The organism is Streptomyces sp. 1114.5, from assembly GCF_003635085.1.
Taxonomy (GTDB): domain Bacteria; phylum Actinomycetota; class Actinomycetes; order Streptomycetales; family Streptomycetaceae; genus Kitasatospora.
Window position 1 is genome coordinate 566971 of the sequence record NZ_RBXE01000003.1, and the last position, 211290, is coordinate 778260.

At 71.7% G+C, this 211290-nt stretch carries 205 protein-coding genes and 8 pseudogenes (1 of these 213 only partly in view); 126 read left to right on the forward strand and 87 right to left on the reverse strand.

The annotated features are described in order from the left end of the window. The 4 genes from BX285_RS34000 to BX285_RS34015 form a co-directional block, all read left to right on the forward strand. Window positions 1-1934, forward strand: partial view of a type I polyketide synthase gene (locus BX285_RS34000; protein ID WP_121179411.1) — the final stretch only. The gene continues 4576 nt to the left of window position 1, outside the view; the window shows 1934 of its 6510 coding nt (coding positions 4577-6510); its start codon lies off the left edge, out of view; it ends in the stop codon at window positions 1932-1934. 89 nt (window positions 1935-2023) lie between these two features. Then, window positions 2024-2446 (forward strand): ATP-binding protein, encoded by a 423-nt coding sequence (locus tag BX285_RS34005; protein ID WP_183107330.1) that lies wholly within the window; start codon window positions 2024-2026, stop codon window positions 2444-2446. Window positions 2447-2819: 373 nt separating this feature from the next. Next, a complete protein-coding gene (locus BX285_RS34010) occupies window positions 2820-3962 on the forward strand; it encodes a Mu transposase domain-containing protein (protein ID WP_121179413.1) in 1143 nt (380 codons plus the stop codon). Beyond that, complete coding sequence (locus tag BX285_RS34015) at window positions 3959-4906, forward strand: hypothetical protein (RefSeq protein ID WP_147465282.1); 948 nt, start codon at window positions 3959-3961, stop codon at window positions 4904-4906. Before BX285_RS34010 ends, BX285_RS34015 begins: the two co-directional genes overlap by 4 nt. A gap of 72 nt (window positions 4907-4978) precedes the next feature. Here the strand turns inward: BX285_RS34015 and BX285_RS39400 are convergent, their stop codons facing one another. Continuing rightward, window positions 4979-5602 carry a hypothetical protein gene (locus BX285_RS39400; protein WP_310794276.1) on the reverse strand — a complete coding sequence of 208 codons (624 nt, stop codon included), beginning with the start codon at window positions 5600-5602 and terminating at the stop codon, window positions 4979-4981. 375 nt (window positions 5603-5977) lie between these two features. On the opposite strand from BX285_RS39400, the gene BX285_RS34025 reads away from it, so the two are divergent. From BX285_RS34025 to BX285_RS34045, 5 genes are all read left to right on the forward strand, one after another. After that, a complete protein-coding gene (locus BX285_RS34025; RefSeq protein ID WP_373560592.1) occupies window positions 5978-6667 on the forward strand; it encodes a response regulator transcription factor in 690 nt (229 codons plus the stop codon). Window positions 6668-6672: 5 nt separating this feature from the next. After that, complete coding sequence (locus BX285_RS34030) at window positions 6673-7953, forward strand: HAMP domain-containing sensor histidine kinase (RefSeq protein ID WP_121179416.1); 1281 nt, start codon at window positions 6673-6675, stop codon at window positions 7951-7953. A 238-nt stretch (window positions 7954-8191) separates the two neighbouring features. Beyond that, window positions 8192-8965: an ABC transporter ATP-binding protein gene (locus tag BX285_RS34035; protein WP_183107331.1), complete on the forward strand. Its 774-nt coding sequence runs from the start codon at window positions 8192-8194 to the stop codon at window positions 8963-8965. Window positions 8966-9012: 47 nt separating this feature from the next. Then, window positions 9013-11604 (forward strand): ABC transporter permease, encoded by a 2592-nt coding sequence (locus BX285_RS34040; protein WP_121179417.1) that lies wholly within the window; start codon window positions 9013-9015, stop codon window positions 11602-11604. A 130-nt stretch (window positions 11605-11734) separates the two neighbouring features. Further along, window positions 11735-12598, forward strand: a complete 864-nt coding sequence (locus tag BX285_RS34045) for an alpha/beta fold hydrolase (protein WP_183107332.1) — start codon at window positions 11735-11737, stop codon at window positions 12596-12598. Window positions 12599-12663: 65 nt separating this feature from the next. Here the strand turns inward: BX285_RS34045 and BX285_RS34050 are convergent, their stop codons facing one another. Next, entirely contained in the window at window positions 12664-13323 is a 660-nt protein-coding gene (locus BX285_RS34050; protein ID WP_121179418.1) for a hypothetical protein, read from the reverse strand. A 368-nt stretch (window positions 13324-13691) separates the two neighbouring features. On the opposite strand from BX285_RS34050, the gene BX285_RS34055 reads away from it, so the two are divergent. The 5 genes from BX285_RS34055 (at window position 13692) to BX285_RS34080 (ending at window position 21520) form a co-directional block, all read left to right on the forward strand. Further along, a complete protein-coding gene (locus tag BX285_RS34055) occupies window positions 13692-15524 on the forward strand; it encodes a VCBS repeat-containing protein (protein WP_121179419.1) in 1833 nt (610 codons plus the stop codon). Window positions 15525-15678: 154 nt separating this feature from the next. Then, window positions 15679-17979, forward strand: a complete 2301-nt coding sequence (locus BX285_RS38020) for a glycoside hydrolase domain-containing protein (protein ID WP_220784019.1) — start codon at window positions 15679-15681, stop codon at window positions 17977-17979. A gap of 33 nt (window positions 17980-18012) precedes the next feature. Further along, on the forward strand, window positions 18013-19590 hold the full coding sequence (locus tag BX285_RS34070; protein ID WP_121179421.1) for an FG-GAP-like repeat-containing protein: 1578 nt from the start codon (window positions 18013-18015) through the stop codon (window positions 19588-19590). Window positions 19591-19826: 236 nt separating this feature from the next. Further along, a complete protein-coding gene (locus BX285_RS34075) occupies window positions 19827-20621 on the forward strand; it encodes an MBL fold metallo-hydrolase (RefSeq protein ID WP_257033231.1) in 795 nt (264 codons plus the stop codon). 530 nt (window positions 20622-21151) lie between these two features. Further along, window positions 21152-21520, forward strand: a complete 369-nt coding sequence (locus BX285_RS34080; protein ID WP_121179422.1) for a hypothetical protein — start codon at window positions 21152-21154, stop codon at window positions 21518-21520. A 221-nt stretch (window positions 21521-21741) separates the two neighbouring features. Here BX285_RS34080 and BX285_RS34085 read toward each other — a convergent pair whose 3' ends face one another. Together BX285_RS34085 and sigJ are read right to left on the reverse strand one after the other, a co-directional pair. Next, complete coding sequence (locus tag BX285_RS34085; RefSeq protein WP_097241033.1) at window positions 21742-22116, reverse strand: hypothetical protein; 375 nt, start codon at window positions 22114-22116, stop codon at window positions 21742-21744. A 142-nt stretch (window positions 22117-22258) separates the two neighbouring features. Beyond that, window positions 22259-23191 (reverse strand): RNA polymerase sigma factor SigJ, encoded by a 933-nt coding sequence (gene sigJ / locus BX285_RS34090; protein WP_121179423.1) that lies wholly within the window; start codon window positions 23189-23191, stop codon window positions 22259-22261. A 183-nt stretch (window positions 23192-23374) separates the two neighbouring features. On the opposite strand from sigJ, the gene BX285_RS34095 reads away from it, so the two are divergent. Then, window positions 23375-23776: a hypothetical protein gene (locus tag BX285_RS34095; RefSeq protein WP_097241031.1), complete on the forward strand. Its 402-nt coding sequence runs from the start codon at window positions 23375-23377 to the stop codon at window positions 23774-23776. Between the two features lie 107 nt (window positions 23777-23883). Here BX285_RS34095 and BX285_RS34100 read toward each other — a convergent pair whose 3' ends face one another. After that, entirely contained in the window at window positions 23884-24477 is a 594-nt protein-coding gene (locus tag BX285_RS34100; protein ID WP_121179424.1) for a TetR/AcrR family transcriptional regulator, read from the reverse strand. A 154-nt stretch (window positions 24478-24631) separates the two neighbouring features. Between BX285_RS34100 and BX285_RS34105 the strand changes: the two genes are divergently transcribed. Beyond that, the gene (locus tag BX285_RS34105) at window positions 24632-25603 is read left to right on the forward strand and encodes an alpha/beta fold hydrolase (protein WP_121179425.1); all 972 of its coding nucleotides are present in this window, start codon (window positions 24632-24634) and stop codon (window positions 25601-25603) included. A 128-nt stretch (window positions 25604-25731) separates the two neighbouring features. After that, window positions 25732-25896 carry an RICIN domain-containing protein gene (locus BX285_RS36975; RefSeq protein ID WP_147465284.1) on the forward strand — a complete coding sequence of 55 codons (165 nt, stop codon included), beginning with the start codon at window positions 25732-25734 and terminating at the stop codon, window positions 25894-25896. 92 nt (window positions 25897-25988) lie between these two features. On the opposite strand, the gene BX285_RS34110 is transcribed toward BX285_RS36975, so the two are convergent. Next, on the reverse strand, window positions 25989-26633 hold the full coding sequence (locus BX285_RS34110) for a dihydrofolate reductase family protein (RefSeq protein WP_121179426.1): 645 nt from the start codon (window positions 26631-26633) through the stop codon (window positions 25989-25991). A 260-nt stretch (window positions 26634-26893) separates the two neighbouring features. Here BX285_RS34110 and BX285_RS34115 point away from each other — a divergent pair, with 260 nt between their 5' ends. The 3 genes from BX285_RS34115 (at window position 26894) to BX285_RS34125 (ending at window position 29562) form a co-directional block, all read left to right on the forward strand. Further along, window positions 26894-27490, forward strand: a complete 597-nt coding sequence (locus BX285_RS34115) for a pyridoxamine 5'-phosphate oxidase family protein (RefSeq protein ID WP_121179427.1) — start codon at window positions 26894-26896, stop codon at window positions 27488-27490. Window positions 27491-27550: 60 nt separating this feature from the next. Further along, window positions 27551-28507, forward strand: coding sequence for a YafY family protein (locus BX285_RS34120; protein ID WP_121179428.1), 957 nt, complete (start codon window positions 27551-27553; stop codon window positions 28505-28507). Window positions 28508-28827: 320 nt separating this feature from the next. Further along, window positions 28828-29562 carry a dienelactone hydrolase family protein gene (locus BX285_RS34125; protein ID WP_121179429.1) on the forward strand — a complete coding sequence of 245 codons (735 nt, stop codon included), beginning with the start codon at window positions 28828-28830 and terminating at the stop codon, window positions 29560-29562. 84 nt (window positions 29563-29646) lie between these two features. Here the strand turns inward: BX285_RS34125 and BX285_RS34130 are convergent, their stop codons facing one another. Then, the gene (locus BX285_RS34130) at window positions 29647-30291 is read right to left on the reverse strand and encodes a TetR-like C-terminal domain-containing protein (RefSeq protein ID WP_121179430.1); all 645 of its coding nucleotides are present in this window, start codon (window positions 30289-30291) and stop codon (window positions 29647-29649) included. Between the two features lie 113 nt (window positions 30292-30404). Between BX285_RS34130 and BX285_RS34135 the strand changes: the two genes are divergently transcribed. After that, window positions 30405-31637 (forward strand): S9 family peptidase, encoded by a 1233-nt coding sequence (locus tag BX285_RS34135; protein ID WP_097241024.1) that lies wholly within the window; start codon window positions 30405-30407, stop codon window positions 31635-31637. Between the two features lie 110 nt (window positions 31638-31747). Here the strand turns inward: BX285_RS34135 and BX285_RS34140 are convergent, their stop codons facing one another. The 7 genes from BX285_RS34140 to BX285_RS34170 all read right to left on the reverse strand — a co-directional run bounded on the left by BX285_RS34140 (window position 31748) and on the right by BX285_RS34170 (window position 38376). Further along, a complete protein-coding gene (locus tag BX285_RS34140; protein ID WP_121179431.1) occupies window positions 31748-32209 on the reverse strand; it encodes a hypothetical protein in 462 nt (153 codons plus the stop codon). 66 nt (window positions 32210-32275) lie between these two features. Further along, the gene (locus BX285_RS34145; RefSeq protein WP_121179432.1) at window positions 32276-32890 is read right to left on the reverse strand and encodes a restriction endonuclease; all 615 of its coding nucleotides are present in this window, start codon (window positions 32888-32890) and stop codon (window positions 32276-32278) included. 154 nt (window positions 32891-33044) lie between these two features. Next, entirely contained in the window at window positions 33045-33245 is a 201-nt protein-coding gene (locus BX285_RS34150; RefSeq protein ID WP_257033226.1) for a hypothetical protein, read from the reverse strand. Window positions 33246-33569: 324 nt separating this feature from the next. Further along, window positions 33570-34376, reverse strand: a complete 807-nt coding sequence (locus BX285_RS34155) for a DeoR/GlpR family DNA-binding transcription regulator (RefSeq protein WP_097241172.1) — start codon at window positions 34374-34376, stop codon at window positions 33570-33572. A gap of 147 nt (window positions 34377-34523) precedes the next feature. Beyond that, window positions 34524-35564 (reverse strand): ABC transporter permease, encoded by a 1041-nt coding sequence (locus tag BX285_RS34160; protein WP_097241021.1) that lies wholly within the window; start codon window positions 35562-35564, stop codon window positions 34524-34526. After that, a complete protein-coding gene (locus BX285_RS34165) occupies window positions 35561-37108 on the reverse strand; it encodes a sugar ABC transporter ATP-binding protein (protein ID WP_257033225.1) in 1548 nt (515 codons plus the stop codon). Before BX285_RS34165 ends, BX285_RS34160 begins: the two co-directional genes overlap by 4 nt. A 185-nt stretch (window positions 37109-37293) precedes the next feature. Then, window positions 37294-38376, reverse strand: coding sequence for a substrate-binding domain-containing protein (locus tag BX285_RS34170; protein WP_220784020.1), 1083 nt, complete (start codon window positions 38374-38376; stop codon window positions 37294-37296). A 332-nt stretch (window positions 38377-38708) separates the two neighbouring features. Between BX285_RS34170 and BX285_RS34180 the strand changes: the two genes are divergently transcribed. Further along, window positions 38709-41138: a ricin-type beta-trefoil lectin domain protein gene (locus tag BX285_RS34180; RefSeq protein ID WP_121179433.1), complete on the forward strand. Its 2430-nt coding sequence runs from the start codon at window positions 38709-38711 to the stop codon at window positions 41136-41138. Window positions 41139-41424: 286 nt separating this feature from the next. On the opposite strand, the gene BX285_RS34185 is transcribed toward BX285_RS34180, so the two are convergent. Continuing rightward, window positions 41425-41898 (reverse strand): ArsI/CadI family heavy metal resistance metalloenzyme, encoded by a 474-nt coding sequence (locus BX285_RS34185; RefSeq protein WP_121179434.1) that lies wholly within the window; start codon window positions 41896-41898, stop codon window positions 41425-41427. Between the two features lie 95 nt (window positions 41899-41993). Here BX285_RS34185 and BX285_RS34190 point away from each other — a divergent pair, with 95 nt between their 5' ends. From BX285_RS34190 to BX285_RS34205, 4 genes are read left to right on the forward strand one after another with little or no spacing between them, the layout of a single operon-like run. Beyond that, the gene (locus BX285_RS34190; protein WP_097241018.1) at window positions 41994-42362 is read left to right on the forward strand and encodes a helix-turn-helix transcriptional regulator; all 369 of its coding nucleotides are present in this window, start codon (window positions 41994-41996) and stop codon (window positions 42360-42362) included. Next, window positions 42359-43102: an aquaporin gene (locus BX285_RS34195; protein WP_121179435.1), complete on the forward strand. Its 744-nt coding sequence runs from the start codon at window positions 42359-42361 to the stop codon at window positions 43100-43102. Before BX285_RS34190 ends, BX285_RS34195 begins: the two co-directional genes overlap by 4 nt. A 17-nt stretch (window positions 43103-43119) precedes the next feature. Further along, window positions 43120-43545 (forward strand): arsenate reductase ArsC, encoded by a 426-nt coding sequence (locus BX285_RS34200; RefSeq protein ID WP_121179436.1) that lies wholly within the window; start codon window positions 43120-43122, stop codon window positions 43543-43545. Further along, window positions 43542-44048: a GNAT family N-acetyltransferase gene (locus BX285_RS34205; RefSeq protein WP_121179437.1), complete on the forward strand. Its 507-nt coding sequence runs from the start codon at window positions 43542-43544 to the stop codon at window positions 44046-44048. The genes BX285_RS34200 and BX285_RS34205 overlap by 4 nt, the downstream gene beginning before the upstream one ends. 22 nt (window positions 44049-44070) lie before the next feature. Here BX285_RS34205 and BX285_RS34210 read toward each other — a convergent pair whose 3' ends face one another. Both BX285_RS34210 and BX285_RS34215 read right to left on the reverse strand, forming a co-directional pair. Further along, window positions 44071-44913: an NAD(P)-dependent oxidoreductase gene (locus tag BX285_RS34210; protein WP_183107333.1), complete on the reverse strand. Its 843-nt coding sequence runs from the start codon at window positions 44911-44913 to the stop codon at window positions 44071-44073. Window positions 44914-45070: 157 nt separating this feature from the next. Beyond that, window positions 45071-47416: a glycoside hydrolase domain-containing protein gene (locus BX285_RS34215; RefSeq protein ID WP_147465285.1), complete on the reverse strand. Its 2346-nt coding sequence runs from the start codon at window positions 47414-47416 to the stop codon at window positions 45071-45073. A gap of 513 nt (window positions 47417-47929) precedes the next feature. Between BX285_RS34215 and BX285_RS34220 the strand changes: the two genes are divergently transcribed. Next, a complete protein-coding gene (locus BX285_RS34220; protein WP_121179440.1) occupies window positions 47930-49198 on the forward strand; it encodes a Cmx/CmrA family chloramphenicol efflux MFS transporter in 1269 nt (422 codons plus the stop codon). Here the strand turns inward: BX285_RS34220 and BX285_RS34225 are convergent. Further along, window positions 49130-50353: an MFS transporter gene (locus tag BX285_RS34225; protein ID WP_121179441.1), complete on the reverse strand. Its 1224-nt coding sequence runs from the start codon at window positions 50351-50353 to the stop codon at window positions 49130-49132. The two genes, BX285_RS34220 and BX285_RS34225, sit on opposite strands and share 69 nt — an antisense overlap. 348 nt (window positions 50354-50701) lie before the next feature. Continuing rightward, window positions 50702-52195 (reverse strand): cytosine permease, encoded by a 1494-nt coding sequence (locus BX285_RS34230; RefSeq protein ID WP_121179442.1) that lies wholly within the window; start codon window positions 52193-52195, stop codon window positions 50702-50704. Between the two features lie 334 nt (window positions 52196-52529). On the opposite strand from BX285_RS34230, the gene BX285_RS34235 reads away from it, so the two are divergent. Together BX285_RS34235 and BX285_RS34240 are read left to right on the forward strand one after the other, a co-directional pair. Further along, window positions 52530-53048: a rhodanese-like domain-containing protein gene (locus tag BX285_RS34235; protein WP_121179443.1), complete on the forward strand. Its 519-nt coding sequence runs from the start codon at window positions 52530-52532 to the stop codon at window positions 53046-53048. After that, window positions 53042-53659 carry a GNAT family N-acetyltransferase gene (locus BX285_RS34240; protein WP_121179444.1) on the forward strand — a complete coding sequence of 206 codons (618 nt, stop codon included), beginning with the start codon at window positions 53042-53044 and terminating at the stop codon, window positions 53657-53659. Before BX285_RS34235 ends, BX285_RS34240 begins: the two co-directional genes overlap by 7 nt. Here BX285_RS34240 and BX285_RS34245 read toward each other — a convergent pair. After that, window positions 53548-57006 (reverse strand): NB-ARC domain-containing protein, encoded by a 3459-nt coding sequence (locus BX285_RS34245; protein ID WP_121179445.1) that lies wholly within the window; start codon window positions 57004-57006, stop codon window positions 53548-53550. The two genes, BX285_RS34240 and BX285_RS34245, sit on opposite strands and share 112 nt — an antisense overlap. A gap of 189 nt (window positions 57007-57195) precedes the next feature. Between BX285_RS34245 and BX285_RS34250 the strand changes: the two genes are divergently transcribed. After that, complete coding sequence (locus BX285_RS34250) at window positions 57196-57696, forward strand: hypothetical protein (RefSeq protein ID WP_121179446.1); 501 nt, start codon at window positions 57196-57198, stop codon at window positions 57694-57696. Between the two features lie 178 nt (window positions 57697-57874). Here BX285_RS34250 and BX285_RS34255 read toward each other — a convergent pair whose 3' ends face one another. Further along, the gene (locus tag BX285_RS34255; protein WP_097241006.1) at window positions 57875-58240 is read right to left on the reverse strand and encodes a hypothetical protein; all 366 of its coding nucleotides are present in this window, start codon (window positions 58238-58240) and stop codon (window positions 57875-57877) included. A 218-nt stretch (window positions 58241-58458) separates the two neighbouring features. Next, the gene (locus BX285_RS34260) at window positions 58459-58830 is read right to left on the reverse strand and encodes a carboxymuconolactone decarboxylase family protein (RefSeq protein ID WP_097241005.1); all 372 of its coding nucleotides are present in this window, start codon (window positions 58828-58830) and stop codon (window positions 58459-58461) included. A 124-nt stretch (window positions 58831-58954) separates the two neighbouring features. On the opposite strand from BX285_RS34260, the gene BX285_RS34265 reads away from it, so the two are divergent. After that, entirely contained in the window at window positions 58955-59815 is an 861-nt protein-coding gene (locus tag BX285_RS34265) for a LysR family transcriptional regulator (protein ID WP_097241004.1), read from the forward strand. A 158-nt stretch (window positions 59816-59973) separates the two neighbouring features. Here BX285_RS34265 and BX285_RS34270 read toward each other — a convergent pair whose 3' ends face one another. Continuing rightward, window positions 59974-60690 carry an SDR family oxidoreductase gene (locus tag BX285_RS34270; RefSeq protein WP_097241003.1) on the reverse strand — a complete coding sequence of 239 codons (717 nt, stop codon included), beginning with the start codon at window positions 60688-60690 and terminating at the stop codon, window positions 59974-59976. 148 nt (window positions 60691-60838) lie between these two features. Between BX285_RS34270 and BX285_RS34275 the strand changes: the two genes are divergently transcribed. Next, window positions 60839-61786, forward strand: a complete 948-nt coding sequence (locus BX285_RS34275) for an AraC family transcriptional regulator (RefSeq protein ID WP_097241002.1) — start codon at window positions 60839-60841, stop codon at window positions 61784-61786. Between the two features lie 145 nt (window positions 61787-61931). Beyond that, on the forward strand, window positions 61932-62768 hold the full coding sequence (locus BX285_RS34280) for a phytanoyl-CoA dioxygenase family protein (RefSeq protein WP_121179447.1): 837 nt from the start codon (window positions 61932-61934) through the stop codon (window positions 62766-62768). On the opposite strand, the gene BX285_RS34285 is transcribed toward BX285_RS34280, so the two are convergent. Next, on the reverse strand, window positions 62765-63277 hold the full coding sequence (locus BX285_RS34285; protein ID WP_097241000.1) for a hypothetical protein: 513 nt from the start codon (window positions 63275-63277) through the stop codon (window positions 62765-62767). The two genes, BX285_RS34280 and BX285_RS34285, sit on opposite strands and share 4 nt — an antisense overlap. 432 nt (window positions 63278-63709) lie before the next feature. Here BX285_RS34285 and BX285_RS34290 point away from each other — a divergent pair, with 432 nt between their 5' ends. Together BX285_RS34290 and BX285_RS36980 are read left to right on the forward strand one after the other, a co-directional pair. Then, window positions 63710-64408: an SDR family oxidoreductase gene (locus tag BX285_RS34290; RefSeq protein ID WP_097240999.1), complete on the forward strand. Its 699-nt coding sequence runs from the start codon at window positions 63710-63712 to the stop codon at window positions 64406-64408. Between the two features lie 67 nt (window positions 64409-64475). Continuing rightward, window positions 64476-65276: a hypothetical protein gene (locus BX285_RS36980; RefSeq protein ID WP_147465286.1), complete on the forward strand. Its 801-nt coding sequence runs from the start codon at window positions 64476-64478 to the stop codon at window positions 65274-65276. Window positions 65277-65339: 63 nt separating this feature from the next. Here the strand turns inward: BX285_RS36980 and BX285_RS34300 are convergent, their stop codons facing one another. Further along, on the reverse strand, window positions 65340-66395 hold the full coding sequence (locus tag BX285_RS34300) for a hypothetical protein (RefSeq protein WP_097240997.1): 1056 nt from the start codon (window positions 66393-66395) through the stop codon (window positions 65340-65342). A gap of 273 nt (window positions 66396-66668) precedes the next feature. Between BX285_RS34300 and BX285_RS34305 the strand changes: the two genes are divergently transcribed. After that, the gene (locus tag BX285_RS34305) at window positions 66669-67436 is read left to right on the forward strand and encodes a trypsin-like serine protease (RefSeq protein WP_097240996.1); all 768 of its coding nucleotides are present in this window, start codon (window positions 66669-66671) and stop codon (window positions 67434-67436) included. 49 nt (window positions 67437-67485) lie between these two features. Here the strand turns inward: BX285_RS34305 and BX285_RS34310 are convergent, their stop codons facing one another. Beyond that, window positions 67486-67914: an SRPBCC family protein gene (locus tag BX285_RS34310; RefSeq protein ID WP_097240995.1), complete on the reverse strand. Its 429-nt coding sequence runs from the start codon at window positions 67912-67914 to the stop codon at window positions 67486-67488. Between the two features lie 121 nt (window positions 67915-68035). Between BX285_RS34310 and BX285_RS34315 the strand changes: the two genes are divergently transcribed. Then, entirely contained in the window at window positions 68036-68902 is an 867-nt protein-coding gene (locus BX285_RS34315; RefSeq protein WP_143685921.1) for a hypothetical protein, read from the forward strand. Window positions 68903-68965: 63 nt separating this feature from the next. On the opposite strand, the gene BX285_RS34320 is transcribed toward BX285_RS34315, so the two are convergent. Both BX285_RS34320 and BX285_RS34325 read right to left on the reverse strand, forming a co-directional pair. Further along, entirely contained in the window at window positions 68966-70216 is a 1251-nt protein-coding gene (locus BX285_RS34320; protein WP_259470957.1) for an MFS transporter, read from the reverse strand. A gap of 92 nt (window positions 70217-70308) precedes the next feature. Then, entirely contained in the window at window positions 70309-70890 is a 582-nt protein-coding gene (locus BX285_RS34325; RefSeq protein ID WP_097240993.1) for a TetR/AcrR family transcriptional regulator, read from the reverse strand. A 198-nt stretch (window positions 70891-71088) separates the two neighbouring features. Here BX285_RS34325 and BX285_RS34330 point away from each other — a divergent pair, with 198 nt between their 5' ends. From BX285_RS34330 to BX285_RS34345, 4 genes are all read left to right on the forward strand, one after another. Beyond that, window positions 71089-72060 carry an alpha/beta hydrolase gene (locus tag BX285_RS34330; protein ID WP_398901852.1) on the forward strand — a complete coding sequence of 324 codons (972 nt, stop codon included), beginning with the start codon at window positions 71089-71091 and terminating at the stop codon, window positions 72058-72060. 275 nt (window positions 72061-72335) lie between these two features. Beyond that, a complete protein-coding gene (locus BX285_RS34335; RefSeq protein WP_097240991.1) occupies window positions 72336-73208 on the forward strand; it encodes an alpha/beta fold hydrolase in 873 nt (290 codons plus the stop codon). A gap of 244 nt (window positions 73209-73452) precedes the next feature. Beyond that, entirely contained in the window at window positions 73453-75024 is a 1572-nt protein-coding gene (locus BX285_RS34340) for a sodium:solute symporter (RefSeq protein ID WP_097240990.1), read from the forward strand. A 124-nt stretch (window positions 75025-75148) separates the two neighbouring features. Continuing rightward, window positions 75149-76027, forward strand: a complete 879-nt coding sequence (locus BX285_RS34345) for a DUF1906 domain-containing protein (protein WP_121179450.1) — start codon at window positions 75149-75151, stop codon at window positions 76025-76027. Window positions 76028-76258: 231 nt separating this feature from the next. Here the strand turns inward: BX285_RS34345 and BX285_RS34350 are convergent, their stop codons facing one another. Next, a complete protein-coding gene (locus BX285_RS34350) occupies window positions 76259-78700 on the reverse strand; it encodes a bifunctional serine/threonine protein kinase/MFS transporter (protein ID WP_121179451.1) in 2442 nt (813 codons plus the stop codon). Window positions 78701-78710: 10 nt separating this feature from the next. Continuing rightward, complete coding sequence (locus BX285_RS38920) at window positions 78711-78842, reverse strand: hypothetical protein (protein ID WP_257033223.1); 132 nt, start codon at window positions 78840-78842, stop codon at window positions 78711-78713. A gap of 169 nt (window positions 78843-79011) precedes the next feature. On the opposite strand from BX285_RS38920, the gene BX285_RS34355 reads away from it, so the two are divergent. Then, window positions 79012-79203 carry a S26 family signal peptidase gene (locus tag BX285_RS34355; RefSeq protein ID WP_097240987.1) on the forward strand — a complete coding sequence of 64 codons (192 nt, stop codon included), beginning with the start codon at window positions 79012-79014 and terminating at the stop codon, window positions 79201-79203. Window positions 79204-79228: 25 nt separating this feature from the next. Here the strand turns inward: BX285_RS34355 and BX285_RS34360 are convergent, their stop codons facing one another. After that, the gene (locus BX285_RS34360) at window positions 79229-79663 is read right to left on the reverse strand and encodes a hypothetical protein (RefSeq protein WP_097240986.1); all 435 of its coding nucleotides are present in this window, start codon (window positions 79661-79663) and stop codon (window positions 79229-79231) included. Window positions 79664-79785: 122 nt separating this feature from the next. Continuing rightward, window positions 79786-80811 (reverse strand): helix-turn-helix transcriptional regulator, encoded by a 1026-nt coding sequence (locus BX285_RS34365; RefSeq protein WP_097240985.1) that lies wholly within the window; start codon window positions 80809-80811, stop codon window positions 79786-79788. Window positions 80812-81031: 220 nt separating this feature from the next. Here BX285_RS34365 and BX285_RS34370 point away from each other — a divergent pair, with 220 nt between their 5' ends. The 3 genes from BX285_RS34370 (at window position 81032) to BX285_RS34380 (ending at window position 83395) form a co-directional block, all read left to right on the forward strand. Beyond that, window positions 81032-81415 carry a peptidoglycan-binding protein gene (locus BX285_RS34370; protein WP_257033222.1) on the forward strand — a complete coding sequence of 128 codons (384 nt, stop codon included), beginning with the start codon at window positions 81032-81034 and terminating at the stop codon, window positions 81413-81415. 354 nt (window positions 81416-81769) lie between these two features. Further along, window positions 81770-82597: a class I SAM-dependent methyltransferase gene (locus tag BX285_RS34375; RefSeq protein WP_220784021.1), complete on the forward strand. Its 828-nt coding sequence runs from the start codon at window positions 81770-81772 to the stop codon at window positions 82595-82597. 156 nt (window positions 82598-82753) lie between these two features. Next, complete coding sequence (locus BX285_RS34380; RefSeq protein ID WP_097240983.1) at window positions 82754-83395, forward strand: DedA family protein; 642 nt, start codon at window positions 82754-82756, stop codon at window positions 83393-83395. A gap of 50 nt (window positions 83396-83445) precedes the next feature. On the opposite strand, the gene BX285_RS34385 is transcribed toward BX285_RS34380, so the two are convergent. Next, window positions 83446-83988 carry a MarR family winged helix-turn-helix transcriptional regulator gene (locus BX285_RS34385; RefSeq protein ID WP_121179453.1) on the reverse strand — a complete coding sequence of 181 codons (543 nt, stop codon included), beginning with the start codon at window positions 83986-83988 and terminating at the stop codon, window positions 83446-83448. Window positions 83989-84052: 64 nt separating this feature from the next. Here BX285_RS34385 and BX285_RS34390 point away from each other — a divergent pair, with 64 nt between their 5' ends. Then, entirely contained in the window at window positions 84053-84769 is a 717-nt protein-coding gene (locus tag BX285_RS34390; protein ID WP_121179454.1) for an SDR family NAD(P)-dependent oxidoreductase, read from the forward strand. Between the two features lie 97 nt (window positions 84770-84866). Next, window positions 84867-85157: a hypothetical protein gene (locus BX285_RS34395; protein WP_097240980.1), complete on the forward strand. Its 291-nt coding sequence runs from the start codon at window positions 84867-84869 to the stop codon at window positions 85155-85157. Between the two features lie 82 nt (window positions 85158-85239). Here the strand turns inward: BX285_RS34395 and BX285_RS34400 are convergent, their stop codons facing one another. From BX285_RS34400 to BX285_RS34410, 3 genes are all read right to left on the reverse strand, one after another. After that, window positions 85240-85443 (reverse strand): hypothetical protein, encoded by a 204-nt coding sequence (locus BX285_RS34400; protein ID WP_121179455.1) that lies wholly within the window; start codon window positions 85441-85443, stop codon window positions 85240-85242. Between the two features lie 109 nt (window positions 85444-85552). Continuing rightward, window positions 85553-85873: a hypothetical protein gene (locus BX285_RS34405; protein WP_097240978.1), complete on the reverse strand. Its 321-nt coding sequence runs from the start codon at window positions 85871-85873 to the stop codon at window positions 85553-85555. Further along, window positions 85870-86685: a phytanoyl-CoA dioxygenase family protein gene (locus BX285_RS34410; protein ID WP_183107334.1), complete on the reverse strand. Its 816-nt coding sequence runs from the start codon at window positions 86683-86685 to the stop codon at window positions 85870-85872. Before BX285_RS34410 ends, BX285_RS34405 begins: the two co-directional genes overlap by 4 nt. Before the next feature lie 143 nt (window positions 86686-86828). Between BX285_RS34410 and BX285_RS34415 the strand changes: the two genes are divergently transcribed. Next, a complete protein-coding gene (locus BX285_RS34415) occupies window positions 86829-87638 on the forward strand; it encodes a helix-turn-helix domain-containing protein (protein ID WP_121179456.1) in 810 nt (269 codons plus the stop codon). Window positions 87639-87682: 44 nt separating this feature from the next. Here BX285_RS34415 and BX285_RS34420 read toward each other — a convergent pair whose 3' ends face one another. The 5 genes from BX285_RS34420 to BX285_RS34440 form a co-directional block, all read right to left on the reverse strand. Beyond that, complete coding sequence (locus BX285_RS34420; RefSeq protein WP_097240976.1) at window positions 87683-87943, reverse strand: hypothetical protein; 261 nt, start codon at window positions 87941-87943, stop codon at window positions 87683-87685. Further along, on the reverse strand, window positions 87936-88214 hold the full coding sequence (locus BX285_RS34425) for a hypothetical protein (RefSeq protein ID WP_143685920.1): 279 nt from the start codon (window positions 88212-88214) through the stop codon (window positions 87936-87938). Before BX285_RS34425 ends, BX285_RS34420 begins: the two co-directional genes overlap by 8 nt. Before the next feature lie 167 nt (window positions 88215-88381). Further along, window positions 88382-90193, reverse strand: a complete 1812-nt coding sequence (locus BX285_RS34430; RefSeq protein ID WP_183107335.1) for a trypsin-like serine protease — start codon at window positions 90191-90193, stop codon at window positions 88382-88384. A gap of 59 nt (window positions 90194-90252) precedes the next feature. After that, the gene (locus tag BX285_RS34435; RefSeq protein WP_121179458.1) at window positions 90253-90747 is read right to left on the reverse strand and encodes a hypothetical protein; all 495 of its coding nucleotides are present in this window, start codon (window positions 90745-90747) and stop codon (window positions 90253-90255) included. 47 nt (window positions 90748-90794) lie between these two features. After that, window positions 90795-91283: a hypothetical protein gene (locus BX285_RS34440; protein ID WP_097240973.1), complete on the reverse strand. Its 489-nt coding sequence runs from the start codon at window positions 91281-91283 to the stop codon at window positions 90795-90797. Window positions 91284-91808: 525 nt separating this feature from the next. On the opposite strand from BX285_RS34440, the gene BX285_RS34445 reads away from it, so the two are divergent. Both BX285_RS34445 and BX285_RS34450 read left to right on the forward strand, forming a co-directional pair. Beyond that, window positions 91809-95687 (forward strand): polymorphic toxin-type HINT domain-containing protein, encoded by a 3879-nt coding sequence (locus BX285_RS34445; RefSeq protein ID WP_183107336.1) that lies wholly within the window; start codon window positions 91809-91811, stop codon window positions 95685-95687. A 138-nt stretch (window positions 95688-95825) separates the two neighbouring features. After that, window positions 95826-96155: a hypothetical protein gene (locus BX285_RS34450; protein ID WP_121179460.1), complete on the forward strand. Its 330-nt coding sequence runs from the start codon at window positions 95826-95828 to the stop codon at window positions 96153-96155. A gap of 170 nt (window positions 96156-96325) precedes the next feature. On the opposite strand, the gene BX285_RS34455 is transcribed toward BX285_RS34450, so the two are convergent. Continuing rightward, window positions 96326-97564, reverse strand: coding sequence for an N-acetylmuramoyl-L-alanine amidase (locus tag BX285_RS34455; RefSeq protein ID WP_121179461.1), 1239 nt, complete (start codon window positions 97562-97564; stop codon window positions 96326-96328). Between the two features lie 1165 nt (window positions 97565-98729). On the opposite strand from BX285_RS34455, the gene BX285_RS34465 reads away from it, so the two are divergent. Further along, on the forward strand, window positions 98730-99353 hold the full coding sequence (locus BX285_RS34465) for a hypothetical protein (protein WP_097240969.1): 624 nt from the start codon (window positions 98730-98732) through the stop codon (window positions 99351-99353). Between the two features lie 91 nt (window positions 99354-99444). Here the strand turns inward: BX285_RS34465 and BX285_RS37735 are convergent, their stop codons facing one another. Beyond that, entirely contained in the window at window positions 99445-100080 is a 636-nt protein-coding gene (locus tag BX285_RS37735; protein ID WP_179853148.1) for a bacterial transcriptional activator domain-containing protein, read from the reverse strand. A 660-nt stretch (window positions 100081-100740) separates the two neighbouring features. On the opposite strand from BX285_RS37735, the gene BX285_RS37740 reads away from it, so the two are divergent. The 6 genes from BX285_RS37740 to BX285_RS37745 all read left to right on the forward strand — a co-directional run bounded on the left by BX285_RS37740 (window position 100741) and on the right by BX285_RS37745 (window position 104794). Then, the gene (locus BX285_RS37740; RefSeq protein WP_183107337.1) at window positions 100741-103317 is read left to right on the forward strand and encodes a S8 family serine peptidase; all 2577 of its coding nucleotides are present in this window, start codon (window positions 100741-100743) and stop codon (window positions 103315-103317) included. A gap of 30 nt (window positions 103318-103347) precedes the next feature. Further along, window positions 103348-103530 carry a hypothetical protein gene (locus BX285_RS34480; protein ID WP_097240966.1) on the forward strand — a complete coding sequence of 61 codons (183 nt, stop codon included), beginning with the start codon at window positions 103348-103350 and terminating at the stop codon, window positions 103528-103530. Between the two features lie 101 nt (window positions 103531-103631). Further along, window positions 103632-103823 carry a hypothetical protein gene (locus BX285_RS34485; RefSeq protein WP_121179464.1) on the forward strand — a complete coding sequence of 64 codons (192 nt, stop codon included), beginning with the start codon at window positions 103632-103634 and terminating at the stop codon, window positions 103821-103823. Between the two features lie 110 nt (window positions 103824-103933). Beyond that, complete coding sequence (locus BX285_RS34490) at window positions 103934-104326, forward strand: hypothetical protein (RefSeq protein WP_121179465.1); 393 nt, start codon at window positions 103934-103936, stop codon at window positions 104324-104326. A 26-nt stretch (window positions 104327-104352) separates the two neighbouring features. Further along, window positions 104353-104547 (forward strand): hypothetical protein, encoded by a 195-nt coding sequence (locus BX285_RS34495; protein ID WP_121179466.1) that lies wholly within the window; start codon window positions 104353-104355, stop codon window positions 104545-104547. A gap of 46 nt (window positions 104548-104593) precedes the next feature. Continuing rightward, entirely contained in the window at window positions 104594-104794 is a 201-nt protein-coding gene (locus BX285_RS37745) for a hypothetical protein (RefSeq protein ID WP_097240963.1), read from the forward strand. A 370-nt stretch (window positions 104795-105164) separates the two neighbouring features. Here BX285_RS37745 and BX285_RS34505 read toward each other — a convergent pair whose 3' ends face one another. Both BX285_RS34505 and BX285_RS34510 read right to left on the reverse strand, forming a co-directional pair. Beyond that, window positions 105165-106262: a MerR family transcriptional regulator gene (locus tag BX285_RS34505; RefSeq protein ID WP_183107355.1), complete on the reverse strand. Its 1098-nt coding sequence runs from the start codon at window positions 106260-106262 to the stop codon at window positions 105165-105167. Window positions 106263-106466: 204 nt separating this feature from the next. After that, complete coding sequence (locus BX285_RS34510) at window positions 106467-107318, reverse strand: LysR family transcriptional regulator (RefSeq protein WP_259470958.1); 852 nt, start codon at window positions 107316-107318, stop codon at window positions 106467-106469. Between the two features lie 81 nt (window positions 107319-107399). On the opposite strand from BX285_RS34510, the gene BX285_RS34515 reads away from it, so the two are divergent. From BX285_RS34515 to BX285_RS34525, 3 genes are all read left to right on the forward strand, one after another. Beyond that, window positions 107400-107894: a cupin domain-containing protein gene (locus BX285_RS34515; protein ID WP_179853147.1), complete on the forward strand. Its 495-nt coding sequence runs from the start codon at window positions 107400-107402 to the stop codon at window positions 107892-107894. 45 nt (window positions 107895-107939) lie between these two features. Beyond that, window positions 107940-108299: a DoxX family protein gene (locus tag BX285_RS34520; protein WP_121179468.1), complete on the forward strand. Its 360-nt coding sequence runs from the start codon at window positions 107940-107942 to the stop codon at window positions 108297-108299. Window positions 108300-108445: 146 nt separating this feature from the next. Further along, the gene (locus tag BX285_RS34525; protein WP_147465287.1) at window positions 108446-108832 is read left to right on the forward strand and encodes a VOC family protein; all 387 of its coding nucleotides are present in this window, start codon (window positions 108446-108448) and stop codon (window positions 108830-108832) included. Window positions 108833-108954: 122 nt separating this feature from the next. Here BX285_RS34525 and BX285_RS34530 read toward each other — a convergent pair whose 3' ends face one another. The 4 genes from BX285_RS34530 to BX285_RS34560 form a co-directional block, all read right to left on the reverse strand. After that, on the reverse strand, window positions 108955-109305 hold the full coding sequence (locus tag BX285_RS34530) for a neprosin family prolyl endopeptidase (RefSeq protein ID WP_183107338.1): 351 nt from the start codon (window positions 109303-109305) through the stop codon (window positions 108955-108957). Window positions 109306-109321: 16 nt separating this feature from the next. After that, the gene (locus BX285_RS37750) at window positions 109322-111589 is read right to left on the reverse strand and encodes a serine/threonine-protein kinase (RefSeq protein WP_183107339.1); all 2268 of its coding nucleotides are present in this window, start codon (window positions 111587-111589) and stop codon (window positions 109322-109324) included. Between the two features lie 522 nt (window positions 111590-112111). Beyond that, window positions 112112-112360, reverse strand: a complete 249-nt coding sequence (locus BX285_RS34555) for a hypothetical protein (RefSeq protein ID WP_121179472.1) — start codon at window positions 112358-112360, stop codon at window positions 112112-112114. Then, window positions 112335-113039: a hypothetical protein gene (locus tag BX285_RS34560; protein WP_121179473.1), complete on the reverse strand. Its 705-nt coding sequence runs from the start codon at window positions 113037-113039 to the stop codon at window positions 112335-112337. The genes BX285_RS34555 and BX285_RS34560 overlap by 26 nt, the downstream gene beginning before the upstream one ends. A 109-nt stretch (window positions 113040-113148) precedes the next feature. Between BX285_RS34560 and BX285_RS34565 the strand changes: the two genes are divergently transcribed. From BX285_RS34565 to BX285_RS34580, 4 genes are all read left to right on the forward strand, one after another. Next, window positions 113149-113583, forward strand: coding sequence for an Hsp20/alpha crystallin family protein (locus tag BX285_RS34565; RefSeq protein WP_097240954.1), 435 nt, complete (start codon window positions 113149-113151; stop codon window positions 113581-113583). A 332-nt stretch (window positions 113584-113915) separates the two neighbouring features. Beyond that, on the forward strand, window positions 113916-114320 hold the full coding sequence (locus BX285_RS34570) for a DUF2267 domain-containing protein (RefSeq protein ID WP_097240953.1): 405 nt from the start codon (window positions 113916-113918) through the stop codon (window positions 114318-114320). A 58-nt stretch (window positions 114321-114378) separates the two neighbouring features. Then, complete coding sequence (locus tag BX285_RS34575; protein WP_097240952.1) at window positions 114379-114777, forward strand: DUF2267 domain-containing protein; 399 nt, start codon at window positions 114379-114381, stop codon at window positions 114775-114777. 258 nt (window positions 114778-115035) lie between these two features. Next, window positions 115036-115272, forward strand: coding sequence for a DUF6296 family protein (locus tag BX285_RS34580; protein WP_097240951.1), 237 nt, complete (start codon window positions 115036-115038; stop codon window positions 115270-115272). 252 nt (window positions 115273-115524) lie between these two features. On the opposite strand, the gene BX285_RS34585 is transcribed toward BX285_RS34580, so the two are convergent. After that, complete coding sequence (locus tag BX285_RS34585) at window positions 115525-116697, reverse strand: S9 family peptidase (protein WP_259470959.1); 1173 nt, start codon at window positions 116695-116697, stop codon at window positions 115525-115527. Window positions 116698-116764: 67 nt separating this feature from the next. After that, a complete protein-coding gene (locus tag BX285_RS34590) occupies window positions 116765-117127 on the reverse strand; it encodes a hypothetical protein (protein WP_097240949.1) in 363 nt (120 codons plus the stop codon). Between the two features lie 379 nt (window positions 117128-117506). On the opposite strand from BX285_RS34590, the gene thpR reads away from it, so the two are divergent. Both thpR and BX285_RS34600 read left to right on the forward strand, forming a co-directional pair. Next, window positions 117507-118088 carry an RNA 2',3'-cyclic phosphodiesterase gene (gene thpR / locus BX285_RS34595; protein WP_121179474.1) on the forward strand — a complete coding sequence of 194 codons (582 nt, stop codon included), beginning with the start codon at window positions 117507-117509 and terminating at the stop codon, window positions 118086-118088. A 245-nt stretch (window positions 118089-118333) separates the two neighbouring features. Continuing rightward, window positions 118334-119230, forward strand: coding sequence for an aminoglycoside phosphotransferase family protein (locus BX285_RS34600; RefSeq protein WP_398901815.1), 897 nt, complete (start codon window positions 118334-118336; stop codon window positions 119228-119230). A 407-nt stretch (window positions 119231-119637) separates the two neighbouring features. Here BX285_RS34600 and BX285_RS34610 read toward each other — a convergent pair whose 3' ends face one another. Both BX285_RS34610 and BX285_RS34615 read right to left on the reverse strand, forming a co-directional pair. After that, on the reverse strand, window positions 119638-120258 hold the full coding sequence (locus BX285_RS34610) for a TetR-like C-terminal domain-containing protein (RefSeq protein WP_220784022.1): 621 nt from the start codon (window positions 120256-120258) through the stop codon (window positions 119638-119640). Window positions 120259-120319: 61 nt separating this feature from the next. Next, the gene (locus tag BX285_RS34615) at window positions 120320-121390 is read right to left on the reverse strand and encodes a TlpA disulfide reductase family protein (RefSeq protein WP_121179477.1); all 1071 of its coding nucleotides are present in this window, start codon (window positions 121388-121390) and stop codon (window positions 120320-120322) included. A gap of 373 nt (window positions 121391-121763) precedes the next feature. Here BX285_RS34615 and BX285_RS38925 point away from each other — a divergent pair, with 373 nt between their 5' ends. Beyond that, window positions 121764-122063 (forward strand): hypothetical protein, encoded by a 300-nt coding sequence (locus BX285_RS38925; protein ID WP_257033219.1) that lies wholly within the window; start codon window positions 121764-121766, stop codon window positions 122061-122063. Between the two features lie 314 nt (window positions 122064-122377). Further along, window positions 122378-122524, forward strand: a pseudogene (locus BX285_RS38930) (transposase); the annotation flags it as partial. Between the two features lie 38 nt (window positions 122525-122562). Here the strand turns inward: BX285_RS38930 and BX285_RS34630 are convergent. Then, window positions 122563-123618 carry an SMP-30/gluconolactonase/LRE family protein gene (locus BX285_RS34630; protein WP_147465288.1) on the reverse strand — a complete coding sequence of 352 codons (1056 nt, stop codon included), beginning with the start codon at window positions 123616-123618 and terminating at the stop codon, window positions 122563-122565. Window positions 123619-123724: 106 nt separating this feature from the next. Continuing rightward, window positions 123725-124582 carry an NmrA family NAD(P)-binding protein gene (locus tag BX285_RS34635; protein ID WP_121179479.1) on the reverse strand — a complete coding sequence of 286 codons (858 nt, stop codon included), beginning with the start codon at window positions 124580-124582 and terminating at the stop codon, window positions 123725-123727. 132 nt (window positions 124583-124714) lie between these two features. Between BX285_RS34635 and BX285_RS34640 the strand changes: the two genes are divergently transcribed. Both BX285_RS34640 and BX285_RS37755 read left to right on the forward strand, forming a co-directional pair. Beyond that, a complete protein-coding gene (locus BX285_RS34640) occupies window positions 124715-125119 on the forward strand; it encodes a helix-turn-helix domain-containing protein (protein ID WP_030557509.1) in 405 nt (134 codons plus the stop codon). 84 nt (window positions 125120-125203) lie between these two features. After that, window positions 125204-125362 carry a hypothetical protein gene (locus tag BX285_RS37755; protein ID WP_179853144.1) on the forward strand — a complete coding sequence of 53 codons (159 nt, stop codon included), beginning with the start codon at window positions 125204-125206 and terminating at the stop codon, window positions 125360-125362. A 226-nt stretch (window positions 125363-125588) separates the two neighbouring features. Here the strand turns inward: BX285_RS37755 and BX285_RS34645 are convergent. Next, window positions 125589-126412 (reverse strand): IS5 family transposase gene (locus tag BX285_RS34645; protein WP_259470961.1). Its coding sequence is split into 2 segments (ribosomal slippage): window positions 125589-126092 and window positions 126095-126412, totalling 822 coding nucleotides; the frame shifts between segments, so codons are not numbered across the junction. A 440-nt stretch (window positions 126413-126852) separates the two neighbouring features. On the opposite strand from BX285_RS34645, the gene BX285_RS34650 reads away from it, so the two are divergent. Then, a complete protein-coding gene (locus tag BX285_RS34650) occupies window positions 126853-127284 on the forward strand; it encodes a hypothetical protein (RefSeq protein WP_097240943.1) in 432 nt (143 codons plus the stop codon). A 49-nt stretch (window positions 127285-127333) separates the two neighbouring features. Here the strand turns inward: BX285_RS34650 and BX285_RS34655 are convergent, their stop codons facing one another. The 4 genes from BX285_RS34655 to BX285_RS34670 form a co-directional block, all read right to left on the reverse strand. Continuing rightward, window positions 127334-127684 carry a hypothetical protein gene (locus BX285_RS34655; protein ID WP_121179480.1) on the reverse strand — a complete coding sequence of 117 codons (351 nt, stop codon included), beginning with the start codon at window positions 127682-127684 and terminating at the stop codon, window positions 127334-127336. Window positions 127685-127786: 102 nt separating this feature from the next. Next, a complete protein-coding gene (gcvH, locus tag BX285_RS34660; protein WP_121179481.1) occupies window positions 127787-128176 on the reverse strand; it encodes a glycine cleavage system protein GcvH in 390 nt (129 codons plus the stop codon). A gap of 461 nt (window positions 128177-128637) precedes the next feature. Beyond that, window positions 128638-129186, reverse strand: a complete 549-nt coding sequence (locus BX285_RS34665; RefSeq protein ID WP_121179482.1) for an ester cyclase — start codon at window positions 129184-129186, stop codon at window positions 128638-128640. Window positions 129187-129259: 73 nt separating this feature from the next. After that, window positions 129260-132121, reverse strand: a complete 2862-nt coding sequence (locus BX285_RS34670) for a BTAD domain-containing putative transcriptional regulator (protein ID WP_121179483.1) — start codon at window positions 132119-132121, stop codon at window positions 129260-129262. 172 nt (window positions 132122-132293) lie between these two features. On the opposite strand from BX285_RS34670, the gene BX285_RS34675 reads away from it, so the two are divergent. Then, window positions 132294-132809, forward strand: a complete 516-nt coding sequence (locus tag BX285_RS34675; RefSeq protein ID WP_121179484.1) for a hypothetical protein — start codon at window positions 132294-132296, stop codon at window positions 132807-132809. Between the two features lie 383 nt (window positions 132810-133192). Further along, on the forward strand, window positions 133193-134461 hold the full coding sequence (locus BX285_RS34680) for a YncE family protein (protein ID WP_121179485.1): 1269 nt from the start codon (window positions 133193-133195) through the stop codon (window positions 134459-134461). Between the two features lie 210 nt (window positions 134462-134671). Here BX285_RS34680 and BX285_RS34685 read toward each other — a convergent pair whose 3' ends face one another. Then, window positions 134672-135880 carry a hypothetical protein gene (locus BX285_RS34685; protein WP_121179486.1) on the reverse strand — a complete coding sequence of 403 codons (1209 nt, stop codon included), beginning with the start codon at window positions 135878-135880 and terminating at the stop codon, window positions 134672-134674. Window positions 135881-136332: 452 nt separating this feature from the next. Here BX285_RS34685 and BX285_RS34690 point away from each other — a divergent pair, with 452 nt between their 5' ends. Together BX285_RS34690 and BX285_RS34695 are read left to right on the forward strand one after the other, a co-directional pair. Beyond that, entirely contained in the window at window positions 136333-136818 is a 486-nt protein-coding gene (locus BX285_RS34690; RefSeq protein ID WP_121179487.1) for a DUF4395 domain-containing protein, read from the forward strand. A 5-nt stretch (window positions 136819-136823) separates the two neighbouring features. Continuing rightward, the gene (locus BX285_RS34695) at window positions 136824-137243 is read left to right on the forward strand and encodes a thioredoxin family protein (protein ID WP_121179591.1); all 420 of its coding nucleotides are present in this window, start codon (window positions 136824-136826) and stop codon (window positions 137241-137243) included. A gap of 209 nt (window positions 137244-137452) precedes the next feature. Here the strand turns inward: BX285_RS34695 and BX285_RS34700 are convergent, their stop codons facing one another. Both BX285_RS34700 and BX285_RS34705 read right to left on the reverse strand, forming a co-directional pair. Beyond that, window positions 137453-138157 carry a hypothetical protein gene (locus BX285_RS34700; RefSeq protein ID WP_097240934.1) on the reverse strand — a complete coding sequence of 235 codons (705 nt, stop codon included), beginning with the start codon at window positions 138155-138157 and terminating at the stop codon, window positions 137453-137455. Between the two features lie 353 nt (window positions 138158-138510). Continuing rightward, the gene (locus BX285_RS34705) at window positions 138511-139854 is read right to left on the reverse strand and encodes a M48 family metallopeptidase (protein ID WP_121179488.1); all 1344 of its coding nucleotides are present in this window, start codon (window positions 139852-139854) and stop codon (window positions 138511-138513) included. Between the two features lie 209 nt (window positions 139855-140063). Here BX285_RS34705 and BX285_RS34710 point away from each other — a divergent pair, with 209 nt between their 5' ends. Continuing rightward, window positions 140064-140513: a hypothetical protein gene (locus tag BX285_RS34710; RefSeq protein ID WP_121179489.1), complete on the forward strand. Its 450-nt coding sequence runs from the start codon at window positions 140064-140066 to the stop codon at window positions 140511-140513. Window positions 140514-140568: 55 nt separating this feature from the next. Here BX285_RS34710 and BX285_RS34715 read toward each other — a convergent pair whose 3' ends face one another. Further along, a complete protein-coding gene (locus BX285_RS34715; RefSeq protein ID WP_097240931.1) occupies window positions 140569-141303 on the reverse strand; it encodes a L,D-transpeptidase family protein in 735 nt (244 codons plus the stop codon). Window positions 141304-141688: 385 nt separating this feature from the next. Continuing rightward, window positions 141689-141994 (reverse strand): hypothetical protein, encoded by a 306-nt coding sequence (locus tag BX285_RS34720; protein ID WP_121179490.1) that lies wholly within the window; start codon window positions 141992-141994, stop codon window positions 141689-141691. A 574-nt stretch (window positions 141995-142568) separates the two neighbouring features. Here BX285_RS34720 and BX285_RS34725 point away from each other — a divergent pair. Both BX285_RS34725 and BX285_RS34730 read left to right on the forward strand, forming a co-directional pair. Continuing rightward, window positions 142569-143738, forward strand: coding sequence for a WD40 repeat domain-containing protein (locus BX285_RS34725; protein WP_183107340.1), 1170 nt, complete (start codon window positions 142569-142571; stop codon window positions 143736-143738). A gap of 470 nt (window positions 143739-144208) precedes the next feature. Then, window positions 144209-144676, forward strand: a complete 468-nt coding sequence (locus tag BX285_RS34730; protein WP_121179492.1) for a ricin-type beta-trefoil lectin domain protein — start codon at window positions 144209-144211, stop codon at window positions 144674-144676. A 443-nt stretch (window positions 144677-145119) separates the two neighbouring features. Here the strand turns inward: BX285_RS34730 and BX285_RS34735 are convergent, their stop codons facing one another. The 6 genes from BX285_RS34735 to BX285_RS34760 form a co-directional block, all read right to left on the reverse strand. Then, window positions 145120-146544: an IS1380 family transposase gene (locus BX285_RS34735; RefSeq protein ID WP_259470962.1), complete on the reverse strand. Its 1425-nt coding sequence runs from the start codon at window positions 146542-146544 to the stop codon at window positions 145120-145122. A 181-nt stretch (window positions 146545-146725) separates the two neighbouring features. After that, the gene (locus tag BX285_RS37760) at window positions 146726-146998 is read right to left on the reverse strand and encodes an ester cyclase (RefSeq protein WP_183107341.1); all 273 of its coding nucleotides are present in this window, start codon (window positions 146996-146998) and stop codon (window positions 146726-146728) included. Beyond that, a complete protein-coding gene (locus tag BX285_RS34745) occupies window positions 146998-149004 on the reverse strand; it encodes a prenyltransferase/squalene oxidase repeat-containing protein (protein ID WP_121179495.1) in 2007 nt (668 codons plus the stop codon). The genes BX285_RS37760 and BX285_RS34745 overlap by 1 nt, the downstream gene beginning before the upstream one ends. A gap of 13 nt (window positions 149005-149017) precedes the next feature. After that, window positions 149018-150517 carry a hypothetical protein gene (locus BX285_RS34750; protein ID WP_121179496.1) on the reverse strand — a complete coding sequence of 500 codons (1500 nt, stop codon included), beginning with the start codon at window positions 150515-150517 and terminating at the stop codon, window positions 149018-149020. A 5-nt stretch (window positions 150518-150522) separates the two neighbouring features. Further along, a complete protein-coding gene (locus BX285_RS34755; protein WP_121179497.1) occupies window positions 150523-150714 on the reverse strand; it encodes a hypothetical protein in 192 nt (63 codons plus the stop codon). A gap of 92 nt (window positions 150715-150806) precedes the next feature. Next, window positions 150807-152765: a B12-binding domain-containing radical SAM protein gene (locus BX285_RS34760; RefSeq protein WP_183107342.1), complete on the reverse strand. Its 1959-nt coding sequence runs from the start codon at window positions 152763-152765 to the stop codon at window positions 150807-150809. Between the two features lie 311 nt (window positions 152766-153076). Here BX285_RS34760 and BX285_RS37765 point away from each other — a divergent pair, with 311 nt between their 5' ends. The 3 genes from BX285_RS37765 (at window position 153077) to BX285_RS36985 (ending at window position 154693) form a co-directional block, all read left to right on the forward strand. Then, a complete protein-coding gene (locus BX285_RS37765; protein WP_183107343.1) occupies window positions 153077-153226 on the forward strand; it encodes a hypothetical protein in 150 nt (49 codons plus the stop codon). A 27-nt stretch (window positions 153227-153253) separates the two neighbouring features. After that, entirely contained in the window at window positions 153254-153526 is a 273-nt protein-coding gene (locus tag BX285_RS34765; RefSeq protein WP_121179499.1) for a hypothetical protein, read from the forward strand. Between the two features lie 555 nt (window positions 153527-154081). Beyond that, entirely contained in the window at window positions 154082-154693 is a 612-nt protein-coding gene (locus BX285_RS36985) for a hypothetical protein (protein WP_147465289.1), read from the forward strand. Window positions 154694-155160: 467 nt separating this feature from the next. Here the strand turns inward: BX285_RS36985 and BX285_RS34775 are convergent, their stop codons facing one another. Continuing rightward, a complete protein-coding gene (locus tag BX285_RS34775) occupies window positions 155161-156183 on the reverse strand; it encodes a serine hydrolase domain-containing protein (RefSeq protein WP_310794277.1) in 1023 nt (340 codons plus the stop codon). Between the two features lie 453 nt (window positions 156184-156636). On the opposite strand from BX285_RS34775, the gene BX285_RS34780 reads away from it, so the two are divergent. The 10 genes and pseudogenes from BX285_RS34780 to BX285_RS34835 form a co-directional block, all read left to right on the forward strand. Next, window positions 156637-156975, forward strand: coding sequence for a cyclic-phosphate processing receiver domain-containing protein (locus BX285_RS34780; RefSeq protein WP_121179502.1), 339 nt, complete (start codon window positions 156637-156639; stop codon window positions 156973-156975). A 199-nt stretch (window positions 156976-157174) separates the two neighbouring features. Then, the gene (locus BX285_RS34785) at window positions 157175-158587 is read left to right on the forward strand and encodes a site-specific integrase (protein ID WP_147465290.1); all 1413 of its coding nucleotides are present in this window, start codon (window positions 157175-157177) and stop codon (window positions 158585-158587) included. Between the two features lie 125 nt (window positions 158588-158712). Next, window positions 158713-159345: a hypothetical protein gene (locus tag BX285_RS39405; RefSeq protein ID WP_310794278.1), complete on the forward strand. Its 633-nt coding sequence runs from the start codon at window positions 158713-158715 to the stop codon at window positions 159343-159345. A gap of 38 nt (window positions 159346-159383) precedes the next feature. Then, on the forward strand, window positions 159384-159755 hold the full coding sequence (locus BX285_RS39410; protein WP_310794279.1) for a tyrosine-type recombinase/integrase: 372 nt from the start codon (window positions 159384-159386) through the stop codon (window positions 159753-159755). Between the two features lie 16 nt (window positions 159756-159771). Then, window positions 159772-160119 (forward strand): helix-turn-helix transcriptional regulator, encoded by a 348-nt coding sequence (locus tag BX285_RS34795; RefSeq protein WP_121179504.1) that lies wholly within the window; start codon window positions 159772-159774, stop codon window positions 160117-160119. Continuing rightward, window positions 160116-163043, forward strand: a complete 2928-nt coding sequence (locus tag BX285_RS38935) for a site-specific integrase (protein WP_259470963.1) — start codon at window positions 160116-160118, stop codon at window positions 163041-163043. The genes BX285_RS34795 and BX285_RS38935 overlap by 4 nt, the downstream gene beginning before the upstream one ends. Window positions 163044-163247: 204 nt before the next feature. After that, entirely contained in the window at window positions 163248-163685 is a 438-nt protein-coding gene (locus BX285_RS34820) for an SMI1/KNR4 family protein (protein WP_147465291.1), read from the forward strand. Further along, window positions 163682-164287: a hypothetical protein gene (locus BX285_RS34825; protein ID WP_259470965.1), complete on the forward strand. Its 606-nt coding sequence runs from the start codon at window positions 163682-163684 to the stop codon at window positions 164285-164287. The genes BX285_RS34820 and BX285_RS34825 overlap by 4 nt, the downstream gene beginning before the upstream one ends. 1 nt (window position 164288) lies before the next feature. Next, window positions 164289-164768 carry a hypothetical protein gene (locus tag BX285_RS34830; protein ID WP_121179509.1) on the forward strand — a complete coding sequence of 160 codons (480 nt, stop codon included), beginning with the start codon at window positions 164289-164291 and terminating at the stop codon, window positions 164766-164768. Between the two features lie 66 nt (window positions 164769-164834). After that, window positions 164835-165027 (forward strand): annotated as a pseudogene (locus tag BX285_RS34835) (IS5/IS1182 family transposase); the annotation flags it as partial. Window positions 165028-165064: 37 nt separating this feature from the next. Here BX285_RS34835 and BX285_RS34840 read toward each other — a convergent pair. Continuing rightward, complete coding sequence (locus BX285_RS34840) at window positions 165065-165733, reverse strand: hypothetical protein (RefSeq protein WP_121179510.1); 669 nt, start codon at window positions 165731-165733, stop codon at window positions 165065-165067. Window positions 165734-165864: 131 nt separating this feature from the next. Between BX285_RS34840 and BX285_RS34845 the strand changes: the two genes are divergently transcribed. The 5 genes from BX285_RS34845 (at window position 165865) to BX285_RS34865 (ending at window position 173275) form a co-directional block, all read left to right on the forward strand. After that, entirely contained in the window at window positions 165865-167376 is a 1512-nt protein-coding gene (locus BX285_RS34845; protein ID WP_183107356.1) for an ISL3 family transposase, read from the forward strand. A 277-nt stretch (window positions 167377-167653) separates the two neighbouring features. Beyond that, window positions 167654-168436, forward strand: a complete 783-nt coding sequence (locus tag BX285_RS36990) for a hypothetical protein (RefSeq protein WP_147465292.1) — start codon at window positions 167654-167656, stop codon at window positions 168434-168436. A 136-nt stretch (window positions 168437-168572) separates the two neighbouring features. After that, a complete protein-coding gene (locus BX285_RS36995) occupies window positions 168573-169475 on the forward strand; it encodes a DUF5677 domain-containing protein (RefSeq protein ID WP_147465293.1) in 903 nt (300 codons plus the stop codon). Between the two features lie 247 nt (window positions 169476-169722). Further along, window positions 169723-170826, forward strand: a complete 1104-nt coding sequence (locus BX285_RS34860; protein ID WP_310794280.1) for a tyrosine-type recombinase/integrase — start codon at window positions 169723-169725, stop codon at window positions 170824-170826. Beyond that, window positions 170813-173275, forward strand: coding sequence for a site-specific integrase (locus BX285_RS34865; protein ID WP_259470966.1), 2463 nt, complete (start codon window positions 170813-170815; stop codon window positions 173273-173275). Before BX285_RS34860 ends, BX285_RS34865 begins: the two co-directional genes overlap by 14 nt. Here the strand turns inward: BX285_RS34865 and BX285_RS34870 are convergent. Beyond that, window positions 173262-173738 (reverse strand): hypothetical protein, encoded by a 477-nt coding sequence (locus BX285_RS34870; RefSeq protein WP_220784023.1) that lies wholly within the window; start codon window positions 173736-173738, stop codon window positions 173262-173264. The two genes, BX285_RS34865 and BX285_RS34870, sit on opposite strands and share 14 nt — an antisense overlap. A 95-nt stretch (window positions 173739-173833) precedes the next feature. On the opposite strand from BX285_RS34870, the gene BX285_RS34875 reads away from it, so the two are divergent. From BX285_RS34875 to BX285_RS37775, 9 genes and pseudogenes are all read left to right on the forward strand, one after another. Next, the gene (locus BX285_RS34875; RefSeq protein WP_121179595.1) at window positions 173834-174316 is read left to right on the forward strand and encodes an Imm21 family immunity protein; all 483 of its coding nucleotides are present in this window, start codon (window positions 173834-173836) and stop codon (window positions 174314-174316) included. Window positions 174317-175079: 763 nt separating this feature from the next. Then, window positions 175080-175229 (forward strand): annotated as a pseudogene (locus tag BX285_RS34885) (IS110 family transposase); the annotation flags it as partial. Between the two features lie 99 nt (window positions 175230-175328). Then, the gene (locus BX285_RS34890; RefSeq protein WP_097240925.1) at window positions 175329-175913 is read left to right on the forward strand and encodes a TetR/AcrR family transcriptional regulator; all 585 of its coding nucleotides are present in this window, start codon (window positions 175329-175331) and stop codon (window positions 175911-175913) included. An 83-nt stretch (window positions 175914-175996) separates the two neighbouring features. Next, entirely contained in the window at window positions 175997-177217 is a 1221-nt protein-coding gene (locus BX285_RS34895; RefSeq protein ID WP_121179515.1) for an MFS transporter, read from the forward strand. Window positions 177218-177334: 117 nt separating this feature from the next. Next, window positions 177335-178267: an MBL fold metallo-hydrolase gene (locus BX285_RS34900; RefSeq protein WP_121179516.1), complete on the forward strand. Its 933-nt coding sequence runs from the start codon at window positions 177335-177337 to the stop codon at window positions 178265-178267. A gap of 85 nt (window positions 178268-178352) precedes the next feature. Continuing rightward, complete coding sequence (locus tag BX285_RS34905; protein ID WP_097240922.1) at window positions 178353-178562, forward strand: hypothetical protein; 210 nt, start codon at window positions 178353-178355, stop codon at window positions 178560-178562. Further along, a complete protein-coding gene (locus tag BX285_RS34910; RefSeq protein WP_121179517.1) occupies window positions 178549-179940 on the forward strand; it encodes an amidase in 1392 nt (463 codons plus the stop codon). Before BX285_RS34905 ends, BX285_RS34910 begins: the two co-directional genes overlap by 14 nt. 749 nt (window positions 179941-180689) lie before the next feature. Then, complete coding sequence (locus BX285_RS34920) at window positions 180690-180983, forward strand: hypothetical protein (RefSeq protein ID WP_097240918.1); 294 nt, start codon at window positions 180690-180692, stop codon at window positions 180981-180983. A gap of 4 nt (window positions 180984-180987) precedes the next feature. Next, on the forward strand, window positions 180988-181146 hold the full coding sequence (locus BX285_RS37775; RefSeq protein ID WP_183107344.1) for a hypothetical protein: 159 nt from the start codon (window positions 180988-180990) through the stop codon (window positions 181144-181146). Window positions 181147-181389: 243 nt separating this feature from the next. Here BX285_RS37775 and BX285_RS34925 read toward each other — a convergent pair whose 3' ends face one another. Then, window positions 181390-182151 (reverse strand): SDR family NAD(P)-dependent oxidoreductase, encoded by a 762-nt coding sequence (locus BX285_RS34925; RefSeq protein WP_121179519.1) that lies wholly within the window; start codon window positions 182149-182151, stop codon window positions 181390-181392. Window positions 182152-182264: 113 nt separating this feature from the next. Here BX285_RS34925 and BX285_RS34930 point away from each other — a divergent pair, with 113 nt between their 5' ends. Further along, on the forward strand, window positions 182265-182843 hold the full coding sequence (locus BX285_RS34930) for a TetR/AcrR family transcriptional regulator (RefSeq protein ID WP_121179520.1): 579 nt from the start codon (window positions 182265-182267) through the stop codon (window positions 182841-182843). Window positions 182844-183101: 258 nt separating this feature from the next. Further along, a complete protein-coding gene (locus BX285_RS34935) occupies window positions 183102-183548 on the forward strand; it encodes a hypothetical protein (RefSeq protein WP_121179521.1) in 447 nt (148 codons plus the stop codon). Window positions 183549-183600: 52 nt separating this feature from the next. On the opposite strand, the pseudogene istB reads toward BX285_RS34935, so the two are convergent. Next, window positions 183601-184251, reverse strand: a pseudogene (istB, locus tag BX285_RS34940) (IS21-like element helper ATPase IstB); the annotation flags it as partial. After that, window positions 184248-184400 (reverse strand): annotated as a pseudogene (locus BX285_RS38940) (IS21 family transposase); the annotation flags it as partial. The pseudogenes istB and BX285_RS38940, both read right to left, overlap by 4 nt. Before the next feature lie 259 nt (window positions 184401-184659). On the opposite strand from BX285_RS38940, the pseudogene BX285_RS34955 reads away from it, so the two are divergent. Together BX285_RS34955 and BX285_RS34965 are read left to right on the forward strand one after the other, a co-directional pair. After that, window positions 184660-185219, forward strand: a pseudogene (locus tag BX285_RS34955) (IS5 family transposase); the annotation flags it as partial. 341 nt (window positions 185220-185560) lie between these two features. Further along, on the forward strand, window positions 185561-186304 hold the full coding sequence (locus BX285_RS34965) for an alpha/beta hydrolase (protein ID WP_121179523.1): 744 nt from the start codon (window positions 185561-185563) through the stop codon (window positions 186302-186304). A 321-nt stretch (window positions 186305-186625) separates the two neighbouring features. On the opposite strand, the gene BX285_RS34970 is transcribed toward BX285_RS34965, so the two are convergent. Further along, window positions 186626-187408 (reverse strand): alpha/beta fold hydrolase, encoded by a 783-nt coding sequence (locus BX285_RS34970; RefSeq protein ID WP_121179524.1) that lies wholly within the window; start codon window positions 187406-187408, stop codon window positions 186626-186628. Window positions 187409-187512: 104 nt separating this feature from the next. On the opposite strand from BX285_RS34970, the gene tpg reads away from it, so the two are divergent. Further along, window positions 187513-188241 carry a telomere-protecting terminal protein Tpg gene (tpg, locus tag BX285_RS39660; RefSeq protein WP_398901855.1) on the forward strand — a complete coding sequence of 243 codons (729 nt, stop codon included), beginning with the start codon at window positions 187513-187515 and terminating at the stop codon, window positions 188239-188241. Here tpg and BX285_RS34975 read toward each other — a convergent pair. Further along, complete coding sequence (locus BX285_RS34975) at window positions 188224-188553, reverse strand: hypothetical protein (RefSeq protein ID WP_121179525.1); 330 nt, start codon at window positions 188551-188553, stop codon at window positions 188224-188226. The genes tpg and BX285_RS34975 overlap by 18 nt on opposite strands. Beyond that, complete coding sequence (locus BX285_RS34980; protein ID WP_147465294.1) at window positions 188550-189038, reverse strand: DUF6232 family protein; 489 nt, start codon at window positions 189036-189038, stop codon at window positions 188550-188552. The genes BX285_RS34975 and BX285_RS34980 overlap by 4 nt, the downstream gene beginning before the upstream one ends. A gap of 579 nt (window positions 189039-189617) precedes the next feature. On the opposite strand from BX285_RS34980, the gene BX285_RS34985 reads away from it, so the two are divergent. Next, entirely contained in the window at window positions 189618-190514 is an 897-nt protein-coding gene (locus BX285_RS34985) for an IS5 family transposase (RefSeq protein WP_259470969.1), read from the forward strand. A 408-nt stretch (window positions 190515-190922) separates the two neighbouring features. On the opposite strand, the gene BX285_RS37780 is transcribed toward BX285_RS34985, so the two are convergent. Beyond that, entirely contained in the window at window positions 190923-191072 is a 150-nt protein-coding gene (locus tag BX285_RS37780) for a hypothetical protein (protein ID WP_183107346.1), read from the reverse strand. 59 nt (window positions 191073-191131) lie between these two features. Here BX285_RS37780 and BX285_RS39665 point away from each other — a divergent pair, with 59 nt between their 5' ends. Beyond that, complete coding sequence (locus tag BX285_RS39665) at window positions 191132-191320, forward strand: DUF6221 family protein (protein WP_398901857.1); 189 nt, start codon at window positions 191132-191134, stop codon at window positions 191318-191320. Window positions 191321-191496: 176 nt separating this feature from the next. Here the strand turns inward: BX285_RS39665 and BX285_RS34995 are convergent. From BX285_RS34995 to BX285_RS35010, 4 genes and pseudogenes are all read right to left on the reverse strand, one after another. Beyond that, a pseudogene (locus BX285_RS34995) lies at window positions 191497-192497 on the reverse strand (IS701 family transposase). A gap of 252 nt (window positions 192498-192749) precedes the next feature. Continuing rightward, window positions 192750-193871: a LuxR C-terminal-related transcriptional regulator gene (locus BX285_RS35000; RefSeq protein ID WP_121179528.1), complete on the reverse strand. Its 1122-nt coding sequence runs from the start codon at window positions 193869-193871 to the stop codon at window positions 192750-192752. A gap of 10 nt (window positions 193872-193881) precedes the next feature. Then, window positions 193882-194301: an ester cyclase gene (locus BX285_RS35005; protein WP_031064648.1), complete on the reverse strand. Its 420-nt coding sequence runs from the start codon at window positions 194299-194301 to the stop codon at window positions 193882-193884. Between the two features lie 514 nt (window positions 194302-194815). After that, window positions 194816-195901, reverse strand: a complete 1086-nt coding sequence (locus BX285_RS35010; RefSeq protein WP_097240911.1) for a GNAT family N-acetyltransferase — start codon at window positions 195899-195901, stop codon at window positions 194816-194818. 827 nt (window positions 195902-196728) lie between these two features. Between BX285_RS35010 and BX285_RS35020 the strand changes: the two genes are divergently transcribed. The 5 genes from BX285_RS35020 to BX285_RS39670 all read left to right on the forward strand — a co-directional run bounded on the left by BX285_RS35020 (window position 196729) and on the right by BX285_RS39670 (window position 200722). Further along, window positions 196729-197148: a peptidase inhibitor family I36 protein gene (locus tag BX285_RS35020; RefSeq protein ID WP_257033243.1), complete on the forward strand. Its 420-nt coding sequence runs from the start codon at window positions 196729-196731 to the stop codon at window positions 197146-197148. Between the two features lie 452 nt (window positions 197149-197600). Then, window positions 197601-198245 (forward strand): hypothetical protein, encoded by a 645-nt coding sequence (locus BX285_RS35025; protein ID WP_147465296.1) that lies wholly within the window; start codon window positions 197601-197603, stop codon window positions 198243-198245. Window positions 198246-198304: 59 nt separating this feature from the next. Further along, a complete protein-coding gene (locus BX285_RS35030; RefSeq protein ID WP_121179530.1) occupies window positions 198305-199360 on the forward strand; it encodes a LacI family DNA-binding transcriptional regulator in 1056 nt (351 codons plus the stop codon). 298 nt (window positions 199361-199658) lie between these two features. After that, window positions 199659-199823, forward strand: a complete 165-nt coding sequence (locus tag BX285_RS38950) for a hypothetical protein (protein ID WP_183107347.1) — start codon at window positions 199659-199661, stop codon at window positions 199821-199823. Between the two features lie 149 nt (window positions 199824-199972). Then, on the forward strand, window positions 199973-200722 hold the full coding sequence (locus BX285_RS39670) for a hypothetical protein (RefSeq protein WP_183107359.1): 750 nt from the start codon (window positions 199973-199975) through the stop codon (window positions 200720-200722). Window positions 200723-200924: 202 nt separating this feature from the next. Here the strand turns inward: BX285_RS39670 and BX285_RS35050 are convergent, their stop codons facing one another. Together BX285_RS35050 and BX285_RS35055 are read right to left on the reverse strand one after the other, a co-directional pair. Continuing rightward, window positions 200925-201293: a PRC-barrel domain-containing protein gene (locus BX285_RS35050; protein ID WP_121179533.1), complete on the reverse strand. Its 369-nt coding sequence runs from the start codon at window positions 201291-201293 to the stop codon at window positions 200925-200927. A 36-nt stretch (window positions 201294-201329) separates the two neighbouring features. Continuing rightward, window positions 201330-201758: an SRPBCC family protein gene (locus tag BX285_RS35055; protein WP_121179534.1), complete on the reverse strand. Its 429-nt coding sequence runs from the start codon at window positions 201756-201758 to the stop codon at window positions 201330-201332. 229 nt (window positions 201759-201987) lie between these two features. On the opposite strand from BX285_RS35055, the gene BX285_RS35060 reads away from it, so the two are divergent. The 9 genes and pseudogenes from BX285_RS35060 to BX285_RS35090 all read left to right on the forward strand — a co-directional run bounded on the left by BX285_RS35060 (window position 201988) and on the right by BX285_RS35090 (window position 210362). After that, a complete protein-coding gene (locus BX285_RS35060; protein ID WP_121179535.1) occupies window positions 201988-203091 on the forward strand; it encodes a mechanosensitive ion channel family protein in 1104 nt (367 codons plus the stop codon). Between the two features lie 38 nt (window positions 203092-203129). Continuing rightward, a complete protein-coding gene (locus BX285_RS38960; RefSeq protein ID WP_097240902.1) occupies window positions 203130-203312 on the forward strand; it encodes a hypothetical protein in 183 nt (60 codons plus the stop codon). An 86-nt stretch (window positions 203313-203398) separates the two neighbouring features. Beyond that, the gene (locus BX285_RS35065) at window positions 203399-204061 is read left to right on the forward strand and encodes a sigma-70 family RNA polymerase sigma factor (protein ID WP_259470986.1); all 663 of its coding nucleotides are present in this window, start codon (window positions 203399-203401) and stop codon (window positions 204059-204061) included. Window positions 204062-204466: 405 nt separating this feature from the next. Then, window positions 204467-204613 carry a hypothetical protein gene (locus BX285_RS39675; RefSeq protein ID WP_398901860.1) on the forward strand — a complete coding sequence of 49 codons (147 nt, stop codon included), beginning with the start codon at window positions 204467-204469 and terminating at the stop codon, window positions 204611-204613. Between the two features lie 161 nt (window positions 204614-204774). Then, window positions 204775-205257: an ATP-binding protein gene (locus tag BX285_RS35070; protein ID WP_121179118.1), complete on the forward strand. Its 483-nt coding sequence runs from the start codon at window positions 204775-204777 to the stop codon at window positions 205255-205257. Window positions 205258-206620: 1363 nt separating this feature from the next. After that, window positions 206621-206902 (forward strand): hypothetical protein, encoded by a 282-nt coding sequence (locus BX285_RS35075; RefSeq protein WP_147465259.1) that lies wholly within the window; start codon window positions 206621-206623, stop codon window positions 206900-206902. A gap of 1452 nt (window positions 206903-208354) precedes the next feature. After that, a pseudogene (locus BX285_RS38965) lies at window positions 208355-208932 on the forward strand (PP2C family protein-serine/threonine phosphatase). A 156-nt stretch (window positions 208933-209088) separates the two neighbouring features. Continuing rightward, the gene (locus BX285_RS37795; RefSeq protein WP_183107348.1) at window positions 209089-209517 is read left to right on the forward strand and encodes a transposase; all 429 of its coding nucleotides are present in this window, start codon (window positions 209089-209091) and stop codon (window positions 209515-209517) included. Between the two features lie 425 nt (window positions 209518-209942). Next, complete coding sequence (locus BX285_RS35090; RefSeq protein WP_121179536.1) at window positions 209943-210362, forward strand: hypothetical protein; 420 nt, start codon at window positions 209943-209945, stop codon at window positions 210360-210362. Window positions 210363-211290: the final 928 nt, after the last annotated feature.

A 211290-nucleotide genomic window follows, 5' to 3' on the forward strand; every position in this document is an offset into this window, starting at 1 on the left:
CCTTCGCCACGCTGCCCGCCGCCGCCGTCGCCCCCCTCCCGGCCGGCGTGCCCGCGGAGACGGCCGCCGGGCTGCCCGTCGCCTACCTCACCGCCTGGTACGCACTGCGCCGCCTCGCCAGGCTCGCCGGCGGCGAGCGCGTCCTGATCCACAGCGCCACCGGCGGGACCGGACTGGCCGCGATCGCGGTCGCGCGGCGCCTGGGCGCCGACGTGCTCGCCACCGCCGGCAGCGAGGACAGGCGCCGGTACCTGCGCGCGATGGGCATCCGGCACGTCATGGACTCCCGCTCGCTGGACTTCGCCGAGCAGACCCGCGACGCCACCGCCGGAGAGGGCGTCGACGTGGTCCTCAACTCCCTCTCCGGGCCCGCCATCAGGGCCGGACTGGAAACGCTGCGCCCCTTCGGCAGGTTCGTCGAGCTGGGCGTGCGCGACATCCTCGCCGACACCCCGCTGGGTCTCGCACCGCTGCGGCACAACATCACCATGAGCGCGGTCGACCTCGTCGAGCTCCAGGACACCCGCCCGGACACCTTCGCCGAGCTGCTGGGCGAGGTCCTGACCGAACTCCGCCGGGGCACCCTCGCCCCGCTGCCGTGCCGGACCTATCCGCTCGCGCAGGCCTCCGACGCCTTCCGCCTCATGGCCGGCGCCGGGCACATCGGCAAACTGGTCCTGACGGTGCCCGGCGAAGGCCAGGCCACCGCCGTACTGCGCGACCCGCCCTCGCCGGTACGGGCGGACGGCGCCTACGTCGTCACCGGCGGCCTGCGCGGCGTCGGCCTCGCCACGGCGCTGTGGCTGGCGGGCCGGGGCGCCGCCCACCTCGTCCTCAACGGACGCACGTCCCCCTCGGCCGAGACCGAACGGGTCCTCGCCGCACTGGGCGACCAGGGGACCCGCGTCAGCGTCGTGCTCGGGGACATCGCGCAGCCCGGCGTTGCCGAGCAGCTGGTGGCCGAGGCCACCGCGTGCGGCGGGCACCTGCGCGGCGTGGTCCACGCCGCGATGGTCCTCGACGACGCCGCGGTGTCCAACATCACCGACGACCAGCTCGAACGCGTCTGGCATCCCAAGGTCACCGGCGCCTGGCGCCTCCACGAGGCCACCGCCGGACTGCCGCTCGACTGGTTCGTCCTGTACTCCTCCATGGCCTCCCTGCTCGGCAACCCGGGCCAGGGCGCCTACTCGGCCGCCAACGCCTGGCTCGACGCGTTCGCCACCTGGCGCACCGCCCTGGACCTGCCCGCGCTGGCCGTGAACTGGGGGCCCTGGGGCGAGACCGGGGTCGCCACCGGCTTCGCGGAGCGCGGCTACCGGACCATTCCCACCGCGGAAGGATTCGAGGCCCTGGGGGCGCTCCTGACCCACGGCCGTGTACGCACCGGCGTGATCCCGGGCCCGCCGGACACCTGGATCCCCCCGGCCGGGCGGGCGTCCTCGCTGTTCGCCCTCCTCACGCCCGAGGCGCCCGGCACCCCCGTACAGGCGCCCGGGCAGGATGCGGCGCGCGACATCCGGGACGAGCTGCGGGCCGCGGAACCCGGCCTCGCCCGCCGCACGGTCCTTGAGGACTACCTGGCCGGACACATCCGCACCGTGCTCCGGCTGGGGGCCAGCACCCTGGACCCGCAGACCCCGCTGAACGCGCTCGGGTTCGACTCTCTGCTCCGCATCGAACTGCGCACCCGCCTGGAGGCCTCCCTCGGCGTCAGGCTCGCCGGCGACTTCGTCGCGGGCCACCCCACGTTGGCAGCTCTCGCCGACGGCCTCGCGCAGCACATCGGCATCAGCCTGACCGCCGACGCCCCACCGGATCCCCCCGGCGGGGCCGCGCCCGGGGCCGCGGACCTCATCGCTCCCCGCTCGCCGCGGTCGGCCCTGCCGCCGGACGTTGCCGCCGGCACCGAACCGCAGAGGAGGAACCCATGAGCTCACTCCGGGCCGCCGGCGCCACGCCACTGCCGGACCGCGAAGCACGGGATCCCGGCCCTGCCGGGAGAGGGAACCAGGGGACGGCCATGACCTCCGCAAACTCGCCACGCTCGGACCCGCACGACACGCAGGGACGGCGCATCACCATGTTCGTCCTGCCGGAGGCCCACTGCGTGGGACCCGTGCGCCGTGCCGTGAACGCCATTCTCAGCCACTGGGACATAGCGCACCTCACCGACGATGCCGAACTCCTGACCTCCGAGCTCCTGACGAACGCAATCCGTTACACCGACAGCGAGCACCTGATCAGGGTGACCATCGCGCGCGACCAGCGGTGGCTTTCGATCGGCATCCGGGACCGCTCGGCGATTGCTCCCCGGGCGCACCGGGCGCCCGCCTCCCAGGAGGGCGGGCGCGGGCTGCTCCTGGTGGAGAGCATCGCCGGCTCGTGGGGGTACCGTTTCCACCTCGACGGAACCAAGACGGTTTCCTGCCGGCTGCCGCTGTGAGGCCGCGCGCCGCCCCGGACCCCGCCCGCCGTGCCCGCCGCACCGACGGTCCGGCACCGGTCCGCGCGGCGCGCGATTCGCGCGTCCTTCGATAGGCAATTCCCGCGCCGCTCGGCGGACCCCGAGAAGTGTGCGGGATATTGCGGAGCCGGGGTGGAATTCCCGGTCGGGACAGCGGTAAACCCGCTCCCTGAAATTGCCCACGACATATCCGTAAAGAAACGTTTCCGCTCCTTGAGCCGTTCGGTCGCATGCTGTATTTTTCGACCATGCCCGGCGGCCGCCGTTAATTCAAGGCGCTTTGCGGCGGCGAAATTCCGACAAACTTGGGGTCGTGATGCTGAGTGCAGAGGAATACCGAGAGATTTGCGCCATGCGCCACCAGGGCTGGTCCATCTCGGCGATCGCCCGGTGCATGGGCCGTGACCGCAAGACGGTCAGGGCCTACCTCACCGGGGAGCGGACCGTAGGGGTCCGGGCGGAGACCCGTGACGAGTTCCTGCAGTTCGTCTCGTACTGCCGGCAGCGCCTCGACGACGATCCGCACCTGCAGGCGAGGATGCTCCACGGCGAGATCGTCGAGCTGGGCTACGACCGCGCCTACTCGACCTTCACCCGCGCCCTGCGCAGGCATCTGATGTGGCCGCGCTGCGGACCGCGCCACCGCGGGAGGGCCAGCCCCGGCGGAGGCCCCCTGGAAGACGTGCAGTTCGACTGGGTACAGCTCCCGGCCCCACCGGTCGAATGGGACTGCGGGCAGGAGATGTACCTGCTCATGGGCTCGCTCACGCGATCCGGCCACTGGCGGGCCGCCCTGGCCGGCACCGGCGACCTCCCGCACTGCGTGGAAGCCCTGGACCAGGTGCTGCGCCGCCTCGGCGGCACCGGCGAGCGCTGGTCATTCGACCGGACCGCGCCGGTCTGCTCGACGGCCGGCAAGGTGATCGCCGTCTTCCACGAGATCGCGATCCACTACGGAGCCACCATCGCGATCCGCCCGCGGACGGAAGCGCCCGACCCCGTCGTCCGCGCCCACCGCTCCGTCGTCCGCCACTGGTGGGACACCGCGGCCGGCGAACCCGGCGTGCAGGCGGCCCAGGACAGCCTCGACCGCCTGACCGAGCGCTCGGGCAGCCGGAACCGGCCGGCGGGCTGCCGCACCCGAGCCCTGCTGCCCCTGCCCCCGAAGCCGTTCCCGGCGCGCATCTGCGTCCAGCGCAGGGTCGACCCCCGCGGACTCGTGCCGTTCGAGGGCAACTTCTACCTGCTCCCCGCGGGGCTCGTCGGCAACGAGGTGAGGATCCGCCGACGGCTGGACGAACCCCACCTGTCCGTCACCACCACCCGCGGGGCGGTCATCGCCTGCTTCCGCAGGGCACCGAGGGGGGCGGGCCGGACGGTCGCCGAGCACGACGGCCCGATCGCCCTGGAACGGCCCGGCCGGACGTCCGGCGCCGGGGCGCGAGCCCGCAGGACACCGTGTCCGTCGAATCCGCACCCGAGGACCGCTCCGTGAGCATCGGACCGAGCACCAGCGCGCTGCTCTCGACCACCGGCCGCACCCACAGGCAGGACGTCACAGCGTCCTACGCGGCCCTGGCCCAGGCCTGTGCGGCCACCGGCGACGACGCCCGGCACGCCGAGCTGGTCAGCGACCACCCCCACGACGTCTGGTCGCTGCCCGCCTCGCGCGCGATCGCCCTGGTGCACACGGGGCAGGACGAGGCATGGGCGCTGGTACGGGGCGCGGAGCTGCTGGAACAGCACCAGGTGGCCGTCGTCACCCCGTACTACGGCGGCGTGCGCACGGCCGCCGGCCGGGCCGTCACCTTCTGGCACGACCCCGGGAAACGGCGCCGGGACGCGTCGCTGAGCGCCTGGGTGACCGCCGCGGTGCACCGGATCCATCCCGGGTCCGCGCTGTGGTTGGAGGACCACGACCCGTTCGCCGGCCTGCTGGACGGCCTGGACGACACCCCGCTGAGCGAGTCCGCCCGCCGGTTCCTGTTCGAGTGCACCGCCTGGCTGCAGGCGGAGTGGGCGGGCATCGACTGGCCGACCCCGCCCACCGTCATCCTCGGCGCCCGACGACTCGCCCGCTGCCACGACGGCGGGACGCACCCGCGGCTGGCGCTGCGCAGACCGCTGTGGCGCGGCCACCGGGAGTGGGACCTGGTCGCCGCGCGCTGGAGCAACGAGCTGCTGCGCGGCCGCCGCGACGACTTGCAGGCCTACCACCGCACCTACACCGCGCACGGCCGCACCGGCGCCGCGATGCCCTGCGAGCACATCGGCGCGTGGTCGGGCTACCAGGTCGTGCGGGACGTCGTCGTGCTCACCGCCGTGATGGACACCGTGCGCCGCGCCCGCCTCGACTCCCGGACCCGCGACCTGGCGGTCCACCAGGTGGCGTGCCTGCGCGGCGCCCGGCCGGCCCCGTGGGACTGGGGGAAGCGGTGATGGCGGCAGCGGTCGGCGTCCGCCGCGGGCTGTGCGGTGATCGTGTCCCGGTCCGCCGCCGTGTGGGGCCGGTCAGTAGCCCCCGGAGTAGCCGCCGCTCTGCGACGGAGCCGGCGACTGGGCCTGGGCGGGTGTCTGTCCGGTGGTGCCCGGCGCCTTCTTTCCCTCGGGCGTGCTCGCGAACCAGGTGCCGCCGACGCCCTGGCCGTTGGTCTGTCCCGCGGCGGTGTCCCCGGCGAAGCGGTAGAGCGGCCAGCCGTTGAGGGTGACCTGCTTCGTGCCGTCCGGCCGGGTCACACTGCCGACCAGGGCGGAGTCGACCCCGCTGACCTGCACCGGGTCCTGGGTGGTGAGCGGCGGCCACTTCGCGGCGCAGGCGTCGGTGCAGGTGCTCGCGGACGGCTTGGCGGTGTCCTTGTCGAAGCGGTACAGGGTCCGGCCGGCGGCGTCGGTGACGACCGGCCCGAGCGTGGCCGACTTCACGGCCACGAGCCGGACCCCGCCGGTGCCGCCGGTGGCCGGGGCTGACGACGTGGCGGCCGCGGCCGGAGGGGTGGCGGCGGACGTGGCCGCGCTCCCGCCGGACCCGCCGGCCGTGTCCGGCCCACAGGCGGTGGCGGCGAGTGCCAGCACGGTGATCCCGGTGGCGGCGAGCATCCGGCGCGCGGCGAAGGCCGGAACGGTGAACGCGGGCATGACGAACTCCCCCTGGAGAGCGGTCGGTTGACGATCCGGGCGGTGTTCGCCCGGGCACCCTCCACACGAGTCCCGGACGGGAACGGTTCAACGCCGGCGACAAATATTTCTCGCCCGGGCCCCGCTCCGAGCCGTGCCCGCCTCCGAACAGCGGGCTTCGTATCCGTCGTGTATCGGGGAGCGCTTGATCGGGCATCGATGCCGTCGTCGCGGCGGCGGTGTCCGATCTCTGCGGTATCCTCCGTTCTCGTTCCGTCCCCGTCCCCGTCCCCGTCCCTGTTCCCTGCCGCCGCCGCAACCGATCGAACGAGGAGCGTGCCGCCCGTGTCCGAGCCCCGTCCGGTCCGCGTGCTGCTGGTCGAGGACGACGAGCTGATGCGGCACTCGTTCACCGTCGCGCTCGAACGGTACGGGTACGAGATGACGGCCGCGGCCGACGGGCTCACCGGGCTGGAGCTGTTCCGCGACGGTGGCTTCGACCTGCTGATCCTGGACGTGATGCTGCCCGGCCTCGACGGGATCGGGCTCTGCCGCAGGGTGCGGGAGTCCAGCCTGGTGCCCGTGCTGATGATGTCCGCGCGCGGTGACGGGCTGGACGTCGTCGCCGGGCTGGAGGCCGGGGCGGACGACTACGTGGTCAAACCCGTCGACACCTTCGTGCTCGTCGCGCGGATCCGCTCGCTGCTGCGGCGGGCGACGTACGCGCCGCACCCGGGGTCGGAACCAGGGCCGGAACCAGGGGCGGAAGCGGGTCCGGGACCGGCCGCCGCTCCGGCGGAGGACGTCCTCACCTTCGGGGACCTCGTCATCGACACCGCCGGCATGGAGGTCTCCGTCGCCGGCAAGCCCGTGGCGCTGACCCCGACGGAACTGAAGGTGCTCCTCGAATTCGCCGCCCGCCCGGGCGTCGTGCTGGAACGGCACACCCTGCTGCGCGACGTCTGGGACTACGGCTGGGACGGGGACAGCCGGGTCGTCGACCTGTGCGTGCAGCGGCTGCGCCGCAAGCTGGGCCGCGACCGGATCGAGACGGTCCGCGGCTTCGGCTACAAGCTCAGGCGCTGAGCCCGGTGCGAGCCCTTCGCCGCCGCACGCCCCGCAGCCGTACCTCCCTGCGCTGGAAGATCGCCGCCCTGGCCGCCCTCACCGCCTGCCTGGTCGCCGCGGCCGTCGGCGTGCTGGTGCACCTGTGGACCGCGCAGGACATCCGCAGCCGCGCCGAGGCCCAGGCGTTCAACACGGTCTACTCGGCCATGGACGTCTACCGCCGCACCGGCGCGCTCGCGGAGGGCGCCGAGCTCGACCCGCCCGGACTGCCCGCCGCCCTGCGCGCCCCGGCCGACGACGACCGGCACACGGCCTACGATCCCGCCGTCCACGGGAACCTCGGGCCGAGCGTCTGGGGCGCCCAGCGCACCGCCGGGCCGGGCAGCCCGGTGCTCGCCGTCCGGATCAACACGAACCCCGAACTGCACACCCTGAGCCGCCTCGACGTGACCGTGACGGTGGCCTCGCTGGTCGCCCTCGCGGCCGCCGTGCCCCTGGCGGTGTACGGGGCCGGCCTGCTCGGCCGCCGGCTGCGGCGCGTCTCCGAGACCGCGGGCCGGATCTCCGCCGGGGACCTCGACGCCCGCACCGGGCCGACCAAGGGCCGCGACGAGGTCGCCGACATCGCCGCCGCCGTCGACCTCATGGCCGACAGCCTCGGCCGGCGCCTGGGCATCGAGCGGCAGTTCACCGCGGACGTGGCCCACGAACTGCGCACCCCCGTCGGCGGCCTGGTCGCCGCCGTCGACCTGCTGCCGCCCGGCGAGACGGAGGACCTGCTCCGCGCCCGCGTGCGCGACCTGCGCGGCCTGGTCGAGGACCTGCTGGAGATCTCCCGCCTCGACGCCGGCGCCGAACAGCCGGTCCGCGCCCGGGTACCGCTCGGCGCGGTCGTCGCGGAGGCGGTCGCGCGCACCGGCCACGCCGCCGAGGTGACGGTCGAAGGGGAGACGACGGTCGAAGGCGAGGACACCGTCCACGTGGAGACCGACCCGCGCCGGCTGGAACGCATCGTCGGAAACCTCGTCGTCAACGCCCACCGCCACGGCGCCGCCCCGGTCAGCGTCACCGTCGGGCTCGCCGGACGGACGGTCGTCGTGCGCGACCACGGCCCCGGCTTCCCGGCCGACCTGCTGCGCCACGGCCCGCGCCGCTTCCACACGGGCGCCCGGGAGCGCGGCGCGGGCCACGGCCTCGGTCTGACCATCGCGTTCGGCCAGGCCCGGCTGCTCGGCGCCGAACTGCGCCTGGACAACGCCCCGGACGGCGGCGCCGTCGCCACCCTCTCCCTGCCGCCGGACTGACGGCCGCCGGCCGGCGGCGGACACCGCGGCGGCCCGACGGCGGACACCGCCACCGCCCGACGGGGGACACCGCGACCGCCCGGCGGCGGACACCGCGGCGGCCCGCGAACGACGCCGCGCGCGCAGAACCGATACGAACCGGAGCGCCGGCCGATACACCGCGGCCCGGGCCCCCGATACCTTCCCCCGACACCCTTCGACGTGCAGCCCCCGAGCCTCGCACCGAGAAGGAGCCCCCGTGACCCTCGACCCCCTGGCCCCGAGCGCCGCCCCCGGGATCGCCGCCGCCACCACCGACCTGACGAAGGTCTACGGCGCCCACGACACCCGCGTCACCGCCCTGGACGGGGTGAGCGTCGGCTTCCGGGAGGGCGAGTTCACCGCGATCATGGGCCCGTCCGGCTGCGGCAAGTCCACCCTGCTGCACTGCCTCGCCGGGCTGGACACGCCCACCTCCGGCTCGGTGCGCATCGGCACCACCGAGCTCGGCACGCTGGACGACCGGCAGCTCACCCGGCTGCGCCGGGACCGGATCGGCTTCGTCTTCCAGGCGTTCAACCTCCTGCCCACCCTCACCGCGCTGGAGAACGTCACCCTGCCGCTGGCCATCGCCGGGCGCGGCCCCGACCAGCGCTGGCTGGACCGCGTGCTCGCCATGGTCGGCCTCGCCGAACGCCTGCACCACCGGCCCGCCGAGCTGTCCGGCGGGCAGCAGCAGCGCGTCGCCGTCGCCCGCGCCCTGGCCGGGCGGCCCGCGGTCGTCTTCGCCGACGAGCCCACCGGCAACCTCGACTCCCGCGCGGGGACGGAGGTCCTCGGCTTCCTGCGCGACTCCGTCCGCGAACTGGGCCAGACCGTGGTCATGGTCACCCACGACCCGGTCGCCGCCGCGTACGCCGACCGCGCGGTCTTCCTCTCCGACGGCCGCCTGGTGGACGAGCTGGTGCGCCCCACCCCGGAGCGGGTGCTGGACGTGATGCGCAGCTTCGACGCGCGCGCCGCCGCCCGCTGACCCCACCGGCTCCCCAGACCGACTCCCGACTTCCCAGGAAGACGCCCATGTTGAAAACGGCCCTGCGCAACGCCCTGGCCCACAAGGCCCGTCTGGCCATGACCGTGCTCGCGGTCTGCCTCGGCGTCGCGTTCGTGTCCGGCACCCTCGTGTTCGCGGACTCCACCGCCGCGGCCCACCGCGCCGCCGCCTCACGGAACTTCGCCGACATCGCGGTCACCGTGACGGCCAGGACACCCCCGCCGGGGGCCGCGGCGGGTCTGCAGCCCGACCCGCTCGACGACTCGCTCGCCCGGAAGCTGGCCGACCTCCCCGGCGTCGCCGCTGCCCGGCCGACCGCCGACGGCTCGGCCGTCCTGAACGCGGCCGACGGCACCCCGCTGCGGGTCGGTGCGCGCTCGGCGAACCAGGCCGCCGCCTACGTCCCCGGACGGGACGGCACCGACAGCCGCTACCCGCTGGCCGAGGGCCGCGCCCCGAAGGACGGCGACGAACTCGCCGTGGACCGCGGCACCGCCGCCGCCGGCCGGCTGAGGATCGGCGACCGGGTCACGCTCGCCACCGACGGGCCGGCCATGACCAAACGGCTCGTCGGCATCGTCACCACCACCGACACCCGGGTGACGGCCGGCGGCACCCTCGTCCTGTTCGACCGGGCGACCGCCCAACAGCTGTTCGCCACCCCGGGCCACTACACCGGCATCGACCTCGCCGCCGCGCCCGGCACCGACCCGTACGAGCTCGCCCGCCGGGTCGCCGCCGTCCTGCCCGCCGACCGCGCCGAGGCCACCACCGGCGCCGCCCAGGCCGCCCAACAGGCCGTCCTGGTCGACACCCTGACCCGCGGCTACGAGAAGCTGCCACTGGTCTTCGCCGGAATCTCGCTGTTCATCGCCTCCTTCCTCATCGTCAACACCTTCACCATGCTGGTGGCCCGGCGCAGCCGGGAGATCGCCCTGCTGCGGGCGATCGGCGCCCAGCGCCGCCAGGTGGCGCGCTCCGTCCTCCTGGAAGCCCTGCTGGTCGGGCTCCTCGCATCCGCGGCCGGGTTCCTGCTCGGCCTCGCCATCGCGTCGGTGCTGCCCGACCTGCTCGGCGACGGGCTGCCCCGCGGCCCGCTGGTGATCGGCCCGGGGTCCGTCCTCGCGGCGCTCGCCGTTGGGGTCGGCGTCACCGTGCCCGCCGCGTGGCTGCCGTCCCGACGGGCGGCCCGGATCGCTCCCATCGAGGCCCTGCGGACGGCCGAACAGCCGCCGCCCGCACGCCGGTTGACGCTGCGCGCCGTGGCGGGCCTGGCCCTCGCCGTCCTCGGCGCCGTCCTCCTGGTCTCGCTGCGCGGTGCCAAGGACGCCTCGGAGGAGAACCTGCGCACCGCGATGCTCGCCCTCGCCGCCCTCGGCTGCGGCCTGATCGCGCTCGCGCCGGTGCTCGCCGCCCCGGTGATCCGCGCGTTCGGCGGGCTCACCGGCCGCCTCGGCGTCACCGGGCGCCTCGCCCGCGACAACGCGCTGCGCGACCCGCGGCGCACCGCCGCGACCGCCGCCACCCTGCTGGTCAGCACCGCGCTCGTCGCCGGGCTCGCCACCATCGGGAACTCCGCCGCGCGTGCCCTCGACCACCGGGCCGCGGCCGGGCTCCTCGCCGACTACGTGATCGGCTCCCGCTCCACCACGGACGGCATCGACCAGGCCGCCGTCCGGCGGGTGGCCGAGACCCCCGGGGTGCGGACGGCGAGCGCCGTCACGGACTCCACCATGATCACCGGCGGCACGGTCCTGCAGGTCGCGGGCATCGACCCCGGCGCGGTGGGCACCTCCGACACGGCGGGCACGGTGGTCCGGCTCCACCTGACCGGCGGCTCCCTCCAGGACCTCGGCCCGGGCCGGATCGCCGTCTCCGCCACCGTCGCCCGCGAGCACCACCTGAGCCCCGGCGACCGCCTCGACGCCCGGATCGGCCGCTCCCCGGACACCCGGCCGTACACCGTCGTGGGCGTCTACCAGGACGACCCGACCGCGCACGACGTGCTCGCCGCCCGCGCCGAGGTGGCGCCCGACAGCCACCTGCCGGGCTCCGTCCAGCGGATCCTCGTCCGCACCGAAGCCGGCACCGGTGCCGGTGCCGACGCCGCCTCGCCGGCGATGCAGCAGCGCCTGCGCACCGCCGTCGGCAACAGCCCGCTGCTGAAGGTCCAGGACCGCGCCCAGCTCGTCCGCGAGGCCGCCGGCACCATGGGCGACCTGCTGGCCGTCCTGTACGGGATGCTCGCGGTCGGCGCCGTGATCGGCGCGCTCGGCATCGTCAACACCCTGGCCGTGTCGGTCGCGGAACGCACCCGCGAGATCGGCCTGCTGCGCGCCGTCGGCCTGGACCGCGCGGACGTCCGGCGGATGATCCGTCTGGAGGCGGTCACCGTCGCCGCCTTCGGCACCCTGCTCGGCCTGGCCGCCGGCCTGGCCGGCGCCTGGGCCGTCGGCCCGCTGGCCACCGGCGCGGTCGACCACTACACCCTGGCCCTGCCCTGGGGCACCCTGCTGCTGGCCTGCGCCGCATCCCTCGCCATCGCCGTCCTCGCCGCCACCGCCCCGGCCCGCCGCGCCGCCGCCCTCGACCCCCTGACGGCCACCGCGCAGACCTGAGCCGATCGGCTCGGGGTAGTGGAGATGATCTTCGTTGAGTAGGGTGAACCGCCGGATGGCGGGGGGCCGTCCGTACGCCGCCCCCGTGGATCCGTGCTTGACCGCCGACGCCTCCATGGAGTGTGGACAGATGCAACCGACGTTCGTACTGGTTCACGGAGCCTTCGCGAACTCCTTCTCCTTCGCGCCGCTGCAGGCCGAACTCGGCCTCCTCGGGCACCGGTCGGTGGCCGTCGACCTCCCCGGGCACGGGTTCGCCGCCACCTACCCGGTGGCCTACCAGGCGCCGCAGGACCTCGCCGGACTCGCCACCACGCCCGGGGCCATCAAGGGCGTCACACTCGCCGACAACGCCGCGCACCTCATCGGGATCCTGGAGCGGGCAAAGCGCAACGGGCCCGTCATCCTCGTCTCGCACAGCCGCGGCGGCGTCACGGCCACCGCCGCGGCCAACCGGCGGCCCGACCTGATCGACCGCATCGTCTACGTCTCCTCCTGGTGCCCCGTCGACCTCGACGTCAGCGCCTACTACGCCGAGCCCGAGATGGCCACCGTCGACGCCACCGGGATGGTGGCGGCCATGGTCGCCGACCCGGCCGAACTCGGCCTGCTGCGCTCCAACTTCCGTACCGCCGACCCCGGCGTCCTCGCGGCCTTCAAGGCGGCCTTCCTCGCCGACGGCACGGACGAGGAGCTCCTGGTCTTCCTCAACACCTTCCAGCCCGACGAGAACCTGGACGCCGGCGGGCCCGACGACCGGGCGCAGCGCGACAGTTGGGGGCGGATCCCCAAGTCGTACGTCCGGCTGACCGAGGACGCGGGCGTGCCGCTCGCCATGCAGGACCGGATGATCCGCGAGGGCGACGCGCTGACGCCGGAGAACCCGTACGACGTCCGTACGCTCACCGGCAGCCACCTCAAGTGGCTGGTCGACCCGGCACCGGCGGCCCGGGTCCTGGACGAGATCGCCGCCCTCCTGCCCGCCGCTTCCTGACCGGAGCCGGCCGAACGCCGCGCCGGGCCGTGACCTTCGGGTCACGGCCCGGCGCGGCGTTTCGGTCAGATGCCGGGGACGGCGTCCTTCGCGACGGCGTGCCAGTTGGTGACGATCGGCTTGTCGACCGGGGTGGGGCCGACGGGGAGGCCGGCCGGGTTCGGGTCGGCGTTGCCGATGGCGATGATGACGTCGGTGAACTGGACCGCCTGGTTGCCCTTGGTCGTCTTCGCCTGGACGCCCGCGTACGCGGTCTTGGCGCCGCTCAGGGTGATCGGCTCGCCGGTGGTGTGCTCGGCGGCGGTGGCCTCGATGCCGCCCGAGCCGAACGCGATGGTGGGGTGGGCCGCGGGGAGCGTGCAGGTGATGCCCGGCTTGGCCTTGGCCGTGATCAGGATGTATCCGCCGGCCTGGGATTCGGTCTTCGCGCCGAAGACCAGGTCGTTGGCGCGGCAGGCCTGGCCGGACCCGCCCTTGTCGATGGCGGCGGGGGAGGAGGGGGCCGAGGACCGGGGGTCGGCGGGAGCCTTCGTCGGCGCGGCCGAGCCCGGTGCGGCCGAACCCGGCGCGGCCGAGCCCGGCGTGGCCGGGGCGGGTGCCGCGGCGGTCGCCGCGGGGCTCGCGGCGGTGGAGCCCGCGTCGGAGTCGTCCGGTCCGCAGGCCGTCGCGGTGGCGGCGAGTGCCGCGACGGCGGCGGCGGTCAGGGCGAGGCGGCGCGTGCGCATGGGGTGCTCCTGCTGTCGGTGGGCCGGTGCGGGCGACTGATGTGTGCTCACCGTACGGGGAGTTCGTTCACGGCCCGGTGCGGGAAAGTTCCCGATCCTGTCCCAGAAGCCGCCCGCCGTCACCGATTCCGGAGGTGGTTGACGGGAGCCGGCGAGGCGGGATGCCGGCCTGGCAGGAATCGTTCGTCAATCGTCAATATTGCCACTGTTGACGGTTTCTGACGCCTGCGAAGGTGAGTGAGTCGATCAAGCACCGGAGAACCCGCCGGCACCGGGGGACCGGTCCCCGTCCGAACGACACCACTCCACACGGGAGTTCACCACACACCTCGGCACGCCGAAGGCTGCCCGAAAACAGCAAGGACGACATGAAGCTCTCCCTCATAGCCCGTAGTTCGTCCGTCGCCGCTCTGGTGACGACCGCCCTCGCCTTCGGTGCGGTCGCCGCCGCCCCCGCGGCCGTCGCCGGGCCCGGTGCCGGGCCCGGTACCGCCGCGGTCGACGCGGCGAGTCCGTCCGCGGACTACCCCAGCGCCGGCCAGGGCACCCCCACCTCCCAACTCCGCAGCAACGGCCTGGCCGCGCAGCTCGCCGCCGCCAAGCCCATCACCCGCAGCGAGACCCTCAAGCGCGCCGCCACCTGGGTGGACCAGGGCCTGGAGTACAGCATGGGGGGCGAAACGTACCAGGGCTGGCGCACCGACTGCTCCGGATACGTCTCCATGGCCTGGGGCCTGCCCGGTCCCGGCGAGACCACCGACTCGTTCATCCCCGAGGGCATCGCCCACAGGATCACCAAGGACGAGCTCAAGCCCGGTGACGCCCTCGACAACCCCAACCCGGGCCGGTACGGGCACGTCGTCCTCTTCGAGAAGTGGGCCGACGCCGACAAGTCGTCCTACTGGGGCTACGAGTTCAACAGCCGCGGTGTCTTCCACCACGTCATCCCGTACCCCTACTTCAACCACCAGGACGAGTACGAGCCGATCCGGCTCAACTCCATCGTGGACGACGAGGTGACGCCCGTCGCCACCGACGACACCAGCAGGATCAAGGGTGACTTCGACGGTGACGGTCGGGACGACGTCGCGGTGCTGTACGACTACGGCAAGGACGGGGAGCGCAACCACTCGGGTCTGTGGACGTTCACCAGCAAGGGGGCGGGTTTCAACGCTCCGCGGCAGGTGTGGGACAGCGGTTCGGACAGCTGGAACTGGGCGTCCAGCAAGGTGACGGTCGGGGATTTCAACGGTGACGGCAAGGCCGACATCGGTGTCCTCTACGACCTGGGTCGTACCGACGACGGTCGCAACCGCACCAGGCTCTACACCTTCACCAGCACGGGCAGCGGCTTCACCGGCCCGCAGCTGGCCTGGGACAGCTCCACCGACCCCGTCAGCAGCTGGAACTGGGCGACCAGCAAGCCCGTGGCCGGCGACTTCAACGGCGACGGCAAGACCGACATCGGCGTCGTCTACGACTACGGCCAGTTCGACACCGGCAACCGCACCGCCGTCTGGACCTTCACCAGCACCGGCGCCGGATTCGCCGGCCCCAAGCTGGCCTGGGACAGCTCCACCGACCCGGTCAAGAGCTGGAAGTGGACCAACAGCAAGCCCGTGGTCGGCGACTTCAACGGTGACGGCAGGACCGACATCGGCGTCCTCTACGACTACGGCCAGAAGGGCGACATCAGCCGTACCGGGCTCTGGACCCTCAGCAGCAACGGCACCGGCTTCAACTCCCCGCAGCAGGTCTGGGACAGCAGCAACGACGCCGTCAAGAGCTGGAACTGGAACGCCAGCAAGCTGACCGCCGGTGACTTCAACGGTGACGGCAAGGCCGACATCGGTGTCCTCTACGACTACGGCAAGGACGGGGACGCCAGCCGCACCGCCGTCTGGACCTTCAACAGCACCGGCGCCGGCTTCACCGGCCCCAAGAAGCTCTGGGACAGCAGCAACGATGCCGTCAAGAGCTGGAACTGGAACGCCAGCAAGCTGACCGCCGGTGACTTCAACGGTGACGGCAAGGCCGACATCGGTGTCCTCTACGACTACGGCAAGGACGGGGACGCCAGCCGCACCGGTCTGTGGACCCTCAGCAGCACCGGCACCGGCCTCAGCTCCCCGCAGCTGGCCTGGGACAGCAGCAAGGACGCCGTCAAGAGCTGGAACTGGAACGCCAGCAAGCTCGGCTGATCCGCACGGCCACGGAGGGACGCCGTCCGCGCACGGCGTCCCTCCGCGTGCCGTTCCCCAAACCCGCAGCCACCCACCGGGACCCACCGGCATCCGCCGGCCCGACACGGCCCGGATGCCGGCCCGACACGGCCCAGATGGAGAGTCACCCCCCATGCAACTGCCCAAGAAACGCGGCCGAGCCCTCGCCGTCTCGACCGCCCTGCTCGCCCTGGTCGCACCAGGGCTCGCCCAGCAGGCCCAAGCCGCGCCCGCGACGCCGCACCGGGACGCCACCACGGCCGTGACCTACCACGGCCTCACCCTCGACGTGCCCTCCACATGGACGGTCGTCGACCTGGAAAAGGCCCCGGACACCTGTGTCCGCTTCGACCGGCACACCGTCTACCTGGGGCACCCCGGTGCCGAACAGGCCTGCCCGCCCCACCTCGTGGTCGACAAGACGGACGCCCTGCTCCTGGAACCGATCCCCGGGACCGTCGGCCGGCAGGCCTCCGACGTCCTGCGCGTCCCGCAGGGCGCGGCGATGCCGCGCACGCTGCCGGTGGGCTCCGATCAGGAGTCGCGGGTGGCCGTCGAAGGCGCCGGGGTGCTGGTGACCGCCGCGTACGGTGCGTCCTCCAACGCGACCGTCGCCGCCATCCTCGGCAACGCCCGGATCGACGCCACGGCTGCCAAGCCCGCCGCTCCGGCACCGGCTCCCGCTCCTGCGCCCGCTCCGGCTCCCGTGCCCAAGGCGTTCGGCGCGCTCACGGCGCAGCCCGCCGTCGTGGCCGACACCGGCTACACCGGACCGGGTTTCGACGCCTGCGCGGCCCCGTCGCCCAGCACGATGAACGCCTGGAAGGCGTCGCCGTACCGGTCCGTGGGCATCTACATCGGCGGGCGCCACCTGGGCTGTTCGAAGCAGCCCGAGCTCACCCCCGACTGGGTGCGCGAACAGACCTCGAACGGCTGGTACCCGCTGCCGATCTTCGTGGACCGTCAGGCCTACGACATCTCACCGACCGACGCCGTCAACCAGGGCCGGGAGTCCGCGGACACCGCCGTCGCCAAGGCCGACGACCTGGGGTTCGGGCCGGGCACGGTCATCTACAACGACATGGAGCACTACGACGACCGGTCCTACCGGGACCGGGTCCTGGACTACCTGTCGGGCTGGAGCAGCCGGGTGCGCGAGCGCGGCTACCGGTCCGGTGTCTACGCCGGGGTCCGGAGCGGTGTGCAGGACCTCGCCTCGGTGGCCGGCGATTCCGACTACGCCGGCCCGGACGTGGTCTGGTCCGCCAACTGGAACTACCAGGCCGACGTCTCGGACTCGTCCATGGGACTCCCCGGGCCCGGCTTCTGGTCCAACCGGCAGCGCGTCCACCAGTACCGCGGCGAGGTGGACGAGACCTACGGCGGCGTGACGCTCAACATCGACCGCAACTACATCGACGTCGGCCCGGCCGGTACGCAGCCCGTCGTCGCCGCGCAGGAGGACTCGTCCCGGGTCAAGGGTGATTTCGACGGTGACGGCCGGGACGACGTCGCGGTGTTGTACGACTACGGCAAGGACGGGGAGCGCAACCACTCGGGTCTGTGGACGTTCACCAGCAAGGGGGCGGGTTTCAACGCTCCGCGGCAGGTGTGGGACAGCGGTTCGGACAGCTGGAACTGGGCGTCCAGCAAGGTGACGGTCGGTGACTTCAACGGTGACGGCAAGGCCGACATCGGGGTGCTCTACGACCTGGGTCGTACCGACGACGGTCGCAACCGCACCAGGCTCTACACCTTCACCAGCACGGGCAGCGGCTTCACCGGCCCGCAGCCGGCCTGGGACAGCTCCACCGACGCCGTCAGCAGCTGGACTTGGGCCAACAGCAAGCCCGTGGCCGGCGACTTCAACGGTGACGGCAAGTCCGACATCGCCATCGTCTACGACTACGGCAAGACCGGGGACATCAGCCGCACCGGCCTGTGGACCTTCACCAGCACCGGCGCCGGATTCTCCAGCGCCAAGCAGGTCTGGGACAGCAGCACCGACCCCGTCAAGAGCTGGAACTGGGCCGCCAGCAAGCCCGTCAGCGGTGACTTCAACGGCGACGGCAAGGCCGACATCGCCATCGCCTACGACTACGGCAAGACCGGGGACGCCAGCCGTACCGGTCTCTGGACCCTCACCAGCACCGGCGCCGGATTCGCCGGCCCCAAGCTGGCCTGGGACAGCGCCACCGATGCGGTGAAGAGCTGGAACTGGAACGCCAGCAAGCTGGTCGCCGGCGACTTCAACGGCGACGGCAAGGCCGACATCGGCGTCCTCTACGACTACGGCAAGACCGGGGACATCAGCCGCACCGGCCTGTGGACCCTCAGCAGCAGCGGTACCGGCTTCAACTCCCCGCAGCAGGTCTGGGACAGCGCCAACGACGCCGTCAAGAGCTGGAACTGGAAGAACAGCAAGGTCGGCTGAGCGCGCCCGTCGACGGATGGAGACCTTCAGAACATGCGTTTACCGAACATCAGGAAACACCCGCTCGTCACCACCGCGGCCGTGGCACTGGCCGCAGCCGGCCTCTCCCTGACACCTTCCGCCCCGGCCCACGCCGCCTCGGTCGCCACCTGGGACAAGGTGGCGAAGTGCGAGAGCGAGGGCGACTGGAGCTACCACAGCGGAACGAACCTGGGCGGTGGCCTGCAGATCATTCCGAGCACCTGGGAGGGATTCGGCGGGACGGATTACGCGCCGTTCGCCTACCAGGCCACCAAGGAACAGCAGATCAGGATCGCGGAGAAGGTGCTCGCGGCCCAGGGCGTGAATGCCTGGCCGAACTGCTGGCAGGGCACGGGCCTGGGCGACGACAGCGAACCGCCCTTCCCCGACGTTCCCACCCCCACCCCCACCGACCCGGAGCAGAACCCGGCCACCCGGATCAAGGGTGATTTCGACGGTGACGGCCGGGACGATGTCGCGGTGCTGTACGACTACGGCAAGGACGGGGAACGCAACCACTCGGGTCTGTGGACGTTCACCAGCAAGGGGAGCGGTTTTACCTCCCCGCAACGGGTGTGGGACAGCGGTTCGGACAGCTGGAACTGGGCGTCCAGCAAGGTGACGGTCGGTGACTTCAACGGTGACGGCAAGGCCGACATCGGCGTCCTCTACGACCTGGGCCGTACCGACGACGGCCGTAACCGCACCAGGCTCTACACCTTCACCAGCACGGGCAGCGGCTTCACCGGCCCGCAGCCGGCCTGGGACAGCTCCACCGACCCCGTCAGCAGCTGGACTTGGGCCAACAGCAAGCCCGTGGTCGGTGACTTCAACGGTGACGGCAAGGCCGACATCGCCATCGTCTACGACTACGGCAAGAGCGGAGACGCCAGCCGTACCGGTCTGTGGACCTTCACCAGCACCGGCGCCGGCTTCTCCAGCGCCAAGCAGGTCTGGGACAGCAGCACCGACCCCGTCAAGAGCTGGAACTGGAACGCCAGCAAGGTGACCGCAGGCGACTTCAACGGTGACGGCAGGACCGACATCGCCATCGCCTACGACTACGGCAAGACCGGGGACGCCAGCCGTACCGGTCTGTGGACCTTCACCAGCACCGGCGCCGGCTTCTCCAGCGCCAAGCAGGTCTGGGACAGCAGCACCGACCCCGTCAAGAGCTGGAACTGGAACGCCAGCAAGGTGACCGCAGGCGACTTCAACGGTGACGGCAAGGCCGACATCGGCGTCCTCTACGACTACGGCAAGACCGGGGACATCAGCCGCACCGGTCTGTGGACCCTCACCAGCACCGGCGCCGGGTTCGCCGGCCCCAAGCAGGTCTGGGACAGCGCCACCGATGCGGTGAAGAGCTGGAACTGGAACGCCAGCAAGCTGGTCGCCGGTGATTTCAACGGTGACGGCAAGGCCGACATCGCCATCGCCTACGACTACGGCAAGACCGGGGACACCAGCCGCACCGGCCTGTGGACCCTCACCAGCACCGGCACCGGCCTCAACTCTCCGCAGTTGGCCTGGGACAGCAGCACCGACCCCGTCAAGAGCTGGAACTGGAAGAACAGCAAGCTCGGCTGAACCGGCGCCGAGCCGATCACCCTCGCAGGCCCCGCAGAGTCACTCCGTCTCCGCGGGGCCTGCGACGGTGACGTCGGGTCCGCTGTCGATCACCGCGAACCTGGCGATGCTCCGCGCAGGTTCCGTGTTCCCCGGGGAATGCCCGGCCACCGGGGTCGGTTGCAGCCGAACGACCCCGCAAGCGGACACCGCTTCCACAGCGGGCCCATGACGGACGGTTACGGAAGGGCTTGTACGTGAAGATCGGCGACATCGAGGTTCTGGCGGTCATGGACGGGGTGGGTACCGAGACCGCCGCCGAGATCCTCACCCGCCCCGGCACGGACGACCCGTGGGCCTGCCATGACCACCACCGGGAGCCGGACGGCACCCTGAACCTGCCGCTCGGTGGCTTCCTGGTGCGCAGCGGGCAGCGGACCGTCCTGGTGGACGCCGGGGTCGGCCCGTTCGACGACGGCCGCTACCGTGGGGGCGCACTGCTGGACTCGCTCGCCGCCCAGGGCGTCGCGCCCCAGGACGTGACCGATGTGGTCTTCACACACCTCCATTTCGACCACGTCGGCTGGGCCGCGGTCGACGGTCGGCCGGTCTTCCCGCGCGCCACCTACCGTGCCCACCGCGCCGACTGGCAGCACTTCGTCACCGGGCCGGCCGCGACTCCCGCGGCCGTCGCCAAACTCACCCCGCTGGAAGGCCGACTGGAGCTGTTCGACGCCGACTTCACCCTCGCCCCCGGCATCGACGCCCTCCACCTGCCCGGCCACACCCCCGGCACCACCGTGTACGTGCTCTCCTCCGGCGGACGCCGGGCGCTGCTCCTGGGCGACGTCGTCCACTCGGTGGTCCAGTTCGGCGAACGCGACTGGCAGGTGATCTGGGACGTCGACCCGGCAGCCGCGTCCGCGGTGCGCAACCGCATCGCCGACGAGGCCGCCGACACCGAGGACCTACTGGTCGCCGCGCACTTCCCCGGCATGCGCTTCGGCCGCATCCTTGCCGCCGACGGCAACCGCCGCTTCGTCGCCGTCTAGGACGCCAGCGGGGCAGCGGGACACCCTGCTGCAGGAGGTGCCGGCGGAGCCGAAGTGGGCCGACAGCCTCACCGACGCGGCCCGGCGGGCGCTGTCCCCGCTGTTCCGGACCCAGGTGAACCCCTACGGCTGGTTCGCGCCGAACAAGGCCAACCGGCTCGACCTGGCCGCGGTCACCAACCTGTCGGCCGGTGCCTGGTGGCCGGTGGGGCATGTCCGCCGTCTTCTCGTCCCTGTTCACGAAGGCGTCCTTCCTGGCCTGCGGTGTCGCCGTGTTCAACGGCGCCACCGTGGCCGGGGCAACGCCCGCCCGGGCGGAAGCCGTGCTCCGGGAGCGCAGGGTGGAGCAGCGGGCCGAGTGTCGGGGGAACGTCCGGCTTACGTCGTTCCCCGGTGTGGCGGTGGTCCGGCAGCCTGGTGTGCGCACGGACAAGGGGGGAGCTCCCCGTTCCTCAGGGGCCCGCTGTGCACCGGTTCCGGTGCCCCGGGCCCGACGATTCACGGAGGGAACCATGCGTCGTATCGGAGCAATGATCGCTGCCACCGTGCTGACCGCCATCGGCGTCGTCGGCACGTCGGGAACCGCGCACGCCAGCAACAACTGCGACGAGCCCGCCGCCTACTACTGTCAGTTCGTCCAGACCAACTGGGGCTGGGTCCAACTGGCGACAGACCTCATCGGCCACCGCGAGTGGGCCATGGCGAGGGGCGGCTCGAAGATCGGGTCGTCGTGGTACGTGTACATGGACCAGTCGAGCAACGGCGGTGTCACCTGGGACCCTTGGCTCAACACGGTCGTCAACACGACCAACTACACCGAATCCCTCCCGGACTCGGACATCGTCACCCGGGGGTGCGTCAACGTCAACGGGTACTCGTTCTGCACCGGTTGGCACTGATTCCGCAACGGCGGGTCGGATAGCCGCCCCGCCGTCCCAGGGGCCCGATCGGCCGCCTGTTCCGCACTCCGACAGCCCGTCATCGGGCGGAGCCCCCGTCGAAGGGGCCCGGCCGATGGCGGGCTGTCCCCGTCACACCGTCCGCTCACCCGGTACGCCGAGATCGAGGTGCACGACCGGCCGTTCGGTGGTCGCCCGCCCTGACCCGTTCCGGCCGGACGTCACAGCGGGGTGAGGACGTCCTGGTGCACCTCGTCCAGGACGAAGCCGTTGTCCAGCCGGACCCGGACCGTCACCCGGTTCCCCCGCTCCCGGTACGCGGCCCACTGCGGCTCCAGCGCGGTGATCTCCGCCTCCAGCCGCTCGCGGCTGGCCACCGGCATGGTGTGCCCGTAGTCCTCGAACAGTGCCCTGAGCCGCTGGTACTCGCGGACGTCGTGGCTCTCCGGGAGTTCCCCGTCCACCCGCTCGACCACGCCCTGCGTCCCGGCCCCCAGCGAGACGAAACCGACGACGGCCCCGGGCGTTCCGGCGACCGCCTCACCGATCGCCAGGTCCTCGGCCAGCTTGACGCGCCGGCCCTCCTCCAGAGTCATCCGTCCTCCGCCTCTCCCTCGCTCACCGCCGCCGACGGGCAGCGTCCGGCCCACGGCCCCGGCCATTATCCGCCGACCTCCGCCGACCTCTGCCGGTCCCGCGGCTCCCGGCCGGGCGCTCAGCTTCAGGCCGAAGCGCTGGTCAGCCCGATCCGGTCTCGGTCCACGGGCGGAGTTTCGCCGGATTGCGGATCGCCCAGATGCGCGTGATGCGGTCGCCGGTGAGGCTGAACGCCGCCACGGTCGCGGTGACGCCGGTGTGTTGGGCGACCAGGCCCGGTCGGCCGTTGACCGTCCGTTCGAGGAGGGTGAGCCCAGGGGCCTTGTCGGCGATGTGGATCAGGTACTGGGCGATGCGCTCGCTGCCCCGGACCGGGCGAAGGACGGCGCCGACCATGCCGCCCCCGTCGGCGGTCATCGTGGCATCAGGGGCGAGCAGACCGACCAGGGCCTCGATGTCCCTGGCCTCCCACGCCTGTTTGAAGTGCCTTACCACACGGGCCTGTTCGGTCGCGGGGGCTGCCGGCACCTGTGCGGCGCGCACCCGCCGGCGGGCCGAGGACGCCAGCTGCCGGCAGGCCGCCGGAGTCCGGCCGACCATCTCGGCGACCTCGGCGAAGGGGTAACGGAAGACGTCGTGCAGGATGAACGCCACGCGCTCGGCCGGCGTCATCGACTCCAGGATGACCAGGAAGGCCATGTTCACCGACTCGTCCAGGGTGACCCAGTCGGCGGGGTCGATCGGCTCGGCCCTGTTGCCGCCCGCCGGTCCGCCGATCGACTCCGTACGGTCGGGCAGCGGCTCGGGTATCCACTCCCCGACATAGTGCTCGCGCCGGACCCGCGCCGACCCGAGCAGGTCCAGGCAGACGCGGGTGGCCACCGTCGTCAGCCAGGCGCCGGGCGACGCGACGGCCTCCTGCCGGGCCGGCGACATGGCGTACCAGCGGGCGTACGTCTCCTGCACGGCGTCCTCGGCCTCGACCAGGGAACCGAGCAGCCGGTAGGCGAGATTGATCAGCTGGTGCCGCTCGCCGACGATCACACTCAGTCCCGGCTCGGATGGGGTGCTCATGAGTCGGGCCCACTCCCTGGTCTCTTCCGCTTCAGCTTCCGCTCTCGCCGCGCCCGCAGCTCCGATGACACCGCAGCGGCGTGTGAGGCCGGAAGCCCCGCCTCACATTTCGCGGGCCTGCGTCGTCGGACTGCCGAGACACTATCGATCAACTGCCGCGAGGCAGAAGAAGGGGACCACGACATGGCCATACCGACGACGGCAGACAAGCGCAGCCTCACGTTCCCGCAGGTCGCCCTCGCCCTGCAAACCCTGGCGATCTTCTTCCAGGCCGCCACCGCCGGCCTGCTGCTGGCCTCCCACGGGGAGACGCTGCACAGTGTCGGAGCACGCGTGATGTACGGCGCATCGATGCTGTACCTGCTCGCCGCGATCCTGGCCTGGCGGCCCGGCGGCGGCTCGCCCCGCCCCATCCTGTACGCGGCCGGCTTCCTGGTGCTCGCCTCGGTGCAGGTCGTGCTGGGCATCGCGCACATGCCGGCGCTCCACGTCCCCCTGGGCGTCCTGATGTTCGGCCTCAGCGCTCTGGTGCTGGGGCAGGTGTCGACTGCCGCCTCCCGGGAGCGCCCTGGCACGCGCTCATAACCGCCGCGCCACCCCGGGACGGCCGTACTCCTCACAGCGGTCAGCCCGGGCGGGCCGCAGGGCGTCGAGGTGGGAGCACCGTGGGTGCCGGCGGTCGGCCGTCGGGGTCAGGCGGGTCGGGGGTGCTGCAGTCCGTGCAGGAGCAGGTCGATCAGGCGTCGGGGGTCGTACTGCGGGTCCGCGCCGCCGATGCACAGGTTGCCGATGCCGCGCATGAGTTCGTAGGGCTGGGTGCCCGCCCCGATCTCGCCCGCTGCGGCCGCGGCGTCGAGCAGCTGCGCGCAGACCGGCAGCAGGCGGTCGAGGAAGTGGCCGTGCAGGGCGGCGAAGGCGCTGCTGTCGGACTGCATCGCGTCGGCCAGTCCGTGCTTGGTGACCAGGAAGTCGACGAAGAGGTCGATCCACCGGCGCAGTGCGGTGAACGGGGAGCCGGCGTCGGCCAGCAGCCGCGGGCCCGCCTGTGCGCACTCCTCGATCTGGTGGCGGTAGACGGCGGTGATGAGGTCGGCCCGGGTCGGGAAGTGCCGGTAGATCGTCCCCGTTCCGACGCCTGCCTCGGCCGCGATCCGGCGGATCGGCGCGTCGACGCCGGCGGTCACGAACACCTCGGCGGCCGCCGCGAGCAGTGCTTCCCGGTTGCGCGTCGCGTCGGCCCGCTTGCTCCGGGCCGACGACTTCCCGCTGGGGCTCTCGCTGGACACGGCTCTTCTCCGATGCTCGTTCGGGCCCGTTGACAAAACGGAACCTCGTTCCGGATAGTAAATGGGACGGCGTTCCGTTTCAGCTTAGCCGAGGCCGAAGGCTGCCGCCGTCTGCCACTTGCCTGCCGTCACCGCAGAAGGAGGAACGCTCGCCATGAGCGCACCCACCCGCACCGAACCTGTCTCCGTCCCCGTCCCCGTCCCCGTCCCCGTCCTGTCCTACAGCCCGGTGGTCCTGCCCGTCCCCGGACGCCCCGTGGACCTCCACGTCCGCGTCACCGCACCCGCGTCCGGCACCGGACTGCCCGTCATCCTGCTCTCCCACGGCCACGGCCCCTCGCACCACCTCTCCTCGCTGCACGGCTACGCGCCGCTCGCCGACGCCTGGGCGGCCGAAGGCTTCGCCGTCCTCCAGCCCACCCACCTCACCTCCCGAACCCTGAGCCACCTGGTCGCCGACGCCCCCGGCGCACCCGACTTCTGGCGCTCCCGCGCCGAGGACATGACCCACGTCCTCGACCGGCTCGACGTCATCGAGCGCACCGTCCCGCAGCTCGCGGGACGCCTCGACCACAGCAGGATCGCCCTCGCCGGGCATTCGTACGGCGGCTTCACCGCCGCCCTCCTGCTGGGCGCCGGACTCCACGACCCCGACACCGGGACCGTGGTGCACCTGGCCGAGCCGCGGATCACGGCGGGCGTCCTGCTCGCCCCGCCCGGCCGGGGCGGCGATGCCTACAACGGGCCCATGGCGAAGCAGTGGCCGATCATCGGAGCCGTCGACTTCTCCACCATGACCACCCCCGCCCTGGTCGTCGTCGGCGACCAGGACGACCCCCGGCACTTCACCGACCTCGGCCCGGCCTGGCACGCCGACCCCTACACCCTCGCCCCCGCCCCCAAGACCCTGCTCACCCTGTTCGGTGCGGAACACGGCCTCGGCGGAATCGCCGGATACGACGCCGCCGAGACCACCGACGAGAACCCCGAACGGGTCGCCGCTCTCACCCGGCTCGCCGCCGCCTACCTCCGCACCCGCCTCCACCCCGGCGACCCGGCCTGGCCCACCGCCTGCGAGGCCCTGGCCGCCGCCCCCGACCCGGTCGGCCGGATCGAGGCCAAGTAGCCGCCCCGGGAGGCAGGCCGCCGTCCGGCTGCCTCCCCGGTTCGAGCACCGCCGCCGGCACGGCGCTGGTCCGGTACCACTGCGCGGCGGTCATCCGGAACCCGGCCCAGACGGCGCTCATGGTACGGATGAATCACGCCTTCCGGATCGTCGGCGACCACAACGCCGGCTACCGCATCATCCTCGCTCACTCCGGACTCGCGCTCACCGCCCCCACCGCGGCCGGCGGCGCGGTCACCCAGGCCCCGGACACCGGCGCCGCCACCCAGCGCTGGGACCTCGTCCCTGCCTGAACCGCCGTCCCCGCCTGAACCGCTGTCCCCGCAACGGCCGGAGGGACCGGCGCGCCAGGAGTCGGCGCCGGCCCCTCCGGCCCGGTGTGCTGTCAGCGGTCGTCGCCGAGTCCGCGGTCGGGGGCGCTCATGTCGCCGGTGGCGGGAGTGCCGTCGGCGAGGGCGTAGCGCAGGAAGACGGTGCCCTTGCGGCCGGCCGTGGGGGGTTCGAGGAGGGTGACGTTCGTGGGCACGGCGCCGCCGTCGAAGACCTTCTTCCCGACGCCGAGCACGATCGGGTGCACCCAGAGGTCGAGGCGGTCGAAGAGCTTCTCGCGCAGGAGAGTCTGGACCAGGTTCAGGCTCCCGACGACCTTCACGTGCCGGTGCCGGTCGCGGATCTCCCGTACCGCGACGGCCAGGTCGGGGCCGAGCTGGGTGGAGCCGGCCCAGGAGAGGTCGGGCTTCCCGCGGGAGGCCACGTACTTGGGGACGCTGTTGAAGAGGGTGGCGAACTCGTTGTCCTGGCCGCCCTCCTGGTGGGGCCAGTAGGCGGCGAAGAGGTCGTAGGTGCGCCGGCCGAGCAGCAGGGCGTCCGTGCCCTCGTACGCGGCGGCGATCTGTGTGCCGGTGGCCTCGTCCAGCAACGGCGCCTGCCAGCCGCCGAACGGGAACCCGGCCGGGTCCTCGTCGGGGCCGCCGGGCGCCTGCCCGACGAGGTCGAGGGTGGTGAACAGTTCGATGTGGATGAGGCCCATGGCTTTCCTACTCCCGATTCCTCGAACGGCACTTGCCGACCGGTCGTGCAGCGCCCGGCACACACGGAGCCGAGTACACACGGTGCCCAGCACACGGTGCCCCACTCGCACCGCCCGCTCCAAGGCGCCGCGCGCGCGGATAACACGACAGAGGGTGTCGGGTTTCGAGGGGACAGTAGGGGCCCGGCCGGTGTCACGGTGGCGCAGGTCGGGACGACAGACGGTCAAACGATCAGACGGACGGACGGACAAGGACCCTCATGCGCGAGACACCCGAAGAACTCCAGCAGCTCCAAGCCCTCCTCGACACCTCGCTCGCCGGCTCCACGGCGCACCTGAGGTCGATCATCAGCAGCGAGCGCACGCTCACCGCCGAACAGCTCACCGGCGCGCTCACCGGCATGTGCACGCTCGCGCTGTCCACCGTGACGGCCAAGGGCGAGCCGCGGATCAGCGGAGTGGACGGCCACTTCCTGCACGGCAAGTGGCACTTCGGCACCGCGCGCAGCGCCGCCAAGGCCCGGCACCTCGCCGCCCGGCCCGCCGTCAGCGCCGCGCACCTGCGCGGGGAGGACCTGGGCGTGTTCACCCACGGCACCGCGGAGATCCTCAATCCCCTCGGCGGCGAGCCGGCCGCCGACTGGCCGGAACTGCTCGCGTACTTCCGGGACTTCTACGGCGACGACGCCTTCGACTGGGACGACGACGTGGTCTACTACCGGCTGCACCCGCACTGGATGGCCGTGTTCGCCGCCGACCCCGCCAAGCTCGGCCGGCAGGCGGACGACGCGGACACGGCGGACGAGGTAGACCCGGCGGACGAGGCGAACAAGGCGGACCAGGTGGACCAGGCATGATCAGGCCCGGACCTGGAACGGGCCACCCGACGACGGAAGACTGACGGAAGGAGAGGCCACGTGCGGGCGAGCCGGGCCATCGCCCTGCTGCTGCTCCTCCAGGCCCGGCGGACGATGACCGCCGCCGAGCTCGCGGCCGAGCTGGGGGTCTCCGAGCGCACCGTGCAGCGGGACGTCGCCGCCCTGGTCGAGGCCGGCGTGCCGGTGTACGCCGACCGCGGCCGCGCCGGCGGCTACCGGCTGGTCGACGGCTACCGCACCCGCCTCACCGGCCTCGAACGCGCCGAGGCCGAAGTCCTGCACCTGGCCGCCCTTCCGGGCCCGCTGCGCGACATGGGACTGGCCGGGCACGCCCTCGCCGCACGGCTGAAGGTCGCCGCCGTCCTGGGCGACGCCCCCGCCGGCGCCGTCCGGCGGTTCCACCTCGACGCACCGGCCTGGTTCCGCGAGACCGAACCCCCGCCGCTGCTCCCCGAGGTGTCGCGCGCCGTGTGGGAGGAACGTGTGCTGCACGGCCGGTACGCGGCGCGCGGCGGCACCCGGGAGCGGCGGCTGGAGCCGTACGGCCTGGTCCTGAAGGCCGGGCAGTGGTACCTCGTGGCGCGCGGCGCCTCCGGCCGGGTCGGCTCGTACCGCGTCGACCGCTTCGAAACGGCCGAGGCCGGCGACGAACGGTTCGAGCGCGACCCGGAGTTCGACCTCGCCGGCCACTGGGCCGCGGCGGCACGGGAGTTCACCCGCGCTCTGCTGCGCGAGCGGGCCGTCGTACGGCTGAGCCCGCTCGCCGTCGAGAACCTGGCCGTCCTGCTGGAGGCGACCGCCGCCGCCGACGCCCTCGCCACCGCGGGCCCGCCGGATGCCGAGGGCTGGGTCACCGTGACCCTGCCGGTCGAGGACTGGGACATCGGGTACCTCGAACTCCTGCGCCTGGGCCCGGAAGCCGAGGTCATCCGGCCACCCGAACTCCGGGCCCGCCTGGCCGAGGCGACCCGCCGCGCCGCCGCCCGCTACACCTGACCGCGCACGCCGCCGGGCGTGGCGCGCTGCCCTCGGCTAACTCCCTCACGGCGAACTCCCTTGTGGGGCAAGGTGATCGGAGCTGGACCCGGCCTCACCTGGACCCGGCCTCACCCGGTCGGCTAGGTTGACAGCCATGACGACCGGGACGGCCTTGCGCCACACACGGATCGGCGACCCGGTGCTCCGCTGAGCACCGTGCGGGCCGGGGCCGGCCCGCTGCCGGACCGAGGCCCGGGCGCCGCTTCCCCGCAGGCCCGGGCTCCGCCTCCCTCGTGAGTTGATCACAGCTCGACACATCAACCACGACAGGAGAGTTCATGCCCACCAAGACCCTGCAGATCCCGACCGCGGACGGCCGGGCCGACGCCTTCGCCGCCTTCCCCGACGGTGGCGGGCGGCACCCGGGGGTGCTGATGTACCCGGACGGCTTCGGCATCCGGCCCGTACTGCGCGAGATGGCCCGCGAGCTGGCCGGGCACGGCTACTACGTGCTCGTTCCCAACTTCTTCTACCGGCACGGCCCGACCCCGGTGATCGACCTCCCCGCGCACATCGGGGAGGAGGTCCGGCCCGCGATCTTCGCCGAGCTGATGCCCCTGATCCAGGAGCACACCGCCGAACGCGTCCTGCGCGACGCCGAGGCGTTCCTCGGGTTCCTCACCGCTCAGCCCGAGGTCGCCGCCGGACCGGTCGGGCTGACCGGCTACTGCATCGGCGGCCTCCTGGCGCTGCGCACCGCCGTGGCCCACCCCGGCCGGGTGGCCGCCCTCGGCGCGTTCCACGCCCCGGTGGGCGCCGACGGGCCCGACGGCCTGCGCGGCCTCACCGTGGAGGCCCACTTCGGCCACGCCGCAAGCGACGTGACGCCCGAAGCCCTCGTCGAGCTCAACCGGGACCTGGACGCCGCAGGGGTCGGCCACACCTCCGAGATCTACCCGGGCACCGAGCACGGCTTCACCATGTCCGACACCGACGCCTTCGACCCGGCCGGCCTGCAGCACCACTGGGACCGCCTGCTGCCCCTCCTCGGCCGCACGCTGGCTGACGGCTGACGGCTGACGGCTGACGGCTGACGCTCAGTCCGGCCCGCCCGGCCCGCCCGGCCCGCCCGTTCGGCCGGACGGGCGGGCCTGGCGTCAGGCCGCGAAGGCGGCGAGGAGCTTGTCGGTGAGGCGGTCGAGGTAGTCGCGGCCGGTCGGGGTGTGGACGACGGCGAGGCGCCAGTAGAGCGGGCCGGCGAGGAAGTCGAGCGCGAGTTCGCGGTCGGTGTTGGTGGGGAGTTCGCCGCGGAGGACCGCCCGTTCCAGGAGCAGGGTGGCCTTGGCGCGGCGGGTGTCGCGGACGGCGGTGAAGAGGGCCTCGGCCAGTTCGGGGTTGCGGTGGCCTTCGGCGATCAGGTCGGGGATGATCCGCGCGGGGAGCGGCTGCTGCAGCGCGTCGGCGACCTCGGTGAGGAAGGCGAGGACGTCGCCGCGCAGGGTGCCGGTGTCGATGGTCCCGGACGTGGTGACGGCGACGGCCGAGACCAGGTCGACGGTCATGTCCAGCTTGGACGTCCAGCGGCGGTAGATGGCCGCTTTGCCCGCGCCGGCGCGCTTGGCCACCGCCTCCAGGGACAGCCGCGCGTAGCCGGCCGACGCCAGTTCCTCGAAGAAGGCGAGGGCGATCGCCTCGGTGACCGAGTCCTGGAGCACGGGCCCACCGGGGAGTCGGCGCGGGTGGGCGGAGGTGGGCCCGGGGGCGGGAGTGGGCCCGGAGGCGGGCGCGGGGGAACTGGGCATGCCCCGAACCTACACGAGACGGAACGGTTGCGTCTCGACTGGGAGGGGGCTACCGTCGTTCCCGTAGACGAGACGGAACCGTTCCGTCTCGACAAAAGGGTCTGGGGTGCACCATGCGATTCCTGTACGAGGACGAGTCGTTCTCCTTCGAGACGCTGCGCACGGCCGGCTTCGCCAACGACGGCGGCGCCGACCTGGGCGAGGTCCTGACCACCGCCCGCGCCATCGGCGACGGCGACGAGGAGGCCTGGCTGCGCGAGTGGAAGCGCACCGCGCAGCGCGTCCACGCCGTCGGCACCCGCGCCCTGGCGGCCGGCCACCGGGTCAGCTCCCGCGAGGCCCTGCTGCGCGCCTCGAACTACTACCGCACCGCCGAGTTCTACCGCCGCGACGACCCCGCCCACGACCCCGAGGTCAAGACCCTCTCCGCCCTCTCCCGCGAGACCTTCGCGACCGCCGCGACCCTGATGGACACCCCCGTCGAGCCCGTACGCATCCCCTACGAGGACACCAGCCTGCCCGGCTACCTCTTCCTCGTCGACGACTCCGGCGCCCCCCGCCCGACCGTCGTCTTCACCAGCGGCTTCGACTCCACCCTGGAGGAGGCCTACTTCGTCATCGGCGCGGCCGCGCTGCGCCGCGGCTACAACGTGCTGGCCTACGACGGGCCCGGGCAGGGTGCGGCGCTGCGCGAGCAGGGCCTCGTCTTCCGCCCCGACTGGGAGGCCGTGGTCACCCCGGTGGTCGACTACGCGCTCACCCGGCCCGAGATCGCCCCCGACCGGATCGCACTGCTGGGGTACAGCCTCGGCGGCTACCTCACCGCCCGCGCCGCCGCCCACGAGCACCGCCTGGCCGCCCTGGTCCTGGACGACGGCCTCTACGACTACCACGACGCCCACACCCGGGTCATGCCGCCGTTCCTGCGGGACTGGGTCGAGTCCGGGCGCGACGACCTCGCCGACCCCGTCCTGAGCCTGCTCATGCAGGCCGGCACCCAACTCCGCTGGGCCCTGCGCAACGGCGTGTGGGCGTTCGGCGCCGACTCCGCCGCGGACTACATCCGCCGCACCGCCGACTACACCCTCGACGGAGTCGCCCACCTCATCGACTGCCCGACCCTGATCCTGGACGCCGAGGACGACCAGTTCTTCCGCGGCGAGCCCCAGCGCGTCCGGGCCGCCCTGACCTGCCCGCACACTCTGGTCACCCTCCCAGAGGCCGAAGGCGCGGGCGAGCACTGCCACATGGGAGCGATGTCCCGCTTCCAGCAGGTCACCTTCGACTGGCTCGACACCACCCTGACTCCGGCCGCCCACACCCCGCCCGCCGGGCCCACAGCCTGACGGGCAGTGGCGTACGGTCCTGACCCCACGCTGGGCCTCTACCGTTCCGGCGTGGCGGATGCGGTCGGCTCCATGACCTCAGCCGGCAGGTAGTTCCGGGCCGGTGGGCGTCAGCCGCCGGCCGCCGGCCGTCCTCGGGCGTGGGTGTACGGGACGGGCCTGCCGGTGAGGGCGTCGGTCACGGGCCGGCTGCCGAGGGGGTGGCGGAGGACGGCCGTGACCCGGGCGATGCCGCCGTCCTCGCAGCCGATGTCGGGGCCCGAGGCGTCCCGGCGCCTCAGCAGCAGGGTGACCTTGTCGGCCCACTCCCCGGCGACCAGGTCGGGCTTGTAGTCGCAGCCACTCCAGGCGACCTCCATCGTGATCGTGCGGTCGTCCGCCTCCACGACGGTGTTCTTCGTGGACGGATCGGCGAGCTGGAGCCGGACGAGGACCGACGCGTCCCGCCTCTTGAACGGGAGCGGGTAGGCGGAGTCCTCGGAGTGGTCGGCCCAGGCGTAGCACCCCGCCACCCCGACCCCGATCAACCCCACCACGGCTATCCAGCGCTTGTCGCGTCGCGTCAGTTCCACGGCCGCTTCCCCTCCCCTTGTCGCGGATCAGGGTAGACCTGCGGCAGTCGTGGCCCAGGGCCGAGGTCAGTGTCGGTGTCCGCCCCGGGGCGCGGGGATGCGGGGCAGGACGTCCCACAGGGGCCGGCTGCCGGCGGCCCAGCGGGCGAGGGCGTTCCGGTCGACCAGGAGGATGCCCTGCTCGGCGCCCCAGCGGTGGGCTTCGCGGGAGAAGCGGCCGTTGGTGACGACGACGGCGACGTGGGCGCGGTGGGCCCGCTGGTAGGTGCCGGCGAGCGCGTACAGGACGCCCACACCGACCGGCTTTCCGCCGAGCGGATCCCGCTTGTGCTTGCACTGCAGGGCCCAGCGCCGCCCCAGCGGGTCCTCGGCGAGGACGTCCACGCTCTGGTCGTTGGCCCTCCCGACCTTGTGCGCGCGGCAGCCGTCGCGCTGCAACAGGTCGCGCACCGCGTACTCGAACGCGTCCGGCGCCATGTGGTCGATCCCGCCCGGACCGCTCAGCGCCAGGCGCAACCTGGCTGCCCGCAGCTGCAGTCGGCGGGCAGCGAGGACGCGGGCGCGCAGCACGGCGGCGGCGACGGCACCGGCCGTCAGCGCGAGGACGACCAGGACCCACCAGTTCGCCGCCAGCCACCGCAGGACGGCAACCGCCGCGCCGAGCGCGAGCAGCGCCACCATCGCGTAGGCGAGCCATGTGCCGTCATCGCGCCGCGCGGGCCGGCGGCGAGGGCGCGCCCGCGCCGGAGGCCTGCGCCTAGCCATTGGCTGTTCCGAGCCTGCTCATGCTTGGCGTCCTCCCTGCGGTCCGCAGCCGTACCCGCCGAGGGGAGGGTCAGTGGGTGACCTGGACAGCGATGCCGACGAGTTGGAGGATGGCGTGGCCCCAGCTGGTGGCGGCGATCAAGACGCCGAAGACGACCGCGGTGAAGACGGTGAACGCCTCGTCGGTGCGGCTGCGGGATTCGGTACGGCGTCGAAGCCGGATGACGATGAAGATCGCGAGGAACGCCGTCGCGCTGATCGAGTACTGCACTGCACTGCCCGCCCTTGACGCTGTGTCATGCTCCGACTACTACCCGTCTGCCATTCGGGTGAGCATGTCAGAGCGGCGGACGGCCCGGGGCCGCTTCGCGGAAATCAGGCGGACGCGAACGGCCCCACACGCCGCTGCACCCCGCCGGCACGCGAAGGCCGCGCCCGGCGTACGCCCGCGCGTCCGAGGAGGTGCCACGCGCAGCGCCTCGGCCGGCCCGGTGAAGTGCCAGGGCGACCTCCGGCGAACGCGGCCACCTACGTCGGCACCCAAGCGCTCTCGCCACCCGCCGCAGGCGTCCCGCCACCTCCCGCCGCTGCCCGGTCAGGCGGTGGTCGGGACGACGACCAACTCGCCGACCGTGTCGGCGAGGGTGCTGCGGGCCGGGGCGGGGAGGGCGTCGTCGGTGATGAAGCAGTCGATGTCCGCCAGGGTGGCGAAGCTGCTGAGGCCGACGACGCCCCACTTGGTGTGGTCGGCGACCACGACGGTGCGGCGGGCGGAGGCGATCAGGGCCCGGTTGGTCTGGGCCTCGGCCAGATTGGGGGTGGTGAGTCCGGCCTGTTCGCTGACGCCGTGGACGCCGAGGATGAGCAGGTCCACGTGGAGGGTGCGGATCGTCTGGTCGGCGAGGGCTCCCACCAGGGCCGCGGAGCGGGTGGGGGTTCCGCCGGTGAGCAGCAGGGAGGGGACGTTCTCCCGCCCGTCGCTGCCCGCCGCCCACAGCAGGTCGGCCACCCGCAGGGAGTTGGTGACGACGGTGAGCTGCGGGATCTCCAGCAGCCGGGAGGCGACCGCGTAGGTGGTGGTGCCGGCGGACAGGGCGACCACGCTGCCCGGTTCCACGCGCTGGGCCGCCGCGTCCGCCAGGGCGGCCTTGGTGCTCTCCTCCAGCTCGGACTTGACGTCGAAGCCGGGTTCGTCGGTGCTCGCGGCCCCCACCGCGATGGCCCCGCCGTGCACTTTCTGGACGGCGCCCTGGCGCACCAGCGCGTCCAGGTCGCGGCGGATCGTCATGTCCGACACGCCGAACTGTTCGACCAGCTCGGCGACGCGCACCGCGCCGGCCTTGCGGATGGCCTCCAGGATCAGCGCCTGGCGCTGCGGGGCGAGCAAACTCTGATCAGCCACGGAGGCCCTTTCGGTGTCGGACGGGTTCCCGGTCGCTCCCGCTTCGTCCGGCAGGTCGACGCCGCCACGGTCGTGGATGGACGGATGGATGGACGGATGGACGGACACATGAGTATCCCAGGGCCCCGCCGTACGGCGGTCTGCGGGTCAGGCGGGGAGGCCGACCGCCCGCTCGCGGTTGCGGCGCTGCTGGATGACGACGGCGGCGACCAGCAGGGTGCCCTGGGCGACGTTCTGCCAGAAGGCGTTGATGCCCTGGACGGTGAGGCCGTTCTGCAGCGCGCCGAGGAGCGCGACGGCGAGCAGCGTGCCGCCGATGCTGCCCTTGCCGCCCTTGAGGGCGCAGCCGCCGAGGGCCGCGGCGGTGATGGACTGGAGCTCCAGGCCTTCGCTGCCGGAGACCGGCTGGCCGGAGCCGGTGCGGGCGGTGAGCAGGACGCCGGCGAGGGCGGCGACGGTGCCGGAGAGGGCGTAGGCGGCGATCAGGTACTTGTTGAGGTTGATGCCGGCCAGGCGGGCGGCGGTGTCGTTGCCGCCGATGGCGTAGATGTTGCGGCCGATGTCGGTGTAGGTGAGCAGGGCGTGCACGGCGGCGGCGGTGAGGATCAGCAGCCAGACCATGGTGGGCAGGCCGGCGATCTTGCCGCGGCTGAGGAAGACGAAGACCGGGTCGTTGAGGACGTAGCCCTGGGCGCGGCCGTCGGAGACGAGTTGGGCCACGCCCTTGTAGGCGGCCAGTCCGGCGAGGGTGGCGATGGTCGGGTTGACCCGGCCGTGGATGATGACGACGCCGTTGAACAGGCCGATGCCGGCGCCGATGGCGAGTGCGGCGCCGATGCCGAGGTAGGGGTCGGCGCCGGTGGAGGTGAAGACCATGGCGCTGGTGACGGAGGCGAGCCCGGCCTGGGAGCCGACCGAGATGTCGAGGCCGCCGCAGATGATCACGACGGTCTGGACGACGGCCAGCAGGCCGGAGATGGTGGCGGCCTCGGCGATGACCTGGACGTTGTCCCAGCCGACGAAGTTGGGGTTGAGCGTGCCGAAGAGGGCGACGACGGCGACGAGGGCGCAGATCAGGCTGAGGTTCTGCCCGCCGATCGCGGCGAGCAGGGCGCGCGGGCCACCGGGCCGGACGGGCAGGGCTCCGCCGTCCGGTAGCGGGGCGGTCGGGGGAGTGGCGGTGGTCATCGGGTCTCTCCGGTCCGGGCGGGGGCGGTCTTCGCGAGGTGGGTGGCGGCAGCGCCAGCGGGGCTGGGGGCGGCGAGATCGTCGGCCATGGCGAGGGCGAGGACGGCCTCCTCCGTCGCCTCGTCGCGGGTGAGTTCGCCGGTGGTGCGGCCGTTCTGCATGACCACGATCCGGTCGGCGAGGCCGAGGACTTCGGGCAGTTCGGAGGAGACGACCAGGACGGCGGTGCCCTCGCGGGCGAGGTCGGCGATGATCTGGTAGATCTCGGCCTTGGCGCCGATGTCGACGCCGCGGGTGGGTTCGTCGAGGATCAGCAGCTCGGGCCGGCGGGCGAGCCAGCGGGCGAGGACGACCTTCTGCTGGTTGCCGCCGGAGAGGGTGCGGACCTCCGCCTCGATGGAGGGGGCGCGCACCCGTAGCCGGTCGGCGTACTCCTGGACGAGGGCCTTCTCCTGGCGGCGCCTGACGAACCGTCGGCGGCTGAGCCGGCGCAGGCTGACCAGCGAGGTGTTGTCGCGGATGGTGCGCTGCAGGAACAGTGCCTGGGCCTTGCGTTCCTCGGGGGCGAGGCCGATGCCGGCGGCGATGGCGGCGCGGGGGTCCGTCAGCCGGAGGACCCGGCCGTTGAGCGTGACGGTGCCGGAGCGGATCGGGGTGTCGCCGGCGAGGGCGAGGGCGAGTTCGGAGCGTCCGGCGCCGATCAGGCCGGCCAGGGCGACGACCTCGCCGGCTCGGACCTGCAGGCTGATGTCGCGCACGTCGTCGGTGGTGAGGCCCTGCACGTCCAGGACGACCCGGTCGGTGGCGACCTGCCGGCGGACGAAGAGCGTGGACAGGTCGCGGCCGACCATGAGCCGTACGAGCTCGCTCTCGTCGGTGGCGCCGGCCTGGACCACCCCGGCGACCCGGCCGTCGCGCAGCACGGCGATGCGGTCGGCGAGCCGGAAGATCTCCTTCATCCGGTGGGAGACGTAGACGACCGCGATGCCCTCGTCGCGCAGCCGCCCGATCAGGGCGAACAGGGCCTCGACCTCGTGCTCGGAGAGCGAGGAGGTGGGCTCGTCGAAGGCGATCGCGCGGGCCGGGACGGTGCCGGTCAGGGCCCGCATGATCTCGACCAACTGGCGCTGGGCGGCAGTGAGTTCGGAGCCGAGCAGGTCGGGGTCGAGGACCTTGTCGAAGCCGAGGCGCGCCAGGTCGGCGGTGATCCGGCGGCGCAGTTCGGCGCGGTCCAGGCGGCGGCCGGCCCGGCGGGGCAGCGAGCCGGCGTAGACGTTCTCGGCGACCGGGACGTGCGGGATGATCTCCGGTTCCTGCGGGATGATCCGGATCCCGGCGCGGCGGGCGTCCTGCGGGGAGTGCAGGTCGAGGGGGCGGCCGTCGAGCAGGACGCGTCCGCCGGTGGGGCGGTGGTCGCCGGTGAGGATGCGCAGCAGGGTGGACTTGCCGGCACCGTTCTCGCCCATCAGGGCGGTGACCTGGCCGGGCGGGAAGGTGAGCGTGACGTCCGTGAGGGCCTGGACGGTGCCGAAGCGCTTGGACACGCCTTCGGCGCTCAGGCCTGCGGAGCCCTCCGAGGTTGGGAGGGGCGGGGGTTGGGACGGGATCAGGGGTTCAGGTTCAGGTGGGGTCATCGGGGCCTCGTTGGCAGTCAGGGTGCGGACGGTCTTCATGCAGCGTCAGCTGCGGGGCCGGTCGGCTGCAGCACAGGGCCGGCTGCAGGCCGCGGTCAGCTGCAGGACACGCCCGCGGACTGCCAGGTGGCGGCGTCGACCATCGTGGTCGGGGCGAAGGCCTCCTTCGGGAAGTCCTTGCCGTTCTTGAGCTTGTCGTACATGGTCTGCACCGACAGGGCGCCGACGTCCTTGCCGTTGATGAACAGGGCGGCCTTCATGCCGGAGGGCTTGCCGGACGCCCAGTCCTTGCACGCCAGGTAGGCGCCCAGACCGACGCCGTCGATGTCGTCGGGGCTGATCCCGGCGTTCTGCAGGGCGGTGACGGCGCCCTGCACGTTCTCGTCGTTGCAGCCCCAGGCCACCCAGTGCTTGACGCCGGGGTTGGCGGTGACGGTCGCGGCGACCTTGTCCTGCGCGCCGGTGGGGGTGTTGTCGGTCGCCACGTCGATGACCTGCACGCCCGGTACGGCCTGGTCGAAGGCCTCCTTGGCGGCCTTCACGCGGTCCCCGCAGACGGTGACGTCCTGCTTCCAGGCGGAGACGATCCGGGTGTCGGCGGCGTTCCAGCCGGCCTTCTTGAACTCCTCGGCGGCGCGCTTGCCGACCTCGCCGCCCATCTGCTGACCGGAGAAGCCGATCCGGGGCACCAGGTCGGTGGCCGCGCACTGCGCCGGGGCCGGTCCGCTCGCGCAGACCTGGTCGTCGGAGGTGAGCAGTGCGGCCTTCGCGTCCCGGGCCGTCCGGACCACCTGCGGGCCGACCGCCGGGTCCGGCACCACGATGATCAGGCCGTTGCTCTTCTGCGCGATCGCGGCCTGCACCTCGCCGACGGTCTTGTTCGCGTCGTTGCCGAGGTTGACCACCTTCAGGTCGGCGCCCAGTTCGGCTGCCTTGGCCTTGGCGCCCGCGGCCTCGTCCACGAAGTACTGCTGGTCACCCTGCTTCTGCAGGTAGGTGATCGAGACCTTGCCGGAGACCGGCGCGACCGGGGCGTCGGCGCTGTTGGAGGACGTCTGCCCGGTGGAGCAGGCGGTCAGGGCGACGGAGGTGACCAGGCCCAGGGCGGCGATCGAGGCGCGGCGGGGGAGGCGGGTGCGGCGGTGGCGGGCGCAGGGGGCGAGGCGGGAGAGGTGCACGGTAGGACTCCTGAGGGTGGAGGATTGACCGGCTGGAAGCAACAGAATCGATCAGAAAGCACCGCGATCAAACGCGGTGGATCACAAGAAAGCCCCCGATCCGGAGGCGGGTCAACCTCGCGCGTCACGCCAAGTGGCTATTGAGACCGTCTCGTTATGCCACCGCAGGGAACGTGGGCGAATGCGTTGTCTTTCGTCCGAAGTTGTTGATTGTTGTTGAAGATTGGGGCTAGTCTCCTCCCCGGCGTGACGACATGCACCCGTCAGTTACCCCGCCCCGGCCGAGGAACACCCTCCCCCCACCCCACCCCACCTCCCCACCCGGAGACCCCATGGGCCGTCAACTCCTCCCATCCATCAGGCGCACCGCCCTGAGCGCCGCACTCGCCCTCACGGGCGCGCTGGGCGGTCTGGCCGCACCACCCGCGGCCCAGGCCGCCCCACCCGCGGCCGCCGCCGTCCAGACCTCCGTCACCCTCGACGGCACCAAGCCGGGCCTCACCTTCGACGGCGTCGGTGCGATCTCCGGCGGCGGCGGCAACTCCCGCCTGCTGGCGGACTACCCCGAGCCCCAGCGCAGCCAGTTGCTCGACTACCTGTTCAAGCCCGGCTACGGCGCCTCACTGCAGGTGCTGAAACTGGAGATCGGCGGCGACACCAACTCCACCGACGGCGCGGAGCCGAGCATCGAGCACACCCGCGGCACCGTCGACTGCGACCAGGGCTACGAGTGGTGGCTGGCCGAGCAGGCCAAGGCCCGCAACCCCGCCATCAGGTTCTACGGCCTGTCCTGGGGCGCCCCCGGCTGGATCGGCAACACCGGCAACGGCGGCCACTTCTGGTCCCAGGACACCGTCGACTACCTGATGGACTGGATGGGCTGCGCCGACCGCCACCACCTCGACATCTCCTACCTCGGCGGCTGGAACGAGCGCGGCTTCGACAAGGCCTGGTACGAGAACCTCAAGAGCACCCTCGTCGCCCGCGGACACGGCGCCACCAAGGTCGTCGCCGCCGACGACACCTGGAGCGTGGCCGACGCCATGGCCACCGACCCGGCGTTCCGCAACGCCGTCGACATCGTCGGCGTCCACTACCCCTGCGGGTACCTGGGCTCCTACACCAACTGCCCCAGCACCCCCACCGCCCAGGCGCTCGGCAAACCGCTGTGGGCCAGCGAGAACGGCTCCGAGGACGCCGACGGCGGTGCCCCGGCCGTGGCCCGCGGCATCAACCGCGGCTACCTCGACGGGAAGATGACCTCGTTCCTCAACTGGCCGGTCATCGCCGCGCTCTACCCCGACCTCTTCTTCTCCACCGACGGCATGTCGATCGCCAACCAGCCCTGGTCCGGCCACTACGGCATCGGCCGGACGACCTGGGTCACCGCGCACACCACCCAGTTCGCCAAGCCCGGCTGGCGCTACATCGACGCGGCGAGCGGCTACCTCGGCGGCGCCCGCGCCAACGGCAGCTACGTCACGCTGCAGAGCACGACCTCGACCACGACCGGCCGCGACTACAGCACCGTCCTCGAAACCGTGGACGCCACCGCCGCCCAGACCGCGAACTTCACCGTCACCGGCGGCCTGTCCACCGGCAAGGTCCACGTCTGGTCCACCGACCTGCGCTCCGCGAACCCGGCCGACTGGTTCGTCCGGCAGCAGGACGTCACCCCGGCGAACGGCCGCTACGCCCTCACCCTCCAGCCCGGCCGGGTCTACACCGTGACCACCACCACCGGCCAGGGCAAGGGCACCGCCACCCCGCCGGCCGCCGCCCCGATGACGCTCCCCTACGCGGACAGCTTCGAGACCCCGGCCGCCACCACCTCGCCGAAGTACTTCACCGACATGAACGGGGCCTTCCGGACCGTCCCCTGCGGCGGCGGCCGCACCGGCACCTGCCTGCGCCAGATGGCCCCGACCACGCCGATCCGCTGGACCGACGAGCGCTACAACGCCCCGTACACCATGGCGGGCGACGGCAGTTGGTCCAACTACACCGTCACCGCCGACGTCCTCTTCGAGCAGTCGAGCACGGTCGAACTCCTCGGCCGGGTCAACCAGCAGGGCCGCAACAACAACGGCCTGAACGCGTACCACCTGCGGGTCGGCGACACCGGCGCCTGGTCCATCGACAAGAGCGACACCAGCTGGAACTTCACCACCCTGGCGAGCGGCACCACCACCGCGCCGGGCACCGGCAGCTGGCACACCGTCCGGTTCACCCTGGAGGGCCAGACCCTCACCGCGAGCATCGACGGCACCACCGTGGGCAGCGCGAACGACGCGAGCTACACCAACGGGCGGGCCGGCCTCGGCGTCACCGGCTACCAGACCGACCAGTTCGACGACTTCGCCCTCACCCCCGGCACCCCCACCACCCACACCGGCCCGGTCGCCTCGGCCCTGCCCGGCACCTGCGCCCGCCCCGCCGCCGACACCAGCGGCGCCGCCGTCCAGCTCTGGGCCTGCGACGGCAGCCCCGGGCAGGTGTGGACCTGGTCCAACGGCACCCTCACCCACAACGGCAAGTGCCTCGACGTGACCGGCCAGGCCACGGTCAACGGTTCCCCGGTCGAACTGTGGGACTGCAACGGCGGCACCAACCAGCAGTGGACGCCCCAACCGGACGGCACCCTCAAGGGCGCCCAGTCCGGCCGCTGCCTCGACGACCCCGCCGCCGCCACCGCCGACGGCACCCCGCTGGAGATCTGGGACTGCAACGCCGGCGCCAACCAGCGCTGGACCCTCCCGTAACGGCCACCACGGCAGGCCCGGCCGGTCCCGCGCGCCCCGACGCGCGGGCCCGGCCGCCTAGGGCCTGTCCGGCGGATCTTGCCGGGCGCACGACGCCGGATCATCCCGCCTGGACGCACGCCCGAATCGTCCAAGTACACCCAGTACGAGGGCGATTCGGGCGCACGCCCAGACGGGCGCGAAGTGGGGGTACCTCCCGGCCGAAGGCTGGGGGAGCCGCGCGCTGATCCGACAAGATCCGCCGGACAGGCCCTAAGTGCGTACGGTTCGCTGCCGCGATCCCCGTTCAGCTGCCGCAGGCGCAGCCGGCCGTCGCAGCGGCGGCTTCGGAGGTCTGCGCGCCACTGCGGCAGCAGGCGTCGCCCCCGGCGGCGGCGCTCCTGCCGAGCCGGTCGGCATCGGCCTTGACGACATAGACCTCCCAGGGCTCCTTGCCGGGGCCGTGCACCCAGACCTTGTCCTGGAGGGCATAGCAGCAGCTGGTGTCGTTCTCCTCGAAGGTGGCGAGGCCGGTGTCCTTGAGGCGGGTGGTTGCGGCGGCGACCTGCCCGGTGGACTCGACCTCGACGCCGAGGTGGTCCAGGCGGGTGTCCTCGCCCGGCTCGCCCTCGATGAGGACGAGCTTGAGCGGCGGCTCGGCGATGGCGAAGTTCGCGTAGCCGGGTCGGCGCTTGGCCGGCTCGGTGCCGAACAGCTTGGAGTAGAAGGCGATCGAGCCTTCGAGGTCGGCGACACGCAGGGCGAGCTGCACGCGGGACATGGCGGTCTCCCCGATCCGGATCCTTGCTCCTTGATTCGACAGTTGTCGATATGGCCGACCTTGCCACCGGATTAGATGGCTGTCAACATAGACGTATGTCGAATCTGGAACTGCCGGTGCTCGACCAGGACGCCGCGGCCGCCTGCTGCTCGCCGATGGTCCGCGAGCCGCTCGGCGAAGAGGCGGCCGTCGACCTTGCGAGGATGTTCAAGGCCCTGTCGGACCCGGTGCGGCTGCGGCTGCTGTCGCTGATCGCCTCGCACGAGGGCGGCGAGGCCTGCGTCTGCGACCTGACCGGCCCCTTCGACGTCTCCCAGCCCACCATCTCCCACCACCTGAAGGTGCTGCGCGAGGCCGGCCTGGTCGCCTCCGAGCGGCGCGGGACCTGGGTCTACTACTGGGTGCTGCCCGCAGCCCTGGCCCGTCTGTCCTCCCTGCTGCAGACCCCGGAGGGCGCGAGATGAGCCTGCCCGCCCCGCTGGGCCGCCGCGCGGCCGTCGAGTTCGTCGGGACCGGCGCGCTGGTCGCCACCGCGGTCGGCTCCGGCATCCAGGCCACCAAGCTCTCCCAGGACATCGGCGTCCAACTGCTGGCCAACTCACTCGCGACCGTGTTCGGCCTCGGCACGCTGATCCTGCTGCTCGGCCCGGTCTCCGGCGCCCACTTCAACCCGGTCGTCACCCTGGCTGCCTGGTGGACCGGCCGCCGCGACGGGGACGGGCCTGCGCTGCGGGAGATCGTGGCCTACGTCCCGGCCCAGGTCGCCGGTGCGATCGGCGGAGCCGTGCTGGCGGACGCGATGTTCGCCGAACCGCTCGCCCACTGGTCGACGCATGACCGCTGGGCGCCGCACCTGTGGCTGGGCGAGGTCGTCGCGACCGCCGGCCTGATCCTGCTGGTGCTCGGCCTGGCCCGGGCCGGCCGCGCGCACTTCGCCCCGGCCGCGGTCGCCTCCTACATCGGCGCCGCCTACTGGTTCACTTCCTCGACCAGCTTCGCCAACCCGGCGGTGACCGTCGGGCGGGCCTTCACCGACACCTTCGCCGGCATCGCCCCCGCCTCCGTGCTGCCGTTCATCGCGGCCCAACTCGTCGGCCTGGTCGTCGGCCTGGCGCTGGTCGCCGTCCTGTTCGGCCGCCCGACCCCCGCCGCCGACGACGTCGTACCCCCGCAGGCCGCCCACCTGGCCGCCGCCGACCGCTGAACCCGAAGGACCTTTCCGTGAGCACTCCCGCCGTCCCGTCCGTGCTGTTCGTCTGCGTGCACAACGCCGGCCGCTCCCAGATGGCCGCCGCCTTCCTCACCCGCCTCGGCGGTGACCGGGTCGAGGTCCGCTCCGCCGGGTCCGCCCCTGCCGAGACCGTGAACCCCGCCGTGGTCGAGGCCATGGCCGAGGTCGGCATCGACCTCTCCGCCGAGACCCCGAAGGTCCTCACCGTCGAAGCCGTCCGGGCCTCCGACGTGGTGATCACCATGGGCTGCGGCGACGCCTGCCCGTTCTTCCCCGGCAAGCAATACCTGGACTGGAAGCTGGACGACCCGGCCGGCCAGGGCGTCGACGCCGTCCGCCCGATCCGCGACGAGATCGAGACCCGCATCCGCGGCCTGCTCGCCGACCTCGGCATCCAGCCCGAGGCCCGGGCATGACCGCCGACGGGCCGGTCCGGATCGGCCGCATGCGGCCCGAACACGCCGAGCAGGTCCTGGCCGTCTACCAGCTCGGCATCGACAGCGGCGACGCGACCTTCGAGACCACCGCGCCCAGCTGGGAGGCGTTCGACGCCGCCCGGCTGCCCGACCACCGCCCGGTCGCCCTCGACCGGGCGGGCCGCGTGCTCGGCTGGGCCGCGGTCGCGCCGGTCTCGACCCGCCGCGCCTACGCCGGCGTCGTCGAACACTCCGTCTACGTCCACCCCGACGCCCGCGGCCGAGGCGTCGGCGCGGCCCTCCTGGACGCCCTGATCACCTCCACGGAGGCGGCCGGCATCTGGACCATCCAGTCCGGGATCTTCCCCGAGAACACCGCCAGCCTCGCCCTCCACGACCGCGCCGGCTTCCGCCGCATCGGCACCCGCGAACGCATCGCCCGCCACCACGGCCGCTGGCGCGACGTCATCCTGGTCGAACGCCGCAGCCCGACCGTGCTCTGACCACCGGGCCCCGTCTTGTGGGTCAGCTCTTCGGGACGAGGGTGTTCTCGCTGGTACGGCCGGCGGCGAAGTCGTCGACGTTGCGGGCGGTGGCGTCGATGATCTGGCCGACGGCGGTGCGGGTGAAGTAGGCCTGGTGGCTGGTGACCAGGACCTGGGGGAAGGTGACGAGGCGGGCGAGGGTGTCGTCGGTGATGCCGTGGATCGATCGGTCGGTGAAGAAGACGCCGGTCTCCTCCTCGTAGACGTCCAGTCCAACCCCTGACAGCCGGCCGGCGCGCAGGGTCTCGACCAGGGCGACGCTGTCCACGAGGCCGCCGCGGCTGGAGTTGACGAGGATCGCGTCGTCCTTCATCCGGGCCAGCGCGGCCGCGTCGATCAGGTGGTGGGTGGCCGGCACCAGCGGCACGTGCAGGCTCACCAGGTCGGCGCGGGTCAGGAGTTCGGGCAGGTCGGTGTAGGTCATGCCGAGGGCGAGGCAGGCGGGGTCGGGGGAGATGTCCCAGCCGAGGAGTTCGGTGCCGAAGCCGGCCGCGATGCGGGCGAAGCATTCGCCGATCTTGCCGGTGCCGATCACGCCGACCGTCATCCCGTGGACGTCCCGGCCGAGCAGGCCGTCGAGGCGGAAGTCGAACTCGCGGGTGCCGCCGGCGGCGAGGACGGCGAGGGTCTCGGCGTCGAGGACGGCGTTGACGCTGCTGCTGCTGACGGCGGGGTAGCCGGCGGCCAGTGGGGCGGTGTCGCGGTCGAGGAACACGGCCAGGGTGCGTAGTGAGTGTCGGCCGGCGAACGCCTGTTCCAGGAGCGGCTGTTCGTCTGTTTGGACGCCGTAGGCGAGAATCTCGACCCCCGTCACGCTACCCAAGGCGTTGCCGAACTGTGGGGTATGGCTCGCGAGGGCGGGCCGGCCAGGGCGTCGGGACGGACGGCAGATGAGCGAACCACGGGTCTGTGCCTCGGCTCCCGGTCGGGGAGCCGAGGCACAGACCGTCCCGCCTGACGTGCGGCGGGGCGTACCCGGGTCAGCTGCGGGTGGCCAGGAGCTGGGTCGAGCCGTCCGGGAGGCCGGCGATGGCGGCGCGCTGGGCCGGGAAGACGCTCGCGCCGTACGGGCCCTGGACGGCGGCGAAGCCGGACCAGTTGCCGCTGGTGAAGCGGGCCTCGTGGTAGACGTTGCCGTCACCGCCGACCACCGCGACCTGGGTCGAGCCGTCCGGCAGGCCGGCGATGCCGACCGTCCGCGCGGCCATGGTGGGCGTGCCGACACCCGGGAGCGGGGCGAAGCCGGACCAGTTGCCGCTGGTGAAGCGGGCCTCGTGGTAGACGTTGCCGTCGTTGCCGATCGCCAGCACCTGCGAGGATCCGTCCGGCAGGCCCGTGATGGCCACCCGCCCGGCGGCCATGCGCGCGGTGTTCACCCCGGGGAGCGGGGCGAAGCCGGACCAGTTGCCGTCCGTGAAGCGGGCCTCGTGGTAGACGTTGCCGTCGTTGCCGATCGCCAGCACCTGGGAGGACCCGTCGGGCAGGCCGGCGATGGCGACGTCCCCGGCGGCCATGCGTGGGGTGCCGACCCCGGGGAGCGGCGCGAAGCCGGACCAGGTGCCGTCGGCGAACCGCGCCTGGTGGTAGACGTTGCCGTCGTTGCCGATCGCCACCACCTGGGAGGAGCCGTCCGGCAGGCCGGCGATGGCGGCCCGGCGGGCGGCCATGGTGGGCGTGCCGACCCCCGGCAGCGCGGCGAAGCCGGACCAGCTGCCGTTCGCGGCGCGGACACCGTGGTAGAGCAGACCGTCCAGACCGATGCCCAGCTCCTGCGAGGAGCCGTCCGGCAGCCCGGCGATCGCGGCCTCCGAGCCGCGGAACACACCCGACCCGCCCGTCAGCGGCGTGAAGCCGGGCCAGTTGCCCGCGCTCTGGCGCACGCCGAGGAAGAACCCGGAGGACTGGGACGGCGGGGCGCTGGTGAGCTGGATGTCGAGGTAGTCCTGGTCGATCCCGATCGCGTAGCCGCCCCAGCTCTCCGGGTCCTGCGGCGAGGCGTACTGGTGGGCGCGCTGGTGGTTGGACCAGTAACTGGCCGGTATGGCGGGGTCGTTGGTGTCCTCCCGGCCGTTCCAGTTGGCGCTGAAGACGGCGTCGGGCATGGTGTAGGCGCTGTTGCCGGCGTTGGCGGCCAGGTCCTTCATGCCGGAGGAGGAACTGCTGTACACACCGGAGTTGTAGCCCCAGGCGTGCAGCTCGTTGGTCCAGGCGGTGAGGAAGCCGAGCACCGAGCCCGAGTACTGCGGGACGTAGGCCTCCATGTCGTAGTAGAGGATCGAACCGGGGCCGAAGCCGAGCGCCTGCGCCTGGCTCACCGCGTCGTCGGCCGCGTTGGCGCCCTCGGTGGTGGGGGCGGCGATGCTCGGGGCCTGCACACCGACGTACAGCGGCATGAAGGCCCAGCCGCCCGCCTGCCGCTGCTGGACCCAGGAGGCCGTCAGGTTCGGTTGGGCGCAGGCCCGCTTGGCACCGCCGATGTAGATGCCGACGGCCCGGTACGGGGAGGAGCTCAGCCAGGCGTTCATCGCGGCGGCGGAGGGCGCGGTGCAGGCGTCGAAGCCCTTGCCGGTGTAGTTCGTCGCCGACGCGGGCACGGCAGCCGGCGCCATGGCCGGTGCGGACTCAGCGGGTGCGGATGCGGCGGGTGCGGACGCCGTGGCGGACTTCGGTGCCACGGGCGTCGTCCGGGGCCCGCCGGGCGCGGGCGCCGGCGTCGGCTGGCGCGTCGGCTCGGGGGTGAGCCCGGCGCCGGTGATGATCCGCAGCACGAGCGGCTGGTCCGTGTCGTACGTCCCGGTCACCGCGACGACACCGTCGCTCGCCCGGATCGTGTGCGCGACGCCGTTGGAGCCCCCCGGATCCGGTACGGCCGACGCCGCGGGCTCGACCAGCAGCGCCTCCGTACGGCCCACCAACCGCGGCGGGCAGACCTGCTGTTCACCCGGGCGCCCGAGGTACACCGCGTGCCGGTCGAACCGGACACACGCCTGCGGATCCACGCCCAGATCCACCACCGGCCAGGCCGCGGGCACCCGGAAGGTACGGCCCTGGTACGTCACCGCCTTGGTCTCCGAACTCGCGGAAGGCGTGGCGGTCGTGGCGGGCGCGGCGGTCGTGACGGGCGCTGACGGCGTGGTGGTCGTGGCAGGCGTGGTGGTCGTGGCGGGCGCTGACGGCGTGGTGGTGGTGGCAGGCGTGGCGGTCGCAGAAGGCGTGGAAGGCACGGCGGTCGCTGAAGGGACGGGCGCGGCCGCGGCGGAGCCGACGGCGGGCACCGCCAGGAACACGGCCGCCGTGACGGCCACCGCGCTCCGGAGTGCTGTCATACGGGACTTCACCCAGTTCTCTCCTGACATGGCGAAAGGCCGCGCGCCGAGTAGCCGGCCGTGCGGCGTCGGCGGCCACGATATCCACGCCCGCGACCCCGACCGACAACGGCCCGCCATCCCACTCCGGCGATCCGTCAACTACCACGACGGTTCCGGACATCCCCGACGCCCCGAGCCCGCCCCGAGCCCGTCCCGAGCCCGCCCCGAGCCATCCCGAGCCCGGACGCCGGGCCGGCCCGGAAAAGCAGGTGCCCGGGCGGATGCGGGTCGGGTAGTGTGCGGAGCATGTCGAGTCCGGAATCGGACAGGGTGGGGGCTTTCGGTCACGCCGTCAGCCCCCTGAGCCGCTGAGTCCACAGTCCTGTTGCCGTCCCGCCGCGTTCCGCGGCCGGGCGGGTTCGCCCTCGGGCGCTGACTGCCGGGCGCCGACCGCCGGGTGCTGACCGCGGTGACGAGATGACCGCCTCGTGCTTCTCCTCACCTCGGAACCCCGGAACCCGGAGCCACTCGATGCCTCTCCCGCTGTACCTGCTCGCCCTGGCGGTCTTCGCCATGGGCACCTCGGAGTTCATGCTGGCCGGCCTGCTGCCGGACCTCGCCCCGGACCTCGGCGTCACCGTCGCGACCGCAGGTCTGCTCACCCCGGCCTTCGCGATCGGCATGGTCGTCGGTGCCCCGCTGGTGGCGGCGCTCGCCCGGTACTGGCCCGCCCGGTCGAGCCTGCTCGGATTCGTCCTCGTGTTCGCCACCGCCCATGCCGTGGGCGCCGTCACCCCGAACTTCCCGGTGCTGTGCGCGACCCGGGTGGTCGCGGCGCTCGCGAACGCCGGCTTCCTCGCCGTCGCCCTGACGGCCGCCGGCACGCTGGTCCCCGCCGATCGGAAGGGACGGGCGCTCGCCGTGCTGCTCTCGGGCACCACGATGGCCACCATCGTCGGCGTGCCTGCAGGAGCGGTGCTGGGCACGGCGCTCGGCTGGCGGGCCGCGTTCTGGGCCGTCGCCGCCCTCTGCCTGCCCGCGGCCGTCGGCGTCCTCACCGGACTCCCGGCGGCCCCGGCGGGCGCACGGCGGAACGTGCCTGACGGGCGGCCGCCCCTGCGGGCGGAGTTGGCGCACCTCAGGCGCCCGCGGCTGCTCCTGGTGATGCTGCTCGGCGCGCTGGTGAACGCGGCCACCTTCGCCAGCTTCACCTTCCTCGCCCCCGTCGTCACCGGCACCGCCGGGCTGGGCGAGGCGTGGGTCCCCGTCGTCCTGGTGCTCTTCGGCGCCGGGTCCTTCGTCGGCGTCACCGCCGCCGGACGGCTGTCCGACCGGCGCCCCGGCCTGGTCCTCGCAGCCGGCGGCCCGCTGCTGTTCCTCGGCTGGCCGGCCCTGGCCGTGTTCGCCGACCGGCCGCTCGCGCTGCTCCTCCTGGTGTTCGTCCAGGGCGCGCTGTCCTTCGCGCTGGGCGGCACGCTGATCTCGCGGGTCCTGTACGAGGCGGCCCCGGCCGTCACCATGGCCGGCTCCTACGCGACGGCGGCGTTCAACCTCGGCGCCGTCGCCGGCCCCCTCATCGCCGCGACCACCCTCGGAACCGGAACCGGAACCGGCACCGGCACCGGGTCCGGGGACCTCGGGCCGCTGTGGGTCGGCGCGCTGCTCGTCGCGGTCGCGCTCCTGGCCGCACTCCCCGCACGCGGTGTGCTGACGGCCGTCCCCGGTGAGCGCTCAGCCCGTACGGGCCGCGGGGTCGCGCCGGCGGTACCGCCGCTCGGTCGCGGTGCAGATGGCGAGTAGCAGCGCCGCGGCAGCCGCCCCCGTCGTGACGGCGAACGGCGCGCCCGGGCCCGCGTGATCGGCGGCCCAGCCGGCCAGGAAGGTGCTCGCCGACTGGGCCAGGATCAGCGCGCTGACCAGTGCGGCCATCGCCTCGCCGAGCCGGGCGGCGGGCACGGTGCGCTCGACCAGACCGAACATCGTGATGAACTGCGGTGCGACGGCGACGCCGAGGCAGCCGATGGCCGCGGTCAGTGCCAGGAGACTGCCGCCCGCGGGCAGCAGCAGGCAGGACGCGGCGAAGAGCAGCGCCGCGCTCGCCCTCAGCCGGGGCGCCAGACCCAGGCGGGCGGGCAGTGAGGCGGTGACCAGGCCCGCGAGGGAACTGGTGCACCCCAGGAAGCCGTACACCAGCCCGGCGGCCCCCGGCCGGCCCAGCGCCTCGGTGGTCGCCGTGATGCCGACCTGGACGGATCCGAAGCAGGCGCCCAGCAGCGCCATCCCGGCCAGGACCAGGACGTACGGCGTGCTCAACAGCCGTTCCGCGGACCGGGCGTGGGGCAGGGACGACGCGGGGACGCCCGGTGCGGCGGTGGGGTGCAGGGCGAACAGGCTGGCGCAGACCCCGGACAGCACGGCCGCGGTGAGCAGCCCGACGGCGGGGGAGGCAGCGGAGGCGAGCAGGCCGACCAGGGCCGGTCCGGCGGTGAAGCCGACCTCGTCGACGATCCCGTCCAGGGTCAGCAGGGCCGAGGTCAACTCCGGTTCCCCACAGGCCAGTCGGGCCCAGCGGCTGCGCGAGAGCGGGCCGACCAGCGGGACCGACAGACCGGTCAGCGCTGCCGGCGCGATCTGCCAGCCGAGCGCGAGCCCGCGCTCGGAGGCGAGGACCAGCGCGACCAGGGCCACCGCGTTGGCGAGGGCGGCGGCCAGCCCCGTCGTCCGCTGTCCGCGCCGGTCGGCGAGCCGGCCGACGATCGGACCGCCGACCGCCTGCCCGGCCGCCAGCGCCCCCGCGACCAGCGAACCCGACCACACGGTGCCGGTGTTCCGGCTGACCAGCAGCAGCGTGCCGATCGGGCTCATCGCGTTCGGCAGCCGGCCCAGCAGCGACCAGAGCAGCACCCGGCCGCCCGTCAGCTGCCTCGCCAGGCGGAAGTTCACGGCCACGGACACGACGACGCCCCTCAGCGGAGCCGGCCCGGGCGCCCGCCTCCCGCAGCCGACCCGACCAGGAGACAGCCACCTGCGGGTGCCCCCCGACGGTAGGGGCGGGGGCGGGCCACCGGTAATCGTCCGATCCTCCGGTGTGCCTGCCTCGGGTGACCGGCCCACTCGGAGGAGTGGCCAACCACGGCTGCCCGTGGGCGTGCTGGGCCCGCCGAGTGCCGACGTCACCACCGTCGGTCGGCCTGGTCCCGGACATGGGGCCGCCCCGGTCGCCGGCTCGGGTTGAGTGGGCGACCGGGGCGGTCCGGAGCGTGTCGGCGCGCGTCGAAGCGCGTCGGGGTTCGCGTCGCGCGATCAGACGGTGACGGTGGCTCGCTCGGTCTGCTCGGCCTCAGGGCCGGCCGTCTGCTCGGCCTCCGCGCCGGCGGGGGTGTTCTCCCGGGGCGTCGGGAGCACGGCCATGATCACGCCGGAGATCACGATGGTCGCCGCCCAGGCGAGCCCGTACCTGCCGACGGGAGTGTCGGAGAGCGGGCCGGCGAACCAGTCGCACTTGGTGAAGGCGATCCCGGCCAGCAGCGCGAGCACCCAGGACACCATCGCCTGCCAGCAGAAGCCGCCCACGTACCAGTACCGGCTGTTCCGGCTGGTGTCCATCAGCGCGGCGGCGTCGTAGCGCACCGCACGCGAGCGGCGCCGGAACATGTCCACCGCGTAGACGCCGATCCAGGCCGAGAAGGAGACCGCGAGCAGGATCAGGAAGGTGATGAAGGAGCCCAGGAAGCTCTTCGCGACCAGCATCAGCAGCAGGCCGCCGACCAGCGAGATCACCGCGTTGATGCTGACGGCCAGGGCGCGCGGCAGCTTGACGCCCATGGTCTGCGCGGTGAAGCCGGCCGAGTACATGGAGAGGCTGTTGATCAGCAGCATGCCGACGATCGCGGTCAGCAGGTAGGGCACGGCCAGCCAGGTCGGCAGCAGGTCACCGAGGAAGGAGACCGGGTCCGCGGCGTCCGCGAGGCCGGGGGAGGCCACCGCCATCACGGCGCCCATGAGCACCATCGGCACCATCACCAGGCCGGCGCCGGAGACCGTCACGCCGACGATCTTCCGGCCGGAGGCGGCGTGCGGCAGGTAGCGGGCGAAGTCCGGGCCGGTGGGGACCCAGCTGATGCCGCCGGCGGCGATGGTCCCGACGCCGGCGATCATCATCGCGGTGGTGCCCGCCGGCTTGGAGAAGACCTCGCTCCAGTTCATGGTCGCGATCAGGTAGCCCAGCACCAGGATGCTGAAGATCCCGAAGAGGTACGTCGACCAGGTGTTGCAGACGTTCAGCGCCTTGCGGCCCATGCCGGAGACCAGGAAGGTGCAGGCGACGAAGGCGAAGAGCGTGATCACGATCAGCGCGGTGTTGCTCTTGATGCCGAAGAGCAGGTCGAGCACGGTCAGCACCGCGTAGGCGCCGGTGACGGCGTTGATCGTCTCCCAGCCGAACCGGGCGATCCACAGGATCGCGCCGGGGAAGAGGTTCCCGCGCACCCCGAAGGTGGCCCGGGAGAGCGTCGCGCCCGGGGCCCCGCCCCACTTGCCGGAGACCGACAGCACGCCGACCAGCCCGAACGAGATGATCGCGGCGCACGCGGCGACGACCAGGACCTGCCAGAAGTTCAAGTGGTTGAACACCACCAGGGCGGCGCCCATGGTGAGCAGCAGGACGCTGATGTTCGCCGCGACCCAGGTCGGGAAGAGCTCGCGGACTCTGCCCCCGCGCTCGTGGTCGGGGACGGGTTCGATACCGCGGGTCTCTATCGCGCCGGCGTCGGTGTCGGCGGTGGACGGGTTGTCCATGAGGGTGGCTCCGTGCGTGTGAAGCGGGAGATGAATCGGGCAAATGAAACATTTATGGAACTCTTCGCGCGTAGCGCGGGAGTTGAGTCATCCTACTTTGTCTCTTTCGCCTCTCTGATCACTCCGGGGTCGGAAGGTGCTGGACGGGCGGGGGCAGACGTGGGACGGACGCCGCACGGCCGCCACGACTGGCGGGATCTTGGCGACTTACGGCGCTCACGCCACTCGTCGGGCGGGCCCGGGGATCAGAGGATGGAGCCGTCGCCGACCGGGGGAACCCGGCGCGGCCGCCCACCGGAACCCCGTCCCGACCAGCAGGAACACGAGGTACCCCATGTCCGCCACCGTCACCGCCCCCGCCGCCGCCACCGTCACCGCCCCCGCCGCCGCGACCACCGGCGCCGTTCTCGGCGTGCCCGCCGCCGCTCCGGCCGAGGCCGCGGCGCACTTCGCCGCCCGTCTCGCCTTCGAGGCGGACGTCTCCGACGTCCACGCCGACCTCGCCTCCGGCGCACCCGGCATCGTGGTGGTCGACACCCGCAGCGAGGCTGCCTGGGACCAGGGCCACATCCCCGGTGCCCTCCACCTCCCCACCGCACGGATCGCCGACCTGGCACCGCAGCTGATCGACCCGGCCGTGACCGTGGTCACCTACTGCTGGGGCCCCGGCTGCAACGGCGCGACCCGCGCCGCCCTGGCCTTCGCCCGCCTCGGCTACCGGGTCAAGGAAATGCTCGGCGGCTTCGAGTACTGGGCGCGCGAGGGCTTCGCCTACGACTCCGCCACCGGCACCGAGCAGCGCCCCGTCGACGACCTGACCGCCCCGCGCTCGGGCATCTCCTGCGCATGCTGAAGGACCCCGCACAGCCGGACCGCGCGCAGCCGGACCCCGTACGGCCGGACGTCGTGATCCGTCCGGCCACCGCCGCCGACCTGCCCGCGATCGCCCGCCTGTGCGCCGCCCACGCCGCCTTCGAGCGCGCCGACCCGGTGCCCGCCGATCTCGCCGCCCGCCTGGAGCCCGTACTGTTCTCGGCCCGGCCGCGAGCCTGGTGCCTCGTCCTCGACCACGGAGACGAACTGATCGGCTACGCCACCTACTCCCGGGAGTTCTCCACCTGGCAGGCCGCCGACTACGTCCACCTGGACTGCCTCTTCGTCACCGAACCGCACCGCGGAGCAGGCTGGGGGCACGCCCTGCTCGGCGCCGTCCAGGACGCGGCGGCAGCCCTCGGCGCCGACCACCTCCAGTGGCAGACACCCGACTGGAACACCGACGCCATCCGCTTCTACCACCGCACCGGAGCCCGATCCCGCCCCAAGGTCAGGTTCTCGCTCCCCACCCGCAGCGTTCAAGGACGGCGCAACTCCAGCTGGACCAGGCCGTTGCTCGTCCCCGCGACAACGGTGCCCGGCGGGCCGGCGGCCAGGGCCCGGACGGGGGAGTCGAGGTCGATGTCGTAGAGCGGGGCCCACGGGAAGCCCAGGGCGTCGAGGGGCCAGATCCGTACGATCGTGTCGGCGGTCACGACGACGGGGGTGCCGTCCGGCAGGCCCATGCAGACCGCCTGGTGAACCCAGTCGGTGGCGACCGCCGTGGTGGCGACGATGCGGCAGGCCGCGAGGTCCCAGACCGCGACCGTCGGCGAGGTGGTGTCCTCGCTGCACGCGATCGCCACCACGCGTCCGTCGGGCAGACGGGTGCAGACGAGGGCGCTGACCTCGGCCGGGCTCGGCTGCTGCGTGCCGCGGCAGTTCATGCTCACGCCGACGCGCCGCCCGGTGAGCAGGTCCCGGACCCGGATGGTTCCGTCCGAGCTGCCGCTGACCACGACCGACCGTCCGTCCGTCAGCGTGGCGGTCGTGACCGCGGTGACCTCCGGGCGGTGCCGGCCGCGGTTCTTCCACCTGCTGCGCTCCCGGGAGCGCGTGCGCCACAGCCGTTCGCCGGTCGGCAGCCGCACCGCCTCGACGACGTTGTCCTCCCCGCCGACGACGGCCACCGCTGCGCCGTCCAGCTCGGCGGTGCAGGCCACCGTCCCGGCCGTACGGAGCTCGCGTAGCCCGCCGGCCGCCTGCCCGTCGGCCGGCCGCCAGACCCGCAGGGCGCTCGCCCCGCCTTCGTCCTCGTCCTCGTCCCCGTCTTCGGCGACGATGACGAGATCGCCGTGGTGGGCCAACACCCGGGAGGCGCCGGCCAGTTCGGCGACCACCTCACCGGAGTCGGCGTCCCAGACCCGCAGCACCCCGTCGGTGTGGCCGCTCACCGTGCGGCCCGCGGCCTGCAGCACGCTGGTGACGGCCGGCAGCACCGCCTCCTGCCGCGACCGGCCGTCGAAGGCCCGCGCCTCCCACAACCGCACGGTGTTCTCGTTGCCGCCGGTCACCAGGACCGAGCGCCCGTCGGGCAGTTCGGCCCAGGCGAGCGCGCGGACGGAGCTGTCGTGCGCGGCCAGCGGCCCCCCGCGGGGCTCGCCCGTGTCCGCGTCCCAGATGCGCACCGTGCCCCTGTCTCCACCGCTGATCAGCACGTCGGTGCCGGCCAGGCGGGTGCAGAGCAGAGCGGAGGTGTACGGGCCCTGGCCGGTGTCGAGCGGGCGCCAGGTCGCCGCCCCGGTCGAGGCGTCCCACCGCTGGACGGCGCCGGAGACCCCGGCGGTGAACAGACCGCTCGGCCCCCAGGCGAGCACCATGGTCCTGATCGGGTCGCCGGGAATCGTGGGCTCGATCGGTTCCCCGCTCTCCAGGTCCCACACCCGGACGGGGGACTCCGCGGCGGCCACGGCCACCGCCAGGTGCCCGTTCGCCAGGGTGCCGGCCGCGATGGTCCGGTGCCAGCCGTTGCCGTCGTCCGGGAGGACGATCCGTCGGTCGACCGTCCGACCGCTCTCCGCGTCCCAGGCGCGAACGGTGCCGTCCGGGCTCGCCACCACCACGACGGGGCGCCCGCCCCGGTCCGTGCAGTCGATGGCCGCGACGTGGCGGACCTCCTCCTGGCCCTCGAACGCCAGCTCCTCCCCGGACACCAGGTCCCAAACCCGCAAGCCCTCGATCCAGTCGTGCACGACGACGAGATGGCGCCCGTCCGGCAGCGCGACGCACCGGAAGGTGCGCAGGCGCCGCCCCGACCGGAGCAACGGGAGCACGACGCTCTCGTTGCTCACCAGGTCCACGACGCGAACGTCGCCGTCGAGACCGCCGCTGACGGCCCAGGTCCGGCCGTCCCGCAGGCGCGCGATCGTGACGTGGACGACGGCGCGCTCGTGCCGGGCGAGGATGGTGTGTTCCGTCCAGGGGTTCCAGCGCGCCCACGAACTGAGCCATGAGGCACACCCGCCCAGCGCGGTGGCCGCGTCGCCGAGAGCCGTGGCGCCGGCCTGCTGCGCGGCGAGCGCGAGATAGGCGGGCCGGTTGGCGGCGGGCGCATCACGCAGGTGGTGCGCGACCCGGCGGTAGACGCCGGCGGCGGCCCGCGCCTCGTCACTGCGGGCCGCGTCCAGGCAGGCCAGCAACTCCGGCTGGGCGGCGGCGAGCAGGAACCCCGCATCCAGCAGCAGGGGGTCGAGCAGTCCGGCCCCTGCGGCGTGGCCGGCCAGATGCCTACGGGTGTACGGAAGCGCCGCGGCCCAGTCCGCGGGTGGCTCGCACTGCCCGGGGGCCGCCTGCGCGCACAACGCGTGGAACATCGCGGCGTCGGCCTCGACGACCCCGCGCGGCCCGAGGGCCTGCCGCAGGTAGGCGCGCAGCACGTCGTGCAGCAGGACCGCACCGCCCGTGCCGGTGATCAGCGACAGGTCGGCGAGCTTCCTGACCAGGCGTCTGCTGCCCGCAGGATCCAGACCGCTCCCTGCCCACAGCAGACCGATGACCTCGCCGGGGACCGCCACGTCCTCGGGGAGGCACCCCAGCTGCAGGAAGCGCTGCCGACTCGGGCCGTCCAGTCGCCGCAGGCCGGCCTCGACGCTCGCCGCGACGGCCTGGTCCCTGCGGTCGGAGCTCTCCAGATCGAGGCTGTCGGGCCCGTCCTGGACGAGCTGGTCACCGATCAGCTCGGCGGCCTCGTCCGCCGTCCGCCCGTCCTCGATCTCGTGCCGGATGGCGCTGTTGGCCAGCGACAGCAGCAGCGGCCACCCGGCGGTGAGGCGCGCCAGCCGCTCGGTACGGGTCAGTTCGGGCACCCCGCTGGACAGCAGCGACCCGCTCTCCCCGGGGCTCATCCGGTCGACCTTGAGGACCTCGCAGGTCGCCGGGAGCGTGCCGCGCATCCGGCTGGTCACCACGCGCGCCAGGTTCGGGCCGACCGGGAACGGGTCGAGCCGGCTCGCCGACCAGAGGTCGTCGACGACGAGCAGGGTCGGCTCGCGCTCGCGCAGCAGCTCACCGAGCGCGTAGCCGGCCGTGGACGGGTCCGTCAGGGCCGGCCGCTGACCGCACAACAGCTCACTCAGATCGTTGATCTTGTCGGCGAGCACCGGATCCGGGACGTTCTCCCCCAAGGTCACCCACAGCACGCCGCCGGGAAACGCCGCCCGGACCCGGGAACAGGCCTGCGCGACCAGCGTCGTCTTGCCGAACCCACCGGGCCCGATCACCCCGACATCCACCCCACCGCCCCGCAGCAGCCCCGCCAACCGCCCGGAGAGCCCCGCCCGGTCAACGAGCCTGCGGGTCGGCTCCGGCGCCATCCACACGCTGCGCCGCGCATCCCGCCCGACACCGAACCCGGCACCGAGGTTGACGACGCCGGCCTGTACGGCGGGCCCGTGGTACGTCCCGCTCATCTCGTTGCGGGTCCAAGTCCCGTCACCCATCGGACCATTATCGCGGAGCACAGCCTGCCGAGCGTCCGCTGGGCACTCACCGCATGATCGAGGAGATCGCCCCACGCAGGCCCATGCGGACGTCCTCCGCGAGCTCTTCGACGGCACGACCGGCCGCTTCCCCGCCTGGCACACTGAAGCCTCCGCGCAGAAACCGAACCGAGGACCGGACGCCGCCCCATGCTGAACCCACTCGACGCTCCGGAAGCGGTGTCAGCCGCGGCAGAACTGCTGGAGGACTTGCTCGACGACGTCAACCATGTGTCGTCCATCTCCCTGTCTCCTGTGGTTCCGGTGGCTGGGACGGCACCCGGTCGTGACCGGATGAAAGGTCTTGCTCAAGCCGTGTACGACGCGGGGCGCAGCGGACACCAGGTCAGGACCTCGGTCGACCCGTTGGAGTCACCGCAAGCCTGGCGGGACATTCTCCGCCGAGAGGTGACCGACGGATTCATGCAGCCCGCCATCAGGTACGCGCGCCCCAACCCGCGTACGCCCGTTGAGCTCCGCAAGCCGGGCGAACTCGCCGCCGGCATCGCCGACCTCATCGAAGCGCATCTGGGGCCGGTCCGAAGCTGCGGCGACGTCACCGGCCCGGACACGGGCGACCTGTGGTGCCGCCGCCTGCTGTTGGTCACCGACGACTGGGCCGCCATCCTGCATTTCGGGTTCTCCGACTGAGCGATCACGTCCGCCCCCGTCAACCGGGACGTGCCGGCGCGGGCCGCGGACGGTGCAACTTGTCCGTGGCCCCACATCGACCTCTACCAACTGCACCGAGACGGCGGCCCTGCAACGCCCGTACACGCCCCGCCTGCCGACCGGATTCTGACCGGGGTTCCGCACCCCACACCGACGCTCAGGCGCCGGCCAGCCAGTCCTCCTCGATGCCGTCGAGAACGAACCCGTTCTCGAAGCGCACCCGGTACCTGATCCGGGCGCCGACTCCGCCGTCGTGACCCCCCTGCGCGACGACCTGCTGACGGAGGTTCTGGACCAGGCCGGCCGCGAAGCCCTGCAACTGCCCCGGGCGGACCTCCCTGTCGAAGGCCGCGACCCAGTTCGTGGCCGCGCCGCCGGCTTCCTGCGCCGAGCCCGAGACGATGCCCGCCAGGCCCGCGGCCAGCGACAGCGGACCGGGGAGGCCGGACCTGGCCGCCGTGTCATCCGCGGTGACCTGCACATCCCTGGTCAGCTTCACCTTCGCGCCGATCTCGTACGGCATGGGTGTACCCCCCTCGTTCGATCGTGGGCCGTGATCACGGCCAGCGTAGTCGGGATACCCACGACGAGAACGGGTGTCCGGAAAGATCGGCAGCACCACGGAGTGCCCAGCAGGGCACCCGCGTTGAGCCCCACACCCGCGTCGCACGCGGTCAGGCCCTGCGGATCCGGCAGGCCTTCGCACAGCGGCCGCAGAGCGTGAACACGCGACGGATCAGGTTACGCACGGTCGTCCTCCTCTGCGCGGCGCCGCCCGGCGTGCCGGTGCTCGGCGTCGAGCCGCAGCGCGAGCAGCCCGTGGGCCATCGCACCCCCGGCGCAGACCGCGGCCGCGACGAAGCCGATCTCGGCGATCTCCTCGCGGGTCGCCCCCGCGTCCGCCGCGCCGCGGGTGTGGGTGTCGATGCAGTACGAGCACTTCGTCGTCAACGCGACGGCCAGCGCGACCAGTTCACGCAGCTTGAGCGGGATCGTCCCGCCGTCGCGGAAGACCGTCTCGTGGAAGCGGACGAACGCGTCGAACTCGTCCGTGGCCAGGGCGCGCACCATCGGCACGGCACGCAGGTCGGAAGGTTGCTGGTAGGTGGTCATGGTTCGATCCAAGCCGCGCGGAGCAGGGCACGTCCAAGACCGTTTGAGGATGAGTGGGCATGTCCCGGCTATCGCCCCCGCCCGCCCTCGTTCGCCATCGCCCCCGCTGGCTATCGTGACCGCCATGGACCTGCGCAGACTGGGCTACTTCATCGCGGTGGCAGAGGAAGCCAACGTCGGACGCGCCGCGAGGCGTCTTCGGATGTCGCAGCCGCCGCTGAGCCAACGCATCCGGGAACTCGAAGCCGACCTGGGCTGCGCCCTGTTCGTCCGGACGTCGCGGGGCATGGAGCTGACCGAGCCGGGCCGGGTCCTCCTGGTGGAGGCCCGCGCCCTGCTGGCGAGCGCCGAACAGGCCCGCGAGCGGGTGCGAAGGGCCGCGGGCGAGCGGGTGCTGAGGGTCGGGGTGCTCGGGCCGGGCGAGTCCGCACTGTCCTTCCCGGCGGCCCGCGCCTTCGCGCTCAGGTGCCCGGACACAGCCGTCCGGCTGCACCAGGGCGACCTGCGCGACCCGCTGGTCGGACTGACCACCGGTCAGGTCGACGTGGCGATCACGTACGGGCCGTTCGGCGAGACGGGGTTGGCGACGCGGACGGTGCACGAGGACCGCTGCCACGCCGCCCTGCCCACCGACGACCCCCTGGCCCGCCGGCCCAGCCTGACCCTCCAGGACCTGGCCGACCGTACCTGCGTCCGCCTGCCGGAGAGCGCCGATCCGACCTGGCGGGCGTTCTGGCAGGCGACCTCCGCCGGCACCGACGGGCCGGCCGCCCGGTCGCTGGACGAGTGTCTGCACGCCGTCCTGTGGCAGCGCGCCGTCGCGCTCGTCCCCGGCCAGGCCCTCGCCCGCCACCGCGTGGAGGGCATCGTCTACCGCCCGGTCGACGGCCTCCCGCCGAGTCGCCTGGTCCTCGCCTGGCGCCGTGCCGACCGCTCGCCCCTCATCCCCGCCTACGCGGCCGCCTTCTGCACCGCGACCCGGTAGGACCGGGTCGGTACTGGTTCGCACGGCGCCGGTGACCACCCGACAGAGACGGTACGAAAGTGTCGGGTGCCCGGGGCCGGTGCCGCCGCACCCACGGGGGCATGGACGACACGAGCTCGGCCGGTCCCGACCCGGCGACCACGTTGACCTCGTTCGGGTCACACCAGTGCCGCGCCGCCGTCTATCGCGAGCGTGGTGCCGGTGACGTAGGCGTTGGACAACACGAAGAGGTAGGCCGCCGCGGCTTCCTCGGCAGTGCCGACGCGCCGCGTGAGCAGCTCGGACCCGGCGCCCTGGAGGAAGGCCTCCGGGTCCGGGACACTGCCGTCCCACAGCTCGGTGCGGATCACACCGGGCTGGATCACGTTGACGCGCAGCGGGGCGAGTTCGACGGCGAGTGCCCGGGACAGGGCCTCGATGCCGCCGGTGATGCCTGCCGTGAGCGCGGTTCCGGACAGGGGGCGGATCGCGAGGACGCCGGAGCTGAAGGTGATCGAGCCGCCTTCGCGCAGTCGTGGTGCAGCGTACTTGGCGGAGAGGAACGCGCCCCAGAACCGGCGCTCGAAGACGGCCCTGGCCTCCTGCGGGGTGGTGTCGGCCAACGGCTTGATCAGCAGGGATTCGCCCGCGGTGTAGACGAGGTGGTCGAACTCCCCGACCTGCTCGAAGAACGCGGCGATGGCGTTGCCGTCGGCGACGTCCAGGCGGCGGCCTTCGGCCGGCTCGCCCAACCGCTTCGTCGCGGCGTCCACGCGGTCCTGATTGCTGGAGGCGACCACGACGTCCGCGCCGGCCGCCGCGGCCTGTTGGGCCACCGCGAAGCCGATGCCGGAGGTTCCACCGATGATCACGATCTTCTTGCCGGCCAGAGACATGGGATCGGTCCGTTCCTTCGTCGATGCAGTGCCGGGGGTCGGCAACTGCCGTGACACGAACGTACGCCTCCACCATCGAGACGGTGAATGCCTGGATGTCTTGATTCCCTGTCATATCGTCTCGCCACGCAAGCACTAGAGTGGCGCTATGGACATCCTGAGCGACACCCTCGAAGTCCTGCGCACGGGACGCCCGATGGTGACTCGCACCGACGCGCACGCCCCGTGGGCCCTGAAGTTCCAACCCATCTCAGGAGCCGGATTCCACGTGGTCGTGGAAGGGCACTGCCACCTGCTGCCACCGCACGGCCAACCGCTCGCGCTCGGACCCGGCGACATCGTCTTCCTGCAGCGCGGCAGCGGACACACCCTGTGCGACGTGCCGGACCGCGATCCGGTGGACTTCGTACCGGAGCGCGTGGACCGTTCCTCGCCGATCGGCCAGGTCACCGTGGACGGACCGGGGCCGCACACGGTGCTGGTGTGCGGCGCGTACGCGATCGACGTCGAGCGCCCGCATCCGCTGTTCAGCGATCTACCGGAGGTCATCCACCTCCCCGCGGTTCCCGGCCGCCACCCGGTGCTGCGCTCGGCGGTCGATCAGCTGTGCGCCGAGTTCCACGCACCGCAGCCGGGCTCGGACGCGGTCGTCACGGCGCTCGTCGATCTCCTGCTGCTGTACATCCTCCGGTCGTGGTACGCCGAGTTGCCGAAGGAGCGGACCCGGGGTTGGGCGGCCGCACTGACCGACCCGGCCGTCGCCCCGGCCCTGAAGGCGATCCACGACGATCCCGGCCATCCCTGGACCGTGGAGTCTCTGGGCACCCGCGCCGGGCTGTCCCGCGCGGCGTTCGCCCGCCGCTTCGCCGCGGTGGTCGGCGAGCCGCCTTTGACCTACCTGACCAACTGGCGGATGGCCACCGCGGCGCGGCTGCTGCACCGATCGCCGGCCCCGCTGAGCACCATCGCGCAACACACGGGGTACACGTCGGAGTTCGCCTTCGCCAAAGCCTTCAAACGACACTTCGGATCGCCGCCGGGGGCCTACCGCAAGCAGGCCACGACGGCAGGCGACGAACCACACGGCCACGACTGACGGTGAGGGCCGGCACATCACCGCGGCGGAACGGGAAGCGAGGGCCTGCGGTCCGGCAGGCTGCGCACAACGTCGGTGACCACCCGACAGAGACGGTGCGGAAAATGTCGGGTGCCCGGGGCCGGTGCCGCCGCACCATGGGGGCATGGACGACACGACCTTGGTAACCCGTTTCCTGCGCGACGGCTTCGTGAAGCTGGAGGGCGCCGTCGCACCGCGCGTGACCGCGGACTGCGCGCGGCTGCTGTGGCGGGAGACGGGCTGCGACCCGGACGACCCGTCGACGTGGACGCAGCCCGTCCACTGGGTGCCCGGCATGGCGCAGGGGCCGTTCGCCGCCGCCCCCAACTCCCCGGCCCTGCACCACGCGTACGACCTGCTGGTCGGCGCGGGGCGCTGGGAGCCGCGCTACTCGCTGGGCACGTTCCCGCTGCGCTTCCCGCACGAGGAGGAGCCGAACGACGCGGGCTGGCACATCGAGGGCAGCTACCTGCCGCCGGGTGAGAGCTGGTACTTCACGAACCTGCGCTCCCGCGACCGGGCGCTGCTGATGCTGTTCCTGTTCAGCGAGGTCGGCGAGGAGGACGCCCCGACTCGGATCCGGGTCGGCTCACATCTCGACGTGCCGAAGGTGCTGGAGAAGTACGGCGAGGACGGCGCGAGCGGGCTGACCCTCGCGTCCGAGCTGGTGGCGGCCTCCGACCACCGCCCGGTCGCCCTGGCCACCGGTTCCCCGGGCGACGTCTTCCTGTGCCACCCCTTCCTGGTCCACGCGGCCCAACCGCACCACGGAACGCGCCCGCGCTTCCTGGCCCAGCCCCCACTGATGCCCGCCGCCCCCTACGACCTGGACCGCACCGACGGCGCGTACTCCCCGGTGGAGATCGCCATCCGCCGAGGCCTCGGCCGGCCCACCCCCGGCCCGGACGGCGACGGCAGCCCCCACACGGCCGGCAGCGGCACCCTCCACCCCGTCGGCTAGTACAGCGTCAGGAGCACCCGGGCCACTGCTTCCTGGAACCGGTCCTGCGTCGGTTCGAGTTGCCGGCCGGCCCGCTTGCACGCCTCCAGGTCCTTCGCCCACACCGACTCGCCGGCCAGGGTCTGCAGTTCCGTGGCAAGCGCTCGTACGTCGTCGTCGAAGACCCGGGCCCGTGCCGTCTGGAGACTCAGCAAGGCCTCCGACCAGCCGACGGCCGTCGGGGTCTCCCAGACCCGGGCGGCCCAGTTCCCGGTCTCCCGAAGCTCGGTGAGCAATCTGTCCATCTCGCCGTAAGCGGCCTTGATCACGTCAGCCACCGCAGCCTGCAGAGCCAGGACGCTCTCCCGCTGGAAAGCATCGCGGGCAGCCTGCTGATCACGCTCGAACTGCCGATCACGAGCAGCGGCCTCGCGAGTCCAGGTCAGCCGTTCCTTGTAGATGGTCAGCGCCGATGTCGTGACCGAGCCGAGCACGACACCGACGAAACCGAACAGAGCCTCCCCAGCCACGCCACACTCCCTACTCCCGGTCCCGAGCAGCCCGAGCGCTTCCTACCACCGATGCCGTGCCGCGACACACGGCCGGGTCGAGGAGGCGGGCTGCAGACCGGAGAGCTGCGAGAGCTCCGGTGAGGGCGGTGCCGAGGCGGCTCCTCGGCACCGCCCGTCGGGGCCAGGCGTCCGTGCTCACCCGGCCGCGGGCAGCCGCCTCATCGCCGGCCGGTCGGTCACGGCTGCCGGCCCGGCTCCGTCGCGCCCGTCCACCACTCGAATTCAGTCAGCGAGGGTGTACCGGCTCGGCAGGAAGATCGCTGGGTATAGTGCAGGCGTTTCGGGGGGCCGGCGGCGGGGAGTCTGTCGACTTCACACGCCACCTCGCGTTCGCGGACATCCGGGACGCTGCGGGAGCCCCGATGACCACATCGCGCAGGAGGCCGTCCCATGGAACCCGTCACGCTGATCACCGGTGGCTCGACCGGAATCGGCGCCGCCACCGCCCGCGCCCTGCTCAAGCAGGGCCACCACGTGGCCGTCACCGGACGTGACGCGGACAAGCTGGCCGCCTTCGCCGCTTCGGCCGGAGCGGGCGAGCGGCTGCTGACGATCACCGGCGACACCAGCGACGAGCACGACGTCGCCTCCGCCGTGCGCCGCGTGGTGGACGTGTGGGGCCGACTGGACAACGTCATCGCCAACGCCGGCTTCTCACTGCCCGGCAACCTGGAGAGCCACGCCCCCGAGGACATGCGCGCCATGGTCCTCACCAACGTCCTGGGCCCGGCCCTGCTGGTGCGGGAGACCCTGCCGCACCTCAGGGAGTCCAAGGGGCGGATCGTGATCATCGGTTCGGTCGCCGGGGTGCGCAACACGCCCGGCAACCTGTACTCGGTCACCAAGTGGGCCGCGCACGCGCTCGCCGAGAACACCCGGCTGCTGGTCGGCAAGGACGGCGTCGGCGTGACCGTCGTCGCCCCCGGGGTGGTGGACACCCCGTTCTGGAACGAACGCGGCGGCACCCCCGACGCCTCGCCGACTCTGACCCCCGAACAGATCGCGGACACGATCGCCTTCGCCATCAACCAGCCCGCGGGCGTGGACATCAACCACCTCACCGTGCGGCCGACCGGCCAGCTCGGCTGACGCCGCGCTCGGCAACGGCAGGGCCGGTGTTCCCGGCGGTGGCGGTGATCACTAAGGTGTGGGAGTTGTGAGCACGGGTGGATCCAGTCGCGACCAGTGGGTCGAGTTCGTCAGGGAGTTCGAGAAGAGCAACGCAGCACAGCAGCCGGGTGCCGCCGAGCCGGCGCGCCCGCCCGAGCGGCGGCGCTCGCGGCGTCGGCTGCTGCTTCTCGCGATGGCTGCACTGCTGGTAGCAGGGGGCGCGGCGGCGTACCTGCTCCGGCCGTCGGACCCGGCGCCGGCCGCCGCGCCTGCGCCGGCACCTGCGTCTGCCGCGCCGACCTCGGCCGCTCCCTCCCAGCCCGTGGCACCATCGCCGTCCGATGACCCGTCGGCGGCAGCGGGCGCTCCGGCCTCGGCGATCCCGCTGTCCGTCTTCCCGTCGCAGGTGCAGGGGTACACGCTGGTGGCGGCGGCGACGAACCCGACCTGCACCGGTCCGAACACCGTGGCGCCGACCCTCGCCGGGTTGATCACTCAGGGCCACGGCTGTCTCGGCGTGGACCTGGTGCTGTACAAGGACGCCGACGGCAACCAGTACAATCTGGCGCTGTTCACGATGAAGGACCAGGGCGACATCGCCCACCTGATCACCGTCCTGGGCTCGCACCCCGAGGCCTACCAGGCTGCCGTCCACATCCCGCCGAAGGACTCGGGCCTGCGCCAGCTGCCGCCCGGCAGCGGCCTGGTGCAGGACTACGCGGCCTCCGGGCACGGCATGCTCCTCGGCATGGGCCAGTGGTCCGACGGCCGGACCGCGGACCTCGACAAGCTGTCGAACCAGCTCTCGCCGCTGACCGAGGCCGTCATCAGGAACGTCCCCGCCTGACGGAGCGGCCTGGGGTTCGGGCCGAGGTCCGTTCGCGTCGACGCGAGGGCGGTGTGGTCGGGCTCAGCGCCGCCAGCGGTGGAGGGCGTCCCATTCCTCGGTGATCCAGGTGCCGTCGCCGATCAGCATCACGGTCTCGACCTCGGCCATCGGGTACTCGACCCGGCCGTGCAGGGCGCCGGTGGCGGGGTCGGCGAGCCAGTGGCTGTGCTCCCGCCAGCCGTCCCTGCCGAACATGTACACCGCGGCCTCGTCGTACGGGTTGTGGAGCGTCACCATCGCCGTCCCGTCGTCGACGAAGCCGCTCGACGAGGAGATGTACGGGGCGTTGTGCACCGAGCAGTCGCCGGTGCCGGGGGCCGGGAAGTCGTCCAGGCCGAGTGAGGCGGTGACCCGGTACGTGGGGAGGCTGTGCCAGCTGACGTCCCGTCCCGTGCGGTCGACGGTCATGCAGCGGGCGTTGCGTGAGTCCGTGCCCAGGTAGTCGCGCTCGTCCAGGCGCAGGCCGCCCCGGTCCTGTGGCACCTGCCCGCCCAGGACGACGGCTCCGGACTCCCACCGCGCCTCGTAGTGGGTGGCCGCCGAGCGCCCTCCGGAGACGCTCACGCCGGAGATCTCGTCGTTCTCGTCCCAGAGCAGGCTGACGAACCGTTCGTAGCCGCCGCACGGGAGCACGCTGCGGGCCAGCACCGTCCCCTCGGCGTCCAGGGTGAGGATCAGGGTGCTGTCGGGCAGTCCGGAGGGCAGCCGCAGCCAGATCCGGAGCTCCTGGTCGGCGGTTGTCGAGAAGTCGAGGTAACCCCAGCGGCCCACGTCCCAGGTGCCGTACGGCTGCTTCCACAGGGTCGCGCCGTCCCGGGCGACCGCGACGTAGTCCGTCGCCGTGCCGAAGACGGCGAACGACAGGTCGGGAGCCGTCCACTCCCTCAGCCACCGGTTGGGCGACGGTGCCGGGAACTCGGCCGCCGGCTCGGCCTGTTCCGCCAGCTCGTAGATGCGCAGCGACTCGGCGCTGCGGACCTCCAGCCGGGGGACGGGACCGGTGGGGTCGAGGCGGGTCCGGGCGCCGTCCCGGTCCGGGATCGGGTACGTGGCCACCAGGCTGGGTGTGATCGTCATACCGGCATCCTCTCGCGACGCGCCGACAACCCGGGGGCGTCGGTGTCCGCAACCGTTCCACGCTCACCTCGTCCCGCTGCGCCGTTCCAGACGGCGACGAATCCGCAGGTCAGGGGGCATGTCGCTGTTCCAGCGTCCCGGATCGCCAGGCGGAGCTGGCGGGCGGGACGGAGCCCGGGACAGTCTGTGGTCCGACGGCGGACGTTCCCGAACGGCCCGCCGCCCGAACGACCCGACCCCATGTCACCCGACGTCCGGAAGGAAGCCCTCTCCATGCGCACCACCCCGAACCGACGCCCGATCCGCCCGATCACCGTCCTGCTGGCCGCCGTCGGGCTGGTGGCGGCCGCGGCCGCCCCGGCCGCCGCCGTCCACGGCGGATCGGACACCACGGCCAAGGCCCACCCGTTCGTGGTGGCCCTGGAGACCGCCGCGGGCGAGCAGTGGTGCACCGGCGCGCTGATCGCGCCGACCAAGGTGCTGACCGCCGGCCACTGTGTCGCCGAGGCGGACGACCCGGGCTCGCTGCGGGTGATCGCCGGGCGGACCGACCTGACCGGCTCCAGCGGCCAGGTCCGTCGGGTGAAGGGCTACCGCATCGACCCGCGCTACACCTCCGGCCTGGCCCACGACTCCGCCGTCCTGACCCTGGACCGTCCACTGCCGCAGAAGCCGGTGCGGGTGGCACGGCAGGGGGACGAGCCGCTGTACCGGTACGGCCGCACGGCCACGCTGTTCGGGTTCGGGCGCACCGGCACGGACGGCCCCGGCACGCACCTCAAGCAGGCGCAGCTGACGCTGGCTCCGCCGGCCTCCTGCGCCCCGTACACCTTGCCCGAGGACTCGCCGCAGCTCAAGGTCTGCGGCCTGCCGCGGACCGGTACGACGGACAGCGTCTGCAAGGGGGACTCGGGTGGGCCACTGGTGGTGGGCGGTGTCGTGATCGGAGTCGTCTCCACCGGCAACAAGTACTGCGACACCCAGCACCCGGTCTCGGTGTTCACGCGGGCCACCGACGTCCCCGCGGAGCTGCTGTCCTAGACAGCCGGGACAGGGGCGAAGGCGGAACAGCCCCACGGCCCGGCCCGGGTCAGGCCCCGGCGGCGCGGCCCTCGACGAAGTGCTTGAAGCGGCGCAGGTCGCCGCGAACCTGGACGCCGAGCACGCCGAGCTTGTCGGCGGCCTTCTCGGCCAGGCCCGTGGGCTGGAAGACCATGGTCATCCGCACCCGGGTCCGGGCCGCGCCGAGCGGCTCGAAGTCGACCGTGCCGCTGTGCTTCACGCTCTCGCCGGTGGTGCGCCAGGCGACCCGCTCGTCGGGTACCCGTTCGACGACCTCGGTCTCGAACTCCCGGGACAGCCCGGCGATCCTGGTCCGCCAGTGGGCACGGCGGTCGTCCAGCTGTCTGACCTCCTCCACGCCGTCCATGAACTTCGGGAAGTCCTCGAAGGTCGCCCACTGGTCGTAGACGACGCGGACGGGCACGTCCACGTCGATCGATTCCTCCACCGTGCTCATTGCCGGACCTCTCCACCTTCCACGCGCAGGCGCTGTCGCTGTCCCTGCCAATCTGGGCCGTCTGCCGGGCAGCGGCAACCGACACACCTTCGGTGATCACGGTTCGGCAGCTTTCTGCCCAGTGAGGTTTAAATCGCTGCTCCTGACGTTCGGGCAGGCGATAGGTTTCGCCAGGCAAAAATCAACTCTTGATCGTCACGGGGGAACCACCATTTCCACTCAGTCCGCCGAGCTGCCCCACAGCGCCACGCCGGCCGAGCCCACCGCTCCCACCGAGCCCGCCGCCGACGCCACGGCGGCCCCGGGCCTGCCCGGCTACGGCGAGGGGCAGCTCACCTGCCGGCACTGCGGTTCCGTCCCGGCCGTGGACGCGACCTTCCGCGGGCACCTGGGCCTCATCGTGATCCTTAAGTACCTGAAGCGCCGGGGGCCTTTCTGCCGCAGCTGCGGCATCGCCACGCACCGCGAGATGACCTCCGACAGCCTCTGGCAGGGCTGGTGGGGCATCCCCTCGATGATCGTCAACCCGATCGTCATGCTGCTCAACATCCCGCAGCGCCTGAAGGTCAACAAGCTGTCGGAGCCGCTGCCCGGCGCGCCCCGCCCGCCGATGGACCCCGGCAAGCCGGTCTACCTGAGGCCCACGATCATCGGCGTGCTCATCCCGGTGATCCTGATCTCCCTGATCGTCCTCGTCGAGAAGGACGACCCCGAGTTCGCCAAGACCGGCGACTGCATCCACAACAGCAACCCGATCGTCCTGCCCGGTGCCGTCGACAAGAACCCCGACGTCACCGTGGTCCCCTGCTCCGACCCGAGGGCCGAGGCCCGCGTCGTGGGCCGCGAGGAGGACACCAGCGACGGCGAGAACGCGTGCCGGAGGTTCCCCGACGCCGACGGCTACTTCACCTACAAGCGGGGCAGCGACAAGTACACCCTCTGCCTGCAGGGCCTGAAGCAGAAGCCGGGCACGAGCCTCGTCCCGTAGCGGGACACCTGCCCGCGGCGGTCGACGTCACGCCGGTTCTGCGCCGACGGCTTTCGCGGTCGTTCACGACCGCAGGTCGGGCGCGGCCACCGGCGGGGCCACCGGCGTGGCCGACCCGCGCCGCCCTGGGGCGCGACGTCGCGGCGGCCGGGCCGACTCCGGTGTGCAGCGGAGATGCAGTGCGGCGAGCAGCAGGCAGGATCCGGCCATGACGGACCACAGCGCGGTCGTCCCCGCGTGGGCGAGCAGCTGGGTGCCGAGGAGGGGCGCCAGTGTCGCGGCGACGCCCCAGCTGGTGCCGAAGACGGCCAGGTAGCGGCCGCTTCCGCCCGGTGGCGCGAGGTCGGTGACGCGCGCGTAGACACGGCCCATGATCAGCAGGTCGCCGAGGCTCATCACGGCGGCCGATGCGAGCAGCGCCGGCAGGCTGCGGGTGAGGGCGTAGCCGGACAGCCCTGCGGCCAGGAGCAGGTGGGCGACGGCGAGTGCGACCGGCGTGGTGAGCCGGGTCGTCCAGGGCAGCCGGACCAGCGGCTGGGCGAGCACGGTGGTGGCTGCCGCGGCGGTGAACAGCAGGCCGGCGTCGGCGGCGGGCAGGCCCTGCCGGGCGAGGGCGAGCGGCAGGGCGATCACGGTCTGTTGGTTGATCAGGGCGTAGGCGGTTCCGGTGGCCAGAACGCCCAGCAGGGCCCGGTCGCGCAGCGGCCGTACGGCGGTGTCGCCGCCCTGGTCGTCCGCTGCGGGCGGTGCCGGGCGGTCGCGGGGCAGGGCGAGGCGGATCAGCAGCGCGCAGGCCAGGCAGGTGGCGGCGTCGGTGACGAAGAGCCAGCGCAGGTCCCAGCGGCCGAGCAGGGCGGCGAGCAGCCCGGCGCCCATGCCGCCGGCCGCGAGCGCGGCGCTGAACAGGCTGAACGCGCGCACCCGGTGCTGCTCGGGCACGGACTCGCCGATGATCGCCTGGCTCGGGGGCTCGTAGAGTTCGAAGGCCAGCCCGAGCAGCACCGCCCCGGCGACCGCCCAGGTGAGCGAGGCGGAGGCCGCGATCGCCAGCTGTGCGACGGCGCAGCCGCAGAGTCCGAGGACGATGGTCGTGCGCCGGCCGATCCGGTCGGCCAGGTGGCCGCCGGCCAGCCGCGAGGGGATCGTGGCGAGCCCGAAGGCGGCGCTGACCAGGCCGGCGGTGGTCAGGCTCGCGGCGTGGTCGGTGCTGATCAGCGCGGTGAGGAAGGGCAGCGAGAAGGCCCCGAGCCGGTTGACGACCCGGGCGAGTAACAGCAGACGGACGGTACGCGGCAGCGGTTCGGAGCGCGGCACGGCGCCTCCAGCTTCTCGTGAGTCGTGAATGGTGGATCGTCAGTGATCAGTGATCAGTGATCAGTGATCAGCAGGCGGGGCGGACGCTGTCGTCAGGCCGGGCGGTCGCTCCGGGCGAAGTGCGGCAGCACCATCGCGACCAGGGCGTCGACATCGGCGTCGACCATCGGTTCGCCGGTCATGCCCATCCGGTGGAGCAGGATGCCGACGACGGCGTCGATGAAGAACAGGACCCTGTTCTCCGGCTCGTCGAGCGCGTCCTGGAGGGCGAGGCGGTAGGGGTCCTGCAGCCGGGTGGAGAGGATCTCGCGCAGGGCCGGGTCGCTGACGGCGTCGCTGAACACGCCCGCGAACGCGTCGCCCACCCCGGGTTCGCCGATCTTCGCCGCGATCCAGCGGATGGTCGCGGTCATGAGCTCGGCCCGGTCGGCGCCCTCCCTGAGCGGTGCCGGGCCGAAGGCGTCGAGGAGGCAGTCCACGATCAGCGCGCCCTTCGACGGCCAGCGGCGGTAGATCGTCGTCTTCGCGATGCCGGCCGCGGCGGCGATGCGCTCGACCGTGGCGCGCGCGTAGCCGAGTTCCTGAACCGTCCTCAGCGTGGCGGTGAAGACCTCGGCGTCGATGCCGCTGCGCGGGCGTCCGGGCGGCCGGGCGGGTGAAGGCGTTCGAGTCATTCCCTCACCCTAGCGAGTTCCGCTACCTTAGGTATCGATACCTGAGGTAGCGAAACCTGAGGTGGCGCCACCATACGGGGAGAAGAAGGCATGCGGGGAGGAGAAGGTATGAACGAGACCAGCGGTACGCGGCAGCCGTCGGCGAGCGGAGGCGGGTTACGGCAGCAGGCACTGGGGGGCGAACGGGACTGGGAGGCGATGACGGCCGAGGAACTGGCCGCCTATCGCGAGGCGGAGAACCACAGGCGGGCGTCGCCGGCGATGCGGGCGATCACCGGGATGCCGGACCCCGGTGCCGCGGTCGACTGGCAGGAGCTGGCGCTGCCCGGCCGCCGCCTGCCGGTGCGTGTCCACCGGCCGGTCCGCGAGCGCGGCGCCGACCGCGCCGATCGCGCCGATCGCGCCGAACGAGCTGACCGGGCGGAGCCCCTGCCCCTCGTACTCCACGTCCACGGCGGCGGATTCGTGGGCACGGCGGTGCAGTGCGACTGGATCACCAGCCGTCTCGCCGCCCGGCTGCCGGCCCTCGTCGTCTCGGTCGAGCACCGCCTGCTCGCCCCCGACACGCCGCTGTCGGCCGCCGTCGACGACGGCTGGGACGCGCTCGACCACCTGGTGCGGCACGCCGCCCATCGGGGCATCGACCCGACACGCATCGCCGTCTTCGGCGAGAGCTGCGGCGCCCTGATCACCGCCCTGACCGCCGTCCGCGCCCGGCAGGCCGGCCTGCCGCTGCGGGCCCAGGTGCTGGTCAACCCCCTTGCCGACGTCACCGGGGCGATGTTCGACCACCCCTCGGTCGCCGAGTACGCCCAGAGTCCGACCCTGACCGTGCCCCAACTGCGGCTGCTGCAGCGGCTCGCCGTCCCCTCGGGGGACGACCCCCGTGCGCTGTCCCCGCTGCACGCCGACCAACTCGCCGGCCTGGCACCGGCGTTGGTGGTGGTGCCGACCCATGACCCGCTGGCCGACCACGGCCGCCGCTACGCCGAGCGCCTGCGTGCCGCCGGGACGCCCGCGCGGCTGACCGAGTTCCCGGAGACCACGCACGCCTTCCTGAGCATGCCGGCGGTGGTGCCGCAGGCCGAGGCGGCAGCGGCGGAGATCACCACGTTCCTCCGCGATGCCCTCGACCGGCCGGGCGGGCCTGGTGGGCCCGGCAGCCTCTGACCGAGCGCGCCCGACGAGCACGTACGACGAGCACGTCCGACGAGCGCGCCCGACGAGCACGTACGACGAGCACGGCCGACGGCGGAGCCACGGCATCCGCCGTCGACTGCCCATCGGACTAGATAGATCGTTCGTTCTAGTCCGTGCTAGGTTTACCCCACTAGAGCGTTCGTTCCAGTCAGGTCCAGTCCTGGGGCGAAGCGACGACCGAACCTGCCACCCGTCTGCCTTCGGCGCAGGGCGGGACCGAACACCGCAAGAGGGAACGAGGAACCGTGGACATCAAGCACATCACCGCGAACGGCATCGACTTCGCCTACGTGGAGCAGGGCGAGGGCCCGCTGGCCCTGCTGCTGCACGGATTTCCGGAGACCCCGGACATCTTCCGCGACCTGATGCCGGCTCTGGCCGCCGCCGGGTACCGGGCGGTGGCCCCGTACATGCGCGGCTTCGCGCCCTCCGCGGTCCCGTCCGACGGCAGCATGCGCCTGGCCGACCTGATCGCCGACGCCAACGCCCTGCACGAGGCCCTGGGCGGCGGCGCCGACGCCGTCCTGATCGGGCACGACTGGGGCGGGTTCACCACCTGGGGCGCGTCGGTGCACGCGCCCGAGCGCTGGTCGAAGGTCGTGGTGGCGGACGTACCGCCGCTGCGTTTCTACGAGCGCAAGGCCGCCGACCCGGTGCAGATCCACAAGAACAGCCACTTCTACTTCTTCCAGATGGGCATCGCCGACCAGATCGTGCCGGTCGACGACTTCGCCTACATCGACTGGCTGTGGCAGCACTGGAGCGGCTTCGCCAACCCGGAGCTCGACACCACCGCCTACCGCGAGGCCGGCAAGAACGCCCTGCGCGCCCCCGAGAACCTGAGCCTCGGCCTCGGCCTCTACCGCCAGAACTTCCCGGCCGCGACCTTCGGCACCGACCAGTGGGAAATGGGCCCGCTGCTCGCCGAACTCCCCGCCCAGCCGACCCTCTACCTCCACGGCAGCGAGGACCCGGTGATGGACGAGGAAGCGATGGCGGACCTGCTCCGGCTGCTGCCCGCCGGCTCGGACAGCGTCCTGCTCCCTGGCGTGGGTCACTTCCCCTTCGTCGAGGCCCCCGAGGAGGTGACCAAGCGCATCCTCGCCTTCCTCGCCTGAGGGTCCTCCTCGCCTGAGGACCCTCCGCCCCGTCGCCCCGGAGGAGCGTGACCGCGATCCGGGGCGACGGGGCGGTGCGGGGTGCGAGCCCGGCCGTCAGCGGCACGGCGGGACAGCGGGACGGACGGACCCGGACGGACCGACCCGTCCCCGGAGGTTCGCCGGACAAGCCCGGCAGGCGCGGCAGCATGCTTCTACCCTGGGACAGGCGGACACCCCCGCCGGCTGTCGCTTGGGAGTGAGCGTGCGCCAACTCGACCTTCTCGTAGTCGTCGTCTACCTGGTCGCCATCGCCGTGATCGGGCTGCGGCTGGCAGGTCGTCAGAGGACGTCGAAGGACTACTTCGTCGGCGAGGGCCACCTGCCGTGGTGGACCGTCTCGTTCTCCGTCGTGGCCACCGAGACCAGCGTGCTGACCGTCATCAGCGTGCCCGGCGGCGCCTACGGCGGGCAGGGCTTCGGCAACGTCGAACTCGCCCTGGGCTACGTCATCGGCCGCACCGTCGTGGCCTCCGCGCTGATCCCCCTGTACAAGCGTGGAGGCTTCGTCAGCGCCTACCAGTACCTGGGCAGCCGGTTCGGCCCCAGGCTCCAGGGGCTCGCCTCGGTGACCTTCGTCGTCACCCGGCTGCTGGCCGAGGGCGTGCGCCTGTTCGCCTCGGCGATCCCGATCAAACTGCTGCTCGGAGAGTTCGGCGTGCACACCGGCTACCGCGCCATCATCATCGTGCTCACGCTGATCACGGTCGTCTACACGTACCTCGGCGGGATCAAGGCCGTCATCTGGACCGACGCCATCCAGATGGGCCTGTACCTCGGCGGCGCCCTCCTCGCCGTCGCGGTGCTGTCCGGCCACGTCGGCGCCGACGGCTACGCGCGCGCCCTGGACGCCGGCCGGTTCAGGCTCTTCGACACCGACTTCGGCCTCGACCACATCCTCACCAGCCCGTTCGCCCTGCCGACCGCGATCGTCGGCGGCGCGATCTTCGCCATGGCCAGCCACGGCTCCGACCAGCTCATCGTCCAGCGCATCCTCGCGACCCGGACCCTGCGCGACGGCCAGAAGGCGATGATCGCCTCCGGCGTGTTCGTCACCCTCCAGTTCGCCGCCTTCTCCCTCGTCGGCGCCCTGCTGTGGGCCTACAACGAGGGCAAGAGCTTCAAGGCCCTCGGCTTGGGCAGTTCCGACAACCTCTACCCCGACTTCATCCTGCACGGGCTGCCCGTGGTGGTCTCCGGCCTGCTCGTCGCCGGCATCCTCGGCGCCGCCATGGGCTCGCTGTCCTCGGCCCTGAACTCGATGTCGAACTCGACGGTCGCCGACATCATCCACAGCTTCTTCCGCCGGACCCCCTCCGAGGAGTTCCTGCTCAGGCTCGCCCGCGTGATGACGCTGGCGTGGGCCGCACTGATGGCCGTCTTCGCCTGCGCCTTCAGCACCAGCACCGGCAACGTCTACCTCACCGGCCTGACCATCGCCGGCTACACCTACGGCGCACTGCTCGGCGCCTTCCTGCTCGGCCGCCTCGTACGGCGCGCCAACGAGGCCGACTCCGTCCTCGCCTTCCTGGCCACCGTCGCCGTGATGACCTACCTCGTGCGCGAGGTGAAGATCGACGTCACCACGGCCGCCGGGACCGTTCCCACCGCCATCGCGGCGCAGTGGCTGGTCCCGGTCGGCGTGCTGGTCACCCTCGCCGTCGGCGGCCTGCTCAGCCTCCTCCACCGCGCCCCCGACACCTCGCGCACCCCGGCGGACGACGCACGGCCCACCCCCGAGGCCGGCCTCCCCGAGGCGGCCGCCGCCCAGGAGTGACGCCGGCTCGTTCGACAGCGTGCCCGACGTTCGGAGCCGGCGGTGTCGCGAATGCGGATGAACGGGCGCGCCACGACGGCACCGTGACGCGGAGACGGCCCCGACGACGGCTAGAACTGGGGGAATGCGTCTACCCTCCCTCGCCGCGCTCCCCGCAGCGGCCCTGCTCGTCATGCTCCCCGGCACCGCCCACGGCACCGCCCCCGTCGCACCGGAGCGGGCCCGCCGGCCCGTTCCCGTCACCCAGCCCGCGCCCGTTCCCCGGCCCCTCGCCGCGCCGCTGCCGGAGTACCGGTTCACCGGGGCCGGATTCGACGCCTGCTCGGCGCCGCCGCTGGAAGCCCTGTCCGCCTGGCGCACCGCCTCGCCCTACGGGGCAGTGAACATCTACAGCAGCGGAGGCCAGCGCCACTGCTCGCAGGACCGGCTGACGCCGGAGTGGGTCGCCGAGGCCCGCTCGATGGGGTGGAAGCTGGTGCCCACCCACGTCGGACTCCAGGCACCCTGCGCCGACCGCCCGGACAAACCGCTGCGGATCGACCCGGCACGCGCCGAGGCGCAGGGCGAGGAGGAGGCGCAGGAGGCGGCGCAGGCACTGCGGACGCTGGGCCTGGGGCCGGGCAGCCCGGTGTACCTCGACATGGAGGGGTACCCGGTGGGCGACGCGGTGTGCAGCCGGGCGGTGGTCGACTTCACCGCCGGCTGGACCACGGCCCTGCACGAGGCCGGGTACCGGTCGGGCTTCTACTCCAGCATGAACTCCGGCATCGCGGACCTCGTCGCCGCCGTCCGGGCCGGGCGGTCCCCGGTGCCCGACGCGATCTGGTACGCCCGCTGGGACGGGAGGCCCACCACCACCGGCCAGGCCGGGCTGCCCGACGACCTGTGGACCGGCCACCAGCGCATCCACCAGTACCGGGGCAGCGCCGACGAGACGTACGGCGGGGTGACGCTCAACGTCGACCGCGACCAGCTGGACGGCCCGGTCGCAGGCGGTTACTGACCCCGGACGAACCGGCAGGCCGACCGGGAACGGGAACGGGGGCGGGACATGGGCCCGTACCGGGTGCACGGGAGGAGCTGGGAGGTGGCACCGCCGCGGGCACCGCACCGGGCAGGGGCTCCGGACCGGGTCCGGAGCCCCTTGCGGTGTGCTGCGGTCGCGGGTGGATCTCGCGGCCGAGGGCCGAGGGCCGAGGGCCGGCGGACGGCCGCCTCGGCGGCCGATCTCGGGCTACCTCCGCAGGTGGTCGCGCGGAGCCGGGGCGGTCAGGGCGCTTTCCGGGCCCTTGACCATCAGCCCCCCGACCAGCGCCGCGATCAGCAGGGCCGCGGCCGACAGGTACAGGGCCACGGGAGTGTGTCCGCCGGATTCCAGCCCGACCGTCCCGCCGAGCAGGGCGGCGGAGGCCGAACCGCCCAGCTCCTGGCCCGTGACGGCGAGGGCCGCCCGGCCGCCGCAGTCGTGCGCGACGATGCCTTCGGTGATCGCCGAATAGAGCAGGGTGGCGGCCGTGCCCAGTCCGACGCCGAGGCAGATCAGGCCGGACCAGGCCCCGGCGGGGGATTCCGGGCCCGTGCCGATGAGCAGGACACCGACCGCCGCGAGCCCCAACCCCGGTACCAGCAGAGCGCGGAACGCGACGCGGGGCAGCAGCGGGGCGGCGAGGAGCAGGGAGCCGGTGAGGAATGAGCCGGCCGTGACCGCGAACGCCACCAGCCCCGGTCCGGGCCCGACGGACCACAGGAACTCGGCCAGCGACGGCACCGCCGACTCCAGGGCGAACCCGCTGAGGCACAGGGCGATCAGTGCGCCGCGGCGCCCGAGGGCCCCGGTCCCGTACGCCGGCAGGATCGCGGCGCCCGGTGTCCTGCCCTGCCGCCGGAAGAAGGCCGCCATCAGGACGACACCGCCGGCCAGGCACAGGGGCGGCAGCGGAGTGTCCCAGCCGAGCGCCGGCGACCGGTCGAGGGCGAAGACGACGGAGGCGACCCCCAGCGTGCTCAGCAGCGCGCCCAGCGCGTCGAATCCGGCCGGCGTGCGGTCGGGCAGGTCACGGACCAGGGCGGCCGTGCCGGCGAGGGCGATGAGGGCCAGCAGGATGATGACGTAAAGGGACATGCGCCACGTCGTGTACTGGGCGAGCGGCACGGCGAGGAACAGGCCGAGCACGGAACCGCCCAGGGCCGCCAGCGAGTAGAGCCCGAAGGCCTTCGTACGGGCCCTCGACCCGGTGAAGTGGACGGCGACCAGCGCGAACGAGGCCGGGGTGCTCAGGGCCGCGAAGACGCCCTGGGCGGTGTAGGCCCAGAGCATGGTGTCGGGCTCGGTGGACCACACCTGGACCGCGGTGGTCAGGGTGAACCCTGTCAGGCCGATGAGCAGCGTCGTCTTGCGGCCGATGAGGTCCGCCAGGTGTCCGCCGAGGAACAGCAGCGCACCGAAGGCCAGGAAGTGGCCGGTGTCCATCCACTGCGCGGACGAGCTGTCCGCGTCCAGATCGCGCATGACGTCGTACAGCAGCACGGTCGAGGTCGACGTGGCGAGGGCCACGGCCAGCTGTGCGATCGTCGCCATCGCCAGTGCCCACCCGCGCCGCAGGTTCGGGCCCGGCGGCGGTGCCGGCGGTCCGTATCCCGGCGGGGGCCCGGCGTGCGCCGGGTCGGTGGGCGCGTACGCGGGCGGGCCGTACGCGGGCGGCGCCAGGGGGTACGAGGTCTCCTGGCCGGGAGCGGGGGCGGTGTGCCCGTGCGGAGACGGCTGCGGGCCCCGGTTCTGCGGGGTGAAGTCCAGCAGTTCCGCCGCCTTGCGCCCGATGTGGGCCAGCACCGGCCCCGGCAGCCACTCACCGACTCGGTCCGGCTGCGTGCGCTCGACCACCTGGGCGGGCGTGGGCCGCGCCGCCGGGTCCTTGGCCAGGCACGCGCGGACGAGATCGACGAGCGAGTCCGGTACGCCGGTGAGGTCCGCCTCCTCCTCGGCGATCCGGAAGAGGTGGGCGTTGAGGCCGGTGTCCGTGGCGCCGAACAGGAGGCGGCCGGTGGCGGCGTAGACGAGAACCGCGCCCAGGCAGAACACGTCGCTGGCAGCGGTGAGTTCACGGCCCCGGACCTGCTCGGGGGACATGAAGCCAGGCGATCCGATCAGCATGCCGGTGCGGGTGAGCAGGCTGTCCCCGCCTATGCTTTCGAGCGCCCGGGCGATGCCGAAGTCGATGACGCGCGGCCCGTCCACGGTGACGAGGACGTTGGACGGCTTGAGGTCGCGGTGGATCAGCCCCGCCTGGTGCACGGCCTGCAGGGCGAGGGCCAGGCGGTTGGCGAGGGTGCGCACCGAGTGCTCGGGCAGCGGCCCGTAGCCCTTGCCGACCACGGTGGTCAGGTCGGGACCGGGGATGTACTGGGTGGCGACCCAGGGCACGGCCGCCTCGGTGTCGGCGTCCAGGACGGCGGCCGTCCAGTCCCCGCCCACCAGCCTGGCGGCGGCGACCTCGCGGGTGAACCGCCTGCGGAATTCGGGGTGGTGGGCGTGTTCGGCCTGCACGGTCTTCACGGCGACCGTCCGGCCGAGGTCGGACCGGCCGAGATAGACCAGGCCCATTCCGCCCTCACCCAGGCGGGCGATCAGACGGTAGGGGCCGATGTGTGTGGGGTCCTGCCCCGTCAGCTGTTCCACGGCGGAGGGATCAGTCCTTCACGTTGGGGCTCAGATGGTGACACAGCTTCACGAAGAGGTCGAGATTGGGCAGGACGTGCGCCCGCGCGGACCTCGGAGTCGGCCGCTCGGTCCGGATGTGCTCGATCTCGTCCTTGCCCATGCGGTGATCCCCCGTAGGTGAAAGTGCCTTGATCAGAAGATAGTGCAGTTGTCCACGGTCAAACCGCGGTTCAGCACTATGGATCCGGCCGGCCGGCAGCCGACTTCATCAGTCTGTGCGGCCCCGACGTGCTCTTGGACGGGACCGACCTGCGGCCGCAACTCCCTGGATGATCAAGCGGGTTGCGGCCGTCCCCGGCGAGCCGGTGGCCGCCCCGCTCCTCGGCCGGTGCCGGGGGACCGTGGTTCCGCGCGGCTACTTCCTCGCACTCGGCGGCAACACCGCGGCCGGCATCGACTCGCGCCACCACGGATACCTGCCGCCGTCAGGAATCCGGGGGCGAGTGGTGCGGCAGGTGTGAGGCGAGGAGAGGAGAGGGTGCCGTGCTACCGGTCCGACCCCTCCAGCACCTGCGTGACCAGGGCGACGTCGGCCTTGGGAATCACGATCACGTGCTGCTCGCCGCTCGCCGACAGGTCGAAGCGGGCCATCTTCGGGTGCGGCGTCCGCTGCTCCGACGGCGACAGGTGGAACGGGCCGCGGAGGGCGACGGTCTCGCCGGTGCGCCGGTTGCGCCAGGTCACCGTCTCGGCCGCGAGGTACAGGAGGCCGGCCGCCGCGTGCGGAACGGTGCGTCCCTTGCCGACCGACAGCATCTTGACCGTGCCCAGCGTCGGGCTGGAGCAGAACACCTGCAGGGTGGTACCGGCGCGGAGATCGGCCAGGTCCTTCTCGGTGCTCAGCCGCCGGATGCCGAGCACCGAGAGCAGGGTGTCGGAGAGGGTTCTGGTTCCCGCGGAGCGGCGTGTTTCGGTCGTCATGGCGCAGATCCTCGCAGGTCAGGCCGGAAGGCCCGCGACCGGGGTGGTACCACGAGGCCTGTCTGCCCCCGGGGGCGGAGGGCGGACGCGGCGTCCGTCGTGGTGGGGCACCGGGCGGGGTCTCAGGGCGTGCTGTCCTGCGGTCGTCTGTCGAACCTCGCGCCGCGCGGGGGTGCGGGTGGGGGGTCGGTGGAGGTGAGCAGTTGCAGCCCCAGGCTGCTGCAGGTGTGGAACACCGCCTTGCCCGCCCTGCGGGAGGTGATCAGGCGTGCGTGCCGTAGTGCTCTGGCGTGTTCGGAAGCGGATGCCTTGCTGATGTCGAGCGCGCGGGCGATCTCCGTGGTGGTGCGGTGGGCGGTCAGCAGGTGCAGGACTGCGGCGCGCGTGCTGCCGAGCAGCGTCCCCAACGGGTCGTCGGGCTCGTCCTCCCCGGTGAATCGCAGGGGTGCCGCCGCCGTCGGGTAGATCAGGACGCTGGGTGCGTCAGTGTGGTGGGCGATGATCGGACGGCCCTTCCAGAGGACCGACGGCAGTACCCGCAGCCCGTGGCCGGTCAGCCGGACGTCGACGTCGCCGGGTCGGTCGTACGCCAGAGTCGAACTGCTTTCCCAGTGGCCGCCGGGTACGAGGCCGGCGAGGGCGGTGTGAAGGCCCTGATGGGCCAGGATGCGTGTGCGCCAGGCGAGCTCCGCGTCGTGAGCGGCCTCGATCCGCGGCCACTGGTGGGCGAGCAGAGCCGTCCACGTCGTGCGCAGGGCGGATTCGAGCAGGTGCAGGCCCGCACTGTCGCGGCCCACCAGGGCGCGGGTGAAGGGCGTGACCGGGCGGGATGCGGGACACACGTGGTCCAGGTCGGTTCGTATGGTGGCGGCCGGTGTGTGCAGGACCAGGTCGAGGCCGGAGCCGAAGTCGGGGCTGACCGGGTCGAGGAACATCGGCCCTGCGCCGGAGGCAGGCACCAGGTCCAGCAGGGGCCGCCCTGCCACGGGGAAGGCCCGGCGTGCGGCCTGCTGCCACCGACCCGCATCGCAGGGCCGGGGCGGTCGCTGCAACTGGGCCACCGCCAGCGCGAGTTCCATCATCGGCGCGGGAGCGGGGACGAATGCGACCCGGAGGAGGTCGTCGGCGGAGAAGTGTAATCGCAGCACTGCAGGCTCCTTCTCGGTGATGTCCGACGGCCGCGTCGTTCGGCCTGGGCCGAACGGATGGCCGGTCGCGCACGGTTCTCACGAGTATGGCAACGCCGACGACGCCGGGACACGGGCGATCAGGACAAGCACCGTGGGCGACGGGCGGCGGCAATCAGGCGGTGGTGTCCGCTCGTCACCGCCGAGGCACCTGTCCGAACACTGCGATGGAGGAACTGGCATGAGGCTGGACCGTATCGGCAAGCGCGCGGCCGTGCTGATGGTCACGGGGCTGCTGGGTGCGGGGGTGTGCGCCGGGCCGGCGCAGGCATCCCCGAGCGCGGGGTACATCGGGGACGGCTACGGCAACAACAGCCACGGCGTCTGGTGCGTGCAGCACCTGGTCAACGACGTGGCCGCCGGTCACGGCAAGGGGCGCCCGCTCGCGGAGGACGGCGTGTGGGGACCCAACACCAAGAGCTGGGTCCGGTGGTACCAGGGCATCGACGGAAGGACGCAGGACGGCATCGTCGGCAGGGACACCGGAGGCGACCTGCTGCTCGACGGCGACCAGTACTACGGCGGCTGGAACTACTGCTACACGTACGTGCCGTCGCACTTCTGAGTGAAAACGAGCGAGGCCCGGCACCCGGGTGGGTGCCGGGCCTCGCCCGGTGTGGAGCGCCAGGCCCGGGTTGCACGGACTCTTCCTACTGAAAGTAGGACGTGCTCTGGTAGCACCGCTGACGCCTGACGAGAAATCATTTCCCTCGCGACGGGATGAAGACTAGCAGGTCAGCGGCCCGCGATCGAAACCGGCCCCGGACCGGTCCCGCACCGGCCCGGACGAGGCCGCCTGCCGGGGACGCCGTGCGGGCAGAGCAGCGGACCGACAGGCCGGGTGCGCGCGGGCGTGCCACACTCGCACCATCCGGGTCCGACTACGGGCCCGGCGGCGGGGCCCAGGAGTCCCGGCCGGATGCCCCGAAGCGAGGGGAGGGACGACGGCATGTCCTTCGAGGGTGCGGTCCCCGACGTCTACGAGCGGTACCTCGTCCCGCTGCTCTTCCGCCCCTACGCCGAGGAGCTGGCCCGGCGCCTGGCGCTGCGCCGCCCCCGGGACGTGATCGAGACCGCCGCCGGCACCGGCGCGCTCACCCGCGAGCTGGCCGCCGTCCTGGCGCAGGACGCCTCGGTCACCGCGACCGACCTCAGCGGCGCGATGCTCGACCGCGCGCGGGCCGTGCCGCTCGCCCGGCCGGTGCGCTGGGTCGAGGCGGACGCCATGGCGCTGCCCTTCCCGGACGGCTCCTGCGACGCGGTGGTCTGCCAGTTCGGGTACATGTTCTTCCCCGACCGTCCGCGCGCCTTCGGCGAGGCCCTGCGGGTGCTGCGCCCCGGCGGGGTGCTGCTGCTCAGCGTGTGGGACGACATCGCGGCGAACGACTTCCCCGCGATGGCCGAGGCGGCGGTCGGCGGGCTCTTCCCCGGGGACCCGCCCGACTTCCTGAGCCGTGTTCCGTACGGCTACCACGACCCCGCCGCGATCGCGCGGGATGTGGCGGACGGCGGCTTCACGAGCGCCCCGCGGATCGAGACCCTCGCCGCGCGGAGCCGCGCCGACTCGCCCGAGGACGCGGCGACGGCCCTGTGCGGCGGCACCCCGCTGCGCGACGAGATCGAGGCCCGGGGCACGCACACCCTGGACGAGGCGATCCGGACGGCCGCGGCGGCGATCGCCACCCGCTTCGGCACCGGCCCGGTCGAGGGCGCACTCAGCGCGCTGGTGGTGACCGTCACCCGCTGACGGCCCCGGCGTCTCCGTCCGGCACCCCGCCGGCACCCCGCCGGCACTCGGCGGCCCCTTCCCCGCCCGGGCCCCTTCCCCGCCCGACGAGGTTGACCTGGCCGCAAGCGTTACATTGGGGCGGAAAGGGGCCCGATCGCCGGCGAGGTGTGGCCGATGCACTCGATCACCGACTGGTTGCGCGGCCTGTCCGGCCCGGTCGTGTACGCGGTCGTCGGCGGCATGGTCTTCACCGAGGACGCCCTGTTCTTCAGCTTCTTCATCCCCGGCGAGTCCGCCGCCGTCCTCGGGGGCTTCCTCGCCCACCAGGGCAGGGCCTCCCTCGGCTGGATGGTCCTGGTGGTGGTCTGCGCGGCCATCCTCGGCGACTCCGCCGGTTACGAGATCGGCCGGCACCTCGGTCCGGCGATCCTCCGCACCCGTCCGCTGCAGCGCCACGCCAAGCAGGTCGGCAGGGCGCAGGACCTGATCGGCCGGCGCGGGCCGGTGGCCGTCTTCGTCGGCCGGTTCATCGCCTTCCTCCGCCCGCTGGTGCCCTCGCTGGCCGGGATGTCCCGCATGCCGTACCGCCGGTTCCTGCTCTACAACGCCCTCGGCGGGATCGCCTGGGGCGTCGGCTTCACCCTGCTCGGCTACTTCGCCGGAGCCGCCTACACCAGGGTGGAGGGCACGGTCGGCCGCCTCGCCGCCATCACGATCGCCGCGATCGTCGCCGTCGCCCTGCTGGTCTGGTTCCTGCGTCGGCACCGCTCGCGCGGCCGCGAGCCGGCGGACGACGACAGTCGACGGAAGCCCTGAAAGGGGCCGCCCCGACCGGCTGCACGGACGGTGGTGCGGCCTTCGGAGGCTCAGCCCTCCTCGCGGGTCGTGCGTCGTCGGACATCGGCCATCAGCTTGTCCAGGATCGCGATGAGCGTGATGCGTTCGTCGTCCGACAGGCAACTGACGAGCGTGGCTTCCCGACCGAGCACGGTGTCGACGGAGCGCTCGATGAGCGCATGGCCTTCGGTCGTGAGTTTCACCAGGACGGTTCGACGGCCGGTGCCCGCCGATGCCCGTTCGACGAGGCCGTCGCGTTCGGCCCGGGCGACGCGTTGCGAGATCGCGCCGGCGGTGACCAGCGTCCGCCGGGCGAGCTCGCGGGTGCTGAGGGCGTAGGGCGGGCCTGAGCGGCGGATGACGGAGAGCAGGTCGAGGGTGGCCGCGTCGATCCCCGCGTCCCGCAGAGCCCGGCTGCGGTCGTCGGTGAAGAGCTTGGCCAGCCACCAGATGGGGGTGACGATCTCGATCGACTCGGTCGGAGTGCCCGGCCGCTCCCGTCGCCAGGCCGCGGCGATCTCGGTGGCGGAATGGGCGGGTGCCGGGTCCTCTGCTGCAGCGGCGTCGGCCACGATGTGATTCCTTGTCAGCCTCGGCTATGTTTAGGTCTAAACGTAGCATCGGACAGGAGGAACCATGACCCGCACCGTGGTCGTCACCGGAGGAACCAGCGGCATCGGCCGTGCCATCGCCCAAAGGTTCGCCGGCGACCGGGCACAGGTGTTCATCACCGGCCGTCACGCCGACACCGTCGAGCTGACCGCCAAGGAACTGGGGGTGCACGGGGTCGTCTGTGACGCGACCGACCCGGGGCAGGTCGCATCGCTCGCCGCCCGCCTCGGGGAGCTGGACGTCCTGGTCAACGCCGCCGGCGGCCTACCCGAGACGGCATCAGGCGACGGAGCATCCCTGGACGCGCTGCTCGCCCAGTGGCAGGCCAACCTGGCGCAGAACCTGCTCACCGCGGTGCTGACCACGGCCGCAGTCCAGAACAGGCTCACCGGCGGCAGTTCCGTCATCAGCATCGGATCGATCGGCGCCGAGCGCCGCGGCGGCTCCTACGGCGCGGCCAAGGCCGCTCTGGCCGCATGGAACGCCTCGCTGTCCGCCGAGCTCGCTCCCCAAGGTGTGACCTGCAACGTCATCTCCGCGGGTTACATCGCAGGCACCAACTTCTTCCGCGGCCAACTGAGCGACGAACGCCACCGCGCGCTGGTGGAGGAGACGCACAACAAACGACCGGGCACCGTCGACGACATCGCCGAGACCGCCTGTTTCCTCGCCTCCCCAGGTGCCCGGCACGTCACCGGCCAGACCATCCACGTCAACGGAGGCGCCTTCACCACGCGGTAGCGCCTGTTCCGGGCCGGTGCGTGGAACCAAGGGCCCGGGCCACCGAGTCGTTGCCGTAGGACGGGGAGTTCGAGCTCGACGACGACGGGGGACCGGGATGCGCCACAGGTGGCCGACCGAGCAGGAGTTGCGGCAGAGCTTCCACGCGGAACTGGAGCGAGTGGTCGCGGGCGGGGGAGTGCGTTCCTGCACCGGGCTGGACAACGACACCTCGGAGGCGCTGTGGGCGATCGCCTCGGCGGAGCCCGCGGACCGCGGGGCCCTGGTGCCGGCCGCCTACCGGGCGTTCGCCGGTCAGCTGGACGGCAGCAACGCGGCCCGCTGGCACGAGGACCTGGAGCGCCGGTTCGAGGAGCGCGAGCAGCGGCGCCAGGGCGAGGCGGACTGAGGGGCTGGATCACGCCGACGAAGAACTACCCGTCCTGCATGGCAGGTTGACCCGCCTGACGACGCTGCCGGCCGCGCACCGATCAGTTGCTGTGCCACTCCCGGGCGGGAAGCGGGCCTTCCGGGGTGTCGCCCAGGCGCTCGACCCACGCCGGGGCGGCGAGGACCCTGTACGTCCCCTCCTGGGAGAAGCGAATCTCCTCGTCCAGGCCACGGTCCTGGAGCACGGTGTGCTCCCACTGCTCACGCTCGCTCTCCGCCAGCACCGACCAGATCGAATCCGACACCCGACTTCCCCCGCTGTGCGCCACCGTGCTCGGCCAGGCGGCCGAGCACGGCCGGATGCTACCCGGCAGGACCGACACCCCCGTGAGCCCGGAGCGGCCCCGGAACCCTTCACGGGCCGGATTGCAGCGTCTCGATCCGCTCGAAGAAGAACTCGTGCTTGAGGAAGGAGACGTCGTACTCGTGGCCCGGGTACGGCGGGACGAGCTGGGCGGCCTGGATCAGCCGCCAGCCGTCCCTGAGCGCGTCGAGTCCGGTGCCGTAGGGCGGCTCCGCGCTGTCTCCCGTGGTCGGAGAGGTGCGGCCGGTGCCGTCGTACCGCGACCAGCCGACCACCTCCGAGTCCAGCGCGGAGGTGAGCAGGTACAGCACGAGCACCTGCTGGCGGAGCACGGGAGCGGGGACCGTGGCCCCGGGCGAGTCGACCGTCATGCCGTTGCCTCCTGGGGCCGGTTGGAGACCCTGGTCACCCAGTGGTCGAGGTCGAAGCCGGGGTCGCCGGTCAGTTCGCGCCACAGCAGGGCGCGGTTGTAACGCTCCAGACGCCCGGTGGCGGCTTCGTACCAGGGGAACACGACGTCCAGTTCGGAGCGCACGCGCGGATCGTGCAGGTCCGAGGTGTCCCACAGGAGTCGCTGGCGGACCGTCGGATTGAAGCGGATCTTGTACATGTAGCGGGTCGTGTCGCTGTCGTTGCGGCGACCGCCGTGCCAGAGGCCGTGGTGTACGAACACCACCGTCCCGGCCGGACAGACCAGTCGGTCCTGGCCACGAAGGTTCTGGTAACGGCCGGTGTCCGACTCGTTGATCCGGCGCAGGTGGCTGCCGGGGACGCTGAGGGTGCCGCCCATCTCCAGCGTCACCGCCTGCGGGTAGTACATCAGTTGGACGTCGAAAGCGTCCGGCCGAACGTCGATGATGGCGTCCGCGTGCAACGGCTGCGCCTCCCCGCCGCGGGGCTCGCGCACATGGACGGCGTGGTGGTCCACGAGCGGCCCGGGGCCGACCAGGCTGCGCAACGCGCCGTCGACCTGCGGGAGCGCCAGCAGCCTGGCGGTGAAGGAGTCCGGCGCGTAGGCCTGCGACAGTGGCGTCCCGTACGGGACCGGCGGCACCCCCTGCGCCAGCACCGCCAACGCCTCGGCGTTCAGGTCCGCAGGCACGACCGCGTCCAGCCGAAGAGATCCGCGGGCCACGAAGCGGGCCATCCGGACCGAGTCGAGCAGAATCCGTTTGGTGTCCATGGCGACAGACGCTAGGGCCGCGGGACCACCCCGCGAGTGGGCCCGGTTCGCCATCCACTGGTCAATTTTCACCATGTGCCGCCTCGCCGGAGGCCGCGGCCGGGACAGGGGGTACGCGGAGCCCGGGGTGGTAGAACCCGGGCATGGACACAGCACTCGCCCATCTCGACGCGCCTCCCGGCGTGGCGGCCGTCGGCATCGGGGTGCACGGCTGCGCCAGTCGTACGGACGTGTTCTCGCTGCCGAACCTGTGGCAGCTGCATCTCTACGGCTACGAGGCCGACCTGACGGTGAACGGCACCGCGCACGCGATCCGCCCGGGCCGGGTCAGCCTCATCCCGCCCGGCACCACGGTGCGCTACCGCTACCGGGGTCGCTCCGAGCACCTCTACGTGCACCTGCGCCTCGGATCGGCCGGCCCACCGATCCGGATCCCGGTGATCCAGGACGCCGGAACCGAACTCGTGCCGCTCGGCGCGCAGTTGAACAGCGCGCTGTCGGCCTGGCCGAGCTCGCCGGCGCGGGCGACGGCCGAGGTCTGGGCCGCGCTGTGGCGGGTGGCCCACCTGGCCCCGCCGCGCACGGCCGGCACCACCGCGCCCCATCCGGCGGTCGCGGCCGCCTTGGCGATGATCGAGGCGCGCTTGGCCGAGCCGCTGAGCGTGGCGGAGATCGCGAAGGCGGCGGGTGTCTCGCACAACCACCTGACCAGGCTCTTCCGTGCCGCCACCGGGAGCACCGTCGTCGGCTACCTCCGCGCCCGGCGGATGGAGCGGGCCCGCCACTTCCTGCAGGCCACCACCTTGTCCATCCCCGCCATCGCGGCGTCGGTCGGCATGCCCGACCTCCAGGCCTTCAACAAGGCGTGCCGCCGCGACCTCGGAGCCTCCCCGCGCGCCATCCGCCACGGCCTGAACCGCCACGCCGTGCCCCAGGCAACACGGTTGCCGTAGGCCTCAGGGCCTCAGAGCAACCGGGGTGGGCACTCCAGCGGCGGTCAGGAAAGGGACAGCCACACGATCCGCAGGACGTCGACGCTGGGCGGGTCGGCGTCCGGGTGGACGAAGAGCTCGCCGGTGACCCCCGGGGCCAGTACGACGTTGCGCAGGTCGCCCCACTCGTCCACCGGCTCGCCCGAGCTCCCGTCGAGCCGGGTCAGTGCGTTCGTGACCTGGGCGAAGAGCGCGGGGTCGCGCTCGCCGATCTCCTGCAAGGCCTTCGACGGCTGGTCCTGCAGGTAGGTGCGCCAGTCACTCACCTGTGGCTCCCGGCAGGGGGCGGCGGGTGTCGGCGAGCCGGGCGGAGACGGCGGCTCGGAATCCGGCTCGGTCGGGCCCGTACGCGGCCGCCATCGCCTTCGTCCACCAGGAGGTGATCGCGGCTTCCCGTTCGACCGGGTCCTCCAGGGGGCCGATCTCGCGGTAGAAGGCCATGCGGTCGGCCGGGCTGGGCAGTGCCTGCGCGATGCCGTCGATACTGACGGGCACCCGGGGCCCGCTCGACGCGTGGTGGACAGGCTGGGCGCTCATCCGTCCCCTCCCTCGCTCGGCTGCGGCCTGACCGCCGCGCTACTGACGTGACGACCGTACCGGCTGCCGCACCCGTGAGGGAACGGCTCCCATCCTCGACGCAGCATCTCGGGGGCGGGGACGGTTGCCCGCCCCCGCCGCCAGGATGCACCGCGCCGCGTGTCCGGTCAGCTGGTGGGCAGGGTGCTGCCGGACAGGGTGTCCAGCGGGGCCCACTTGGGCAGGCCGGGCTTGTAGGAGGTGTGGTTCACGGCGCCGTCGGCGCCGCCGGCGAAGACGTCCACGGTGTTGGAGGAGGTGCTGAACAGCGAGGTCGGGATCCGGCCGGCGGCGAACCTCCAGTCGCCCAGGGCCTCCCAGGCGCTCCACGGCTTGCCGTTGTTGAACCAGTACGCGTGGTACAGGAACGAGTTGCGCCCGGTGGCGAAGAGCTCGATGGCGTCGGTGGCCGGGTTGTAGAGGGCGCTGGGGGCGCCGGCGAACCGGTAGTCGCCGTTGATGGTGCTCCAGTTGCTCCAGCCGGTCATGCCAGGGGTGTAGTAGCGGTGGGCGAGCGGGCCGTCGGTGGTGGTCGCGAAGACCTCGGCGGTCTTCGTGGACGGGTTGTAGACCAGGCTCGGGCTGCCGGCGAAGGCGGCCCCGTCCAGCGGGAGCCAGTCGCTCCAGGGCTTGCCGTCGTTGAACCAGTAGGTGTGGTACATGGTGCTGTTGCGCTCGATGGCGAACAGCTCGACGGCGTCGGTGGCCGGGTTGTAGAGGGCGCTGGGGGCGCCGTTGAACTTCCGGTCGTAGATGTTCGCCCAGGGGCTCCAGTCGGTCATGCCCGGGGTGTAGTAGGCGTGGGCGACGGGGCCGTCGGTGGTGGTCGCGAAGACCTCGGCGGTCCGGGTGGACGGGTTGTAGACGGCGCTGGCGCCGCCGCTGAACTTGGTCGTGCCCGTGCCCGTCCAGGCGCGCCAGCCCTGCGCGTCGGCCAGGTAGTAGGTGTGCCACATGAGGCCGTCGCTGTCCACGGCGAACAGTTCGATGGCGGCGGTGGCCGGGTTGTACAGGGCGGTGGGCGAGCCGATGAACGGCTTCGTGCCGGCCGGGCGTTCGCTGATCGGCGTCCAGGTGCTCCAGCCCTGGCCGTTGATGTTGTACGCGCCCATGACGCGGCCCTTGTTGTCGACGGTGAACACCGTGGACGTCTGCTTGGCCGGGTCGTACACCGCACTGGCGGTCCGCGCGGTGGCGTTCGCCCGCACCTGCTGCACCCACCCCGCGAGGTCGTCCACGCGGGAGGACTGCGCGCCGGTGCGGGTCTCGGTGGCGGGGGTGCCGAGGCAGCCGCCCTGCCAGGAGCGGGAGGCGACGGCGACGAGTTCGGCCTTGCCGTTGGTCTCGCGGATCGCGGGGGCGCCGGTGTCGCCCTTGCAGATCGCGGCGCCGTTCTGGCCGGTGGTGGCGATGGTGGTGGGCTGGACGGCGTCGAGGCCGAACGCGCCCGCGTGCAGGGCGCCGGGCAGCCACTCGTCCTTGGTGCGCCCGTACCCGGGCACCCGCAGCTTCTCGCCGGCGGTCGGCGCGGTGGTGGCGAGGGCGAGCGGCGCAACGCCCTGGACGGGGGCGGCGAGGCGGGCCAGCACGAGGTCGCGGTCGGCGCGCGGCGCGAGTTCGAGGACGTCGACAGCCTTGCCGGCGATGGTGGCGGTGGTCTTCCACTTCGGCGCCCCGGCGGTCAGCGCCTGCGGCTGGGCGGGGTCGTCGGACAGGCAGCTCGCGGCGGTGATGACCCAGGACGGGTCGACGAGGGCGCCGGTGCAGGCGCGCAGGTTGTCGCCGATGGCGAGCCTGGCGGTGTAGGCGTAGGAGCCGTCCGTGACGGGGTCGCCGACGACGGCCCCGGCCGGGGAGGCGAAGGTGGTCAGCGCGCCGGCGGCTGCGGCCGCGATGAGCACGCCGGTTCGCAGCGGGCGGGACGAAGTCCTGTGAAGCACGTGGGTTCCAGTCGAATGAGGAGGATGGGGGAGCCGGGCTGAGCCGAGGTCAGCCGGGGTCAGCCGGTGACGCGCAGTTCGACGACGGTGGTCGGGGCCTGGCCCAGGCCCTCGCCGACGCCGGTGAAGCCGTCCTTGGGCACGTCGGTGCTCTGCGAGGCGCCGGCGGCGGTGAGGCCGACCCGTACGGCCCGGCCCGCGGTCTGCGCGGCGAACACGTCCGGCAGCTCCAGGGCCAGGTAGCCGGTCACGGCGGGCGCGGTGAAGCAGATCTTGTTGTCCGTGTTGCCCGGCGCGCGGGTCCACAGCTGGATCTGCGTGGGCGTGGAGCAGTCGGCCAGCATGATGCCGCCGTCGCCGCGCAGCAGCTTGACGTTGCTGATGCCGGAGGCGCCGGGGTAGGAGAAGTCCTCGACCGCGGGCGGCGCCACGGAGGCATCGGCGGGCGGTGCGGGCGGCGGGGCGGTGTCGGCGGCGGCGAGCGCGCTCAGCCCGAAGACGCCTGCGGCGGTGGCGGCGAGGGCCGCCGTCCAGCCGCGGATGCGGTGCTTCATGGGTGATCCTGTGTCGGTCGGTGATCGGTCGTTGGCGTGGTGTCCGGTCAGCCGGTGACGCGCAGCTCGACGAGCATGGTCGGCTTCTGGCCCATGGCCTGACCGACGGTGGTGTAGCTGTTCTTGGCGACGTCGACGGTCTGCGCCACGCCCTCGGAGGTGAGGTCGGCGCGGACGGCCTTGTCCCCGGTCTGGATCATGAAGGTCTGCGGAAGTTCGAGGGACAGGTACCCGGTGGTGCCGGTGACCCGGAAGCAGACGCCGGGGCCGCCGCTGGGGCTCGGGACTGCGACGCTCCACAGCTGGATCTGGGTGACGGTGTTGCAGTCCGCCAGCATGATGTGGCCGTCGCCGCGGATGAGCTTGAGCTGCGGGTTCGGGGAGTCGCCGGGGTAGGCGAAGTCCTCGACGGCCGGCGGAGCGGTGGCGGCGTCACCCGCGGGAGTGGTGTCGGCGCTGGCGAGCGCACCGGCGCCGACCGTCGTGGCGGCGGCCACCGCACCGATGGCCAGCCATCGGACTATGGCGTTCTTCATCTCGCGTTCCTTTCATCGTGATTGACAGGACCTTGACCGCACGTCGGACGGTGCGGGTGAGGACTTGAGCCATGGGAAACGGCCGACGCGACCGGACGCCCCCGCGATTTACCGTCCCCCTGAAGACTTGACGGCCCGCAGTCTAGGGCATTGCCACTATTTGAATCACCGGTCCGGGTGCCAGGGGAGCTTCGAGAGTTCGAGAGCTGCTTGCCGGCCTGCAGAGTTGATAGGTCTTTGCCCGAATTTCCCACCATTCGGTGCGTCAGGAAGCTCCTTTTCCGCGTTTCTGGCGGCACGTCATCTGCGGATATGCTCCCGAGGCCGAAGTGCGGCCAGTGGATGTGGAGAGGTGGGTCTCTGGTGGATGGATTGAATGTCCGGTCCAGGTGGCGAAGGCGGGGTGGGCATTCCATATCCGGAAAGCTCAGTCTGCGCCTTTTGCCGCTGACCTTGACAGCCGGACTGCTCGGCGTCGCGCCCTTCGCAGCCGCGGACCCGCTGCCCGAGGAAGTTGCGGTCCCGATGACCGAGCGCGGCAGGGTGGTCGCGTACTGGAAGGACGGCGGTGCGGCGGTCAAGGCCGCGGCCGAGGCAGCGCTGACCGGCTCGGACGATGACGTTCGCAAGTTCCTGGGCAGCGATCGGCTGCTCGCTCAGGTGCAGGACGACCAGGTCAGCGCCGCGCAGATCCTGACGCTCGGCGGCCCCAGCGTGCGGGAGGCTGCGCGCAAGGCACTGGCGGGCACGCCGGACGCCCTTCAGGCCTTCCTGAAGAACGGCTGGCAGGAGCCGCTGAAGGTCGATCAGCAGCTGAAGGCCGCCTCGCTGATGAACGGCGCCGGCCCCGGCGTCCAGGCAGCCGCGAAGGCGGCGCTGAACGGCACCCCCGACGACGTCCAGGTCTTCGTCAACGAGGGCCAGTACACCGCGCGCGACGCCGACGACCGGGTGAAGCTCGTCCAGATCCTCAGCGAGGGCGGCCCCAACACCCAGGCCGCGGCGCGACTGGCGATCAACGGTTCGATCGAGGACGTACGGGAGTTCCTCACCGTCGGCGTGCACGTCGCCAGGGCCCGTGACGCCGAGCGCACCAGCATCGCCCAGCTGACGCAGCAGGCCAAGGAGGCCTCCGCCCAGGCGGTGCGTGAGACGGAGGCAGCCAAGGAGGCCTCCGCCCAGGCGGTGGCGGCCTCGCAGCTGGCCAAGGAGTCGGCTGCGAAGGCTGCGGCCGAGACCGCGGCCGCCGGCAGTGACTCGAACGCGGCAGGAGCAGCAGCCGGGCGCGCGGCCGACGCCGCGGGCCGGGCGGCGGAGGCCGCCCAGACGGCGATGAAGGCCGCCCGCAGTGCCACCAACTCGGCGCGCACCGCGGCCAGCGCGGCATCCCAGGCGTCGTACGCCGCCGCGGGCGCGGCACAGGCGGCGACGGCGGCCCGCAACGCCGCCGCCGGGGCGGCGTCGGACCGCTCCAAGGCGGATGCCGCCGCGCAGGCCGCGACGGCGGCCGAGACCGCCGCGACTGCGGCTGCGGCCTCCTCCGCCTCACTCACGCAAGCCAACACGGCCGCCGCCGCCAGCCAGCAGGCCGCGGACGCCGCGCTGAGCGCGGGCGGCAACGCGCAGGCCGCCGCCGACTCGGCCGACCAGGCGGGCGGCTTCGCGTCCGCGGCCGGCGCCCAGTCGGCGCGGGCCAAGGCCGCCGCCGCCGCGACGCGTCGCCAGGCCCAGGAGGCGACGCGGGCAGCGAGCGCCGCCAAGTCGCTGGCGGGCGAGGCCGCGAAGGCCGCGACCGAAGCCAAGGCATTGGCGGACTCCGCAGCCACGCACGCCCACAACGCCGCGCTGGCCGCTCAGGAAACCGCCCAGCACGCGGGCGAGGCCGCGCAGGCCGCCGCCGTGTCCAAGGCCCACGCGGACGCCGCCGTGGCTGCCGCGCAGACCGCCAAGGACGCGGTCGACAAGGCCAACCAGGTCCACGACCTCGCCACGCGCGCCGAGGACGAGGACCTCACAGCCCGGACCGCAGCGGACGTGGAGAAGGCGCGGGCTGCCAAGGCTGCGTACGACGACAAGCAGACCGCCATCGGCGACGCCGTCCAGCAGCTGCGCCAGAGCAAGGACGAGGCGGACCGTCTGGCCGCAGCACTCACCCAGCCGAATCCCGACACCGCCATGGTCGCCACGGACGGGCGCAAGCTCGCCGTCCTGTCCATGAAGATCGCCGGGCCGTGGGAAAGCGCCGCCGCGCGGACCGCAGTCGCCGGGGACGACACGACGGTGCTGGAGTACGTCCGTTCGGGACGGCGCCAGGCGATCGACCTCGACAACCGGGAGCGGGTCTCGAACCTCGCGGCCGGCTCGGAGCTGCCCGCCGTCCGCGCCGCGGCCACCACCGCCCTCAAGGGCGACGCCAACGCGGTGGCCGCATTCCTGAGTACCGGTCAGTACCAGGCAGCGGCCCCCGACTTCCAGCTCAGTGTCGCCAAGATCGTCAACGACGGCGGTCCCAGCGTCCAGGCAGCTGGGCGCGCCGCACTCAACGGCAGCGTCGACGCCCTGCGCGACTTCCTGAACAACGGCCGCTACCTCGCCCAGCTCTCCGACGACCAGGTCAAGGCCGCAGGGCTGCGCGCGTCCGGCGGGGCCGAGGTCAAGGCCGCCGCGCAGGTCGCGCTCGAAGGTCCGCCCGACGTCCTGCGCACCTTCATCGAGACCGGCCAGTACACCGCTGCGCGCAAGGACGCGCTGGCGGCGACCCACAAGGCCGAGATCGAGCGGATGATCGCCGAGGCGTCGGCCGTCACGGCCTACGCCCAGCAGAGCGCCGCCCAGGCCGTCCAGGCCGCTGCCGTCGCCCGCAACGCCGCCGACGAGGCGAAGGCCGCCTCCGACCAGGCCAAGGCGGCAGCAGACCAGGCCGCCGGTTACGCGGCCGACGCTCGCGCCAAGGCGGACGCGGCCGCCACGAGCGCGCAGAAGGCCGCCGAATCGGCCAAGACCGCCACGGCTGCCGAGGCCTCGGCGCGGAAGTCCGCCGCGTCCGCGGCGTACTCGGCGCAGAAGGCCCAGGCCTCCGCGAACTCCGCGCAGGTCTCCGCCGCCAGTGCCTACCAGTCGGCCGCCCAGGCGCGGGCCGACGCGGAGGCGGCAGGGCAGGACAAGCTGGTCGCGGCACAGGCGGCGACCAACGCCTTCCAGGCCTACACGACGAAGCACGAAGCGGAGCAGGAAGCCGCGCGGCAGGCCGCCGAGGAAGCCCAGACCGACGCGAAGCTGAAGGCCGAGGCCGAGGCCGCGCAGAAGGCGACCGAAGCGAACCTGGAGGCCGAACTCCGCAAGCAGATCGGGGAGAGCGGCGGCTCCAGCTGGATGGACACCGCCCTCGGCGTCGTCCACGGCCTGCTGGACATCGTCTCGCTGGTCCCCGGCATCGGTACCAGCGCAGCCCTCATCAACTGCGGCATCTACGCGCTGCAGAAGGACGTCGCGAACGCGACCATGGCCTGCCTCAGCGCCATCCCGCTGGCCGGAGACGCCGCCGCAGTCGCCAAGCTCGCCAAGTGGGCCGAGAAGATCCCCGGCGGCGCGAAGGTCCTGGGCTTCCTGGAGAAGCTGTTCTCCAAGGTCCCCGGGACCTGCCTGATCAGGCCGAACAGCTTCCCCGCCGGCACCCGCGTCCTGATGGCCGACGGCACCGCCCGGCCCATCGAGCAGATACGCGTCGGGGACCGCGTCCTCGCCACGGATCCCCAGACCGGGGAGACCGGCCCCAGGCCGGTCGACGCCACCATCTACACCCCGGACGACCGCGAGTTCGTCGACCTGGTCGTCGCGGACGGCAAGGGCAACTCCGGCAGCATCACGGCGACGGCCCACCACCCGTTCTGGTCGCAGAACCGTGCGGCCTGGGTCGACGCCGGCGAGATCACCGGCGGAGAGAAGCTGACCGCCCCGGCAGGCACCGCGACGGTGTCGTCCGCCAGGACGTGGAGCACTGTCCAGCCCGCCTACAACCTCACGGTCCGCGGCATCCACACCTACTACGTGATCGCCGGGAACACCCCGGTGCTCGTGCACAACACGGCGCCGGCCTGCGGCATCACGACGGAGGTTCTGGAGGACGCGTGGAAGACGTGGAACACGGAGGACAACCTCGTGCACGTCATCGACGTGGCGAAGCACGGGTTCGGTGACATCATCGCCAAGGCCGGAGGCCGCGAACAGGCCCTTCGCATGGTCATGGACAGCCTGCACAGCGCCACGGACCTGCCCGCCAGCGGACTCTACGAGGTCACCCGCGTGATCGAGGGCGAGGTGGTGACGATCCGAGGAGCGGTGGTCAACGGAGTACCGCGGCTCGGCACGGCATTCATCCGGGCGAAGTTCCCCGGAACCCCGTAGCCTTGCGCGAGGGCGCCGCAAGCAACCTCGAACGTGACAGTGAATTTGCTACTTCCCGCCCCCGCGGGCGATGTTCCGGAGGCCCCCACCATGACGGTTGCCATCACACCCCGACCCCTGAACTCCAGGGAGAGGGGCGTGCTCCAACTGGTACTCTCGCAGGAATTTCCCGGGGCAGCCGAGCTGCTGGCCCAGATCGACCTCGTCGAGGTGTACGCGCAGTGGGGTCCGGAATCGGCGAGCGTCGACGTACGGGTACGGGAAGGCGCACCGCCCTCGGTGGTGTCCGGCCTCGTTCCGGTGCGATCGATCGTCGTGGACGAAGCCGGCTCCCTGTTCGGGGAGATTCTCCTCTGGGTGGCCGACGGGTACCTCGCGGCCATTGAATTCGCGTGGTACGGCGACGAGCCGCCGCGGACCCTCCCCGAAGCGCGCATGATCTCCACCGAGGTCCAGGCCGACCAGTAGACCGGTTCGGTTCGCACCGGACCCGCACGGCCAAGAGCCCCGCCGGAATCCCTTCCGGCGGGGCTCTTCGGACATCCGGGCGCCCCGGATCCGATGCGCCGGTCGACCGGGCCGTCGAACGTCCGTCCTGGGTCGTCCTCCTCGGCGTCGGCCGGCTCGTACCGGTCGATCTACTGGGTGGTCGCCTGGACGTCGGTGGCCTTGAGGAACGCCAGGCGGTGGTTGAAGCGGATCGGGTAGTAGGTGTCGTGGCCGACGACCAGGGTGCGGTCGTCGGGCGCGTCGCCGTTGATGTTCTGGTCGTAGAAGTAGTCGGCCTGCTCGGGGGTGGCGGCGACGGCGAGGTACGCCTGTCCGGCCGGGACGGTCGCGCGCAGGGCCACCACCGGCAGCGGTTTGATGGCCGGGTAGGGCGTGTAGGCGGCGGCCTCGGGGTAGGCCCGGCCGTAGACCGGGATGGTGGCGGCGCCCGGGTGCGGGGCCAGCACGGTGGTGGGCCCGGCGGCCCCGGTGCGCCGGTCGGTGTGCGCGGCCCGACCGTTCGGGTTGGCGAACCAGCACCTCTGGCCGTCGTACCAGATCGCCGTCCAGTCGCCCTGCTGGTCGGCGACGACGTAGCGGGCGCCGGTGGAGGCCTTGTCGCTCCAGTCGTCGGCCCTGGTGGTGGCGCTGTTGATCAGCGGGGCGTCCGGGGCGGGCCGGGTACGCAGGTAGACGAAGTTCTCGGGGCGGGCGGAGACCCCACTGACGGGGGGCTCGTTGGCGGTGTCGAAGGGCGGGGCGATGGTGACGGTGTCGCCGGGGCGGGGCGGTGTGTCGGAGCCGGCGTCCAGCGGGGCGTGCAGCAGGTCGAAGTAGTGGGCCCAGTCCCAGAAGGTGCCGGGATCCCAGTGCATGTCGGCGATGGCGTCCTGAGTGGGGCCGGGGACGTCGTCGTGGCCGATGACGTGCTGGCGGTCCAGCGGGACGCCGAAGCGGTCGGCGAGGTAGCGCACCAGGGCCGCCGAGGACTGGTACAGCTGTTCGGAGTACCAGGTGGGGCGGTCGGTGGGCAGGGCGAAGCCCTCGTGTTCGATGCCGACACTGTGCATGTTGACGGTCTTGTTGCCGGCGTGCCAGGCGATGTCGCTGGTGTGCACCAGCTGGGTGACGTGGCCGTCGCCGGCGCGCACCAGGTAGTGCGCGGTGGCCTGTTCGCGGGGGTCCTGGAAGGCGGCGAGCGCGCCGGCGTAGTCGCTCTCGGTGTCGTGGATGACGAGGTAGCGGATCTGCTGGCCGTCGTCGGGGCGGTGCGCGGGGTTGTAGTTGCCGTAGGAGGTGGGGTCGTCGGGGTCGGTCAGCGCGTAGGCGGCGGGGATGAAGTCGCAACCCAGGCCGGGCGGGCACTCGGGGGTCTGGGACGCCTGCAACGGAGCCGGGGACGACGGCGAGGGAGCCGGGAGCGAGGGGAGCGGAGGCGGTTCGGGCAGGGCGAGATCCGGTACGCCGGGCAGGGTGAGCCACTGGCCCTCGGAGGTGGTGCGGGAAAGGCCCTGGCGCCAGGTGGCGTAGACACGGTCGGCGAAGGCGCGGCCGGCTGCCTCGCCGTCCGCTCCCGCCCGCCCGGCCTGGCCGAACCGAACGACGGCGGGGGTACCAGTGGGCGGGGTCGGCAGTGCCCGCGGTACCGCTCTGCTGCCGGTAGCGCGCCAGCAGGGCGGCGCCGCCGCGAAGGTTCTGCGCGCTGTCGGTGCGCAGCTGGGCCGCCGGGCGGTGGATCAGGTCGGCGGCGGCCTGGAGGGTGTGCAGGGCCGGGGAGTCGACGACCCGGGGCCGGGTGGGCCGAGCGGGCCGTGCGGGGTGGGGTCGGTCCTCGCCGCGTTGTCCGGTGGCCCTCTCACCGGGGGCGGCGGCGTTCTCGGCGGCGACGTCGACCTCGGTCAGCCCGAGGACGCCGTAGTTGCCGGTGGTACTGGGCGCACCCCGGTGGGACTCCCACCGGCTCTCCTGGTAGGCCAGGGCCAGCAGCAGGCCGGGTGGGACGCCGAACTCGTCGGCCGCCGCGGTGAACTGGCGCTGCAGGACCAGCGCGCCGGCCGGGACGACGCTCGCGGTGGTGCCGTCGTCGGGTCGGGCGTGGGCAGCGGGTGCGGCCGGCGCGCTCGTACCCGGGGCGGCGCCGACGGCGGCCAGGGCGAGCAGGCCGGCCACCAGGGGCCGTGCCCGGCGGGCCGGGCGGGAGGGGGTGGGGGCGGGGGCGGGGGCGGGGGTGGGGGCGGGGAATCGGGCCATTCCACGGTTGTAACGTCTCTGACGGCGGATCACCCGCCGTGACATTCGCCCGGCCGGGGCACGCGTGGGCAGCCGTGGCCCCGGCGTGCGGCAGACCATGACGTCGATCGGCTGACATGAACCGGAGGAAGTGCGCACCGGCGTGTAGACGGCGGTCGGCGCAATGATCGATCCGGACGGGCCATCGGGCTGACGGTCCACCGTGCGTGCTAGAACCTTCGACGGCAGTGATCGCTCACCCGCGAGCCATCGCCGTCAGCACCGTGCATCCATCGGCAGCAACTCCTCCACCGAAGGAGAACCATGTCCGTCGCACGAACCGCACGCACCGTCCGATCCGCCCTGTTAGCGGCACTCGCCGCGCTGGCGCTGCTGCTCTCCGGCGCGGCCGCCACCACGCCCGCCTCCGCCGCGACGACCGCCGCGACCACCGTCACCGGTCTGGACGGGGTGTGGGCCTGTGACGTCCCAGCCGGCTACGTCTACGACCAGGTGTCCATGAACCGCAGCTGCAGCGGCGGCGGCAGCTGGAACTCGCCGCAGTTCCACCTGCGTACGCCCGTCGACGGGCTGACCGCGTGTATCAGCACGCCGGCCTTCGTCTACGACTCCATCTCCTGGGGCTACGCGTGCAGCCAGCAGTCCGGCGTGATCTCCAACGCCTACCACCTGCGCACCCCGTACGACGGCCTGACCGCCTGCGTCGGCACCCCCGCCTTCACCTATGACTTCGTCGGCCGCAGCACCGCCTGCAGCCTGTCGTACGGAAGCGGCATCCCCTCCACCACCTTCCACCTGCGCAAGCCGGTCAACGGCATGTGGGCGTGCGACGTCCCCCGCGGCTGGACCTACAGCGCCACCACCTCGAACCTGGACTGCGCCAGCATCCAGGGTGTGCCGACCACCAAGTTCCTCCTGGTCGGCTGAGTCCGAGCAACACCCGTGGAACGGGCGGGCGACCCGGCGGCGGCCAGGCCGCCCGCCCCGGCCCACGGTGGGCGGCGGTGCCGACGTGCCGTCACATCCGGAGCAGGTTGCGCACCAGGCCTGTCATCTTCGGCGAGGGAGCGACGTTGAGCTCCCGCTGGAGGAACGAACGGTACCGCTGGTAGGAGTGCAGTGCGCTGGCGATGTTGCCCTCGGCAAGGTGCACCTCGACCACGATCCGATGCGCCGTCTCGCGCACGGGGTCGATCGCGATCGCCGCGAGCGCGGTCTGGAGCGCAGCCAAGTACCGCTCGGCGGCGCATAGTTGGCGGGCCAGGCTCTCCAGCGCGTACAGCCGCAGCTGGTCCCAGCGCTCGCGCTCCAGGCTGAGCCACTCCTCCTCCCAGCCGGGCAGCAGCTCGGCGGCGAGGTCGTCCACCAGGTCGTCGCAGCTGGCGGGCAACTGACTGAGCCCGGCCACCACTTGCCGTGCACTGCGTCGCGCGTCGCGCAGGTCCACCCGGACGGCGGGCGAGAGGCGCAGCCACCGCCCGGTGGTCTCGATCGGGATCGCCGAGCCCTCGTGCCGCGCATGGTACAGCGCGGCACGCAGGTTCGCCGCGGCGCGGCATTGCGTCGAATCAGGCCAGAGCCGCTCGGCCACGGCGACGCGCTGGACGCCGTCGTCATGCAGGGCCAGGAACGCCAGCAGGTGCTGAGCACTCACCGGAAGGAGGACACGGCCTCCGGCGTCGGTGGCCTCGAAGCCCCGCAGCAGTTCGATGCCCGGACCATCCCAGAACACAACCCCCACTCTGCCCCGACGGACCGTTCCGCGCACCCCCTCGGAGCCGCTGCGGACCCGAGCGCGCCGCGTGACCAGCGCGTTCGTTCGCCATCGCACGCTGCGTCGTGCGAGTGCTTCGCCACCGTCGCAGGGACGTTGCGCAAGCGTCCCGCGTGCGTCGTCCGGGCGTGCCGGAGGCTCGTCGCCGAGCGTCACGAGGCCGCCGGTGGACGGCCCGGGACCGCCCAGCAGCCCAGCGTCGCACGGGTGTTGACGGGGCGAGACGGCTCGACTCCGACGGGTGGCGCCACCACGACGGGTCACAGACCGTCACGGCGAGGCCGGATGGGTGGCCGCTCGGGCGACGGGCACACCTCCTCGCCGTGCCGATCGCAACGCCGGCGGGACGGAGCCGTGACGGTGCTCGGCCCGCCACCGTGACGCTCCGGAGCACGCCCGCCGCACGCCCGGGCTCGTTGACTTTCAGCAGTTGCTGCGGGCTCCGCAGCAGGCCGGCCCGACCGCCGGGAAGGGCCCCGCCCCCTGGAAAGGACCCCGACGCCCGGGAAGGTCCCCGACCCCCGAGAAGGGCGATGCCACATGGAGGCCAGAGCGGTGCTGTACGGCAGCCGAGCCCCGGAGGACGATCTCCTGGGCGACCCGGCCGTGTGCATCGCGGTCCTGGACGGCCCCGTCGACCTGTCACACCCGTGCTTCGACGGGGCGGACCTCACCCGGCTCGACACGCTCGTCACCGAGCCGGCCGGCGGCGGCCGGATGTCCCTGCACGGCACCCATGTCGCGAGCCTGCTCTTCGGCCAGCCCGGCAGCCCGGTGACCGGCCTCGCACCGCGGTGCCGCGGCCTGATCCTCCCGGTGTTCACCGACGCGGGGGAGGGCCGGGTGCCCCAGCTCGACCTGGCGCGGGCCGTCGAGCGCGCCGTCCAGGAGGGCGCGCACATCGTCAACATCAGCGGCGGCGAGCCCAGTCGGGACGCCCAGGCGGACGCCATGCTGGAGCGGGCGCTGCGACTGTGCGACGAGAGCGGCGTCCTGGTGGTCGCGGCCGTCGGCAACGACGGCTGCGACTGCGAACAGGTGCCGGCCGCCGTCCCGACGGTGCTCGCCGTCGGCGCGGCCGGGCCCGGCGGCGAACCGCTGGAGTCGAGCAACTGGGGCTCCGCGTACGCGACCAACGGCGTCCTGGCGCCCGGGCAGGGCATCGAGGGCGCCGCGCCGGGCGGGGGGCGCACGGCCCTCACCGGAAGCAGCTTCGCCACACCACTGGTCTCCGGGGTTGCCGCCCTGCTGGTCGGCGCGCAGGTGCGCGCGGGACACCGCGCCGACCCGTTGGCCGCCGGTCGGGCCATTCTGCAGGGCGCGGCCGGCGCGCCCTGTGCGCCCGCCGAGGCGCCCGAGTGCCGGCGCCTGCTGGTCGGGCACCTGAATGCAGCCCGGGCGTACGAGCTGATCACCCGCGAAGACCTGACGGCCCGTCGGTCGGCCGCCGAGACCACCGCGGACGGCGTCCGCACCACCCCCTCCCCCGAGGCCGGGGCCGCCGCGATCGGCGCACCCTCGTCGCTCGGGACCTTCCCTTCCGACTCGCACGAGGGAGCCAGCACCATGGACACCGAGAGTGTTCCCGCCGTCACCGCCCAGGCGGCGCCGATCGCGCAGAGCGCACCGTACGAAGCCTTCGCGCCGGCCGCTGTCCCGGCGGCTGCCGCGGCTGTTGCCCCGGCTGCTGCTCCGGCCGTCGCACCGGCCGGCGCCGGCGCCGGAGTGAGCGCCGGCGTGGCGGCTGCCGCCGCTCCGGGCACGCCGCCCGTCAGCCCCGTCCCCGTCCCGCCTTCCGCGCCGGCCCCGGCTCAGGCCGCGGTCGCCGGTGCCACCGCATCCGGCTTCGCCCCGGCGGCGCCCGTACTCGCGGCGCCCGTACCTGCCGCGCCCGTACCCACCGCTGCCAGCTCGCCGCCCGCGCCGGCGGCCGCCGTACCCACCGCACCGGCCACCCTTCCGCCCGACTCGGGCCGGCTGTCCCAGGCCCCCTGCGCCTGTCAGGGCGGGGTCCGGCCGTCCTGCGCCTCCACCAACGACCGGCCGCTGGTGTTCGCGATCGGCCAGGTCGGCGTGGACTTCCAGACCGAGGCCCGTCGGGACAGCTTCCGCCAGCTGATGGACCCCGTCCAGGGCAAGGAGGCCGGGGGCTCGGTGCCCGAATCGCCGGCCAACCCGTACGACGCCCAGCAGCTGCACGACTACCTGACGGTCAACCCGTGGGCCTCCGACAAGGTCACCTGGACGCTGAACCTGGAGAGCACCCCGGTCTACGCGATGGAGGCCGAACTCCCGGTCGGCATGGACTGGCCCAACACACCCCTGGACACCCTGCTCAGGACCGGCCGCACGCCGGAGCAGTTGCAGGAGCTCGACGATCCCGTCAGGTACCGGGCCCAGGCGCAGGCGCTCGTGGCCGATCCCGCCAAGCTCACGGACCTGCTGATGTCGCTCGACGGACCTGCGCCCCCGGTGTCGATGATCTACCGGTCGTTCCGCGACGCGTACCTCGGCCAGCACCTGCTGGCCACCGAGGACGGCTACATCTCCCGGATCTCGGTCCCCGGCCGGCTGACCGACCGGACGGTCCGGCTGTTCTCCGGGCAGGTCGTGCCCGTCATCGAGATCAAGAGCCGTGGCGTCTACATCTGGTACGAGAAGCAGCTGGTGGACGCCGTGGTGCAGGCCGTCAAGAAGGAGGCCGAGCAGCAGAAGGTGACGATCAACGAGCTGTACATCCAGAAGACCATGATCGCGTTCCTCGACAAGGTCTACTACCAGTTCCGCAACCTCGGGCAGACCTCTGCCGACCGGGCACTGAACGCCGCCGGGACGAACGCGTTCTCGGTCGCCAAGACCATCAGCCGGGCCATGCTCCTCGGTCAGGACATCCCCAGCACCGAGGACCAGGACAAGCCCAGCCTGTACTGCATCGACAGCGTTTCCGTCACGAAGAGCCCGTACTGCCGCATGGGCTCGGACTGCCAGGACGTGAGGGTGAGCTTCTTCGACCCGGAGAACGAGCGGCGCGCGCGGGTGAACATGCTGTTCACGATCGACGTCAGCGACGAGTTCCCCGTCACCCTGGCGCCGGCCCACCAGTTCATCGAGTCCTGAGCCCGCGGCGCCACCAGGAGGAGGCGGATCATGAAGACCCTCGAAACACAGCGCAAGCCCGACCGCTACCTGCCGGCGCTGGCCCCGCCGGTCCGGCGCGACGACCAGGCCGGGGCCGGTCGCCGAGCCGGTGGTCCGGGCGTCGAGGCGTCCCGGTCGGCGTGCGCCGGGCTGACCGGCCCGGCCCGGAGCATGTGCTACGCGGCCCTGTGACGGCCCGGCCCCTGACCCGGCGAACACCGAACAGAACCGGAACACGAGTAGGCACACAGCCAGGCACAACAGGCAAGCAAAAGAAGAAGGGATGACCGGAAATGATCAACGAAGAAGTCCGCGAGGAGCGCCACGCATGGTCCCCCGCCCCGCAGCTCCCGAAGCTGGCTCCGCCGGTCGACCGCACCGGCACCACCGGCGGCGCCCAGGACGGCGCGCAGGGCGTTGAAGCCAACTTCGACTGGGGGAACATCCTGGGCACCGTGCTGAACACCGCTTCCAAGTTCCTCTGACGAGGCGCCCACGCCGACGGCAGAACCCGAGCCCTCTGCCGTCGGCACCCGTCCGGTGACGCGTCCACCGGGGACCGGCCACCGGAACGCCGAGCAGGAGAGGAAGAACCATGGACCAGCAGCCGCCCCAGGTACGACCGATCGACCGCAGTCAGGGCTACGACGCCTACCTGAAGGTGATCAAGGTGGTCCCCAGCGTGGACGACAGCCTGAACCCGGCCATGCCGCCCACCAACGTGATCCGCGGCTTCGTCGGCCGTGTGATGCCGCCCGGCCCCGCAGGCGCCATCGCCGTCGCCGAAGCCGAGGCGGGCGCGGGCGCGGGCCCGGCCACCGGGACGACCGGCGCACCTTCCACCACCGAACCGTCCACGGCAATCATGGACGGCCCCGGCGGCATGTACGGCCCGAGCTTCTCGGACCCGGCCCCCTGGGCCTGCGGCGGCGCCCCCACTCCCGGCTGCCTGCCGCCACCGTCCCCTGCCATCGGCGGCCGGCGCTGACACCGCACCGAAAGGGATGAGCGGAAATGATCCACGAAGAAGCCCGCGAGGAGCGCCGGACGCGGTCCCCCGCCCCGCAGCTCCCGAAGCTCGCTCCGCCGGTCCACCGCGCCGGCACCCCCGCAGGTTCGCCCGGCTCCGCGGCCGGCGTCGAGGCCGACTCCATCTGGGACGACGTGAACCTGAACCCCCCGATGGTCATGGACGGCTTCGCCCTCTGACCAGTACCGCCCCGCGCCACCCACACCCGAGAAAGGATGAGCGGAAATGATCAACGAAGATGTCCGCGAGGAACACCCGACGTGGTCCCCCGCCCCGCAGCTCCCGAAGCTGGCTCCGCCGGTCTACCGCGCCGGCACCCCCGCAGGTTCGCTCGGCTCCGCCGCCGGCGTCGAGGCCGACTCCTTCTGGGACGACGCCCTCGGCGTCATCTCGAAGGTCGCCCCGCTCGCACTCGCGGCGATCTGACGACCCCCGCACCGTGCCGACCGCCCGCCCCACCCGCCGGCGGCCGGCACCGCCCGTGCCCCCACCCCACCCACCGGCCGACCCCCGACACCGACCGCCACCGCTCTGAGTGAGTCATCGATCGCATCGGGCCGTCGTCCAGGTGAAGCGGCGGCAGCGCTTCCGCGCAGATGCCGGGCGCATCGTCGACGGCACGTCGGTGTCCGCCTGTGTCCCCGATGCGGGAAACGGGGTTGTCGCGGAGCTCCTCCGGCCGGACCCGGCCGCGCTGGGCCGGGTCCGGCCGGAGGAGCGAGCAACGAACGCAAGCGTGTTCTCGTGGCCGGCGGGCCGTCCAGGAGCCGCCATGACACTGACGCTGGCACGCGGTTCAAGCTATGAGCAGGCGGAGGCCGAGATCTGTCGCGTCGAGGTCGGCGAGGTGGCTGTTGCGCTCGGCCCACCGGCCGGATTCGAGGTCGTCGCCAAGGCTTCGTACCGCCCGCTGCTCGGCCTCCGGCCCGACTCTCGTCCACACCGACGTCGCACGGCGCACGGGATCCTCCAGATACGCCTCCGGGCGGCGCCAATAAGCCTCGAACAGGCCGTCAGCGCAGTCCCACGGGATGGGCACCGGCTCAGCGCGGGCGCCGATCGCGTCGGCCATCCCGGCAAGCGAGGGAAATCCTGTGAGAACGGCGGCGAACTCGGGCAGGTAGTCGCGGGTGAGCCAGAACCGGTCCTGCCACCCGGGCTCGTCAGTGTCGAACGTGAGCACCAGCACACGGCGGGCCACGCGCCGCATCTCGCGCAGCCCCGCTATCGGGTCCCCCCAGTGGTGAACGGTGGAGACGGCCATCGCGACGTCGAAAGAGTGGTCCTCGAACGGCAGGCTCTCCGCGGCGGCGGCCACGCACGGCGCCGAGCCGGCAGGCCGCTGCCCTCGCATGACCGCCGATGGCTCCACCGCCGTCACGTCGCGATCAACGGGCTCGTAGGAGCCGGTGCCGGCCCCGACGTTCAGCACCGTCTGCGCGTCCCCGAGCGCGTCCCAGATCTGCGCGGCGATGCGCGGATCGGTACGCCGTGTCGCGAGGTAGGCGCCGCCGATCGCGTCGTACAGCCGTGCACCGAGCATCTCCAGTTGCTCCTCCGGTGTCACCTTCAGTCCCTTCGCTCGTGCCTCAAGTTCCCTGTCGATGGCCGCCACCATGGCGTCAGCACGATCACGCCGCTCCAGCTGCAGGCCACGCAGTCGGCGCAGGTGCGCGACCGCGTCGGTGGACGGGTCGTCGACCAGTTCCGCTACTTCCCGCAGCCCGAAACCCAACCGCCGATAGGCCAACACCTCCCGCAGCCGCTCCACATCGCCCGCCGAGTAGGCCCGGTACCCGGCCACGGTCCGCGCAGACGGTCGGACGAGCCCGATCTCGTCATAGTGATGCAGCGTGCGGACGCTCACGTCGGCGAGCTCGGCCACGCGTCCCACGGTCCAGTGATCATCCACGGCACCGACTATGCAGCCTGACGCCACGTGAGGGTCAAGAGCCTCACTCCGGACCAAACGGTTGTGGAAGCTTCGTTGAGGACCGGCGACCCTCCACGCACTCCGCAGGAACCGCATCGCCTCGACACCGCCGAGCACCGGCAGCACCGGCAGCACCGGCAGTGCTGGCAGGACCGGTTGCCGCGCTCAGTGCCGGTAGGCGGCTGTCGCGATCTCGATGAAGGACCGGATCAGCGGGTTGGCGTCGCCTTCGTTCCACACCGCCACCACGCGGCTGGGCGCCATGTCGGTCAGCGGTACGACCGCCAACTCCGGGGGCAGCTCGTGCCCGAGCGGGGCGAGGCCGACCGTGCCGTTCCACAACACGGCGTGCAGGCACTCCTGGACAGCGCGCACCACCGGGCCCTCGCGCGGCGTGCCGCCGTTCCAGTACGCCTGCCAGAGGGGGTCGGTGCCCGGCGGGAACCGGAACCACCGGCGGTCGCCCAGCTCGGCCAGCCGCAGCCGGTCACGGCGGGCCAGCGGATCGTCGGCACGCAGGACCACGCCGACCGGATCGGTTCGCAGCACACGCACCGTCAGGGCGGTCTCGTCGAACGGCGCCCGGGTCAGGGCGACGTCGACCAGTCCGGCGCGCAGCCCGCAGGTCGGGTCGGTCAGATCGGTGTCGCGGATGCGGATGTCGATGCCGGGGTGGGCCCGGCGGTAGGCGGCGGCCAGCCTGGACACTCCCGGGTCGGTGCCGTCGCCCAGGATGCCGACGGTGATGGTCGCGGCGCCGGCCGCCGAGCTCATGCGTGCACGGACGCGGTCGGCGTGGTCGAGCAGGGCCCGCGCCTCGTCGAGCAGCACCGCGCCCACCGGGGTGAGCGTGACGCCGGTGGGCGAGCGGGCGAACAGCAGGGCCCCGACATCGGCCTCCAAGCGCTTGATCGCCCGGCTCAGCGGCGGCTGGCTGATGTGCAGTCGGGTGGCGGCGCGGCCGAAGTGGAGTTCCTCGGCGACAGCCACGAAGTAGCGCAGGGTCCGTAGCTCCACGCTGCAACGATACCCACCGGGTATCGGCGCCGCGGGACGGGTCTTGGACACCGGTGGACCCTCGGGGGTGCACTGGTGACCATGACCGAAGAAGCAGCAGCCGACGCGCCGCAGGCCCGCCCCGCCGTCTCGGTGGTGCGCCCCGGCGAGGGCGAGACGATCGTCCTGGGCACCACGCGCATGCGCGTCCTGGAGGACGGCAGCCGCACCGGACACCGCCTCGCGATCGCCGAGTCCGTCCTCGCCCCGCACACCCAGGGACCGCCGCAGCACCGCCACACCCAGCACGACGAGGGCTTCTACATCCTCTCCGGGACCGTGCGGTTCACCGTCGGGGACGAGGACCACGACGCCCCCGCGGGCACACTCGTGATGGTTCCGCCCGGCACCCCGCACACCTTCGCCAACCCGACCGACCAACCCGCCGTCATGCTCAGCACCTTCACCCCAGACCTGTACGTGCAGTACTTCCGGGACCTCCAGGAAACCCTCGCCGGCGGCCGGCCGCTCACGCCCCAGGCCAACATCGACGCGATGAGCCGCTACGCCACCGTGCCCGCCACCGACCTCGCCTGAAGCAGTCGACGGTTGGTGTGAACCGCTGACCCATGAACGGGAACCATGAACCTCGCCTACTGGATCGTCGCGGGGCCGCTCGCCCTCTTCTACCTCTACGCGGGCACGCTGAAGCTGACCCGCAGCCGCGACCGACTGCGACCGATGATGGGCTGGGTCGACCGCATACCCCTGCCCGCCCTCAGAGCCCTGGGCACGGTCGAACTGCTCGGCGCGGCCGGTCTGATCCTGCCGCCGCTGACCGGCATCGCGCCCCCGCTGGCGGCGGCCGCGGCCGCCGGCTTCGTCCTCCTCCAGGCCGGCGCGATCGCCGTCCACCTGACCGGCGAAGACCGCCGGATCGCACTCAACCTCGGGCTCACCGCCACCGCGGCGGCAGCCGTCTTTCTGGCCACCAGGCTGTGACCGAGCACAGCCCTCGACCGACGGATACCACGCTGTGAGGGGCCGACAGATCACTCTCGCACGAGGCGAGTTGGCGGGATCGTGGCGATCTCCCGGTCGACCAGGCCGATCGGCCCGTGTCGGTGCGAGGCCCTAGGGTGGGCGCCGTGGACGAGTTCGAGTACGCGGTACCGATCCTGCCGAGCCGGGATCTGGACGAGACCTTGGAGTTCTACTCCCCTCTGGGCTTCGAGCCGCGCGGGCGGTGGGACGGAGAGGACGGCTACCTGATCGTCGTCCGGGGCACGATCGAACTGCACTTCCGTCACGACCCCGGAGTGGACCCGCTGGCCACGGCCGGCAGCTGCTACCTGCAAGTCCGCGACGCGGACGCGCTGTACGGCGACTGGGCGCGGCTCGGCGTGCCCAGCGACCTGGCCACCGGCAGCCGGCTGACGCCGCCCACCGATACCGCCTACGGGATGCGGGAGTTCGGGCTGGTCGACCGCAGCGGCAACCTGCTGCGGATCGGCAGCCCGTACCGATCGCGCTGAGAAGCGATCCCGACCCGCCGACCGCCACCTTCGTGGTGCGGGCGGCTGACGCCCACCGACCACTGGCCGAGGTGGCCTGCGGGGACCGGCCGCCTCGGCCACCCTGAGCTCGATCGGTGGTGTCAGCAGGGGCTGCCGCCCGGACCGCCGAAAAACAGGTAGGTGCCCCAGTCGAACGACGACGAGTTGTTGGTGATCTGGACCGAGTAGCACGATCCGGTGACCGATCCCGCCTCCGCCAGAGTCGCGGACACGGCGCCGCCGCCCAGCGGATTGACCGCCGCCGCCCGCTGGTACGCGGCTTGGCCGAAGCCTGCCGAGGCGTGTTGTCCTGAACCCATTGAGGGCCAGAAGGTGAGGCTCGATCCGACCTCGCCGCCGAATTTGGCCCGGGTGGCTCCGGTGGTCAGCGGCCCGTTGTTGAACCATGACAGCGGAAAACAGCCGATCGGATTGTCGTCGAAACCCACCACCAGGCCGTCCTCGGCCCTACTGGCTACCGGGCTTCACCCGCAGGGGGGCCAGGGAGTCCAGCACGCGCTTCGTCAGGGCATCCGGCAGCGGGCCGTACATGAGGTTCTCGCCGGCCGCCTGGCCCGGCGCACTCAGCCCGTGGGCCAGGAAGTTGGTCAGGACGGCGGTGCCGGCGAAGGCGCGGTCGGCCCCGCCGTGGTCGCAGAAGCCGATGTAGCCGACGTCGACGATGGGGTAGCTGCCCGAGGCGGGCCTCGCGTAGTCGATCGTGACCGTCAGGTTGGTGCCCGTGCCCTGCACCGAGCCCCCGGCGGCCATCATGCTTGCGGAGTGGGGGGTGAGTTCCACCGCCTCGGAGCCGCCGGTCCTCACCTTGGCCTTCTGGAGGGCGCCGGCGTCCGGGAGCGGCACGAAGGACATGGACCACTGGGCCCCGGCGACGTACGCGGGGAGGTCGGACGCGTTCGTGCCGGACGCGGGCCGCGACTTGTCGGGCCACGCCCGGCCCGGCTGGTACGGGAAGTCGGCGGGCGCCGCCTTGGCGAGGTACTGGGTGAAGATGGCGGTGGACGCCGACTCGTTGCTCGGGATCCGCACGTCGATCGGCGTGTCCGGCAGGTTCCAGATCGAGTTGAGCGCCTTGATCGCCGGGTCGTTCCACTTGGTGATCTTGCCGGTGAAGATCTTGGCGAGCGTGGGGGCGTCGAACTCCAGCCCCTTGAGCCCGGGCGCGTTGTAGACCACGGCGATCGGCAGCACGGTGACCGGGATCTGGGAGGCGTAGCCGGTGGGGCAGTGGCGGCCGACGACGGACCGCTGATCGGCCGTCATGGGGGAGTCCAGGGCGACGCCGTCGGACTTGAAGGTCGCGTACTGGTCCATCACGGTGCCGCTCGCGGGGCCGTTGAAAGTGATCCCGGCGCCCGGGCACTCCTTGGCGTAATCCGCCTGCCACTGCTTGACGAGGGCCACCTGCAGCCCGTCCGCGCCGACCGCCTGCTTGCCGTCGGGGCCGCAGGCGGAGGCGGCGGTCGTCGCCGTCACCGAGGAGGACGGGCCGGGGTTCTGGCCGTGCGCCGGCTTGTCCGGGGCGCGGTCCTGCCAGGCGAGGAAACCCAGGGTGCCCGCCGTCGCGACGACCACCGTGGACAGTGCTGAGCCGATCAGCACACCCTTGCGCCTGCGAGGGCGCGTGTTGGCGTCGGCGAGGGACGGGCGGGTGGAGGGGGCCGCCATGTACGAGGGGACGACCGGTGGGACCGGGCCCGTCGGCGCTGCGGCCTCGGCGGGCGCAGTGGCCGGCGTCGCGGTCGGCGCCACGGTCGGCGTCGCGATCACCGGAGCCGGAGGAGCCACCGCCGCGAGCAGAGCCGCCGGGGCCGTAGGCGTGGGCGCCACCGGACCGGCCGCCGCCGGACCGGCCACCGCCGGGGCCGCCGCCGTCGGCGTCACCGGCCCCGTCCGAAACCGAACCGTCCGATGCCGCTCACCCTGCGCAGCAAGCCCCAACAATCGCTCCACCGTGGGCCGTTGCTCCGGATCCTTGGCCAGGCAGGCGGCCACCAGCGGACGCAGCTCCGCCGCGAGCCCGGTCAGGTCCGGCTCCTCGTACACCACCCGGAACCCCACCGCATGCGAGGAGTCCGCGCCGAACGGCCCGTGCCCGGTGGCCGCGAAGGCGAGCACCGAGCCCAGCGCGAACACGTCCGTGGCCGCCGTCGCCGTACCACTGCGGAACTGCTCGGGCGCCATGAACGGCGGGGTGCCGACGGCCACTCCGGTGCTGGTCAGCTGGGTCTCGCCGGCGGCCTTGGCGATGCCGAAGTCGATGACGCGCGGGCCGTCCTCGGCGAGCAGCACGTTGCCGGGCTTGAGGTCGCGGTGCACGAGCCCGGCGCGATGGATCTCCCGCAGCGCCTCGGCCAGCCCGGCGGCCAGCCTGCGAACCTCGGGCGGGGTCAACGGGCCCTGGCCGGAGACCCGTTCTCCCAGCGAGGGACCGGCGATGAAGAGCGTCACCAGCCAGGGAGCCGGCGCGTCGGCGTCCGCGTCGAGCACGGGCGCGGTGAACGCCCCGCTGACCTTGCGCGCGGCCGCGACCTCCTGCCGGAACCGGGCCCGGAACTCGGCGTCCGCGGCCAGCTCGGGCCGGATCACCTTCACCGCCACCTGACGCCCGGACACCGACCGGGCGCGGTACACCACACCCATCCCGCCCGCGCCGAGCCTGCCCTCCAGGAGGTACCCGCCGATCTCTCGCGGATCGTTCTCCAGCAAGGTCACGTCCCGACCCCTCCCCCCGGCATGATCGGCCACCTGGCCGACCGGCCCAGCTTAGTGGGGCACCCGTTCACGAACCGACGGCAGCCCTCGATAACCGCAGGTCCACCCGCTGCTCGACCGTGCCGAGGCCGAACCTGCGGGTGGGACGGGTACCCGGCGGATGTCGTGTGAGGGTGGCCCGGCGGCCGTCCGATCCGACGGGCATATCGTCCGCTCCATAGGCCGGCCGACACTGCACGGCCATCCTGCCGAACACCCCGAACGTCAACTTCACCACCGGCACCCACGCAGCCGACACGGTCGACACGGCCAACGCGGCGCTCAACTGCCGCCCCGACGGCAGAGGTTGGCCGCTCGCCCCCTGGACCCGGCCCACCACCCGTTGGGCAGCCGAGTCGGGAGGGTGCACGGGGCCGTGATCCGCGGGGCCGTGACGGGGGCCGACCCGTCGCGGCCCCGCCGCACGTGCCGAGGCCGGACGTGCCGGCCTGGCGGGCCGCCGCGCGCTGGCTCCCGGCCCTGTCAGGCCGGCCGGTTGTCCGGCGGTGTGGCCCGGGAGCTGCCCGGATCGGGGGCGGGCAGCGGCCAGGTGGGCCGGGTGAGCTGGTGGCGAAGGGCGTCGAGCCGGGCGAGGTGGGTGCCGAGGGCGGCGTTGACGGTGCTCGTGGTGGCGGCGACTCGGGCTTCGAGGTCGTGGATCCGGTCCAGGAGGTCCTGCCAGCGCTTCTCGGCGGCGGCGACGGGGTCAGGCGCGGCGTCGGTTGCTGTCATCGCGGAGCTGGGCGGTGTGATGGGTGAGGGCGTCGAGGCGGGTGGCGAGGTCGCCGTGGCCGGTGCCGAGGTGGGGGCGGATGGCGGCCAGGGGCGCTATGAGGTCGGCGGGGTCGGTGGCCCCGAGGGCGGCGGTCAGGGCGGCCTGGGCGGAGCGGGCGCCGGGGGCGAGCGTGGTCGTGGTGATCCGGGCGGCGAGGATCCGCAGCTCGGCGGCGTTGTCGCGGGCCCAGGCGGAGACCGTTCGGTCGGCGGCCCGGCGGTCGCGGACGGCCTTGACACGTTCGGCGCCGGTGCCGGCCTGCCGTGTGCTGCCGGCGGCGGGCTTGAGGCGCAGGTAGCGGTTCTCGGCGGCCTGGCGACTGGCGACGCCCATGGGGTGGGCGAGGTCGGCCCAGGTGGCGCCGGCTTCCCGCGCGGTCTCCACCAGGCCGGCTTCCCAGCCGGCGAGCTCGGTGCGCAGCTCGCGGAGCAGCACCAGGGCGGCCAGGGCCTGCTCGGGGCCTTCCTGCGCGTCGGGGCCTTCCTGCGCATCGGGGGCGGTCGAGGGCTGGGACGCGGGGTTCCGGGCGGTGCGGACGGCGTCGTCGATGGCGGCCAGCGCCGCCGCGGCCGCCAGGAACGAGGCGGGCCAGGCCGGCCGGGGACCGTCAGCGGCTCTGCGGGGCTTCTCACTCATGCAGTCACTCTATAGGCGACACGCGGACTTGTCATCGGATGGATGACGCGCTAGAAAGGTGTCAGGTGAAGCGCACTGGCACCCATTCGATCCATGGAGGTGTTTCGCGATGCTGCTGCGCACTGACCCGTTCCGCGAGCTGGACCGTCTGACCCAGCAGTTCCTGGGCAACACGGGGACCTGGTCGCGTCCGGCTCCGATGCCGCTGGACGCCTACCGCGCCGGCGAGGAGTACGTGATCTGCTTCGACCTGCCGGGGGTGGACCCGGAGGCGATCGACATCGACGTCGAGCGGAACATGGTGACGGTCAAGGCCGAGCGCAGGCCGCGCCACCAGGGCGAGGACGTGAAGTGGGAGCTGTCCGAGCGCCCGCTCGGCGTGTTCTCGCGCCAGGTCATGCTCTCCGACACCCTCGACCCCGCCGGGATCACCGCCGACTACGACGCCGGCGTGCTGACCCTGAAGATCCCGGTCGCCGAGAAGGCCAAGCCCCGCAAGGTCGCGATCAGCCACAGTGGCGACCGCAAGCAGATCCAGGCCTGACCCGCTCCCCGATGCCGTTGCGGCCGCCCCGATCTCTCCCCCCTCGATCGAAGGGGCGGCCGCAACACCCCCGACTGCCGGCCCCCGGCCGCCTGCGCCCGGGCCGGCCATGGCGACCGGGAAACGCCATGAACGGCCGGAACCTTCATCGTGCACCGGCGCGCGCCTGGTCCTGCACGGGCCGCCCACCCCGTCGCCAGGCTCCTCCGCCTCCCCGGCCTTACGAGCCTCACGGGCCTTGGCGGCTGCCTGGCCCCGGCCCGGCCCTCTGACCGCACCGCTCAGGCGACGCCCGGGCCCGGTCCGCTCCTCACCCACAAGGAGGACCCGCAGTGACTCTTCGATGGGAGGCGTTCCTGGAGGAGGTCCGGGAACGCGGTGAGTACGACACCCCGCAGGAGGCCGAACGCGCGGCCCGGGTCGTCCTGGCCCTGCTCGGCGCCCACCTGGTCGGCGACGTGCGCGCCGAACTGGCCGCCCGCCTGCCGGAGACCATGGCCCTGATCCTGCTCAACCCCCTGCAGGCAGCCGAACCGCTCGATCCCGAACGGTTCGTGCGCGCCACCGCGGCCTGGATAGAGGGCGCCACCGAGACCACCGCCGTGTGGGACATCGGCGCCGTCCTGTCCACGGTGGCCGACGCCGCCGGCGACGACCTCACCGGGCGCATCCTGCTCCAACTGCCGCCCGGCTACGACCTGCTGTTCGGACGCCCGACCGCAGGGACACGACCCTGACCACCCCGTACGCCGCCGCTGACCCGCCGGCGGCCAGCCCCTGGAAGGCCCCACGGTCATGACCCGCTACCGCCACCTCCTCCAGCAGGTCCGCAGCAGCGGCCGCTACCCCAGCGACGAGGAAGCCGAACGCGTCCTGGAGGCCGTCCTGGCCCTCCTCGGCTCCCAGCTCACCGGCGACGAACGCTGCGACCTCGCCGCAGTCCTGCCCGAACGGGCCCGGGCCGTCTTCGCCGCCCAGATCCCCCTGCCCCACCCCGTCACCGCCCCCGCCTTCGTCGAAGGCCTCGCCCACACCCTGGGCACCAGCCTCACCGCCGCCCGCTGGGACGCCTCCTCCGTCCTGGCCGCCCTCACCACCCTCACCGACGACCACCTCACCGACCGCCTCCTCGCCCACCTGCCCCGCGGCTACGCCCTGCTGTTCGGCCGCGCGGACCTGGCCGCCGTCGCCTGAAGCGGGATCCGGCCCGCGTACGCGGGACCAACGCCGGGCCGGGCCTTCGCCTTCGGCCGCGCCGCCTGGTGAACGGAGGCCACCGGCCTCTTGGCAGACCCGTCTACAAACACCCTTACCCCGGCCGGAAGGGAGCCCCCATGTCCCCCCCGTCACGGCACACGCTTCAAGGACACCGGTGTCCCCGCGCCACTGCTGCGGATCACCACGCCGCCCTGGCCGGCACCGAACCACGCACCGGATGAGGTGAGGCGACCGATGGACAGACCCCGGCGCTACGCCGTCACCCTGCCCGGAACCCCCGGCCGGCACGGGCCACCCGAGGTCCTCGTCGTCCACCCCACCGGCGAGTTCACCGCTGCCGGGGTGCCGGTGTACGCGGATGAGACGGGCACCTTCCGGGTGGCGATCGAAGGGGAGGCGGCGAGGCCGCTCACCGCGCTCCCGGGGCCCGGCCACCACCCCTGCCTTCACGCCGTGCCACTGCCCGGGTAGAACGCGTACCAGGCACCCATCGAGAAAGGCTCATGTCTTCCCAGCCGTCTGCGGTCTGTTCGGGCAGGTTCCCGTCCGCTGTTGAGAAGAGGCGGGAAGGCCGGTCAGGGAATCAGCACTGCGTCGCCGGCTCTTCGCCTTGCGTCTCTTCCGCGGCACGTCCGGTGAGAGCCTGGTCCGCTCGTGCTGCCCCCGCCTGCCTCCCTTCAGCCGGCACGAGCGCCGGGCAGCACCGCATGTGCTGTGGGCCGTTCAATGCCAGAGTTGATCGAAGGTGTGGATGGCCTGCTGGGCCGCCGGGGCGAGGGTGTTGGTGGTGGCGGGCGAGCCGGCCGGCTGGAGGAGGTGGGTGACGTCGGGGAGGGTGACCAGGCCGGGGCCGCCGGTGCCGGCCGACGTGAGGGCGTTGACGAGGGGGTCGGTGGTCGAGCAGGGCACCTGGGTGTCGGCGGTGCCGCAGGTCACCATGACCTTGGTGCCGGACGGCACCTTGGCCGCGACGTCCGGCGGGTACACCGCATCGTCGGTGCGGGCGAAGGCCAGGTTGGCGTTGAGGCTCTGGAACACCGTCGCGATCGGCCCGGGCAGGTCCGTGGTGTCGGCGGGGCTGCCGGCGCGGATGCTCGTCACCCCGTTGGTGACGGCGGTCTTGACGGTGGAGGCCTCGGCGGGGCCGAGCTGCCCGGTGGAGACGGCGGCGTCCACCTGCTGGTCCACCTGAAGGGTGACGAGGTCGAGCAGGCGCTCGTCCTGGGGCTCCAGGAGCGCCAGACCGGCGGGGGCGGGCTTGGCGTTCCGGTCGACCTCCAGGGCGATCAGGGCGCCCTCGCTGTGGCCGGCGATGAGGAGCTTCTGCGGGTCGGCACCGGGCTGGCCCGCGAGGAACTGGTAGGCGGCAGTGGCCTGTTGGACGAAGGAATTCAGGTCGAGGCTGCCCGGGTCGCTCGCGTGGACGCCGAGACCGGTCTGTCCGGTGCCGTACTTGTCGTACCGCAGGGTCATGATGCCGTCGTCGCCCATGAGCTGGGCGATGTCGGCGAGGGTGTCGGGCATCAGCTGCGGGGGCTGGTTGCCGTCGCGGTCCGTGGGCCCGCTGCCAGGCAGCAGCAGTGCGGCCGGCACCTTGGTGCTGCCGGAGCTCTGCGGGATGTGCAGGGTGCCGTAGGTGGTGGTGCCGTTGACGACGAAGGACACCTGGTGGTCACCCGGGACCGTGGGCGATCCGGAGGAGGACGGGGACGCCGAGGCGGTCGCCGGGGCCGACTCGACCAGCAAGGCGGCGGTGACGGCGGCGTGGCCGGCGGCCGGGGCGGACTCGGCCTTGTCGCCGGAACCGCAGGCGGTGGTCAGGCCCAGCGCGGCGAGCAGGGCGAGCGCGGAGGCCATCCGGACGGTCGGGCGGTTCGAGGGTGTGGACGGGCACATGGCTTCACTCCTGAGATCGGTTCAGTCCTGAGATCGAGAGCCTGCGGTCGACAGCGGGAGCCCGCGCTCACAGCGCCGCAGCCGCCCGGACCTGCGCGGCCACGGCCTCCGGGTCCGGCACGGCCACCAGGAGCACGTCGAATTCGGCCTCGCCCTCGGCAAGTTCGATGCGTACGGCCCGCAGACCCCGCTTCGCCAGGACGAACTGTCGTCCCTCGGCGGAACTCCGCCAGGTCCCGGCCTTCACGACGCCCGGAACGCTGGTCCCCGGCGCGCGCATGCCGTGCGCCGCGGTCAGCGGCTGGTCCTCCACCGACACCGAGCGGACGGCGGCCAGCGGCACGGCGATGTCGCCGTGCAGCGCCTCGACCCGCTCCCACGTCGTCAGGCGCACCGTCAGTCGGCCCGCCTCGGTCACGATCTCCGCCACGTTCGAACCTCCGCCGCAGTGCCAGGGGATCCACGGATTACCACCCGGTCGGCCGGGTGTGCGGCCTCGACACCACGCGACCACCCCTGCGGCCCATCGAGTGGAAGGGCCCACCCGCTCGCCACCGCTGCTGGATCGTCCTGCCGGGCCGCCGAGTCCGCTGATCCACGGAAGCCGAGCTGCCCCTGGCCACTCGGCCGGCGTTCAGGATCGGCTGGGTCCGCGGAGCGCCGGCCGACCAGGGCTAGGGGGGCTGCGGGGCTGTCCATCGGGTTCGAGCGCCGTGAAGCGGCGATCTGCGAGCAATCTTCGAGCGACCTCGGCCGTTGCTCGCAGCCCCGCCTCCGCCGGGGCATGCGCAGGGTGCTAGAAATCCTTGGTGGACGTTCCCCCCGAACCTTCGACCCTCCGTGTCTTCGTGGCCCTGGCTCCGCCCGACGACGCCAAGGACGAGTTGGCCCGCTTCCTGCAGCCCGCTTACGCCAGGTACCCGCGGCTGCGGTGGAACCGGATCGAGGACTGGCACATCACCCTGGCCTTCCTCGGCGAACTGCCCTCCACGGCAGTGCCGTTGCTCCGGTCGGTGCTGGCCGGCCGGGCGGCGTCGCACCCCGCCCTGCAGCTGCGCCTGCGCGGGGGCGGCCACTTCGACGAGCGACTGCTGTGGAGCGGGATCGACGGAGACCTGGAGGGACTGCACCTGCTCGCCGCCGATGTCCGGGAGCAGGTCAGGTCCTGCGGGATCGAGTTCGGCGACCGCCTGCTGCGGCCCCATCTGACTCTCGCGCGATCCCGTCGCGACGATTCCACCAGCGTGCCGCAGGCTGCGGCCGGGCTCACCGGGTTCGTGGGCCGCCCGTGGCGGACCGAGCGTCTCCACCTGGTCGGCAGCAACTTCGGTCGCGGCCCCGGGCCGATCCGCTACCGCGACATCGAGGCGTGGCGATTCGCCACGACCTGATCGGCGCGAGTCTCGCTCTCCGCTGCCAGGGCGTCTTCTGGAACAAGCTCTGTCCCTGTATGCGCGCGGGATGTCGGTTCGGGACAACCGCTCCCACCTGGCCGGGATCCCCGGGATCGAGGTCAGTCCGGACCTGATCAATCCGGTCGGGTGGGGAAAACCGGTCGACAGGCCGGCCCGCGACGCACTGTGATGGCCTCACCTGCTCGCCGCACGGGGCGGGCCGACTCCAGGAGTTGCTCTTGGTGACCGAGACGATCGCGGACACCCGCCCTGCGATTGATGCCGCACTGGTCAGGCGCCTGGTCGATGCGCAGTTCCCGCACTGGGCCGCACTGCCTCTGGAACTGCTCGATCCGGCCGGCTCGGACCATGTGATCTACCGGTTGGGCGAGGAGTTGTCCGTCCGCCTGCCCCGTCACCTCGGCGCCGTCGGGCAGGCCCGCAAGGAGTCCGAGTGGCTGCCGCGACTCGCCCCGCACCTGCCGCTGGCAGTCCCGGTGCCGGTGGGGGTGGGGGAGCCCGACTTCGGCTATCCGTGGCCGTGGTCGGTGTCCCGCTGGCTGGACGGCGAGGTGGCGAGCGTCGAGGCGCTGGCCGATTCGTCCGAGGCCGCCGTCGAACTGGCCGGCTTCCTGGATGTTCTTCAGCGGTTCGAGCCCGACCGGATCCAGGCTCGGGGGGCGCGCGAGGATCTCGCGGCCCGGCCGCTGGTCGCACGGGATCGGGCGACGCGGGCCGCCATCGCGGCGGTCGACGGCGTGTTCGACGGCGCGGCCATGACCGAGTTGTGGGACGCGGCGATCGGCGCCCCCGGATGGGATGGTCCTCCGGTCTGGTTCCACGGCGACTTCCACACCGGCAACCTGCTGACCGTCGACGGCCGCCTCAGCGCGGTCATCGACTTCGGCGGGCTCGGCATCGGGGATCCGGCCTGCGACATGATGATCGCCTTCACCCTGATGTCGGCCGGCAGCCGGGCCGCTTTCCGCGCCGCGCTCGGCGTGGACGACGCTACCTGGATCCGAGGCCGCGGCTGGGCCCTGGCCACGGCCCTCAATGCCTACACCTGCTACGCCGCCGTCAACCCTGGGGTCGCCGCGCAGACCACCCGTCAGATCACGGAGGCCCTCATCGGGTAGGCACCCGGGGAGGGGTACACCGGTTCACGGGGTGTGCGTGTCGTGTTCGGCTTCCGAGGCGGCGACTGTGCTGCTGTGGCGGAGGCTTGTCCCGGCGCCGATCGACGGCCACGGCCAGGCCGACACCGACCGTGCAGCAGCTCGGCGGTGCGGTGCCACCACCACGACCCGTCCCGCACACACGCCCCATGCACGAACACGACCCACATCGCTGCCTCCACCTCGGCCTTGGCTGCCTTTCGACCGACGGCAGGACACCCCCTGCTGGTGGCCCGGCCGCCATGCCTGAATGCCGGGAGACCGGTTCATCGTCCGGGTCCGTCCCACACTCAGGACCTACCGGGGTCGGGTGTGCCGCCGGGCGCCGGTTTGTGGGCGCCTGGCGGCGCTGCGGTGGCGGGTGGTGTTCAGGGCAGGAAGGGTGAGAGCGCGGCGGCGGTCGTGGTGCGGAAGCGTTGTTCGCCCAGCGGGGCCGGGAAGTGGCCGCCGCGTTCGAGGCTGATCACTCCATGGGCTGCCGCCCACAGGACGTCGGTGACCTCGTCGATGTCGGCGTCCGCCCGCAGCGCGCCGGCCCGGACGCAGTCGCGGGCCGCTTCGCGCAGCACGTCCAGGCTGGCTGCCGCGCCCGCGCGGGCTTCTTCGTCCGGTGTGAAGCCGGGTACGGCCTCGCCGAACATGATGCTGTAGAAGTTGGGCTCGGCCAGGGCGCCCGCGCGGTAGGCGCGTCCGAGGGCGGCCAGGTAGTCGGCGGGGGCGCCGCCCTTGGGCACGGCGTCCAGGCGGCGGCGCAGCCGCGCGAAGCCCTCGTTGTAGAGGGCCGCCGTGATGCCGTCCTTGGAACCGAAAAGCCGGTAGAGGACGGTGGTCGAGCAGTCGGCGGCGGCGGCCAGGCGGCGCATGCTGAGCGCGGCCGGGCCCTCGGCGGCCAGAAGCGCGGCGGCGGTGTCGAGCACGGCGGTGCGCAGGGCGGCCTCGCCCTGGGCCTGCGCCCGGGCGAAGACGCCGGTGGGGGAGCTGGCGGGCATGGGCATGGATCCTCCGGCGGCGGTGGCGGTTGTCGTCGTTCGTCTTCTGCGGCGCGCGTCTCTACTGCCGGTCCGGCAGCGGCCGGTAGATCGGTATGCCGGCTTCCTCCAGGGCGGTGCGCCGGGCGAAGTACTCCTCGCCCATCGGGTCCACGCCCAGCAGCGGCATCGCGCTGCGCCAGGTCGTCACGTCTTCGGGGGCCAGCTGCGCGGCTGCCGCGAAGTGCCGCTGCGCCGCCTCGTGGTGGCTGTGGCGCAGCAGCCACAGGGCCAGCGCGGCGTGGGTGCGGGCGAGCTGCTGGCGGGGGTCGGCAGGGCGGGTCAACTCGGCGACGGCGTCCGGGTGCAGGCCGGTGTCGTCGGTGGTCACCCAGCGCCGCAGCGCGTGGAGCGTCTTCGCGGAGTCGAGTCCGCTCATGGAGCGGAAGAGGTCGGTGGCGAACTGGGTGTCGTTCGGCCGTACGATCCGTCCCTGCTCGTCGATCCACACCACGGTCGGGACGTTGAGCAGCTGGTACAGGTCGGCGACCCGTCCGTCGACGTCGACCAGTGCCGGGTGCGTCGGCGCGGCCTCGGCGATCCACGGTGCCGCGTCCTCGATCCGCCGGTCCACGGCGACGCTGACCACCGAGAACCCCTCGGCGGCCAGCGCCGCGTGCTGGCGCTGCCACTCGGGCAGGTCGTAGCGGCAGCCGCACCAGGATGCCCAGAACACCAACGCGACCTTTCGCCCGCGCAGTTCGCTCAGCGAGTGCCCCACCCCGTGGACGTCCGGCAGCGTGAAGCCGGGCGCCTGACCGGCCGCCAGCGCCGCCGACCGCTCGGCCGCCGACACCCCCACCGCCATCACGCGGGCCTGCGGCTCCACCACGACCGGCCGCCCCAACAGCCGGGCGAATCCCGTGACTTCGAGCACCTGCCCGCCGTCCTTCGCCAGCCCGGCCACCGCCGCCTGCGGAACGCACACGTCCCCCCGGCACCACCCCTGCGGCTTGCGCACGAACCCGAGCGCCTTCTCGACCTGCGCCGCTGCCAGCCACACCTGTGCCCCGGCTCCCGGCTCCTGCGTCAGCTCGCCCGTCACGACGGCCTCGCCGTGGTCGTCCACAACGGTCAGCTCGGTGGTGCTCACGATGTCCCCCCGTGGTCGCGGGTGCGCCTGCGGGCGCGCCCCGTGGAATAACGCTGTGACTGGAAAATAACAGCGTTTTCCGCAGTGCGGCAACCCTCATCCATGCGGCCGCCGCCGCGCCGCGAGCCGCCGAGAGGCTTGCTCCGGCAGCTGACGAAAGGGATCCCGCAGCTCGTGCCCGCGCAGGAGAGGACGGGCGACCGCGGTGACGGGAAGCCCGATCCGGCCCGGGGCCGGATCGGGCACCCTCTCGCGGGCGGGCGGGCGGGTGTGTCCCTCGCGCCGTGGACCGGGGCTTCGGGCGGCGGGTGCTGCGCGGTCCGCGGGTAGCCGGATCTGGTCCTGGCAGGATGCGTGAGTGAAAAGATTCAGAATGCTGGCCTGCATCGGCCTGCTGGTTGCGCTCGCGGGGTGCGGCAGTAACGCGGCGGGTTACGCGGGGGCCTCATCCGACAATGAGACTGTGCAGGCGCCGGCTCCTGTGGGCACGAACTCGATCACTGTCCTGGTGATCTTCGTCGGTGGGCCCGCCGACGGTCGGACCGAGCGTCTGCCGCTGTCCCAGCTGGCAGGAGTCGCGATCTCCGGTGTGACCTATCGGAGCCGGCCCGGGCCGCCCCCGGAGGTGAAGAGCACTCCGCAGGGCCTGGCCCAGGTGATGCGGCCCGTCTGATCCGAACAGGCATCGCGGCGGTCGGACGAACGGCATTTCGGCCGGAGTTCACCGAGTGCCGTGCTCGGCCTCGGTGGCCTGGAGGCGGGAAGGACCCGGTGCCGGTCCCGATCGGCGTGAAGTGGAAGGTCAGCCGATCGGCGATGGCCGCGCCGGACTCCTCCCAGCCCTGGCCGTGCCACCCCTTGACCGGCCGGCTCCCCAGCCGGCTGCCGATCTTTTCGGAGGGGTGTGCCTTAGAACTCGTAACACGATCTTGGTGAGCGTTGCTGGTGGGGCATGACCGATGTGACGATTCGTCCGTTCGTGATGGAGTGAGCAACAAGCCGTGGATCGTGGACGACGAGCTGTGGGCCCGGGTCGAGCCGCTGCTGCCGGCCTGGCCGGAGCGGTCGCCGGGCCCTCGCCCGGTAGATGACCGGCGTTGCCTGCAGGGCACCCTGTTCGTGCTCTGCACCGGCAGCCCGCGCCGCGCGCGTCGGGCGTCCCCGACCGGGCCTCAGCGCAGCGGCAGGCTCTCGATGGTGAAGGCCGGGCTGGTCAGCGGTTCGCCGTAGAGGTAGGTGTCCATCTGGGAGTTGGTCACCAGCAGCCGGCCCCCGCTCACGGCGACGCCGGTGGTGGTGTCGGCGCCTGGGAAGGTGCGTTCGGAGACGACGACTGCCCGGGTGCTCCCGGCGGACAGTCGCAGTTCGGTGACCTCGTTGTTCACCGAACGCGCGACGTACAGGGTGTTTCCTTGCCGGACGATGCCGTCGGCGCTGGGCAGCGGCGGTGCGTCGATCATGCGAACACCGCCGGTGGTGAGGTCGAGCCGGTAGAGGGCGCCGCTGTACCAGTAGCCGATGATCAGCGACGTGCCGTCGGGGGCGGTGGTGATGCCGTTACCGTTGGACTGGCCGGCCACGTAGTCCGGCAGGTGGTAGGCCACCCGCAGGGTCCGGTGGGCGCCGGTGGCGGGGCCATCCACCTCGGCGGCCGGAATCCGGTAGACCACGGCGCGCAGCGAGTCGGTGATGTAGACGTCCCCGTTGGGAGCCACGGCCGCGTCGTTGACGAGGGTCTGTTCGCCGGTCTCAGGAACGGTGTAGGCCGCGACGAGCCTCCCGGAAGTGCTGTAGACGAAGAAGCGCCCGCTGAACGCGCCGGCGACCAGCAGGCGGTTTCCGGTGATCTTGATGCCGGCGGCCTGGGTGCGGCCGTCCTGGCCGGCCGGCAGGAAGGGTTCGAGCGTGGTCGCCCCGGGGCGTCCCCGGTAGACGGTGCCGTCGCCGATGCTGCTGGCGTAGACGAAGTGGCGGTCGGCCGCCACGCTTTCGGGGAACGCGCGGCTGCCGTCGAGGGTGATCGCCTGGTCGCCGTTCCCGCCCTGGGAGGCGTGGGCGGGGGCGGGGCCACCGGGGGTGGCGGCGGTCGCGGGAAGCGTGAACGCGGTCAGGGCCGCAGAGGTGGCGGTAAGGGTGACGAGCGCGCGCCGCCCCATGACGCGGACGGTCGTACGGGCGGACGCGGCGCGGGTGGACGCGGTGTGCGGGGGAACTGTGCGGGAGGACATGGTCGGCAACTTTCCGGGTGATGGCAGGGTCGTACACGGTCATGGAACGAGGGGTGAGCGCCCCCGCGGCGGTCCGGGCGCGACGGCCGCGGGGGCGAGCGGACGGTCAGCGCAGCGCGGCGGCGATAGCGTCGGACAGGGCAGTGGCCGGCCGGCCGATCAGGCGGCTGAGGTCGCCGGATCCCGTGTACAGCTCGCCGCGGCTCATCCCGAGGTCGGCGTCGGCGAGGACGTGCGCCAGTTCGGCGGGCAGGCCGACCCCGGTCAGCGCCTCGCTGAGCCGGTCCGCGGGCAGATCGGTGTAGGCGATCGGCTCCCCGGTGGCCGCCGAGACCGCCTCCGCCAGCTCGGCCAGGGTGAACGCCTCGTCCGCACCCAGCTCGTACACCGCGCCCGCGTGGCCCTCGGTGGTCAGCACGGCGGCGGCGGCCTCCGCGAAGTCGGCGCGTGAAGCGGCGCTGATCCTGCCCTTGCCCGCGGCTCCGATCACCGTCCCGCGCCGACGGAACAGGGGCAGTTGGGCGGTGTAGTTCTCCAGGTACCAGCTGTTGCGCAGCAGTGTGCTGGGGACCTCGCGTTCGCGCAGGTACTCCTCGGTGGCGCGGTGAGTGCGGGCCAGGATGCTGGTCGCCGTGTCGGCCTGCGTCATGCTCGTGTACGCCACCAGCGACACGCCGGCCGCCACTGCCGCGTCGACGGCCCGGCGGTGGTTGGCCGACCGCTCATCCACGGTGGTGGTGGACACCAGCAGCAGCCGGTCCGCTCCCTGGAACGCCGCCGCGAGGCTGTCCGGCTCCGCGAAGTCCGCCCGGCGCACCACGACGCCGCGGTGGCCGAGGTCTTCGATGCGTGCGGTGTCCCGTCCGGTCGCGACGATGTCCGCGGCCGGGACTCCGCGCCGCAGCAGCGCCTCGACGGTGAGCCTGCCCAACTGGCCTGAGGCTCCGGTGACGACGATGGACATGAGATCGCCCCTTCCTGCCGCGAACTCTCCTCGCGGCGTGACGAACCCCAGATTGACCTGATCACTCTCCATCGGTAAGTAGCCACTTGCTGGTAAGGTGACCACCTGCGGGAAAGTATCGAGGTGAGTGGAATGGCGACCGCCGAGAATGTGACGGAGCCCATGGCGTCATGGGACCCGTACACGCGCGGCTGCCCCTCGCGCGACCTGCTCGACCAGATCGGCAGCAAGTGGGCGGTGCTCGTGCTGGGAGAACTCGGCAAGCACGGAGCCTGCCGGTTCACCCGGTTGCGGCAGCGGCTGGCCGGAGTGAGCGAGAAGATGCTCACCCAGACGCTGCGCACGCTCGAACGCGACGGACTGGTCCGGCGGACCGTGTATCCCGAGGTGCCGCCCCACGTCGAGTACGACCTGACCCCCCTCGGTCAGACCCTGCGGGGACCACTGCGCGTACTCACCCAGTGGTCGGTGGAGCACGTCGGCGAAGTCCTTGCCGCACGTCAGGAGTACGACGTTCGCGCCGAGGGCACCGCCTGAGCCCCGCGCCCTACGGCCGCATCCACGCCGCGCAAGTCGCCGACATGACCTGCTCCCGGCCCGAACTCCTGGCGAGTACACGACGTGGAGCGTCCCACGACCGCTGGCTGCATCGACAACCAGGCGGGCATCCAGTGGACCGTGACCGACGCGTGGGTACCGGTGAAGACGCCCGCCGCACCGGAAGTCGTCCGCGGCAACAACATCAACTTCACCAAAGACATCGTCACCCCATACCAGTAGCACCGGCGCTGACTTCGGTGACGGCACCCAGAACTCGACGCTGTCCGGCGGCACCGTCACGCAAACCGCCGCCAACGGCGTCAATATCGGCGAGGCGGACGACTACCACCAGTCGTCGACGGCTCTGATGACCCTGAACGACACGGTCACCCAGAACAGAATCACTATGAGGGCAGCGAGATCCTGGTCAATGCCGTGAAAGTCAGGGACGGTAAACGTCTGGCGGTCACGGTCTGCGAGTCGGCTGAGCAGGCCGTCTGAGGCGCCGCCGGCAGATGGTCGCGCAGGCGAGTGATACGAGGGCTTCGTGCAGGTCGAGGCGCCATTCCCAGCGGACGGCGAGGCGCTTGAACTGGTGGAGCTGGGCGAAGGTCTGCTCGATGACGTAGCGGAGCTTGCCGAGGCCGATGATGTCGGGCTCGCCGCGGCGGGAGATGACGGGCAGGATCCGGCGTTTGCGCAGATCGCGGCGGTTGGGGTTGCTGTCGTAGCCCTTGTCGCCGGGCAGGGCGTCGGGGCGTTTGCGGGGGTGGCCGACGCGGCCGGCGACCTGTGGGATGCCGTCGACCAGGGCGAGGGTCTGGGTGACGTCGTTGACGTTGGCGGCGGTGGTGATCACGTGGAACGGGATGCCGCCGCCGTCGCTGATCAGGTGGTGTTTGCTGCCGGTCTTGCGGCGGTCGACCGGTGACGGGCCGGTGGCCTCGCCCCCTTTTTCGCGCGCACGTGGGAGGCATCCACGCACGCGCGCGTCCAGTCGATCAGCCCGGCCGCGTTCAACTCGGCCAGGAGTATGCGGTGCAGGGCCTCGAACACCCCTGCCTCCTGCCAGCGGCCGAGCCGCCGCCAGCAGGTCTGCCCGGAACCGAAGCCCAACTCCAGCGGCAACTGCCGCCAGGCGATGCCGGTGTAGAGCACGAACAGGGTGCCCTGCAGGCAACGCCGGTCATCTACCGGGCGAGGGCGCGGCGACCGCTCCGGCCAGGCCGGCAGCAGCGGCTCGACCCGGGCCCACAGCTCGTCGTCCACGATCCACGGCTTGTTGCTCACTCCATCACGAACGGACGCATCGTCACATCGGTCACGCCCCACCAGCAACGATCACCAAGATCGTGTTACGAGTTCTTATCGGCCAAGACCCGCTCGGACGTGATCCAGGACCGTCCGGAAGGCCCTCGACGAGCAGGATTACCGCCTGTACGACGAGCACCTTCCATCGGCCTCCACCAGCTTTACGACCCGCTCCCAGCCGTCGGATGTCCGTCTGTCTGCCGCCCGCCCCCGGAGCACTTCATTGTGCCCACCGGCGGGGACTGAATTCCGAATCGAATGGGCCGTCACTGCCGAATCCGGCTCACTGACGGCGCTCGGCTGGCGGAAAATCGCCTGGGTTGTCCGCAGGTTCTTCTGTAGCGTCTGGGCTTGCTGCCATGAGTGATTCGTCACCACTAATCGCAGGGCATCGATACCAAACCCACGTAAGGACCCTCATGAGACACCGAATCGCCACAGCGGCCGCGGTTACCCTGGCGGCCTCCCTGGCCGCCGTCGGCCTCCAGGGCACAGCCGCCCACGCGGCCGACACCTACTACTGCTCCACGCCGTTGAACCTCGGGCAGGGGATTTCCGTCGACGAGTGCATCCATCTCGGAGGCAACGGCTACTGGCAGCCGTACCTCCAGATCCACAACGGCTGGATCACAGTCCTGGGCCTCTCGAACGACAAGCAGTGGATCAACTCGGGTGGGGTTTACAACGCCTACAAGCCCATTCCCTACACCCAGGCACCGCCCGGCACCACGACGACGATCTGGGGAGCGTCCACCAACTGGCGGAATACCTGCTACGTCCAGGGGCAGGCTTTCGTCGATTTCCCTGGCCAGGCATACCAGTTGAATTCTCCCAGCGTAGAAGTCTGTTAGACCGCGTTCGAGATCTCGCTGAATGGCATGTAGACGTGCCGAGCCGACCTCAGGCGAAGGCGGTCTCCGCGAAGGAGAACCCACCCCGCTGGTGGTGGGGGAGAGCAAGCGGCAGCGAGTGCTGGGGTGCCTGCCGTAGGTACTGGCGGAATCCAGCAGCTCGGAACTTGAGCTCGAAGAGGTGGCTTTCGAGGTGCCAGTGCGGGTCGTCCCGGCTGTCTTCCCGGGCCGAGCGGCGTAAGCGGTCGATTTCGAGACTGAAAGGCATCCCGGTGAAGTCGAAGTCACCCTCGATGTCGCCCAGACGTCCTCGAACACGAGCGTGGACGGCGCGATCCAGAAGCTGACAGGTGAAGAGCACCGGCCCGGCGGTGGCCGACGAGGAGCCGACCGACCGCACAGGTGCACTGGTGGCGCCGGACCTGGCCCGGCCACCCCCGTGCCGGGTACCCGCCCGTCGCCCTGTCGTCACCGGGGCCGGGCCGGTGGCGCTGGGGGACGGCTACTCCATCGTGGTGGTGAGGGGCTTGTACTGCGCGGCCGTGAGCAAGTCGTTCAGTTCGTCGGTATTGGACAGGGTGATCTCGATCATCCAGCCGTCGCCGTATGGTTGTTGGTTGATCAGTTCGGGTTCGTCGTCGAGCTCGGGGTTCGCCTTGGTGATCGTTCCGGACACCGGCAGGAAGAGATCACTCACCGTCTTGACCGCCTCCACCGTGCCGAAGACGTCTTCGGCACGGAGTTTCTTTCCCACTGTGGGGATGTCGACGAAGACGACGTCGCCGAGTTGCGTCTGCGCGAAGTCGGTGATGCCCACACGGGCGGTGTTCCCCGTGACCAGGATCCACTCGTGGTTCTTGGTGTACTTGAGGTTTGTCGGGATGTCGGTCAATGGAGGTCTCCTCGCTGATGAAACGTCAGTTCGTAAGCCTGCTACAGGTCGAGTCTTTCCCCGCGATCCGCCACGGCCGCCATCCCAACGAGTGAACGCAGCAGCGGGCGGTCCGCCTGCTCGCGGCCCTCCTGGACGTGCCCCCAGAGCCGTACGCCGCCACGTCCGCGGCTCCCGCTGGCCCGCCGGCCGCAAGCTGCGCCAGGCGGTGAACCACCGCACGGAGGAGGAGTTCTGCCCCGTGCGCCTGGGTTGCGGAGCCGCTGGAGGCGGCCTGCGCGGCCAACACCGCGCTGTACCCGTGCTGGTCGTGCCGGAGTTCGATCGGTGGGGAGGAGGATTCGCTGCTGGAGCTGACCGAGCGGGCCGGCGCCGTCCGGCTGGAGGGCCCGCAGTGCGAGTGGGACCGCGCCGTCACCGGCGAGAGCACCCCAACCGGGGGAGGAACATGACCCGCCGAGTCAGGGACGAAATGCCCGGTAAGCCCGGGCCGCCCGGTCGCGGCGGGCCCGGCGCAGGGCCAGTCGCATGCGCAGGATGTAGCCGGGTGTCGGGGGAATCCAGTGCAGTTGGAGGGCCTGTCCGAGGTCGTCGCGATTGGCCCAGTGCTCGATCAGCCGCCCGTCGGCGACGCGGCACCAGTGGGTCTGCGTGACGGCAAACGTCCTCCCCGTCGCGGGGAACGCCCCGCTGGGGCGCGCGTGCTCGTCGTACGTGACGAACGTGCCGGTGTGGCGCCCCGACATGGTGGTGTGCAGGACCACGAGGTCGCCTTCGGTCACCGCCTCCTCGATCGTCCACCGCAGGTCGGAGTAGGCGGCGCGCAGCCACAGTGCGGTGGCGTGAAAGGCCTGCGGGCCGCGGCCCCGAGCTGCCGGTGGCTCGGCCCGGCTCTCGTGGTTGACGGCGTCGGGATGGACGAGCGCCTCGAACTCGGCGGGGCTGCCGTCGCCCATCAACTGCACGCAGCGGATCGCGACGTCGCGCGCGGTGAGCGGAGTACCGGTCATGAATCGTGCCCTTTCCCGGGATCGGTGACGCATTCCGCACTGTTGGGGGACGGCATTTCAACCGGCTTACATGTCACGGCTGCCCGGAGAGCGCGGCGGCCGCACCGGTGAACAGCCCGACCATCTCGTCCCAGGCCGTGTGGCCGCTCTCGGTCGGCGGCAGCACCTTCACCAGCTGCTCCATCCGCTCCGCCAGGTCCGGTCCGGCGAAGCGCAGGTAGCGGGCCGGATCGGTGCCGTTCCGCTCGGCGTGGTCGGCGACCGCCGCGTGGAGCCGTGCAGCGGCCTCGGACGCATCGAGTACGGCCAGGGCGAAGACGCCCGCGTACAGCGCCGCGAGTTCTTCGGAGCCGTTCGGTTGGCGTTCGAAGGCGGCCACCGCGCGCACCAGCAGTCCCAGTGCCTGGCGCGCGCGTGCCCGGGGCTGCTCCGGATCGGCGAGCAGGCACCAGGACAGCAGCAGATCGCTGATGCCTTCGCCCGAGGCGAAGCCGCAGTGCGCGGCGATCTCGCGCGCACTGGTCAGGGTGTCGACCACGGCCGCCGTGTCCCCGTCCCGGAAGTGGACCAGGGCGATGCCCCACAGTGCCGACGCTCGCAGGAAACCGGGCGGGTCCCGGCGGTCGCAGGCGGCCTTGAACGCCAGTGCCGCACGGCGCGACGGCTCGCCGGCGCCCGCGCCCGCGTCCGCGTCCGCGCCCGCGTCCGCCAAGGTGTTGCAGCGGCGCAGGTGCGCCTCCAGCAGCAGGCGGTCGTGCGCCGGATCGTCGTCGTCGAGCAGCCCGAGCGCGGCCTCGGCAGCACTCAGCGCGGCTTCGGCGGCACCGACGTGGTTGGAGGTCAGCGACAGCCCGATCAAGGCGGCCGCCCGGTCCTCGACCTGCGCGTCGGGACAGGCGTCGAGCGCCCGTTGCAGCAGCCGCCGCCACTCGGGCACCGGGCCGGCCGACACCCACAGGTAGCGCAGTGCGCCCGTGGTGCGCAGGGCCCGGGCCGGCGCGTGCTCCAGGTCGTGGGCGATGCCGGCCCGGAAGTTGGCGAGCTCACCGGCCAGCGCCTGCACCGCCTCGGTGTACCTGGGCCCGTCGAGCAGCGACGCCTGCTCGGCGACGAAGGACCGGACCCACTCGGCGTGCGCCCGCAGCGTGGCAGCGCGGTCGGTGTCGGCCTCGCGGCAGTACCGGCGGACGGTCTCCAGCAGGCGGTACCGCACGTGCCCCGAAGACACCTCGGCGGTGAGGACGGACCGGTCGACCAGCGCCGCCAGGCCCGCGAACACCGCACCGTCCGCGTCGACCGGGCGCACCGATTCGGCTGCCTGCCAGCTGAATCCGCCGTCGAACGGCCACAGCCGCAGCAGCAGCGCCCGGTCCGTGGCGGGTAGTTGGTCGACGCTCCAGGCGATGGCCGCCACCAGCGAGTCGTGCGGCGAGACCGAGCCGCGCGATGACGTCCCGAGGGCGTCGAACCGCTCGCTCACCTGCGCGGCGATGTCCGCCAGGCCGAACGCCCGGGCCCGCGCAGCGGCCAACTCGATCGCCAGCGGCAGCCCGTCGAGGGCGGTGCAGATGGTGGCGGCCGCAGCGGTGTCCGGTCCGGTGGGCACCCACCCCGCGCGCATCGCGCGGACCCGGTCGAACAGCAACTCGACCGCCGAGCCTTCGCCGCCGGTCGGCAGCGGCGCCAGCGCGATCACCTGCTCGCCGTCCACGCCCAGCGCCTGCCGGCCGGTCGCCAGGATCCGCAGCCGGGGACACCGCGCCAGCAGCGTCGGCACGATGCCGGCGAGCGCGTCGACCAGGTGCTCGCAATTGTCCAGCACCAGCAGCTCGGGCCGATCGCCGAGCAACCGGGCGAGCGCGGTGAACGGGTCACCGGACGTCTGCGTCACGCCGAGGGCGGCGGCGACCGTGGGCGCCACCGCCTCCGCGGAGCGGACGTCGGCCAGCCGCACCAGCCGGGCGTCGGCGCGGTCGGCGGCGTGCTCGACGGCGAGCCGGGTCTTGCCGACCCCCGCCGGTCCGGTGATCGTCACCAGTCGCGACTCGGTGACCGCCGCGTCCAGCAAGGACAGCTCCCGGCGGCGGCCGATCAGCCGCGACAGCGGCCGGGCCACCGTCGGCCGCGGTGGCGGCCGCGGACCGGCGGGCTCCGGTTCGTCCGCCCGTTCCGCTGCCGACGCGATCAGCAGCCCTGGATCGTGCGCAAGCATGCGCTTCTCCAACTCCCTTAGCGCGGCGCCCGGTTCGGCGCCGAGCTCGTCGCGCAGCAGCACTCGCACCCGCCGGAGCTCCGCCAGCGCGTGCCCTTGCCGGCCGGTGCGGTACAGGCCCAGCGCGAGCAGTTCCCAACGCCGCTCGCGGTACGGGGCCTCGACCACCGCCTGGCTCAGCGCCGCGACCGCACGAGCGGTGTCACCGCAGGCCAGCCGCGCGGCCTGTAACTCCTCGACCGCGGTCTCCCGCAACTCCGCCATCCGCGCCCGCAGGCCCGAGACCCAGAGCGACTCACCGAGCTCCGCCCACGGACGGCCCCGCCACAGCGCGAGCGCCGACTCCAACGCCCGCACCGCGGCGGACGGATCCGCCGTCGCCAATGCCTCCGTCCCCTGCGCCACCCACTGCTCGAACCGGGCGTAGTCGGTCGCCTCGGGTGCCAGCGCCAGCCGGTAGCCCTGCGGGGTCGACTGCAAGTACCCCCGTGCCCGCGGGCCCAGCGCGGTCCGCAGCCGGTGCACCGACACCCGGATCGCGTTCATCACCTCGGCGCTCGGCTCGGCGCCCCACACCACCTCGGCCAGCACCGAATGCGACACCGGCGCCCCCGCACCGGCCGCCAGCGCCGCCAGCAGCCGCCGCGGAACCGGCCCTCCGAGTTCCGCCAGGCCACCGTCGATTTCGACCTCGATCGGGCCGAGGATCCGGCAGAAGACCATTCACGCAGCGTACCGGCCGACCACCGGGCGGGAGGCGCATCGGCCGGAACTGCGGCCGGCCGCTGTAAGCCGGTTGAAATCCCGCTCGGTCACGGTACAGAACGCCCCACCCGCTCGGGGCTTCCCGGGCGGTGGTGCACCGCTGCCGTACCTTTCGAAGGAGAACGAACCCATGAGCTGGTCGCGCAAACTCACGCTGGCCGCATCGGCGTTGGCGCTCACCACCGCCCTGGCGGCGACCGTCGCCGCCCCCGCCCAGGCCGGCGCCCAGCGGGCCGCCGCCACCACGGTGGCGCAGCCCGGCATCACCTCGGTCGCCTTCAGCGGAACCGCCGGTCCCTGGGTGGCCTCGCCGACCGTCACCATCACCGGCTCCGGGTTCGGGGCCACCCCGCCCCCGGGCACCCCCAACAACGCCACCAGCTGCGGGACCTACAGCGCGAACGGCTACGCCTACGGCAGCCAGCTCTACTTCACCGACGACAACGACTTCGAAGCCGGTTACAGCAGCAGCAACGGGGCGAACTGCATCGGCATCACCGTCGTCTCCTGGTCGGCCAACCAGGTCGTGCTGCAGTTCGGCAACGCCTACGGCACCTTCGCCCACTGGTACCTCAGCAACGGCGACGGCTACGCCCTCTCGATCAACAACGGGATCTTCGGCGGCACCGTCCAGGGCCTGCACTGACCCTTCCTTTGGCCCCGGGCTTTCACGGGGCGATGGTCTGATCTACTGGCAAAAAACCCAGGAGAGTGCTTCTGACCTGGGACGATTGGGCTTGTCTAGGGTCCGGTCGCCGCAGTGGAGAAGCACTCTCCAGGTGAAGAAACGTAGTGGGTCATATCCGCGCGTGCTGGTGCGGGGCGGTGGTGTCGGTGCCGTGTCGCAGGCCGGGGGTGTGCTGCTGGTGGAGACCGTCCGACGGATCGGCCTGGATTGCGCGCTGTCGGGGGACGAACTCGTCCGCTGCCGACGTCTTGCCAGCGGACCGGACCCCTCCCTACCGTCGAATGGCGCAAGCTGACAGACCGTCTCACAACCCGTCGTGCCACCCCCACGAAGGAGCGACGATGTCCAGGACAGGTCCCCGGCGCCGACTCGGCGTCCGATCCCTCTGCACCCTCGCGGTCGCGTTAGGCCTGCTCGCCCCGGCCGCCGCCACCAGCAGTGCCGCCCCCGGAGCCACCCCGGCGCTACGGGAGGTGATGTTCGTCGGCAACAACTGGGACGGCACCGCCGACGTGATCGAATCCTCCGGCGCCCTCAGCAAGGTCGGACGGATCGACGTCATCCCCGACAAGGACCAGCGGCTCGCCGAGATCTACCTCAACCCCGTCAAGCTCGGCTACTTCCTCGGCATCAGGCTCGGCCCCGGTGAGGGCCACGACCAGTTCGTCGACGACATGTACAGCACGCCGGACGGCACCGCCGTGGTCGTCTCCCGGCCCAGCTTCGCCGACGTGGTCTCCCTCGACCTCGCCACCGGGCGGGTCAACTGGCGCTTCCCCGTTGCGGGTTACCGCGCCGACCACATGGCGCTCTCGCCCGACGGCACCCGGGTGGCGGTCTCCGCCTCCACCGCCAACACCGTGCACGTCCTGGACGTCCGCACCGGCGCCGAACTCGGCTCGTTCCACACCGGGGACAAGCCGCACGAGAACATCTTCACCGACGGCGGCCGGCAGCTGTGGAACATGTCCATCGGCAACGTCGAAACCGCCCTGGACGTGCCCTGGCTGGACTGGACGAAGGGCGACCGGCACATCACCGTCGTCGACGCGGCCACCCTCACCCCGATCCGCGAGATCGACATGCGCAAGCGCCTCGACGACGCCGGCCTCGGCGGCCTCTCCAACGCCGTGCGGCCCGCCGTCTTCTCCCCGGACGGCACCCGGCTCTACTTCCAGGTGTCCTTCTTCAACGGCTTCCTGGAGTACGACGTGGCCGCCGACCGGATCACCCGGGTGAAGACCCTCCCGGTCGACCCGGCCGCCAGTACCGACCGCACCACCTGGCCCAACGACTCCCGCCACCACGGCCTGTCGATGAGCCCGTCGGGCGACCGGATCTGCGTCGCGGGCACCGTGGACGACTACGCGACGGTGGTCGACCGCGCCACCCTCCAGGAGGGGCCGCTGGTGCCCGCGTCCAAACCGTACTGGGCGACGGTGAGCGGGGACGGCAAGTCCTGCCTGATCTCGGAGAGCGGCGCGGACCAGGTCACCGCCATCGACTTCGCGACCGGCCGCAAGACCGTCTCGGTCGCCGTCGGCCGCCACCCCCAGCGCGTCCGCCTCGGCCACGTCCCCACCGGCTGGGCCGGGTCCACGAGGCCGTAGCGCACCGAGCCCGTGGCGGAGCGTCGGCCCTCTTCGGCGTGGCCGGCGTTCGTCCCGGGCCCCGGTGAACTCGGGCAGGGGGCAGGACGTGGAGCGCGTCGGCGATCGCCTCGAAGTCGGGCGGCTCGACCGGACAACCCCCTCCGTAGCCCGAGAATCGCGCGCATCCTCTCACGCGCCGGTGCGGCCCGAACCGTCGACCCACGGAACTCAGCGGCGGGCGGCAACGGCGATCATCGGCTTCAGGACCTCGGCGGCGGGGGTGCCTGCCAGGTAGACGATCAGCTTCTCGCGGTGGCTGGGCGGGATCCCGTGGGTGAGGCCCGCCGCGAGCAGGGCGGCCACGTAGGCCTGCTCCAGGATCGGGCGCGGGAACCGCCGGCGCAGCTCGGCGCGCAGCCGGGCGGCTTCGGCGTGCCGGCCCTTGCGGTCGGCCCTGACGAGGTCGACGGCCAGCCGCACCGCGGGCAGCACCGCGGCCAGCCGGAGCTGTTGCTCCGGGCCGGTGGTGCCCGTGCTGAGGAAGTGCGTCAGATGCGGGCCGAAGCGCCCGGCCAGTTTGCGCAGTTCCCTCGGAGCTGAGGGAAGTTCCGGATCGGGGTTGCCCTGACTGCACCAGTCCAGCCGGACCGTGTCCCGCCAGAACCGCGGCGGATCCTCGAACCACGCCCACCGCACGACGGGGGAGAGTCCGGTCACCGGAAGCCCGGTGGTTCGAAAGCGCTGCGCAGGTCGGACGGCGAACTCGGTGCCGTCGTCGCCGCGGAAGGCCAGGACGAGCTTCCAGGTGCAGCAGGAACTGCGGATCCGCGCGGTGACGATGAAGCGCTGCGACTCGTCCGGGGCCAGCCGCACGTGGGTACGGTCGAGGAAGGGGCGGGCACCGACACGTCCACGAGTGAACTCGTCCACCTCCCAGAGTTCCGGACGTTCCTGGTCGAGGTCGAGTTCCAGCTCCGGTACGCCGCTGACGCCCTGCGGGACCCGGGAGACCAACGCTCCGGTGAGCGGTTCGGCGCGGTCGGTGACCTCGGCCGTCAAGCCGCGCAGGGTGAGGTGAGCGTCGGAGCGGTTGATCACGGTCACGGACAGCTCCGTGGTCGCGAAGTCCACACCCCCGTGCCCGCGTGCCCACTCGGCCACGTCCTCCTCGCCCGGGCGCTGACCCGGCAACAGCGCGGGAGGTACCTCCAACGCCGCTCGCGAGGGGACCACCAGCCACTGGCCGGGCTCGAAGTACTCGACGAGGACGTCCACCGTTCCGGGGCCCGTCGGGCGCACCGGCCGCTCCGCCGGGTGGAGGTGCACGTCTCCGTGCACGCTTCCGGCCTGCAGCACCGAGCCGTTGACGGTCGCCCCGTCGGCGAGGAGGTTCTCCACCGAGGAGGTCGAGGGCGGTTCCGGGTGATCCTGCGGCATGACTCCATGCTCGCAGCCGCGGAGGGGACGCGACGAGCGTTTGCCCGAAACTCCCGCACGGTCAGGGGAGCGGAACGACCTTAGCTGATCAGGAAGTTGGGGGCACTGCAGCGACAGAGGACGGGGCGCGGCAGCGCCGACAGTCAGGGACACGGCAGTACCCCTGCTCTGGCACTGGGGCGACCGGCAGGGCTGTCGGTCGGTGAGTCTTGGCGCTCGCGCCGGGCGGTGCTGCCCGTCGCGGCACGCGGTGGCGCTGCTGGAGGACCGCACCCGGCGTTGTTCCGGCCGTTTGACCCGTGGCTTGCGCGGCTGTTGCAATGGAGCCGTGCCTCACGAGACCTTCCTGGTGACCCGGGACCACATCGACTTCGGTCGAGTGTGGTCCGCTGCGTGTCGTCGTTCCTGACACTCGCCCACCCCCAGGAACCTCGAACCCTCGGAGTCCCGACATGCCTTTCGGCAGTCCCGGTACGTCCCGCACCACCCCCGCACCCGCCGGCATCGATCCCCGCGGCCCGCGTTTCGCCGCGACCCTGACCACCGTGGTCCTCGCTGTCGTCCTGGTGACAGGCAGCGGTGCGCTGCTGGCCGCGCAGGCCGCCGTCTTCGCGCTGGGTGCTCTTCTCGGCCTGCGCTTCTCGCCTTACGGCCTCCTCTACCGGCGGCTGGTGCGCCCGCGCTTGGGTCCGCCGACCGAGCTGGAGAACGAGCGGCCGCCCCGGTTCGCGCAGGCCGTCGGCTTCGCCTTCGCCGTGGTCGGCACCGTCGGCTACCTGTGCGGCGCGTTCTGGCTCGGCGCGGCCGCGACCGCGCTGGCGCTCGCCGCGGCCTTCCTCAACGCGGCCTTCGGCTACTGCCTGGGCTGCGAGTTCTACCTGCTGGCCGTGCGCGGACGCGCCCGGGTGAGCGGCCTTTCGGCGCAGGAGCGTTCATGAGCACGCTGACGGGACTACTGCTCCTGGCCGTGGTCCTGGTCGTGACGACGGCGTTCGGCCTCTTCCGGGCCGCGCGGGACGGCAGGATGAAGCGAGGGAGGGCGGGCGGCGCGCTGCGGCTGACCGGCCCAGACCTCGGCGAGCCGCTGGGCGAGCAGGCGACGCTGGTGCAGTTCTCCACCTCGTTCTGCGCCGCCTGCCCAGGTACGCGCAGGCTGCTCGGCAAAGTGGCGGGGGACCGTCCCGGAGTGCGGCTGGTCGAGATCGACGCCGAGGCACGGCTCGACCTGGTCCGCCGAGTGGACGTGCTGCGGACGCCGACCGTGCTGGTGCTTGACGGGTACGGCCACGTCACCCACCGCTCCGTCGGCGCGCCCAGCCGCGCCGAGGTGCTGGCGGCGCTGGAGCTGGCCACCGCGTCCTGAAGCAGGGACGCCCGCCGCGTCGTGCGAACGGGCTGACGGCGACCTGGCTGGTGCTGTCGACGTAGAAGTCGGGCGCCGTGCGCATCTCCTGGAACAGCCGCGGGATCTCCCAACCGGCGTCCGCGCAGCCGGCGACCGGTCGGACGGTGTCGTTCGGCCCACCCGCTGCCGGCGATCGGCCGAATGCCGAGCGGGCCGGTGCCTCGCCGTCACGGCATGCGCGCGCTGAGGGTGCGTGCAACCTGGCGCAGCACCTTGTCGCTCCAGTTCCGGTCCGCTTTCGGGTATTCCCCCACGCCGTCGGCCGTCGAGGTGCCGCTCACCTCGAATTCGTACGGTCCCTGGTGACAGGTCAGGTTGCCCCTGGCGAGGTCGCCGGCGAAGCAGCCTTGCGGGCCCAGCGAGGTGCCGAGGTCCTCGAACTCCTTGTGATACTTGGTCGCGTCCTCCCGGGCTTGGGCCAGGTCCTTGGTGTAGCTCTTCGCGACGAGCGCGGGATCGGCGACGGCGGTGAAGGTGAGGGTGATGCTGCTGTTGCTGTCGTTCTCGTGCTTGTCGGGCAGGCCGAAGCTGAACTTGCAGCCGGCGTCGGGCACATCGCCGGTCGTGCCGGGGTCTGCCTCGGACAGCGGGTTGAAGTCGATGATGGTGACCTTGACCGGCTTTCGCTTGATGCCGCCGGCCTGCGGCAGGATCGCCTTGATCTCGGCATCGCTCAGCACCTCGCAGCCGTGCGGCCATTGGGCCAGCGCCAGCGAGCGGCCCGTCGGCGGCTGGGCGGCGAGCCGGTTCCCCGACGGCTGCGCGGAGCCGAAGCTCAGGGCGGGCACGTCCTTGCTGCATGCGGCGAGCAGGAGTACCGCGGCCCCGGCCACGGCCGTGGCAGCGGACAGTGCGTGGGTGCGCGTCGTCATTGTTCCCCCCGGAAGTGTGCGTGCGTGTGACTGGCAGGTGCGCCGACGATCAGGACAGGGACGATTTTCCCATTGGGGTGCCCCACCGATCGAGTCGGGTCGGCTGTCGTGCGGGTCGGTCTCGGCCCGTCCCCCCGGGCGCGGGTTGTCGTTGTGAGGGCGGGTGCTGAACGGTCGGTTTCGAGCGGGCGTGCACTCGCACAGGCTTGCTCGCGGGTTTGCCCGGTACCCGGAGGGCGTAGCCCGCGGGCTTGCCCGCCGGAAGTGCGCGAGGTGATGCCTTGGCCCCAGCCGGGGGCGAGCCGCGACGAAGTCCGCCCGTCCGTCAACGACGAGGCTGCCGGCCCGCCTTGTCAGCCGGCCAGCAGACCGGCGGCGATTCGGGCGCGGTGCGGCGCCAGCTCGGTGGCGATCGAGGCGCTCTCGGCGGCGGTGACGGTGACGGCGCCGTCACCGCCGCGGGCGGCCAGGGCGATCCGTAGGTGGGTCGGCGGGTGGGAGCCGTCCACGGCGGACCGGTCACGGGCACTGAGCCGCAGCAGGCGCTCCCGCTCGATGGCGGGGACGGAGGCGAGGTGCTCGCGCACCCGCTCCCAGAGCAGGTCCGGCGCGGGCGGCGCGGGCGCGTCCTCGGTTCGGCGGCTCCGGGCGCGGAAGATCCGGGGCCGCCCGCGCTCCTCGGCCCGGATCTGGTGGATGGCGGTGTCCACCGAGTTGAACAGCAGCAGCGCCGCGAGCATGCCCCGGGCCGCCTTGCCGCCTGCCACCCGGGCGGCGAGTACGTCGGAGTGGTACTCGGCCTGCTGGCCGGCCCGGGAGGTGAGCCGGTCGAACAGCACCAGCCCCTGGTACAGCACCCAGGCGACGCCCCGCAGCACCAGCCGGCCGAACGCCGCGCCGAGCCGCACCAGCAACGAGACCTCGTCGCGGCCCACGACCGGCCCGTCGTGGCCCGGGCGGGCCATGTCGTACCAGGCCCGGAGCGCCGCGACGGCGCTGTACAGCCAGAACGAGCGCCGGCGGTCGCCGTTGACCCGGTGGCCGAACTCGTGGCCGAGCAGGGCTGTCCGCTCCCGGTCGTCCAGCACCTCCCAGAGCGGCAGGCCGAGCCGCAGCACCGACCGGCGGCGCACCCCGACCAGCCCGTACGAGGCGTTGAACTCGTCGGTGACCTGGATGACGTCCACCGGGCGGGCGCCGACCTCGGCGGCCACCCGGTCGGCCAGACCGTACAGGGCCGGCGCCCCGGCGCGGTCGAGCACGCCCGCGTCCTTCGGCAACCGGCCGAGCCGGGGCCGCAGGGTCACCGCGATCACCAGCACCACCGCGCCGACGCAGCGCTGCACGACGGTCCCGGCGATCAGCAGCCACAGTGCCAGGGCGAAGATGCCGACGGTGACGAGGTGGATCAGCCCGGCCGCGGCGGAGGCCAGCAGCCAGTCCCGGCGGGCGGTGGGGGAGTTGCCTCCGGTGGCCTGCTCCTCGTAGAGCCGGTCGGTGCGGGCGATCGCGGCCCGCTCGCGGCGGGTGGGCTCGGGAGCGGCGTCCCCGCCGGGCACGAGGTTCCAGTCGCAGGCCGGGCACCAGAGCAGGAAGCGCGGGTCGTCGGTCAGGGGGGAGACGCAGCGCGGGCACGGCGAACCGTGGACGGGCCTGTCGGCGGACGCCGCGGCGGGCGGCTCGGGGGAGGTCGACACGGTTGATCATGATGGCGGGCCTGGGCGCCGGCGGGTAGGGGGTTATTCGTATCGTGACCACCGGCCGGGGCGATGTTCGACCTGCTGGGCGGTGGGCCCTGTCGGGCTGCGGCGGCCACGTTCGGGAGTCTCGTCGTCGCCGCCTCGGCCGCAGTCCTCGCGCCGCGGATCGGTGCGGAGCCGGTCGGAACAACAACAGGGGGTACAGGATGAGCAAGTGTTCGGCCATCGTGTGGCGTGGTCTCGGGTACGGGCTGGGGGCGGCGGTCGCGCTGGTCTCGGCGGTCACCGTGCTGGTGCTGGTGATCACGCTCACCGGGCAGCCGGCGGCCGGGCCATTCGTCCTGGTGTACTGGCTGCTGTTCTCGGCGTTCGGCGCGGTGACCGCCGCCCTGCCGGGGCTGGCGGTGGGCGCCGTGCTGGCGCGCGCCCAGGAGCGTGACCCAGGGTCGGCGGGGTGTGGCCGGGCGGCCCTGACGGCCGGTGGGACGTACTTCCTGCAGGTCGAAGTGGCGCAGGTCGCCAGCAATTCGCACGGCTGGACCGCCTCGGCCACGCTGGGGAGCGCGGTCGCCGCGCTGATGGCAGCGCTCTGCGCTCGCCGGATCGTCGGCGGGCGGCGCGTGGGCCGGTGCGGCGCACCAGCGGGTGCTTCTTGATCGGCGGTGGTGCCGCGCCGTCGGCGGCGACCGGTGACCGCCCGGCTGCAGGGATCTAGCCGATTGCGATGACGGGGTGTTCGGTGGGGTTGATCCAGCGCAGTGTCCGGGTCATGAAGGCGGCGGGAACGGCGACGCAGCCGGCGGTGGCGTCGGCCCGGGAGCCGAGGTCGTGGAGGAAGATCCCGGCGCCGCGGCCTTTCACGACGGGGGTGGTGTTGAAGTCGATGACCAGGACGTTGTCGTACTGGACGGGGTGGTCGACGAGGTGTTCGCTGCCCAGGGGGCCCTGCTCGGTGAGGTGGAAGCCGCCCTGGGTGTCGGTGCGCATGTGGTTGTAGTGGGCGGAGGAGGGATCCTGGACCCACCAGTCGTGCGCGGTGAGGCGGTGGTAGGGCATCTTCGTGCCCGGGTCGGGGGCGATGCCGAAGGCCTGGGTGAGGGTGTAGGTGCCCGTGGGTGTGGTGCCGCTGCCCTGGACCCGGGTGAGGCCGTCGTGGAGTCCGCCGTACCCGATCCTCGCGTCGGCCGTGGAGACGACGGACCGCCAGACGCCGTCCTGCCTGTCCCACAGGGTCACGGCGGCGCGGGTGCCCTCGGCCCTGACCGTGATGACCTGGCGGGCCCCGCCGAGTGCCACTGGTACGGGGAACGGGTCTTCGGCGGTCTGCGTGCCGTGGGCGGGGACCGCACCGGTCATCGCGGCCGCGATGCCGAGTGCGACGGCCAGCGCCGCGCAACGGCCGGCCGAGCCACGGCGGGTGGCGGGAAGGCTGGGGGAGACGGTCATCGAGGGGCCTTTCCGGTGCGGACGATGGGGTGGGACGGTGTGCGGCGGCCGAAGCCCGCACCGCTGGGCCGACAAACCGTCAGGCCCGTATCCCGCAGCATTCCGCCACCGTGACGTGACCGTCGCCATGTGCTCGGAGGTTCACCCGGTCGCGCGCAACCCCGGGGACAGCAGCCCACCGACGTCAGTCCTGGCACCGCCGGCCACCGGCACCTCGCCGGCCACGACCCGACCACCCGACGCCGGCGCGTGGTCGCCGACTCCCCGGCCCGGGCCGCCCAGCTCCGCCTCCACCTGAGCTGCCGGTGGCCTGGTGGGGCTAAGCTGCCCTGGCGGCGCGAGGCCGGGGGGGGCTTGCGCCGGACGGCAGTTCAGGCAGCGGCGGTCAGTACTCCTCGTCCGGGTAGCCCCAGGTGATGAAGGCCTCCGCGTGCGGGGCGACCTGGGCCACGGCGGTGGCGAAGGAGGTCTCGAAGTACGGCTGCCAGCGCCCGAATCCGCTGATGATGATCGGGTACCTGGCCTCGCCGGTGACGTAGTGCACACCGTTGTCGACGACCGGGCCGTAGCTGATCTGGTCTTCGAAACCCTCGTCGCGCAGCAGGTCGCCGACGGACGCGGCGACCGCCTCGGCCTGCGCGGCGTCGCCGAGCTTGGAGACGGTGAAGTGAAGGTCGATGTTGACGGACATGCCCGCAGGCTACCGGCGCTCGCCGACAGCCCTGCGGGAGCGCCGGGGCCAAGCTGCGGGTACTCCTCGGCCTCGGAGGAGGATCGCAGCCCGATCCGGCGGGCCGCGCGCCGCCTGCCCTGCCGGACCACCGGGTGGGGGCGGCAACCGGGCCGCCATCGCGGCCCGCCGGATCCGGGCCTGGCCCGGTGCGATGTGCTCCACCCGCGCACCCGTGGCCGGTGCCAAGGGCTGCGCTGGACCAGCCCCTGCCGCCTGCCCTACGGTGCCGGATCCACCGTCAGGGCCGTGGCCGGCCCCGCCGTCAGCCCGTCACCCCACCGGCCGGACCATGGACGGTCCGGCACCGGGCTTCCCTGGCAAGTCAGCGTGTTGAGATTGTCGGCGGCCAGGTTCACGATGGAGGGCGGCACCCCGAGGCCGAGATAGCCTGCTGGGTCAACAGCCATACCAGCTCGGGCATTCACGATGTGGCAGGGGCGAGCCCATGGCGCCAGAGGAATCAGAGGGCACTGAGACAGCGGGGACGACCCGCAACGTTATCCAGGGCCACTCTCGAATCCATGGATCCCTCGTGCAGGCGGGCACGATCGAAGGAGGCGTGCACATCCACCCTCCCCAGGCACCGCCCCCCGCGCCGTCGCTTCAGGCTCGCTCCGGGGTGGTGATCCGTGTCGAACGCGACGGTGAGGCTATCGAGTTCTTCGACGCGGCGCTGGCACGCCTGTGGGTCACCGCAGCTCTCGGCCCGCCGCCGGCTCCCGCCCCGCCGGAGCCGGTGCACTGCAACGATGTCCCCGTTACTGAGTGCGCGGCCTCACCAAGACGGGCGCTGAACCTCACCGGCACGGTCTTGAGCGGGCACACTGGGAACGTCACGGCGGTGGCATTCGCACCCGAGGGACGGCTGTTGGCGACCGCCTCCGAGGACGGCACGGCGAGACTGTGGAGGGTGGCCACGGGTTCCCTCGTGGGCGCGCCGCTTGCTGGGCATCGTGACGGCGTACGGGCCGTGGCTTTCTCTCCTGACGGGCGGCTACTGGCGAGCGGAGGCCGGGACCGCACGGTGCGGTTGTGGGACTTGGCGACGGGCGAGCAGATCGGGCAACCGCTCACGGGGCACGCCGGTGCCGTGTGGGACGTCTCCTTCGCCCCCGACGGCACACTGCTGGCGAGTGCCGGGCTGGACCGCACGGTATGCCTGTGGGATCCGAGCACCCGCGCCCTTGTCGGATCTCCGCTCACGGGCCATACCAGCGGGGTCGACGCCGTGACGTTCTCCCCGGATGGACGGCTCCTGGCAACCGGCGGGGAGGATGCGGTGGTGCGTCTGTGGGATCCCTTGAGTGGCCGGCTCGTCGGCGCACCACTGACCGGCCATCGCGGTGCGGTACGTGCAGTGGCCTTCTCTCCTGATGGCGGCCTTCTCGCGACCGGCAGCTGGGACGAGACCGTGCAGGTGTGGGACACCGTCACCTTCCGGCCTGTCGGCAACCCCTTGGTGGGCCACCGCAACGCGGTCAGGGCCGTCGCCTTCTCCGGTGACGGCAGACTGCTCGCGAGCGCGAGCATGGACCGCACGGTACGCCTATGGGATCCGGCCAGCGGCCTTTCCCTCGGGTCTCCACTCGCGGGTTTCGTCAACGGCCTCAAAACGGCAGCGTTCGCTCCCAACGAGCCATTGCTGGCGAGTGCTGATGGAAGCACGGTCCGGCTCTGGCGCGCATCGACGGAGCGAGCATAGGTTCAGCGCGGCGGCGATCGGCTGACCCGGTCTCATGATCTGTCGACTCGACTCCTGATGGGCCGGACCGCGCCAGCGGTCCCGACCCGCCCAGAACACTCGCCACCCGGCACCTCTCCTGCAGCGCTCAACACACTGACGCTATAGGGAACTGTCCAGTCGCCGTCGAGGAGGTGAGCCGGTGCCCGTGCCGGGCGAACAACGAGCGGCGGCGGGGGCAAGGACGAGCTGTACTCGGACGCCAACCCGCCCTACAGCCCACTGAAGCTCGGCTCGGCGGAGGACGACGAGTCCGGGTCGGAGCTTCCGCTCGGGGCATCCATTCCCCGTTCGGATGAATGCGTAGAGCTCGGCTTCTGGTGCGGTGCCGATGGGTGATAAAAATCCTCTGCACGCTCGAATCCGACGGCTAATCAGTATCATGATCGTGCACGAATCATACGTGTTGCATCGAGAACGGATTTATTCTCATGGCATTCGCCCTGCGCAAGACGCTCGCCCTCACCGCACTGGCGCTGACCGCCTCCTTCGTCCCGGCCGGGAACGCCGCGGCCGTGCCGACGCTGCACCCGGGCGTCTACTGCCTGGCCGACGCCTGGGGCACGCCGAACGTCGGCACCAAGCCGTGCGACGCAGGAGACCAGGGCCAGCACTGGGCCGTAACGGGCGACCAGATCGCCCTGGCCAACGCCCGGGCCTACTGTCTCGCCAACCCCTGGGGCACCCAGAGCATCGGCACCAAGGCGTGTGACGGCCGTGACCCGGGCCAGTACTGGAGCGTCCAGGGCGACAGGATCTTCCTCACCAACGCCCCGGCCTACTGCCTCGCCAACGCCTACGGCACGCCGAACGTCGGCACCAAGCCGTGCGACGCGAACGACCCCGGCCAGCACTGGGTGGTCTTCGGCGACCAGATCAGCCTGGCGTACGCCGGATGATCCCTCCCGCTGCCCGGGACCGGTCCGTCCGGTCCCGGGCAACGGGCTGCTGGCTGCGGTGAGGAATTGCAGAATTGTGCGCTCGGAAGAATTCCCTGTTTCAGAACAGGGGGATCGGCTGCATTAATTCAGGTGTGCGGTTGCTGTCGCGCGTGCGAGCATGGGCGGGTAATTGACGACGAGCAACTGTGCGCCACCGATTCTCCGGACCGGCGACTGTTGAAAGTGAGCACGGCCTGGCACCCAGGCAAGGCCCTTGTCGCCGGCGATGCCACAGACAGCCTCGATTCGTCAGCGGTGAGCGGTTGCTGATCTGATCGGCGGGCTGCCCGTAATGTCCCCGCGTCGTTCGGGGCGGGCCGTCGCATGTCGCTGCGGGGACGCCGGGTTCCACCAGCCCGGACCTGCGGTTCCTTCCTGCTCGTCGGAGTCGGGGCCGGGTGTCAGGTGGCGGCTGGAAGGTGCGTGAGCCGCTGCCAGGCCAGGACGAACGCGTCGGCCCAGGGCCAGGTGTGGTCGATCCGCAGCCACCGGCGGCGGGCATGGGCCGCAAGGCGGGCGGGCAGGTGGTAGAGGCGGTAGCGCATGGTGTCCGGCTCGGCGCGCTCCAGCTGGGGCTGGTCGTGCACGGACAGCAGCCGGACCCAGCAGTCCAGGTCGTGGGCGAGGTTCGCGGTGAGCATCCAGCCGCGGTTGATGGTCCAGTCCTGGCTGGGCAGGTTGCGCAGGCCCATGGCCTTGTCGGTGCGGACCCGGTCTTCGACGGTGGCGTGGGCGCGGGCGAGTGCGTCGAGCCACTGCGCCTGGTGGGAGCCAGCGATGCCCCACATGTGGCGGATGTTGGTTGCGGTGACCGAGTAGCGCCAGCCCGTCCGCTGCTCGAACGCGGTGAGCTTTGCCAGCTGGCGCCCGGACGGGCGGACCCGGCGCACGATGAGCCGCATCCCGGCCGGCCAGCCCTCACGCGTGTTCAGGTCGGTCAACTCCGCGCAGTGGTAGCCGTCCTGGACATTGCCGTCCTGTCGCAGCGAGTCCTCCCATGCTCCCTCGGGAACGAGTGCGATCGCCTGCTCGTCGGCGTCGGTCAGCTTCCAGCCCACCGTGTAGCGCACCGTTCGCCGGGCGGTGTTCAGTGCTTCGAGGTGCTCCAGCAGGTCGTGGGTGGCCCCGGCGCCGTCGACGCGGACCAGGATCTTGGCCTGGGAGGAACCAGGGACCTGTCCGAGCGCCTCGGTCAGCACGGTGATGTGGTCGGCGACCGTGTTCGCGCCCGCGTTCCCGCTTCGCAGCAGCATGGCCAGGGACTCCTGGGTGTTCGCGCACCAGGCCGCGAGCGGGTGGAAGCCCCAGGTCTTCTTGAACGTGGCCGCCGTCCCCTGCTTCTTGGACGCCGCGGTGATGACGGTGGCGTCCAGGTCGATGACGATCCACCCGGCAAGTCGCTTGCCCGCCACGGTCAACCAGGGGAAGCCGCCCGGCCGCAGGTGCAGCAGTCCCCACACGTGCCGGCGGACCCGTGCCCGGACCCGGGCGACGCGCGCGAGCGTCGGGGCGTCCAGGGCGAACAGGGTGCGACGGGCGGTGGAGTCCGAGGCGGCGGCTCCGAAGAGCGCCGTCTGGTGGCGCTGGAGCTGTTCGGCCTCGGACAGGTTCGTCGCACCGAGCGTGATCACGCATGCCAGGCCCACCACCACCTCCGCGCGGTCCCGCCAGGTGCCCACGCCATCGGGCAACACGCGGCCCAGCCCCGTGGTCAGCCCGAGCCGGTCCGCGCACGCCCGCAGGAGCACCGCCCCCGCGTGTCCGATCAGACCTTTCCCGTCGGCGGCCACGGACAGCCGCCGGTCCCACCCTGTACGCTCTGCCACCAGAATGGTGCCCCTGATCCCCGCACGGATATGTCGTCGCAATCGCATCCTCACAGGTCACGGGCACCTTTTGCTAACCCGGCATCAGGTCACCCCAGTTGCTGATTATCCAGGGTGGGCATCAAACAGATGGCGGCTCCGGCGGAGTTCCCGCCGGAGCCGCTCGTCTGCCGCCCGGTGCCTACCGGGCGCCGGAGGGTGCGGTGATCGCGCTCGTGACGATCGTCATCGTGGCCGGCGCTCCGGTTGGGGAGTAACCGTCCACCTCGCCGCTGTGCGTACCGCGGACCGACCAGACGAAGGCGACGCCGCCCTTGTCGTCCTCGATGCGCTGCTGCAGGGCGAACTTGGCGTCCGGGAAGGCGGTGCGGATCTTGGCGATGAGCTGGCGCGTCTCGTGCGGGCCCGTGGCGCGGTACCGCCGGGGCACGTTCATCTGTCCTTCGGTTGCCATCACAGGTCTCCTGTCGGGAGTTCGGGTACCGCATCGCTGGTCAGTGATGCGGTGTGCAGGGCGCGAAGCGCCGTTGCTGTGGTGAACAGCCGCCGCCAGTCCTCGACGACCACGTCGAGACCAGCGATCGATTCCGTCCACGAGGTCTGTTTCCAGGGGTCCGCCAGCTGCGGACGGGGCACCCGCAGGATCGGTTCGACGGGCCAACTGCCGTCGGGCCGTTGGTGGTTCAGAAGCCATCGGGTGCCGCGGGCGAAGGCTGCGGCGAGGGCCACAGCGTCACCCCGGGGAGGCGCCGTGCCCAGTTCGCACAGCGCCTGGACGGCCAGCGCGGTGTCGAAGGCGCCGGATGAGCGGTTCGGTGCGCCGGCCCAGCCTCCGTCGGGGCGCTGACTGTGCAGCAGCCACGCGGTGGCCCGCGCCCGGCCCGGTGCGGCACCGGGCAGGTCGACGCGGCGGCCCAGCTCCCCGATCGCCTGCACCGCACGGCAGGTGCTGTACAGCCGGCTCGTCCACCAGTAGGCCTCCCAGTGGCCCTCCGGGCGCTGGTGGTCCAGGAGCCAGCGCGCGGCCCGCAGTGCTCCGCGCCTCTCCCGGGCGCCGTCCAGGCCGGCCAGCAGCAGCGCGGCTACCGCCGTCACGCAGGGATGCGAGGAGGTCCACCCGCGCAGGTCGCCAGCGTCCGAGCGGAACCGTACGAGCCAGGGCTCCGGGTCCACTATGGTGGCGAACCCACCGTCGGGCCGCTGCGCCGACAGCAGCCAGTCCAGCGCCGGCGCCCACCGTTGCGGCTCGGGCGCGCCGTGCCGGGTCAGGAACAGCAGGGCGTTCGCCGTGGAGTCGACGTCCACGGGCCACTGGCCGTTGTACCCCCACCCCCCACCGGGCTCCCGGTGGGCGACGAGCCAGTCGGCCGCAGCGGCCAGGGAGCCCGCGGCCGTGCCGGTGGCCGCCAGGTTCCAGCCGACGTAGCCGGTGACCCAAGAGGTGCTCTGCTGGCCCAGCAGCAGAAAGTCGCCCCAGCGGCCGGCCGGTTCCTGCTCCCGCCGAAGATAGCGGGCTGCGGCCGCCGAGGCATTGGCCAGGGCAGCCGGCGTGGCCGAGTCGGCCGGGGTGACAGGGGCAGCACCTCCCCGGGTCGGCGGGCGGCTCTGGCTCGCGGCGCCGCGCGCTCGGGCCAGCCCGTCCCGGCGGATCCGGCCGAGGTCCGTGCACAGCCCCCGCACGTCTCTGAGGAGGCCGACAAGCCGCTGCACCCACGCTCCGGGCGGCAGGTCGGTCACCGCGGCCAGGGCGCGGCACAGCTGCTCGGAGGCGGCGCCGAGGGTGTGCTCGGCGAGTCCCCCGTAGTAGAAGCGGCGGGCCGCGTCGGCGACCAGCGCGGCGCGGTCGGCACCCGTGGGCGCCGGTGGGGCGTCCAGCTCCGCGAGCAGCCGGGAGACGAGCTGCGAGGGGTGGCCTTGCAGGAAGTCCTCCTTCCAGCCGAAGCATTCCTGGTAGAAAGTCAGCCCGGCGTACAGGTGGCTCTGCGACTCCGTCACCGGTCGGACGGGCTCCGGCGACCGGGCCAGGGCGGCGAAGGCTTCGGTGGTCGTGTGGGCGAGGACCGCGCCGGCCGCGGCCGGGGCCGAGAGCTGGCGATGCCTGGTGGCCAGCGACTGCCAAAACGGCGTCCCGGCCGGCAGGTCGCCCCGCAGCTGCCGGGTGGCGAACTGCTGCAGCCACGCACAGTCACGGTCGGCCCGGTCGGGCTCGTACCGGCCCCGGCTCTGCTGGTACCGCAGGAACCGGGCCGTCCCGTCCGCGCGCGCGGCCAGCGCCACCCGCCGGGCCGCACCCATTGGCACAGTGGCGAAGTACTCGTACAGCAGGAACGGGAAGTGGTCGAACAGCGCCCCTGCGACCGGCAGCGGCTCCCGCGTCCGGCCCTCGCAGCCGGGTCGGGCCAGCCACTGCTCCGCGAACGCCTGGTCCGTGTACTGAGCCTCCATCAGCAACAGGGTCATGGTCAGCCTCGTCCTACGCCACGGAGTGGGCGCGGTAGTCGCGCAGCAGCGCGTCCATGGTGGGTGCGGCCCCCGGCGGGTACTCCTGCGCGCACTGGGCGACCAGCCGGTGGCCGAGGTACCGGCCGACCGCTGGTGGTACCCAGCCCGGCACGGTGCCGGGCGTGCCGGGGCGGTCCGGGTGCCACGGCTCGGGCGGCTCGTCGAGGCCGAGCGTGAGCAGGCCGTCAAGCCACGGGCTGTGCTGGTCAAGCCAGTCCAGCTCGGCCGCCGAGACGCCGAGGTGCTCGGTCAGGCCGTGCTGTGGAAAGGCCCGGCGCGAGGCGGCGATCGCCAGGCCCACCTGACACAGGGCTTCGCCCGTGGTCCGTGCCGGACTGGCGGCGTCGAGCGTCCGGAGCTGTTCCGCCAGGAGCGCTGGCCGGGGTGCGCGCGGCACCCGGCGGGCATCGAGCCAGGGCCGCCAGGACGGAGCCACCGGAGTCGCCAGCGTCCGCGGATCGCCCCGCCACCCAGCGGGTTCGGCCGGGGCACCGAGGGGAGCCGCCGCGGCGCCCGGCTGCCGGGCCAGCGGACCAAGGCCGAGGGCGGGGCCGTCGATCCGTTCCCGGGTGGTCCGGATGGCGGCGTGCCAGCTGCCGTCGGTGATCCGGTCGACCGCACCCGCGGCCCGGTCCAGATAGCCGAGCGCCAGGGCGCGGACTTCCTCGACCACACCCTGCCGGGCAAGCAACTCCGCCACCTCGGGCACGGACGGACGGCCGCCCGACTCGACCCGCCGCTGCCAGCCGGCCCGCAGGAACGCCAGGGTGAGGGGATATGAATAGTGCCCGCGCTCGTAGTCGATCCGCCAGTCGGCGAGGTCGTCGGCGAGCTGGAACGCCACGTAGTAGGAGTCGTGCGAGGCCTCCAGCCAGGCCAGCGGCCGCTCGTCCCTGCCGAGCACGGCGAGCGCCGCCAGACACGCCTTCGCGATCGCGGACTTGCCCGAGTAGACGAGCTCCAGCTCACCCCGAGGGTATGGATGGAGCAGGCCGCGGTGCCGGGCCTCCTCGCGCAGCACCGCCTGGCAGAAGTGCTCGAAGTAGCGGTCGAAGTGGCTCCAGAACGGGCTTGCGGGTGGCAGCAGCGCGTACAGCCCGTGCAGGGCCTCGCGGTGCAGCACGCTGCCGAGCAGCAGGCTTCCCCCGCTGCAGGAGGACGGGCGGTCCAGGACCTCGTCCAGGGTCAGCACGTAGTCGAAGAGGTGGGAGCCGCTGACGGACAGCGCCCGCAGCTGTGCCAGCGACACGTCCGGGAAGGACGTGTAGAACAGCAGCGGGTAGGTGTAGAAGACCCGGGGGTCAACACCGGTGGCGATGCGTCGCTCGGACGGCAGGCCGGCGGTCGCCGGCAGGCCGTCCACCTGCAGCAGGCCGGCGACCCGGCGGCGCAGTGGCCGACGGGCCTCCTCCACGAGGGCGCTGTCGCCCCGCCAGCCCTGGTGCCGTTCGACCCGGGCGCCGCGGTTCATGTCGGCTACCACGAACCCGAGACGGTCACGAAGACGGAGCTTTCCTGTCCGCCTGCCGCCTCCAACCGCGACTCCAGCTCGACGAGCCCCAGCTCGTCGAACGGCAGCTCCTCAAACGGCAGCTCCTCAAACGCCAGCTCCTCGAACGGCAGGTTGCCGACGGGTCCGGTCCGCTCCGATGCCAGGTCTTCGGCCATGGTAGTGCTCCTTCGTCTCGGTGTGCACGACTTCGTGTCTCCGCGTGCACGGCTTCGTCTTCGTCACGCCTGGCAGAGCCCGGACGGCCCAGTCACCCGGTGGCGGCGGTGGCAGCCTCCTGCCGTAGCCCCAACACCGTCAGGTGCCGCTCGGTCAGATGGTGTTTCGCGGCGAAGGCGCGCCGCTGCGAGGTGTTGCGGATGATCAACTCGGGCCGGGACAGTAGTTGTCGGACCGGGTCGCGGATCTCCAGCCGGTCCCCAGGCCGGACCAGCGCGTCGGGGCTGCGGGGTACGGAAACCTCCAGGACGGCGTAGCCGCGCCCTCGGGGTGCCGTGAGGCTCACGAACAGCAGGTCAGACGCTACGTGCTCCACGTCGAGGCCGCCACCGGTGCGCAGCGAGGCGGTCAGCGCCCGGACGTCGCAGTCGAAGGCGCGGAATACCGGCCGGTCCCCGGTCGGCCGCCGCTGGAGGGTGTACCGCACCTCGGTGTACGCCATGAGGTCGCGCACGACCGGTGCGGCCGGGCCGAGGGACGCCAGGACCTCGACCTCCAGGTACCGGCACAGGTCCGGGACGAACGCGGAGAGGTAGTAGTCCGGCTGGAGCTTCTCCGGGCCGACGTGCCGGCGCTGCCAGCTCGTCCAGTCGGTCAGTACCTGCCGCAGGTCGGCACCGGACTGGCGCAGCGCGATGAACAGCGTCGGGCAGGTGTACGTGATCGCGGAGATCGCCTTGGCGAGCTCGCGGTCGAGGTGCGGCGTCGGGATGTGGTAAAAGCTCGGGAAGATGTCGCGGTGACGGGTGACCGTCGCGATCTCCTCTTCGTCCAGCAGGAAGAGGGAGATGTCGGAGCTGTGCCCGTCGAATTGCAGGTCGTCGCGGTGCGACTCGTACAGCGGGCTGCCCACCAGCGGCGCGAGCAGGTGCATCTGCGCATGGGTGTCCGGGGAGAGCTGCAGGATGTCCAGCGCGAGGTCGAGGGAGGCGACGGCGTCGTCGACGGTCTCCTCGGGGAAGCCGACGATCATGGAGCCGGTGCAGGTGATCCCCCGTTCGGTGCCGGACCGGATGACCGGCAGCACATGGTCGATGCGCAGCCTCTTGCGTACTAGCGGCTGCATCCGCTGCGACCCGGTCTCGACCCCGAAGAACATCCCTCGGCAGCCCGCGGCGGCCATGGTGGCGAGCAGGTCGTCGTCCACCCGGTCGGTACGCGCGCTGCACGCCCACTCGAACCCGTACCCGCCGTCGACCAGGGCGGCACAGAACGCCCGGACCCACCGCTGGTCGACGGTCAGCATGTCGTGCACCAGGTCGAAGCGGGTGAGTCCCCAGGTGTCCCGCAGATGCCGCATCTCGGCGATCAGCCGGGTCGGCGACTTGATCCGGTAGTCCCGGTTGAAGAACACGTTTGTCGAGCAGAACGTACACCCGTAGGGGCAGCCCCGCCCCGCCTCCACCGGCGCGAAGCCCACAGGGATCCGGTCGAAGGGGTACAGGTCGTAGGCAGGGAAGGGCAGTTCGTCCAGGTCCTGCAGCAGTGGGGCGGCGGGTTCGCGCACCAGGGCGCAATCTGCGCCCCGCCAGGTGGTGCCAGCGACGCCGGCCAGATCGCCCCCCGCCGCCCACCGGTCGAGCACCTGGACCAAGGACCGGTCCGCTTCGTTGCGCACGATCGCGTCGATCCAGCCGAATTCTCGCAGGGTCGCCACGTCCACCACCGAGGCTTGCGGTCCGCCGAGCAGGATCCGGACGGTGGGATCCAGCTCACGGCACCACCGGGCCAGCGTCAGCGTCTGCGGATAGGAGTTGCACATTGTGGTGAGGCCGACGACCTCGGGCCCGGACGCGCAGATGAGCTCCGCCACCTGCCGGTGGAAGTCGGGCCCGTCGGTCACCCGGCCCTCCGTCAGGGCGAGCGTGGGATCCATCACCACCGGATCGTGGCCGCTGCGCCGCGCGACCGCGGCCAGACCCAGTAGGTTCAACGGCACATAGGGCGAAGGGATCTTGCCGAACTGCCAGTCGGCGTTGAAACACGTCACCAGAGCCAGTCGCATTGTCGGCCCACACCCTGTTCCGGCTCGAGAGATCGTCTTTGAAGTCGCGTCGTCGACAGCACGTCGAAGACTCGTCTACGCCATCTACGGACGGCTTTCGGGGCGCCACGCCGCCCGTACCGCCGAAGGTGTCTCGCCCGTTCGGTCGAGCAACGCGGCTGTGCGGTCGGTGGAGGTCCCGAGACGACGTGAACGTGGCCTGCTTCCAAGGGCCCGGTTCATCGACCTGGCGACCGGGTTCGCCGACTCGGCTGGCGAGGGAGACGTTCGAGCTGGCCGGCTCAACGGTGCCGGGCGTGGCGACGTTCGTGGATCGCGAGCTCGCGCAGCGCTGGCACAGCTACCACAAGTCGCGCGGTGCTGGGCTGCTGTCGAGCGAGGAGAACCGCCGGCGTCCGCGTTTCTGGCTGCTGTCTGTGCGGGGCCTCACGGCCAGCTGGCCGTGAGGCGCTGGTGCCGAGGAGGGTACGCAGATGCGGGGCCAGATCGCAGTGGTCCTGCCGGGGGCTGGCCAGGGCCCGGTAGGCGGCCCAGACGGCGTGGGCGGCGGGGCCCGGTTCGGCTTCGTCGAGGTGGTGCCACCGGGCCTGATACAGGTGCCGGGAGGCGGCGAGGACGGCGCCGGCGGCGTCGCGTACGGCGGCCTGCTCATCCTCGCGCAGCAGGGGCTCGCATCGCGGGACGCGGACGGTGGGACCGATCGCGAGGTAGGCCCGCCCGCCGACGAAGAAGTGCAGATCCCGTAGCTGTTCAAGGGTCGGCAGGATGGGTGTGCTCACGAGCTGGCACGCTAACTGCCCTACCAAGACCCCTCCACCCGGGGCCCAACCACCGCTGCTCCGCTGCGGCGTACTGCCGCAGCGCCGCCCACGCAAACCTGGAACGCCGCGTAACCTCTACCGGCAGCGCTCCCACCGCCCGCCTACGGGCCTTGGGGAAGGCGGTGCGCCGGTCAGACGCCCGCAGACGGCCCGGGCGCGGTCATCCTTCTTCAGCCTCAGCCCGGGGCCTGTGCGGGGCGAAGAGGGCCTGCGGCTTCGGTGGCGGCGGCCGCGAGCCGGTCGAGGGGGCCTCGGGGCTTCCGGCCCCTGGGCTTCCCGGCCGGGGCTTTGCGCCCGCGCGCTCCGGGCTTCTGGCCTGACTGACGGCCCGGGGTTCGCGCGCTCGGCCGTCCGGCATGACACGCAATCGGCACCTGACCCGCGCCCGACCCCCACCCGCATCTGCACCCGACCCACCACACCCGAACCCGCAGTGCATCACGTCTGCGTCCGCACCTGCATCAAAGGACGGCTCCGCATATGAGCGACACCGCCAGCACCCCCCGGACACCAGCCCAGCGCCACGTCGGCCGGCCGCGGCCCGACCACATCCTGTACGCGCCGCTGCGCCGCCTGCTGCCCGGCGACGTGACCGTCCACAACGACGGCAGCGAGTCCGTCATCATCGCCAACAAGCGCCTCCCCCAAGGCGAATACCTGTACGCCACCCGCACCCTGCGCCCACCCGCCCAGGAGGCCCGCCCGCGCCCCGCCGAGTATTGGCTGGCGCAAGCTGGACGCCGGGCGGATCGCCGTGATCGCGCTGGCCCACCTGCGCAACGACGAGCGGCTGGCCGAACACGGCGTCTGGTGAGCGAGGAGGCCCTCGGCATCGGACAGGTTGGTCGCGCCCAGCACGATCGCGCAGGCCGGTGCGACGACGACCGTGCCTCGCTCCCGCCACGAGCCACCGACACCGCGCGGCAGCACCCGGTCCAGCGCAGCCGTCAGCCCAGTCCGGTCCGCGCATCGGCGCAGCAGCACCGACCCCGCGTGCCCGACAAGCCCTTGCCGTCGGCCTTCACCGACAGCCGTTCGTCCCACCCGGTAGCCTTCACCCAGAAGGTGCCCCTGCTTCTGCGCTGGATATGACTTCGACACTCACATCCTTGCAGGACATGGGGCACCTTTTGCTGCTCCAGCGTCAGATCACCTCACGCCGCTGAATATCCCGGGACAGGCCTGCCGGCCTGGGTTGGGCCCCGCCCACCGAACCTCGCTGCGCGTCGACGCCCTCGCTTCCCTCGGCCTCTCAGGGCACCGCCGGCCCGCGCAGGTGCCCACGCCCCTGGTGAAAGCCTGCCCAGGGCATCCGCCGCTCCGGCAGCCCCTGCTGGACCTGCCACCAGGAACACACCGAGCGCCTGGAGCAGGAGGCCGTAGGGAGTTACTGGACATTGCCGGCCCGTCAAGGTCGAAGGTGGTCAGCCGGGCCGGTGGGAGTTTTGGCGGACGAGGTCAGGGCGCGCCTGAGTCTCTCCGGCGTTCGGATCGACGTTCCATCGCCGGGCAGGTTGAACCTCACCTACCGCTGGCACCCGCGTCACCCTGGGCGCGTGTCAGTTCTGGTCGGACGCGTCGCCATAGACGTTGCCCGGGCTGATCACCTGGGTGATGGCCCGGCCAAGCAGGGTGCTGGGATTCTCGCCGTTCGAGGGGATGTCGGTGTTGAGCAGGATCACCATCGTCGCCTTCTGGGCGGGCAGGTAGACCGTCAGGCTCTGGTAGCCGGGCAGGGAGCCCGCGTGGCCGATCCACCCGTGGTTGATGTCGATGCCCAGCCCGTAGGCGTCACCCGGCGCGCCGGTGGGCTGCGCGTCGAGGCGCTCCGCCTGGGTCGACGGGGTCAGCAACCCGCCTGTCGCGACGTTCTCCGCCCAGGAGCGCATGTCGTCGAGGTCCGAGATCATCGCGCCGGCTGCCCAGCCCCAGCTGGGATTGAAGTCCGTGGCGTCCGCCACCGTGCCGTCCGGTGTCACGTCGGTGTAGCCGTGGGCGTGCGGCAGCGGGAACTCCGCCGCTTCCGGCAGGAAGGTGTGGTCCAGGCGGCTCGGCCGCGTGATCAGGTCCCGGATCACGTCCCTCAAGGGACGGTGGGTGACCTTCTCGACGACCAGGCCGAGCAGCACGGTGTTGGTGTTGGAGTAGTCGAACTGCGCACCAGGGGGAAACTGGTTGGGGTGCTCGAAGGCGATGCCGAGCAGCTCACTCGGCGACCACTGGCGATGCGGCTCGGTCGCCAGCAGGTGCTGGAAGCCCGCGTCCTTGCTGTAGGCGAACAGGCCGCTGCGCATGTCCGCAAGCTGACGCAGCGTGATGTGCTCTCCGTCGGGCACTCCGCCGACGTATGCGGAGATCGGGTCGTCCAGGCCGACCTCGCCGCGGTCGACGAGCTGGAGCAGCGCGGTAACGGTGAAGGTCTTGGTCTCGCTGCCGATCCGCATATTCAGGTCGGTTCGCATCGGGGCGCAGTCGCTCGTATCCGCGACACCGAAGGCCCGCACGTAGCGTGGCTGTCCGGGCATCCAGACGCCAACGATCACTCCAGGGACACCGGCGTCGGCGGCCGTCTGCTGGATCACCCGGTCGAGCTCCGACGCGGTCGCGTCCCATGGCTGAGACGCCGAAATCCTGGGAACCGGTACGGCAGCTGCGGGAGCGGCAATCGGGGGCAGGGAGGCCACCGCACTGGCAGAAAGCACCATCGCGATGCGAAGCAGGGCAGCTCGGCCCGTTCGGATGTACATACGCCCTGGGTAAGTCTCTCCAGGTCTTCGTCCGCAGTGCCACGCCGCCCTCCAGCACGCTTTCATCCGAACGCTTTTTCTTCTCGACCTCTGTCTCGGTCAGGATCCGTCCGCGCCGGAACTACGCGCCGCCCGCCGCTTCTACCGCACCCACCACCACCTGCGGGTACCCCTCGGCCACGACGAACCCACCTCCAACGGCGACTTCTTCCCCCCTGGGATGCCTCCTGTCCAGCAGAGCCTCAATACCCCGTGGTTGTCCCACCCGCCTCCTGTGACAATAACCCGGTGAAAGAAGCACCTACCTCGTCGATACCGGTCATCCTTGGCATAGACGACCTCCGCCCCCTTCCCCGGGCCACGCGGATTGCCCGCACCAGCCGCGAAGGTATCCAGCTGCTGGAAGAGCACCGTGACAGCTTCATTGACGAGCTGTGGCTTGACCACGATCTCGGCGGCGACGACACCATCATGCCGGTGGTGACCCTCATGGAAGAAGCCGCCTTCAACGGGCAGCCCTTTCAGATCGGAGCTGTTTTCGTTCACAGCGCCAACCCCATCGGTGCTGCAACCGTCGTCAGGTCACTCGCACGCTGGAGCTACCGTGTCCAGTGGGCAACGGTCTGAGGAGCCTGGCCGCCTCAGCTGGCGATATGGGCCAGGGCCACCGCCCGCCGACCCTCCGGCTACGCCACCAGCAGCATGAAAGGGCTGGACCCACGTTGTTGCTGCTTTCTTGGCGTGTCTCACATTCCTCAGCTCCCGTTGATTGGGCGTGGGGTTAGCAGTTGATGAGGGTCGAGTCGCGGGCCTACCGTCCCGCCGTGTGTTGGTGCACTACTTCTCCTCCGAGGGCTGGCAGTCCTGGGGGCTCGGCGGTCAACCGCTGATCCCAGAGCGGATGCCGGTACTCCTCGATGACGACTTCGCCTTCGAGGACGAAGCCGGCCCGCGGGCGACGCGGGCCGTGAACGCCTGGCTTCGCACGCTGCCGTCGAGCGGGGCACCCTCGCCGAACTCGTGGCGGGCGTACGCGCTGGCGGCCCGGGACTGGCTGGTCCACCTGCGCCGACACCGTGTCGAGGTGTTCGGTGCCAGGGAGGACCTGGTCGCCGCTCTCGGCACGTACGCGGACCGTCGGCTGTCGGAGCCGCTGAACGAGCGGCTGGACTCCTCGTCCTGGGAGTTGCAGATCACCGCGCTCAGCCGGTTCTACAGCTGGGCCGGCGATGAGGGGCTTGCGACGGCGGTGCCCTTCACGGTGGCCGTCGGCAAGCGGATGGTGCAGGGCCGACTGGTGGAAACCGAACGGAACCAGGCCCGGATGCGAAGGCCGAAGCCGCATGTGACGGTGCAGTACCTGGAGGCGGACTTCGCGGGCCTCTTCCGTTATGGCCTGGCCGGCCTGGGCCCGGACGGGTTGGAGGACGCGACGTTCCGGGGACGCTTCCCGGGCCGGAACGCGGCGATGGGCGGCCTGGTGCTGGGCACCGGGATGCGGAGCCGGGAGTTCACCTACCTGCTGGTCCACGAGGTCCCGCCGCTGCCCGCCGAACCGACCGAGGTGCCGATCCCTTGGGCGGTCCCGCGGCTGGGAGCCAAGGGCCGCAAGTTCCGCACGACGTGGATCGACTACCCCGCGCTGGCGGCGGTGCACTCCTACGCCGCCCTCGACCGGGAGATGTCGCGCGGCTCGTGGAGGCCGAAGAGCCCGCTGGTCGTGGAGGACGCGGACTTCTACGGCGGCCGGGTCAACGGCCGCCGCACAGCCTGGTCGGCCCTTCGGCCGGAGGAACGCCTGCGGCTGGTCGGCCCGGAAGGCGGCTCGCTGCTGCTGGCACTCAGCTACGACGGCCGGCCGTTCGTGGACTGGGGGACGCTGTTCCGGCGAACGGCCCGCCGAATCCGCGACCGCTTCGAGCCGCGGTTCCCGGACGTCGCCCCGCACCGATGCCGCCACACCTTCGCGATGGCCACCCTGGAGAGGCTGGTGGAGGGCCACTACCGGCACGCCGCCCAGCTCGCGGCGGCCACCGGTGACGCCTCGGGCCTGGCGCTCTACCTGCTGAAAGCCGATCCGCTGCTGATCCTGCGCGACCTGGTCGGGCACTCCAGCGTGGTCACCACGGAGGTCTACCTCAACCCTCGGGAGTTGCATCAGACGGGCGAGAACCTGCAGGTCGGCAAGTCACGACGAGGGCCTCAAGCACTCCAGCGCTCCTATGAGGCGACCGCCTGACCAGGCATGTTGTGGAGATAATCCCGTCTGATGCATGATCTGCCCTCCAGAAGGGATGGTCTGGAGTGGTGCATCAGCGCAAGGTGGCCCTTGCCGGGTCGGCTCACCTGGAGCTCGTCTCGGGGGTGGTTCAGCTTCGTCCCGAGGACGCCATGTTCGACGCGATGCTGCGTGGGTGGCGCGCTCAGCAGAAGTCGCGGGGTCTGAAGGACGAGACGGTCGAGGACCGGGAACGGCTCGTACGCCGGTTCATGGAGTTCGCGAACGAGTACCCGTGGCAGTGGGTACCGGCCCACGTGGACGAGTGGTCTCTCTCCCTGACGGGTGAAAGGCACCTGGCGCCGTCCACGATCCGCAGCTACCAGGGCACGGTGCGGCTGTTCAGCGAGTTCCTCATCGACGGTCGCTACGGCTGGGGGCCGGCCTGCGAGGAGGCATTCGGCACCTTCCCCGTGGCGGTCTGCCACGAGTGGAACACCATCGCCCACCTCAACGACTACGAGGGCAGCCCGGAGGCGAAACCGTTCACCCGGGAACAACTGCAGCTCTTCCTTGACTACGCCGACGACCAGGTCGAACGGGCGGTGCGAGCCAAGCGCAAGGGCGCCCTGGCTGCCTACCGCGACGCCACCCTCTTCAAGGTCATCTACGGCTGGGGTCTGCGGCGGACCGAGACCTCCAAACTCGACCTGGTCGACTTCGGACGCAACCCGCAGGCCCGCCAGTTCGGCCGGTATGGCACGCTCAACGTCCGCTAAGGCAAGGCGAAAAGGGCCAGCCGCCGCGCCGGAGGAACGTGCTGTCGGTGATGGACTGGGCGGTCGATGCGGTTGCGGACTACGTCGAGAACGTCCGCCCGCGCTTCGGATTCCCTGACCACCCGGCTCTGTGGATCACCGAGCGGGGAGGGCGTCTTCAGCCCGGCTCGATCAACGACCGGTTCGAGGCCTACCGCGACGCGCTCGGGCTGCCGAAGGAGCTGGTCCCGCACTCGCTGCGGCATTCGTACGTCACGCACCTGACCGAGGACGGGGTGGACAGGCGCTTCATCCAGCAGCAGGTCGGCCACGAGTGCGACAGCTCCCTGGCCATCTATACGCATGTCAGCGATGACTTCATGAACACTTCCCTGCACAAGGCACTGGCGCCGGCGTTTGCCGGGGCCTGACAGGAGGGATCCGGCGATGGCCGCCAAGCTCGACTACCAGTGGCACCTGCGCAAGGTCATGGCGGACCGCGGGATGTTCTCCACCACCGACCTCATCCCGCCGCTCGCCGAACGCGGCATCACCCTGTCGTCGAGCCAGGTCTACCGGCTCGTCGTCGAGCGACCGGAGCGACTGAGCCTGAAGATCCTCATGGCCCTGCTCGACATCCTGGACTGCACGATGGACGACCTCATCGAGCCCATCACCGTGGCCGGAGCAGTGAAGAAGCCGACGAAGGCCGCCGCCGGCGGCGGGGAACCCGCGGAAGCGCTCGGCGGACTGCGGCCGAAGCGGGCCAGGATCAGGGGTGTTGACCGGCCGTGACCACCGCTGACCATCACGGCCGCGCCGTCACCGACCCGATCGGCCTGATGACCGATCTGATCACCGACGTCGAGAAGGACCTCGAACCCGCCGCCATCCAGGCCGTGGTCACCGCGGTCGCGGGCGGCCGGGCGAAGTCGCGTCGCCTCGCGCAGGCCCTGGCGATGCGGCCCGCCGTCCTCACGGACGGCCGGTCCCCGGCACCGCGGGCCATCGGCGACCTGCTCATCGAACTCTGCAATGCCGGCGCATCGGCGGTCTCGCCACCGGTCTGCGCCGAGTGCGGCAAGAACCTGCGGACCCTCCAGCGCCAGGGCCAGGACTGGTACTGCTCGGTCTGCGGCCAGGAGACCGCGGAATGCGCCGCCTGCGGCAACATCCGGCGCCTGGCCTTCCGGGACCGCAAGGGCCTGCCCCGCTGTTCGATGTGTCCCGACGCTGACGACCGTGACCCGGTCGACGTCGTCCACAAAGTGATCGTCGCAATCGCCCCGGACGCCGACCGTGACGTGATCGCCGAAGCTCTCCACCGGTCAGTGCCCACCCGCCCCGCCTACCGTCGGAGGCTGGTATGGGCTCTGGAGGACAACCCCCGTCTGCTGACCGGCGAGGGCTATCTCGCGCCGCACCGGGCCATCCTGCAGTTCATCGACCTGCTGCATGAGGCGGGCGTCGCCGGGATCGTCCGGCCGACTTGTCCCCGGTGTCACCGGGTCGTCCGCATCGACAAGCCGCTGGACGGGGAGCGGGTCTGCCGCAACTGCATCGCCAAGTCCCGTGTCGAGGAATGCGCACGCTGCGGTGCCCGACGCGAACCGGCGACCCGTGACGAGCACGGGCGTCCGCTGTGTCCGAACTGCCTGGTCACCGACCCCGCGAACACCGAGGTCTGCATCAGCTGCGGAGAGCGACGGCGAGTGCAGACCCGCACAGCCGACGGTCCCCTCTGCCCCAACTGCTGTCCGCTGCCCGTGCTGGCCTGCTCGCTCTGCGGCCGCACCGCACCCTGCACGCTCTCCAAGCTGACCGGCCTGCCCCGGTGCGGCGGCTGCGACAGGCGCCAAGCCCGCTGCACCGTCTGCGGACGGCTCCGCGGCATCCACTCCGGCACCGCCGACGCCCCCATTTGCGGCCCGTGCACCACACCGGACGCGGAACTCTGGCACCCCTGTCCCACCTGCGGCGAAGCCGAGCGGCTCCGAGCTCCAGGACCGTGCCCTCGCTGCACTCTCAAGCAGCGGCTCCACGATCTCCTGGCCGATGACACGGACTCCATACCGCCGAAGCTCCAGGCCCTCCACGACGCCCTGACCGGCACCGAACGCGTCAGCACCGCGATGCGCTGGCTCTCCAAGGGCATCGTCTCCACCGTCCTGTCGGATCTCGCTTCCGGGCGCCGGCCCATGAGCCACGAGGCCCTGGACGAACTCCCGGAAGGCAAGGTCGTCGAGCACATCCGCAGCGTGCTCGTGGCCACCGAGGCCATTCCGCAGCGGGACGAGCAGATGGTTCGCCTCGAACGACTCGTGAAGGATCTCATCGCCTCCCACGCAACCGTCGAGGGGCGCAAGGTCCTGCACCGATACGCGACCTGGCATCTGCTGCGGCGCCTTCGCCGCCGCAACCGCGGCAAGGACATCACGCACACCCAGCTCACCGTCGTCCGCCAGCATCTGCGGGCCGCCGTCCACCTCCTCAACTGGCTCGACGACCAGAACCTGACCCTCGCCACCTGCCGCCAGATCGAACTCGAACGCTGGATGACCAGCGACAACGTGCGCCACCGCCGGGAAGCAGGCAACTTCGTACGCTGGGCCCTTGCCCAGAAGATCGCCCGCGACCTCAGCTTCCCAGCCGTTCGTTGGAACGGCCCCTCCCGGCCGATGGACGACGAGGCCCGCTGGACCACAGCCCGCCGTCTGCTGCACGACGACACCATCCGGACCGAAGACCGCCTGGCCGGCCTGCTGTTGCTCCTCTATGCCCAGTGGCCCGCAGCGATCTCCCGCCTGACCGTCGACCACATCGAGCAGAACGATGGAGCGGTCCGCATCCGACTCGGCGACGTCCCGGTCCAACTTCCTGAGTTTGTATCGCGGACTTGGCTATCCAGCAGGTCGAGGTTCGCCGCAGTCACGCCGTCCTCGCACGCACGGACTCGCCCTGGCTGTTCCCAGGTGGCCAGCCCGGCCGCCCGATCAGCGTCTGGGCCATGGGCGAACGCCTCCGCAAACTCGGCATCCGACTCGCCGAGACCCGCTCGACCGCCCTGTTCCAGCTCGCCACCGAGCTGCCCGCCGCGGTCCTCGCCCGGACCCTCGGAATCGACATCACCGTCGCCGTCAAATGGCAGCGAGCCGCAGCCGGCGACTGGGCCGCCTACGCCGCCCACGTCAGCCACCGCATCAACGATCCCCACCGACACGGAGACGACGACCATGCCCCGCGATGACCAGCACATCTGGGCTCTGCTGAGGAACCTCGACGATCCCGACCACATGGAGTTCCCCGCGGGCTACGACCACGTCGCGACCCGAGCCCGATTCGATCAGCTGGCAGACCGGCTGGACCAGCGGTTCCGCTGCACCTGCACCGTTGATCGGGGTGTCCAGGACGCGAACCATCACGGGACCATCGTCATCCCCGCCAGTGCGACGGTCAGCGGCGACCACGTCACCATCACCGTCAGCAACTACGGCAACCTCGTCGCCGTGACCCTAGGGAATCCCGGCAGCTACGACGAGGAAGAGGAGACCGTCCTCTTCGAGACCGCCGACCGTCGCCCCATCGACGACGAACTCGAAGTACTCGGCTACATCACCGTCTCCGAGCACCTGCTTTGGACCCGATACGACGGCGTCAGCAACCTCGGTACAAGCTTCGAGCCACGAACCTGGTGGGACCGCTTCTTCGACTACACCTGAGCCAGGCTTCCCCCAGATCTCACCACCCCGGCGACCAATCGACCATTCCACCCAAATGAGAGGCGCGACCCATGCCCGACCATCTTCCTGCCGTCTTCATGATGCTCGGGGCAGGGGGTCGACGCTTCGCCGACCCCGGGAGCTGGACACGCCTGGAATCGGAGATCGGCACTGAACTCCCGACGGAATACAAGGAGTTCGTCGATGAGTATGGCGCCGATCAAGGTCAACGGCCACCTCTACTTCAACCACCCGGCGACCACGCGGTGGAACCTCCTGGAGGAGATCCGGCAGACCGAGCAGGCCTTCCGTGACGCCGACTGGGACGGCCTTCCTCACCCCGACACCGGAGCCGACGGGGTCCTGATCCCTGCTCTGTCGACAGACTTCGGGTTCCACGTCTTCCTCCGCCGCAGTCCCCAGACACCCGATTGGAGTGTCATCGTGCACGACCGGGACGAAGGCGGGTACTGGGAACACGCCATGGGCTTCGCCGAGTGGCTCCACCGGCACCTCATCGGCGAGGAGGTCATCCATCCCAACGGGACCTACTTCTACCCCGGTCCGGTCAAGCTCGAACACCTACCCATGAGCCCGGAAGACCGGCCGAAGCCCTGGCACGGACCCGAACGCGGGATGTGACCTCAGCCGAGGCATTCGGAGAGTTCCAATACCCGACTCCACCATTAGGCCGCCCCGGAGGCGCCCAGGCCGTCTTCCACCACGAGTGGAAGAGGGCGGAGACGAAGGAAAAGCTCACCCGGACCGTCGAGTCCTTCCGCCAGTACCAGCAGGGCCAGCTACCGGCCGGCCCAGGGGCCGACGCCCTGCTGGCCACCTTCCGCTCCGTCGAGAAGCAGCTGGAGGACCACGATCCAGGCCCGGTGAAGGTGGTTACCGACCGTCAGATCGAGCTGCTGCTGAAGCGGAAGGCCTCGGCGCTGCACCTCTCCGCGGCGAACTACTGCTGGTTCGAAGATCCGGCGAAGGCGTTGTGCCTCAAGCTCGCCGGCACCAAGAGCGCAGCGGCTCCGCTGACCGGGCTGTGCGACAGCAGCCGCTGTCCGCAAGCCACCCATCACCTCATCCACCGGCCCGTCTGGCAGACCGCCGCGACCAACGGCGCTGAACTGCTGGCCAGCCCCCGAGTCCCGGCCGGGGAGAAGAGCCGGCTGCGGGCTGAGCTCGACCGCTCGAAGCGCGTCCTCGAAGAGATCGACAAGGCATCAGGAAAGGCCGAATGACATGGCGCTCAGCCAGGACCAGCGCGACCAGACCGAGCGGCGGATCCGCGCGGCAATCGACCGCCTGCTGGCCGGGCAGATCCCTGCCAGCGGGGCCTGCGACGTCAAGACGCTCGCCCGCGAAGCCGGCCTCTCCAGGGCCTCGCTCTACCGGACCTGGGGCCACCTCAAGGACGAATTCGAGCAACGCCGAGCCGCTGCCTGGGCCGCCGGGCATCAACCCGATCCCCGAGAGGCTCGAATCGCACGCCTGCGGGACCTCAACCAGCGGCTCACCAGCAAACTCGCCCGCACATACAGCGAGTTCAACCTGCTCAAGGAGCGCCACCAGGTCCTGCTGTCCGTCCTCGCGGCCAAGGACGACGAGCTCCAGCGCCTCCGCCGCGAGGTCAGTACGTTCAGCCGCGAACTCCCCACCCTGGCCCCCGAAATGGGGCAGGGGCACGGCTCCGGGAGCGTCGTCTCCCTGCCTCGCCGCTGAGCGCTTGAGGGCTTCAACCGCAGACTGAGTAGATATGGGGCTCTTCTGCTGGACCTGTGGGTGTGATTACGTGAGTTGGCGGCGGGAGGCCGCCCGCCCGGCTTCGACCGCGAGGCCTACAAACGACGTAACACCGTCGAACGCTGCATCAACAAGTGCAAGCAGTGGCGCGGGCCTGGCTACCCGCTACGACAAGACCGCCACCATCTACCTCGCCGGACTCCACCTCGCCGCCATCTTCGTCTGGTCAGCAAGATGATCCGAAGGAGCGCCCTGGAGGGACCGGCCGAGGATCCTCAGCCCAGAGGACTGCCGATCCAGGGCATCTCAGTCGACCCGGACGCCGCAAATCCGGTGGCACCCCACTCGGCGCCCCAATCTCTGCCAGCCCAGTCACGCTTGGGCGACCAGAGCGGCCGGGCCGCCTCAGGGCCCCATACCGCAGGGTCCGCACGCACCAGGAGTTCGGCCTCCGCGGCGTACCCGCCCGTCAGCACGGTCACCAGGAAGTCCGCGAAACCGCCGTCGAAATGATCGAGCCGATCCTCGAAGAACACCGTCACCGGCCACTTCTCGGGATCCGGCCCGATCGTCCGCCAGCAGCACTGGTTGTGGTTGCTGTTCCATCCCCAGGGCAGCAGGCCACCCGGGTCTGGGAAGACCGGAGTGGCACCCGGTTGCTCCCAGTAGCACTCCTCGCCTTCGACCTGATCGCGAAAGCTGATGTCGGTCTCGTTGCGCCACCCGGCCAAGCCACCCGGCTCCCCAACGGCCGATGCCATTGTCGGGGTGTACACACCCCACTCCCCGTTCAGCGCCACCCCGCCGTACAAGTCGATGAAAGCCCGGTAATCCGAGGGGAGTTGGACGCCCATTTCAACGGGTGCCAGCTCCCACGGAACCCGGGCCGGGACGTAGAGCGGCTCCCCCATGATCGCCCGAAGTCGATCCCACGCCTCAGTCATCCCCCTGCCTTCCTGCCGACCCGTCGGACACACAGATGAGCACCCTAGGCTCTGTCCCGTAATCGGTGGTGACGAAGGGTGACGATCGTCGTTGGCATGGCATGCGTGATGTCAACGAGCTTGTGAGTGTGGTGTTTTCGGGTCTGTCGGCCCTCGTCGTCGAGGGTGTGGCGGACGAGGGTGAGGTCATCCGGGTGGTGGCGCGGACCCGGGACGATCCGGTGCCGTGCCCGATGTGCGGGCAGCCGATGGGGCAGGTGCATGCCTTCCACGGGCGGGTGGTCGCGGATGTGCCGGTGGACGGGCGTCGGGTCGTGGCGTCGGTGCGGGTCCGGCGCATGGTCTGCCCGGTCCTGGGCTGCCCGCGGCAGACGTTCCGCGAGCAGGTCCCCGGCCTGATCGAACGCTACCAGCGGCGCACTCGCCGTCTCGCCGACCAACTCGGCGAGGTCGTCCAAGAGTTAGCGGGCCGGGCGGGCGCCCGCCTCTCCCGAATCCTGGCCTGCGCGATCTCCCGCTCGACCGCCCTGCGCCTGCTCATGCGCCAGGCGGTGCCACCGCTGCGCGTCCCGCGCGTGCTCGGTGTCGACGACTTCGCCGTGCGCCGGCGCCAGCGCTACGCCACCGTGCTCATCGACGCTGAGACCGGCGAGCGGATCGACGTCCTGCCCGACCGCACCACCCGGACCCTGGTCGCGTGGCTGCGCGAGCACCCCGGGGCCGAGTATGTCTGCCGCGACGGCTCCGGCTCCTACGGCGAGGCGATCCGCCAGGCCCTCCCCGAAGCGGTGCAGGTCAGCGACCGATGGCACCTGTGGAGCAACCTGTGCGGCAAGGTCCTGACCGAGGTCCGCTCCCACGCCGCCTGCTGGGCCACCACCTTGAACCCCGCCCGACCCGGAGGAGTTCGCGAACAGACCACGCGCGAGCGCTGGCGCAAGGTCCACGATCTGCTTGCCCAGGGCGTGGGCCTGCTCGAATGCGCCTGCCGCCTCGATGTCGCCCTGAACACCATCAAACGGTACGCCCGCATGAAGGAGCCCACCGGCGACCGCCGCGCACCCCGCTACAAGCCCACCCTCGTCGACCCCTACCGCGACCACCTGCGCACCCGCCGGGCCGCCGACCCGGCCGTCCCCGTCAAGCAACTGTTCCGGGAGATCCAGGAACTGGGATACACCGGCAGCCTGAACCTGCTCTACCGCTACATCACCCAGGGCCGCGCCGAGGGCAACAAGCCCGTCACCACACCGCAGCGCTTCGCACGCCTCCTGCTCACCCGCCCCGAGAACCTGCGCGACAAGGACACCGCTCTCCTGCGTGAACTCACCAGAGCCTGCCCCGAGACAACCGAACTCGCCCGACTCACCGGCGAATTCGCAAAGCTGCTGACCCCAGTGGAAGGAAACGACGCCAAGCTCACCGACTGGATCACGGCGGTCCGCGCCGCCGCCCTGCCTCACCTGCACTCCTTCGCCAACGGTCTCGAACTCGACCGCGCCGCCGTGGATGCCGGCCTCACTCTGCCCTTCCACAATGGCCGCACCGAGGGCGTCAATACGCGAACCAAGCGGATCATGCGGCAGATGCACGGGCGGGCCGGATTCGACCTCCTGCGCCACCGCATCCTCCTCCCACAATGAGGACGCAGCGTCACCACCGACTACGGAACAGAGCCGTTCATTGGACAGACCCGACGGCTCAGGTTGCGACTCCCTGGGATCGGACAGACTGTGGTGGCATCCGCTTGAGTCTGTCGGTGACGTTGATGGTGCAAACGTCGGCGATGGTGTGGCTGTTCACGGCGAGGGTTATGCGCTGGCGCCACAGAGATCCGGGGCATGACTGTCTGCTTCTCGACTTTGCATTAAGACGGGACTTCTAATGCAAAAGGTTTTTGATTGGATAGACGGATCAGGCATGATCACGATCACCGTGTTCCTCGATCGGTCGCCTGATGTGTCGGGTCACCACAACGACGTCCCTTGCGCTGTTCCCGGTGACATGGTGGCGGTCGGTGGTGGAGCGACTGGAACGGATACTCCATCGGGGGCGCTACTGACGGCCTCTTACCCAAACGCTGACGCGTCGGCATGGCTGGCCTCCTCGGCGGACCACATCGCCTCCAATCCCCACACCTTGGAGGTCTACGCGATCGGCATGAAGATCAAGGGGATGAGCCGCGCCGATCTGCTGCACAGGATGAACTACTCGCAGGTGGAAAGCTCCAGCGCGTCGCGCCCAAACGCAACACTTGGGCCGCCCCCACCGGGGTACACCCTGATCAGTGGGGGCTTCCGCGTAAACGGTCCAGCGAATTTGGCGACCGCTTCCTTCCCTAGCCAAGGCGTCCTCTGGAAGGTCGCATCTAAGGATCACATCGTTCCCAGTCCTTGCAGCATCACGGCGTTTGCTATTTCTGTGCAGACTAACCTTCCCATCGGCAATGTTGAGTGCTTCATTCGAAGTCAGACCAGCTCCGAGGAAGCGCACCCCTCAGCCACAGTTGAAATACCCCAAGACTGCGCTCTGACCGGGATCGGTGCGGAAACATTAGTCGCCTCCACCGATCCAGGGCAACTTCTATGGCACCTTAGGCCGATCGAAAATGGAGCGCGGGTGGCCTCCCAGGACCACACAGAGCCCTCGCCAGGTAAAATCACAGCATCCGCTCTCGGAATCAGAATCGTGGCGCCGAGCTAGGCGACGGCTCAGACAGGCATCTCACGAAGGCAGTGGCTCCCGCCGCCCGGTGATCCAAAAGGGAGGACCTAGTCCACTGCGACGGTGGGAGCGAAATGAGCCGACAGGTCATAATTGGTCCAGCTATCGTCCAGAGATGGCACAGAGCAGGAAGCGAACCAAACCGCAGCGAAAGCGCCAGGGCGCGCAGGGTTCAGGCGATCCGCAGGTGCGACATGCGCCTTCGCCAAAGACCGCACTGAGGCCGCTGTTGGCGGTACTCCGGGACGTGGTCGCGGTGGCCGAGAGTTCACTGAGGTCGACGCCGAATTCTTCGCAACAGCTTGTACGCTTCGACATTCAGATTTTGACCCGTGGCGCAAACAGCCTTAAAGCCGTTCGAATTCTACTTGAGCAGGGGCATTGGGAATACGCGGTTGGTGTGACGCGTCAACTATTTGAACTGCTGGTTAATATGGAGCACCTTGGTGAACGCGAAAATCGAGATGAGGCCACTCTTCAGTTTGCGCGCTTCGGCCTGCTCCAATTCTTGCTGGCTGAACAACGCAGGCTGTCTTATGACAAGGAGAAGGGTCGCCCCTTCAATCCGCTGCACCTGGCGGAGGTCGAGCACCACTTGCAGGGCAACTTCACCGACTTTCGGGCGAATACCAAGGACGGTTCCGTGAAGTGGGTCAGTAGCTGGTGCCGGAAGACCACGGCCGACTTGGCAAACGGCTCCTCGGACCCGATGCGCCCGCATCAGTACCAGCTCCTCTACAAGGTGTGGTCCGAGCAGGCGCATGCGGCCCCAGGCGCCTTGATCAAGGAAATCTTCCGCGACGACGCCGAGGATTGGGCGGAACAGGCCGTCGCGGAGAACGATAGCTGGAGCAAGGACACCATCTGTTTCGCAATTATGTTTTTCCTGCGACTGTGGATGGAACTGCCGAATGTCAAAAACTCGCCCGATCGAATCCGGGGGTGGCTAGCGGAACTCAATCGCCACTATTACGCCCCCGAGATTTCCCCTTCGGCGACGGCTGCAGGCGGGAACTGATGTCACGCCTGCGGAATCACAAACGGGTGATCAGGAGCGCGGAGACGAGCAAGGCCAAGGCATGCAGAGCCTGGTCAGTTGACTGCACTAACTCGGGCCCCAGCTCGACGGGGCGGCGGTAGTCCAAGAGCATGCGGACGTGCATGACACTCCTTCACTTCATCGAGATCTGATTGACGGACGAGCACGGCTGCCTCGGGTGGGGGCTGTGGTTGCGGGCCCCGCGCCGTCGCTTCCGTGGCTGGTGGTGGATGCGGCCGATCGGGAGGTCGCCCCTGTCAGCAGCTACCTGCGAGACCGGATGCTGGGCGATGTCAGCCCGCTGACCTGCCGCAGCTACGGCTTCGACCTGCTGCGGTGGTACCGGGTGCTGTGGGCCCTGGACGTGGGCTGGGAACAGGCGACAGAAGCGGAGGCCGCCGCGTTGGTGGGTTGGCTCCGCTCGGCCCGCAACCCGCAGCGGCAACGCAAGCAGGGCGGCTTCCGACCTGGTTCGGTGAATCCGACGACCGGCAAGCCGCTGCTTCGGGCTGGGTACGCGCCGGCGACCATCGCCCACAACCTCTCGGCCGTGCACGGCTTCTACGCCTTCCACATGCACTTCGGCCGCGGCCCGCTGCTCAACCCGGTCCCGGAGAACCGGGCCCGCCGCGCAGCTCTGGCCCACCGCTCCCCGATCGAGGCCCGCGTCCAGCACAGGCGGGGCCGGCTCCGGCCGAAGGTGTCGGTACGGCAGCCGCGGGCGATGCCGGACCAGCAGTGGGACGCGCTCTTCGCGCAGATGGGCTGCGCAAGGGATCAGGCCCTGCTGTCCTGCTACGTCTCCTCCGGGGCCCGTGCCTCGGAACTGCTGGGCATTGGCCTGGGCGACGTCGACTGGACCAAGGGCCAGTTGTGGGTGATCTCCAAGGGCACCCGGGCCCGCCAGCCGGTTCCGGCCTCCCCGCAGGCTCTGGCCTACCTCGCGGCCTACCTGGAAGAAGCCGGACTGCCGCCGGACGGGATGCCGGTCTGGCGCACTCGCCGGGGCGAGAGCCGGCCGCTCACCTACTGGGCGGCTCGCCGCATCATCCAGCGCGCGGACGAGGCGATCGGCGCGAACTGGACCCTGCACGACCTGCGGCACACTGCCGCGACCCGCCTGGCCCGGGACCCGGAGCTGACGCTGGTGGAGGTGCAGACCATCTTGCGGCACGCGCATATCACCACCACCGCCCTCTACACCGTGGTCGGGCTGGACGACCTGGTGGACAAGCTCGCCGAGCACTACGCCCGACCGGTGCAGCCGACGTCCTGGCCGACGCAGTACGCGGCGGATGACATCGAGGCGGTGTTCGGTGCCGGGCAGTAAGGTCGGCGACAGCGCGCGCGTGAAGGGCCCCACGACCAACCGGGTCCGACGTCATGAGGCCGGCGCCGAAGCGCCCGTCGGCAACTTTGCGCCGACCGCCATCGTCCCGGCGCCGCCGCCGGCCCCGACGCGGCCGCCCCGTTCTCTCGGCGATTTCAGCCGTGCCCCTCTTGAGGAAGTGGCTGCGGCCGTCGGGCGCCACTTTGCGACCTCCCCGAACGAGGAGTGGCGACGGGGCCGGGATGTCCGGGAGTTCCTTCAGCGCATCGCGCCGTTCCCGGGCGCGACTTGGCAGGAGCGTTGGGAGGCGTCTGGCCTGAACGAACTGAACAGGCCGGTCGGTGACCTCGCGGGCGACGACACGAAGCTGCGCTACCGACTGTTCAGCGGGGCAGGCCATGCCTTCGCCATCAGGCTCATCCGCCCTACCCTGCACTCCTTCCACGCCAACCGGTTCTCCGTCTACACCCGCTGGTTTCGAAGCGTCGCGAGCGATCCGCTGCTTGAGGACTTCTGCCTGCGCGTCGGGCAGTTGCCCGTCTCGGAGCCGCGTCGGACACGGACGATGCGGGACATCTGCTGCGCGTTGACGGTGTTCGGTATCGATTTGGACGGTCTGACGCCGGAGGCCCTGCTGCACTACGCCGTCGAATGCCGCAAGCACGGGCTGTCCGGAGAGACCCTGCGTTCGGGCACCTTCGCTGGCACGCTGGCCTGGCCCGTTCTCCACGACATGGGGCAGTTCCCGGCCTCGGCCCCGCGCACCCTGCGGGCCGCTGTGACCCGCGGCCAGCTGCCCGTCGAAGAAGCCGTCGACCGCCACAAGCTGGACAACCCCGCCGTCCGCGACCTGCTGGTCGACTACATCACCCGGCGCTCGGCCAGCCTTGACTACTCCACCCAGCGCCAGCTCACGCACCTGCTGGCCAAGGTGTTCTGGAAGACCATCGAGGAGATCAACCCGGAACAGAAGGACCTTCGCCTGTCCGAAGAGCTCTTCACCAAGTGGAAGGAACGCCTGGTCACGCTCCCGAGCGGGAAGCCGAGGCTGGACGTTGACGGACCGCTGATGGCGGTCCGCGCCCTCTACCTCGACCTGCACACCTGGGCGGTCGCCGAGCCGGAGCACTGGGCAACATGGGTCGCACCCTGCCCGGTGAGCGACGCCGATCTGCGCTGGTTCCACCTGCGCAGACGCAGGCTGCAAGAGCGGATGGCCAACCGGACACGCGAACGCCAGCCCCTGCTGCCGATCCTGTCCAAGCACGTCAACGACACGTGGAGCCGGCTGCGCGCGCTGCTGGATGCCGCCGAGAGCGTCGCCCCGGGCGAGGAGTTCCAGTTCGACGGCGCCACATGGCTGCGAACGTCGAGCCGGGACGACATCAACCACAACCGCCCGCCGGTCCGCGTGATCAACCGCGGGAGCGGCGAGCTGGTGCGACTGTCGTTCGAGGAGAACCAGGCGTTCTGGCAGTGGGCAGTCGTCGAGACCCTGCGCCTGGCGGGCCTGCGGGCCGAGGAACTGGTGGAACTTAGCCACCTGAGCGTCCGGCAATACCAGCGACCCAACGGAGAGGTCGTCGCCCTCCTGGTCATCACCCCGTCCAAGAGCGACCGGGAACGGGTGATCCCGATGTCCGCCGAGCTGTTCCACGTCATCGCCCAGATCATCCGGCGCCACCGCAAGCTGCACGGCACGGTCCCGGTCTGCGCGCGCTATGACCTGCACGAGAAGGTCTGGAGCGACGAACTGCCCTACCTGTTCCAGACCCTGCACGGCGGCACCCAGCGATGCATGTCCAGCACCACGGCCTGGCGCATGATCCGCCGCGCCTGCCAGGAGCTGGAGGCCACCCACCCGGAGTTCGTCGGCGTGAAGTTCGCCCCGCACGATTTCCGCAGGTTGTTTGCCACCGAGCTGATCAACAACGGCCTGCCCATCCACATCGGCGCGGCCCTGCTCGGCCACCTCGATATCCGCACCACCCGCGGCTACGTCGCGGTCTTCGACGAGGACGTCATCAGCCACTACCAACAGTTCCTGGCCCGGCGCCGCGCCGAGCGACCCGAGGAGGAATACCGCCGGCCCAGCCCCGAGGAATGGACCGAATTCGAGGAGCACTTCGACAAGCGGCGGGTCGAACTCGGATCCTGCGGCCGACCCTACGGAACGCCCTGCGCGCACGAGCACGCCTGCATCCGCTGCCCGATGCTCTCGATCAACCCGAAGATGATCCCGCGGCTCGATGAACTGGAGCAAGATCTCCTCGCACGCCGCGATCGGGCTACCGCCGAGGGCTGGCAGGGTGAGATCGAAGGACTCGACCTCACCCTCACCTTCCTGCGAAGCAAGCGCGAGCAGGCACGGCGCTTCCAACGTCAGGGCCCCGTCTCGCTCGGCCTCCCGATGATTCCTCATCAAGAACCCCAGGTCACAGACGTGTGATCAGCAGCGCCGAGACGAGCAGTGCTCCGGAATGCAGGGCCTGATCTGCCAAATACATTCCATTGAGCCCGGCCGTCCGCAGCTCGGCGAAGGCCGGCGAGCCGGTGCGCTGCAGCAGCCAGCGCACCGGCCACCGCCGGTCCAACAGGGCATGAGTGGCCGCCGACCAGGCGAACCCGGCGGCCAAGCCGGTCATCGACAGCGGCAGCGGGATGAACAGCCGCACCAGGGCGAGAAGCGCGGCGAGGACCAGGTGGTACTGGCTGACGTGGGCCAGGCACGCGGCCCATCCCCGGCGAGGGTTCACCCCGGCGGCCACGTCCTCGGCCGTCGGCGCCCCCTTGTTTGCGGCCTGGTGGTCACTCTGGCCGAAGACGTGGTCGGCCACGTTGTGACCGACTGCCAGCACGGCCCAGGTCGAGCCGAACGTCGCCAGTGTGGTCAGCTCTTCGATGCTGGTCACCGCGCACCCCCGACCGCCGCGGGCGCGAGGCTGCGGTGTCCGATCCGGCGCATACGCTGTCGCGACGGAACGGAGATCTTGGAGCTGGAGGCGGCATGTCCTTGACGTGGTTGGAGACGGAGGGCGGCCCGTTCATCGTGGTTCCTCGCGATGCTCTGTCGCATTGGTCGGGAACGGAGGGCGACTACGACCGGGCCTGCGAGGTGGTGGAACTGGTGGGTGTCCTCGCTCTCCCTGGCGACGCCGATGCGCTTGTCCTCGGGGATGAACCGCTCTCCACCGCCTACCTTCCCGAGCACCGCGTCCTCGTCCGCTGGTGCTACGCAGAAAGCGAGGAAGGCGTCGCTGACATCGTCCTGGCCGGACTTCCCACCGCCGAGTGGGAAGAAGGACCCGTACTGAAAACCACGGGCGAGCTCGTCATGTTCGACGCCGCCTACTTCGGCACCGAGGTCGGGACACTCACTGACAGCACTGTTCTTGAACTCGGCGCCGGCAGCTACCGAGTGGACTCGGCAAGCATCGAGCCCGACCGCCTCACGTCCTTTCGCGTCCACCGATTCGTTGAGCTGACCTGACGCGGCGTTGGTGCAGAGAAGATCGGCCAAGTACAGCCCGTTGAGGCCAGCCGTCCGCAGCTCGGCGAAGTCCGGCGAGCCGGTGTGCTGGAGCAGCCACCGCACTGGCCAACGACGGTCCAGTAGAGCGTGGGTGACAGCAGACCACGCGAATCCGGCGGCCAACCCGGTCGCCGACAGCTGCAGCGGGATGAACAGCCACACCAGGGCGAGGAGCGCGGCCATGACGAGGTGGTACTGGCCGACGTGGGCCAGGCACGCGGCCCAGCCTCGCCGCGGGCTCGCCCCGGCCGCCACGTCCTGCGCGGTCGGAGCTCCCTTCTTCGCGGCCTGGTTGTCGCTTTGGCCGAAGACGTGGTCCGCGACGTTGTGGCCCACGGCCAGCACGGCCCAAGTCGATCCGAACGTCGCCAAGGTGGCGATCTGGTCGAGCGAGGGCGTCATGCCGTCACCCCCTGGAGTGCATTCCGAGGCGCAACATCGACGCTCGCCAACCGAGACACCAGTACCGAACCTCGGGCAGAACGTGGCCGTCGGATCCCCCTTGGATGCGAGACACCGAGGAAGGTGGACACGGCCTTCGCCGTGTTAACCCACTGGTCCAGCCCTTGGTGAGTCAGAGGCGCGAGCCCCTGGCCGCGACTTGTCAGGGAGGCGACCCGGCCCGCACCGAAAAGCTACCGACACCCTGTCCCGGCTCCCTCGGACACTCCGCCCGGGCCCGCCAGGTCACCCGGTCCATACCGTCGTTCGTGGGCTGAAGATGGCCGACGGCAGTCCCGTCACCCGGGCCGTCGACCTGAACGCCGGCGGGGCTTCGTTGTGGATTGCGCTGCTGGTCAGCCACGGTCAGAGGCTGCTCTACATCCCCGGCCGGACCGTCCACCACGCCTCACGCGGGGCCTGGTCCGGGGCGGTGCTGTGCCGGCGGGGCGGCTCTGCGATGTTCTGCACAGACAGAGCCCCGAAGCCGGTCGACCAAGACGCAACTCCTTCGCGTTAAGCTGTATGCATGAGTGCCCGAGCGACCACACGACCCGGCGGGCGCAGCGCCCGCGTCCAGCAGTCCGTGCACCAGGCCGTCCGCGATCTGGAGGCGGAGGTGGGGCGGGATGCGCTCACGGTGCCGCTGATCGCGGCCCGGGCCGGGGTGACGCCGTCCACCGTGTACCGGCGGTGGGGGGACCTGCGGGAACTGCTGTCCGACGTTGCCGTCGAGCGGCTGCGCCCCGACACCCCGCCGGCCGACCACGGCAGCCTGCGGGCGGACCTGGAGGCCTGGACCGTGCAGTTCGCCGAGGAGATGTCCTCGACGGCGGGCCGCACGTACATCCGCGACGCCCTGCTGGGTGACCCTGAGCAGGGCAACGCCGTTCGGTGTTCAGACTACGCGGCCGAGCAGTTGAAGGTCATCGGCGTGCGCGCGGCCGGGCGCGGGGAGGCCGTGCCCGGCGTGGAGACCCTGCTGGATGTCGTCGTCGCGCCTGTGATGTATCGGATCCTGTTCCGCCCCTCGGACCTGTCCGACGCCTACACCGCCAGCCTGGTGGCGGCGGCGCTCGGCGGTGTCGCGTCTTCGCACGCCCTCGACACGTAAAAGCTAAGTATTTGCGTTTTCGAAGCCCATGAGCCTAGAGTGCTAAACGCAAAGCATTCGCCTTAAGGCTCGGAGGTGCTTCCATGTCCAGCGTCACAGCCCTGCTGTCCCGCCCCCGCCGCCCGCCCATGCTGGGCCGCCGTGGTGCCTTCCGGCTGCACGCCTCGGTGCTGGTCGTCCTACTGGCCGCCTCCAGCGCGCCGACCCCGCTGTATGCGCTCTACCAGGCCGCGTGGCACTTCTCGGCCATGACGCTGACCGTTGTGTTCAGCGCCTACGCGCTGGCGCTGCTGGTGGCACTGCTGACCGCGGGCACGCTCTCGGACCACCTGGGCCGGCGCCCGGTCCTCGCCGCGGCGCTGCTGGCACAGGCCCTCGCGATGGCCGTCTTCGCCACCGCCCAGGGGGTGCCGGCGCTGATCGCCGCCCGGATCCTCCAGGGCCTGGCCACCGGCGCGGCCACCAGCGCCGCCGGAGCCGCCCTGCTCGACTTCGAGGACCCCGACCGCCCCGGCCGGGCCACGGCCGCCAACGGCATCACTCCCGTGGCCGGCATGGCGGCCGGCGTGCTGGCCGCCACCGCCCTCGTGCAGTACGCCCCCGCCCCCACCCGCACCGTCTACCTGCCGCTGCTCCTGCTCTTCACCGCGCAGGCCGCCGCCGTCCTGCTCGCCCCCGAGACCGCCCGACCCCACTCCGGCGCCTTGCGCTCACTGCGCCCCGCCGTCGCCGTCGCCCCGGCCTCCCGGCCGGCCATGGCGCTCGTCGCGCCCGGCATCATCGCCGCCTGGGCGCTGGGCGGCTTCTATTCCTCCCTCGGCCCCTCGCTCGCCCGGCTCATCGCCCCGCACGCCGCGAGCGCCACCGGCGGCCTGGTCTTCTTCACCCTGACGGCCGCGGCAGGGCTCGCCGCCCACGCCGCCCGGACGATGCCCGCCCGCCCCGTCAGCCTCGCCGGCACCGCGCTCCTGATCCCCGGAGCCCTCCTGACCCTCAGCGGCCCCCACCTGCACAGCCTGGCCGCGCTGTTCGCCGGCACCGCCCTGGCGGGCGCGGGCTTCGGCGCCGTCACCCAAGGCGCCCTGCGCCTGCTGCTGCCCCCGGCCGCCCCGGGCGAACGCGCCGGGACGCTCGCCGCCTACTACGTCCTCAGCTACCTCGCCATGAGCGTCCCCGCCGTCCTCGCCGGCCTGCTGACCAACCTGTACGGCCTGGCGACCGCCGTCTCGCTCTACGCCGTGACGGTCATCCTGCTGACCCTGACCGGCCTCGTCCGTGCCCTGCGCCAGGCCCGTACCGCCTGACCGAGCCCTGCCGTCCCGCAGAGCCCCGCTTCCCGCAGAGCCCCGCTTTCCGCAGAGCCCCGCTTCCCGCAGAGCCCCGCTTTCCGCAGAGCCCCGCCCGCCCGAAAGGACCCACCGATGAGCACCGCCACGCCCCGTCAGGCCGCCCCCTTCGCGAGCACGGGATGGAGCCTCGGCGACATCGCCGTACGCCGCATCGACGAGATCGAACTGCCGCGGCAGACCGGACCCTGGCTGCTGCCGGCCGCCACCAAGGAGGTACTGGACGAGGCGTCCTGGCTGCGCCCCGACTTCGCCGACGCCGAGGTCCCGCGGCTGGCGAGCCACAGCTTCGCGGTGGAGGCGGGTGGGCTGCGGATCGTCGTCGACACCGGCATCGGCAATGCCAAGCCACGCGCCAACCCGGCCTGGAACGGTCTCGACACCGACTTCCTGGAGCGGCTGACGGCGGCCGGCTTCCCGCCCGAGTCCGTCGACCTGGTGATCACCACGCACCTGCACACCGACCACGTCGGCTGGAACACCCGCCTCGCCGGCGAGGAATGGATCCCCACCTTCCCCAACGCCCGCTACCTCACCAGCCGCACCGAATGGGACCACTGGGCCGCCACCGACCTGGACGAAGCCCGCACCCAGATGTTCCGCGACTCCGTCCACCCCGTCCGCGACGCCGGACAGTACGACCCCGTGGACGTGCCCGACCAGGGACGCGAGGTGGCGCCGGGCGTCCTCCTGGTCCCCGCCCCGGGCCACACCCCGGGGCAGGTCGCCGTCGAACTGCGCGGCAGCGACCGCCGGGCGCTGATCAGCGGCGACAGCATCCACCACCCCGTGCAGCTGTCCCACCCCCACATCCACAGCTGCGTCGACACCGACCCCGCCCAGGCCGTCCGCACCCGCGCCCGGCTCCTCGACACCCTGGCGGACACCGACGCGCTGCTGCTGGGCACCCACTTCCCGCAGCCCACGGCCGGCACCGTCCGCCGGGAGAACGGCCGCTACCGGCTGCTCGCCGAGCCGGGCGTCGAAATCGCGGCCACCGTGGCCTGACCACGCGACCTGCCAACGAATCCCCAAGCCTCGAAGGGTGGCGGTTACTCCGCCACTCCAACCTCCACCGAAAGGGAGTGCATCCGTGTCCGCCGTCGAACTCACGCCACCGGAGGCCGCCCGCTGGGCGGCCCGCGCCGGCCTGGTGCTGCCCGCCGAACGCCATGCCGCGGTCGCCGCGGTCGCCAACCACATCCACAGCGTCGTCGCGGTCCTGCGCGAGCTGGACTTCGCGGACGTCCCGCCCGCCGCCGCCTACCGGGCCGCAGAGGAGCACCACGATGCAGCCGTATGAGCTCTCCCTCGCCGCCGCCGCAGACGCGATCCGTGCCCGGCGACTGTCCCCCGTCGAACTGGTCGACTCCGTCCTCGATCGCATCGAGAAAGTGGAGCCGCACCTCGGCGCCTACGTCACGGTCGCCGCGGAGCAGGCGCGGCGGGCGGCGAGCGAGGCCGAACACGAAGCCGCGCAAGGGCGTTACCGGGGGCCGCTGCACGGTATCCCGATGGCGCTCAAGGACCTGATCGATGTCGGCGGGATGGCCACCACCGCCAGCTCCCGCGTACGTGCCGGCCACCATGCAGCGGCGGACAGCACGGTCGCCGCGCGCCTGAGCGCAGACGGCGCGATCCTGCTCGGGAAGACCCACACCCACGAGTTCGCGTTCGGGCTGACCACCCCGCAGACCCGCAACGCCTGGGACCGAGGCCGGGTCGCCGGCGGCTCCAGCGGCGGCTCCGCGGTCGCCGTCGCGGCGGGCACCGCGACCTTTGCCCTGGGCACCGACACCGGCGGGTCGATCCGGGTGCCCGCCGCGCTCAACGGGGTCGTCGGCCTCAAGCCGACCTACGGTCTCGTCCCCCGTCACGGCGTCACCTCCCTGTCCTGGTCGCTGGACCACGTCGGCCCGATCACCCGCACCGTCGAGGACGCGGCCCTGGTCCTGACCACGCTGGCCGGACACGATCCGCGCGACCCCGCCTCGCTGTCCGTGCCCGCGGCGCACTACCGGCCCGGTGCGGACCCGGACCTGACGGGGCTGCGCATAGGTGTGCCGCGCACCTACTACTTCGACCACGTCCACCCGCAGGTGGAGACCGCGGTCCGGAACGCCATCGGGCAGCTGGAGGCCCTGGGCGCCCGGCTCGTCGAGGTCGACATCCCGATGACCCGCTACATCCAGGCCACGCAGTGGGGCCTGATGGTGCCGGAGGCCGGCGCCTACCACGAAGGCAGCCTGCGCACGGTCCCCGAGCTGTACCAGGAGGACGTCCGCATCCTCCTGGAGGCAAGCGAGTTGATGAGCGCCGGCGACTACGTACGCGCTCAACGCTCCCGCACGCTCATGCGCGCCGAGTGGACACGGATGCTGGAGGAGGTCGACGTGATCGCCGCCCCGAGCGTCCCGATGCCCGCGGTCGGGGCCGACGAGGAGACGGTCACCTGGCCCGACGGCACGGCCGAGAGCGTCTCCGACGCCTACGTGCGCCTTTGCGCCCCCGCCAACATCACCGGAGTGCCCGCCCTGACCGTTCCGGTCGGCCAGGACGCGGCAGGCATGCCCGTCGGCATGCAGCTGCTCGGCCGCCCCCTCGACGAGCCCACGCTCCTGCGGGTCGGCCACGCCTACGAGCAGACCCAGCCCGCTCGGGTGACACCTCACCGCTGGTAGACCCGCACCGCTGGTAGACCCGCACCGCTGGTAGACCCGCACCGCACCGCACCGTGTGCATCCGCGCGAGAACACGCTGGTCGAGGGGTCGGACGAGGGGTGTGGTCAGGCCGCGGACAAGGGGGTGGTGTGCGTCGGCGGCGGCACCCTGGTCCGGGTGCCGGGGCCGGCCACCGCGCCGGATCCGGCCTGCTGTTGATGGAAGGCCATCTCGATGACGACCACCTCGCTCGCCGCGCCCGGCCCGGACGACGACGACCAGGCCGCCGACCGCCCGACCGACCGTTCCGCGTCAAGGTCCGCGACAACGACCCGGCCCTCGCCGACAAGGACGCGGCGGACCGGATGGTCCACTGGTGGCGCCGCGCCTACCCCGGCCACACCCGGCCCGGCTACCCCCGTCGCCCTGGTCGTCACCGACGCCGGACCCGTCGCTCCGGCGAACCGGCAGCAGAAGGTGGCGGGTGGCGGACCTGGCGCGCGACGCCTGGGACGGGGGCGGCCTCGTGGCCTCAGATGGGCAGGGTGCTCAGCGGGCGCTGCCGAGATTCCGGTCGGCGTCGGTGCGGTTCATGGGGATTCCGATGTCGTGTCCCGTCGAGCTGTTCACGTCCCCACATTAGCGTGCTCAACACACGCTTTTCCTGCTACAGTCAGAAGCGTGCTCAAGGCACGCATCTCTGATCGATCCCGGGCCGGGTCACTCCCGCGCCCAACCGAAGGCACCGTCGAAAATGAGGAGAAGCTCAATGCGCCATCGTCTTCCCGCCATCGCCCTGACCGCCGCCCTGGCCGGTGGTGTCCTGCTCGCGGCCGCCCCCGCTCAGGCCGCCCCCGTCCAGCCGGGCGCGGCCTCGGCCGCGGCCGCCACCGACCACCGCGCGGACGTCGTGAGGATGCTCCACCAGCGCGACGAGCTGCTCGACGAGGCCATGCGGCTGGACCAGCTCGGCGATCACAAGGCCGCCAACGACAAGCGCTACCTGGCCGCGTTGCTGCAGCGCATGATCGACACCATCCTCGCCTCGGAGCAGCACGGTTGATCCGGTGGGAACCCCGGGCCACGCCGCCGACCGGTGCCGGGGCGGATACCGCGCCGAGTTGCAGGTGCCGGACGTGCGCGCGGACGACAGCCGCCAGCACATCGCCCTGCGCCCAGCCCAGGTCAGCGGGAACGAGCTGAACACCGCGGCGGAAACGATGTAGGCAGCGGTGGGTCTCGTACGAGGGCGGGTCGGGCACCTATGGTGTCCGACCCGCCCGGGACGCGGCCCGAGCCGGCCTCGGCGCAACGGGCGGAGCTGGGGCGGTGACGCCCTCACACTGCGGTTCTTCGCAGATAGGGCCAGGCGTGCAGCCCCGCACCTCCCACCATGGATCGCCCGTTGCGACATGGGAGGCAACACGGCCTCGCGTTGCATCCCTGACCTGGGCCTTTGCCGCTTCTGCTCAGACCTGCGCCATGCCGCCGTCGGCGAAGAGCTCGACGCCGGTGATGAAGCTGGAGGCGTCGCTGGAGAGGAACGCCACGGCCTTGCCGATCTCGCGCGGGTCGGCGATCCGCCCGGTTGGGTTGCCCTCGCCCATCGTCCGGACCGCGGCGGCAACGGCGTCGGCGCCCTGCGCCATGCCCAGGGCGCTGCGCAGGGACTCGGTGTCCACGGCACCGGGGCTGAGGACGTTCATGCGGATGCCGGTGCCCTTGATGTCCTGGATCCAGGACCGGATGAAGGCGCGCACCGCGGCCTTGGAGCCGCCGTACAGGCCCATGCCTGCCGGGGACTGGATGGACGCGGTCGACCCGATGATGACGACCGTGCCGCCGGGCGGCAGCAGCGCGATCGCCGGCTGGACGGTGAACAGGACGCCCTTGGCGTTGACGTTGAAGGTCCGGTCGAACTGCTCCTCGGTGATCGCGCCGAGCGGGGCATGCGCGCCGATGCCGGCGTTGGCCACGACCGCGTCGAGGTGTCCGTGGCGTGCGATGACCTCGTGGTACGCCGCCTCCATCTCCGCAAGCTTGGTGACGTCGGCCACGATGCCCGAGGAGTTCGGGCCGATCTTGGCGACCGCCTCGTCCAGCTGGTCCTGCTGAAGGTCGGTGATGACCACGCGGGCGCCCTGGTCCACGAATTCCTGGGTGATCCCCAGGCCGACACCGGACGCGCCACCGGTGACCACGGCGACCTTGCCTTCGAGCGGGAGGCTCATCATTTTCTCCTCTGATGTGCTTGCCCGCACCATGCGGACGAAGGCGGGTGTGCCCTAAACTACGTAAGTGGAGGCGCCGCCACTTAGCAACTCTTCGAGGAAAGAGCCCTCCGATGACCACAGAGACCGGCCGGCCGCTGCGGGCCGATGCGCGGCGCAACCGGGAGAAGATCCTCTCCACCGCGGTGCGCGTCTTCGCGGAGCAGGGACTGGACGCACACCTGGAGTACATCGCCAAGGAGGCGGGAGTCGGGACGGGCACGCTCTACCGCAACTTCCCGACCCGGGAACTCCTGATCGAGGCCGCCTACCGCAACGAACTGAACCGACTGTGCGAGGCGGCCCCCGAACTCCTGGTGGCCACGCCGCCACGGGAGGCGCTTCGCGCCTGGATGGGGCGCTTCATCGACTACGCCACCGCGAAACTGGGGATGGCCGATGCTCTCCGTGCCGTCGTCGACTCCGGCGTCAATCCCTACGCCCACAGCCGGGAGTTGATGATGACGGCCCTCACCTCGCTCCTGGACGCCGCGACCGCCACCGGCAGCATCCGATCGGACATCAGCCCAGCCGACATGTTCGCCGCCCTCACCGGCATCGCCCTCGCCTCAGGAAAGCCCGAACAGCGCGAACAGGCCGAACGCCTCCTCGACCTCACCCTCGACGGACTCAGTTACGGCACAGCGCACTGATGCCGCCCCCGGAAGTGTCGGCAAACGACCCTCTGTCGACACTTGCCCCCGTGATCGCGAACCCGCAGCTGTCCGCGTACTGATCTGAGTGCTCCAGCGCGTACGAGCTTGTGTGCACCACTGACTCAGCTCAATGAGGTGTGAACGGCGTTGGCGCGGCATAGGTCGGCTTGGGCAAGCCAAGGGGTGGTGGAGTTCATCGGTCAGATGTCTGAAGAGTGCTCCTGTGGACCGTTCCACTCGCCGTAATCTTGTGCCGTGGTCGACGAACACAGGGCACTCGACGCCTTCAAGAACCGATGCACGAATGCGGCGCGGAGGCTGGAGTCCTGCATTCGCTACTTCATCGAGCGCATCTCGTTGGACGAGTCCAACGAGGACCGCGAGGACAACAGGCTGGACGTGTGGCTGCGCGTGGGACCGTGGAAGCCCGATGTAGTGATCTCGCTGTCAGATCTCCGCTCGGTCCGCCCGTGGGGCCCCGGCCTGGACTCCACTTCCTTCGTCGACGGGATCTCCCTCGTCCATCTGCCGAAGCTGCCGTTGGCCTGGCCAGCCGAGGCGGTCGACCGACTCGACCGCTCCGAGGACCTACCCGAACTGGTCTGGCTGAGGATTACCGGACCGATCGAAATCGACGCTGTGGCCGCGATGGTGACTGTCTACCAGGCCATCAGCGATGATGAGGCATCCGTGCTCCAGTGACATCCTGGAGCCCCTTGGCAGCAGCAAAACCTCGATGAGGCGGAGCAATCGCTCAGGCGACGTCGGTGTCTCGGTCGATGGCCTGGAGGCGGTTCTTGAGGCGGTAGCTGTTGCCGTTGATCGAGATGACGTCGCAGTGGTGCAGGAGCCGGTCGAGGATGGCGGTGGCGAGGACCTCGTCGCCGAAGACCTGGCCCCATTCGCTGAAGGTCTTGTTCGAGGTCAGGATGATCGAGCCCTTCTCATACCGCTTGGAGATCACCTGGAAGACCAGGTTCGCCTCGGCGCGTTCAAGGGGCTGGTATCCCACCTCGTCGACCACGAGGACGCTCGGCCGCAGGTAGGTGCGGAGCTTGCTGGTCAGGCGCCCGGCGGCCTCGGCGGCCTTGAGGTGTCGGACCATGTCGTCGAGGCTGGTGAAGTAGATCGAGTAGCCGGCCCGGCAAGCGGCGACCGCCAGGGCGACGGCCAAGTGGGTCTTGCCGACCCCGGGCGGCCCCAGCAGGGCGGCGTTCGCCTTGGCCTCGACGAACGACAGCGTGGCCAGGTCCTTGACCTTGCGCGGGTCGAGCTCGGGCTGGAAGGAGAAGTCGTAGTCGTCCAGGGTCTTGTGGTGGGGCAGCTTCGACAGTCGCAGGCCCTGGCGGAAGCGGCGGTCGTCGCGAACGGCCAGTTCCTCGGCGAGGAGGAGGGCGAGGAAGTCGCGAGGTCCTGGCTGGTGGTGAAGCAGCAGAACGGGTCGCGCCTGTACGACAGCGTCATGTGGAACGAGGAGACCTTCGGGATGCCGACGTGCGCGAGGATTCTGCCCTCATCGCCCCAGTCCACTTGGGCCTGGGCGCCGGGAACGACCACTGTCAACCGCCTCTCTGCCGCTCGAAACCGACGACAGCAGGCTCACGGACAACAGCGGTTCACCGCATCAACTCTGGCGCACAGTCACTCGTACGAGGTGGTGCATGTTGACTCGTACGCCGACACGGGCGGCCGAACCGGGTCCGCACCTGCTCCAAGTGCCCGACGTCCCCGCGGATCGTGCCGTCCGTCAGCCCCGCCGAGGCCCGCGCCAGCACAAAGCCGGCCGGCACGTCCGTCTCGAACCGCTCCAGCTCTCCATCCGGTGCTGCTGCGAAAGCTGCGGTCCGCCCGGCAGCTCGACTGGTCCAGGGCGGTGATCGACTCCACCCATGTCCGGGCCGCTCGGCGTGGCCCAAAAGCGGACCGAGCCCGGTCGATCGCGCGCGACCGGGCAGCAAACACCACATCCTCGTCGACGGCCAGGGCATTCCGCTCGCGGTGTCGCTGACCGGCAGCAACCGCAACGACGTCACCCAGCTGCTGCCCCTGCTCGCGAAGGTCCCCGCCATGGCCGGCCTCGTCGGCCGGCCACGGCACAGACCGGACGTCCTGCTCGCCGACCGGGGCTACGACCACGACAAATACCGGCGACTGGTGTGGAAGCAGGGCATAAAACCGCTGATCGCACGACGCGGAGTACCCCACGGCTCCAACCTGGGCGCATACCGCTGGGTCGTCGAGCGCACCATCGCCTGGCTCCACGGCTTCCGCCGCCTACGCATCCGCTGGGACCGACGCGACGACATCCACGAGGCCTTCCTCGGCCTCGCCACCTGCCTGATCACCCACCGACACGTCCAACGCCTTTGTTAGGACCTTTTAAGGCATGTAGCTGGCTTTGTTCACGAGAACCGACAGCACCTGTACACGAGATTGGGAGGCGTCGGGGGCGCGTCGTGTTCGATGTTCATCAGATCGGACAGCACCCCCAGCGCGCCCCGCCGTCTCCGTGGCATCCGGCCACGGAGCCCACGTCAAAACCCGTTTGGCGAACCACGGCGACCACTGCTACGTTTCCGGAGGCCGTGCGAGAGAACGAGGAGGTGGTACCCGTGAACGCAGTATCGACATGGGTGCTCCCCTCCGGGGTCACGGTCGGACGATAGGTCGTCGTCCGGGAGCGCCATCTCTGAGCACTCCCGAAAGGCACGACCATGCACTTCACCTCTGAGCAGCGTTTCGACGACGACGTCGTCGAGCGCGAGTTCACCCTCGGCGAGATCCCCGGCATCCTGTGGACGCCCGCGTCCGCCTCCGCGTCCGCACCGGCGCCGCTGATCCTGATCTGCCCCCCGCCTCTCGGACTGAGCAAGATGTACCCCCGGCTGGCGGGGCGGGCCCGGTACTACGCGGCGGAGTACGGCTTCGCCTCAGCCACCATCGAGCTCCCCGGGAGCGGTGACCGGCCCCGTTGGGTCGCCGCCGACCAGGCCCGCGCCGACCTGCGCCGGGTAATGGAGGCCGGCGAGCCGGTCAGCGGCGAGATCATCGACGCCCTGATCCTCCCGCTGGTCGAGAAGGCCGTCCCGGAATGGCAGGCAGCACTCGACGACCTCCTTGCGCTGCCCGAGATCGGCGGCCCGGTCGGGTACGAGGGGGGAATCATCTCCATCGGCGTCCGCCTGGCGGTGGTCGAGCCGCGCATCGCGGCCGCCGGTCTGTTCGCCGGGAGTCTCGTGCCCGCTGCCATGTTCGAGGAGGCCCGGCTGGTCACCATCCCGCTGCAGGTCCTGCTGCAGTGGGACGACGAGGGGAACCCCCGGCAGGCAGCCCTGGACCTGTTTGACGCCTTCGGCTCCAAGGAGAAGACCCTGCACGCCAACATGGGCGGGCACACCGGCGTCCCTCAGTACGAGCTCGACGCCGGGGCCCGCTTCTTCGCCCGGCACCTGAAGTGAGGCCGGGCCGTCAGGCCGGCACCAGACGGTAGGCGGTGCCGGCCAGGACTCCGCTCATCGAGGACAGGCCCCTGCCCTCCTCAGCTCTCTACACCGCGGGCCCCTGCCAACTCGGCAGGGGCCCCCGTGCTACCCGAAGCCATGAAATGTTCGATTTCTGCAGAGCTTCGAGTGCTGCCCAAACTCGTGTACAAGTGCTGTCGGTTCTCGTGAACAAAGCCATGTAGCGGTTCAGCCCGGGTACCTCACGGATATCCCGGGGGTTGTTCAGGCACGTGCCGATCCTCTGCTTCATCCCCTGATGGCACGACGATCGCCCAGTCAGGTCACACGTGCGAGGGCGGCGGCGATGACCTCGGCGGTCTCCCGCGGCGCCACGTCCGGCAGGAGGAACACTGCGCCAGGGATCGTCACCACGGTGACGTGGGGAGCGGACTCAAGGGTGGCACGCTCGGCACTGGTAAGCCCGCCGTCCCCCTTCTCGGCGTGGACGATCCACACAGGGGTGTCCAGCGCGGCGAGTTCGGTGGCTGGGTCCCGGTCCGTGGCGAGGTAGTCGAGATAATCACCGGTCACACGGACCACATCGGTGGTCCTGTTCTGCTTGAAGTCCTCGATCAGCTCGTCCTTGTGCGCCTGAGGCGTCTTGGCGGACCTCGCCATGAGTGGCATGAGCCCCATCATCAGCGCCGTCGGCCAGCTGCCGACCCTCTGAGATGCCCGTACGACGGTCCGGAAGAACCTGGACTCGTCCGCAGTCGTCAGGCTGATCCCGAGCAGTACGACCGGGCCCTGGAACCGCCCTGACAGCACCATCTCCAAAGCCACCGTCGCCCCGAGCGAGAATCCCGCAACCACGTCGCAGTCGTGCTCCTGCGCCAGCTCGCCGGCGCGACGGGCCAGCGCGGGGACAGTCACGTCCTCCGACAGCGGCGCGCCGGCGTTGCCGGGAAGCGTCGTGGCCACGAGGCGGACACCGGACAGTGCCGGCTCGGCCATCACCAGGTCGAACGACCGTGCCGCGCAGGACCCGCCCGGCAGGAGCAGAACCGATCGCTCCGCATCGGCCGGCCCCGCGACCAGGGTCTCCCAAGGTGCCCGCACAGCCGCCTCCTCAACGCGCTGCGATCCGCGTCATGCGTACCCGTACGACGTCGATATGTGCATCCAATATTAGAGTCCGGAATATTTCGGGACCACCGGGCGGCATGGCTCGGCCCGGAGTCCGCCAGGTCACTGTCCCGTGCCACTGGACCTTGAGAAGCGATTCCCAAACCGGCGGGCACGGCTGCCGCTCGAACTTCCGCGCGCATCGGCCTCGCCCTGGCCAGGGCACCCCGAAGCCAGCCGCCGCAAAGGCGATCGAGACCAAGGTCCGCGCCGCCTGGCAGCCGCGCGTGAGGCAGCGGGTGCGAAGGGCAGCCGAGCAGTGCGGCTTCATGATCCACATCTCCGCCATGTTCGGGTTCAGCGCGGCCAACGGATCCACCGACGACCCCCGCCCCCGCGTGATCACCCAGAAGATGCCCGGCGACGTCGCCCGCCGCCTCTACGCCGCCCGCGACTCCGGAGCCAGCCAGGACCGGCAGGAAGCGATCCTCGCCGAGGCGCTGCGCGACGATTACTTCAAGGACGGCGGCCGCCGCGCCCGCAGCGTCGACGTCGAGCTGAGCAACATCGCCTGGATGGATATAAAAGGCTTGCAGGGGCCTACGTGGGCTCCGTGTCGCCGAAAACACCAGTCCCGGCCGCTCAGAGCAGCCGGGACTTTCTCTTTGTGTCACCTCGCATGTGAATTCCCGGATGAAATTCGGAAGGACCACAAACGGAGTGGGAGCTGCGCATGGCGCGCCGGAGGCGGGCACAGGTTGAGCAACTGTCCACGCCCAAGCGGGGTGGGCGGTGCCTGCCGTCGGTGTCTACATGGTGTTCACTAGCTCCAGCACGGCCCGTACCGACTCCAGGGCGGGAACACCGGCCGTACCGACGGCAACGGCGATGCCTGCCAGGTTGCTCAGGGCCCGGCGCACGGCGCCTTTCTCGGCGTTCTCGCTTTCGATGACGCGCAGCGACTGGTCGATGGCATCGCGGTCTTCGGACGGCACCTGCTCCCGAAGGAGCTGCACGGCTGCGATCATGTCCTGCAGCGCGGCGCCGGGATCGCGGGGGCCGTAGTTCTTCACGATCCCGGTGCTGTTGGCACCGTACTGGGTGACCTGGTCGCCGTAGTTGTAGTTGTTGGTCGTCATTCGCGCTCCGTAGCGATCTTTCCGGTGCTGCCGGCACCGTACTGAGTGATCTTGTCCCCGATGTGCACGTTCTTCACCTCGATCTGGAACTCCGCCTGGGGGTTCTCGATCGCGTTGTTGATCAGGCCGGACAGCTGGTGAACCTGGGCACCGTCCGAGCTCACGACGGCGGTGTCGGACGAGCTCGACGTCTCGATGATCAGCTGGTGCAGCACGGGCGCCCGCAGCCCCTTCACCAGCCCGATCATGAGGAGGATGAACCCGATGATGAGCACCCAGCCGCCGAAGCTGTCGCTGATGTTTGTGGTGATCAGGAAGATGATCAGCAGGGCGACGATCCCGCCGAGGAAGCTCTTGACAGGTTTGAACCGGTTTGGCTGGATCTCACGCAACTGGGTGCGGGTGATGTTCCTCAGCGGGTAGGAGTCATTGTCTACTCTGAGTACGCGATTGCTGACGCTGACGTTGACGGTGTTGCCAGCCACTTGGGCCCCCAGCTGTGAGTGGCCTCGCCAGGTGCGAGGAAGCAGCACCATAGCAACGGGTGGCCACGTCAAGCGAGTTGGTCTGCAAGAGAAGTGACGGTAGGTCACCACCATTTTCTACACGTATTTGTCTGGTGGCTTGCGCCATCCCTTGCTGCGCCATCGCGTCCCGGCGCCACCGGGTTTGCGGCGAGGCCAGCACCTGTTGCGGCGGACCGGCGGAGACCCTGAACCGTGTGTCTGGTCGGCACTCTGCGGCCCCCGCAGCATCCGCACCGCCGCAGCGAGCATGCGGTCAGAGCGATTCCCCAAACCGATGGGCACGGCTGCTGCTCGAACTTTCGCGCGCATCAGCCTCGTTCGGGTGATCGCTCCGCAGTCGGCGCATAGGAGAAGGGCCTCCTGCGCAGTTCGGTGATGTCGAGTCAACGAAGAGGCCCTAGTGTCCCACTGTGGCGTGCTTGCTCCGTCCGCGTCCAGCTCCGGCATTTCGTGCGCTTGCCTCGCACACCAGCTCCGGAATGCCGCCGACCAGCCGGACCGGACCCGCCGCTACGGCTCCGACCTGACCGACGCGGAGTGGGCGATCGTGCGGCCGCGCTGCCGGTTCCGGCCTGGCTGAACGGACGAGGGGGCCGCCCGGAGGGCTACTACCACCGCCAGCTGCTCGACGCCGTGCGCTACCTGGTCGCCGAGGGCGTGCGCTGGGCCAGCCTGCCCGCCGACTTCCCCACGTGGCGGGCCGGCTACCGGTTCTTCCGCCGCTGGCGCGACAACGACTACATCAAGGAGCTCTACGGCCGGCTGCGCACGATGCTGCGCGCCCCGGCCGGGAGAAAACCGGAGCCCACCGCCGCGATCATCGACTCGCAGTCGGTGAAGGCCGACGCCACCGTCGGCGCCGCCACCCGCGGCTACGACGCCGGAAAGAAGATCAACGGCAGGAAGCGGCACATCGCGGTGGACACCCTGGGCCTGCTGCTGACCGTGCTGGTCACCGCCGCCTCGGTCAAGGACAACGACGCCGGCCGCGACCTCCTCGAACAACTGTGCGCCGAACACCACTGCATCGCCCTGGTCTTGGCCGACGGCGGCTACACCGGCTGGCTGGTCGCCTTCGCCAACGCCATCCTGGCCCTCGCGCTGACCGTCGTCAAGCGCAGCGACGACGCCACGGGGTTCGTGGTGCTTGCGCGCAGCTGGGTCGTGGAGCGCAGTTTCTCTCACCTGATCCGGGCCCGGCGCCTGGCCCGGGACTACGAGACCCGCATCGACAGCGCCGAGGCGATGGCCTGGTGGGCCGCGAGCATCCCGGTCACGCGCCGCCTGGCCCGCTCCGGCCAACCGGCACCCCGTCGCGTCAAGCGGTCCGCTGAACAGCCCCGGCCGCCCCTCGGTCAACCAGCCCCGCTCCACCAACCGCTTCGCCCGAAACCGCGCCGCCTGCTCCCTCGCGTCACTGGCCGGCCAGCCTAGATCCTCGCGCATCCGCCGCGCCCGCACCCCGTCCCCGCCAGCGACGGCATCGTCCTGGACCAGGGCCACGATCCGCGCAGTCGAGCGGGAGCACCTCGGTCCCCAACCCTTCGCGCCACAGGGGCACTTCGACCCGCGGTCCGACGCCGACCGCGATCGGCACCACTGCCACCGACGCCTCGGACACAGCGGCATCATCGGCCACCTCGGCCAAAGCCTCGACGGTCTCCGCCACCTCCGACCACACCCCGCACCGACACGACGGTCCGAGCATGCCTACCGAGCGACGGCCACACACCTCACCTGGGAAAAACGTGACCCTACCTCCGGTTTGGGAATCGCTTCTGACCGATTGCCACCGAACGTTGACCGACGCGCGTTTCTGCCACTGAAGCTTGACCGCCCTGCTCAACAGCCATCCCACCGGGCGTGCGGCGCCAGACACAGGGCTTCACGCACCGCGCGGCCGTCGGTCAGGATGACCGCCATGAACGATGGCCTCATCCAGTTCGTGCGAGCGAAACTCGACGCGGACGAGCATAACGTCGTGATGATCACGTCGCTTGCTCCCCCCCGACACGGACGTGCACCTCGACAGCACGATCCCCATGATCGACATGGTTCGCGCGGTCACAGATCTCTACGCGCCGGTTGCACATCTCGACTCGCCGGACACGGCCGCCACCAGCAAAGACTTTGACGCCGGCCGGGCCGCCGGTCTTGGAGCGGCGGTCAGACTCCTTGCCCAGATCTACCACGACACCCCCGGCTACCGTGAGGAGTGGCGCCCTCGGACGCTGCCCTAGTACTCCAGCAGGACTTCGACGTTTTGCCTGATCAGAGGCTGCGCGTGGTGAGTGTAGTGGGCTGGTGCCCGGTCAGGGGCGGTCTTCGTCGGACCGCCCCGCGATCGTGTGCAGGCGGCGTTGGTAGTGGCAGCGGCGGGCGACGGCCTGGCGTTCCCGGCGCCATGTGGACCAGTTCAACGCGTGAGCGCCGGGCGAGCATGGCCAGTGTGATGTGCCGCATCCAGCCGGTGTAGCGGCGGACCTCGTACTGGTCCAGGCCGCACTCGTTCTTCGCGGCCTGGAAGCACTCTTCGATCGCCCAGCGCGTCCCGGCGATCCGCGCCAACTGCGCGACAGTTGTGTCGAGTTGTGTAGGCGAGGTAGTAGGCGATCTCGTCGGGCTTGCTCAGGCTGCGGCGGGCCAGCGCCCATCGCCGGCGGATCAGGGTCTCGTCCTGGCAGTCGAACTCTGCCACGGCGGGCAGTTGGATGGCCGCCCAGTCGTAGACGCGCGGTCCCATGGCGCCGTCCTCGCAGGAGATCCGTTGCCGGGCCTCGGCCGGGGCCTGGGTGAACAGCCAGTCGATGCGTGGACAGCCCACGCTGAACTGGGACTTGGGCACCGCCAGGACGTAGCCGACACCGGACTGCTCCAACAATCGGCGAAAGCGCCCCTCCTGTCCGTAGGCCGAGTCCGCGGTGACCCAGGCGATGGGCAGGTCGGAGGCAAGGGCGCGCAGGACCAGGGCCTTGGCGAGGTCGCCCTTGGTGTGGAAGTCCTGGTCCTCGGGGATCTTCGCGGCGCGGCAGCGGTCCCGGTCCTCGGTCCAGGACTTGGGCAGGTAGAGCTCGCGGTCCACCAGCGCACGGCCGCGGCCGGTCGCGTAGGCGGCAAAGACCCCGATCTGGCAATTCTCGGTGCGGCCAGCGGTGCCGGAGTACTGGCGTTGCACGCCCGCGGAGGTGCTGCCCTTCTGACGAAGCCGGTGTCGTCGATGATCGGGACTCCGTCGTCCTCGCCGAGGCGTTCGGCGACGTAGTGCTGGAGCTCCTCGCGGACCTGGTCCGCGTCCCAGCGGGAGCCGGCGAGCAGGTGCTGGAGGCTGTCAGGGGTGGCGTGGCCTGCGTATTCGGCCGGCTGCCAGCCGTTCTTGCGGCCGACCGGGCCGAGCAGACCGCGGACGTAGTCGCGCATCCGGCGGCGTGGCTCCACGCGGCTGAAACGATGGCCGACACGGAGGAAGAGGTCTTCGAGTTCGTCGTCCCAGGTCGCGGCTGCGGGCTCGTTGATCACGTCGGGAGGCTGCCCCGCCGCTGTCACTACCCACGTCGCCTGCACACGATCGAGGGGCGGTCCGACGAAGACCGCCCCTGACCGGGCACCAGCCCACTACACTCACCACGCACAGCCTCTGAGCAGGCAAAACGTCGAAGTCCTGCTGGAGTACTAGGGCCAGGCCCGGCGGTCGGCTCCGGGGCGGGCCGGCCGATTGCCCCCGGCGCCCGCCAGAGCGAGCGCGACCAGCTCCCGGCGGCTGCGGACGCCGAGCCGGTCGAAGACGGCCGTGAGGTGCTCCTGCACGGTGTTGGCCGAGATGCACAGCTCCGCCGAGATCTCGCGGGTCGAGCAGCCGCGCAGGACCAGAGTGGCGACCCTGTTCTGCGCCGGGCTCAGCCCGTACGCGCTGAGCAGGAGCGTGGAGCGCTGCTGCGGTGGCGCGGGTTCGACGATCACCGCGGTCTGGGGCCCGGGCGGCCCGGTGAGCCGGGTGGCGTGCACGCTCCACCACTCGCCGAAGCGGTCGCGTACCCGGACCGAGGGCGGCGGCACCCGGTCGACCGGCCCCTGCTCCAGTCGGGCCAGCCGCGCGGCCACCGCGCTGACGGCGATCGGCAGCAGCTCCCCGGCCGGGAAGTCGGCAGGGTCCAGCCGGGCGAGCCAGTCGCGGGCCTCCTCGCTGGCGGACAGGAGCACCGATCCGGCGTCCAACACCAGGACGCCGGGGGCGGCGGCGCGCGGAGGAGCCGAGGTGGAACCGGCAAAGCCGAGGGCGACCGAGCGCCGGATCCCCTCGGCCAGGTGCGGGGCGACGGCCCGCAGCACCGCGAGGTCCTCGTCGCCGAACCCGGAGTCCGCCTGCTCCCGGTGAAGGCACAGGACGCCCCAACAGCAGCCGCCGAGGCGCAGCGCCACCCGGAGCTCGTCGCCGAGCCCGAGCGGCGCCATGATCTCCCGGTAACGGGGACTGGCCGCGCGCTCGCCCCGGGTCGCCCGGTCGAGGGTGGCCACCGGATCGGCGGACCGCGCCAGATCGGCGAACTTGTTGACGTCGGCCCGGCCGAACTCGTTCTCCAGGAAGCGGGCGGTCTCACCGGCCAGCGGGTCCTCCGTCACGGCGGAGGTGAACAACAGGGAGGCGGGGTCGACAGTCGCGAAGAACACGGCGTCGGTGGGGACCAGCCGCCGCAGGCGCGGCAGCACCTCCGCCCGCAGCCGGGCCGGGTCCGACCCGGCGTAGCAGCGGTCGACGACTCCGGCCGTGCGGCGTTCCACCGGTGATACCGCCATGGGACCGACGTTACTCCTGAGCCAGGCCGAGCTGCCGGAGCAGTCCGAGCTCGTCGAGGCGGCCCCAACGCTCGACGATCCGTCCGTCGCGGAGCCGGAAGATGTTGATCCCGGGCAGCGTCAGCGGTCGACCACTGGGGGCCACGCCGAGCAGCTCGCCGCGGTGCGTACCGCTCGCGGTGAAGTGCTCGACCACCAGGTCGCCCTCCCCGACGACCAGGTCCTGATCGCTGTGCCAGTCGGGGCAGGCGGCCCGGAACAGCGCTCCGGCCCGGCGCATCCCCTCGCGATCGGCGCTGCCGCCGAACGGCGGGTCGTGGTTGACGAAGTCCTCGGCGAGGTACTCGTCCACGGCCCCCAGGTCACCCTTGCTGAAGAGCGCGTCGATGAACGCGGTGACCGTGCTCTTGTTCTGTTCGATGGTGTCCATACCGGCAGTCTTCGACTCTCCCGATCCGTGCGGTACCCCAGAACTCTGGGGTTCTGCGACACGGACTCCCCATCCCATAATCGAGCAGACGTTCGAATGCGGACGTATGCCGGCCGCGTGCACGTCACGAAAGACCTCACCACCAGGGGCCTCCTGTTGCTCGGTTGGATTCGACACCCACGAGCTGTGCGGGAGGCCCCACTGTCATGCCCGACCGGCCAGAAGATCACCCGACCGAGTCGGCCACTCGAACTCACGCCCACCAAGATCGATAGAGCAACGGCCACTGAGCCCACGCCATGCCACCCCTGCGGCCGCCGCCGCCTTCGTGCTGCTCACTGCCGCCCTGCGCGGCTTCATCGTCCCGCTGCGCCCTGGCGGTCGGCCTCGCGCCGTAGCCGAAGCGCAGCTCGGTTTCGGTCTGGTCGCTGATCGGGGACAGCAGGGCGACCCGGCACCGAGGTCACGTGGTGCGGTGCAGGCGAACCCGTCGCAGTGCCGGGACGCTCGACGTCTACCTTCCGGGGGCGGCGGTGTAGAGGACCTGGTCTTGGCCGTACTCGACGAGGTACTCGGTGGCCACGAGTCCCAGTTTCTGCAGCAGGTTGCGCGATCGGACGTTCGCGGCCTGGGTCACGGCGGTCAGCTGATGGTCGGGTAGGGTGCGTCGGCCCCAGCGGAGTACGGCGCCGACCGCTTCCGCCGCGAGGCCCCGGCCCGTGTACGCGGGGAGGAACTCGTACGAGACCTCGGCCCGGCCTGGTGCGCGGTGGTCCTCGTCGAGGGTCACACGGCCTACGGCCTGTTCGTCCGAGGCCAGGACCACGGTGAAGTGGCCTGGCCGGCCTGCGGCACCGGCCAGGCGCGCGCCGAGTCGGTCGGCCGGGACCGGGCCGCCCAGGAAGCGGCGGACCACGGAATCGGTCCACAGGTTCTCAAGAAGTTCGGCATCGCGTGCCTCGACGGGGCGCAGCCGCAGGCGCGGCGTGGACAGCTCGCTCGGCCAGTGCTCGCGCAGCCACGTCGGGGTACTGCTGATGGTGCTCTTCTGAGTCCGGAGCAGGAGCAGGTCCAGGACCGGGCCGTCGGGCCCAGCGGCGTACGGCCCGGCGTACTGGTACCCGAGGCGGCGGTAGAGCCGCTGGGCGTCTTCGTCGCCGGGCATGGCCAGCAGGGACACCCACTCGGTGCGGAGCGCTTCCAGGAGCGCGGCGTGCAGACTGGTCCCGATTCCTCGCCCCTGGAAGCGGGTGCGGACGGCGAGTTCGCAGATCCCGGCGAGGGATTCGGTGCCGCGGGCCTGTTCCGTGATGGTGGGCAGGAGCTGTTCGCCGAACCAGTAAGAGGGGGTGCAGGCGAAACCGTAGGCGAAACCGATGTCCTGGCCGGCCGAGGAGGCCACGATCAGGGTGAAGCCTGCGTGCTGAGTGTGGGCAGTGATCTGCCGCTGCAGGGTCTCGGGGGTAAACCCGGCCGCGGCGACGTCGTCGTTTCCTGTGTGGGCGTCGGCCCAGACGTCCGCGAGGGAATCGAGCAGGGCAACGGCGTCGTCGGCGCCGTGGCGCAGCAGGGACACCGGCGGCTTCGAGGGGTAGTCCATGGTGTCCTTCGGGTGGGAACAGCGGGCAGGTGGGAATCTGGGTACCCGCGCACGCAGGGCACTATTCGGTGGGCCTGGTGTCGTCCCGGCGCTTTGGAGGAGAAGGTGGCTTGCGAGGCGATGGCGTCGGGCGAGTGCCGTGCATGCGAAGTGGGCCAGTAGGGATGCGGGCCTCTCCGGGCCTCGTCAGAGAGTCAGGATGATGGCGCTGTTGGCGGCGTGGAGTCCGGGTTTCCGCAGTCGTGGAAGGTCCCCAGGATTGGGTGGATCAGTGTGGCGTGGTCGGCGGCGAAGGCGGTGATCGCGTCGGTCGCGCGGAGCTCTCCGTTGGCCGCCGGCTGGACCGCTGCGAAGTACGGCAGGACGGACGCGTTGCTGCTGTCCTGGGCCCGGGGCACCTACCGCTACCGCGCGCTGCGCCGCCTCGACACGTGCTCGTGGCTGCCCGCGTCGGTGTTCGTCACCGTCTTGCAGCCGGTGGAGGACGGCGGGCTGATCGTCGCGCGCCGGCCACCTCCGCGAGGGGCCATCCGCCCGGTCACCCTGGCCCTCGCCCAACAGCGAGGCCCTTCTCGACCTCACACGGCGTGGGCCGCTTGCCGCCCAGCCTCTTCCAGCCAGGCGGACTCGGCCGGCGGCTCCTCGCTCAGCCCCTTGCCCGGCCGCCGCGGTCCGTCGCAGTGTCTAGGACGGACCGTGCCAGGCGCCGGTACGCCTCCGCCGACCGCCTGACGTCCGCGGACTCGCTCTCTAAATGGATTCGTCTACATACCATCACGTGCTACCAGTCTTCATGAACGTCTCCGATTGCCCCAGGTGCGACCGAAATCACCCGTGCGACGTCTTGTGTCCGTGGCCACCGCCGTGTCCTCACTCCTTCTGACCGGAGCCCTGCCGGCGGCGGCCGCCACCCCCACCCCCCCGCACGTACGCGCGGTCATCAAGAGCGGTCCAGTTCCTGTGCGCCGGGCTACTACTGCCTCTTTGAGTTCGCCGGCTTCAACGTGAACAAACCGCAGGGTCGAGTCTGGATGTTCAAGAATTCCGTCTACGACCTGGGCGCGACTGCCCTCGACGGCAACGACTCCGCCCAGTCCGCGGTTAACCGGGTCGGGGAGGAGATCCACTTGTACGAGCACTACTTCTTCTCCAACAACGGCGGCAACAACGGCGAATGCCTCTCCTGGCGCCCTCTCGACGCACGTTTCCGCGAACGTGCAGACACCGGATCTCATCGGATTCGGTGATCACTCAGGGCACGGATTGTCGCGGCGCACCTGGTCGAGCGTTCGGTGTGGCCGGTATTCGGCGTAGTGCTGGAACAGCTGTGCCGGCGACGCCCGGTCCACCGGTGACGCCCGGCGGCCGCGCTCGCGATGGTGTTCAAGCTCGTCGAGTCCGCCGGCCCGCGTCGAGCGGGCTCGCCGAGGCGGAGAGCACGGTCTTCGTCGCGCCGGCGATCGCGCTCGCGCTCGGCGGCCTTGCGGCAGCGGGGGCTGCAGTAGTTCTGCCGGACCGCTTTGAGCGCGGTGAAGTCGCCCTGGCAGAACACGCAGGCCGAGAGCGAGATTCGGTTTCGATCCCCCTGTCCGGCGCTGCCGTCCGGGGCAACCCAAACCTTTGGCCTTCCCATTGACCCAAACGTTTGGGACCGGCATCCTGATCCCTTGCGAAAGGGGTGTCAATGACTCAAGAAGCCTTGTCTGAGCTGGAATTGCGTCCTCTGCCGTTACGGCAGACCTACCGGCGGCTGGTCGTCGCAGGTCCGGTGGCCGGCCTGATCCTGCTGCTGGCCGCGGGCCGGGTGGTCGTGCAGGCCGCCCTGGACGGCGTCGGCGCCCTGCCGGGCGTGCTCATCGTCGTGCTGGTGGCCGGGGCGGCCGTGGCGTGGCTCGGCCTGTCCAGCCGGCAGCGGTCGCGCCGCCAGCGGGTCCGTTACGCCGACGGCCGACTGACCGTCATCGATCGCCGGGGCCGAGCCGCCTCGGTCCGGCCGACCGCCGCCACCGCCCACCCGGTGCTCGGGTCCAAGGGCGGGTCGGTGCTTCTCGTGGTGTCCGGGACGGCGCAGGAGACCCCGGTGCTGCTGCGCGCCGAGCACTGGGACTGGCAGACCCTGGACGACAAGGTGTTCCGGCCGGCCGGGTTCACCATCGCCGTGGCGCCCGAGCGCGACAGCAGGCCACGCGCCCTGCGCACGGCCTACCCGGGTCTGCGGCTGCCGTTCTCCGTCGCCCGGCCGGTCCTGTTCGGGCTCCTTGCCGCCCTCGCCGTCATCGCCGTGATCGCGATAGTTGTCACCCTGGTGTCCCTGCCGTACCTGACGGCGGGCAACGGCTCGTGAACTCCTGACCGTCCCCGAGAATGGGGGAAGGACATCCGGGCGGGGAAGGGGGAGTCGGCATGGTGAGTGAAGGCCGTCCGGCGACGTTGCAGGGCATCGCCGAACAGTTGGGGCTGCACGTGTCGACGGTCTCGCGGGTCCTCAACGGCCCGGCCGGCGAGCGCGGCCGCGCCGCCTCCGGAGCGACCGCCGACCGCATCCGCACGCTCGCCCGGGAGCTCGGGTACCGGCCCAACCCGCATGCCACCAGCCTGCGCACCCGCCGCAGCAACCTGATCGGCGTGCTGTTCCCACGCCTGTCGGAGATCGTCGTCGCGACCATCTACGAGGGTGTGGAGGAGGAGGCGGCCCGGCACGGCCTGTCCACCTTCGTCACCAACACCCACGACGACCCCGGGACGCAGCGCGAGCGCCTCACCATGGTGCTCGGACGCCGGGTGGACGGCGTGATCATCGGCGACGCCCACCTGGACGGTGCCGCGCTGCGCGACCCGGCCCTGCGCGCGGTCCCCTTCGTCCTGGTCAACCGGCGAGCCGCGCACGCCCGGGACGCCACCGACCTGACCGCCGTGACCTGTGACGACCACTTGGGCGGGCGGCTGGTGGCCGAGCACCTGCTGGCCCTCGGCCACCGGGACGTCGCGGTCATCGCCGGAGAGGCCTTCGCGAGCACCGGCGCCGACCGCACCGCCGGCTTCGTCGAGCGCTATCGGGAGGCCGGGCTTCCCCTGCCCGCGTACCGCGTCCGGCAGTGCCGCTTCGACACGCGCGGCGGACGCGAGGCCGCCACCGACCTGCTGCGCGGTACCGACCGGCCCACCGCGCTCTTCGCGGTCAACGACTTCGCCGCCATCGGCGCGATGGGGGCGGCCCGGGACCTGGGCCTGCGGGTCGGCCAGGACCTCGCCCTCGCGGGCTTCAACGACACCCCGCTCGCCGCCGAGCTGCCGATCCCGCTGACCAGTGTCCGCTCCCCGATGGCCGAACAGGGCAGGCGGGCGGTCCGGCAGTTGCTGCGGCTGATCGCCGGTCAGCCGGCCGCCTCCGAGCGACTTCGGCCCGTCCTCGTTCCGCGCGCCTCCACCGGGCAGCCCATCGGACCGGGCCTGGGATGACCTGCCGGGACGGCGAGCCGGTTCGTTGACGCGGCGGGCGGTGCACGGCGGGCCACAGTGCCCAGGTGGTGGCCGCGGCGATGACCGCGAGGCCCGCGAGGGCGGCGGTCGCCGTTGTCAAGGGACAGTAGGAGTTGGCTCTGGCGCGAGTTCCGTGAACGATCTTGAACCTGGTGTAATTCCGGGGTGATGGAGCCCCGGGAGTCGGGGAGGCTCGGGCGGATGGGACGGGTGACGGATGGCGGCGGCAGAGCTTCGGGATGCTGTGGCGAGGCCGGCGCGGGCGGTCTGGGAGCTGATGCCTCTGGAAGGCGTCGGGCCGGTGTGTTTCGGCATGCGGATCGCCGAGGTCACCGCAGTGCTGCCGGGCATGACCGAGCTGCGCAGGTTCCAGGCCGAACCGTGGGAGCCGGGCACCCTGGGCGTCGAGTTCGGGACCGAGCCTGCGGCGCCTGCCGTGTAGGGCTACTTCATCGCCGACAGGCTGTACTGCGTCGCGGTCGACGCTGCCCACGGACCTCAGGTGATGCTCTGGGGAAGGGAGTTGACCGCCTGCATACGGCCGAACTGGAGCGGTTCCTCCTGCACGCTTCTGACTGCGGGGTGCTCTGTGTGTCCTACGGCCCGCGGGGCAACCCCGGAGTCGCCGGGATCGGCCTGGTCCTGAGAGTGCAGGAGGTGGCGGGCGGCGTGGTGACCCGGCCGGTGATAGTGGGCCGGGGCTGGGAAGCGTGGTGCCCTGACGGCTGGGGCAGCAAGCCGCCCTACGTTGTGGCGCTGCCCATGACCGGGGAGATCGGCAAGGACCCGTTCAAGCCGTCCCTGACCGGCCACGACAGGCCTGCCGACAAGATCGGGTGGACGAAGTACCGGTCGGTGAAAGTGCCGTTCGCCGCGATCCGGGTCTCGGGCCGGGACCTTCAGTGGCAGCTGGGGAACTCCCCCTTCTACACCATCGAATCCTGGCGGGCCCATTCGCTGGTGGCCTGCGCTGACAACGTCATCTCGCTGAACCAGAAGGTCGGCGACACCATCACCACCGGCATCTCGAAGACCAGCACCGACACCTTCAAGGCCTCCGCCACGGTGACCGTCAGCGCCGAGGCCGGCATCCAGATCCCCGGCGTCGGCGGGGCGAAGGCTTCCACCAGCGTCGCGGTGACCCTCGGATACGAGCACTCCACCGGCGTCGCGGTGACCCTCGGATACGAGCACTCCACCAGCGTCACCGTCCTCCAGCGGCAGCGCCGCGTCGCGGAGGCCATGCAGCGGCACCTGCTGCCGCACCTGCCCAACGTCCCGGGCCTCCAGATGACCGCCCGCTACCTGCCCTCCCCCGCACGCCTCGCAGGTGGGCGGTGACTGGTACGACGCGTTCACCCTGCCCGACGGCACCACCTCCCTCCAGTTGCGACGGCACGCCGCCGCCCTCGCCCAACGCACGCTGGACCCCTTCTGCCACCTGCTCCTGGAACGGGTCCGCCCCACCGACAACGAGGACGACGTTGCGCTCCTCGCCCTTCGCATCCCCTGGCCGGGGTCCAAGGGCGCCGGGCCGCGCCGGTCAGGGGATGCGGCTGCCGTAGAACGGGCTGTAGTAGAGCGCGAAGGGAGTGCGCAGGGCGGGCACGGTCTCGGGCGTACCGGGGTCGTACGGCGGGCTGTTCCTGATCTCGTCCTTGGACCGGTCGACGTACACCTTCCGCTCGCCCAGCTCGATGCGGACGACGGTGCCGGCCGGGAGCAGCACGAGCCTGCCGAAGATCCAGGGCCCGGTGTCCACGACCAGGTACTGGGCATCGACGTGCTCGGACAGCCGGTCCACCTTGCCGATGTGACCGTCGGTGGCCTCCACGTGGAAGCCGATCAAGTCGGTGCCGGCGGTGTGGCCGGCGGTGTCGCGGAACTCCCAGATGTTGATGCCCTCACTCATCCCTGTCTCCTCTCTCTCGTACGTACGCCGAACCGGTCAGGCGGCCCGGCGCTCCGACTCGACGTGGTCCTTGAAGTCCCTCAGGTCGTCGATCACCCGACGGTCGACGAAGCCCAGCGCCTCGACGAGCCGTTCCAGCAGCCCGGGCGGTTCAAGCTCCAGCTGCACCATGAGCCTGGTGGTGCCCTCGTCGATCCGGTGGAAGGTCACCACCCCGGCCTGGCGGACGTCGCCGGCCACGCTCTCCCAGGCGACCCGCTCGCGGGGAACGGCTTCGACGGTGCGGGCCTCGAACTCCCGGCGCACACCCACGGCGTCGATCACCCAGTGGGTGGCGCCGGGGCCGGTCCGTTCGACGCTCACCACCCCGCGCATGAACTCCGGGAACTCCTCGTACCTCGTCCACTGCTCGTACACCGCCGGAAGCGGCGCGTGCACCTCGACGGACTCCTCGATCCGAGCCATCGCTCCTCCTCCACAGACCGGTGCGGCCACCTCCGCGGGGCCGCCGGTCCCCTCGCCTGCCCCCGCAACGGCGGTGTATGCACCGGGTTCCGGAGCGCCCCACGACGGTCCGTCAGCCGACCACCCGTCACCCTTCGAGCAGAAAGAGGGCGCTTGAACGCGGTGGCAGCGGGCAGGCGGTCCGGGTCGGCGGCAGCAGCCCCGGCGTACGGGAGGAAGGAGCCGGTCGGTGTGGTGGAGTGCTGTCCGCCTGCTCGTGGTGGCCACGGCCGCCGCGCTCGCCGCGTACGGGCTGAACCGTGCCTCGGAGCTCGTCGCGCGGCGGCTGGCCGCCCACGGGCCCACCAGCGGCACGCCGAGACTGCTGCGCGGCTGCCGCCGGCCGATGCTGGCTGTCACCGGATGCGGGTTCCTGCTGGGTGCGCTGCCGTGGATCGGCGCCGCATCCGCGGCCGAGGACGCTCTGCGCCGCGTGCTGCTCCTCGCCACCATCTGCTCCGGCGCGTGGCTGGCCGCACGCGCCGTCAGACTGCTCGTGGACGGCGCCGTCCACCTTGCCGTCCGCCGCCGCGACCCCGCCCAGGCCGGCCGCGCCCGTACCCAGGCAGGCCTGCTCGGCCGGATCTGCCAGGCCGCCATCGCCCTGATCGCGGTGGGGGCGATGCTCATGACCTTCCCCGCCGTCCGCGGAGTTGGCACCAGCCTGCTCGCCTCCGCCGGCCTGGTCGGCGTGGTGGCCGGTGTGGCGGCGCAGAGCACCCTCGCCAACCTGTTCGCCGGTATCCAGATGGCCTTCGGCGACCTGGCCCGGATAGACGACGTCGTGGTGGTGGCCGGCGAGTGGGGCACGGTGGAGGAGATCACCCTCACCTCCGTCGTGATCGCCACCTGGGATCAGCGACGCCTGGTCATGCCGATGTCGTACTTCGCCGGCCGCCCGTTCGAGAACTGGTCCCGCCGGACCAGCCGGATCACCGGCACAGCCCTGCTCCACCTCGACCACAGCACCCCGGTCGCTGTGCTGCGGAAGGAGTTCGACGCTTTCCTCGCGATGAATCCGCTCTGGGACGGTGAGGGCAGTGCCTTGCAGGTCGTCGATACCACGCCCAGTACGATCGTGGTCCGTGCCCTGGCGACGTCGGCCAATGCCGACGATGCCTTCGAACTGCGCTGCCAGCTCCGTGAGCATCTGGTGGCCTACATCCGTGAGAACCACCCGCACGCGCTGCCCCGGGTGTCCGTCAGCCACCTGCCCGGCCCGCACGCCGAACCCGGCCCTTCGTCGCCGGACCCTCACAGGCGGCAGAGGCATCGATCCACCGACATCGGGTAACGGGACGGGGACCGGCCCGAAGAGAGGAAAGGATCGACATGGCTGCGCCCAGTGATGAACTCCTCATTCCCGCAGGCCCCTGCCCCCCGAGCAGGGCAGGCGACGAGGCTCCGGGCGGGGGCGCCGCCGGGGCGCTCCCGCCCGAGGGCCTCGCCATCGGGGATCGGCGCGAGGTCGCGCCCGCCGACGGCCGGGAGCTGACCCGGGTCCTGCTGCGCTGACTCGCCGGCCTGGAGGAGGGCTCCCGGGAGTACTCCTGCGTGCGGTCCCCCCTGATCGAGCTGAACCTCTCGCTGGTGGCGCTGCGATCCGCCGCTTCGGCTCGCAGCGCCACCTCCGCGAAGACCTGATGCAGGTCGGTGCGATCGGCCTGATCAAGGCCATCGACCGTTTCGACCCCGACCACGGCGTCGGATTCACCACCTTCGCGCTGCCGACCATTTTCGGCGAGGTCCGCCGCCATTTCCGCGACACCACCTGGGCCGTCCACGTCCCCCGCCGGCTCCGGGAACTGCGCATCGGCCTGGCCAAGGCGCAGGAACAGCTGTCCCAGCAGCTGGACCGGGCGCCGACCGCAACCGAGCTGGGCGAACACCTCTCGTTCCCCCGCGAGGAGGTCGCCGAGGGGCTCACCGCCGGCGACGGGTGCCTCGTCGGCTCCCTCGGCATAGGCGCTGGCACGGGCGAGGAGGACGGCCTCGGCCCGCTTGCTGCCGGGCTCGGCGTAGAGGACCGGTGGCTCGCCAAGGTCGTTGGCCTGATCTCGCTCGAACCCCTCATCGCCGCCCTGCCGCAACGCGAACGCCTCATCCTGTCGGTGGGCTTCACCGAAGGGCTGACCCAGTCCCGGATCGGCGACCGCCTCGGCCTGTCCCAGTTCGGCGACCGCCTTGGCCTGTCTCAGATGCACGTCTCCCGGCTGTTCAGCCGTACCCTGCGGCGGCTGGGCGAGGGTCTGACCTGCGCTTGAGTGGGCGGGGCTCCGGGGAGGGGGGCGGGGCTCGGGGGGGAGGGGTTGGGTCGGGGTGCCGCAGCGTCTTGGCCGGCCGTCGTGTGCTGCGTATGGTCGAAGAGCATTCGCAGAGCACTTCGGAGGGGACCATCACGACGATGGCGGCCGAGAACGGGTCGTAGATCATCGTTCTGAGGGCCGCCCACCCGCTCACGGCCGGGTCTGCCGTGGGCGGGGTCCTTGTGGATATCTGGCGGGCGGACGCCGAGGCAGTCGTTTGCACCCGTGGTGGGAGACTTGGAGATCGACACCCTGGCACTGGCCGAGGAGGCGCTGACCTCGCTCGTCGGTGTCCGTCCGCCGGTGCTTGTGGTCGACCTTGAACGTGTCGGGTTCTGCGACTCCTGAGCCCTGAACCTGCTGCTGGGAACCCGCTTGTCGGCGCAGGCGGTGGGCGTCGAGCTCCGGCTGGCTGCCCCTGCCCCGGCGGTGAGGCGTGTGCTGGAACTGACTGGTGCGCAGGTGGTTTTCTCCGTCCACGCGTCGGTTCGTGCTGCTCTTGCGGGATGACGTCCTCTCGGGCCGGGTGCCTGGTATGGCTGTGGGTGCCGGGAGGGCGACCGATCCGGCTGGGAGGGGCGACCGATCCGGGCGGGAGAGACATAATCCGAGGACCGGTGGGAAGCCGTCCGGGTGATCCGTCACTGCAGAGAGGGAAGGGGTACCCGCAGATGACGACGAGCCGGGGCACCCTCGACGGCGGCCGGTGCGACGCTGGCACGTTGCTGCTGCCCGGTGGCCAGCGGCGGCGGCTGTATCTGGCCGGTCTGCCCCGGCCCGTCGCCCGTGCCCGTGAGTTCACCGGTCAGACGCTCGCCGACTGGTCGTGGGCTGCACCCGTGTCCGGTGTCGACCCGGATGTCGTGGACGACGTGTTGCTGCTCGTGGCCGAACTCATCGCCAACGCGATGATGCACGCCGACGGCCCGCTGGAGCTCGTCCTTCATGCCTTTGGGGCGCGGCTGCGGATCGAGGTCAGCGACGCTACCACCGTCCTGCCCGTTCCCCGCCGCCCGCACCACCCGGGGCTTCCCGGTGGTCATGGGCTGTTCATCGTCGAGCGCGTTGCCGACCGCTGGGGCGCCGAGCGGCACGGCCAGGGCAAGACCGTCTGGGCCGAGGTTGACGTCGACCGCCTGGTCCCGGGCCGCTGAGCACGCCGCACGCTGGCAGTCCCCTCGAAAGGCTCCCTCCAAGGATTCGAACAGACAGAAGAGCAGGCCGGTCGCGTGAGGCGACCGGCCTGCCGACGTGATGCGCCCCGCGGGATGGGCAGCGCCGGCGCCGCTGATGCCGGTGCGGGTGACGTGATGTCAGGTCCGGGGCTGGCTCATCCCCCTTCGGGGCTCTTGCTGGTCTGCGGGGTTGGTTTGCGTTGCTCTGCAGTGTCGGCGTAACTGGCCTCGAGTCGGACTGCCCGACGAGTTGACGTACCACGTGCCGGTACCGGCAAGCGAACACGGATGAGGTCCGGTGCCCGATTCGGGCACCGGACCTCATCCGATGGTGGAGCGCCAGGCCCGGGTCGCACGGACTCTCCCTACTGAAAGTAGGGCGTGCTCTGGTAGCACCGCTGACGCCTGACGGGAGATCACCCTCTCCCGCGATGAGAGGAATACTAGCAGGTCAGCGACGGGGCTGAGCCGGGGGAGGCGGGGCATCCCGGGCGGCCCCCGGTGTTTCGGCCCTGCCGGTGTTTCCGTGGGGCCGGGGTCGTCGAGGGGGGTTTCGACCACGTGAGCGGCGAGCGCCTCCGGGGTATCGGTGGTTCCGGCAGCGGCAGCACGCCCGGGCGGAAGGCATGAATCCGCAGATCGGGGGCACCCGGATGCACACAGCGGTCGGCTCGTCCGAGAGTCCGGCCCGACGACGATACGGAGCACGCGGTGACCGACCCTGCCCCGCCCTTCGGGGCCACACCCCGTCCGCCGGCCCCAGCCGACCCGTCCGGCCCCCCGCTGGTGCCGGATCCCCCGGCTCCGCCAGGCGTGCCCGTGCCGCCGCCGGAACCGGAGCACCCCGCTCCCGCCCTGCCCCGTCCCGAGCCGGCGGCGCCGGAACCGGGCGAGCCCCGCACACCGGAACCGCCGGACTGAGCCGGAGCGGATCCCTGCCCCGGAGCTCCGGGGCAGGAATCCGCTCCGGCGGGGGAACGCCCGCCCCCGGCGCCCGTTCCGCCGTCGGCAGTCACCCGGGGTGACCACCGGCCGCCGCCGGGCGCCCCGCCTTCGCGCGGCTGCGCACCACCGCCGGCACCAGCGCGAACGCCGTTGTCCGGACGGCGGTCACGCCCGGCCTCCGCCGCCGGGTGCTTCCCGGGGCGCGCGCGTTGGGGCCCGGCGGGTTGCGGCCCGGCGGGTGGGGGCCCGGCGCCCGGTGTGCGCCGCGGCGCCGCTGTCGCCGAAGGACCCACCCGGCCGCCACACTGCCCCACGGCCCCGGATCAGGAAGCGCACCGCCGTCCGCCTCGGCGCTCTCGTCGCCGCCACCGCCGCCGGTCTGGGCCTCAGCGTCGGGATGGCGTCGGCCAGCACCGCCTACACGGCCGACGTCCCCGGCTGTGCCGGGGGCATGGTGGTCTCGTTCTACAGCGGGCACGACCACGTGCAGGGCTACGTGACCTCCACCATGGGCGACTACTGCCGCGTGGAGCTCCGGCAATCGAACGGCGGGCACTCGGGCGCGTCGACCCGGGGTGCCACGCAGTGGACCGCAGAACTCCTGGACGCCGGAAGCACGTCGTACGTCGTCGTGTGCAACGGGAACACCGGCCGCTGCGCCACCAGTGCCTCGTACTGACAGGCCAGGCCGGTCCCGTCGTGGTCCCGCTCGGGGCCGGACCACGACGGGACCGTGCCGCTCCCTCCGGCCGGTCGGCCTTGTCGGTTGGCCTTGTCGGTTGGCTCGCTGCCCCGGGGAGCCGCCGCGTGCGGTCCACGGCCCGCGCGCACCGCCGTGCTCCCGGAAGGTCGCCACCGTGCCATCGGACAGCTTCGCCGCCCGGTTGTCGGTCCTCCGGGATGGTGCAGCCCGCCGGTGTGCAGCACCGCGTGAGCGTCGTTGGCGTGGGCGGCATCCGTGTCGTCGACGGCGTCGCCGACCGGCAGCACCCGGTGGCCCTGGCCGGTGAGGCCGTGGCGTGGAGGTGGGCGGCGAGCGGGGCGGCCTTGGTGCCGCCGGACCCGGTGCGGCCCTCGATCCGGGTGGAGAAGTGCCCGATGCCGGCCTCTCGGGCCTCGCGCACGAGCGTGTCGTGCGGGCACAGCGACAGCAGTGACTGGGTGTGGCCGGCCTCGGACAGGGCGGCCATCGGCTCGACGGCGCCCTCGCGCACGCGCACCGGCGGGGAGCGCAGGTGGGCGAGGAAGGCTCGTCGTCGTACTGGCGCCGGCCGTCGTCGTCGTTGTCCAGCGAGACGGTTTGGTGCTGTGCTGTTCTCGCCGTCGTGGCCGCGCCGTGTCACACCCGGCCGACGCGCAGCGCGGCCGCCGTTCACCCGGCCGGGCCGTGCGTCGGTACCGGGCTGCCGGGCAACGCAGCGCGATGATGAGGACGAGTGCCGCGGCGGCTGGCGCGATCTACGGCGAGGGCGGACGGGTGGCTGTCGAGGACTCCGTTCTGGGCGAGGTTCTCGCGGACGTGCTGGCCGCGGCCCACCGCATCGCTCCGTCGGAGATCGCGGGGCTGGTCCAGGAAACCGCTGTGCGGCTGGGGCTGTCCCAGGCGAGTGTCTACGTGGCGGACGTGCAGCAACACGAACTGGTCGCCCTGCCCGGCCCGGACCAGGCCGAACTCCTCGTCCAGGGGAGGCCGGTCCAGCTGGAGACCATCGCGGTCGACACCTCGCTGGCCGGCCGCGCCTACCGCACCGAGTCCGTACAGACCGCTGCGGACAGGGACACCGGGCGGGGCTGGCTGCCGCTGGTGGACGGCATTGAACGCATCGGCGTCCTGAAGGTGGCCGCCCCGGTCCTGGATGCGGCGATGCTGGTGCGGTGCAAGGCCCTGGCATCCCTGACGGCCATGATCCTCGCGACCAAGCAGTACTGCAGCGACGTCCTGATCCAGACGGTACGCACCCGGCCGATGACGCTGCAGGCGGAGCTGCTCTGGGCGTTCGTGCCGCCGCGGACGATCGGCACCACGGCGGTGACGTCCTCCGCCGTCCTGGAACCCGCGTACGAGATCGGCGGTGACGCCTTCGACCACAGCCTGGCCGGCACACTCCTGCACCTGACCCTGCTGGACGCCATGGGCCACGACCTCGCCTCCGGCGGCTGCAGCGCCGTGGCTCTCGCCGCCTGCCGCTCCACCCGCCGTGCCGGCGGCAGCCTCGTCGACATCGCCGAGCAAATCGACCGCACCCTGGCCCGGTGGATCCCCGACCGGCTGCTGACCTGCCTGATCGCCGACCTGGACACCGCCACCGGCCGGCTGGACTGGATCAACTGCGGCCACCCGGCACCGCTACTGCTGCGCGAGGGCCGCATCGTGACCGGCGCACTCGACCGGCCCCCGCACCTGCCGCTGGGACTCGACAGCGCCGCTCCCCGCCGCAGGTCCACACCGCCCGCCTGCAGCCCGGCGACCGGGTGCTGATGTTCACCGACGGCGTCACCGAGGCCCGCTCGCCCGGCGGCGAACTCTTCGGCGAGCACCGCCTGGCCGACACCGTCGTCCGCGCCATGACCGACGGGCTGCCCGCGCCGGAAGCCCTACGCCGCCTCATCCAGCAGATCCTGCGCCACCAGGACCAGCAGCTGCGCGACGACGCCACGATCCTGCTCACCGAGTGGCACCCGCAGCCGCGGCCGCCGGCAGGCAGGTGAGGACCCGAGCCGACGTCTGCCGGATTCCACAGCCGCGCGCGACGGGTCCCTCAGCGGCCACAGGACCGTCCCATCGTCCAGGAGCCCAGGCTCGCCGGGTGCGTCTGCGGGTTGGGCCTGTCTTATCAGTGGATCAAGGTCTATCATGATCCACTCGTGGCGTGTGAAGATCTGACGAGCGAGCAATGGGCCAGGCCGGAGCCGTTGTTGCCGGTGGGCAAGAAGCCGCGGCGGCCTCCAGTCCGGTCGAAGCGCCGGCTGATCAACGGCATACGCCGGCGAACGCGCACCGGCGCGCCCTGGCGGGACGATCCTGCACACCACGGCGAGTGGGAGACCGTCTACGGCCTCTTCCGGCGCGGCAGCGCGACGGCACCTGGAGCCGGAGCCTCACCCAGCTGCAGGGCCGGGGCCGACGCGAGAGGTCTGATCACCTGGGCCCTCGACCGACTCGAAGCCCTCGTCCGTCACCGGCTCGAAGCCCTCGTCCGTCACCGGCTCAAGCGCCTGCAGTTCCGACCCGACGCCCTCGACGGCTTCATGGCCGGCACAGGCCTGAATCTCGACACCTCAACCTCACCCTGACGAGCCGACGTCAGTAACGACCGTGTGCACGGCTCCAAACGAGCTCACGGCCTGTCAGCGGCCGTGATGGGGTCCGGCCAAGGTGAGGCGGCTACCAGCCCCACCTTGGCCAGACCTCTGACAGACCCACTGCTGTGGCTGCTGCTATGGCGGAATGCCGGGACGTGTGTCGCGATCAGGGCGCGGGTGTTGTCGGTCACCGGTGCGTCTTCGGGGCGGTGGGGGACTGGCACATGACGGTGATGACCTGGCGCATCGCGTCGCGTCGGTCCTGGTCAGGGATGTTGTCGTTGGGGGCGTCGATCATCGCGTAGCCGATGGCGATTCGATGCCGTCAATGTCGCGTGCATGGCACAAGGGTGTTGCCGGTGGCGTGGTCGGCGAGAAGGAATGGGTGCGGCCCACCGCAGGGCGGGCTGTCGTCCGTGGCCGTCGTGGTGGGTGTGGCGGTGCCGGCACAGGCGGTGAGAGCGGCGAGCATGGCCAGGGTGGCGGCTATGCGGGTGGTGGGTCGCAAGGTGTTCCTTCGGGCGTGGGTGTACGGCCGTGCCGACGCCCGCATGGGTTGTCGGCACGGCCGGCTGTTGATCGGTCAGCGGCCGGCGCGGATACGGCTGCCCTCGGCGGTGACGGCCGCGGGCGCGGGCCGAGACCTCGACGGCGACCAGGATCGACGCGGCGTTGTGAACGGGATGCTCTCGCAGTCCCGCCTCATCATCGAGCACCGTCCAGTGCTCCACCAGCTCGTCCACGCCCACCGGCTGCGCCCATGGCCCCGCACGGCAGGACAAACCCAGACCAACGCGCACAACAGACCAAAGACCACCCGCAGTTGGGGCTCATGACACGCTCGTTGACGGCACCCCGACCGCGGAAATCCAGTGCCCGTTGACCGGGTCTTCCCGAAGCTCCCGGTCGGCATCGAACTTCCCCCTGGACGTGGCCGCCCTGGTTCGTGGTCGGGATTTTTCTTCGGGAGATTTCATGGGCACCTGTCCTTGAGCGTGCATCGCCGACAGCCCCAGAGAGCCTTGGCGCCAAGGTAAAAGGCGTTCCTGTCTGAAGATGGCATGGCCAATCGATACTCAGCCTTAAGAATCACTGGGATCGAGGGTAAGCCTCACCATGAGCCACCGCTCCAGCCTGGAGTTGAACGCTGAAGGGAAGAGCGGTGGCCCTGGTGCAGCGAGTCACCGTAAGGGGCGGCAGGAGTTGCCGGTTACCTCCGTGGGGTTCGCTCGGAGCCGCCGCCGGGCCGAGCAGGTGGTCTGGCGGGTGGTGCCTGGTGCAGCAACTGGCCTCGGCGGCTTGGTCGTCACCAGGGACCTGCCTTGGATCGTTTCCAAGGTCTGATCCATGCCGCTGAATGCGGGAGGCCCACAGGCCTCCCTCCGCACCGCCGACCTCGTGGTCGGCGGCCGGCTGCCCGGCGGCCCCGCGGCGACACCCTGCGGGCCGTCCTGGCCGGCGCCGAAGCCGAACCGGCCGCCTGCAGTTCGTCGGCTCCGTCGGCACCGGCTTCACCGGCGCCGAACGGCGCGCCCTCGCGGCCTCGCGGCCACGCTGCGCCGTCTCGCCGTCCCGGTGTCGCCGTTCAGGCTCGACGGCCCGGGGTGCGGGCCGCTCCGGCGCCCAGCACGCGATGGCGGTGAACGAGACGATCACCGCGTTCGTTCTGGGTGGCAGCGCGCCGGGGCCGCGGGCGGGGTCGGCACGGTGCGCTCCTGGGCGACCGAGGTGGAGTTCGGGCTGCCGGGCGGCCGGCGCAAGGTG

Coding starts and splice junctions, on each gene's coding strand:
- BX285_RS34520 (WP_121179468.1), top strand. CDS start 107,940: ATGAACCTCGCCTACTGGATCGTCGCGGGGCCGCTCGCCCTCTTCTAC.
- BX285_RS38020 (WP_220784019.1), top strand. CDS start 15,679: ATGCAACTGCCCAAGAAACGCGGCCGAGCCCTCGCCGTCTCGACCGCC.
- BX285_RS34715 (WP_097240931.1), bottom strand. CDS start 141,303: ATGACCGTCTCCCCCAGCCTTCCCGCCACCCGCCGTGGCTCGGCCGGC.
- BX285_RS34445 (WP_183107336.1), top strand. CDS start 91,809: ATGACCGAGCGCGGCAGGGTGGTCGCGTACTGGAAGGACGGCGGTGCG.
- BX285_RS34555 (WP_121179472.1), bottom strand. CDS start 112,360: ATGACAGCAACCGACGCCGCGCCTGACCCCGTCGCCGCCGCCGAGAAG.
- BX285_RS34830 (WP_121179509.1), top strand. CDS start 164,289: ATGGCGCTCAGCCAGGACCAGCGCGACCAGACCGAGCGGCGGATCCGC.
- BX285_RS34610 (WP_220784022.1), bottom strand. CDS start 120,258: ATGCCCGCCAGCTCCCCCACCGGCGTCTTCGCCCGGGCGCAGGCCCAG.
- BX285_RS34425 (WP_143685920.1), bottom strand. CDS start 88,214: ATGAGCGCCCAGCCTGTCCACCACGCGTCGAGCGGGCCCCGGGTGCCC.
- BX285_RS34820 (WP_147465291.1), top strand. CDS start 163,248: ATGAGTATGGCGCCGATCAAGGTCAACGGCCACCTCTACTTCAACCAC.
- BX285_RS34975 (WP_121179525.1), bottom strand. CDS start 188,553: ATGACGACCAACAACTACAACTACGGCGACCAGGTCACCCAGTACGGT.
- BX285_RS34025 (WP_373560592.1), top strand. CDS start 5,978: ATGCGGCACTCGTTCACCGTCGCGCTCGAACGGTACGGGTACGAGATG.
- BX285_RS34125 (WP_121179429.1), top strand. CDS start 28,828: ATGCCCACCAAGACCCTGCAGATCCCGACCGCGGACGGCCGGGCCGAC.
- BX285_RS34690 (WP_121179487.1), top strand. CDS start 136,333: ATGCCTTTCGGCAGTCCCGGTACGTCCCGCACCACCCCCGCACCCGCC.
- BX285_RS38950 (WP_183107347.1), top strand. CDS start 199,659: ATGCCTCTGGAAGGCGTCGGGCCGGTGTGTTTCGGCATGCGGATCGCC.
- BX285_RS34895 (WP_121179515.1), top strand. CDS start 175,997: ATGTCCAGCGTCACAGCCCTGCTGTCCCGCCCCCGCCGCCCGCCCATG.
- BX285_RS34575 (WP_097240952.1), top strand. CDS start 114,379: ATGACCCGCTACCGCCACCTCCTCCAGCAGGTCCGCAGCAGCGGCCGC.
- BX285_RS34115 (WP_121179427.1), top strand. CDS start 26,894: ATGCGCGAGACACCCGAAGAACTCCAGCAGCTCCAAGCCCTCCTCGAC.
- BX285_RS34730 (WP_121179492.1), top strand. CDS start 144,209: ATGGCATTCGCCCTGCGCAAGACGCTCGCCCTCACCGCACTGGCGCTG.
- BX285_RS34515 (WP_179853147.1), top strand. CDS start 107,400: ATGACCGAAGAAGCAGCAGCCGACGCGCCGCAGGCCCGCCCCGCCGTC.
- BX285_RS34490 (WP_121179465.1), top strand. CDS start 103,934: ATGGACCAGCAGCCGCCCCAGGTACGACCGATCGACCGCAGTCAGGGC.
- BX285_RS34300 (WP_097240997.1), bottom strand. CDS start 66,395: ATGACGATCACACCCAGCCTGGTGGCCACGTACCCGATCCCGGACCGG.
- BX285_RS34910 (WP_121179517.1), top strand. CDS start 178,549: ATGCAGCCGTATGAGCTCTCCCTCGCCGCCGCCGCAGACGCGATCCGT.
- sigJ (WP_121179423.1), bottom strand. CDS start 23,191: ATGAGCACCCCATCCGAGCCGGGACTGAGTGTGATCGTCGGCGAGCGG.
- BX285_RS34085 (WP_097241033.1), bottom strand. CDS start 22,116: ATGACTCTGGAGGAGGGCCGGCGCGTCAAGCTGGCCGAGGACCTGGCG.
- BX285_RS34130 (WP_121179430.1), bottom strand. CDS start 30,291: ATGCCCAGTTCCCCCGCGCCCGCCTCCGGGCCCACTCCCGCCCCCGGG.
- BX285_RS34875 (WP_121179595.1), top strand. CDS start 173,834: ATGTCCTTGACGTGGTTGGAGACGGAGGGCGGCCCGTTCATCGTGGTT.
- BX285_RS34925 (WP_121179519.1), bottom strand. CDS start 182,151: ATGAGCCTCCCGCTCGAAGGCAAGGTCGCCGTGGTCACCGGTGGCGCG.
- BX285_RS36990 (WP_147465292.1), top strand. CDS start 167,654: ATGATCACGATCACCGTGTTCCTCGATCGGTCGCCTGATGTGTCGGGT.
- BX285_RS34560 (WP_121179473.1), bottom strand. CDS start 113,039: ATGAGTGAGAAGCCCCGCAGAGCCGCTGACGGTCCCCGGCCGGCCTGG.
- BX285_RS38925 (WP_257033219.1), top strand. CDS start 121,764: ATGCTGGCCTGCATCGGCCTGCTGGTTGCGCTCGCGGGGTGCGGCAGT.
- BX285_RS35000 (WP_121179528.1), bottom strand. CDS start 193,871: ATGGCGGTATCACCGGTGGAACGCCGCACGGCCGGAGTCGTCGACCGC.
- BX285_RS34180 (WP_121179433.1), top strand. CDS start 38,709: ATGGGCCGTCAACTCCTCCCATCCATCAGGCGCACCGCCCTGAGCGCC.
- BX285_RS34110 (WP_121179426.1), bottom strand. CDS start 26,633: ATGGGCCTCATCCACATCGAACTGTTCACCACCCTCGACCTCGTCGGG.
- BX285_RS34755 (WP_121179497.1), bottom strand. CDS start 150,714: ATGGCCGAAGACCTGGCATCGGAGCGGACCGGACCCGTCGGCAACCTG.
- BX285_RS34395 (WP_097240980.1), top strand. CDS start 84,867: ATGCGCCACAGGTGGCCGACCGAGCAGGAGTTGCGGCAGAGCTTCCAC.
- BX285_RS36995 (WP_147465293.1), top strand. CDS start 168,573: ATGGCACAGAGCAGGAAGCGAACCAAACCGCAGCGAAAGCGCCAGGGC.
- BX285_RS35005 (WP_031064648.1), bottom strand. CDS start 194,301: ATGGACACCATCGAACAGAACAAGAGCACGGTCACCGCGTTCATCGAC.
- BX285_RS34265 (WP_097241004.1), top strand. CDS start 58,955: ATGGACCTGCGCAGACTGGGCTACTTCATCGCGGTGGCAGAGGAAGCC.
- BX285_RS34055 (WP_121179419.1), top strand. CDS start 13,692: ATGAAGCTCTCCCTCATAGCCCGTAGTTCGTCCGTCGCCGCTCTGGTG.
- BX285_RS34325 (WP_097240993.1), bottom strand. CDS start 70,890: ATGACTCGAACGCCTTCACCCGCCCGGCCGCCCGGACGCCCGCGCAGC.
- BX285_RS36985 (WP_147465289.1), top strand. CDS start 154,082: ATGAGCGACACCGCCAGCACCCCCCGGACACCAGCCCAGCGCCACGTC.
- BX285_RS34255 (WP_097241006.1), bottom strand. CDS start 58,240: ATGCCGTACGAGATCGGCGCGAAGGTGAAGCTGACCAGGGATGTGCAG.
- BX285_RS35050 (WP_121179533.1), bottom strand. CDS start 201,293: ATGAGTGAGGGCATCAACATCTGGGAGTTCCGCGACACCGCCGGCCAC.
- BX285_RS34245 (WP_121179445.1), bottom strand. CDS start 57,006: ATGGGTGACGGGACTTGGACCCGCAACGAGATGAGCGGGACGTACCAC.
- BX285_RS34290 (WP_097240999.1), top strand. CDS start 63,710: ATGGAACCCGTCACGCTGATCACCGGTGGCTCGACCGGAATCGGCGCC.
- BX285_RS34190 (WP_097241018.1), top strand. CDS start 41,994: ATGTCGAATCTGGAACTGCCGGTGCTCGACCAGGACGCCGCGGCCGCC.
- BX285_RS34840 (WP_121179510.1), bottom strand. CDS start 165,733: ATGACTGAGGCGTGGGATCGACTTCGGGCGATCATGGGGGAGCCGCTC.
- BX285_RS39400 (WP_310794276.1), bottom strand. CDS start 5,602: ATGCCCGCGTTCACCGTTCCGGCCTTCGCCGCGCGCCGGATGCTCGCC.
- BX285_RS34465 (WP_097240969.1), top strand. CDS start 98,730: ATGTCCGTCGCACGAACCGCACGCACCGTCCGATCCGCCCTGTTAGCG.
- BX285_RS39665 (WP_398901857.1), top strand. CDS start 191,132: ATGGTTCGCGCGGTCACAGATCTCTACGCGCCGGTTGCACATCTCGAC.
- BX285_RS34650 (WP_097240943.1), top strand. CDS start 126,853: ATGAGACACCGAATCGCCACAGCGGCCGCGGTTACCCTGGCGGCCTCC.
- BX285_RS36975 (WP_147465284.1), top strand. CDS start 25,732: ATGAATCACGCCTTCCGGATCGTCGGCGACCACAACGCCGGCTACCGC.
- BX285_RS35030 (WP_121179530.1), top strand. CDS start 198,305: ATGGTGAGTGAAGGCCGTCCGGCGACGTTGCAGGGCATCGCCGAACAG.
- BX285_RS37745 (WP_097240963.1), top strand. CDS start 104,594: ATGATCAACGAAGATGTCCGCGAGGAACACCCGACGTGGTCCCCCGCC.
- BX285_RS34235 (WP_121179443.1), top strand. CDS start 52,530: ATGTCCGCCACCGTCACCGCCCCCGCCGCCGCCACCGTCACCGCCCCC.
- BX285_RS34675 (WP_121179484.1), top strand. CDS start 132,294: ATGAGCTGGTCGCGCAAACTCACGCTGGCCGCATCGGCGTTGGCGCTC.
- BX285_RS34310 (WP_097240995.1), bottom strand. CDS start 67,914: ATGAGCACGGTGGAGGAATCGATCGACGTGGACGTGCCCGTCCGCGTC.
- BX285_RS34360 (WP_097240986.1), bottom strand. CDS start 79,663: ATGACGACCGAAACACGCCGCTCCGCGGGAACCAGAACCCTCTCCGAC.
- tpg (WP_398901855.1), top strand. CDS start 187,513: ATGGCTCGGCCCGGAGTCCGCCAGGTCACTGTCCCGTGCCACTGGACC.
- BX285_RS34410 (WP_183107334.1), bottom strand. CDS start 86,685: ATGGACACCAAACGGATTCTGCTCGACTCGGTCCGGATGGCCCGCTTC.
- BX285_RS35075 (WP_147465259.1), top strand. CDS start 206,621: ATGGCGTCGGCCAGCACCGCCTACACGGCCGACGTCCCCGGCTGTGCC.
- BX285_RS34390 (WP_121179454.1), top strand. CDS start 84,053: ATGACCCGCACCGTGGTCGTCACCGGAGGAACCAGCGGCATCGGCCGT.
- BX285_RS35010 (WP_097240911.1), bottom strand. CDS start 195,901: ATGGACTACCCCTCGAAGCCGCCGGTGTCCCTGCTGCGCCACGGCGCC.
- BX285_RS38960 (WP_097240902.1), top strand. CDS start 203,130: ATGGCTGCGCCCAGTGATGAACTCCTCATTCCCGCAGGCCCCTGCCCC.
- BX285_RS34405 (WP_097240978.1), bottom strand. CDS start 85,873: ATGACGGTCGACTCGCCCGGGGCCACGGTCCCCGCTCCCGTGCTCCGC.
- BX285_RS34750 (WP_121179496.1), bottom strand. CDS start 150,517: ATGAACCGCGGCGCCCGGGTCGAACGGCACCAGGGCTGGCGGGGCGAC.
- BX285_RS34485 (WP_121179464.1), top strand. CDS start 103,632: ATGATCAACGAAGAAGTCCGCGAGGAGCGCCACGCATGGTCCCCCGCC.
- BX285_RS34370 (WP_257033222.1), top strand. CDS start 81,032: ATGAGGCTGGACCGTATCGGCAAGCGCGCGGCCGTGCTGATGGTCACG.
- BX285_RS34720 (WP_121179490.1), bottom strand. CDS start 141,994: ATGTCCGTCAACATCGACCTTCACTTCACCGTCTCCAAGCTCGGCGAC.
- BX285_RS34680 (WP_121179485.1), top strand. CDS start 133,193: ATGTCCAGGACAGGTCCCCGGCGCCGACTCGGCGTCCGATCCCTCTGC.
- BX285_RS34355 (WP_097240987.1), top strand. CDS start 79,012: ATGATCAAGCGGGTTGCGGCCGTCCCCGGCGAGCCGGTGGCCGCCCCG.
- BX285_RS34095 (WP_097241031.1), top strand. CDS start 23,375: ATGGCCATACCGACGACGGCAGACAAGCGCAGCCTCACGTTCCCGCAG.
- BX285_RS34050 (WP_121179418.1), bottom strand. CDS start 13,323: ATGCGCACGCGCCGCCTCGCCCTGACCGCCGCCGCCGTCGCGGCACTC.
- BX285_RS34585 (WP_259470959.1), bottom strand. CDS start 116,697: ATGTGCCCGTCCACACCCTCGAACCGCCCGACCGTCCGGATGGCCTCC.
- BX285_RS35055 (WP_121179534.1), bottom strand. CDS start 201,758: ATGGCTCGGATCGAGGAGTCCGTCGAGGTGCACGCGCCGCTTCCGGCG.
- BX285_RS34795 (WP_121179504.1), top strand. CDS start 159,772: ATGGCCGCCAAGCTCGACTACCAGTGGCACCTGCGCAAGGTCATGGCG.
- BX285_RS34495 (WP_121179466.1), top strand. CDS start 104,353: ATGATCCACGAAGAAGCCCGCGAGGAGCGCCGGACGCGGTCCCCCGCC.
- BX285_RS34345 (WP_121179450.1), top strand. CDS start 75,149: ATGCGTCTACCCTCCCTCGCCGCGCTCCCCGCAGCGGCCCTGCTCGTC.
- BX285_RS34640 (WP_030557509.1), top strand. CDS start 124,715: ATGGCGACCGCCGAGAATGTGACGGAGCCCATGGCGTCATGGGACCCG.
- BX285_RS34105 (WP_121179425.1), top strand. CDS start 24,632: ATGAGCGCACCCACCCGCACCGAACCTGTCTCCGTCCCCGTCCCCGTC.
- BX285_RS34330 (WP_398901852.1), top strand. CDS start 71,089: ATGACGGCCGAGGAACTGGCCGCCTATCGCGAGGCGGAGAACCACAGG.
- BX285_RS34240 (WP_121179444.1), top strand. CDS start 53,042: ATGCTGAAGGACCCCGCACAGCCGGACCGCGCGCAGCCGGACCCCGTA.
- BX285_RS34900 (WP_121179516.1), top strand. CDS start 177,335: ATGAGCACCGCCACGCCCCGTCAGGCCGCCCCCTTCGCGAGCACGGGA.
- BX285_RS34260 (WP_097241005.1), bottom strand. CDS start 58,830: ATGACCACCTACCAGCAACCTTCCGACCTGCGTGCCGTGCCGATGGTG.
- BX285_RS34440 (WP_097240973.1), bottom strand. CDS start 91,283: ATGAAGAACGCCATAGTCCGATGGCTGGCCATCGGTGCGGTGGCCGCC.
- BX285_RS34920 (WP_097240918.1), top strand. CDS start 180,690: ATGCGCCATCGTCTTCCCGCCATCGCCCTGACCGCCGCCCTGGCCGGT.
- BX285_RS34630 (WP_147465288.1), bottom strand. CDS start 123,618: ATGTCCTCCCGCACAGTTCCCCCGCACACCGCGTCCACCCGCGCCGCG.
- BX285_RS34230 (WP_121179442.1), bottom strand. CDS start 52,195: ATGGACAACCCGTCCACCGCCGACACCGACGCCGGCGCGATAGAGACC.
- BX285_RS34195 (WP_121179435.1), top strand. CDS start 42,359: ATGAGCCTGCCCGCCCCGCTGGGCCGCCGCGCGGCCGTCGAGTTCGTC.
- BX285_RS34415 (WP_121179456.1), top strand. CDS start 86,829: ATGGACACAGCACTCGCCCATCTCGACGCGCCTCCCGGCGTGGCGGCC.
- BX285_RS34205 (WP_121179437.1), top strand. CDS start 43,542: ATGACCGCCGACGGGCCGGTCCGGATCGGCCGCATGCGGCCCGAACAC.
- BX285_RS34890 (WP_097240925.1), top strand. CDS start 175,329: ATGAGTGCCCGAGCGACCACACGACCCGGCGGGCGCAGCGCCCGCGTC.
- BX285_RS34145 (WP_121179432.1), bottom strand. CDS start 32,890: ATGGTGGCGCTGCTCGCGCTCGGCGCGGCGGTTGCCGTCCTGCGGTGG.
- BX285_RS34070 (WP_121179421.1), top strand. CDS start 18,013: ATGCGTTTACCGAACATCAGGAAACACCCGCTCGTCACCACCGCGGCC.
- BX285_RS34135 (WP_097241024.1), top strand. CDS start 30,405: ATGCGATTCCTGTACGAGGACGAGTCGTTCTCCTTCGAGACGCTGCGC.
- BX285_RS34665 (WP_121179482.1), bottom strand. CDS start 129,186: ATGACCGGTACTCCGCTCACCGCGCGCGACGTCGCGATCCGCTGCGTG.
- BX285_RS34010 (WP_121179413.1), top strand. CDS start 2,820: ATGCGCCACCAGGGCTGGTCCATCTCGGCGATCGCCCGGTGCATGGGC.
- BX285_RS34965 (WP_121179523.1), top strand. CDS start 185,561: ATGCACTTCACCTCTGAGCAGCGTTTCGACGACGACGTCGTCGAGCGC.
- BX285_RS34280 (WP_121179447.1), top strand. CDS start 61,932: ATGGACGACACGACCTTGGTAACCCGTTTCCTGCGCGACGGCTTCGTG.
- BX285_RS34045 (WP_183107332.1), top strand. CDS start 11,735: ATGCAACCGACGTTCGTACTGGTTCACGGAGCCTTCGCGAACTCCTTC.
- BX285_RS34270 (WP_097241003.1), bottom strand. CDS start 60,690: ATGTCTCTGGCCGGCAAGAAGATCGTGATCATCGGTGGAACCTCCGGC.
- BX285_RS37760 (WP_183107341.1), bottom strand. CDS start 146,998: ATGGCAACCGAAGGACAGATGAACGTGCCCCGGCGGTACCGCGCCACG.
- BX285_RS34745 (WP_121179495.1), bottom strand. CDS start 149,004: ATGACCCTGTTGCTGATGGAGGCTCAGTACACGGACCAGGCGTTCGCG.
- BX285_RS34480 (WP_097240966.1), top strand. CDS start 103,348: ATGAAGACCCTCGAAACACAGCGCAAGCCCGACCGCTACCTGCCGGCG.
- BX285_RS34380 (WP_097240983.1), top strand. CDS start 82,754: ATGCACTCGATCACCGACTGGTTGCGCGGCCTGTCCGGCCCGGTCGTG.
- BX285_RS34275 (WP_097241002.1), top strand. CDS start 60,839: ATGGACATCCTGAGCGACACCCTCGAAGTCCTGCGCACGGGACGCCCG.
- BX285_RS34580 (WP_097240951.1), top strand. CDS start 115,036: ATGGACAGACCCCGGCGCTACGCCGTCACCCTGCCCGGAACCCCCGGC.
- BX285_RS34765 (WP_121179499.1), top strand. CDS start 153,254: ATGCGGGGCCAGATCGCAGTGGTCCTGCCGGGGGCTGGCCAGGGCCCG.
- BX285_RS34710 (WP_121179489.1), top strand. CDS start 140,064: ATGAGCAAGTGTTCGGCCATCGTGTGGCGTGGTCTCGGGTACGGGCTG.
- BX285_RS34160 (WP_097241021.1), bottom strand. CDS start 35,564: ATGACCACCGCCACTCCCCCGACCGCCCCGCTACCGGACGGCGGAGCC.
- BX285_RS34005 (WP_183107330.1), top strand. CDS start 2,024: ATGACCTCCGCAAACTCGCCACGCTCGGACCCGCACGACACGCAGGGA.
- BX285_RS34185 (WP_121179434.1), bottom strand. CDS start 41,898: ATGTCCCGCGTGCAGCTCGCCCTGCGTGTCGCCGACCTCGAAGGCTCG.
- BX285_RS34080 (WP_121179422.1), top strand. CDS start 21,152: ATGATCGCTGCCACCGTGCTGACCGCCATCGGCGTCGTCGGCACGTCG.
- BX285_RS34930 (WP_121179520.1), top strand. CDS start 182,265: ATGACCACAGAGACCGGCCGGCCGCTGCGGGCCGATGCGCGGCGCAAC.
- BX285_RS38920 (WP_257033223.1), bottom strand. CDS start 78,842: ATGGGCAAGGACGAGATCGAGCACATCCGGACCGAGCGGCCGACTCCG.
- BX285_RS34635 (WP_121179479.1), bottom strand. CDS start 124,582: ATGTCCATCGTCGTCACCGGAGCCTCAGGCCAGTTGGGCAGGCTCACC.
- BX285_RS35070 (WP_121179118.1), top strand. CDS start 204,775: ATGACGACGAGCCGGGGCACCCTCGACGGCGGCCGGTGCGACGCTGGC.
- BX285_RS34040 (WP_121179417.1), top strand. CDS start 9,013: ATGTTGAAAACGGCCCTGCGCAACGCCCTGGCCCACAAGGCCCGTCTG.
- BX285_RS34565 (WP_097240954.1), top strand. CDS start 113,149: ATGCTGCTGCGCACTGACCCGTTCCGCGAGCTGGACCGTCTGACCCAG.
- BX285_RS34670 (WP_121179483.1), bottom strand. CDS start 132,121: ATGGTCTTCTGCCGGATCCTCGGCCCGATCGAGGTCGAAATCGACGGT.
- BX285_RS37740 (WP_183107337.1), top strand. CDS start 100,741: ATGGAGGCCAGAGCGGTGCTGTACGGCAGCCGAGCCCCGGAGGACGAT.
- BX285_RS34685 (WP_121179486.1), bottom strand. CDS start 135,880: ATGCCGCAGGATCACCCGGAACCGCCCTCGACCTCCTCGGTGGAGAAC.
- BX285_RS34700 (WP_097240934.1), bottom strand. CDS start 138,157: ATGACGACGCGCACCCACGCACTGTCCGCTGCCACGGCCGTGGCCGGG.
- BX285_RS34435 (WP_121179458.1), bottom strand. CDS start 90,747: ATGAAGCACCGCATCCGCGGCTGGACGGCGGCCCTCGCCGCCACCGCC.
- BX285_RS34250 (WP_121179446.1), top strand. CDS start 57,196: ATGCTGAACCCACTCGACGCTCCGGAAGCGGTGTCAGCCGCGGCAGAA.
- BX285_RS34375 (WP_220784021.1), top strand. CDS start 81,770: ATGCCCCGAAGCGAGGGGAGGGACGACGGCATGTCCTTCGAGGGTGCG.
- BX285_RS34220 (WP_121179440.1), top strand. CDS start 47,930: ATGCCTCTCCCGCTGTACCTGCTCGCCCTGGCGGTCTTCGCCATGGGC.
- BX285_RS34305 (WP_097240996.1), top strand. CDS start 66,669: ATGCGCACCACCCCGAACCGACGCCCGATCCGCCCGATCACCGTCCTG.
- BX285_RS34215 (WP_147465285.1), bottom strand. CDS start 47,416: ATGACAGCACTCCGGAGCGCGGTGGCCGTCACGGCGGCCGTGTTCCTG.